Here is a 230,686-nt window from a genome sequence, read left to right as displayed (position 1 = left end):
GGCCTGCTTAAAACTAAAGGCCATTGAGTATGTCGAAAGAAAAGTAACGAAAGCGATTTTAAGCATAATAATCCCTATGACTTTGCAGATTTCTTTAAAAGTTCCATGATCTCACTAATCTTCTCTTCAGAATCCTTTTCTGAACCTGACTTAATTGCTTTCATGACACAGCTATTTAAGTGAGATTCTAGAATCACATGCTCAAGACCTTTAAGGGCACTTCTAATCGATTTGATCTGAGTGAGAATATCCACACAGTACTTTCCATCTTCGATCATATTTTTGATACCACGAACTTGTCCTTCAATGCGATTGACTCTTGTTAGTGTTGCTTTGTGATCTGGGTGTTTACTCATATTAACTTCCTTATTCTTAAACTATTTGAAACAACTGAAATACTACTTAACCCCATGGCCACACTTGCCAGAACAGGTGGCATTGTTGGTCCGCCAAAAATAACAAGGACACCGGCCGCAATAGGAATTAGTAGAGTGTTATAAATCATTGATAAAAAGAGGTTTTGCTTGATGATCTTCATTGTCCCTTTTGCAAGTTCAATGAATTCCACTGCCTTAGCAATATCACCTTTAACAATCGTCACATCTGAAGCGCTAATTGCAACGTCTGTTCCAGTCCCCATGGCCATCGATAAGTCTGCTTTTGCAAGAGCAGGGGCATCGTTAATTCCATCACCAATCATGGCAACCTTACGGCCTTGAGCTTGTAATTTCTCAACTTGCTTGGCCTTAGCAATAGGAAGTGCCTTTGCGATATAGTGATCAATTCCAATCTCTTCACTTACACTCTTGGCAACAAGATCGTTATCACCAGTAATCATCCAAGTTTCAATACCAAGAGATTTAAAATGTTCAATCGCCTCTTTTGCACTTGGCTTAATTTCATCACCTACAATCAGAGTTGCCACGTGTTCTTTATTTCTAGCAACAAAGATAAAGCTTCCAATTTTCTTTGACTCTAAATCGCTAGCTCTTTTAATTCTTGAATCATCTAAAATTGATTCATTACCAATATGATATTCAATACCATCGATCTCAGCGATAATACCCTTTCCCTTAATAACTTCAAAACTATCAGGCTCATTTAACTGAACCCCCTGTTCTTTCGCAAAATTTAGAACCGCCTTAGCAAGAGGGTGCTCAGAGAATTGCTCAATTGAAGCAAGATGTGCAAGAGTTTGCCTTGAGTCTTCACTCTTTTTATAAAGAGCGTCGATGACACTTGGTCGACCGAAAGTAATTGTTCCAGTCTTATCAAAAATAACCGTATCGATTTCAACGGCCTTCTCAATAACTTCGCCACCTCCGATAAGGAGACCTTTTAAAGAAGCTCTACCTGTAGAGACCACGACGGCCGTCGGAGTAGCAAGACCGAGAGCACATGGGCAAGCAATAACTAATACTGCAATAAAGCTTGAAATTGCATTCCCCCACTTAGGCTCCGCTCCATAAAAGAACCACGCAAGAAAAGTGATGATAGAAATGACAATAACAACAGGAGTAAAAACTCCACTTATTTTATCTGCATATTTTTGGATATTTGGTTTAGAAGACTGTGCTTCTTCAACGAATTTAATGATTTGAGAAAGGAAAGTGTCACTACCAACTTTAGTTGCTTTATAATCAATAACGTGATCCCCATTGATTGTTCCAGCAAAGACTTGTTCCCCTTCACCTTTCTTAACAGGTAGCGGTTCACCAGAGATCATTGATTCATCGATAGCACTACTACCTTTAATAATTTTACCATCAACTGCAAATTTCTCACCTGGGCGAACTCTTATCGTATCGCCAACGACCACTTCACTAATAGCGACTTCGATAAAAGAGTCACCTCTTTGAATTGTTGCCTTCTTTGCCGATAACTTAAAAAGATCATTAAGGGCCTCTTTTGTTTTCTTCTTGGCCCTTTCTTCAAAGTACTGACCTAGGAAAACAAATGAAGTAATGAATCCCACCGCCTCAAAGTATACTCTAGTCGTCAGCCCTAATTCACGGCTTAGCTCTGTAAAAAGAGTAATAAAAACACTATAAAGAAAAGCTGCTGACGTCCCTAGTCCAATAAGAGTATTCATATTTGAGCGGCCACTCCTTAAGAATTGAAGAAGTGATCTTTGAAACTTCAGACCAATCCATGCCCAAATAGGAGTCGTTAGTGCGAGTTGGATATACCAATTGGCCTTCTTTGTTGGCCAACCTTTAAAGGGACCCATTTCAAATAAGAAAACCACTACGGCCAGAGTTATTCCAATAACAAATTTATGAAAGTTGTCTTTTTCGATCGATTTGGCCGCTGATGCCGTTTCTTCTTGGGCCTCTTCATCAGTCTGAATGGTATAGCCTAGTTCTACAATTTTTTTCTCGATATCTGTTAAGACATCTTTATTTTCATATTCAAAGTGTCCGCTTTCGATTGCGTAATTTACACTCGAGAGTTTAACACCATCAATTTTTGAAACTTCACTTTCAATAGAAGCTGCACAACTAGCACAGCTCATACCTGAAATTTTTAAGTTTACACTATTTTGTGCTTCCACTCAGTCTCCTAAGCCTCAAGCTTCTTCATACTTGAAACAGGAAATCCTATTTCTCCAAGCATTGATTTGATTTGCATATTTGAAAAATCTTGCTCACCTGTTACAAGAACTTCTTGGTTTTCGATATCAACATTTATATTTGTCACTCCTGAAAGATCCTTAAGTTGGTTTTCGACATTACCGACACATCCTCCACACTTAATCCCACTTACAACAAATTTAACTTTTTTCACATTAACCTCTCTTCTCATTAAACCTTATACCCCCATAGGGTATAATTGATAATAAAACCACAATGGAAATAAAGCAATTAAAGATTTGTTAATTGACATAGAAATGACAAAGGCCCTTTCTCGAGGGCCTTAAGTATCTGAATTAATTGATAGTTAAATATTTACTTCTTACTTGGTAGTTTGGGGCCAACAAAGCGATCGTCGTTATAGACCATATCCACACTAGAAGGGCCACGAACTTCATCCACACTCTTGTGGGCTATTAGGGCCACAATCATATCATCAGGCTTCATCTGATCAAAGATATGACCAACGATGGACTTTCTAAGCTTCTCATCATCCTCGCAGCAAATGAGCTCCCTTATACTAGGTGAAACGACCTCGCTTACTTTGGCCTGGATAACAGTCTCCTCTTGAATAGGTCCCACAAAGTCTTGCCCATACTCTTGAACCTCAAGACAACGAACTTGTGCAACTTCACTACAGCGAAGTAAGCTATCAAGTTGTGAATCTTGGGCAAAACCAATTGATGAATATATTAGTGCAAAATAGAGAATTGCAAATTTTAATAAGATCATGCTTCCTCCTGGCCAACGTACTACTTATAAAGTTAGCAAGATGATCAATAATCTATATTGTAGCTTTCTTTTGAAAATCAATAAGATAAGAGCCTAACCTATTGAAATTTGAACAGTAAGGTTAACGTATTAACAATAATTTTTGACTAGTTTTTCGGGCACAGTGGCATATCAGGATCTTTCTGACATAAGTAGGCCTTAAGGATTTCATTCTCTTCTTTTAGTGTTTCTACCTGCTCTTCCAGAGAGGCCACCCGACGAGAAATCCCTTCTTGCATGAGATTTAGCATGCGCTTATTTTCATCAAGCTGAGTCTGTTGCTCTTTAGTCGCATTAATAAGCGCTAAAAAGATTGGATCATTATCAACAGTTAAATAATCATCAGTCGTCTTTCTAACCGCTTCAGGAATAACTTTTTGAATATCCTGGGCAATAAAACCAGAGTGCTCTCTCTCATTTAGAATACCAAGAGCGTTATCGTCTTTATAGCGATACTTAATTGTATCAATGGCCATAATGGCATCGAGGCCATAAGTGAACTCACCTGTTAAATCTTTTAAGCGCGCATCAGAGTATGTCGCCCAAGAACCACCACCTGGTTTTGCTGCCGTTCCGTTAACAACAAGCCTTTCTCCGTTAAGAGCAAGATGAGTACCTGGATCAAGTCCAATTCCTACCCCACGATAATTTGTATCAGTTCCAATATCTGGTTGAAGGTGGAGTGTTGAAAAATTTGTCCCATACACGTCTACTGATGAATGCCTTGCAAGAATCCAAGAGCGTCTTGCATTAAGGGTACCCGCGACTCCTATTTCTAAACCATTATTATGATTAGTAAATTTTGCGACAACGTCACCATGAGTTGTATCAGTTGGCAATGTTGTCGAAGTTGATTGGCCATGTACTCTTAATGGAGCATCTGCAGATCTTGTTCCCATTCCAACATAACCTTGAGCATTTGCGTGAATCGCCACTTTACCAGCTTCATCCTCAGGGCGCCCTGTAACAACACTAAAGTTTAACCCATGAGATTGGAGCTCCGTTACTGTTAAGTCATTTCCTGTTGAAGATAAATTTGTCCACGAGTTAATATTAGTCTTTGCTTCAATAACAACATCCAAAGACAGCGCAGTCGTTAGGCCACACGATGCTGAGGGCTTAATAGCGCGAACTCTAAATTGAGGACTATTACCATTCCCCTTTACATCAAGAGTAAAACACTTTGTATTACTACCATAGCCTACTTCTGAGCGATGGAGAATTTCTTGCCAAGGAGAATTATCAGAATGTCCTGTCGCAAATTCATAGTAGTGACTTTCTGTCCAGTTCGTTCGAGTTCCCGAGATAGTAACTGTCCATCCTGTCGCTGCTCCAGCAGCAGTTGGCGCTGCTTGAACAACATTTATATAATCACCTTCGGCCCATCCGTCTGCAAAACTTATTGTTTCGACATAGCGCTGCTTACCTAAAATTTGGCCATCGACTCTCAAGTCTCCAGCAACGTGTAATTTATCAGTAGGAGATGATGTTCCAATCCCAACATTACCAATAGCTGGATTTAGAAGAAGGTCGTGAACTGCTGCCCCCGAGGACTGAGTTTGAATGATTTTCTTTCCTGCAGAGTTGATATAAACATCAAGGTACTCATCATTTGTCCCATCACTATTCTTATCTGCGATTAATCGAATACCTTCATAATTATCGGCCACACCATTTTGTTGAATTGATAGACGACCAGAAGGAACTGTTGTCCCAATCCCAACTTTCCCATGTCTAAAAACAGCAGTTGGTGCTGCCGTAAAATCATCATTTTCTGTAACAGATCCTTTTGTTGAATAAACCGAAACCACACCTGAGTCAATAAAGTCACCAGAGCTTGTATTACCACCAATTGTAATACCTGCCCCAGACATAGTAGCATGAGTTTGACTCACTTCTAGGTCATGGCCAGTTCCTGTCTCTGAAATTCTTAAATTCGAACCAATAAGAAGATTTGCATGATTATTTGCTTGAATGTTTGAGTATCTACCTTCTCCATTTGTACCAGAAATGACAACATGCCCGTTATCACCTTCAACGTGTAAATCACCAACAGGAGCTGTTGTTCCAATCCCAACTTTTCCCGTATTATCAATTGTAAAAAAGTCCTGGCCACCAATTCCACCAGGGCCAGCAATTGAAAAAGCGCCTGTCGAATCATTTATCCCTAAATTCATCTGATCCCCAGCACCGCTATCAGGTCTTAAGGTAACATAAGTATTACTTGCTCCAGTAGATTCAAGAATAAGACGTCCAGTAGAACCAGAGATATGAGTCAAGGCTTCAGGTGCATCTGTACCAACTCCAAGCTTTCCTGAGTTATCAACTGTCATTTTTGTTGTGCCACCAGTTTCAAAATTAATAGCACCTGTTCCATTAACGTCAGTATCAGCTGAGATTGTATTATCGGCAATATTAGAAGATGATGAAGAGTTCACACCTGTTAAGCTTGAACCATCCCCTATAAAAGCAGTAGCTTTTACGTTACCGCTAACTTCTAGTTTTTCACTAGGTGCTGTTGTCCCAAGGCCAACATTACCAGTTTTTGTATTATAAAGGTCTCCGCGAATTCGAGAATATTCTTTTACATTTAAAATAGCTGTTAAGTCAGCATCATTTTCATTAATAAACTTAAAAGCATCGGCATCTGCTTGAGATCGAAATCCTTGAAACCCTATATTATTAGCATGAAACGTGCTATCAGCATCATAACGTAGCGCCCACCATGTCTCACCTTTGTAAGCTATCTCGGCAAGAGCAATCTTTGAATCAACTCGATAAGCATTTGTGATTTCACCTACATCTGTATAGACAGAAGATGTATCAATCACAACATCAACATAGTAAGGTCGCGGAATAGCCGTGGCACTTCCACGATGTCCGTAGATGCGTCCATAAACCTTGTCATCACTAGATGTCTTAGCAAGTAGTAAGTAAGAAAGATTAGTATAGTCATAATTAGCGTAAGTGACCTGCTTACTTGTATAAAAACCAGAAAACTCTGCATCACCATCTACTGATAGCTTTGCCGCAGGAGTTGTTGTTCCTATTCCAACATTTCCTGTTTCATCAATCGTCATTCTCGTAATATTATTTGTTCTTAGTCCATACTGATGATTAGTCATGGAACCAGAGAAGGCCTCTCCAGCGATACTTGTCCCCATAGCAAATTCGATATCATTTGCCACATCTCGACCACCATAGAATGCTCCGCCACTTCCTTGAACCATAACCATTCGATCTGCAGCGATACCAACTGTTGAAGAGGCTTCAGGTGTAATTCCAGGCTCTTGAAATAATGCGATAAAATCATTTCCGTCGACTGCATCATCAGCAACGACATGAAGTTTTCTCGTAGGAGATGCTGTACCAATCCCAACATTACCACCAGTGAATGAAATATCACTTCCACTAGTCGTCCACTGAGTCGCGCGGTCATCAACATAAGTCTTTATCGAACTAACCGATGGAGCTTGTCCCGTTTCTGTTCCGGCCATTGAATTGATAACAAGATTTGAGTTTGTAGCAATCGAAGTCGAATGAGCATTTAATTGCCCTTGAACTTTTCCAAATGCCTCTAAGATTGTATCTGTTGCTGCAACACTTGAAGCAGCTCCTGTAGAGAAACCAGTAAGGGCCACATCAACTGCAGGGTTATAATTAATAATTGAATCGGCAAGCTTATCACCTGCTCCTACTTGAGCAATCTTGCCATTAGTTGTCCCAACGTCAACGGCAAGAGTTCCAGTTGAAGTAATTGTTCCACCAGTCAGACCTGTTCCACCGGCAACAGAAGTAACAGTACCACCACTTCCCGTAGGCCATGAAGTTCGACAATCACCACCGATACAAAGCTCCGTACCTTTTACTCTTCCAACAACTTCAAGCTTCTCAGATGGGTTTGTTGCTCCAATACCCACATTACCGTTACTACTTATTCGCATGACTTCATCACTAGCTGTGATACCGTTGCTCAAAATAATACCACTCGTATCAAGTTTTATCCGGCGGGAGTTATCCCCAAGCTTGATATACCCTTCATTTGTGCTACTGGTAATACCTCCGACCTCAAGTCCATTAATTCTTGCGTGGGCATAGCCCGTTGAATTAGAAGCAGAAAAGGGAACATAATTGCCTGAAGAATTATAAGTAATGGCCCCTGAAGAGTTAAGACCACCAGCGGTAATTACACCATTTACAGTGAGCGGGCTTGTTGGTGAAGTTGTCCCAATTCCAACATTGCCACTATTAAAGTAAATATCACTTGCAGAATTTGTCCACTGGGATTGATTAACACCAGCTATTTCAGTTGTAACATAATTTTTCATGGCATCCACTGAAGCAGCTTGCCCAGTTTCATTTCCTGCTGTCGAATTAATAACCAATGTAGAGTTACCAGCAATCGAAGACGCGTGAGCATCTAACTGTCCCTGAACTTTACCAAAGGCCTCTAGAACCGTATCTGTTGCCACAACACTTGAAGCAGCACCAGTTGCATATCCAGTAAGTGCAACATCAAGTGCAGGATTATAATTAATAATTGAATCAGCTAACTTATCCCCTGCTCCAACTTGAGCGATCTTGCCATTTGTTGTTCCCACATCAACAGCAAGAGTTCCAGAGGAAGTAATCGTTCCACCAGTAAGTCCTGCACCACCAGTGACAGAAGTCACTGTCCCAGCATTTCCTGTTGGCCAAACTGTACGGCAATCGGCTCCAAGACAAAGTCCAGTTGCTTTTATATTACCATCGACATCTAATTTTTGTGTTGGTTCTAAAACGCCAATACCTACTCGCCCAGCATTTGTTACTGCTAAACTTTCAATTTGAGTTGCATCTACATCGCTTACAATTCTAAATGAATGATAAGCATTATTGACGCCTTCGTTTACAATAAGAAGACCTGACATATTATAAAGATTTGTAAGACTTGAAATATCTGCATCAGTTGCACCAAAGCGCATGATATTTAAATCATTGGCACTCCCCACAACGTGTAATGGGCCCATTGGAGTATTCGTTCCAACACCAACAAAACCAGTATTAAAATAAATATCAAGCCCCGAGTCTGTCCACTGAGAAGATGTAATTCCACCAGTTTGCGCAGTCACATAAGTTTTAACAGCATTTACAGAAGGAGCAATTGTCGTTTGCACCCCACTCATATCATCAATTACTTTGGCATCTGCCGCTGCATTGGCATAAGTATCGACGTACGTTTTAACGACATTCTCTGTTGCAACAGAAGTTGTCGTTGCAAGAGGACCAGCACTATTAATAGTTAGGCCAACATCACTTGGAGTTGCCCCAGTCTTGTTAATCTTTGACCAAGAAATTGCTGCATTCGTGTTGATATCAGCATCAACAATTAAATTATCTTGAATATCACTTGCAGTCGTTGAAGGTGGAGTTGTTGAACCACCAGTCACTCGTCCATAATCATCAACTGTTACCGAGTAGTAAGTGTCCCCTGTGATAACAGTTGGAAGACCAATGACTCCCGCATTATTCACAAGAGTTGAATCAACAGCAACTGATGCTGTTTGATCAACACATTCAAATTCATTTGAAGCATTTACAGAAACAACCTGTCCAGTTGAACAAGCGCCAGTGAAGTCAACACTATCAGGAGTGATCGCATCATTTGCAATTGTCTCAGCAAGTGCTGCATGATTAGCATAAACCGCAATTGGAGTTGCCAAGATATTTTGAGAATCATAGACAACTGGATTCATCGCATCCGTTATGTCTGTAACCTGAATAACGAGGGTTTCATTTGTTGGGATAGCATCGATCACACTTGCAATACCTGCAAAGTCTAACTCCACAGTATAGATACCATTTGAAAGAGGAACCGCATTAATCGTTTGTGTTCCCCTATTCACTCCAGTAGAGCCTGAATAAAAAAGATCAAATTTTAAATCGGGAGTTCCAGTAACCGGTGTACCGTTTGTTAAAACAAGGCGGCCTGAGTAACCAAGCTTAGTCGTCGATGCAATAGCACTTAGGTTTAAGAATACCCCTAAACAAATTGCTAAAATAAATGTTAATTTTCGACTAACGTACAACCAAGATCCCCTGTTAATACAGTGGCTTATCGTCAGTATAGAATGGTTTCGTTAAGATCAATAATTGAATGTCATTTAGAGGACTTATCTGCCGGTGGTGATTCTAAGTAGCCTAAATTCGCCTTGATTTTGGGCCAATTAAATAATTATTACTGCCCACAGAAAGGAGCTTCAGGGTCTTTTGAACAAAGATAGTCTTTAAGCATCTTATTTTCGGCCTTAATCTCAGCATTCTCTTCTTTAAGACTTGCGATTTCTCGACTATTTTCATCTACTTTTGATTCAATTCCACTACTCATGAAATTAAACATCTTCTTATTATCTTCAATCATATGATTAAGATCTTGAAGAGCATTGATAATATAAGGAGTAAACTCTCCTTGATTAAGAGTAAGGTACTCACCATCTTCTCTTTGTGTATCAACAGTTACTGCATGAGGAATTGCTTCTTGAACTTCTTGGGCAATAAATCCGTAATGTATTTTCTCACTCTCATCCGCATTCCAAACATAAGTACGTGGGCGAAGCTTCATGATCACGTCGATACCATCTTTGAAGTCTTCAATATCATGCTTAAGTCTTCTATCTGAAGAACATGTGAAAGTTGCAGAACCTCCGGCCTTTTCACAAGCCGATCCTGTACCAGAGAATGTTCTAATGCGTCCGTCAGCATAGTTAATGGCATAAGCATCAGTTGAACATGAGCCTTCACAACCAGCACCAACCCAACCTGTTGCTCCAATATTCCCTGTTACGTGTAGAGCATTTGAAGGATTTGTCATTCCAATCCCAATATTTCCATCCCACACAAATGTATTGCTATTTAAATCCATAAATCCAGAAACCTTGTCAGCATCTGTTTCAACAAAAGTTATCAATGCATCAGACTCGATACTCATGGCATTATCATAAGGAAGAGATGGACCTAAGCCCGTTTTCGATTTTTGACCTAAAAGATATGGATAGAGTGCATACCTATCAGTAGTTGAAGAAAGATTATATCCAAGAGCGTAACCAGATGCTGTTGATATATTTCCAGCGGCAACATTTATAGCATTAGTATGTATAGCGTTTTGTGAGAATGAAGTAACACTTGTCACATCTGTATCATAAACTAGTCTTAACTGCTCGACACCCGTTGCGTTGTATGCGTAACCAGTAAAAGTCGCATTATACATTGATGAGTTATCAGGAATAGCAAGAGCAAGATACTTCACGCCGCTATAAGTAACATAAGCAAGGTATGTGTATTCACCGTAATTGATAATATTTCCTCGACAGCTGTCATACGCACAGGCCGTATTAACTTGTGCAGAAACTTTTCGATTCCAAGCTGCCGTTCCACCACGTCTTATATTAATCTCACCATTTATATAGTGCTCATCTAAAAGAGCTCCATCATAGGCACGGTGAAGAAGAATATAATTTATCCCTGTTGAGTTTTCTGTTTGCGAGTATCCATCAATCTTGCGATTAACATGGTAGTGCTTACCATTTTCATAAACATGTAAGCGCGACGAAGGCGTACTTGTCCCTACCCCCACATTTGCAGTTTGGCGACTAATACTGATAGCATTAACATCACTTGATGTTAAAAGGTCGGCAGTCTCATGAACACCAATATGAAGATAATCAGGGCCTGTTCCATCATAATGAATGTAGCCACCCTGGAATGTATTATTAGGCTCAGCAAAACGAATTCGCCCTGCTTCAAATTGATTACTCACATCACCAGCAAGAGTTAACATCGGGCCATTAGTGCTACTATCAGCTCCCCTTACAGTCAGTTTTGAAATGGGGTCATCTGAGCCAATTCCAACTTTACCATCATTTGCAATGATCATTCTTGTTTGTTCTGAAAGAGACCCATTTGTTACGGTTTTAAAATCAAGATCCGTCCCTCTTGTTGTTGGACTCCAGTCTTCTGATGCTCGCCCAGAGATTCCGGCCAATGCTGTTGTGGCCCAGTCAGAACCATCAAATCCTGTAAAAGAAATTCGTCCAACTTCATGATTTTCTAAAGGAGCAGTTTCCGCACCAATACTCCCCTTGGCCCCTCGTAGAAGAAGATGAGAAGGGTTTCCAGAAACGCGGTCAAAGAAGACAGGCTCTGTTCCGAATGTATGAATTTGCCCAAGAGGAGCATTCGTCCCAATTCCAACTCGCCCTGTGCTTTCAACAATTAGACCAGTTGTACTACTCCAAGGAGAAGATCCAAATGTCATATAAAACCTTTGTTGAGTTGTTGCATTTCCTAATAAACCAATCCCAGCAAGGCCATCATTAGTGGCATCAACACTTCCATCAGGTGTGAAGTGCATACCACGTGCCCAACTACCTGCGGTGACAGGTCTTTGTAGAGTGAGGTATCCACCTTTTAAAGTCATACTTCCATTTACTTCAAATTTATCAATCGGTGATGCTGTTCCAATCCCGACGCTTCCTGAATTATAGTAAATATGACTTCCTGAATTCGACCATTGAGTCGCTCTTGCATCCACATAATTTTTAACAGCACTCACAGATGGCGCCTGAGTTGTCTCACTACCTGCCGTCGAGTTAACAACAGCTGCTGTTTGTGCACGAGTATCCGTGAAGTATAAGTTACTTGCTTCGGCCACATCATCAGTGTCTAGACCTGTAATTGAAGTAAATTGAGCATTAAGTTGAGCTTGAAGTTTTCCGTAAGCATCAACAATTGAATCGGTTGGCGCAAGAACAGAATTAGTTCCAACAGCATAACCCGTAAGAGGAGTGCCCATAACATTAGAAGCAGGAACTCGCCCACTACCGTCAAGCCTTAGAAGCTCACTTGCTCCATTTACAGTATTGATAGCAAGGCCTACATCATTAGTATTTGCTGTAAGTGTAATATCACTTGAACTAGTTAAACCTTTAAAAACTAAGTCAGTTCCAGTTTTTGTTTTATATAGGGAAGTTCCACCAGCACTTGAAGCGGCATTGACTTCACCTGCACCAGAGATGGCAGCGGCCAAACAACCAGTACCATCAATACAAATATCATTAGTTGCCGTCACATTAATATTTCCATCTACTGTTAGTTTCTGAGTGGCCGTTGTACCAATTCCAACATTACCTGTGGCATCAGCTGTTACAATTTCTTGCCAATCTTTAAAGTCTCCAGTGTTATCACTGTGGCGAATAAAGGCACGTGGGTCTTCTGTATTATTTGCTTTAATGTGAAGCTGAGCAACAGCACCACTTGCAACACCACTTTGCATATTAAGTGTCGCACCACTTTCTCCAGGAGTAGGAGAACCTGTCGTTGAGGTATTTGAACGGTATAGACCTGCTGGTAGAGCATTGCTATCAAGAGAGTTAGATGCCGGAAGACTTAGGCCAATATTATTAGCAGAAACAATTCCACTAACCTCTAATTCTGTCGTCGGGGAATTAGTCCCGATCCCAACACTTCCTTGGAAGTAATTCTTATAAGATGCTCCGACTTGGTAAAGTCCAAATCGATTGGTCACAGTACCACCTGCTCCACTATCGTTTCCAATATGTAGGTCATAGGCATTTGTCACTGAACCAGATCGATTATAATTTGTGACCTTGATCCCGTACGCATCTGTCGTGATCGGACTTGCTGTACCATCATAACTATAATGCCCGTAAGCGACGTTAGAAGCAGTTTGTACGGCCAGTGTTCCATTATCCCCATTTGCCCCAGAATTCCTAAGGGCCTGTGTTAATTGTCCAACCTGCATCCCAGCAGAAGTCACTCCAGAATCGATTTGAGTGGCATTAACAACATAAGCAGCACGTGAAGAATAAGATCCATTAGTATCAATTGCATGTAGTGTTTGAGAGTAAAACCCAGATTCATCGACATTTGCGTTATTTGTCATAGCGTCTGATAAGTGTAATTTCGTACGAGGAGAAGTTGTTCCAATCCCTACCATACCAGTTGAATAATAGATATCACTTGCCGATGTCGTCCATTGTGTTGAATTAGCTGCAATCGAAGTTGCTTGAGAATTAAGTTGTGCTTGAACTTTTCCAAAGGCCTCAAGAACCGTATCAGTAGCAGAAACACTTGAGTCAGCACCTACTGAAAATCCAGTAAGAGCAACATCAATAGCAGGATTATAATTGATAATTGAATCAGCTAACTTATCACCTGCTCCAACTTGCGCAATCTTGCCATTCGTCGTTCCTACGTCAACCGCAAGAGTTCCCGAAGAAGTGATCGTTCCACCTGTAAGACCAGTCCCTCCAGTTACAGAAGTTACTGCAGCAGCAATGGAAGTTGCATGAGCATCAAGTTGTCCCTGGATTTTTCCAAAGGCTTGCAAAACAGTATCAGTAGCAGAAACACTTGAAGCGGCTCCCGTTGTATATCCAGTTAGTGCAACATCTAGTGCCGGATTATAATTAATAATAGAATCAGCAAGCTTGTCCCCTGCTCCGACTTGAGCAATCTTGCCATTTGTTGTACCCACATCAACAGCAAGAGTTCCCGAAGAAGTAATTGTTCCACCAGTAAGGCCTGTGCCACCAGTTACCGAAGTCACTGTTCCTGCATTACCAGTTGGCCAAGAAGTTATACAATCAGCCCCGATACAAAAACCTGTTGCTTTTGCATTTCCACTAACTTCTAGCTTTTCAGAAGGCGTACTAGTACCAATACCAACATTTCCAGTAGTTGACTCAATCCTTACTAGCTCTACTGCAGAATTTACATTTGCATTACCTGAAGCAAAAACAAAATGATGAGGTCCTGAACCAAGAGGAGAGATATCAGAAATAAAATACATACTCTCTCTTGACTGAAGAGAGATAGAATTCGAGTTTGGCGCTGTGTCGTAATTCAACTGTAATTTGTTTAAGCCAACATTTACATCTCTAATTATTCCAGAAACAGCTGTCGTCCCATTAATATGAAGCGAGTGTGCAGGAGATGAGGTACCAATCCCGACATTTCCTGTATTAAAGTAGATATCGAGTCCAGAGTCCGTCCACTGTGACGACGTGATTGCACTTGTTTGTGCTGTTACATAATTCTTCACAGAATCAACTGACGGAGCAATTGTAGTCTGCACACCACTCATATCGTTAATGACTTTTGCATCCGCAATTGTCGTTGCCGTTGTATCAACGTAACTTTTTACAACATTCTCAGTTGCAACAGCAGATGTCGTCCCCAAAGGGCCAGCACTATTAACAGTTAGGCCAACATCACTTGGAGTTGCCCCAGTCTTGTTAATCTTTGACCAAGAAATTGCAGCGCTTGTGTTGATATCAGCATCAACGATTAAGTTGTCTTGAATATCATTTGCTGTCGTTGAAGGTGGAGTTGTTGAACCACCAGTCACTCGTCCATAATCGTCAACTGTTACAGAATAATAAGTGTCACCTGTCACAACAGTTGGAAGTCCTATCACTCCCGCATTATTAACAAGAGTTGAGTCAACGCTAACTGCTGGTGTTTGATTGACACACTCAAATTCATTTGAAGCATTTACAGAAACAACTTGTCCGCTAGCGCATGAACCAGTGAAGTCAACACTATCCGGAGTGACAGCATCATTTGCAATCGTCTCAGCAAGTGCTGCATGATTGGCATAAACCGCAATCGGAGTCGCTAAGATATTTTGAGAGTCATAGACAACTGGATTCATCGTATCTGTTATGTCTGTAACCTGAATAACAAGGGTTTCATTTGTTGGAATAGCATTGATCACACTTGCAATACCTGCAAAGTCTAGCTCCACAGTATAGATACCATTTGAAAGAGGAACAGCGTTGATTGTCTGAGTTCCCCTATTAACTCCAGTAGAGCCAGAATAAAAGAGATCAAATTTTAAATCGGGGGTTCCAGTAACCGGTGTACCGTTTGTTAAAACAAGGCGGCCTGAGTAACCAAGCTTAGTTGTCGACGCAAATATTCCAGAGCTTAAGAATAGACTTAAGCATAGAGCTAAAATAAATGTTAACTTTCGACTAACGTACAACTAAAGTTCCTCTGTTAATACAGTGGCATATCGACATTTTAGTGTAATTGATTAAATGAAAGAAATTTAACAACTTAGGGAGGAAGAATCTTCACAGCCTTAAGAAAGCCGCCAATAATTTGAGTAACTTATTGATGTGTTAAAGTATAGAGACCTTGTTTATTTGAGGTAATTCCTTGCTCATTGCTTAGCTGACCTGAATTAGAAGTGTTTGGAGTTGCTTGGAAATGACCATAGCCAACAAAGCCTCCGTAAGTTGTGCGAACTCCAGAAATAACAGAAGTTGCCCCCGTGCCAGTAAAAGCGGCAATGGCAAAATCTCTCACAACAACATTTTGTACCTGACACGACACGATCCCAAGATTGCGATCTTCGATAACTGTTGCAATATAGTTATCCCCTGTTACGAAGTCAGTAATTCCGATTAATTGATCAATCTGTTGAGTTGCCGCATCAAGGCCAGAGATATCAACATCCGTCGCAATTGATGAGAAGCCAGAAACATTATAATCATGATAAATCTGATCACATGTCCAATTAAGGCCTCCTGCTCCAGGGTTTGTTCCTTTGAAGTTGATCTGATGATAAAAGTAATTAGATTTCCCAAAGTCAGCGGACTGAGTGTAATTCGATACAGAATTAAACGTTGTTTGTGCGTAGACTTTTGGGAAGGTCACCATTAAGTCTGGCGGAGTTGAGTCAATATGATAAGTGAACTCGGCCACTTCTGTTGAGCTCGTTGTACTCAGCGATTCAGCAAAAAATGACAGGCCAAACTCTCCATCTACAGTACCGACAGTAATTGGGCCTGAGTATATTGTTGGAGATGAGACAGGGTCACAAAATCCCCCACCAGATTGTAAACAATATGAAATCTTAGAGTTCTCACTACAAGTGATTGTTACATTAATTGTTGCTGAATACATCCCTTCAGCACGATCCACAGAACATGTCACAGGAGTAATCACAGGATCATTTGAGCTTCCGCTTCCACTTGAAGAGGACGATGATGTATTAGAGTCATCAGAGTCTTCAGTTGTTGTCGTTGATGAGCCACTCTTAACACCAAGATCATCATTTGACATAGAAGCAACGGAATTAGAAGTACTCGTCCCATCACTAGGGCCACCACTATCAGAAGAAAAATTATTTGTCCCGGAACTATCGCCACTAGAGCTACCAGCATCTCCGCCACTACTTGAAGGGCCAGCATATGAGCCACCTGCAGAAATGCTTCCACGGCCACTACCTCCACCTAAACTACCTTCGTAGCTAGAACCATCTAATTGCTGAGCTTCATAGGCTGGATCTCTAACAACCTTACCACCTACATTCACACGTGATGCTTCATTCTTTCTTTTTCTTGTTGGAAATTGTCGGCTGATCTCTTCTTCAAAAGAAGAAGGTCGGCGCTTTGATCGACCAAATTCATCAACTCCTTGGTCTTCTATTCTCTCTTGTGATTCAAGAGACTCTGAAAGCATTTTATCTTCAGGAGAAGTTGAGGATTCAGGTGCGAGGAAGCTAAAATAAGAAACAACTGCAGCCAATGCTCCAGCACCAAATATATTTCTTAAAAGTGAACGAAATTCTGAACTCAAAGTAACACCTTCCCCTACTCTTCTTATCGGTTAATTTTAATATATCTTTAAAAATATCAATAATTGAGTAGGAAAAGGCGCCAATATTAGTAAATAACCAAAATTATTTGCCAAGTATTCGTGTCAGAGCTAAACAAGCTCCGAGTTCGTTAAATGCAGATACTGATAATGCTTTTCATATTGAGTCACAGCATCAGCAACAATTTGTTCTTTTGAGTAACCATAGATATCGTACTCTTGCCCCCCACTTAGTAGGAAGACTTCTGCACGATAATACTTCTCTTGATTACCAGGTAAGAAATCAGGAACTTCAAATGACCTTAGGTAAACTTCATACTTAAAATCCTCAACTCCTTCCTTTTCGATAACAAGAGAGATTGCATCATCTTTACCATAGCGAATAACCGCTTCTAGTCCATTCTTGATAAATTCTTGTTGTAATTCTTTAAGCCCAGGTTCAACAACATCAGTTAAAAACTCTTCAGCGACTTTGTGTTTAGGGTGACTTAATAAAGCGTTTAAATGCTCCTTCCAAGTCATACTCGCCTTTTCGTACTGAACAGAACTTGTATGATTAAGAACCTGATTACGTAAGAGATAATCACTACGTAAAGACTTTATTAGACAATAAACCGCAATTAACAATAAGAAGATCATCGGAAAAGCCGAGGCAATCGTCATCGTTTGCAGGGCCTCTAGTCCCCCAGAGTGTAGAAGAACAGCTGCCACAACACCTTCTGTTACGGCCCAGAAAACTCTCTGCCAAACAGGTGGTTCTTGTTTCCCACCAGAAGCAAGAGTATCAATAACAAGTGATCCTGAGTCAGATGAGCTCACAAAGAAAGTAACAACTAGGATAACACCTAGGATTGAAAGTGCACTCGAAAATGGAAAGAACTCAAAAAAGCGAAATAGCGCAACAGGAACATTACCCGTAACTGCTTCTACAAATTTTCCACTTGTATCTTTTAGTGCAATTGAAATGGCAGAATTACCAAATACAGTCATCCAAAGGAATGTGAAACCAGCAGGAACAAATAGTACTCCAATCATAAATTCACGAATGGTACGCCCTCTTGAAATACGCGCAATAAACATCCCTACAAACGGTGACCATGAAATCCACCAACCCCAGTATAGAAGTGTCCAACCACCAATCCACTCTTCTTTTTTCTCATAAGCGTAAAGATTGAAAGTTTTGTAAATAATGTCTGAAAGGTACGATCCAGTGTTTTGAACATACTGTTGAAATAGATGGACAGTATCACCTAAGACCATTACTGCAACTAGAAGTAAAACCGCAACGGCAAGATTGATATTTGATAATTTCTTAATTCCACCATCAAGGCCAAGAACAACAGAAACAGTGGCCATTGCCGTAATAATAGCAATAAGTCCTACTTGAATTGTTTCTGATTGTGGAATACCAATTAAGTAGTGAAGCCCAGCATTGACTTGAGCAACACCAAAACCAAGAGATGTCGCAACACCAAACATTGTACCGATAACCGCAAATGTATCGACGATATCACCAAGTGGACCATGTACCTTATCTCCTAAAATAGGAAAGAACGCAGATCTTGGAAGTAGCGGTAAACCTTTTCGATAACAAAAGTAAGCCAGACAAACGGCCAAAAGAGCATAAGCTCCCCAAGCATGTAGTCCCCAGTGAAAGAAGGTAATTTTCATTGCCTCCCGAGCACTTTCAATACTCTGGGGATCTCCCACAGGTGGAGAATTAAAGTGCATGATTGGCTCAGCAACCCCAAAGAAAAGTAGACCAATCCCCATTCCTGCTGAAAAGAGCATGGCAAACCAAGATAAATTTGTATAACTAGGTTCTGAGTGGTCTGGGCCAAGTTTAATATCACCGAGGCGACTTACCATTAGCCATAGTGACGTGAATAAAATGATTCCCATTGCTAAAACATAGACCCAACTGGCCTTAGCAATTAACCAAGCCTGTATCCCCTTAAAAAACTGACTTAAATGTCCTGGCCAAAAAGAGCCAATGGCAGTGATTAAGAGAATGAAGAAAGCTGAGGTAAAGAAAACATTTTTGTTAATTGTTGATTCGACGACTTCTGTCGATTTCGATTCTTTATTGATAACAAACTCCCCTTTAATTGGACCCGTACCGGGACCAACACAAAATAACGTATAAAAACCAATGCATTCTTATCGACAGATTGGCCAAGAATTTTAAAGTTAAATTTTTTAGATTTAACTTAACAAATTTATTACTCACACCAATCATGAATCCCACCGTTATAGCTTCTGTTACAACAACGAGGTAAATATGGAAATTACAAAAATAATGACAAAGAAGCCTATTACGATCACAGAAGATAAGACTGTAAAAGACGCTGCGAAGTTAATGTGTGATAAACGAATTAGTGCATTACCTGTCCTAAATAAAGATGGTGATGTCGTCGGTATCATTACTGAGTCTGATTTTGTTGGTAAAGAAGTTGAGGTTCCCCATGCAATGGTAAAGCTTAAGCAGGCGTTTGGACATAACTTAAACTTTACTCAACTTGAAAAGACATACGAGCTTATTAAAGAAGTAAGGGTTGGTGAAGTCATGACTAGAAATGTGAAATCCCTAACAGAAGAGACTGATCTTGAAGGCTATATTCAATTTATGATTGAAAAGCATATCAAGCGAGTGCCTGTAATCAAAGATAATAAACTTGTTGGTATCGTCACGAGAAAAGATATCATCAAGTCATTTCTCTAGACTCAATTTGCTGCCATATGGTAAGGTGATTTCATGTCTCATATTAAGCAAAAGATTTCACTTTTACCGCTAGTTTTATTTGTCATTATCTACTTAGGCTCTGGAATTTATTTCCAGATGAAAGGTGTTAAGCATGCTTTCTATCAAGTGCCTGCACCAATTGCAATTTTACCTGCAATCTTTCTTGCCTTCTTTATGACAAAAGATACTTTCAATAATAATATTTCTAAATTTGTAAAAGGAATAGGACACCCTGATATTATTACCATGTGTCTCATCTATCTTCTTGCTGGAGCATTTTCAACGATTGCAACAGAGACAGGTGGAGTTGATGCCATTGTAAATCTCGGACTATCGATCATTCCAAACTCTCTCATTCTCCCAGGAGTCTTTGTTATCTCGGCCCTTGTTTCAACGGCCATGGGTACATCAATGGGAACGATTGGAGCGATCGGGCCAATCGCAATTTCAATGGCAACCAAAACAGATATCAACCTAGGAATCCTAGCGGGAGCAGTTATGTCTGGTGCGATGTTTGGTGATAACTTATCTGTCATTTCTGATACGACCATTGCTGCCACAAGGACTCAGGGTTGTAATATGCGAGATAAATTTCAAGAGAACTTTAAAATTGCATCGCTTGCTGCGCTTATCGCTATTATTGTTTACTTCTTTCTTATTTCTGCTCCAAATGTAGTATTTGAAAAGCCGACAAATTTATATTTAGGACTCCCATACTTCTTCATTCTCTTACTTGCTATCCTAGGGGTGAATGTCTTTGTAGTCTTATCAGGTGGAATTATCCTCGCAGGAGTAGTCGCTCTATTTAATGGTTTTGAAATTTCAACAATTATAGGACTGACTTACCGAGGTTTCAGTAATATGCAGGAGATCTTCTTACTCTCTCTTTTGATAGGTGGGCTAAGTGAGTTCATTAGATCAGAAGGTGGACTAGATTATATCTCTCATAAGATTCAAGGACTTATTTCAAAGTTTGCGCACTTGAATAAGAACGCCGCTGATCAAATAGGTATTGGATTCTTATCTGCTCTCACAAATCTGTGTGTTGCAAATAATACGGTTTCTATTATTATCGTAGGCCCTATTGCAAAGAAGCTTGCTGCACAGGGAAATATTTCACCTAAGAGAAGTGCTTCTCTCATTGATATTTTTAGTTGTGTGGTTCAAGGCCTACTTCCTTATGGTGCCCAAGCATTACTTCTAGGAGTGACATTTAAGATCTCTCCTTGGGAAGTTGTCACAAACTCTTACTATTGTATGATTCTACCGTTTATCGCCGTAGGCTTCATCTTTACAAGACGTTAGACCCTATAATTATTGCGATTTTTCCTATTTCCATTGAGATCGACAGGGATTTTTGTCATAAAGACTCATGCAAAATTCCTTCATTAAGTATTTATTATTTATCTCATTATCAATTCAAGCATATGCACTAAGTGAATATGCCGCTAGTTTTGAGACAGTAAATAGTGCGAAATGTAGCACCAAGGTTCCAAGTAATTGGCAAATCACACAATATGCAAGGCCCTATCTCAATACAAAAATTGATGAAGCCTATTCACTACTTGTTAAGACTTATGTCTACAATGGTTTAAAAGATAAAGCGGAGTTTAAAAGTAAGATAGCAGCGGCCAATAAATGTCAGACAAAATCTTGTAAGCTTAAAGAGTTATTTGAAAGTGATGAACTCATCGAGAAATCAATCTTCCTACTTTTTAAGTATGGCCTTAATACTTCTCCCTATGCAAATAAGGATGCGGCATTACTTGATCTTGAGCAAATGGATGCCATTATCAAAGGTGTGAACCTTCTTCCAACTCACCTTCCAAAGCTTTGGGTTAGTAAAAGACTGGTTCGCCATATAAAGAAAGATATCGGTTATGGCCATCGTGGAATGATCTTTGCGAATGCTTCAATTGAACTTTACGCTCCTTGGGATCGCGAACTTGATGAAGATGGAAAGGCCTATAGTCTCTTTCATGAACTTGGACATAACCTCGCCTACTTCTATAACTTAAACTACTCATCTTTTTGGTGGGATATGTCTGGATGGATCGATCACCCAATGGGATGGCGCTATAACCGCGAAGAAATGGTCTCACTTTATGGACAAACAAATCCAAGCGAAGATGCAGCAGAAAGTATCGCGGCCTATCGTTTAAATCCGGCCCATTTAAAGAAAGTGTCTCCAAAGAAGTACGCCTTTATTCGTGACTATATTTTCTTAGGGCAAGAGTACCTAAATGGATCAAGCTGTTCTCATACGCCGGTTAAAAGCTACTTAGAGAAGTTAATCTCGAGCGCTCGTAAAACATGTAAGAGCAATGATTGTCTTATCACTAATATCAAAACAAAGATAAAAGATGACAACCGCTACCCTTTATTTCTAAAGGCCAAGGATGACTTCTTTAAAACTTTCCTAACCAGGTAATTGTCCTCGATTAAGAGAAATATGAAGATGTAGAACTTCGTTATTGTAGCGATTATCAGACTCGTCTGATAAGCGCACGATATCTGAAATTGAATCGATTTGGTTTTTTATAAGAGAAAGATATCTTGGAGATATTCTACGAATCATCATCTTATTCACGAGATTTTGGAACTTAAAGTTTTGGCCAAACTCCATATCCCAATCATCAAACTTACCATAGGCCTTCTTAATAGCCTCACTCTCCTCTTTTGGAAAGCGAAACTCAGTTGATCTTGCATAGATTAGGCTATCTTGTTCAAAGGCAATCTCGGCCTTGATAAGATCGTTAACGACACTTTTTTTGATGGAGTAAGTTTTAAGTTCACTAATCTTCAAAGCACTTCTTGAAAGGGTCAAAATAAGAAAAAGAAAGTAATGAGACTTCGTTTGAGCAAGCGTATTGATCTGCATGACAGATAGGTAGCGCTGTCCTTGATTGGCCTTTGAAGCGACTTCGATGACTTTTTCATCACTCTGATTATCCTCTTTAAATAAGTAATCAAAAGAAGAGAATTGGTTGCGACAAAAGCTCAAAATAAGAATATTGGCATCCTTAGTCTTAAGACATTTAGCAATTTGATTAACAATGGCAGAAGAGGGAAAAGCATCCCCTTTTTCAATCTTAACGAAATATTGATAATTGCAGTCCAATCCTTTCTTTGCCAATACTTCATAGAATGATTTCGCACTCTTATAACCGTTTGCTTTTCTAATCTTAACCAAATCTTGACCAAAGTGATTCATAAATCTCCTGACAGGCGATTGTCGCCTAATAGAATACTTTTCAATGAATTATCGGAATTATAGAACTCATTCATTAATAAAATTTGGAGATAATAATAAATGAAAAAGCTAATTGCTCTGCTACTAATTTGCCTTACGACTTATGCTGGAAACGGCGTTGAGCGCGGAAGAGTAATCTTAACAGGTCAGTTTAAAATTCAAAAAGAGATTAGAAATTATCTTTCAAAAGAGTTAACGAAGTGTTCTCTAGGACTTTCTCAAGAAAGATTTGATATCAGAAATATTGCAATTTCTGAAGATCGAGTTGATCAAGGGATTACTGATTACTACTACAAAATTGAACTTACCCACTTAGATAATATTGGAAATAACCTAAATGACATCAAGATTGAAATTGAAGATGCTGATTATAGTAACTGGCGCCGTTACGAAGAGAAGCTATCGATTCAATTACTATCTGATGTGAAAGGAAATTGTAATCTTTAATTAATAATACACTTACTAACAACGGAGAAAAAAATGAAATTTATTCTAGTAGCACTTATGACTCTTTCGGCATCAGCTTCAATCATCAACTCAACTTTTGAAGTACGTCACAACGACAAAATCGTTGATGCTATCATTAACAACTGTAACGTTATGAAAGACCTTGCTCTTGTTTCAACAAAGAAAGTACAAGTTGTAGTTGACCAAGGTATCGTAGACTACAAGTTCGTATCAACTTTCACAGGAAAGCAAAGATACGACCAAAACATGTTTGATCACTATGAAATTACAGTAGAGTCTTGGCTATACGATGGTTACGACCACGCAACTCAAGAAGCTAACTGGTACAATGTAGAATCAGTAAATTGTGAAATGACTGCAGAAATGCAATAAAAAGAATAAAAGTAAGGCCTCTAACGAGGCCTTTTTTATTTTACACTTTCAAAAGCTTTTAAAATATCTTTTCTTGTAATGATACCAACTAGCTTATCCCCATCACATACAGGAATTCTCTTAAGTTGTTTTTTCATCATAAGCTCAACAACTGCAGTTAGCGAATAATCAGAAGTAACTGTCGTTACATTCTTTGTCATAATCTCTGACAGTGGCTTACTCTTTGCTTTCTTGTAAATATCTTCAACATCACCAAGATTATAATCCATTCCAAATAGTCTCTTGATAGAAGCTAGTGCATGTGGAATCTCAACTTCTCTACCGATAAAGTCAGATTGAGTTACAATTCCAACAAGCTTATCACTGCTATCTAGAATTGGCATAACGCTCACACCTAGATCAAGCATTGTTTTTGCAGCATCTGCAACAGTTTGAGTATCGCGACAAGTTGTTACATCTTTAGTCATAAATTCAGTTACTTTCATATAAACCTCAATTTTGTATTAATCCCCATTATTTTAACTTAAACTTGGCCCCTTAGCTATCATTATGAACAAGTGCCCATGGCCGACAATAACGATAAGGTACCAACATCTAATATATATTATGTATTATATTTGGGCGTTACTTAATTTGACACAAAATTAAAGCCAAATTAAAGTATAAAAATGCTAATAGTCTATATAGTCATCTCGATAGGCGTCTCCTTTCTATGCTCCATTATGGAAGCTGTCCTGCTTTCTATTACCCCCAGTTTTATTTTGGCATCCCAACGCCAGAATCGTAGTTATGCCATGGCATTGAAGAAGTACGCCTCAAATAAAGATGAATCCATCTCCGCAATCCTCACTCTTAACACATTTGCCCACACTCTGGGTGCCGCAGGAGTTGGTTCGGAATCGATTCAAATATTTAAAGAAATGGGAATTAGTGGTGCCAACATAGAGTACTACCTCTCAGCTGTTTCGATCGTCCTTACATTGGCCATTCTCTACCTTTCCGAAATTATTCCAAAGTCTCTTGGGCACCACTACTGGAAGAGCCTAACACCTTTCTTATTAAAGATTCTTCCACCGTTGATCTTTATTTTAAAGCCAATTCTCTTTATATCAATGACACTGATGAGGTTATTGAAGACAGAAGCGGAACATAAGATGAGTCGAGAAGAAGTTGAATCAATGATTGAATTAGGTGTTCAAACAAAGGCACTAGCAAAAGATGAGGGAGAATTCTTAAAAGAATCACTTTTGGCATCTCGAAAAGTCATTGAAGAAGTCATGACTCCTGCCCGCAAGGTCTTTATGGTAAATATTGAAGATACTATCGCCTCTGTATACGATCTAAAGGCTCCTGTGACACGTATCCCTTGTTTTGGTGAAACTGTTAACGACATCAGCGGATATATCCATAAAGAAGATATTGCAAAGTCAATTATCGAAAATAATAGAGACAAGAAGCTTTATGAATTACAAATTATTAGGCCTATTGCTATTATCAATCGCCAAACCCCTCTTCGAAACCTCTTTAAGCGCTTTATTCGAGAAAAAGAACATATCGCCATGGTAAGTGATGATTACGGAACAATTCTAGGTGTGATTACACTTGAGGATATTGTTGAGACCTTCTTTGGCATAGAAATTATGGACGAATTTGACGAAGTTGAAGATCTACAAAGTCAGGCCAAGGATGAGATCTTAGCAGAAGAGAAAAAAAGAGAGCACCTGTAGCACTCTCTTATTAGTTTTTTAATCTTTAAATGTTAATGGCATTTGAAGGTAACGAACTCCATTATCTTGAGGCTCAGGCATATGCCCCCCTCGAATGTTTACCTGAATACTTGGAAGAAGTAACTTTGGTGCAGCAAGTGTTTTATCGCGACTTGTACGAAATTGTACATACTCTTCACGACTCGTATCTGCTCTAAGATGTACATTACTCTTCTTATTCTCACCAATTGTGCTCTTATACTTTAATTCTCTCCCACCTGGCTGATAATCGTGACCGGTGTAAACATTTGTCTCATCTGGTAACGTATAAAGCTTCTTTGTAATTGAGTCATAAAGTGCGTTTGCATCCCCACCAGGAAAATCACATCTTCCGGTACCATAATCAGGCATAAAGAGAGCGTCTCCAGTGAAGACATTATTACCAATGATAAATGAAGAACATGCTGGAGTATGCCCAGGAGTGAAGATCGTTTTCACTTCAATTGTTCCTGCCACTAGTGGTTCATCTTCATTTAAGAAGGCATCGAAGTCTTCAAGCTTAATCTCTTTTAAGATATTAAACTTTGCACCAAAAACTTCTTGAACAATTTTAATATTTTCATTAATTGCTACTTTCACACCAGGGAAAAAGTCTTTAAGCTTTAGCGCACCAGTTAAATGATCTGCGTGAGCATGAGTTTCTAAAATATAATGAGGTTTAAGTCCCGCTTCTTTTACAAAGATTGCAACTTTTTCAACTGACTCTGTTGTGATCGTTGATGATGCCTGATCATAATCAAGAACTGGGTCGATAATCACAGCATCCTTTGTCACGTTATCATAGACAACATAAGTTAGTGTGTAAGTTTGCTCATCAAAGAATGTTTTTATATTTAAATTATCCATAATTTCCTCCTATCATAGAGTAAATAGATTTATGGGAAAAGACATTGACCCCCATCAATGTTTAAGAAAAATTAATCCCCTATACTGATTTCAGGAGGAAATATACATGGCATATTTATTAGCACTTATCGCGGGAACAACTCTTGGACTTTTAGGTGGAGGCGGGTCAATCCTCGTGGTTCCAATCTTAGTTTATATTGTCAAAATCGATCCAAAGATTGCCATTACCATGAGTTTAGCAATTGTCGGTCTAACAGGCTTTATGGGAACTCTAAGACACCACAAGAATGGGAATGTTATTGTAAAATTAGCATTTCAATTTGGTGCCATGACAATGCTTTCAACTTATCTTGGAACTTATCTGGCATCTTTCATAAGTGGACAGGTTCAACTCTATATCTTTGCAGGAATTATGCTCCTGGCATCAGTTTCAATGCTAAAGAACGGCAAGAATATCAAAGTTAAATCCTCATCAAATCTAACGATTTTTGGGGCCGCAAGTGTCGTCGGGATTGTAACTGGGCTCATTGGAGTTGGTGGCGGATTCCTCATTGTTCCAGCACTGGTAAACTTCTTTCATGTCCCAATGAAGAAGGCCATTGGAACTTCCCTACTGATTATTGCGATTAACTCTCTAATTGGATTTGTGGGAAATATTATCAACTCACCTAACCTAGAGCTTGATTATCAGTTTATTGCTATCTTTACAGCTCTAGCAATTGTTGGGTCACAATTTGGTTCGGCACTGACTCATAAGCTGCCGCAAGAAAAGCTTAAAAAGATTTTTGGTTACTTCTTAATTGTGATGGGAATCTTTATGATTATTAGAGAAACTCTACTCTAATTTCTTCTTTAATTTCTTCAGGTATTTTTTCATAAGAACACCGTATAATTTTACCACGACCTCTGGCTTTGCATTAAAGCCAAAGGTCTCTTTAATCATACGACGATCAAAGTCCACCACATACGTAAAGATAGTTCCATTATCACTTTCTTTAAACATGCGATTGCTTCTTAAGAAATATGGGTTTGATCTTACTGTTTCAAATAAGGCCTGATGAGGAGCATTTAATTCGATAAGTTCTGTCGTCGTAATAAAGTGTTTACGAATACCAATCCACGCATCTTCTCTAAAAGTACTCCCAACTTCAAAAGTACGAGAATTGGTTGCCATATCATTTACTTCACTACGCCAATGATGATCGTTCATTGGATCGGCCACAAATTCAAAAACTTCTTCAATTGGTGTATTGATTTCGATACTGCCGGTGACTTGGACAGTTTCAATTGCAAAAGTAATATTAGTAATAAGTAGCGTAATTAGAAGTAAAAGATTTCTCATATAAAAATGATGGCAATCTTATCTTGATCTGGCAAGTTTACGTCCAAGATATAAAACCAATTGAATGACTAAAACACTCAAGAATGCACTAGTTCCAAGTGCTCCACCATATCCTTTAAGATACGGAACGAGATATTGAAAGAAAAGAGCAAAGAAAACAGCACCAATGATAATGGTATAATTATGCATCTTTGTAGGACAACTCATTCCAACAAAGGTTGAGCCAAAGAAAATGACGGCCATCATTTCATAATTGGGCACTATAAAGTATAAGATAGCGTAAGCAACTAAAGTTAAAAGTGCAGAAGCTCTAACGGCCCCTATCTTTTTAAAATGAGATAGATGAAAAGTTGAAAGTGCACCAATAAGAGAAACTCCAATTGCAGTTATCATATGATACTCCCCTTGATAAAGAAGAATAGGGCAACACTAACAAAGGCAATCGTTCCAAGCTTACCACCAAAGCCCTGAAAAATTCTAAGAGTGTAAAAATATAAGATTGCACCAATGAGAGAGATCCCTAGTATTTCCCAGTAATTGGTTACTAATTCACTTGAGCACATCCCAGCAAAACTACCTGTGTAGACAGCTGCTTGAATGGTCATTCTCATTGGAATTAAACCAGCAACTAGACCAACAAGAGCTGAAGCGACCACTGGGGACCAACCTAATTGTGTATGAATGGTAAAACAAAAAAGGCATCCTAAAAAGAATGCCCCAAATTTGTATAAAAATTGTATTCTCATGCCCCTCTATCTTAGAGCAATGAGCTTAGTTTTCCAATACGTAATGGAAAACAAGTGGTGCGACAATTGTCGCATCTGATTCAATAATAAACCTTGGGGTCTTAGAGGATAGTTTTCCCCAAGTGATCTTTTCATTTGGAACAGCTCCTGAATAAGAACCGTAGCTTGTTGTCGAATCAGAGATTTGGCAGAAGTATGACCAAAGAGGAACATCGTCTTCCATATCTTGGTTAAGCATTGGAACAACACAAATTGGAAAGTCTCCCGCGATTCCGCCACCAATTTGGAAGAACCCGATACCACCATCACCACAGTTTTCAGGATACCACTTAGCAAGGTACATCATGTACTCAATCCCATTTTTTACAAGTGATGGTTCAAGCTCTCCTGTTAAGCAGTAAGAAGCAAAGATATTTGCCGTTGTTGAATCTTCCCAACCAGGAACGATTATAGGAAGATTCTTTTCACAAGCGGCCATAACCCAAGAGTTTGCAACATCAGTTTCAAATTCTTTAGCGAAATCTTCACGACGAAGAATACGATAAAGAAACTCGTGAGGAAAAAGTCTTTCTCCTGCTTTAGCGGCATTAGACCACTCTTCAAAAAGATACTTTTGAAGTTTTCTAAAGGCAGTCTCTTCTGGAATACAAGTATCAGTCACACGGTTAAAACCTTGCTCTAAAAGCTCCTCTTCTTCCTCGGGACTTAAGTCTCTATAATTTGGAATTCGCTTATAGTGGTTGTATGCAATAAGATTCATAATATCTTCTTCAAGGTTTGCACCTGTACAAGAAAGAATTTGAACCTTATCCTGACGAATCATTTCAGCAAGAGAAACCCCAAGCTCGGCCGTACTCATGGCACCAGCTAGAGTGATCATCATCTTCTTTCCACTATTTAAATGGTCAACGTAAGCCTTTGATGCATCAACTAGTGAAGCGGCATTAAAGTGTCGATAATTGCGACTAAAGAATTGGGCCATTGTACTCATAATAAATCTCCTGACATAGCCAAAATAGAACGAGACTTATTACACCACAATATAGAGCCAAGTCTACATAAATTAGTCAAAAATATTATAATTTGAAGAATACATGAGCCCAATGACACTGGTGTCTGAAGCACCATCTTGAGTCTGGTAATAAAGACCAAAAATCGGGCTGGCCTTTCGGTTAGTTAGCTTAAATCCCACTGATGCTTCATAAGTACGAGAAATATTTTCAGGTAGATCCTCTGCCACTCTGTTTTCAACTTCACGATACTGGAAACCAAGTAAAAATGAGTATGTCGTTCCTTTATAAAATTTAGACATCGTATATTCAGGAGAACTTAAACCAAGCTTTAGCCAAATATCATCTGAGAACTTGTTTCGATTCTGCTCCTGATTAGGGTCAAACGAAATAATATCTTTCGAAATATCATAGAAAATTTCAAAAGAGGGTGACCAACTCGTTGGCGATAGGTAGCTATACCCTAAATTTATACCAGGATTACTCTTATAGCTTGGCTTTGTTGTCTCCCTAGTGAAAACAGTGGGGTCAGCATTCAAACGTAAAAATGACTCCTGTGTACTCGATGAAGAATACTTAATTCCAGGAAATGCCAAGGAGGCACTTAAGAAATGATTTTTTTCAATATAGGATGCACTTAAAAGAGTATTTATAATAATATATTTCGTTCGATTATTTATTGTTTGTAAGTATTCATCGCCGCCAATATTTCCATAGAAAGTCGAAAATGTTTTTGAGGATTGAATATTAAGACTTCCAGAAAACCCAAGTGCGATTTTTTTATTTAATTTCTTAGCAGCACTAATACCAAGTACAGTTTCTTCGCCCTGAATATTAGCACTTCCCCTAATTCCATTAATGTCAAAGGCAAGAGTTCCATTATTTGTCCCACTATAAGTAACAAAATTCGTAAATGTTATCCCAAAGAAGTCCCCTGCAAAACCAGTAAAATACGGAATGAACTGGCTTTCAAAATCACTGCCTTGTGTTCCTTCAACATCAATGTCTTGTCTTGTGTACATAAGACCAAAGTAAATCTTAATTTCATCATGCTTAAGATAGGCCGTCGCAGATGGGAACACTAAAGCAGCACCAATATCACCTGGCCGAGAGGTTGTATTTCCCAAGAAACCTGACTCATGGCCAATTGGTAACGCAAATAAACTTAGTGATAATAGAACTAGCGCAACGATTCGAAATAAAGACATACAAAAAATTAAATCACCCTATGTAAATAAAGTCTATTCTAATAAAAAATGAACTTAATTGTTGATATTAACTAATGTTTGATGTATCAAACCTTAGTTCCAACAAACAATCATAACTTTAACAAAGGATAAGAATATGTTGAAAAGATCTATCTTACTGATTTCACTAGGATTAGGCTTAAATACTTCTGCTACAACGACAGCACAATCAGTAATTAAAGGTTACACAAACCTAGTTTACAAGACTTATACAGAATCTCTTGATAAGGCGATTGTTCTTCAAGACGACGTTGAATTCTTCATCTCTAACCCGGGTGTTATGACACTTGAAATGGCAAGAGAGTCTTGGAGGCAAGCCAGAGCTCCTTATGGACAGTCTGAAGTTTTCAGATTCTATAATGGCCCTATCGATAGTGATGAAGGTCCAGAGGGACTTTTGAATGCATGGCCACTAGATGAAGCTTATATCGACTATGTTGAAGGTGCACCAAACGCAGGTATCGTAAACAACGTAACTGACTATCCAGTGATTTCAAAAGAAATTCTCACTTCACTTAATGAACTCAATGGTGAAAAGAATATCTCTACTGGTTATCACGCGATTGAATTCCTACTTTGGGGACAGGACCTTTCAGTTGATGGCGCTGGAGATAGACCTCACACAGACTATGTCATTGGTCTTGGAAAGAACGCTCAAAGACGTGCAGAATATTTATCAACAGCAACAAGTCTTTTAATTGATCACCTAACTGAACTAGTTGATGCTTGGGCACCAAACAAAGATAACTACAGAGCTACATTTGAAGCAAAAGATCAAAAAGAGGCCCTTAATAATATTCTTTCAGGAATGATCTATATGTCAGGAGATGAACTTTCAGGTGAAAGAATGTTTGTCGCTTGGGAAACTCAAGGTCAAGAAGATGAGCACTCTTGTTTTTCTGATATGACTCATATGGATATTCAGTGGAACTTCTGGGGTGTTGCCAATGTACTTAAATCAACAGGAATCCTAGGTCTAACAGACAACACTGTTCTTACAACAACAATTCACAACAGAGTTGCAAAAATCAATAAAATGCTAGCAGGTCTTCCTGTACCATTTGATCAAGCAATTCTAGATGAAAATGCAAGACCAGAAATTCTAGCTTCAATCGAAGAGATGGAACAACTTGCAATTGAGCTTGTTGAAATTTCTGAAGAGCTTGAGACGCCAGTACAATGGTAAGAGCTATTGTTCTCACATTTTTATTCGTATTAAATTTTAATACATATTCCAGTGAAAAGTTCCCGGCAGGTGCCGGGACTACACTGGACTTTTCCGTGAATGCTTTCTCACACCCGATGAGTGGTACACGTGGAATGCTTAGGCGACAATTTCAAGTTGGAAATAGCTTTTTTAAAGGAGCTTGGATAACATCCCCTTCTTCGACTCCTTTAAGAGATGGGCTGGGACCAATTTTTAATGCGACTTCTTGTACATCATGCCACCTTCTAGATGGACGAGGACGTGGGCTTCCAGAAAATGATGGTAAAACTAATATCTCACTTCTCTTTCGTTTAAAAACAATTGGAGAAGATGGGAATTTACGGCCTCATCCATTCTATGGCGACCAATTTCAACCTCACAGTATTGAGGGTGTTCAAGGAGAAGGTGAAGTCTTCGTAAAGTTTAAAACCATCACAGGAAGTTTTGCCGATGGTGAAACTTATGAGCTTAAAAAGCCAAATTACATTTTTAGAAAGCTGACTCATGGAAGCTTAGGAGACAATACCATTGTCTCACCACGAGTCGGTCCACAGATGATTGGACTTGGACTTCTTGAAAATATTAATGAAGAAGATATTCTTTTAGGAGAAGATCCTGAAGATTTAAATAATGACGGCATTTCAGGCCGTGCAAATTATGTCTTTTCAATAATTGAACAAAGACAAATGCTTGGGCGCTTTGGTTGGAAAGCTTCTCGTCCAAATCTCCTAGAGCAAAATGCTGCCGCATTCAATGGCGATTTAGGAATAACAAGTCCCCTTTTTCCAACAGAAGAATGCAGTCTCGTCCAAATTGATTGTTTAGAGAAACAAACACAGGAAGATATCTCAAAAGAGCTTTTAGATAAAGTAACTCTATACACACAATTAATCTCTGTTCCAGCTAGAAGAGACTTTAGTGACCCAAGTATTAAGAACGGAAAAAAGGCATTTCACCAAATAAACTGCCAAGCATGTCATAGGCCAGAATTCACGACAGGATCAAATTCAAAGAATCAGGTTTTAAATAATCAAAAGATCTACCCGTATACGGACATGCTCCTACATGACATGGGAGATGCGCTGGCCGATGATACCCGCTCTTATGAATTTGAAGGGAAGGCCACAACAAGAGAATGGCGAACACCTCCCCTTTGGGGCCTAGGCCTTGTTAAGACAGTCAATGGCCACACTCGATTTCTTCACGATGGCCGTGCACGTAACCTTCAAGAAGCAATTCTATGGCACGGAGGAGAAGCAAAACAAGCAAAAGATAATTTTATTAAATTAACAAAGAAAGATCGCCAAGATCTAATTAAATTTCTTAGGAGTCTATAATGAAAAGACTATTTCTTCTAACTATACTTTTAGCATCTTCAGTTAGCGCTCAAATTTGGCCACTACCAACTGGAACAACATACTTCGTTAAGGGAACAGGATACGACTGTGGTCAATTTATCAGACGCTACAAAGTTGAATACACAACAACGCCAAAGGTATTCTTAGACAAAGGAATTAAGTTCCATCTTTTAACTGCTGATAGTGACTTAAATGTCTTTTCAATTGAAACATCTTGGAACACAGAATCTGGTCAACTTTGTCAATTTGGTCTTTTCTTTAATCGTGCAAGAGAGACGAGAACACTTGATCTTGATTATACAAAATCACAAACTAATGGATCACCTGAAGCTTGTATAGAAAATGAAGAGTTATTAAAGAGTAAGCTTCAATCTTCTTCATATGAGGCCTCAAAAAGAGGTATTCGTTATATTGCAGTTGATATCCTAAATGAAGAAAATGAAGTCTGCGACGCAAATCGCGTAAGGTTAATTTTTGATCGACGAGCTCAGTAATATATATGTAGTGGCACCGTGGTGCCACTATTTAGCTTTAAGTGGAATAGTAAAAACGAAGCGAGTTAAAGATGAGCTTTCATCAAGATAAAACTCGCCACCATGTTTTTCAATATTATTCTTAGAGATGCTTAGACCAAGTCCTGTTCCCCTATTCTTCTTCTTTGTTGTAAAAAAGGGCTCCATAATTTTGCCTCGAATACCCTCTGGAATCCCGCTCCCCGTATCAGTAATAGAGATTTCCACGTACTCTTGATCGTATTTCTTGATCGAAATAGCCTTTAGGTTAATCTTTCTTTCGCCTTTAACATTGATAAGTTCGTCAAATGAGTTATTGATTAGATTAAGAAGAACTTGAGCGACTTGAACAATTGAGCCATGAATGACAATTGATTCATCGACATTAATATTGAATTCAATATCATTCTCTTTAAACTTTTCATAACACAGTGATGTGACATCCTCCACTGCCTCAATAAGGTGAAAGTCTGTGAATTTTGACTTATCTCCATCCTTGGCAAGATGCTTTAATCCTTTAATAATTTTCGAAATTCTAAAAGTTGTACTCGAAATTCGCCCAGCACTCTTAATGATATTTTCAGAACTAGTACGCTGAGTAATTCGATTCGCACTCAAATCGATAATTGTTAACGGGTTATTAATCTCGTGAGCGATCCCACTGGCCATCTCACCGATTGATACCAAACGAGCAGAGTTAATAATTTGGGACTGCTGTTGCACAAGTTGTACAGTTCGATCATGTACATTTCTTTCAAGCTTCTCATTCACTTTAATGAGAGAGTCTTTATAGCTACGCTGCTTCTCAAAGAAATATAGTAGAATAAAGAAGAAAATACATAAGCAAACAAAGCAGGCCAAAACGACTAATAACTCTATTTTATAGTCATGATAAAATTGGAAAAAGCTAGACGAGTAACTAATGATCTTAGAGTTTTCCGGTAATTTATTGATACTAATCTCATATCTCTTTAGCTGATCCAGATCAAAAACAAGATCATTAATAGAATGAGTTATGATAGGAATCTCTGAAATTTTCTTTTCTCCATAGATGTACTCATCGGCCATTCGAGCGATTTCTCGGCCATAGGCCGTACCATCAGAGAGATTTCCGCCAACAATCCCTTTGTTAAGAAGGAACTTTAGAAAACCATAGATTGGTTGCTTAGAGTACTTGCTAAGAGTCCTAATATTTTCATCGAATTCGAAATACTTCCCATCACGATCTCTAGCATAAACCCCAAAGAGAACAATTGAGTCATCTTCAAAATGCTTGGCCATTTCATAGATATCTTCCATATTGTAATTTTCAAGATAAATAACTTTTTGCTTTAGCTGCATTTTTTCAAATGAGCTCTCAAATTGTTTTTTTAGATAGCGACCAGAGGGAGAAAACTGTGTATTTATCACATATATCTTAGTGGCAGTCGGATTAATTTTCAGGGCACCTTTAACAGTAGGTATCACATCAAATGTTTCAACGACTCCGGTAAAGTTCTTCTCAGTTCGATAGATATCACGCTTAAACTTATCATAGCCATTTACACCACTAAAGATAATGGGAGCATCATTGAAAATCTCTCTTCGATACTTGATTGCAAAATCAAAGGCATAATCATCAGTTGTTACAATTAAATCAATTTTATGAGAGCTAAATTTTGTCGCGTAGAGTTTTGCTAAAATTTCATCATAGTCGCGTCCAAAAAACCTTTTAGAATCCATATACTCTGTATAAAACTTCATTGAGTATTTTCGACGACTCTGCAAGTGAAAACGAAAAGAGCTGTCAATTTCTTCCGTCCAAATATTCCCCATTTCATAAGAGTGCAACATAAGAATCTCAAAGGCATCTGATGCTTGAACAAAGGAGCTTAAAAAGAAGAATATGAATGCAATGGCCCGACTAATGACCTTAATTTTACTCATTGTAAATAAATATCACTTATTGATTAGAATGTAATTAATTATTTAAGCGGTAGGTAGTTGAATGACAAAGCGAGTGTTAGGGCATGATTTATCAACAAAGATACGGCCCTTGTGGTGCTCTATAATATTTTTGCAGATACTTAGACCAAGGCCAGTACCTCTTTGATCAACCTTAGTTGTAAAGAATGGCTCCATGATTTTTTCAAATATCTCTTCAGAGATCCCCTTGCCTGAATCCGTCACAGAAATTTCAACGATATCCTTCTCTTTCTTTCCTTCAAGCTTAATCCAGCGTTCAGTATCTCCCTGAACCAATTCATCAAAAGAGTTATTAAGGAGGTTGAGAACAACTTGAGAGATTTGTACAGGAGCACCATGAACTTTTAAATTCTCATCAACATCAATTTTGAAGTGAATTTCATTCTCTTTAAATTTTTCCTTACAAATTGAAATTACATCTTCAATGGCCGTCTTAATATTGACAAGCTCACTTGAAAGACTAGCGTCTTCCTTGGCCAGCTGCTTAAGCCCTTTAATGATTTTTGAGATGCGATCTACCGTCAGCTTTATCTTTTGTGCAGACTTTAGAACAACTTCATTATCGGCCAATTGAATTATTCGATAGGCACTTAAATCAATAATTGTCAGAGGATTATTAATTTCATGAGCAATTCCACTGGCCATCTCACCAATTGAAGCGAGCTTGGCCGAGTTGATCAATTTCGACTGTTGTTCAATTAACTGTCTTGTTCTCTTTTCGACTCGATCCTCAAGCTGTTCGTTAATTCGAAGTACGGCCTTCTTGTGCTTCTTTTGTTGTTCAAAATGATAAGCAAGAACCACGAGACTAATAAACAGGCACGCAAATGAGAAAAGGATAAACCAAAACTCAAAGGTATATTCTTCATAAAAACGAAGTAGTTTATTATTGCGATTAATAATCTGTGAACTAACAGGTAGTTTGTGGAAATCTAGACCGTACTTAACAATTTTTGCGTAATCAAAAATTATCGGAGCCTCCACATTTTCAACAATTGGGATTGAATTGATATCCTCACCTGCAATGACCTTATTTGCAATAAGGGCCGCTTCCTTTCCGTATAGCTCACCACTTGTGAAGTAGCCTCCAGTCAACCCATATGGAAGATAGTACTTTAAGAAGCCGTAAATAGGGACATTCGAGTGTTTTGCTAATTCGCCAAGGTTCTTCTCAAAATCGAGAAAGTTTCCATCACGATCACGAGAGAAGCCACCATAAAGAGCAAAAGAGCCCTTCTCTAGAGTTTCAACTATTTTATAAAGATCACTTGCGCTTATATCTTCTAGGTACTCAACCTTGTCTTCTAACTTTAATTCAGCAATAGACTTTTGAAATTCTTTCTTTAGATACTGACCACTTGGAGTATGAATTGTGTTGATTATATAAAACTTTTTGGCCCTGGAATGTAGCTCTTGAGAAAGCTCAAGCATTTCTTTAATCTTGAAGCTTTCAACTAGTCCCGTAAAGTTATTCTCATTACGATACTTCTGCTTAAACTCGTTATTATAACCGTTAATTCCTGTAAAAATAATCTGACTATTCTGAAATAATTTATCTCGATACTTCATTGCAAAGGCAAAAGCGTTATCATCAGAAGTGATAATTAATTTTATATTTCTGTCAGAGTATTTAATTGAAAATAGATTGTATAATCTTTCACCATAGTCCTTACCAAAGAAACGCTTAGAATCCATATATTCTGTATAAACGTCTAAGTGATTCTTATCACTATGAAGATGCTTCTTAATAGACTGATCAATAATGTCCGTCCAAATACTGTCGCGCGAGTAAGAATGAAGAATAAGAACTTCATATTTATCTAATGCAATGCTTGGAAGCGCCAAGATAATAAGGATGAATGTGATGAATAATGCCCTAGCCCATTTCACTATTTGAAACTATCATTATATCGCTAAAAAGTATTGAGAAAATTTATCAATTTAGCAAAAAATCTTCATAAAAGACCGAAATTACTTTAAGGAACCACGTAAAACTTTACCTCAACTTCATCGTGAACAGTTGCTATCCAAATTGATGGGTCAGGGATCTCTAGCTTCTTAAGGGACAAAACAGACTTCCCAGCTAAAGATACCTCCCCCTCAGCAGTTACAACTTTTTCGATAAATAGGTCAATTGAGTGCTTCTTATTTCTTATCTCAATGCTTCCCTTATTTAACTCACCGAGTCTTACTGGGCCAGGTATACGAACAATAAGCCTTGGGTACTTTTCTGCTTCGAGAGATTGCTCATACATCTTCTCATTGCGTGCATCATTATCAGTATCTAAGTGCTTTGTATCAACTACTATTGAAATATCTTTGTAATTACCTTTTCTATCTTTCGAATAAGTTATCTTTGCATCTCTAACTACACCTTTAAAGTCCGTAGTTATGACTCCGGCCTTTGTAGAAGACATATTAAAGAAGATACGATTCTTTGCTTCAAGTGCTTTGTCATAACTATCATATTTAAGGGTTAATTTTGATTCTGCATGGAGACTTGTTTGTAAGAGTAATAGCATTGTGAGTAGCTTTATAAATTTCATATATACCTCAAGAAAAAATGACTTTAAAGAGACCCTTAACTGGAGTGTGAATATTTCCAATAATTCCGATAAAGTTATCTCTTCTTTTTTGACTATGATTTAAAAATTTCGCAATGACTTCAATTAACCATGAACGACGAATGAGCCATTGAAACCCAATATTAAGAAAAGTTTTCTCTCGAAAATTTTTCGATTTCTTCTCTTTGTAAATTAATAGAGACTGATTATAATCAAAGCATGTTTTAGTAATATTAATACTTTCAAAAAGCATTTTAGCAGTAAGTAGTGCATTAAAAATCCCTTCACCAGTAATAGGATCAACGAAACCAGCAGCATCACCAATTAAGGCCACATTATTCCCAATGACATCTCTAACATTATGTTCAATCGGATAGCTAGTATGGATTTTTGCATCCTCTGTTAGCTCAACACCAAGTTCATTTTTAATTTGATCAAGGTAATGTTCAAATGTACTTTTTGCATTACCATATTTTTTAATCTCTTGGGCGCTACAAACAAGTGAAAGGTTTAACTCTCTTGACGAAATAGGATCGACACCGATATAGCTTCCTTTATCAAAAATAAACATTTGCCCTTTTCGAGAAGCTGTTTTACTTGTTTCAAGCCAAGCATGTAAAGCAATGCGTTTTTTTGAGTTTGGTAATTGTAGCTTTAGTTCTCGAGCAATAAAAGAGTTTCTTCCGTCTGCACCGACTAAGAGCCTAGAGTAAAAGACATCATGATCAGAAGTTTCAATTCTCCAATAAGTGCCTAAGTACTCCATTCTGACGACAGTCTTTCCAAAAATAACTTGAGCACCACTATCGCTCGCAAGGTTAATTAACCGTTTATCTAGAACTTGGCGATTAACACTGACTCCAAAATTTTTCTTACCATGGCTTTTTGGAAAAGTTGTATTTACCCTGTTTTTCTTGGCAGTATGAATGATCATCCCTTCTAAAGGAAGAAAGTCTTGATAGACCGACTTTAACTCAAGTTCATCCAATATCTTTACACCCTGTGGACAAAGGTACTCACCGCATACCTTACGGCCAATTTCCCAATTTCTTTCTAAGATTAAAATCTTAGAGTCATTTTTGGCCATCAGATGACCAAAGAGTGCCCCCGCGGGACCACCACCAACAATTAGTACATCATAGATATTCATTCCCAATCCTCCATAACCTCTTTTAAAGAAGAGCTACCTAAGTAAAGAGTTGGTAGAACAAAGAGATCAAAAATCATCCCACAAAACAAAATGAAGGATAAGTTTACACCAAACTCCCTAATAGGTAGAAAGTCATAAATTCCAAACAATAAGAATGCGATAATTAGTGTCAGCGAACTTGTCAGTATTGGTTTCACGATCGTTTCAACATACGACAAAAAGCCACCTCTTCTTTCATCAAAGAAATGCAATAAGTGAAAGGTGCTATCAACAACAATCCCAAGCCCCACACTGTATGTCATCACAGTCGCGATATTTAGGGACATCCCTGTTAAATTAAGAAAGCCGAGAGATAATCCCAGTGGCATAGTGTTTACAAGAATGAAGATCATAAACAGCTTTAACTGCTTTAATGAAATAACAGCAATAATGGCCATAATAAATAAGCTCAAAAGAAAGCTTTTTGAAAGAGTATGTACCATCGCTTTTTGTGAAATCATTAAATTATAATAAAGGCCATCAAGTATGTAGGTCTTCTCTCCTAGGGTATTTCTTACTTTTACCAAAAGATCTTCATATTGATCGACATTCAAAGGAGTCCCTAAAAGAGTAATCTTATAGAATGAATCGATTGGATAAGCTTCTCGAATTCCTTCTGCGGCCTTTGAGTAAAGAGTCGCATAGGCAAATTGATTATCAGGTAGTGAAGTATGCCCACTATATGCTTGGTTAATCTTTCTCACCACAAGGTTACGAGACATTACACTCACACCAGCGAGAGTCCCTAGCTCATCTTCAATATTACTTATCTTTTTCAAATCTTCGTAGCTTAAATCCCCCATTCCTATTTCTAGTAATGGCACTCCCCCAGCGATTGGAGAGATTTCATTAAAGCTTCTTGCGATGGCCGTATCTTTAGGAAAGTACTTCGTCGCATCTGTAATGATATCGATATTCATTGCCCCCCATATCCCAATAAATAGAGAGATACTACAAATAAGAAATAGGCTTGCTCCAGATAAACTATTTCCTGGATACTTTGACAATTTCACATGAGCTGTTTCTTCAAGCTTTAAGACTTTCTCAACACTTAATAACCAGAGCATTGAGACTAATGAAGATAGAAGAATCATAAGACTACTGAGTAGTCCAAAAACTCGAATAACATAGATTTCACTCACATATAGAGACAAGAAACCTATGAAGGTTGTCACAAGCATAAGAGAAATAGGCTTTATCTTTTTCTTAAGGGCAAGTGATAAGCTTCCTTCTTTTCTCGCTGTAAAATAGATATGCTGACCAAGAGAGAGCACGATAACAAAGGTCATAAGTGGAACAATTGAAGTCACCATATTCATCGTTCCAAAAAAGAACTTAATGACTGCCAAAGAAAAAATGGCACTAAAAAGACATGGAACGAAGAGCAATAGTGTTGCTAGAAAATTTCTTATAAAGGCCAACAGCAGAATAAATGAGAAGACAAATAGAATAGGAAATAGCTTTTCTTGAACGAGAGCAGATGACTGGTCAAGATGATAATTTGTGTACTCGTGGCCAGCACAGAAGAAACTTTGATTTTCTTCAATTTTACGAATTACATCTTTTAGCTGACTTTTTTTACCATTATTAAATATTAGAAATCCTAATCGATTAGACGAGATTAGATCAGCTTGGGCATCGACTCCCTTAATAAGTTCACGAGTAAGAATCGCACGCTCTTTTACAAGATCATGAGGGTAAACAAAGTAGCACTCATCATCACATAGCTGCGCCAACTCATTGCCAAACTTCTCAAGTCTTAAATACGCCTCCTCACTAGGAGTTTCATTTGTGTAAACAACAAGAGAGTCAACTTCCGGGTAGTCTTGCTGAAATGCTCTAAATTGATACATCCCCTCATCAGTTAAAAAAATCGATTCTGGATTTTTTTGTTTGATATCCTTGGTATAAAAAAGCATTCCAGCAAAAACGCCGACAAAGGAAATAATAAATAGAGATCTAAGAATCGCTTTTATTATGACCTCCACTCTAGAAGAATACTTTGGGCCATAAAGCCTGGGCCAAATGCTAGCATATAGCCACGCTGTCCGCTTTCAATAACCCTTTCTTTCGTTACCTTGTCAAAGATATGGAGAATTGTCGCAGAAGACATATTCCCACAGTTTTCAAGAACCCATTTAGACTCTGAAATATCTTTGTTGTAATCACCAATATAGTCTTCAACCATCTGAATGATTTTCTTTCCACCTGGGTGAAACATATAATTATCGATATCTTCAATCTTCAGGCCATTACGTTCTAAGAATGGAAGAAAGATATTTTCAAAATTTCCTTCAATTGCACTTGGTACATCTTTATCAAGAACAATTTTTAGCCCTGAGTTTATTAACTCAAATCCCATCAGGTATTCGCCATGAGAGAAATTATACATATCGGTATTAATAATATGGGCACCTTTTCCTTCACCACCTTTTAAAACAGCACAAGCAAAGCCATCAGAAAAGATTGCAGTTGATACAAGATTGGCCGCATCCAGGTCATTTAATTGAAATGTGATACTTGGGATTTCCATTGTCAGCACAAGGGCCGTTTTATCGGGGTTGGCCTTTAAAAACTCATCGGCATAAATCAAGGCCGACGTTCCCCCCGCACAGCCCATTTCCGTAACAGGCAGACGAACAACATCCTTTTTTAAACCAAATTCATTGACGAGGTATGCATCAACTGATGGAATCATGAATCCAGTACAGCTGGTTGTGATAATATAGTCCACTTCGCTTGGATCAATATTTGATCTTTCAAAAGTCCGTTTCAATAACCTCTTACCATACTCAACCATTTTGGCTTTATAGATATTATTCTTCTCTTCAAAGCTAATGTTGGAGAAGACAGTCTCGAGATCAACAACTGCACTTCGTTGATCTATTTTGGAGCCCTTAAATATTTTCAGGGCCTTACGTCTTGTGGTCTCATCAACATCTTTTAGCCATAGGCGCTGTGCTGCTTCAACGATCTCTTCAGTCTTGTAAGTGTAATCTGGTTTATAAGTTTCCATGTGAACAATACGTGTCATTTGTTCCTCCTTTCCTAGAGAAAGAATTGTTCAAAAACCTTAATTTTGTAACTGGACGAAAGTCCTAATTCCAAATAAAATGTGTATTATCAGATAGATACAACTCTTATAAGACTAAGGTCCTAGAACTATGCTTAATAAACGTGAACGCCTAATTACTGGAATACTCTTCCTTTTTATTTCCATCTTTCTTATTTTTGATATCTACGAAGACCTCAGCGACGGCTCGACTTACGAGCATGTTATCGAGGAAGGTATTATTATGCTCATAGGACTTATCGGAACCGCAGTTCTATGGTTCAAGTGGCTATTTACAAAAAAGGAAAACTTAAGAATTAATTCAGATGTTACAAAACTAAAATTTGACTTAGAAAACTATAAACAAAAAACGCGTGAATTATCTCGTGGACTTTCAGAGAAAATAAATGATCAGCTAAATGAATGGTCACTGACAAAGTCAGAAAAAGATATCGCCCTACTTCTTCTAAAGGGACTGGCCATTAAAGAAATTGCTGAAATCAGATCGACTGCTGAGAAAACAATAAAACAGCACTGCACGAATATCTATAGTAAATCAAATCTTAGTGGGCGTAGTGAATTATCAGCTTTCTTCTTAGAGGATATTTTGGTCATTGATGAGCTATAAGAAAACAATAACCAAGAACAAATGGACATGAATCTTAAAGAATTTAATGACAAACTAACAAAAACGAATAAATTAGCGATTATTGGGCCAATGGCCTTAAAGCTCCCCTACATCATAGACTCACCAATCATTTATGTCGATGGTGGTCTAAATCATAGGCCAAGCGATGACCACCCTTACCTCTCTGTTGGCGATGATGATTCTAATCAAACAAATGATAGTCTTGATATCACCTTAGATGAAAATAAAGACTTCTCTGATCTCACCTTTGCTTTAACACTGATACCAGACAATATCACCGAGATTAACTTATTTGGCTTCTTAGGTGGAAGACTCGATCATCAAATGGTTACCCTCGGCTCAATTCATCATTTTTTAAAAGAGAGAAAATCACAAACAATATGCAATTTTGAAAGAAAGCTTCTAGCATGTTCTAGTGGTGATTTCTCATTTACTCACAAAGGTACATTTTCACTTTTAAGTCTTGAGAAACAAGAACTACAAATTAGCGGCGCATGTGACTTTCCTCTTAATACGCAAAAGAAAGTAAAAACTCTTAGCTGCCTAACCCTTTCAAATAAGGCTTCAGGTGAAGTGCATATTAATTCCGAGCTACCTGTATTTATCTACTTATTAGATTCAGAAACACTAGGCCTTAAAGCCTAGTGTTCTAAAAATGTTAATGTGATGATTTGTCCTTTTCATCCGCAAATAATTTAACAAAGTTTTCAGTAGCATCTGAAACTTCAATCTTATGAGACTTCTTCTCTGCACTCTTAGGTAGAGCTAAGTAGAGAATACCATCTTGAATTTGGGCCTGAACTTCATTTCGATTGATAAAATGAGGTACTGTTAGACTACGAGAAATACGTCGAGTCTCCCCGCCACCATCTTCAAAAAGAGTTTTACGTTTGGCTTCAATAGTGACAAGGCCATCATCGACTTGAATATTAAGGTCTTCCTTCTTAACTCCAGGCATATCAATACTTAGCAGATAAGCATTATCAGTTTCCTTCATTTCACCAAAGGCATTACTGCTTCCACTTCCTCTGCCCTGCCAGATATCTTCTAGGCCGGTAATAATATCCCTAAACTCATTATCAAAATTTGCGGAACCAAAAAAGTCTGAATTAAATGCAGAGCTTTTTCGAGGAACAATTGAACGTCTAATCATGGGAAACTCCTTTAACTTACGTGTGTGTTGTAGAGAGTACATAACGACGCCAATAGATAAACGCCATCACTTATCTCTGGTTATTAAGATAACGCCATCTTATCATTGTGAATGAGTCGGATAAACTTAAGATATTTTTAAATGCTTTAAATAAGAACTAAAAGATCTCATGACAAAGAGATGTATTGGTGCCTGAGTATAGCAGTAAATATACCAAGGAAGAGATGGGCGAAAGTTATTAATTGATACTAGAGTAAATTTTCCATTAGCAACACTTCTAAACTCCAACCATCCAGTGTCTTTAGATGCACTTAAAACTCCTCCAACAATATGAAACTTTGCCCTTCTTAAATTCGACTTATTTTCGATATACCTAAGAATCAGTAGTGGTGTTTTAAATCCAAAAATATTGAAAGTAATAGTCCCCTCTTCTTCATGAACATGAATAATAAATCGGATAAAGCGTGGAAGCCACTTCATATAAGTACTCGCAAGCTCTTTCATTTCAAGATGGTTGGGGTTATCAAGGCGTTGAATAGAGCGAACAGTTTTCTCTTCTTTTCGCCTTGCTCTACGAGGAGCTCTTTTCGTTTTTCTTAAATTAATTAAATTTAACATTTCATCATATGATCGAATTTTGATTAGGTCTCTAATATCATCTTCGATATCAACTTTTGGAAGATGACATTTTAAGCTATCGACTAAAGGAGAAACTAACTCTATTTGTGACTCACCAAAAATAGTCACCCACCACTTTGATAATTTTAAATAATTAATTGGAACAGGAATCATGGGACAAAACTTTCTAAAGCGACGAGAAGTCTTTCTTATCAACTGCTCGTAAGTAACATCCTCTCCATTAACAATATTCAAAATACGATGAAAGAAGTTTTCGTTACCAATCAAATGCGAGAGAACCCGCAATAAGTCGTCGATATAGACCAGTTGAGTGCGACTCTTTGTCCACTTAGGTAAAATCATTGCAGGCAAGTTAATAACGAGATTCTTTAAAATCTCAAAAGATGAACCACCATCTCCAACAATCATACCCGCTCGTAAAATTGTATAAGCAATACCTGATGACTTAAAGACTTCCTCTACTTCAAGTCGGCTTTTTAGGTGTTCACTACTTTCACCTGTCGGAACAAGTCCTCCAAGGTAAATAATATGTTTTACACCATTATGCTGACATGCCTTTGCAAAGTTATCGGCCAAAAGAAGATCCGTATCGCGGAAGTTTCCTTGAAATAATCGTGATGATGGTAGCATTGAATGGACAAGATAAATTGCAATATCAATATCTTTTAAGGCTTCCTTAGTGCTGTGATAAGAGAAGAGGTCTGTTTTTAAAAACTCAACGTTCTCATCTGAATAAGACTCACTACGCCCCAGGGCCCTAACTTTATGTTGGCCTTTGATCTTTTGAATGAGGTTACGACCAATAAAACCATTGGCACCAGCAATTGCTACTTTCATAATGGACAACTATAGTTAATCTTTCTTCTTGCGACGAACGTAGAGAATTTTTTTTACTCTTGCTACTTCCTTAGCGTTTTCGTCATAAATAGAAGTTTCAAAAACAGGAAGAACTCTTCTTTCTTCACTGGCCTGCTTTTTTATTCGTTCGACTTCTTCCAGGCTAATTTCAAACTCGGCCTTAACTACACCTTTCCCAGGACTTAAAAATTCGATTTCCGCTGATTTATCCCAAATAATATGGTCTTTCCCAAGGTGAAAACTCAGAAGTAACATATAGAATGGATCACACATTGAGTATAAGCTTCCCCCAAAGTGAACTCCAACATAATTAGTATTAAGAAATGTTTGTTTCATTTGCACACAGATCTTTGTGCGTTCATCATTGATAGATAAGACCTTAATTCCTGCACCGAGGTAAGGAGGCCAAAACTTAAGTAATTTAATGGCCTTTTCTGGTGAAATTCTTTGCCAAAAGCTCATGGCGAAACCTTTAAAATTCAGTCGATTAATAAAGTATTTATTATATCATTGGAAATTTCAAAGTCACGCGAGAGCCAGTAGTTGGCATATTTTCAATAAATAGAGTAGCACCATGCTTTTTGAGAAAAGTATGAACTAGTTTCAGGCCTATGCCTGTTCCTTTCTCTCCCTTTGTCCCCTGCTTTACATGAAATGTCTGTCCACTCTGGATTCCGTCAATAACAATATTAGGAACCCCTTCTCCTTCATCACAAATTTGGATTGCATAGCCGTCTTCCATAGCTCCCTTGACCACAATCTTCTTTCCTTCAGGGGAGAATTTAATTGCATTTGAAATAATATTACGAACACAAGTTTCAATCATATTGCTATCGTGATTAAAGACGTAGTCCTCTAGATCAACTTCAATTTCGAGGTCTTTCGTTTGAGCTAACTCATAAGCAAACTCAACAGCACTTGTTATCGTATCTTTAATATTTAGTTCTTTTGGACTATAGCCTAAGCTTTCATTACTAGTTAGCGCCCAGGCAAGGAGATCCTTTAAAAGCGCATCTGTTTTCTTTGCCGATTTAATAATACGGTCTTGGTAAAGCTTGATTCTCTCAACTGAAAGCTGTTCGTTTCTTTTTGAAACAAGAGAAGCTGACGATAGAATAACTTGTAATGGACTTTTTAAGTCATGAGCAATCGTTGAAATAACATCGTCTTTTGTTTTATTTAGCTCTTCTAGACGGCGGTTTGAAATATAAAATAATCGCCAGGCCCTATTAAACATTGACCTGAAGGCAAAAAGAACAATATTTAACGATAGAAGAATAAAGACCTTGTAGAAGTGTTTATTAAGATCAACTGACTCATTTAGAATTGGAATTATTATAAATAGTGCAAAAAGTAGTACACAGTTTAAAATGATTCCATTTAGTCTTCCTGGTAGCATGACATAGAATGACGTGGTCATAATCATTATACCAGCAAGCAGTGTCGTACTTGTCCCCATAATCATAAATGTCATCAGTGCAACAATGACTACGGAAACAAGTTTAATAAAAAATAAGTGAGTTTCAATTTTGTCACTATAATCACTCTTTCTAAAAGCAATAAAAAAGCCAAGCCCATAGGCAACAAGTAGTGCCCTAAAGAAAGTAAGAATATTTGCTGAACCAAAAGTGTAAACTCGTTGATAGTCTGCCAAAATTCCTGCAAATAGTAACAGGACGCAGCAAACTAGATACGACAATAACGTGTATGTACGATCCTTTGGCCAAGACGTTTGAAGATAATTTCTCTCTTCAGTACGCGACTTAAATTCCCCAAAGGAATTAATTAGGGCTTCCAATAGCTAATCCTTTAAACTTCAATGCATAAACAATTAGTCTTTACTACATTTATCCAAGAGATTCGAGAAAAAAAATTGTGATGTAAAAATTTACAGCCCACCATAGCTTGTAAAAACAACAACTTAAAGAATTAAAACAAATGATTATTATGTTCGATATTTGGTCGGCCTGCGGAAATCTTTCAATTTAACATAGTGGCATATATGAACGTGCTAATTATAAATATGAACAAAATCGCACCTCTCATCATTAGTTTTTTTGCCTTAAATACATCCGCAAGCGACATCAAGTCGAGATTACTCGATTTTCATCAGATTCAAGAAGAATTAAAGTGTAGTACAGAATATAAATACGTCGCCTCGGCGTTTAAAGTAAAGAAGAGAGAGTCTATTGATTGCAGTGATGTAGATTGGGCCGAAAATGCCCTAAGTAAAGTTGCAAATCTTAAACCAGATGCACCAATGATAAACTTGGAAATACTTGCCAGAGACAATGGTGCGTCATTTGATATTGGAGAAACAGTACGAATTCCTCTTCACTTAACATTTTCAAACCAATGGGGACAAGTCTTTAACTCATATACAGTTGGAACTGATGCGATCCTCTATCATGAGTATTCACATGCTATATTTGGAAAGAGAATTGGAACACAATTCTATCCGAAGCTTAAGGCCTTAGCAGAAAGACTATCGCGCTTTAAAGTTAATCGCCAAAAAGCTTATGCTGAAGGAAATCCGAGAAATGTTGTTAAATACTATACAAAGCAAATCGAGTCCATTGAAGAGCGCATAAAGACTCATGAGGAGCTTGAAAAATATCATCTTTCGTCATCATATAACGAACTCTTTGCAGACCTCATGGCCGTTCTTGTAACAAATAATCGCAATGCCATCTTCAATGCTCTTTACTATGACCAGATGACAGATGACGCCTATGAGCTAATTAAACTAAGGTCATTTGAGGACCAAAATACAAAATATGATAATCGTGGACTCTATGAAGAGCATGGTGAGTTGGCATTAGTTCGCCAATATCTTGGAGAAGAAATTCTGCCTAAAATTTTCAAAAAAGAGAATGAAGAAAAACTTAAGAAAGAATTAATAGAAATCGTCCTCAACTCAATTGAATCTCAAATGGATAAGAGGATTAAGAAGGCCGCTTTTAAAACCTCTCCTACGCACAGCAATACTGCTCTAATTGAAGAGATCAAGCAACGATATCTTAGTAAAATGGATTCTGTTGACTGAGCAAAAGATAAAACCTAAAATTAAGCGAAAGCGACTGAGTCAACTAGAGGTGAATCATAAGCGTCGATTTATTCAAATACTTTTATCCAAATTCCGTAAATGATGAAAACGAACTTCAAGCTATTGATAAGCGCTACGAAGCTCGCTTAATCGTTTTCACCTTGGTTTCTATAATATTTATTTTCTTCCTAATGATTGGCGTCTTTTCCTATAACGTAGGAATTACGAGCCAATACAATATGCCCTTTCTGATCTTTATCCCAATTGCATCATACACTCTCTTCTTTTATAAGAGATACGATAATCCACTTCTGTTTAAGGTCCTAATCCTTAGCATGAGCTATATTATTATCAATTTAAGGGCCTTTGAGCTTCAATCTCATGCTGGCTCGCTAGTCCCATGGATGCTCGTAGTCTTTGCCCTGATCTCATATACCGTTTCGTTTCGAGTCGGTTTTGGAGGAATACTCCTAAACTCTATCGCCATAATTTATAACTCGTATATGGGACATAGCTTTTCTGGAATTCTTGATAAAGAACTCCAAGTTATTGTTAACCAAGGGATTCCCATTTTTCTTTTTTCTTTAGTGGTCTATTACAAGCATGTCGTTGACCGCGAAAAGTCTAAGGAGCTTAAACGTTTTCAAAAACGTGATGCCATTTCAAAGATGATTATCACCTTATCGCATGAGATAAATAATCCTCTTACAGTTTCAAAATTGTGTCTAAGTAGATTAAAGAGAAATTATGATAACGATACATTAAATCGTTGTGAAAAGAATCTCGATCGTATCTCCAAGATCACTCACTTTATTAAAGATATTCAGGACTTTAAAGAAGTCGATTACGGAACAAATAGCAAGATGTACGACCTTTACGAGGCCATAAAAAGCCACGAAAGGTCAATCGATGACATCCTTTAATAACCTCAATTCTCAAGAATCGAAGTTAGATATACTAAATCATAATATGAGGCCAAGAATAGGTCAGGATCTTGATTTGCAAGCTCCTTATAATAATCAAAGACATCTTCTCTTCCGTCCTTAAAGTATTTAACTAGAGCATGAAAACTTCTTGAGTTTATTGAATGATGCGCAACAATGTTCGCTGATAACTCCAGAGTTTTGTTAAGATCATAATTAAGAACTCCCTTACGATAGTTTTCAAGTTCTCTTTGAGCTGCAATTAATACAGGAGAGAGAAAGTATACCCCTCCTCCTTGCTTAACAATATCACCGGCATATGCGACAACTTTATCGCTTGCTAAATATGGCCCCATGTATTTGCTATAAGTCTTTCTTAAAAGGGCCCTTTTTATACCAAGGCGCCTTAGGCCTTTTCGTTGTGCTAAAAGAAATAGAGCATTAACCTCTGCAAACGATTCGGATTCATGAATGCCATGTCCATTTGGTGAAGATCGATAATTCTTAGGGAGATAAATGTCATCTAAGCAATGAGAAAGCTCGTGATAAAGGGAAAAGTAGTATAATTCATCTAACGAAAATAAGTTCTCAAATTCTGAAAAATCAAAATTTTTATAAACATCAACACCTTCGCTATGACCTAACACTCTTCTAATTTCACTTGGAAGGTCATTCATAACCCCATTAGGAAGTACAGCACAGAACTTAAATTCCTTGCTCCAGCCTCCCTTCATAAAAGGCAGGGCCGATGCAGCACCATTTAAAACGCCAAAGTAAGGAATAAGATTAACGGCCTCCCCTTTTTCTAGCTCTATGTTAAATTTGTGAAGCATATATTCGCTTAAAAGCTTAATTTGCTCTTCTTCATTATGGCCTTTAAGTAAAGGGACCACTTCACTCTTATCGAAGATAACAATAGGATAGTCTTTCACATTCCCATACTCAGCATTTAAGACTTTTATTTCATTTGATAAATCTGCTGCTAAGTTCGAGGCAAATGCACTGACTGTTAACAAAGAAGTTAGTAGATACTTTTTAAATATTCTTTTCATAATATAGCCCTTTCAAATTTATTGATATTTAATCATATTTCAATAGACCAGTGTATCAATGTGATTGAATTTTCAAGGGCGTCGAAAAATTAGACATTCTACAAGTGGGGTATTCCCCCACTTGTAGATGAGGTGTAACTAGGCTACTTTAATTTTAGGATTTAGCGTGAATTTACAATTCATTGAATTTGTAACCAGGCATTTGTGTTGAGTCTCTTCTAATAATTTTAGATAATCCTCAACGTTCTCCTTACCATGGACAACAAGATTTGGTTGAATCTCTACCGTTGTAAAAGTGAGCTTTCCATCCTTTCTTTCTAGCTTAGCATCTGCTTTAACATCAAGAGTTTCCCAATCCATTTTTCTTGCTTGGGCCAATGCCTTGAAGCTAAGTAGGTAGCAACTTGAAATACTAGCTGAGAATAGGTCTTCTGGAGACCACTCTCCTTCTGGCCCTTTAAACTCGGGAGGTGCCGTCGCTTCCAAATTCTGTTTTCCTTTAGAAGAAATTTTCATTCTTCCATCATTTCTTTCGCCGTGGGTGTTGGTACTGTAGATACTCATATATACTCCAATGTTCTCGTTATTTTGCTATCTTAAGGGTTTTTGTACTCCAGCTGCTTTAAAGAAATCCTTATTTTTGTTTAATAACTAAAACAAGGCCATAATCTTTAAAGCTTGAAAGAACACAAAACAGATTCAACTTGCAATTCAAGTAAAACCTAAGCTACATCATCTTTTTTTTGCTCCAATTCTTCTAAGATTGCCCTTAGGAGATAAAAAGATGATTAAAGACAGTCTTGTTCAAAAATATAATGTACCAGTACCTCGCTACACTAGCTTTCCAGCTGTTCCCTATTGGACGGGGGCACCATCACAAGAGATGTGGTTTGAGCACCTCAAAGAAGGCCATACTAAGTCACAAGGTGTAGAGCTTTATATCCACGTTCCTTTTTGTGAAAAGCTTTGTTACTACTGTGGTTGTCACCGAGTTATTTCTAAAAATAAGAATCGTGGTGTTGAATATGTTGATTTCTTACTAAGAGAGTGGGATCTCTACCGCGAACAAATGGGAGATATCAAGATCTCATCAATTCACCTTGGAGGTGGAACTCCTAACTTTCTAAATGAAGAGGCTTTTTCAACATTATTAGATAAGCTTAGAGAATCAATTGATTCTAAAGACTTCAAGGGCTCCATTGAAATAGATCCTCGTACTTGTTCAAAGTCCCAATTAGACCTTTATAAGAAATTAGGCTTTAGTCGTCTCTCAATGGGAATTCAAGATTTTGATCCAACAGTACAAGAAGCGATTGGGCGCGTGCAACCTTTCCATAAGGTAAAGGAGCTTGTGGACTACTGTCGCGAAATAGGTATAGATGATATCAACTTTGACTTAATCTATGGCCTACCTTTTCAAACATTAAAATCAGTTGAAGAAACAATTGAGAAGGTCATCTCACTTAAACCACTACAAATTGCTTTTTACAGCTATGCTCACCTTCCTTCAAAGATAAAAAATCAGAAACTGATTCCTCAAGAAGCTCTTCCTGAAGGGGCCGCTAAAAGAGCACTATATGAACACGGAAAGAATTTACTTGAAAAGCATTCATATAAAGAGATTGGACTCGATCATTTTGCCAAGTCCAATTCACAACTCTACCAAGCAAAGCAAGAAGGAAAACTTAGAAGAAATTTCATGGGCCACACTCATAAGAGCTCCCCGATTATAATCGGTCTAGGTTGCTCTTCAATCTCATCATCAGCAAAGAGCTTTGTTCAAAACGAAAAGGACGTGAAGTCGTATTACGAATCAATCAGCAAGAAAAAGCTTGCCATTAGCGCTGGTCATATTCACTCTCAAGAAGATATAGCCGTGGAAGAAATCTTACAAAACTTCTTTGCGACAAGTAGCGTTTCAAATAAAGCATGGCAGGGTTTAAAGAATGCTTCTCTTATCAGTCATAAAATTTGTGAGCTTGAGAAAGATGGCCTTATTGCAAGTAGCGATAAGATCATTGTCACAGAAGAAGGCAGGCCATTTATGAGAAATATTGCAAGCATTTTTGATCATCATTTAATGAAGGCCAAGCAAAATAGCGGCTCTCGCTCCCTATAATTATATTGTTTAATAGACTCTAACTATTAGAAGATGAGCTTTGATAATTTGCATATTTTTGCAATCTAATAGATAATTTAGGTCACACAACACACAATATAGGGAGAATAAATGAGTCAATTAACGCCGCAACAAAAAGAAGAGTTACTTGCAGAAATTACACTTCTAGAAGGTCAACTTACTGGAAATATGATGGAAGATATGGATATTCGTGGAAGAATTCACAATATTAAAATGAAACTTGATGGTGTTAAACCACCTGAGAGCTTTATCGATTGTATCGGTTGCGGTTCATAAGAGTACTCAATTCTTAATAACTTTTTAGTAAAAAGATAATCTGATTAATTGCAAATCTCGACTCCCTAAGATGAGGCATCTCAATAAATCCATGCATCATCTTGGGGTATTCAAAATAACGATAAGGTCTGCCTCCTTCTTTCAATCGATTCTTTAATGCCTTCGCATCTGGATGTAAAATATCATGAGTGCCTGTAAAAATATTAATTTCTGGAAGATCATCAAGTTCGCCTCTTAATGGGCTTATACGATAATCATCTTCAGGTAAGTCTTCTGCAAAAATCTGTCCTAATTCTCTAATTCCCTTTCGATCTAAAACCATTTCATGCTCATCAAATTTTTCAATTTCAGGGTTACTCATGGTGATATCAAGCCAAGGAGATAAGAGTATAATTGAAGATGGAAGTGGAGCTTTCTCGTTTCTCATTTGCTCACAAAGAGCAAGAGCAAGACAACCACCGGCTGCATCTCCCATAACAATAATATTTTCTGCTCCAACTCTTTGGGCGGTTTTCTCAAAAGACTCCCTTATCATTGAGAGCGCATCTAAGACACTTCCATGGGGTACCAATGGATAATCAGGAACAATTGTTTCTACATCAACATTTCGCATTAACTGAGTGAGTAAGTGGAATTGCCCAACATTCATATTGTAGATAAATGCCCCACCGTGAATATAGAAAACCGTTTTTGCACACTCCTTCCCCATCGGTCTGAATTGGAAGAGGTTACGATTTTGTATCTGCATACAATGAATATCAAACTCATGATAGAAAGCACGAGGTATACTCGTTTCATTTGGTATGGGATCTTCTTTCTTCTTTTCAACAATCTTAGAAAAAATCTTTCTAAGCTGTAGAATTCTAAGACTTCCCTTTGAGACAAAGGAGCCAAAACTTTCGTCTTCTTTATAGCGAAATTCAGTTTCTAGTGGATACGAATTCTTTTTGAGTGCTTTATTCTCCATAAGGCTAATATCGGGATAAGAGCAACAGGGCCTCATAAAAGAATTGCCAATTTTTTTTAACTCCAAATTAAGAAAAAAGCCCCTCACGCATGAGTAGAAGATGAGGGGCCCCCTAGATTTCTCTAGATTATTTATGTAACGCAGAGAGAGTTGTTGCGTTTACACAAGCATTAAATCTTCAAAGGCAGCGAGACCAGCTTTGGCCCCCTCTCCCATTGCTATAATAATTTGTTTGTATGGAACGATTGTTACATCTCCGGCCGCATAAATACCTTTCTGATTTGTGCGACACTTATCAGTGACAACGATCTCCCCAAACTTATTCTTTTCAACGAGATCTCCAAGGAATCCACTATTTGGCACAAGCCCGATCTGAACAAAGACTCCATCAAGGTCGACTTTCTTCATTTCACCAGTTGCACGGTCCTCATATTCAAGTCCGATAACTTTTTCACTATCACCAATAACCTTATCCGTACGTGCATTTTTAACGATTGTTACGTTTGGCAGAGACTCAAGCTTTTTAACAAGAACAGAGTCTGCTTTAAGCTCTGGTGCAAATTCAAAAAGAGTCACAGACTTTACAATACCAGCAAGATCAATGGCCGCTTCAACTCCAGAGTTTCCACCACCAACAACACTAATATCCTTGCCTTTGTAATAAGGGCCATCACAGTGAGGACAATAAGCTACCCCACGGCCAATATATTCTTTTTCGCCGTCAACACCTAGCTCTCTCCATTTTGCACCTGTTGCAATAATTAGAGCTTTTGTTTGGACAGTTTCCCCACTATTTAAAAATAGTGTTTTCACATCACCATTTTCAATATTATCAACACGACGATTTTCAAGAGTCTTAATATCATATTCATCCATATGCTTATTAAGTGCCGCAGACAAGTGCGGGCCTTCCGTATAAGGTATCGAGATAAAATTCTCGATCCCTTTTGTATCTTGCATCTGACCACCAATACGATCAGTGATCACAGCAGTCTTAAGTCCCTTACGAGCTGAGTAAATTGCTGAAGAGACACCTGCAGGGCCTGCACCGATAACAATAACATCGTATAGGCCAAGATCTTTTGCTTCGCCAGAAGACTGTGTATCTTCTTTTCCAAAGCGTGCTTCTAGCTTTTCTAGTAAATCAACAAGTGAAGACTTTCCAGAGTGAACTAAGTCATCTCCATCAATCACACTTGGTACGCCTTGAATCTTAAGTCTAGTAATTTCATCCTGCTCAAATTCTCCATCAACCATCTCGTGAGAGAAATCCTCTTTGAAGATGGCCATGAGATTAAGTGCTTGGACGATATCTGGACAATTCTCACATGAGAGAGAGATATATGTTTTAAGGCCTATCTCACCTTTTAAAGCTTTAATTCGATTAATAATCATCTCATCAGGAAGTTTTCCTTTAAGATCACTATTTAGGATAGCAAGAATTAGTGATGTAAATTCATGTCCACCTGGTATACCAGAAAATTTGATTCCATTCGCCTTGCCGTTCACATGAATTTCAAAATGTGGGTAATCGTAATTTTGTCCGCTAGACTTTGCCACAATCTTTGGAGAAGTGGTCGCGATGCTCTCAAGCATTTCAACAAGCTCTTGTTGTTTAGCATGACTTGATTCATTGTAGACAAGTCCTATCTCACTCTCTAGTTGAGCATAGACTGACTTTAACTGTTCAATGATTCCACTATCTAACATAATTACTCCAATAAAATTCTAGGACAGGCCCAAGCAATAAAGCCTGGGCCCAAAATATCGTTGAGGATAAATCTTAGATTTTTCCTACAAGGTCTAAACCTGGCTTAAGTGTTTCAGCACCTGGCTTCCACTTAGCTGGACATACTTCATCTGGGTGCTCAGCAATAAATTGAGCAGCTTGAACCTTTCTCATTAATTCGTCAGCGTTACGTCCAATTCCGTTATCTTGAACTTCAGCAAGCTTAATCTCACCAGCTGGGTTAATTAGGAAAGTCCCTCGATAAGCAAGGCCTTCTTCTTCAATATGAACACCAAATGCTCTTGTAAGTTGACCAGTTGGGTCTGCAAGCATTGGGTACTTGATCTTCTTGATTGTCTCTGAAGTGTCATGCCATGCTTTGTGAGTGAAGTGAGTATCAGTTGATACAGAGTAAACTTCGACACCCATTTTTTGGAATTCCTCATACTTATCGGCCATGTCACCAAGCTCAGTTGGGCACACGAATGTAAAGTCTGCTGGGTAGAAGAAAAGGATTGACCATTTACCTTCTAGATCATTAGCAGTAACTGTTTTGAAATCTTCATTGTGGTAAGCTTGTACACTGAAGTCTTGTACTTTTGTGTTGATTAAAGTTTGCACTATTCATCTCCTTTAGAAGTTTTAATAAGTGATATTCTACTTATAAGATTCTTCCATCAGAGGTGATTTTTATCTAATATTTATTATCTAATGCTTGATAGATGTCACCTATGATACCGCAAGGCGCCATAGGCGTGTATATAACTATAATTGCTTAAGACTTAATTTATTTAGTCAAGATGATAGATTTCCATGATATTTTCTAGAGTTTTTTCAAAGTCAATCTTGAGATCTTTAAGTTCTCCAGAATGTACATCAAAGACCCAGCCGTAAACCTTAAGGCCTCTTTCTCGGTTGGCCTTTTGTACGGCAGCTGTCTTAATGGCATTAATACATTGCTCTTGAACATTTAGCTCAACAAGACGCTCATAGCGCTTGTCTTCATCTTCAATGGCATTAAGTTCTATTTTGTGAGTACGATAGACATCGCGAATATTTCTAAGCCATGGATTTAGAATTCCAAGGTCTTGGCTTTCCATTGCTGCCTTAACACCACCACAACCGTAGTGTCCACAAACGATGATGTGATCAACCTTTAAGTGATCAACAGCGTAGTTTAGAACACTCATGACATTGAGGTCGATACTAATGACCATATTAGCAATATTTCTGTGAACAAAGATCTCACCAGGTCCTGCCCCCATAACCTCTTCCGCTGTTACGCGAGAGTCAGAGCATCCGATATAAAGAAAATTAGGGTTTTGTCCCGCACCTAATTTATCGAAGTATTTTTCATCTTGGCTTAATTTAGATTGAACCCATTCTTTGTTGTTTTCAAAAATTTTATTGATATCCATATAATTCACCTATGTTATTTTTTGCAAAATCATAAGTGAATAAATTGAATTTGCCAATTATAGCCCTTCAAGTAGGAATTTCACCGCAAGGCTTTGCAAAATAATCGCTGCAATGATGCTAAAAACCGGTCCTAACTTATCAGAAGCACGTTTAGCAATGCTCATTCCCACGATTGTCGAACAAAACGCCCAGACCCCAATCGAAGTGATATAAGGGGTAAGAACTTTACCCGATGCGCCAATTGTCACCCCTACAGCAAATGCGTCAAGGCTTGTGGCAAATGAAACCAGAATTACTTTTAATAAACTGTGAAATTGTTTTGGCCTCTCTTCTTCACCATCATTTTTATCACTTAGCTCCTCATAACCTTCGTATGCCATATGAATGGCCACAGCAGTTAAGAGACCAAATGAAATCCAATGGTCAATATAATCAAATTGTGCAATGACTTTCGCGCCAGCAATCGCACCTAAGAAAGCAACAAGTGCTTCGGCTCCACCAGAAGAGAATGCAAATTTTAATGTATCGCTAAATTTATGTGGTCTGGCCCCCATTGCAACGGCGGCCGAGAAAGAATCTGCACATAGAACTAAACCAATAATAATAACTTCAAAATAATTAATCATAAGGCCTTTATAATACGTAGGCCTATTACAGGCAATTATTAAAATACTATTCGATTTGATAAATTTTTATTATTGTCACTACAGATGAAATTACTAATTGCTACTCTTATCTCGACATTCTCGTTCGCAACAAATTCATTTGTTGATGAAGTTGATACTTATTTTCAAAGTAATGAATTAACTAAAGTTCGAAATCAATCTGAGTTTCAAATTGATAAGTGTCACCCTCAATTAGAAAATCAAAATACTTTTGGGGAAACGCTACTCTATTTTATAAATGAGCTCACTACCAAGAAATCAACATTCTTACATATTAGCTCAATCTATAAAATGCCTTCCAAAATGGAAGATCAAGAGCAAGTCGGACTTTTAAGTCACCCACTATGTTCTGTAACAAAAGAATCACTTTCAAAAACGATAAAGAATATGCCTGATGAGATGACGATTGAGTTGGCCAATCGTTTTGCTCGAGAGCACAACCTGCTTAGAAAGCAAGAGAATTATGAAGAACTAAAACTACTTTGGGGAAAATTCTTTGGGTGCCTAGCCTACACAGAGAGTTTAACTACGGCAGACTTGTCCTCAAGTGAGAAACTCGCAAAGAAGTATGCTCCAAGAAATTACAAAAGACCTCAAGGAGTAAAATTCTATTATGACAAATGGCAACCAAAAGTGAGTCGTTTAAATATTGGCCTCTATCAATTCACGCCAAACTATGGTGGAAATATAAAACCTTGTGTAGACTCTTGGAATCATTATTATTCAAATGAAAGTTGTCAGATAAAGAATAAAAAGAAGGATGCATTGATTAATGCTTTCGGTTCCACTGCTCAGCATTTCAATGCTTACTGTGGCGTTCATAAAGTCATTGAAGCATTTTCAGTACAATTAAATACTTCAGAAAAAAGATTCACTCATCCAAATAATCAAGAAGGTGGAAAGCTTAAGGGCGCAAGTGAAAGATGTGTCACACCACACTTCTATGCAGGTTGGTCATACAATCACTTTGGGCCACTACAGAACTCGACAAAGAATAATCTAAGAAAGCTAATGTCTTGTCTTTATCCTAATTCTTAAAGTATTTAATACTTCCCTTCATCCCAAAGACAATATGCCCCTTATCTAAGATAAGAGTGTCGGCAAAGATATTCTCCGGTTTTTCACCTTCTGAAAAACGCTTAGCCTTCAGCAAGCTCCCATCATTTAAACTAAGATAAGAGATCTTTCCTAGACGGTTTACAAAGATAAGTTTCTCTCCATTATATTTAATTGAAGAATAATTGTAGCCAATCTTCTTTTTATCACTTTCATACTTCCATTCAAGTTTTGAAGTCACAGAGTTCCACGCATAGACGCGGCCATCAAAATCATTAAAAACTAATAAGTCATCAAAGACGAGAGGCTTACCAATAACAGGTGAATCGACTTGAATATTTGAGACTCTTTGCCCAATACTATTTAAACATTCAATGCCACCAAGATCAGGTCTTCCTTCAAGCTCTCCTTGAATGAAGCAAATTTTATCTCTGGCCATAACTGGCCCATACCAACTCGAAAGAGGAAGCCCTTCTCTCCATATAAGCTTTCCTGTTAAAGCATTTAACTTGTACGCATAGGGAATTTCTTTTCCGGCATCTTCCTTAGGTACACCACTAGCAATGTAGAGATTCTCTCCATCTATATGGACAAAGGCATCCATATGGCCCCCATCAAAGTGCCATACTTGCTTCATTGAAGCAGGGTCAATTGCATAAAGACCATCTCCCCCAGCTGCTTGGAATAAGAGATCCTTTCCCGCAATTGTTTTAATAACAGGAAGAATCTCTGTGTGACCCTTTGTCTCAAAAGACCCCACAACTTTTTTTGCCTTTGGATCAAATTTATAAACACGCATATGGTGTGAAGCATGAAGACCTTCACCAAAGTAAAGATATCCCTTAAAGTAGACAGGTGTTGGTGAAAGAAATTTTCCAAAGTAAATCTTATTTTTTATCGCTCCTGTATTCAAATCTAGAACAAAGAGATTTCCTTCTTTAGTTCCCACAAAGAGTTCATCTTCGACAACAGTTCCAGATGCAAAAACACCTTCAGGTACAATCTGTTGCCAGAAGAAGTTTTCGGGATCAACATCAATTGGCCCTCGAGTATATTTAATGTCCCTATTCATAAAGTCTTGCACAAAAAGTGGTACTGGCCCATGCTTTAAATACTGATACGCTTCCATACCACCATAGATAAGCACATTAAAAATCATGGCAGAAATTAAAATCTTAGGCTTTAATAAAACCTCAAGTAATTTCTTTGGCCCTTCAGCTTTTAGTTTAATACCAAACAGCCCTGCAATAAAAGTTGCAACAACAGTAATACCAGTACTTAAGAAAGCAAGTGGTAATAGAACAGTCGGAACAATAGAGTAGCTAAAGTCGCTACATAAATTATTGCATGAGTTTAATTGATCCAGTATTTCCATCAACGAAAACATCTTCTCCACCTTTGAATTTTAAATGACATTGTTTAATTCCACTTACAGCAGGAATTCCCATTTCTCTGGCCACAATTGCACAGTGAGACAAGACCCCACCTCGCTCAACAATAATTCCACTTGCCTTAGTAAAGACAGGTGTCCAACCTGGGTCTGTCGACTGGGCCACAACAATAGCATTTTGAGGCCAATCAATTTCCTTCCAACTTGCGGGGTTATTTACGACAACAATTTTTCCTCTTACAACACCAGATGAAAGTCCTTCTCCTACAAGGTCGTTTGTACTAGACTCTTCCTCTCCATCAATGACTGCTTTAATCTCCTGAAGAGAAGTTACAGTTGAGAAATTGAAGTTCTTAAACATCTGAGCGCGCTCTTTTCTATCTTTAATTAATTCAAGCATTGAAGATTCAAAACTTAAGATCTCTTCTTTACTTAGAAAGAAAATATCATTTTCATCTTCAAGCTGAAGCCTTCTGGCCTTTTCAAGGGCAAGAAAGCGAATATGAGCATAAGGTCTTAAAATGGCCATTTTCCACTTTTCTCTAAGCTCTAATAATTGCTTGAGTATTTTCCATTCTTCTAGAATTAAAGTCTTCTTAAATGACTTCATGGCCATAATCTCTGCCTCAACATCAATAAAGGCATGAGAGTTTTTGTCCTGTACATATTTTTCAATAGGATAATCATAGAAGGCATCATCTCCAATCTCCGACCATCTTTTTGCACTTAAATCAAGCTCCCCTGGCCCTCTATGACCATAGCGAGCAAGAAAGAGAGATCTCGTATTTGGTTTTGCGCAGGCCTTTTTAAAATATAGGCCCATATTATATGTTTCAGAATTAATTCCTGCACCAGACCATTTCTTAATCATCTGATCCGCTTCTTGCTCAGTATAAATACTTTTAAGAAGAGAGATTAAAGTTTGGATTGTTGTCTCAGTAAGTGAAATCAAAATATATGGCCACTCTAAAGTACGATTGCTAAAGATTGTCATCTCTTTTGAAAGACGATTATTAATCTCCTCCTCACTCCAGTCTTTATAGATTGTAGGGTCATTTGGTCGCTTTGAAATCGTTGTAATCTCAAGTAGCTCCTTTGAAGCTTCATCGATTACCTCTTGGCGATGAGTATTGATTGAAAGTCCTACTTTAAGCATACGCCACATTGTTTGCGGAGTACAAAAGAGCACCTTAGGAGTTATCTTTGAAAAGTGAAACTTCAGATGTGGTCTTGGAATAGGCTCAATTGAATATGGAATTGGCCCAAAGTACATCTGCCCAAGCTTACTTAGATTAATATAATTTCTTCCAAAAACTTCATCCATGATGGATTCATTTCCATCAAATCCAACATAGCCTAATTTTCTAAGGGCCTTATCAAAGGCCTGATCTCTTTTAAATGACTCAGACCAAATCTGAGTTGTTAAAGTCGTTGGAGATACTGTCCATTCAGCAAATGTTTGTCCATCCCAAACAGTATCATCAGAAAAGAGACTTGAAAGTCTTTCAAGTTCATCATGGGCCAACTTTTTAAGGTTTGTTATGGATGCCTTGGCAGTAATAGGCCTAGCTTGTAAAAGGTAAACTTTCCCGGCCTTGTCAATCGCCCATTCGATATCAAAATCGTCTTGATACTTATCTTCAACAAGATTAGCAAAGGCAACAATCTCTTTAACTTGTTTCTCAGTGATATGTTCACTTTCAAAATTTTCTTCACTTAGAATAATCGGAGTTCGCTTTCCAGAGACTAGGTCTTCACCTACACCATCAATATACTCTAGCATCCATGTTTCAAACTTCCCTCTTGGGTCCTTTGAAAAGTAAACACCTGAATAAGAAGGGTCAATCATACGCTGAACAACGACATTCATTGGAACTTCTTTATCTGAACCAAGGAAGTATTTACGATAGGCCTTAGAAGATTCTTTGTGTATTGAATTGAAGCAATTTTCGATTGCGTGTTCTAAATCTGTATCATTGCTTACATATAAGAAAGTCGAATTTTGACCTGCAAAGCTATTCTCTTTTGAATCCTCACCTGTTGCCGAACTTCTAACTGCAAGTGAGTATTCGCCAGCACGAGCAAATTTGAAAATTTCTGCTAACTCATCTTTCGTCGGTAGTGCATCGAGAATGATTCCATCAGGGACAACTATTCCCATTTGGGCCATCATGGCCAGCATATAGGCCTTACCACCAACTTCCTTCTTCTCTTCAGGGAGATCCTTAAAATAATACAACATAAACGCCTTCCTCTTCTTGATAAATTTATATCGTTTACGAGACAGTCATTACATGACAATCGTCACCTTTTGTCACATAAAACGCCAAATATCAGGAAATTAGCGTCTTAATTGTATCAATTGACTCTTTTGGCCAATAGGATTCCTGTGTCACAATTGCGTTAGCATTAACTCGCTCAAACTTAACTTCGTCGTTAACTAAGCTTGGTATCAGATGAGTTAAGAGCTCTTTTACATTTGAAACATTCTTGTTGATTACATTTGTGATCTCTTCCAGAGAGCATGCTTCATCTTTCCAGCAATCGTAATCTGTCACAAGTGCCACTGTTGCGTAAGCAATTCCAGCTTCTTTTGCAAGATAGCTTTCAGGAACATTAGTCATTCCGATTACGCTTGCACCAATACTACGATAAAGTTCTGATTCAGCACGGGAAGAATATTGAGGGCCTTCAATACAAATATAGCTTCCACCAAAGTGAAACTTTGTTTCAACTTTATCAGCTAATACTTTAATTCGCTCAATAAGAGCTTTTTCAACTGGTTCGGCCACAGAAACGTGTCCCACGATTCCATTTTCAAAGAAAGATCTCTTTCGTAGTCCCTTTGTCCAATCAATAAATTGATCAGGAAGAAAGAAGTCGCCAGGCGCAACTTCTTCTTTTAAAGAACCCACTGCAGAGATTGAAATAATATGAGTCACTCCAAGAGACTTGAGAGCATAAATATTGGCGCGGTAATTGATATCTGAAGGACTGATATGATGGCCCTTGCCGTGACGAGTAATGAAGTAAAATTCGCTTTCATTGATCTTTAAGTGATCAACGTCACTACTTGGATCTCCATAAGGAGTCTCTATCTTTAATGACTCGATTCTCTCCATAAGATCAAGATCGTAAACACCACTTCCACCAATTACACCTATTTTCATATTACCTACTTATAAAATACTGCTAAGAACTGATTGTACTCACGGCCATTCTTTGTACGTGAGTTAATTGTTTCAATCTTCACATTAAGATTCGCCTTGTCTGCCCATGAAGCAATTTCCTCATTAGAGAAACCAAAGTGCTTCACACCCATCCCTTTTGGATCAGGATGAAAACTTCCATCTTCTGACTCAAGGTCGACGATGGCCATCTTTCCACCTTCATTTAACATTCCAGCAAGTTTTAGCGTCATTTGCTCAGGAGAATCAAGATGATGAAAAGTCATCGAACTTATAATCAAATCAAACTTTTCATTCAGCTCTTGATTTTCTAAATCAGTATTAATTGATTTAATATGATCGTAGTCAGCTGTTTTCTTATCGAATACTTCAAGCATACCTGTGGAAGTGTCCACACCAGTAATACTTTTAGCATCATCAATAAACTCGAGACCAAAAAGACCAGTACCACATCCAAAATCAAGAAGGTCAACTTTACTAGAAAGGTTAAGACGTTCTCTGGTTTTTTCAGCAAGTGTTTGCATTATGGATATCTTATCTTCAGAATCCCAAGTATTGGCCGCATGATTAAAATGTGACATATTTTTTCTCCATAAATGACTAATTTCTAAACGTTATAATATCTAATCAAAAAACATGTTAAAAGTCATATTTTTTCACCCCGTTCATCTTCAGATAATACTAAGAAAAAAGCAATAAATGACCGATAATAAGGGTGTGACAACAAGGCTTCTTTTGCTATTTTCAGGTATTATTATTGCATTAAATACTTTTGCGCAAAGTAGCTCTGTCATCGAATCCCACCGAAGTTATGAGATAGCTGCATGTCAAAATGTGTCTAAAAATAATCAGAGCGATGAATACTATATTGGTTGTGAAAATGGACGAATCAATTATTTTGATGATTTCAAAGAATTGTCTAAAACTGCAACCGCCATTGAAAGAAATATTTACGAAGATAATCTACTTAATGAACTAAGAGAATTCACAATTAGTGAGCTTAGAAAAAATAAATCTTACTTTGATAAATTAAAAGAATGCCTCATTTCAAATAATCCAGAGTGCAAAAAGATCAAAGAAACTATTCTTAAAACAGTAAAAACTGAATCACCTAAGCTAAGGGCCACAATGTCTATGATGGTCCCTCCTCCTAACTTTCAGAGAATGAAACCAATTCTCTATAGTACATCAATAAAGCATAAGTTTCAGGATAAAGCGCTGAAGCAATTAACTAAAGATGAAAAAGCAAAGATTGAAGAAGAAGTAGAGGCAATAAAGTATCACTTTAAACAAGCGTGGTTTGAGGAGAACTTTGGTAAAAATAAATGTATCGAAAAATTATCACCTACTTCTTTTGGCTTTCTTCCTTCAAAAGGGCGTTATTCTTGTGAATCTTTTCACCAACGCACACTAGATAAAGCAGTTGCTAGCAATATGGATAACTACCGTAGGCAGTTAAAGAAAGAATATAACAACAAGCTAGCGAGTAATCCAATCTTGGCCCATATTGATCTAAGAGGAACTGAAAGCGATAAAGAAATCCTTAGCGAAGTCACAACAGTCATTTCCAACTTGGCCAAACAAACAGGTCTTTCAATTGACAGACTTACACATTTGGAAAAGGCAGATGAGGCTTCACTAATTCGTAATGATAATATCTTAAACTCCTTTATAACAGACAGAGGAGTATCAAAGGTTCTGTGTGATGTTTCTCAAGACCTAAAAGATCAAGAAGAATTTAAAGAGATAAAAACTGACTTGGCCCTAGCAGGAGCAGCACTTATTGGTGGTGGTGTATGCGCATTTACTGCAGGAATTGGCTGTATGATTGGAGTCGGTGTTGCTGCAGAGACAATAGGAATAAGTATCGCACAAAACCGATATGAAGAAGCAGCTCTAGCGTTCAACTCTGGTCTTACAACAGCTCAGTTATATGAGGATCGAAAATTTGAAAGAGATTTCACACTCCTACTTGCTCCACTTTCTGTAACTGGAGAATTTATCGGAAGTGGTGTGAAGATCGCTTCCAAATCAATGCGCTACTCCCCTTCCGGAACAACTTTTGACTACGACCTAAAAGGGATCAGAAAAAGAGATCAGTATCGTCAATCAATATTTATAAATCCGAACGAAAAAATTGGAAATAAGGCAGACTTTATTTCAAAATATGAAGACTTTGTCCTCACTGGGCAAGAATTAAATAGTCGCTGGATTCAAAATGCAAGGGCATCTAATGCATCTCTTTATTTAGATATTGAAAACTCTGCTCTAAAGAGATTAAACGATACAATTGGAGACAAAAGCCTTGTGACAGCACTTACCAATGCCCACAAGACCATTGTTGCAACGAGAATCAATGAATTATTAAAGAAGTATCCAAATATTGATATTGAAGTATATTCAGACTTTAAGTCAACACGCTTTGCCTTTGTTCCAAAAGACTTATCAAGTGAAATTAAGGCCCAATTAACAAAAGAGCTAAATTCTGTTTACCAAGAAGCTAATAGCGAGTTTGCCGATATGATTAAGACGATGGACGGAATTTCAGCAACTGAAAATATTCGAGGATGGTTCCAAGCAGGAATTGGAGCCACTGCAGATGAAGCCGGACAGGCCGCCAAAAGGAGTCGTTCAGTAGATCGCTCTGGTCAGGTTGCAAGTTTTCAAAAAGTAAAATTTACTATCGAAGATGAAGTTAAAAGTATCGTTAAATATACAGATAGGTTGAGTCAGAACCACCCTCTTGCAAAGGTTGGCCTTATAGAAAGAATAGCTGATCAAAAGTCTTTTGTACCTACTCTCGAAGTCTTTGAAGTAGCGAGAAAAATCACAGGTCCACCTTCTGCTCAGGGAGAATCCCTTGCTAATGAATTAAATCGTCGTTTTGGAAGTAAATTATCAATTCAAGATGGCCAAGAATTAATGAGTTATATTAAAAATCTCGATTCTCTAACACCAGGGCTCTGGATTAAAGAGCGTGTTAATGCAAATTTAAATGCTGCAAATTTTGGAGGAATGTCAGGAGATATCACAGGAATGGGAGCAAGAAATATCCGTCAGGTTGCATTTGATATACTAAATTCAGATAAACACTCACCTTCCGATATCGTCAAGGCCACAAGGGCCGGAGAAATAAAAGTAACATCAACTTTTGACCAAATAAAAACAAGATTTAATCAAATTGTGAAAGATGTTTTAGATGAGAGGCAAATTAAATATAGTAATGCTTGTAGTGGTGATGACTGTGTCATGATTCCTTCTAAGGAATTGACAGCACAAGACCAGATTGCACTTGTTAGTAAATTTGCATCTCAAGAGAATCCTTCTCAGTACAGATTAAGTATTATACCTGCAGGCGTAAAACAAAGTGATCGAACAAATTTAGCGGTACATGGAGAGCTCGTTGAAAAACATCTTAGAAAGATTTTAACAGGTGTTGGAGCTGGAAAAATTAAAAGTTCAAAACTTAAAAATTTAACAATTGCTACAAAAATGCCTACACAAATAAAGCATGGTCAAATCGACCTTATTATAGGAGTTAAAGAAGAACTACAATTCACGTCAGGGGAGCAAGCACTAATTCAAAAGGCCCTTAAGGAGTCAATTGAAAAGGTAAATAAAGAACTAGGCGAAAATGCAGTTGAAAGTGATGGCCATTATAGTGCTGGAACAATGGCATGGATCTAAGCTACTTTAACAAGTCTCTTTTTAAATCAGAATCAACAGGATATTCACCAATCCACGGAGCATGGGCCAAAGAATACAGCTTTTTATCGTCCCTACGTTCAAGGATGACCTTATCATTCTTCTTTATGACAACTTTATCTCCATTAAGTTTATAGATAGAAATGATATCCCCTTCTTTTACATCAACACTACTCTCTACAAATGCCTTCAATTGACTTTCAATATTATCGTAGTGTTTTAAAGCTTCCTGCCAACCTTTTTGGGAAAGTTTCTTTTCGATGTCACGAAGATATCTAATCTTAAGTAATTCTACTTTATCACTAGAGTTTTTAAAGTAAGAGACTTCATAAACATCCCAGATAAAGTATGACAAAGTCCCCTTTCCAATCAGGCGCAATTGGTCACTTGAAGCATTCGCGTATAAAGAAAGAAGTCCTAAGAGTATAATATTTCTCATTAGCTTAATCATAGCTCACCACCTTCGCCCGCTTCAAAAACTTAAGAGCAATAAAAGTAAAGTCGAGTTCAAATTTTTTATCAGCAAAATTTAAGCTGCTCTCATTAGCATGATGATTATTCTGATATAGTTCCCCCATCATTAAGAAATCAATTAAGAGAGTATTTTTAGAATTATCATCCAAGTTATGGTTTCGATAACCATATTTATGACCACACCAGTTCACAATCGCCCCATGAATTGGCCCTAAAAAGCTGTGAATAGGAACTAATAGAAGATACCAGTACGAATCAGTAAACATTAAATACATGAGCGCATAGAGCACAACAAAGAGCAATCTGACGAATACGGAATCGGCGAAAGCAACAACACTAGGATATTGCTCTTCTTGTGTCTCTACGCTCATGTACTCCCTATAAGTTTGAAACATCATAGAGATAATATTTTTACTAACAACTGGAGAATGAGGGTCTCCAATCTCATCTGAGTGTTTGTGATGATTTAAATGCAATGCCTTATAGTGCTGAGGACGTAAGAAGCTAGGCCCTTGAGCAATAATTGTAAGAACTAAAAAGAACTTGTTCCAAGCAGGTGTCAGTTTACATAGGCTATGAGAGACATAACGATGTAAATAAAAAGACTGACAAAATAATGACAAGTACCAATGAACAAATAAAAAGCATATTGCAAAAATCATTTTAATCTCCGTGTTTGACTACTTCTTTTCAAATAAGAAGTGTCCAACAAACCACTCTTCACCTTTGTCATGGCCAAATAACTCGGCACAAGATGCAAAAAAGATCTTCCAACGATGAAACCAAATATTGGCCTGGTCTTCACCGTAGGTAGCTGCCATAACTTTCATTACTTCAGGACGCTTCTTCTCCATATTTTGAAACCACTGCTCTGAAGTTTCTTGATAATTAGCACCATTAACTTTCCATTTTTCAACTAGTTTGAAACTATCCTGCACCTTTTCAAATAGGTCAAAGCTAGGCATCACTCCTCCAGTGAAAAAGTAACGGCCCATCCAATTATCTTCTCCTTGAGTTTCAAAGAAATAAGAGGCATCTTTATGGCAAAAAATATGGATAAATAGCTTCCCATCATCTTTTAACCATGAAGAGACTTTAGAAAACAATGAATTATAATTACGCATATGTTCAAACATTTCGATAGAAACTATTCGGTCAAACTTACGGTCGATACTGAATTCATTAATATCACATGTTTTAATCTCTAGATTATTCAAAGAGCGCTCTTTTATACGATCTTCAATAAACTCTCTTTGTCCATTCGAGTTCGAAATTGCGACAATTTTTGAATTAGGAAATTTCTTCGCAAGATAGAGACTTAGTGAACCCCAGCCACAACCTAATTCAAGAATATCCATACCATCTTCAATTTTGGCCCTTTCGCAGTACTTTTCAAGCATTGCACTTTCGGCCTCATCAAGAGTTTTTACCCCATCATCAAAGAGAGCACTTGAATATTTTAGATTCGCTCCTAAAACTAACTTAAAGAACTCCGGTGGAAGTTCATAGTGTTGCTCATTTGCTTTATCGACATCTTCTGCAATAAGGGACTTATTAAACTCTTTGATAATTCCACTTTTATGGAACTCAAGGTTTTCATTAATTTCATCCTTACGTTGTTTGATTAATTTTCTTATTCCCATTCTAATTAATGGATCAGGAATAAAGCCTCTTTCAGCAGCACTCATTAAAATAGACATCATATCCTCCTATGATCTGTATAACGGTTTACCAAAGACTAAATGAGAAACACCAATGGCCCTTTCACTGAAGCCCCCTATACAATACGAAAAGTAAAAATTCCAAAGTCGTTTGAATTGTTCATCTTCACCAAGTTTTGGGATCTTATGTGTTTCGTGATTGAATCGATTCTGCCACTCTTCAAGAGTGCGCACATAATCCTGTGCAAAATCAACTTGAGAATATAGGCGCATATCCGACACTTTCTTGGCCGCACCTAAAACAGCATGAATCGAAGGTATAAAACTTCCAGGAAAGATAAACTTCTTAATAAAGTCTAACTCTTTTACTGCTCGATCATATTCTTGATCGTTAATCGTAATTATTTGTAGAAGAGCAAGTCCATCTTCTTTTAGAACATCTGAAATTTTCTTTATATACGTATTTAAAAACTTCTCACCTACCGCCTCAATCATCTCGATTGAAACAACACGATCAAAACTTCCCTCTAGCAGACGATAGTCTTTTTTCAAAAGAGTAATCTTATCTTCAAGTCCCGCGGCCTTAATTCTTCTTTGAGCTTCTTCATATTGATTTTCTGAAATCGTGGTTGTTGTAACATGACAGTCATAAGCTTGAGCGAGGTGTATAGCAAGAGCTCCCCAACCAGTTCCTATTTCAAGAATATGATCACCTGCCCTAATATTTAATCGTTCACCAATAAGTTTAAGCTTATATTGTTGTGCCTCTTCTAAAGTAGAGTTTTCATTTGCAAATATTGCACTTGAATACATCATCGAGTCATCTAAGAAGTGCTTAAATAATTCATCAGGTAAGTCGTAATGGGCCTCAATATTCTTCTTAGAGCCAGTAAGTGTATTTCGACTTTGCCAATATTCTAAGAATCTCGCCGGCTTCAAAAGATTGACAAAGCCAGAGTCCATTTCACTTAAGAGCGTCTTATTAATAGCAAAAGCTCTCATCACATTACTTAAGTTAGGTGTGTCCCATTTCTTTAAAATGTAAGACTCTGCTGCACCAATGGAGCCCTTGATAAAAATATCAGTAAAGAAGCTTTGATCATGAATGATCATTTCGGCACTAATTCGTTGAGGACCACGACCTAGAATATGCTTCTTACTGCCAACATAAATCGTTAGTCGAACATTTTCTAACAAGGCCAACTTCTTTAGGATTGCATCACGAAGTGTTCGAAGGAGAACGCCTGGTGCATCATCTTTATTCAATAATTGAGACTTTTCAATAGTTTTGATATCTGGTTTCATTATTACTCCTTTATATTCGTTTGTGAAAGTAAGTTCCTACGACTATTGGGATTTGGGTGATCATAGAAAGGTACACCTTTCACCCATAGGAGGAATGCTTGAAAGTAAATACCGAAGACAACTTTTAGAGTCATCAAAGGGAATTTAATTAATATATTATTAAGCGACCCTTCTGTTGCCTCTACCTTCTTAAGGTTCATATTTGCAAAAAAGACCTTCTCGCCTTTCTCAAATGTATCCATGTTTATTTTCAACACATCATGAGGCTTAGAAAATTTCCAATCATATGCCAAGGACATTGGAAAAAACGGTGACACATGAAATTCTTTTTCAAACTGTGTCTCGATCTCTTTGTCGCAAGGAGCTTTTATTGCATCGACGACATAGCAAAATCTTTCGCCCCAAGGTGTATTTTCAATTTCGGCCATAATAGCGTCAATCTCCCCCTCCTTATTAAAGCAGTAGTAGAAAGTAACAGGATTGAAGCAGTGACCAAAGTATCGAAGACTAGTCAGCATTCGAACTGGCCCTTCACTTCTGCGACCAAGATGTTTTTCCACAGTCTTTAAAACTTCTTCCTTAAGATCCTTAGTCTTATCACCGTGATAATCACTTCTTTTAAAGTAAGCAATATTTCGTTTCATATAAGACCAGAAGCGTGAAAGGGAGAAAAACTCATCCACCTCATCTAAATCGAGATAAACGAGAAAAAGCTTATACTTAAAGAAGTGTAATTTAGGACGAGAGCGAGAATGTATGACGACTCCTTCATAAAGGCACGATTTCATAACTTCTCCAATTTCTCTACGACTCTCAAGGCACTAAAGACACCATCTTCGTGAAAACCATTTCTCCAATAAGCTCCACAGTAATGAGTACGGTTGTGACCACTAATTTCATGCCACCTAGCTTGAGCTCTCATCCCATCTAAAGTGAATAGAGGGTGCATATAGTTCATTTGTTTAAGAATAGTCTCTTCCTTAATAGGTCGATATGGATTCAGTGTGACATTAAAATTTTTATGAAAATTTATCCCTTGAAGAATATTCATATTATAAGTGACAGTTGAGCCAATGGACTTCTGTGCTGGAAGTTGATAATTCCATGCTGCGACAGCAAGTTCTCTTTTAGGTAAGAAGCTATCATCTGTGTGAAGATAAGTAGGATTTGCAACATAGGGAATGGCAGTGAGTAACTCGACTTCTTTACTCGTAGGACTCTCTAATAGCTTCAAGGCCGTATCTGAATGTGTTGCAATAATAACTTGATCAAAGCTTTCACGGCCCTCTTTCGTTTCAATGATAACTTGTTCTCTTTCACGAGTAATATATTTAACAGGAGTATTAAGTCTTATAGAATTCTTAAAATGTGGCACCATTTTCTTGATATATGAATTTGAACCACCTTCAATGACATACCACTGTGGTCGATCATCAACTTCTAAGAAGCCATGATTCTCAAAGAATCGTAAAACGAATTTGGCAGGGAATCGCCAAACGTCAACAGGGTCTGTCGACCAGACGGCCGCCATCATCGGTACAATATAATAGTCGATAACACTCTTCTTAACTCCCCTTGTTTCAAAGAAGTGAGAAAGAGAAATATCTCCTGAGTCATTTGTTAGAAAGTCTTTGGCCTTTTTATTAAAGTCGATAATCCCATTAATCATGGAGTAAAACCAAGGTCTAAAGAGATTTCTTCTTTGAGCAAATAAAGTATTTAACGTAGTGCCATTGTATTCAAGACCTGTCTTATCACAGTGAACACTGAAACTCATTGCAGTAGGCTTATACTCAACACCCAGTTCGTTGATAAGACTCAAGAAATGCGGATATGTCTTTCTGTTGAAAACAATGAAGCCTGTATCAATTTTAAACTCTTGATCTTCATATTCGATTTCATGAGTATGAGTATGACCACCAAGATAGTCATTGGCCTCAAAAAGCGTAATATCATGCTTTTTCGAAAGCTTATAGGCACATGTCAGTCCAGAAATACCAGAGCCAATGATTGCAATTCTCATTACTGCCCCTTTAGCCTATTTTTGATATACTTAATTAAAGAACCTAGTATTGGAATATGCTGATAAATAAACTCCCCCATATCAAAATAGTCACGATGGTAGCTTACTAGGCCAGATTCATTAAATTTAATGACAGAGTTTCCATGTAAGATAACAGGCTTCCCTGAGTTCAGATTAGGCGTAACAAGAATCATCTTCCAAACGGCAACATGATGATTGCCATTTGAAATAATTTCAGAAAATTCAAAACGAATATCTTCTACTCCTTGATAGATTCCCTGATAGTAGTCCTTTACTGCATCGAGTCCTTTATGCTCGCCGATTGGATCAATAAAGAGCGCTTTCTTATCATAAAAGTCATTTAAGATTTCAATATTATCTGCTCGAAGTTCGTTAAAAACCTTTTCAATTCGTTGTGCTTGTTGATTTTGAGTATCTAAGCCTGCAGCTTTTAGCTCTTTCACACTTACTCCTCCAATTAAACATATTATTAAGACAAGTTTTATGACTCTTTTTGGAAACCATATAAGAAACCGACTAGTTCTCTTTTGATACTCTCGGTAAACTTCACCTTTAGACTTCAATGATGACTCCTCGGCCGGCGGGACTCCTGTAACAGAAGTAATAAGATAGAGCATGATGATATATGGGATAAAACCAATCAAAGTAACAGGCCTTGCCAAATCTAGCCCATATACTCCGTATGATAACCAAATTATCGTTTCAAAAAAGTAATTCGGATGACGTGAGAACTTCCATAATCCAAGATCACAAACTTTACCTTTATTATCCTTATTAGAGACAAAGCTTTTAAGTTGTCTATCAGCAGTCATCTCCCCTAAGAGTGCTATGATGAATATAGTCATGCCTAGAAAGTTAAAAACAGTTAAGCTTCCTGCATCGAGGAGAAGAAACAGAGGTAGTGATAAGACAACTGTTAGTATGCCCTCGCCAACAAAGAGTCCGTAAAGGTAAACACCGTACATAACCTTCCATTTCTTCTTTAAATTTATGTAACGACTATCCTCTCCAGTCTTTCTTATTCTTTGAAATAAGTGCGTACTTAGTCGTACAGACCAGAATGAATAAAGAAGGCAGAGTATTATAAACTGAGATGTCTCAATTAGCTTAGGCTGAGACAATAGCAAAGTTCCTATAACAATGAGAAAACTTGAGCTCCAGTAGAAGTCCAAGTATGAGAATATTTTAATATTCAAAGAAATGAACCAGCCTATTGTAAAATAGAGAATAACTAAGAATAGTATGAGCACGATTAAATCAAACACGGTCAGTCCTTTATTTGTCTTATGCTTATGGATACGTGCATACTTCGATAAAAGATCACCCTCAAAAAAAAAACTCTATTTTTCGCCTAATATTAGATACTTAGTTTTTTTATTTTTACGAAGTGATCCAAATTGATGCGAGTAGCGTATTAAGTAATATGAAGGCATTTAGTGCAGCAAATGACTTACTAAATAACACAAGCATAAATTATGCTAAAATAATTCCTATTATAGGGAGAGCTGCTAAGGTGCAACTAAGTCTGTCAGACATTGAATATTTGCTTATGCAAATAGCGAAGGATAAGTCGCGAGATGCTTTCAAGAAGCTATTTGACTTCTATTATCCAAAAGTAATTGGATATGGCCTAAAAGGTGGCCTAAATAAAGAACAGTCTGCAGATATGGCACAAGAAGTGATGCTTAAAATCTGGAGAAATGCTCACCAATATAATAACGATAAAGGAAATATTAACACTTGGGTTTATGCAATTGTGAGAAATCAAAAATACGATCTATTAAGAAAACAAGGCAGAGATCCATTAAGTATCATCAGTGCAAATGATATTTTTGATGACGAATATCTTCAACAAGAAGATGAAGATTATAATAGTGAAGAAATTTTTCACTTAGCCTATACGAAAGAAATGATAAATAAGCTATCAATCGAACAGCAGGAAGTCCTTAACGGTATCTACCAAGAAGGACTAACTCAAAAAGAATTTGCAGAACAAGAAAAGATCCCGCTAGGCACAGTGAAGTCACGTATTCGCCTGGCCATTAAAAACCTAAAGATTATATTGGAGGAAAAGTGAAGAAGCTTTATCATCCAGACAGTGAATTAATAAAAAAATATGAATCTGGAGAGCTTGAAGCTGGGCTTGGGCTTCTAGTGAAGACTCACCTTAATAATTGTGAAGCCTGTCGTATACATGCAGAGTCAGAGATGGAGAGACAAGCAAGTGATTTCTTCCACTCTAGTTATACGACACAACTTTCTCAGGGTGAGAGTGATGATATTTTCAATTCAATTTTTGAAAAAGTTCAAGACGCGCAACCAAAGGTGGAAAGCAATAACGCCCACAGCCCAGCAACTCTAAAGTTTCATGATAAAACCTTTCCCCTGCCTGATACTCTTTCATTTGTTACAGAAAAAGAAATTAACTGGAAAGAATTTGGTGAAAATAGTGCTGTTGCCCAAGTGACATCTGGTAAGGCCGGAGGACTCTTCTTTATCTACCTTGGTCCAGGTGAAACTATCCCAAAGCATGGCCACCACGGAAGAGAGTATAGCTATGTTCTTGATGGGTATTACAGTAGTGATGGCCATAGGCTTGATACTGGAGACTTTTCAACTTTTGAGGAATCAGACACACATGAACCATCAACAACGAGTGAAGATGGATGCTTGGTTATTTCATGGGTCGAAAGGCGTCTAAATTTTCTTCATGGAGTTTTTGCACCACTGAATAGACTTCTATGGTGGTACTTGAAACGTTCATGAACTATTACCACAAATGTAGCCACTATTAAAATTTATATTATGCATTCTAAAGACTTCTTCTCTCATAGGTAGCGAGAAGAGCTAAACTTCAAAGTCGAAGTAATCAGAGAGCTCACCTTCCCCTTCTTGAAGATCATCAATATCATCGTGAGTATCTTCACAGAGGAAGCCAATATTATAAAGAGCGTCTCCGGCCATAACAACTGAAGACTTACTGATTCCTAGAATCACTCCATCATGCTCCATTGTAACTCGACTAATAAGTTCACCTGTAAGCTGCCTTAACTCACCAACAACTTCACCTTCTTTTACAATCTTTCCATGATGGGCCTTATTGATTAGAAGTCCACCTTTTGCGGCCCTCATCCACTTCGTTTTACGAATGATGAATTTCTCTTCTTTAAAGCTCTTTTTACTCTTAATCATGCCGTAGTGGCTCAAAATACTTTTAACGAGATTGACTCCATACTTTGCAATCGTCTCGTCAATACGAAGACCTTCTCCTCCCTCAAAGACGATGCAAGGACGGCCAAGATCATTAATGGCCTCTCTTAAGGAGCCATCTCTTAGAGTGCTATTAACAACAAGTGGGATACTGATATTGTTAACAAGATCTAGCATTCCTTCCGTGTCGAGGTCACAACGTATTTGCGGGATATTAAATCGCCCTGGGCCACCAGAGTGTAGGTCGACAAAGACATCTCCATATTTTGTAATTTGTTTGAAAATAAAATTAGCAAAGCGTGCGCCAAAGCTTCCCTTGGGCTTTCCAGGAAAGCAGCGATTTAAATCCTTGCGATCAGGTAGATAGCGCTGCTTATTAAGAAAACCATAGATATTAACGGCAGGAATAATAATCAAGGTTCCTTTAAGAAGCTTAAGCTTTCCCTTCATTAAAAGTTGGGCCGCTCTTAATCCATTGATCTCATCTCCGTGCATACATGCTGTTACCACAACACAGGGAGAAATCTCTTTCGTTGCACGATATATATAAATGGGAGCCTTTACTTTTTGTAGCCCATAGAAAGAAGGGAAATTGACAAACTCAACGATTGGTCTGCCAATTTCAACTTCTTCAACTTTTAATTTAAATAATTGATCCGTCAATTAGTTATCCTTGATGACTTTTGTGTAATTTTTTTCAACGTAGTCGATAATCTCAACGGCTATATTCTTATTTGTGCAGCCTTCAATTCCCTCCAGTCCTGGAGAAGAATTTACTTCTAAGATCTTTGGACCACTACCTGAGCGGATAATATCAACACCGGCCATATTAAGTTTCATCGCCTTTGCAGCTGCAATGGCAACCTTTCTTTCTTCTGGCGTGATCTTTACAGGAGTCCCGACACCACCTCTGTGAATATTAGAGCGGAACTCACCTTCTTTTGCTTGCCTCATCATTGTTCCGATAACCTTACCACCAACAACAAAGCAGCGAATATCAGCACCATTTGCATCCTTGATAAATTCTTGAACAAGAAAGTTTGCCTTAAGAATTCTAAAGGCATCAATTAAGCTCTCTGCAGCTTTCTTTGTCTCGGCCAGAATAACCCCTTTTCCTTGAGATCCTTCGATAAGCTTTACAACCATCGGTGCGCCACCAACTAGTTTAATTAGACTCTCTGTTTGTTGCGTATTATTTGCCATCCCCGTCTTAGGAAGAGGGAGATGTTTTTGCGATAAGATTTGAAGAGAGCGCAGCTTATCTCTTGAGCGTCCAATAGCATTGGATGAGTTTAAGCAGTAAACTCCCATCATTTCAAATTGTCGTACAATGGCCATCCCATAGGCACTAACACTTGCTCCAATTCTTGGTATGACAATATCAACCTTGTCTAATTTTCTCTTGCGGTAGTAAACCATTGGAGAACCCGTTACAACATCCATATAACATTTGTCTGGACGAACGACTTCCACATGGTGACCTCTAAGCTTAGCCTCTTCTACTAATCTCTTTGTCGAGTAAAGATTTTTATTAGAAGATAAAATCAAAATATTCATTTGTACTCCGTAAAAATAAAAAACTAATTTTGCACACCTATAATATAATCCAGAATTCGTGAACAATGACTATAAAAGTCAATATAATTCATAAATATTTAATTATATTTTAATATCTTTTTTCTTGTGAAAGAGTTGTCATATTTACAATAGGCCTTCAAAGGTTTACTCTTATCGAATGACAGAAGAAAATCAAACATGCCCAAAATGTAGTTCACCTTACGCCTATAACGATGGCCAATTATGGATTTGCCCAGAGTGTTTCAACGAGTGGAGCCTAGATGGAAGCTCGGAAGAAGATGACAGCACTCCACAATTTGTCGATGTAAACGGTGCTCAGTTACAAAACGGAGACTCTGTAACAGTTGTTAAAGATCTAAAGGCCGGAAAAGGTACAATTAAGTCTGGTACAAAAGTTAAGAATATCCGTCTACTAGATGATCCTGTTAATGGACACGACATCTCTTGTAAAGTCGATGGCCATGGCTCGATGTATCTAAAGTGCTCAGTTGTAAAGAAAGCCTAGTTTTTTACAACCTGCCAAAGAGAATCGATAAACAACTGATCTTTATCAGTAAAGTGATCCTTTAATTTGAAGCCCGTGTGCTGACACGTTCGCTCTATATCCTCTTTCGTGTACTTGAATGAATATTCGAGGTGTAGTGGCTCATAGGCTTCAAACTCAAAGCTATGCTCTAATTCTTTGATATACACTTCCTGTTTTTCCTTAGGAAGAAGATAACTCTCCATCGCCCCCAACTTTGGGTTAAAGACGCCTATATGCTGAAACTTCTCTTTATCAAAGTTTCCGCCGAGCTCTCGATTTATTCTATCAAGTAAATTGAGATTAAAATCACGAGTGTAGCCGCTAGAATCATTGTAAGCAGCACTTAGCTTTTCCACATCTTTCTTAAGATCAAAGCCAATGAGAAGATAATCGTCGCTATTTAAATACTTCCATAGCTGCCTAAGAAAATTCTCACTTTGGGTACGATCAAAGTTTCCAATATTTGATCCAAGAAAGAGAACTAACTTTCTCCTTTTAGATCTTTCTTTTAAAAACTTAAGCCCTTGTAAGTAATCCGCAACAATACCATGAATCTTTAACTCAGATTTGTGAGTGATATTCTCTTCCATCTGCTTAAGTGCTTGAGCTGAAATATCAATTGGAAAGTAGTTAACTTTCTTTCCTTGTCCTAAGAAACCATCGATGACTAGCTCACTCTTATGGCCATCACCAGCGCCAAGTTCGATGATATCAATTTCATCTTCGTTAATTAAATTCGCTATTTTTGCACTCGACTCTTTTAAGATATTAAACTCTGTGCGAGTTAAATAGTAGTCGTGGTGCTGTGTGATCTTTTGAAATAAATCACTTCCACGATCATCATAGAAATACTTTGTCGATAAGCGTTTTTCAGGCTTTGATAGGCCGGTTAAAACATCGATTGCAAACTCTTCTAAAAATTCTGAGTTTTGCTCTTCACTAACTTCTCTAAGTACTGACACTTCCATTATATATCCTTTGCAACTCTAATTCCCGAAAACATCCACCTCTGATGAGCACGGTAGAAGTTTCGGTATGTATTTCGGTAATGTTCATTTGGAGTCGCAAAGCAGCCTCCACGCAGAACAAACTGATTACACATAAATTTACTATTATATTCCCCTAGGGAACCCATATATGATTCATAAGATGGGTATGGTGAGTAATGTGATGAAGTCCAACACCAAAGCGGTAATTTCTTATCCCCAAGTGCCAGCTCTAATTCAAACTCTGTTGGTAAGCGCTGACCTGACCATTTTGCAAATGCCTGGGCCTCATATAAGCTTATATGAGTAACAGGGGCATACATATCAAGAGGCACTAAACCGTGAAGAGTGAATTCAAACCACTCACCTTCGATTAGTCTCCAATAAAGTGGAGAATAAATTTTTTCTTCGTTGATCCAATCCCAACCATCACTCAACCAATACTGAAAGCTCTGGTATCCTCCGGAGTTAATAAACTCTAAATACTCACCATTTGAAATATAGCTTTCACGAATGGCAAATGAGTTTATATATCTTTTGTGACATGGCCTCTCATTATCGTAAGCAAAGCCACTGTCACTATTACCTAGTTCATAAACTCCCTCTTTAAAGTGTCTCCACTTTAATGAACCGGCCGAGAATGCTTCCAATCTCTTTTCAGAGTAGACTGGAGAAAGCGGAGAAGAACTTAGGATATGTTTAATATCCATTAGTAGTAACTCTTGGTGCTGTTGTTCGTGATTTAGTCCAACTTCTAAAAGAAACTCAATTCTTTCAGGCTCCATTGTTGTCTCCAACAGGGTCAACATTGCAGTATCCACGTGATTGCGATAGCTCAGAACTTCTTGAACAGTGGGCCTAGATAAGAGGCCTCTCTTTTCTTGTTTCCAATGAGTCCCTACCGACTTGTAGTATGAATTAAATAACAAGCTATAATCATCATTAAATTTCTCATACCCTGCTAAGTACTTGGTCAGAATGAACTCTTCAAAGAACCAAGTCGTATGGGCCAGATGCCATTTGGGGGGGCTTACTTCCGGAGCTGATTGTACTGTAAAATCTTCAATCTTAAGACCGACGCAAATCTTTAAACTGGCCTCTCTAATGAGTCGGAATTTTTCGACGCACAGAGACTTTCGCTCAATCATATCTAGTAATTTATCGCTAAATGCTTCGATAATGACTCCAAAAAAATTATAAAATTAAGTTCTTCAAAAAATTACCTTTTGCGCTCTGGGATAAAAACTTAAGAATATTAAAATTTCTTAAAGAATAATTTGGTATGAATTTATGGCCTATAAGTAATAATTATAAATTGAGAACAAACAGGGAGAATTATGAAAGCTCATTTATCAATATTTATTTCTTCGCTTCTTCTATGCTCACCTTCTTTAGCAAAAGAAGTTCAAGATATGTCGGACCCTCTGGCCGTCTACACGCAGGCCGGACTTGGAGCAACTAACAAAGGGCTAAACGCAAAGATTGGTATTTCTTACGATACGGGAATCAAAGACGTTGCGGCCATGAATGTAATTGAGTTTAAAGGCTTCCTTGGTGATGACCTCGGTTGGGATCGTCCCTCAAAAAAGTCAAACCGCATGGATAATTTTCGTTTTAGAAACTTCAGCGCAAATATTAACAGCGGAAGGGGTTCTCAATTAGATATCAATTATAGCCTCAAAGAGTCACTCCTCGCAGAAAGAACAGGGAATGCTTCCTATTCAATCCTTCAAGCACTTCCAAAGTTTTGGATCGTTAACCTCTACCCTCTCGCTGGTGTCGGCGTCGAGTTTGGAAAAAATGCCATTGAAGATGATGCTAGTGTTGATAGTGGCTTCTCTGTTATTGGATTCAATAGTGTCGTTGGTTTCTACGGAAAATTTACGATTACAGATAAGATCTGGCTTAACTACAACCCTATCTGGGCAGCGGTACTTGCTGGCTCAGATCTTTATGAGTCATCTGGATATGGAGGAAAAGACAATATCCTTCTTCACGAATTTGCAGCAAGCTACCAATTTACTCCACGCTTTAACCTTCGCTATTTTGCGAATTGGAGTAACCTAGTAGACATTGCTGACGGTGACCATCGAATCGAATTTAATTATCAATTCTAGTATGTATAGTGCGCACAAAAGTACGGACTATATTTTCTAAGGCGTAATAAATCCAAAGGTCACAGATTCACCCAAGACAATATCACTAAAGCGCATCCCTCTTACAAATACCCTAGGAGTGTTGACAGAGTCATAGGACTCAGACTGGTCTAGTCCTGTTTCACCTGAGTTTGTATATCCAAAGCAATATAAGTCACCTGTTGTTTCTTCAAGCCCACATGTATGGTAACTACCACCATCTGCAACTAACTTATCCCATGTATGCCCTCCTACAACAGCAGTTGGAACACCGACATTAGAATCATGACCTAAACCTGTTGCACCGTTATTTCCACTTCCCCAGCAATGAGCAGTTTTGTCTGGTCTTAATGCACAAGCATAATTATATCCAGTTGATACTGAAGTCCATGTACCACCACCAGCAACAATGACTGGTACATTCGAGTTTGTATTAGCGGCATCATTTCCAAGCTGACCACTATTATCTCGTCCCCAGCAATAGATTTCATCACTAGTTGTAAGTCCACATGTGAAATGATCACCTGTTGTAATATCCTTAAATGTTAACCCACCAGAGACGGCAAGAGGCGAATTATTATTTGTCGAATTTGTATTTCCATCACCAAGCTGCCCATAGTTATTGGCCCCCCAGCAGTATGCAGTATTATCAGTTCGTATTCCACAAACATGAGATAAACCGACATCGATCTTAAGCCACTTATGACCACCTGTTACAATAACTGGATCATCATAAGTAGCAGTGGCCGCACCAGACCCAACTTCACCTTTAGTATTTTGTCCCCAACAATACGCATCTTGAGCAGTAGTAATACCACAGACAGTAAAGTGATATGCTGAGACATCGGCCCAAGAGTGAGAGCCAGTAACAAGTGTTGGTAAACTATATGGATTTGTATCTCCACTTCCATTTCCAACTTCACCGTAATCATCTCCTCCAGTACAGTAAAGATCGTCTGCTTGATCTATTCCACAAAAATGGGAATACCCAGCTGAAACCTTCTTCCACGTTGTAGTACTTGGAAATTTCTTTGGAAGATAAATACCACCAGAGTATAAGCCATTTCCTAGATGCCCATAGTTCCAATAGTAACCCCAACAATAAGCTTTTCCGGCGGTTGTGACTCCACAAGAACCATAATCAGCTCCAGTAGCTAAAGACCAATTGTGTCCTCCTTGGACAAGAACAGGTGACATCTGATGAGTTGAATTTCCATTACCAAGCTGTCCATCATCATTATATCCCCAGCAATACATCTGATTTGTCGAGTCGATAGCACAAGCATTTGAACCTCTAACACTTAAATCTGTCCATGTCTGTGCTCCTGAAATTTGAACAGGTGTGGTTGAAGGTGTCCCGTTACCATCACCAAGATAACCGTAGCCGCTTGAATCATTCCCCCAGCAATAGACATCGTTGGTATTTGTTAGTCCACAAGCATAATCATAATCAAGTTCAATTTTATTAAAAACATGGCCACCAGAGACAGGATTTGTTGGCTCATGGATATCGCCGGATGTACCATCACCAATAATATAGCGAGCACCAGCTCCCCAACAATAACCAACACCAGCAGTTGTTACGCCACAAGTTGAGTAATATCCAGTAGCAACGTATTTCCACTTGTGGCCACCATTTACAAGAACAGGAGTCGTCGCTGTTGCCGTCGTCCCATCACCTAGGCCACCATTATTATTTCGTCCCCAGCAATACATATCATCATTCATATCAATTCCACATGTATGGCTTACAAGTGAAGAGACCATCTTCCACTTTAGTCCCGTATTAATGAAAAGAGGTACGTTTGAATGTGTCGTGGTACCATTTCCGAAACGTCCCCATGATCCGTTATAACCCCAGCAGAAAAGATCATCGCTACTATCAATTGCACAAGTGAGATTTGAACCAGTTGTGACACTTTTCCAATTCTTTTCTGGCATAACAATTTGAGGAACATAAGCAGGGTCATCGATACCATGACCAATTTCGCCATCCCAATTACCTCCAAAGCAGTAAAGCTTAGAGTCTGTATCAATTCCACAGGTATGCTGTAGCCCACCAACTAAACTTGCCCATTGAATCCCACCAGTAACTTCTGTAAAGTCATTAGGAATAACAGAAAGAAAATTATTTGGATCATAAACATTGGCAACAGTTCCGATATCCCATGCTCCAAACATATAAAGGTTTCCAGCACGAAATCCATAGGCACTCCCTTGAAGCATATGCTCTGAGGAAACAATTGAACCATCTCCTACGTACATATAGGCTAAGAAGAATCCATCTATCCCAGAATTAATTCGCACATCAATAGTACAAGTCCCTCCAGGGTTTAGACTCGTTCCAGTACAAGTATCCGTTGCTACTTCAAAATAATTCTTACCACCGTATATAACGGGTGCAAGTAGAGGGCCTGTTGCAATACCACCGGAGTTTGTTAGTGTAATCACTTCAACTCCACCGGGCGCAACTCCACCTGGCTGATAAAGTGTAGAAAACGCAGAGCTACCTAAAGTTAGAGACCCTGAAATAGAAAGAGTTGTATACGTATCCGATACCACAACACTTGTGTTTCCCGCTTCATCAATGGCGCGAATTTCGATTCGATAATCTTCACCTCCATCAAGAGATAGGCCACTTACAGAATCTCCCTTTGTAAAAGAAGTCCAATCCTGCTCAACAGAGGAATCAGAATCTTTTACGACTCTTACCTGATAGCCAACAAGAACAAGGTTGTCAGTTGAGTCTGTCGTCCATGTAATAGTAGGAGTTGTTGATAAGCTTGCCGGAACCGTCCCAAGAGTTAGGGCCGAAACGGCAGTAGGATCTGTTGTATCCAGAGTAATTGTTTTTTTGACTGTCTCAGAAGAAATAGCATTAGAGCTATCGGCCCCAAAAATATAAACAGTCTTTAGCCCATCACCACCAGAGAGTGCAAATGAAGAAGGAAAGCCAGTTACCCAATTGCCACCCCCACATGAACCAGCACTTGTATCAATAGGTGCAACTGTTTGCGTTTCACTAATACAATATTGAGTAAGGTCATCACCACCACTTTTAGCGATATCTATATTATTAGTCACTGAATGTGTTGTTGAACCTGAACTACTATCACTTAAGATAACTTCTAGGCCCGCTACTTCAAATCCAAAATTAAATGTAACTTCAGATTCTTTCAAACAACTAGTCATTAAAAGAATAACCGACAATAATAATATATTTCTCATTTTCCTCACCTTATAAAATCAACATAATTTCTATCGGTTAATACTTTTCACTTATTTAAATAAAAATTTACTATTGGTAAAAAAAATTTAGAAAAATTGAGGCTTTACATCGGTTATCTTTTTATTGACTGCAGAAATCGCTCTATTTTAAGAAGGAAGGTTTTAAATTAAAATAATTTAACCAAAGTAAATAAAAGAGAGTAGAAATGAAACAAAGATTATTAAAACTAACTTGCCTTTTCCTTTTGTCATTAAATTATCTTTATGCGGATTCAATAAACTTTGAGGAATCAAAGAGAAACTCTAAGCATCAATACCTTAGGCTTTCCTATCAGTCTGTAAACAGTGAAAATCTTGAGACTATCTATGAGCAGATTTTAATTGATTCTTATAGCTATACTGAAGAAGATGCGATGGCCAAGAAAACAAAACGTGAAAATGGTCAAATTAAAGATTGGAATAAGTTAAAAGAAAAAAACTTCAGACTCTATGTTGATATTGAGCTTATCGATATTAATAAATTTATGAGCTTTCTAAATTTAACAGATGAGCAAGTTAAGGCCCTATTTGGTGTTGTAAAAGCAAAGGAGCAAGTCCCTCAAGCACAAAAGAACTCGAAGCCATTAAGTTTTTCAGTTTTCTATATGACTTCCCTTGGGGAGTTTAACCAAAAAAGTACCCCGGGCTCAGTTGAATTTAAGCAAAACTCTTCTGTTTCTCTAGGTCTAACAAGTAATTATCAAATTAATGCAAAGTATGGCGCGCAAGCTAGCCTTTATTACTCTCAGCTAAATACTGCTTCTGCAAATAAGTATCTTGATAATGTTTCCGTAGATCCAGAGATTGGATTTAACTTATATGGTACTTATAAATTTGCTGACTACGGATTCGAAGCGTATGGAGGTCTTGATTTTGAACGTTTTAATACTTTCAATTTTGACGGCCTAACAGATGCTGATGAAGTCACATTTGATAAGAACCAAATCTTTTTCTTAACAGTAGGAGTTCAAAAGAATTTCAAGTTATATCGAAGAAACTTCTTAGCAAAATTTAGCTACTCTCACTCAGTGCTTTCAAGTCGTGAGATTGGTTATGCAAATACAAGTGATAAGCAAGAGTTTACTGGAGGTAAGGCCATGGCCTATGTCATGGGTGATATCACAAAGAAGATCTTTGCTCACGTCATCTTTAAAATGCACTTTATGGATGGCCCAACCGACTTAACAGTAAATCGACTAGGCCTAGGGTTTGGTTATAAATTTTAACGATATGTAATATCCTTAGCGTCAAAGTCACTCTGACTATGGCGCTCAAGGATTTGTTGATCTTCATCTCCCCAAGCGCGATTGACTAGCCTTCCTCTTAAAACCGCTGGTCTCTTAATTAATTCATCTGCCCAACGAATAACATTCTTATACTCATGGACAGACAAGAATTCTGCTGCATCATAGATCTTGCCCTTCACAAGTGCCCCATACCAAGGGAAGATTGCCATATCGGCAATTGAGTATTCATCACCTGCGATAAACTTATGATTTGCTAATTGCTTATCAAGTACATCCAGCTGCCTCTTTACTTCCATAGCAAAGCGATCTATTGGATACTCAAACTTCTCCGGCGCATAGGCATAGAAATGACCAAAGCCTCCTCCTAGATATGGAGCACTTCCCATCTGCCAAAAGAGCCAATTAAATACTTCTGCTCTCTTAGGTAGATCCTTTGGTAAGAAGTGACCAAATTTCTCGGCCAAGTGAACAAGAATTGAAGCCGATTCAAAAACTCGTATTGGATTTCCATCATTCTTATCAAGTAATGCAGGTATTTTCGAGTTTGGGTTTATAGCAACAAAGTCAGAGCCAAACTGATCAGCTTCTCCAATATTAATTAAGTAAGCATCATACTCAGCTTCTTTAATTCCTAGCTCTAATAGCTCTTCAAGCATAATTGTAACCTTAACTCCATTAGGCGTTCCTAACGAGTATAGCTGGAACGGATGATCCCCTTGAGGAAGCTTCTTTTCAAAGCGTGCCCCTGCTGTCGGGCGATTGATACTTGCGAACTCTCCCCCATTGCCTTCTTTAAATGTCCATACTTTTGGTGGTGTATATTTTTGATCCATATTTTTCTCCTCGTAATTCATAAAGTATAACAACCATTGAAGGTAAAAAAAAATCTAAACTTGACGAAGATCAAACTTACTAAACAGAGATTATGGTAGGATATTTATATGAAAAAAATCATTATCTCCCTACTATTTACATCAAGTTTATTTGCCTCTGAAAAAGCGGCCGTCCAAGCAATCCAAAAGACAGCAATGGCACTAAAGAAAGAGCTACAATCAGCAATGAAAGTGTCACCTGTTAATGCTGTGTCAGTTTGCAACACAAAGGCCATGCCGATAACTAAGAAGTACCATGAAGAAGGTATTGAAGTTGGTCGCGTTAGCCTAAAAAATCGAAATCCAAATAATACTGTTAAAGGCTGGATGAATGACGCGATTATGAGTTATGAATCTGGAAAAAATAAGAAGAAATACTCTGTCGTTAGAATTGATTCTGATCGCAATGGTATTATTATGCCTATCAAAACAATGCCTCTTTGTCTGAACTGCCATGGGGATAACCTAAAACCAGAAGTACAAACTAAAATATCTCATCTCTATCCAAGTGATAAGGCCACTGGCTACAAGAGTGGCGATATTCGTGGCTACTTTTGGGCAACTTTTAAAACAGAAAAGTAGAAATATAACAAGACTACTTTTTTGCTAAATTCTTTATTTTAGGGTGCAGTGTAAATTCACACTTCATGGACTTAGTTACCAAACAATTATCCTTGGCCTTATAGAGAAGATCTAAGTAGGGATCAACATCAGACTCACAACAAATCTCCAGAAAAACGTGGATATCACATTTCGTAAACTCGTAGCCTTTAGCGACTTTCTCGAGATGAGCATCGGCCTTAACTTCAATATTTCTAAATTCAAGTTTTTTAAAAGAAGCAAATGATTTGAATGTTAAGATATAGCAACTTGAGATACTTGCACTAAAAAGGTCCTCAGGGCTCCACTCAGTGTCGACTCCGTTAAACTCAGGAGGTGGAGTCACCGTGATTGATTGCTTCTTATCCGCAGACAAACTTAATTCAATACTTTCTGAGTCTCCCTTAGTTATAGTAGTATACGTTGCCATAATTTCTCCTATTTAAACATGGGCCTGGGCCGCATTCTCTGTGTGGCTTCTAATTTTTCTAAGGGCCACGATCATATCAGAATATGTAAGAGCACCCAGAGCATCATATTCACCACTTGAAACACGATCCAAATGTTTCTTTCTTATTTGCTCAGCTTGATCTCTTAGTTCTTTTGACTTACGTTCCGCAACGCTATAGTCCACTCGATCAAGTGAGATTTGATTTGATACTGAATCATAAAATGCCTTAACATTAACAAACAAGGCATCAAAATCTTTCTTTGCTTCATCACGCATGAGTTTAGAGATATCACCACGAGCACTGTATGCAATAAGTCTTTCAATATAATCAGCAATACTCTCAAGCTCATCAACTTCTTTAATCATCGATTGGGCACGACGAGATTCATCTTCACTTAAAGGATTAACCATAAGTTTAACAATGAAGATGGTAACTTCTTTTTGAATATTGTCAGTGATTCTCTCGTAGTCCTTGGCCTTAAGAGAAATTCGTTCTTGATCTTTGAAATTTTGTTTTATGTAAATCTCTTCGGCCAGAGCGTAAAGTCTAGAAACAATATCTTTCATTTTATTAACTTCGGCCTGTGCCTGAGCAAGTGCTGCGGCCGTCACCATTTGACTAGGGTCTCCAAGCATCACAAGATGATGTTGCTCCTTTTCTCCCGTCGCAGGAGTGATCTTAGTGACAAAGTTTGCGAGCTGAGTAAGAAATGGAATAAAGATAATTGTTGCGGCAACATTGAAGATCGTATGTCCAGTTGCAATATGAACTGCAACATTAACAAAGTCACCTTCTGCGTTCACTGCATTGGCAGCTCCAGGAACAAGATAATCAATAAACTCAACATAGAATGGAAAGAATACGAAAATAATAAGAACACCCAGAAGATTGAAAATAGCGTGTGCACGAGCGGCCCTTTTGGCCGTTATATTTGCTCCAACGCTAGCGAGAAGTGCAGTGATTGTCGTTCCAATATTCTCACCTAATACCAGTGCCGCTGCCGTATGAAATTGGATAACTCCAGAGCTAGCAAGAGCTATGGTTATCCCTAGCATGGCCGAAGAAGATTGAATAACGACAGTCAAAATACATCCAACGATAATACACGCAAAGTATGCTCCATAATTTTGTTCGGAAAAATATGAAATCATACTTAAGAATTCTGGCATCGTTCTTAGAGGCTTAAAAGCATTAGACATAATACTTAGACCAAAGAAGATCATCCCGACAGAAAATAGAATACGACCAATTTGACGATAGCGATTAGTTTTAGCAAATAAGAGGGGAAAAATACCTAGGCCAATAAAAAGTAGGCCATACTTCCCTACCTTAATTGAGATAATCCAACCGGTAACAGTTGTTCCAATATTTGCACCTAAAATGACACCGATTGCTTGGCTTAAGTTCATTAGGCCAGCGTTAACAAAACCTACCGTCATAACAGATGTGACAGATGAGCTTTGAACAAAGATCGTGACAAGAGTTCCAACGATGATAGCAGAGAAGCGATTTGTTGTAATTTTGTTAATCGTATTTTTTACAACATCACCGGCAACAGACTGCAAGGCCTCTGACATATTCTTCATTCCATAGAAGAAAATTCCAAGTCCTCCAAAAACAGAATAAATGAGCTTAAAGACTTCCACTGCCCTTCACTTCCTTCCGCCTATGATACGACGTTATATTGATCATGATAAATTTCAACAATTGTCAAAAAGAGGATTCCAATAATTGGGCCATAGAAAATACCACCCATTCCAAATACTCCCATTCCTCCAATAATTGCGAGCAAGACAAAAGTTGAATTAATTTGAATACGATTTCCAATGAATTTTGGCTTAAACCAATTTTCAACAATCAGGCCAACAAGTGCTGTAAAAATAAATAAAGTAACTCCAGCAAAAGCTTTTCCAGTTAAAACAAGATATAGGCTTGCCGGAATTGTAACAATCGAAATCCCGACTAAAGGAACGAATGCTAGAAAGATCATAAGCACTGTCCATAGAATGACAGATTCAAAGCCAGCAATCCAAAGCGCAATTCCACCTAGAACACCTTGGATAACACCACCAACACCATTACATACCAGAGTCACGTAATTCATTTGGTTAAATTTATCGAGAATCTTTTGTTCTTGATCAGATGGAAGTGGCGATAAATCAAAAATATATGTTTTCAGTCTTTTTCCTTCGACAAAAATACCAAAGACTACAATCATCATAATCGCAAGATCAAAAATGAAAGTAATGATATTTCCAACGATAGAATTAATACTTGAAATAACTGTTCCAGAGATTCCTTTGAGAGTTCCGAATACTGTTGTCTTAACTTGCTCCATGTCAATATCGACACCTGTGATATCAGAAACACTTTTAATAAGAACAGCAACTGGTCCATCTCCGAATAAGAAATCATTTACCTCATGATGAGACATTGCCTTCATTATTGTTTGATATAGACTTAAGGCTTCCTTGCTAAGAGCAATTGATAAGAAAATAAGTGGAATAAGAACCAATAGAATAATAATACAGCTTGTAACTGTGGCCGCTAAATTATCAGAGAGTTTATACTTCTCAATTAGGCGATTATTTAATGGATTAAAAACACCTGCTAAGACAAAGCCAAAAATAATTGGAGCAATCATTTGCTTGGCCATCATCCAAACAAGGTAACAGACTAAAAGAAAGATACAACCGAAGAATACGTACGTTACGTTAAATTTATTTTGCATGTAAATATTGTATGTTTGAAATGGTTAATAAGCAATTTATAATGCCTTACTTTATAAGTGATTTACACTGCTTAAGCTCTAGAAAGAATTTTATAAACTTTGTCAGATAATATGCGCCTGGAAGTATTCCTATCACTGCCCCATAAGACATGGCCATTGCAAAGTCATTTAGGAAATAAGCAATTACTGAAAATGTACTAATAAAGAGAATCGTTCCAAAGCATAGAAAAATAGGAATAAAGTTTACAATCATACTAAAGATAATTGCTCTAGTCGTCGTTGCAGTCAGCACCTCTTTTCCAATCTTTGCCATTGCAATATAGAAGAACCTCCCTACCTTAAAGTAGGCCAATTCAACTTCTTCACCCTTATCGAAGTTTTCAGCTATTGAAACCGATGTAACAACATTTTCTATTATTACGCCATTTTCAAATTTGATAAAATTAAAAACACGATCACTTCCACTTGGGGTTGCGACTTCGTAGCCAACAACCTTTGATCTTATATTTAAAACCATACTAGAACCCTTAAAATGATTAGGGCATTATCGGCAATATACTGGACAACTTTACTTAGAGATTATTTGTTTGGAAGAGTTTAAAAATGAAAAAGCCTCCGTTAGGAGGCCTTTATTAATTTAATTTTAGTAGCAGTAGTAATTACCCCAGTAATCACGGTAGCAATCATAGTAGTAAGTATACTGAAATGCATACCAGTAGTAATAGAATGCAACACCACCGAATACAACAAAGTATAAACCGTAGTCATAGCTATAGTAACCAGAGTAGTTAGCACCAGTGTTCTTCATACCATCAACATAATCTTGAATTAGTGACTTTGATTCTTCAAGAGTCATATTCTCTACGTCAATTGATCCAACAAGATTAGAAAGTTCTGATGCAACTTTCTTATCTTTGATATTTGCTTGTAGGTAATTTAAAACTTCAGATGGCGTGATACCTTCTTGAGCTAGATCACCTAGTTGTTTTTCAAATGATTTAACAGTTTCATTGTAGAAGTTTTGATCTTTTTGATCCCACTCTACAGATAATTTAAATTCAACTTCTTCAAAAATTGGCGCGATTTTAGCTTCAATATTTGCAAGAGCTGAGAACGAAAAGCATACAAGTGCCATAGCAGCTAATTTTCTTAACATGAACATCTCCCTATTAGTAACAGATATGGGTAACTACCCTATCTAAATATATTTTGTCAATTTAATAAAAGATAACTTCTTTTATAAACCCATCTCATGATAGGCATTTAGAAGATTTATGCGATCTCTCAAGGGTGACTTACAACTTCTTCGACACTCCTTTAGAATCGACTTCAATAAATCTCCTCTAATATTTGAACTACTTGTAATATTCTTGCGAACATCATAAATCAGCCCATGACTTGAGTCCTTATCAAGTTCGCGAACTTGCCATAAAACCCCTAAAACAAAATCAATGTTGGCATAAGCATTAGTTTCAAAGCCAGCATTATAAACTTCATCACGAAAGGCGTCCTTTTCACGAACTCTCTTTGCATAATCTTTTACATTATCAGCAATCGTTGCACTATCTGCGATTGAGGCAGCAAAGAAGTCGGCCATCCCTTCATTAACCGGAGAAGAGTGACTAAGCCCTAGGTGGTCGCTTAGAGCAACATGGGCAAACTCATGGTAGACAACTTCGGGTATAAAGCTTGTATCTAAAAAGAATTTCTTTCCTTGAAGTAAACCGTAAAGCTTTTTCATGGCAAAAAATGATGCTTCAATAATGGCCGTTGACCCAAGAATATTAAGTCCACTCTCTTTTAAGGCATCTCCTGTAAGTAAGAAGAGGTCGCTAACAAATTTTTGAAAGCTTGCTAAACGCGACTGATTTCTAAACTCACTAAAAATTGCGGCAGTTTGTTCAAAGTCATTTTTCAAACCTTCTTTTGGAAGATTTATCTCCTTGGCCGGACGAAACCATATTTCATAATTCCAAGGCTTAATCCCAAACCTCTCTCTCCCCTCACCAGGAGGAATCGAAAGAGCGTTATTATATTCAGGGGATAAGTTGTCATGTGCAAAGTGCCCAATTGAATTAAATTGATTTGTTATATTTAAACGTACCACAAGTTGCGGAAGTTCTTTTACATATGAAGACTTAACAACGTTTAAGAAATAATTCTTTGCCTTTGTCAGGTGGTAGAAAACACTTGCTGCTCTAAGCTTTTCTACTTCATCTTCTAGGGCCTCTAGATTAATCGCTTCATTTGATTTGCCATATACAATTTTAAAGCTGCGGTTTTCCAGTAATGATGCTTTGGTTAGATCAAGCTCTACTTCTTTCTTAATCAAATCCATATCACCATCACGAGTGATAACTTGGGCCTTAAAGCTTGCCATGATTGACGATGCGAGAAGTGACAGTAGAAGGAGCTTAGAAAATTGAATGATCACGCTGTGGCTCCTGCTTTGTCTCTGTTAACATTTCAATACCAACTAATGATAAAACTTTCACAAAGTAAAACGTTGTTGGAATAGCTGCAACAAAGATTGTTCCATATCGTCTAATAAATCTTTTTCTTTTTTCAGCTTTTGTAAGCTCTGGGTTCCAAACATCATCAACTAATGCTAATGTGCTCAAGTCTGCACCTGAGACAAGGCCAGTTTCAAATGCTGCGGCTAGGATATCTTCAAAGGCAACATTAGTACCTTCAAATAAATTCATCATCTGAAGATCACCTAACTCTTTTCTTACCATTTTGGCGGCGAAGCGGTATTGCTCCATTGGATCTAAAATAATCTCCTCTACACTTTCATCATCAATCATAACGTTGATAATTACTTCATCCGCATTAAGACGGTTAAGTAGCCTTTGAGTCATTCCACTTAGATAGATAATTTGAAATTGATTGTACTTAGCAAGCAAGGCTTCTCTGCGTGAGACCTTACTCTTCTCACGTCGCCCTGAGATGTAATTTGTTTTTTGAATATTTAAGCGCTCTGGAAATTGTTTTGTCAGAAAGCTTTGCTCTTTTAGATATTCTGCTAGTATCTGTGGTTCAAGATGATAGTCCTCTTGAACGAGTCTTTTGAGCATCCAATAAGTACGCTTATCAATTATTTTTTTATGATAGGCCTTCTTTAAGAACTTTGTTGGTTTCTTTTCTCCTAATTCTTTAAATAAATTCTTAGCAATAGCATTAAAGCACAGGCCTCTCTGCAGAGCCCTTTGAAAATTATCAAAAGACTGCGCCTTAAAGTCTTTAACAATAGGATTAAAAGGTGAAAGAAGTTTTTCCTTCTTAGAGATTTCAAATGATCTAAGGGTTCTTAAAAGTAAGCGGTATTGGGTATCATCAATTCGAGAAGTATTTCGAAGGTAAACGAGAGCTTCTTTCAACTTACTTTCTGCAAATTGATTTATCTCCTCCAAAATATCATACTCACAAGTTAGTGATGGCAGGGCCACTTCATCTAGTAAGGCCTGCTCTTGAGAACTTAGTTTCGCCTCGGCCTTTGCTATATCCTCCCTATCAAAGTACGCACTTTCTCCAGCGAGGTTTAACCCACACGCCTGAAAGCTCATATTCAATGACAGAATAAAGATAAGTAGATGGTTTTTCATATGTCTATCTACCCTGAACAGGTAACAAAGAAAATAAGTGGTGAAATTTATACACTAATTATTTAGTTGTAAATTACATTTAACTAGTTAAGATAACAATAATGTTAAGAAATCAATAAAATCAACAGTTTATGATATATATCATGTTTTGTTGTTTTTTTTATTCTAAACAGAAAATATTCATCATTTTTTAGAAAAGGAGGATGCATGTCGAAGGAAAGAGAGAGTAACTTCGATTTTGATGAACTATTCTTTTCCAGGACCGATAAGCGAGGAGTTATCGCATCTGGAAATTCAGTATTTCAACGAGTCAGTCAGTACGAGTGGGAGGAGATGCTTGGTAGGCCCCACAAGGTAGTTAGACATCCGGAAATGCCTCGCGGGGTATTTTCCTTACTTTGGGACACTATTGCCCAAGACAAGATGATCGGCGCCTATGTCAACAATCAAGCTAAAGATGGAAGTAATTATTGGGTCTTTGCCCTTGTCTCACCTATAGACGATGGCTACCTATCTGTAAGACTAAAGCCTAGTAGTCATTTCTTTGAGATCGTGAAGGAAAAGTATATTGAGCTAGCTCAATTAGAAAGGCGCAAAAAGCTTACACCGGCGCAATCCCAAGAGACTCTACTAGCAATGATTAAAGAGTTAGGCTTTGAGTCCTACGAGCACTTTATGATTGAGGCCCTGATGCAAGAGCTTGAATCGAGACAAAAAGTGCTTGGAGAAGAGCCTATTGCAGAGCTTAACTTATTAAGAAAGGCGCTAGAATCAGGTTCATTTCTACAAGAAAAGTCTGAGGGTATATTTGAGGAATACAAGAAGACATCACTTGTGCCTATGAACCTAGAAGTTCAAGCAGCAAGAATTGGAGAAGAAGCAGCTTCAATGGCGACGATTTCTGCTCAATACGATAATCTTGCAAAAGAAATTCAAGACGAAATTAATAAATTCATGGTTTCTGGAAAGCTTGTTCAAGAGAAAGTTAAGGATTGCCAATTCTTCGTTTGTAATTCCATTTTACAAAGAGAAATTTACAACTTCTTTGAAAAAGAAACGAAGCCTTCACCAATTCAAAAGGCAAATGAAATGAATATCTTGGCCCTATTACAAGAACAACAAATAAATAATGCCAAGTCTAGTCTAGTTGAGATTCAAACGGAGTTTAGTGAATTCAAAAGAGTATGTAACGATGTGAAGAAGCTATCAATTGGCCTAGAGATGGTTAGTATCAGTGGAAAGATCGAAGCGGCCAAGCTTAATAGAAATTCAGGAGAGCTTTCGGGGCTTCTCGATCAACTGACTAAATTTAAAGACTCACTCAAGCAATCGTTAAAAGAGATAAACGATATCGGTAACGATTTAGTTCATCAGGTATCACGAATGAATGAAATATTAGTAAATTAATTATTGGTGCGGCCTTAAGTTTCTTAAGGCTGCCTTATCTATCTTTAGCTTCCTTACTTTTGAATGATGAAGGAATGATATCAACCCCTAGCCTTTGCCCTAATTTGATTACAAATGGAATTGTTAAAGGAGCAAAAGGAAGAACGAGTAGGACACCAACACCAAGTCCTTTGATAATTTCTACAAACTGCTTATTGGCCTCTCTCATTTCTTCTTTCGAGGCACGGCCCTGAGTGTAGCGGCCATAAGTATTAAACATTTCCCTTGTTTCCACTCCCTCTTTTTCAAGCCCGTCACGTAAAATTATTAATGACTTTCTTAATTTAAGTAAAAGACCCTTCTTTTTAGAAGCAAAACAGAGAAGTACTTCAATATAAATTTCTTCGATTTTTTTGAACATTCTCATGGAGCGATTCGACCTTCTCTAAGATGATAGTAATTCATGAGCTTATCTTTAAGTCTTTGAGAGTAAGTTAAAAGATGCATAATTGCTCCAGCATCATTTCGTTCAGGTTTTGCCATCAGTGTGAAAACTTTCTTTCCAAACCCTTCTAGATTTCTTTGAAAGTCTTGTGAAACTTTTTTTAGATCCTTTTCTTTTTGACCATCATTTGAAATATAGTCAAAAACAGAAAGTGTACTACTTGCTATTTCTCGCACAATCATAAGTACATCACTTTTGAGCTCAATATAATTATTATCCATTGAAACCTTAACACTTGTAATATCCTTAACTGAGTCGTGCATTTGAAAAATATATTCATACATCGCCATGATATTTACAATACGATCAACTTCTTCCTCGTTATTGCACTTAGAAATAAACTTAGAGAAAAAACCTAAAAGCTCGGCCTTAAGAAAATCCATGTAATCAATACGCTTCTTTGCCGCCTCATAAATACCTTTGTAATTTGTTTCAATACTTAGAGTGACAAGATTGTAGTTTTCTTGTACGAACTGAAAAGTCTTTTCAAGGTCATCCATTAAGTTTTTTTCAATTTCACTAAAATCTGATTCTTCTTTTAGGCCTAGAGCAATACGTTCAAAGTCCATCTTACCTTCCCCAAGCATTCGATCAATGAGAGCAGTAAAAGGAGTTAAAAAAATAACAAAAATAAAACTCGTCGTTACATTAAAGATCAGATGAAAGTTTGCAAGAGCAATTGCAGGAACATCAGACATTAGGGGCATACGATCTCCCCAAAAAATAACGATAGGAAGAAAGATTAACACACCACCCAAGTTGAAAAGAAAGTGTGCAAGGGCCGTCTTCTTTGCCGCAATATCCATATTTATAATTGAAATCAAAGCTGTTACTGTCGTTCCTAGATTTGAGCCCATTAAAATAGGAATCGCATTATCAAGACTCATAAGACCTTGCTGTGTGAAAATAATGGCCAAACCAGTTGTCACTGAACTTGATTGAACAACTGCGGTAATAACTGCTCCAACGAGAACACCAAGAAGTGGATTATGAGATCTCGTGAGAAACTCAATTAAGCGAGCATCTGTTTGTAGTGGAGAAAGGGCCGATGAAATAAGGTTTAAACTAAAGAAGACAAAACCAAAATAGAAAAGAGTCTTTCCAAAAATAGCGTAACGTGATCTTGTAAAAGAAAGTAGAAAGCCAATAATGATAAAGACAGGAGCAAAGGCCGTTAGCTTAAATGCAACTAATTGGGCCGTTACTGTTGTCCCCACATTAGCACCAAAAATAATCCCAACACTATTTTTAAAGGACATAACACCGGCATTTACTAAACTAATTGCAATGACAGAGGTTGCAGAACTCGACTGAATCAATGCCGTAATAATGGCACCAATTAAGAGCCCTACAACGGGATACATGGTTGCGCTTCCGAGAAACTTTCGAAATTTTTCACCAGTAATATTTTGAACTTCTTTAGAAAAGTTCTCAAGGCCAAAGACAAAGAGAATGACACTCGATGTTGCGGCCAAAATAATTTGAAAATCCTTCATTAATAAACCTATTTCTAATATCAAAATGAATTATTGAGATAAATATAGCAGTAAAACTAGTATCATAAAATTATCATATTCTTTATTTGAATAAATCATTAATAATTTCAATAATTTAGACAAATCAACAATAATCTTAATTAATGAATGAACTTTGGACGGCCGCATGGATTATCAACACCACTCTTAGGCCAACTAAATGAATATTCGAGAAAATTACTGGCACTCACCTTGCATTAATATACTGAAATGTTGAACGGAGCGATTTCAAATGAAGAAAATCTTTTTTCTAAGTCTACTATTATCTTTTAGTACTCAAGCAGAGTTTAGCATAAGTGCCAATGGCTCAACTGCTGATATTAAAAAGCGTAAGTATCATACGAAACCGCTTATTCAAACAGAAGAATTCAATACATCATCTTATTGGGCAGATACCGTCAGAAGAACTGCAGTTGTAAAATCAATTGTCGGTTGTCTAAGTGAGAATTGTGCCTATTTTAATGAAATGGATATGTCGGATATCTTTAAAGAGTCCGTGGCACAATTTGGAAAAGAAGAAGGTGAAATGTATTTTACCAACGTTGTCGCGGGCCTAATCATTGGCTCTCCTGAAGTTAGAAGAGACGATATCTATTCATCAGCAAAACTTCTTTTAAGCTTTAATCAGAAGATGTACTTGGCCCATATACTTGGGACAATTATGAATAACCATTACGACTTTGAACGTGATAAAGATGGCGTTGTAACAACAGAAGATATCTTTGAAGCAATCAGGAGCGGTACTAAGGCCGGTGTTTGTCGAGATATAGCCGTGACTCAGGCCAATGTTCTAAAAAAACTAAATGTTGAAGACGTCTATGTCGTCGCTTACAACACAAGAAATGTTGGCCACGCTACTGTCGTTGTCCAAGACCCGGGAAATAAAGATCGAATCATTAATTTTAACTACGGTGAAACCAGAATTAATGAAGGTCAAAGCGCACAGAGTTTAGCACAAGATACAACTCTAGCTAACTTTGGAATTAATTATCGAATTTTTAATGCAGATGGAGAGCCTGTTGACCGAGTACCAAGTGAGGTTGGTTACTTACTAAATCAAGCAGTCGGTCTAGATATTGATATGGTCGCCCCAGGTGTCGAGTTCGATAATATCGATGTTATCTCGATGAATTATGAGAACGGGCTCATAAGAGCAAAGAGTTACTATGCTGAAACTGAAAATGGCCTAACGGCATCAGGTGTAGCAGCAACTCTAAAAAATCAAGGTAATCGAATTAAATTTGACGCTGGTGTTGCAATTCAAAGAGAGCAAAAGAAATTAGAACATCGAGACTTCGTTAAAGATAGTACTAGTTTTTATTTCGGTATGGATGCACAACTGAAGTCAGGAAAAGTTGACTTAGGTATTCTAAGAAATGTCTACGCAGACATAAAGTCACACGTAAGTATTACTGTTGGAAATGGAAAGATAAAAGTTAAAAACTTCCAAACAGAGGGAGAATTTAGCGACAGCCAAAATATGTTCACTTCTTCTCTATATGCAGATTCGAGCTACATGGGGGTGAATTGGAAAGGAATTGTTACGGCCCACGCATCTATTATGAAGGCCGATGTTAGAGAAGAAGGTAAATACACGATGGCCGTAATTGGTGGAACAATTAAAAATGAAATCAAAAGACAGATTATGGATGAGTATGGCATTGGTATTCAAAATATCATCTATGTAAGGCAAGAGGGTGCTACAGCTGACTATAGTATTACACTCTACTCCGAAGATGGACGTCATTCATTTGAGATTGGAATGAAGGCACCACTATATGGAAGAACAGGATTCTGGGTAAAAGGAAACCAAAAGTCAGCATATATAGCTGCACAAACAAAAGTATTAAAAGATAGCTTAAAATTAGGTATTAAATATATTAAAAAAGAAAATAAAGAAGCAACTTATAAATTTGAAGGTGAATATATCTTTTAAAAAATAGTCACCTGTTACAGGTGACTATTATTATCGATATAATCAATGATTTCGTCTAAGTGGATATAAATATTTTTATCGACCAACTTTGCCTTATTTAACGTTCCTTCTTTAAAATGAAAGCCTGCAAGTCCTAACTGTCTTGCGGCTTCAACCTCTTTTAAAGACTCCGAAATATAGAGACTAGGATAACGTCCCGTCTCATCTAGCGCCTTATTGAAAATATAAGGAGCTGGCTTTAGTTCATCATTACTCATTGGGATGTAGATTTTCTCAAACACACTCCAATCAAATTCGACAGAGTCATTCCAGTGCGCCCTTACATATTCCTTTAGTGTCACAATCTTTTGTTCATATGTTTCACCAAAAGATTCAGGAATATTTGAGATAATCGCCACATGAATGCCCATATTCTTTAAAGCATGGATATATTCAAGAGAACCTTCATAATAGTGGTAGTTTCCACTCTTTTTCGTGTTGATAATAGTATCCCCTAAATCAAAGAATACCCACCTTTGCAGGCTCGTATCTTCATTTAGGTTTGATGCATAATATCCAGCACCAGCGAAAGAGATTAGTGTAATAAGAATCAGGAGTACGATATTTTCTTTTTTCATACTTTATTTTAGCAAACAATTTTATTAGTTTAACCTGATCAATGTCAGTTTTTTTAGTTATATTTTTCAACATCCATCGGTACCTCCATCACCAGAACCTCTGAGTCATTAAGTGACTTTAGTCCAATATTATTATCTGGATCAATACCTAGTCCATCTCGTTTTGATAACGTTAAGTCATTAATCCTAACCTCGCCATCAATGACAAAGAGATAGACGCCATTTGATTTCAAAAACTTCTTATAAGTTAAGTTCTGTCCTTCTTCTAAATTTGCTAATGAGAAGAAGGCATTTTGATTAATCGTGACAGAATTATCTCGGCCATCAGGAGAGACAATTAATTGAAACTCTCCTCTGCGACCAGATTCTTTAAAATATTTTTGGGAATAAGAAGGCCTTATATTATGCTCTTTAGGTAGCACCCAAATTTGTAAGAAGTGTACCTCTTCTCTGTCAGAGTTATTATATTCACTATGAGAAATTCCCGATCCGGCAGACATCACTTGGATCTCTCCTTTCCTTATAATGAAATCATTTCCAATAGTATCCTGATGATGAAGAGAGCCTTTAAGAGGAATCGAAATAATTTCCATATTACGATGAGGATGGGTACTAAATCCCTCCCCAGGGGCAACAACATCGTCATTTATAACCCTAAGTGTGCCGAAGTGAATTCTTTCTGGATCATAATAATTGGCAAAGCTGAAAGTATGGTTACTTTTTAACCACCCATGTTCTGCGTAACCGCGCGAATCTGCACGGTGAAGTACATTCGTCATCTTTCCTCCTACATTTTCGATATTATAGCGGTCTTCAAAATCTCAATGTAGGTAAATTAAATTAAAATTTTAGTTGGAGGATCCAGCAAGAACTCCAAAAGAAGCTCAATCTCCTTGGCAAGATCAGGTTCAATATGATCCCACTTTTTCTGGCTAACTTGAATTCGATCAGAAAGCTCTGCGGCTTTCTTTTTAATTTTAAAGGTTGAGCCTTCTGAAATAGACTCAACCATTCTCCACTTTAATTCATCAAGGATATGGTAATAAGTTTGAGGGCCGTCATCTCTTTTCAGCTCTTGATCGATGACAGTAACAAGATCCCACCAATCATTTTTACGATATCTTCTTGAAGTTGAGTACATCTTAACGTAACTCTCTACGAAGAACCTTTCCAACGTTATTCTTTGGAAGATCATCGACAAATACAATTTGCTTAGGAATTTTATATCCAGCTAAGTTCTTCTTTGCATACGCCTTAATATCTTCTTCAGCTAAAGAGGCATTAGATTTAACAACAAAAACCTTAACAACCTGTCCTGATTTCTCACTATCAACTCCAATGGCAGCAACATCCTGGACCCCATCAATCTCAAGAAGAACACCTTCGACCTCATTTGGATAAACATTAAATCCTGAAACAACAATCATATCTTTTTTACGATCTAAAATTCTTAAAAAACCTTTTTCATCAATCGTTGCGTAATCCCCAGTTTTAAGCCATCCATCTTTCGTAAAAGTCTTACTCGTCTCCTCTGGTTGATTCCAGTACCCTTTCATAACCTGCGGACCTTTTACACAGAGCTCCCCTTCTTCATTAAAGCCTAGCTCGTTTTCATCTCCATCAATAATTTTAATGTCAGTTGAAGGAAGAGGAAGTCCAATGGAACCAATTTCATCTGTCCCATCTGTAGGGTTACAACTAACAACTGGAGATGCTTCAGTAAGGCCATAGCCTTCAATAACTCTTGTCTTAGTTACCTTCTCCCACTCTTGTTTAACAGCTGGTTTAAGTGCCATACCACCAGCAACACTAAAAGCAATAAAGCTTAGGTCGTGCTTTCTAAAGTCTTCATTTGCAAGTAAAGCCTGCAGAAGTGTATTAACTACAATCATAACTTTAGGCTTATGAGTATAGACGTCCTTAATTAGAGAATTAAGATCACGAGGATTTGTCACAAGTACATTTGTCATCCCCATCTTAAAAAAACCAAAGATATTAACTGATAATGTGAAGACGTGATAAATTGGTAGTGGTGCTAGAATATTAGCTTGTTCCGTACCTAGGCCAGCATTAATCCAAACATCCATTTGTAACATATTGGCAATAATATTTCGGTGAGTAAGAATCGCGGCTTTTGTTTTTCCTGTCGTTCCACCTGTGTATTGAAAAAGTGCAGTATCTTCACTTTCGATCGTTGGAAAAGTAGAACTCGCACCTCTTCCTTTTGCGACGGCTTCATTAAGAGTTATATAAGTTCCTTTATAAGCAGGAATCATCTTCTTGACGTGCTTAATAACAAAGTTCGTAAGCTTTCTCTTTACTAAAGGGAAGAAATCACCAATTTCAGTTGTGATAATATGCTCAATCTTACTTCCTTCAATGGCCTCTTCTAAATTTGCAACAAAGTTTGAACAGATAACGATTGCTTTTGCACCACTATCTTCAAGAACTTTTTTTACTTCTCTTGTTGTATAAAGAGGATTTGTATTAACGACAATTAGACCGGCTTTAAAGGCTCCAAAAAGAGCGACAGGATATTGTAGAAGGTTTGGCATCTGAATCATGATGACATCACCTTTCTTTAGTTTTAAATCTTTAATAAGGTAATTTGCAAATGCATCAGACTTCTCTCTTACTTCTTGATAAGTCATACTTGCATTCATATTAATAAATGCTTTTCTCGTCGAAAAATTTTCGCAAGTCTCATCAATCATTTCAACAATATTATTATATTGATCAGGGTTGATTTCCGTTGCTGCACTTTTTGGGTAATTTTCTAACCATACTTTATTCATTTATATATCCTTTTTTCTTATAACTTTAATCTTATATTCACAATTCCCATTGTTTCAGGCTCAATAACAACTTCACCGCGACTTTTAAGAAGCCCTAAAACAGCGTGATTGGCGGTACTGGCCGTTCCATATATTTCTTTTATCTTACGCTCTTTGGCGGCTTCAATTAAGTGATCAATTAAAATTCCACCAAATCCCATGCGATGATATTTATCAATCACCGTAACGGCGAATTCGGCCTTTGGTGAATTATCAGAATCTCGATAGAATCTTGTTGAGCCTACCGGAGTCTCTCCTTCTTCATTTTCTTGCATAATCGTTAAGGCCACATGGTTAACATAATCAGGACAAGTGAATAGCTCTAAATCTTTTTTTGAAAGACTTTTTTTTGCCGCTAAAAAACGACTGCTCAACGTACGATGAGAGGCCATCTTAAAAGCTTCGATCAACTTTTTTTGATCTTTTTCACTTACACTTCGGATGACGTATTTCTCGCCACGGTGCTCGAACTGTTTAAAGAAGTCTTTATTGTATTTCACAAGGGCTTCCAATGATACATGCTCGTTTTAGCGTCTTTATAAATTGTTGCTTTAAAAGATCAAATTCTTCTTCATCCCTGCCACGTCCAATCCACGAATGGACAAGCTCTCTGGCCGCACCAAATAATATGGCATCAAGTATATGGCGATCAACAATTCTAATATTTTCAAGCTCAGCTTGTTTTATGAGGACTTCATAAATTCTTGTTGATAAAATTTCGTACTCACTAACTAAAAGCTCACGTATTTCTTGGAAGCCAGACATTGTCGCCTTCCAAAAGAAATCACTCTCTCGAACTTCATTCTTATGCCAACCAAAATAAATACAAACTAAATCATTTAAAGTTTGTTCTATCGACCTTGCACTACTAGCAGCGACAAAGGCCCTATTTCTAATCTTAGTTGAAAGCTTTATAAAAAGAGATTTGTATATATCTTCAATCCCGCCAGGAAAGTGATAATAAAAGGTTCCAGTTGAAAGGCCTGTATGTTTTTTTAGTTTTGAAACTGAAATATCTAAGATGGCCTCTTCATTTAATAATTCTAAGACACCTTCAAAAATGGCCTCTTTTGAGTCCTGCTTCACGATCACTCCATTTGTAGACAACTTGTCTAGACGTGTATTCTAGAATATGCCACAGCAGAGCGTAAGACTCAAGCTAAATGATGTAACTATATGGAATTGCATTGAAAGATTTCTAATATAAGGGGCTTATTTTAATAGCTGACACTTAACCGCAAACTTAATTTTATCAAATCCTTCAGCACCAAACCACTCAACGTATTGGCAATAGATAGATTTATAAAGGTCTGTGTCTTGATATTCGAGGTAGAGTTCTTCTCCAACTGGAGTGGAGAAGAACGGAACGAGAAAAATAAATGTTAGAATAACTGTAATAAGAATTCTAAACATCTATTGAACTTCCCAAATGGCCATCGCCCACTCTGGGTGATCGATGAAAGGGTTACGGTTCTTTTGATATTCACATGCAATATCGTTTCTTCTTCTTTCGTGCTCACTTACAGGATCTTGCTTATGCCACTTTAAAAGTAGTTTGATGAACCAAGAGCTATATGTTTGTTCACGAGAACCATTAGTCATTGGATTGTTTTTAAACCTTGGAATTTCTGCTTCATAGCGAACAGCAAAGTAAAGCATTGCTCTTGCAATATCGCCTTTGAACTCATCAATTGGTTCAAAAACACGGCCACGGTAACCACTTGTCGAGCTTCTCCCAACTTTTGACCCGTTTTTAGAAACCCAAGACGCCTCACCAACTTCACCAAAAGGATAAGAGCCACGGTGTCCGTTTACTTTCCCGTCAGTTGGGTAAACATGAAAGATATCAGTTTTCATAGGACGTCTCTTATTAAAAAGACCTTGAGGGAATAAGTGCTCTCTATTGTAGCAGTCACCTTCTCCCTTATATTGGCCACATGTTCTGCGACCTGGTCGAAAACGATAAGGATCTTTTCCGCTTGGGTTTTCAGAGTACATATCCATAATCGTGCGATCACCATCGTAAGTAGTATCAAGATCTGTACTACGATACGCCTTAAGAAGGTCATCATACGAGATACCACGATGAGTTCTTCTTAAAAGTGAAGAAAGCTCCGATTTAAACTCGTAGCCAGATGCGTGCTTTGAAAGTCGTGAATAAAACTGAGTTTGATCACAAGTTGAGGCAAAGACCGTGCTTGTGATGAAAATTAGAAAAGTTGTTGTGATGTGTGTGATTTTCATGCAAAGAGAGTATCGACTAAAATACATGAACACAATGAAAAAGTTTAATAAATCTTATAAGATATATTAGGCATTCTTACAAACAAATGAACTTTATAAAAGGTGTGCCTTTTAAGAAGCTAAAATTCTTAGCTTTCTTAAAAGACACAGTGAATCAATCTTTAAATTAAGAAAGAACACTTACTGAAACAGCGCAAGGACCTTTTTGGCCTTCACCTACTTCAAATTCAACAGCGTCATTTTCACTTAGTGTGTTTCCGTTTACTGCTGAAACGTGTACGAAAAGATCTTTGCTTCCATCGTCAGGAACGATAAATCCAAAACCTTTCTCATCATTAAAAAACTTAACTTTACCTGTTTTCATACTTACTCCTTATGTTTAAGTTTCTTTAGGTCTACGTTAGAACTATATATTTTTAATTCGCCAGAGCTTAAAACGCCATTGGCCTTCCAAAATTGTTTATACTTTCTCTCTAAAAGAAAATCAGTTCGATCTCCCTTAGTAATTAGAAAGAAGCTGTATTCATTAATCCGTGAAACTAATTCATCTAATATTTTAGATATATCCTCAATCTCACTAAAGTCATAGATAAAATATACCTGCGCTTTAGGTAGAGAGAACTCCTCATCTAAAACATCTTCTAAGAGAATTTCACAGTTAATTAAATCTAATTTTTCAAAGAGGCGATTTCCTTCGCTCTCTCTTTGCTTAAGAATTTCATAACCGATAAAGCGAGCTTCTGGGAAAACCGAATTCATCACAATTCCCACTCTCCCATAGCCTGCACCAATATCTACAATACGCTCAATATTATATTCTTTTAAAAGATAGAGGGCCTCAAAGATATCATTGTAAGGGGTTTGCAGTGCTTGAGGGTGAAGTCCTATCCAAGTCTGTGTACCTTGATAGTGCTGCTTTCTTTTGTTCCCATCATTCTGCTTATAATAAGCTTTATATTTTTGAAGTAGCTTTCCTTCGATCTTTGAAATACGAAAACCAAGCTTACTATCTAAATTCTTTGCATGAACACGTGGGTGAAGATCATTACTACGAATATATGTACGTGGATTTTTGATAAGATCTTTTAATAATACTTGCGTGGCGCTCACTAAAGGTTACCCTTGAATTCTGTCGTTTCTAAATAAATAAAGATTAAAAATAGACAGAACCGAATAAAGGAAGTGAACTATAGGAAACCTAATTTGAGAGAAGATACAACGACCTGTGTCTAATTACAAGTAAGTTTCTTATTTATGTATTTTATACGCAACTTTGTTTAATTGTTTCAATAACACCTGGATATAGTTTTTTGATATTAGGATTAAGAAATAGGTACTTCTTCACCCCTTCCGTTCTTTGGCAGATGATATGGGCCTCAATAAGAATCTTAATATGATGAGAGAAAGTGGCCTTATTTACGCAATAATCGAAGCCGCCACAAGTTATTTCCTTGTGCCCATGTTCTTCTTCATAAGCAATAAGCTGCTTAATCACACTCATTCGGATCGGGTCCCCTAGTGATTTAAATATCTTATCTAATGGTATTTGTGTGCAATCATTCATAGTTAGATAAAATTCTAACAAAGGACTTGATTTTTATCAAGGGCAGGCCTATTGTTTGATAAATATCAAACTAAAGGAGTCTCGAATGAGTACGAATTTATTTACACCGATAAAGCTTGGAAGAACTGAGCTGAAAAATAGAATTATTATGGCACCTCTAACTCGAGCCAGAGCTGGCGCTGAACGAATTCCAAATGATCTCATGGTGAAATACTATGAACAAAGAGCTGATGCAGGAATGATTCTCACTGAGGCAACGGCCATTACTCCATCGGCCGTAGGTTATGCCAACACGCCAGGAGTTTGGTCACAAGAGCAAGTTGAGGGTTGGCGTAAAATTACAAATGCAGTTCACGCTAAAGGTTCAAAGATTTTTATGCAACTATGGCACGTGGGAAGAATCTCCCACTCTAGTTTTCTTAATGGACAAAGGCCTGTGGCCCCAAGTGCGATCAGGCCAGAAGGCCATGTTTCACTCGTTCGTCCAATTACGAACTATGAAATACCCCGTGCACTTGAAACCGACGAAGTTAAGGCAATTGTAAAAGACTATCGCCAGGCCTCACTCAATGCAATGGAGGCAGGCTTTGACGGTGTTGAAATACATGCAGCAAATGGCTATCTCATTGATCAATTCTTACAAGACTCAACAAATAAGAGAGACGATATATATGGAGGGAGTATTGAAAACCGTACAAGATTCTTGCTTGAAATTACAGACGAACTCATTGAAGTATGGGGCGCTGATCGCGTCGGCGTTCATCTTGCTCCTCGTTGCGATAGCCACGACATGGGTGACTCTGACCCCTTGGCACTTTTTGGCCATGTGGTAGACGAACTTAACAAAAGAAGGATCGCATTTATTTTTACTCGCGATCCATTGGATGAAGGTAGCCTTTTTCCTAAGTTGAAAGAAAAATTTGATGGAGTCCTAATTGCCAACCAGAAATTTACTAAGGCCACTGCAGAAAAAGCACTAGAGGATAAAATAGCCGATGCCATTTCATTTGGCGTTCCTTTTATTGCAAACCCTGACCTTGTAGAGAGGCTTTCAAAAGATGCTCCTTTAAATGGGCCAGTCTTTGAAACTTTTTATGGCCCCGATCATGTTGGTTATACTGATTACCCTACATTGAAGGATTTATCATGACTCCGAAATTATCATTACTCGATTTAGTCTTTGTGAATGAAGGACAAGAAATTAAAGATGCATTTGATAATTCAGTTCGTAGTGCACAGGCGGCAGAAGAGTACGGATACCACCGTATTTGGGTGGCCGAGCATCACAATATGCCTGCTATCGCAAGTGCTGCAACTTCCGTCGTTATTGGACATCTTGCTAGTCAAACAAAATCGATTCGTATCGGAGCGGGAGGAATTATGCTTCCCAACCACTCTCCGCTTGTTATCGCAGAACAGTTTGGAACATTAGAAGCACTCTACCCTGGCCGAATTGATCTAGGTCTTGGGCGCGCTCCAGGAACTGACCAAATGACAATACAGGCTTTAAGGACAACGGCCCAAAGTTCAAACAACTTTCCAAAGGATATAGTGGAGCTTCAACGCTACCTTTCAACTGAAAGTGCAAGTGATCCAATTGTCGCCACTCCTGGATTAGGATCACAAGTTCCACTATGGATTCTTGGTTCCAGTACTTTTGGTGCCCAGCTTGCGGCCCACTTAGGACTACCATATGCCTTTGCTTCTCACTTCGCCCCCGACGCAATTCAAGAAGCATTATCACTATACCATGCAGGCTTTGAACCTTCGCCACAACAAGAAAAACCTTATGTCATGTTAGGTGTGAATGTCATTATTGCGGACACTGATGAGGAAGCTCAATTCCTTTCAACAAGCCAGAAGCAGTCTTTTGCTAATCTTCGTCGTGGATTAAAAAAGAAGTTTCAAGCTCCATTAGAAGATATCAATTCTTATTGGAGTCATGATGAAGCAATGATGGCCAAGCATATGCTGCACTTTTCTTTTATCGGCTCAAAGGAGACAGTAAAGAAAGGACTTGAACAATTCATTGAGCGCTACAGACCTGATGAGCTTATGGTTGTGACTTCTGTCTTTGATATTGAAAAGAAAATAAAGTCCTTAAAACTTTTATCAGAGATAGTTAAGCAGTAAGCTTAAGTCCTATAATTGAAACTAAAAGTAGCGTTAGAAAAAGAGTGCGCGCAAGTGTGATTGGTTCATTAAAAAGAACAATTCCTAAAATTGCAGCACCTAGCGCTCCTATCCCAACCCATACCCCATAAGCTGTCCCAATTGGAAGAGACTGACTGGCCTTAGCAAGCAAGAACATACTTGCAGCAAGCGTTACGAGCGTGAAAATACTTGGAACGAGCTTAGTAAAACCTTGAGTATATTTTAATCCAATCGCCCAGCAAACTTCGAGAAGTCCTGCAATAACTAGAATTATCCAAGAAATAGAAGTAGACATTGTGCCTCCTACGACATCAGTTGAATGAACTCTGTTACAGATTCACTTCCAAGCTTATGTGCAAGGTATCCTAGGACAATAGCTGTCGCTAGTGACGAAATTCTTAAATTCTTCTCTTTAGTAAGAATATGTGAAAACTTAGAAGAAAAAGTCACGAGAAAGTAAAACCACACAATAGAGAAGACACCTGCTCCTAGTCCAAATAGAAAACGGTGTTGAACGAGATCAAAGCGAGTTGAGTAACCACCAATTAAGAAGAAGGCATCAATATAAACATGTGGGTTTAAAAGCGTAAAACTTAAAGTTGTTAAAATAACTATGCGACGAGAAAGAGCAAATTTCTTATTTTCTTGAGCTTCCTTAACACCTCTAACAGAGTCAATAAGTTTCATTACTGCATAGTAAAGTAAGAACGAAGCACCTAAAAGTCCTATCCCAACTTTAAATTCAACAGTTTTTACCAACATTCCTGAGACACCAAGAACGGCCAGAAGAATGAGGGCCATATCACAGACAGAACAAATAGCTGCCGCTAAATAATGATTCTTCTTTTTTGTCCCAATATCAATAAGAAATAGGTTCTGTGCACCTAAAGCTAGAATGAGACTTGCCTGCAATAAAAAACCTTGAGTAAAAAATTCCATAAAACCTGCTCCTGAGGCGTAATTTAATGCAAACCATGATATAAGTTAAATTAATCTTTTTAATTATTAATTAGTAAAACTTATGAGAGTAAATAATGATTGATTACCATGCCCTTAGGGCCTTACAGGCCGTTATTGAATATCAAAGCTTTGAGCTAGCCTCTAAGGCCATTGGGATTTCCCAATCAGCAGTAACTCAGAGAATACAAAACTTTGAATCTTTTCTAGGGACAAAATTATTGATTAGAAAGGCGCCTTATCGTGCGACAGAGAAAGGAAAGTCCTACTTAAACCTACTGAGAAAAGTAACTAGCCTCGAAAATGAAATACTAGAAGACGAAGACATCAAAAAGGCAAAGCCAACATTAAAAATTGCTATGAATAGAGATAGCCTCGACCTATTCTTTCACGATGTCTTAACAGACAGCAAAGTCTCACAAGTTCTGACGTTACAAATTATTGCAGATGACCAGGACAATACACTAAAGTACTTAAAGAGTGGTCAAGTGGATATGTGTATTAGTTCGGAAAAGAAACCTCTTCCCAACCATACATCAACACACCTCGGTGACATGGTCTACTCCTTAGTTTGTTCAAAGAAGTTCTACAAAGAGTACTTTAGTGAAGGTGTAAATAAGAAGACTCTCTCCGAAGCTCCTCTTGTCGTCTTTGATAAGTACGATAAGGCCCAACACACTTATCTAAAAGAAAACTTTAAAGTCGATAAGCTGACAAAGATTAACCTTATGCCATCTGTTTCAAGCTTTAAAAAAGCAATCCTTGGAGGATATGGCTATGGACTACTGCCCTTTATTGATATGGAAAAAGAAATGAAAAAGAGAAAATTTGTACAACTAAACCCCTCTAAGGATTTTAGCGTTTCTCTCTTTCTACATCAATGGGAGTATCAAAGAGAACATATTAAACTATTTAATGAAAAGCTTATTAAAGCGGCACAAAAATTATAAGCATTCATCAAGTAATGCTCGCACATCAAAACGAGCCCCAAGCTTTTGTAGAACAAAGAAGACCCCACCAATCTTGCGATCGAGGAAAACGGTATGCCTTGAAGGGTTACCGACAGCTACTTCTTTCATTAGCTGAGGCGCCATCTCCATGACCTTGTCCGCAACATTTGAGCTCCCCCAGTCATAGACCCCACCCTGAAAAGGTGCTGCAATAACTTTGGCATATTCCCAAAAGAAGTCTTCATTAGTTTTCTTACTCTTTGATAGGTACTCCATCTCATAAAGATTTGAAAAGAATAGTTCGCGGTCAAGATTTGCACAGGCGATGATCAGAGTCTGATAACCTTTTAAGAAATTATCTGGTGGAGTTTTTGAGGCACCAAAGTCGATTAGGCCCCAACGATTATTTGGTAGTAAAATATAATTTCCCATATGAACATCAGTCTGTACTTTTTTGAATTGAAAAAGCTCTAAGAACATCAGTCTCATAAAGTCTCTTCCAAGTTCATCTCGATCTTCTTGAGATAAGTTCAATTGATCGATCTCTCTTAAGCTATGACCTTCGAGATATTCCATCGTTAAAACTCGCTCATTACTAAAGTCTTCCAAAACTTCAGGAATTTTGTATTGTGGATAATCCTTGAGCATTTCACGAAATTCATTTATTGACTTGGCCTCTTCCTGGTAATTAGTTTCAAGAAAGAGCATCTCTTCAATTTCAGAATAGATTTCTTTTAAGTCCACTTCTTTTGGAATGACATTTAAAAGCTTCATTAACATCTTTAATGCCTTCACATCATTCTTTATTGCCTTGCGTACTCCCTTGTACTGAATCTTCATGGCATAATCGATTCCATTAAAGTGGGCCAGGTGAACTTGCCCAAGGCTTGCCGCTGCAATTGGCTTCTCTTCAATTTCAAGTTCTTCTAAGAATTCTTTAGGTAGTTGTTCTTTAATTTGATCCCACTCTAAATAGTAAGACTGACTCTCTAGTTGCTTTAAAACTTTTTGCGCCTCAGGAGGCAGAAATGCACTTGCATAAGTTGATAGAAGTTGCCCGGCCTTCATTAAAGAGCCCTTCATTACACCTAACTCATTTACAATGAGTTCAACATGAGGCCCAATACCGCCACTCAACTTATTTTTCAAATCTTCATTACGTTTAGACCAAACGTCTTTGCCCATCTTGAGAGCAAGTTTTGCAACTCCGACTTGTCTTGAAATGAACTTATTTTTTATTTTATTTATTTTTTTCATTGGCCTTCTTATTCTAACATTAACTAAAGGAGAAAGGATGAATTTTCGACTCAATAAATGCCAAAATGCTCTTATTATTGGAGCTGGTCATGGGATAGGATTTGGGATTGTACAGAATCTATTAGAGAATTACTCAGGTATCTTCGTTAAGGCAACTTATCGTAGAAAAAAGAGTGCATTAGATTTATTAAATCTAAAAAAAGTATTTCCTAATAATTTAGAAGTATATCAAGTAGACCCATCTAAAGAAGATCATTTAAAGAACCTTGCCCAAGAGAATATTAATAATTCCTTCGATCTAATCATCAATAGCGTAGGCTTTCTTCACACCGAAAATATCTCCCCAGAAAAGTCTTTACGAGAGTTTGACCCCGATACCTTTCTTGAACTAATAAGAGTTAATGCCATGATCACACCCCTGTTAGCTAAGTATCTCGAAAAGAACTTAAGCAGCTCCCCTAGTCTCTTTGCTACGATATCGGCAAAAGTAGGAAGTATCGAAGATAATAAGATAGGTGGATGGTATAGTTACCGTGCTTCAAAAGCTGCTCTTAATATGCTCATCAAAAATATTGCCATTGAATTTGAAAGAAAAAGAAAGAAATGTCTTGTTCTTGCCATTCACCCAGGCACTACTAGAACTGATTTATCTGAACCCTTCATTGAAAGAACCTCTTATATAATTCACGAGACACATGAAACCGCTTCCAATATACTTAATATTATAAATAATAGAGAACTAAATGAAACTGGAAAGTTTCTATCTTGGGACGGCGGAGAAATTCCATGGTAACGACAATAATTAAAGACACTGATTTTAAAAACTATGATGAAAGAAAGAGAATTAAATTTATTAATGCCTTATCCGGTTTTAAATCAGCGAACCTTGTAGGGACAATCAATAATGAAGGTCAAACAAATCTTTCAATCATAAGTTCCGTCGTACATCTAGGAGCCTCTCCTGCTCTAATTGGACTAGTCATTAGACCTGATATCGCCAGAAGAGATACCCTAGAAAATATTCGAGAAAACGGTTTCTTTACGATTAATCATGTTAATGAATCGATAGTCGAAAAGGCCCATCAAACAAGTGCACGCTACCCTCAAGACCAAAGCGAATTTGTAGCTTGTGGACTAACTCCAGAATACGTTGAACACAAAGAAGAATTTCCTGCACCATTTGTACAAGAAGCAAATATAAAGATGGCGATTAAATTTGTGCGTGAGATTGAAATTGAGGAGAATGGGACTCATTTTTTAATTGGAGAAATAAAAAGTGTTCACTTGCCTCAAGACTGCCTCGAAGAAGACGGTCATATCGATATCCACAAGGCAGGAACAATTTGTGTATCGGGACTAGATGCATACTTTACGACGGCCCCTCTTGGACGTCTTAGCTATGCAAAAGCTGATCGAAATCCAAGTTGGCTGTAGAGAAAAAAATTTCCTAGCTAGTATTGACACCATTATTTTTGCTACCATTCTTTTATCACGAGAGGTAAATCATTATTTTTTCGACCTCTAAAGAATCTTTTTTACTATTAACCGTATCAAGGAGACTTTATGTTAAAGAAAACAAAATTATGTAATTATTCAAATCCACTATTTTATGACTTCGGCATAGAATTAGGGCCCAAACAATATCAGAAAATTAGATCACGATTAGACGGCCTTATGGATCGCTGCCCTATTCATAGCCACTTTAAACTAACATTCAAGAAGCATGAGACCAATTACATTGGTCAATTAAGTATCAAATCGTTTACTAAAAACTTTCACGCAAAGAAAGTTGCTCACACGCCACTTCAAGCATTTTTACTTCTTGAAGAAGCAATCGATGAGCAATTACTAAAATGGAAAAGAGATAGATTTAGCAATAGTTTAGCAAGTAGCTTACGTCGACCACAAGTCGCGTAAATTGCTCTTTGGCAAAACTCCTGACATCTCCAGGAACCAAGAATGGTTCCTGGAACTTAGTATTCTTATTCTTTTGTACGACGAGTACGGCGGGCCTGCTTTGCCAAGATTTCAAGATAGAAAGATTCGGCTTTCTCGTTAACCATTAAATCAATATTCTTATTGATCTCTTTCTCGTGAATCTCTTTAGCAGTCTCTTGAGAAGTTCCAATGCGACAGTCAAAGTCCCAAAAGTCCGCACCTTCAGGAAGTTCCTTCTTGCGCTCTCTTTTGATATACTTCTTAACTTCAAATTTTATCTTATCCGCAACTCTCTCTGGTGCGCGCTTTTCGTCTACTAAATTAAACGTCTTCTTCACTTCTATCTCACTTTTTTAAACTAATAGGAGCTTTTAACATGGAATAACTCGGAAAACACTCTATTAATGATCACTAAGTTAACTTTACTTAAATAAAGTGTGGGAATAGAATAATACTATGAAGAAAAAGACCATCGCCCTTGTGGCCCACGACAGTAGAAAGAATGACCTTATCCAATGGACTTTGGAACACAAAGACAAACTCACCAAGTACAATATTTGTGCTACAGGGACGACAGGAAGACTCTTAGAGGAAAAGCTAGGAATCAATATTCATAAATACTTAAGTGGTCCAATCGGTGGGGACTTTCAAATAGGTACAGCTATTGTTGAAGGCAGTGTAGATATGCTGATCTTTTTTTGGGACCCATTGGAATCCATGGCACACGATCCAGATATTAAGGCCTTATTAAGAATTGCAACACTCTATAATATTCCCATGGCATGTAATCAAACAAGCGCTGACTATTTCATTAATTCAAGCTTAATGGACATAGAGTACGAGCGTAAGCTTTCCGTACTTAATCATTATAATCAAGCACGAAAAGATATTAATTAAAAAAGTCCATATACACTTTAAACCAAGGTGTCTCTCCATATCGTTCGACGACCTTATCAAAGAAGACTTCAACACCTTCTTCCGTAAGGCCCATTTGATCATATGAGAGTTGCTCATAAAGATTCATGATAAGACTTGGCGAAAAAAAGTCCATAAGCTTTTCAAGGTAGGCCAAACCTTGCTGTGGATTTCGTGTTAAGAGATAGTCATAAATTGATAATCGTTTTATATCACAGGCTTCCGGTGAGCGTTTTTGAATACTAAGCCCATTGTCAAAGTGATGCCACTGCGGACTCTTGTCATTAACAGTGCGTATACAAAGAGTCACAGTAGGATTTTGTTCATGAAGCACACGATGAGAGAACTCAAGTCCTCTTTTGATTTCACGAATATCTCCCTTAACAAGAGTTTCATCTACAATACACTCTATTTGACTTGTGTAAATATCAGGGAAGAATTCTTCTTTCTTATGAACTTTAAAAACTTCATGTCTTGACTCTCCTGCTACGACTTGAAAAGCGCCACAGAATGAATGAGAGTGAATAGAAGTATCTAGAGTCTGCCAAAAATAAAGATCAACGACAAAGTGACCATTATTAAAAATTGTAACAGGAGGCTGACCGAAGCCATTATAAACATTTACTTGTTCAGGTAGAGTTTCTTGCTCTAAACTCCACTGCGCGATAAATGACTCCAACTCTTCAAGTTCAAAATCAAATTTCGATTCTATGAGAAAGTCAGTACACACTTTCGAAAAGTCTTCAGCTACAGCATTTAGAGCTTCGATCTCTTTTCCGATATTTAAAAGGTCTTTAATATTCATTTTTCTTCTCACTATTTCTAAATACGTGTAAAACTACACTTTCTCGACTTTTTAAAATATTGACCTTCTCGGCTACGTCCACTGTAGACTCGTAAATAGTCCATTTCGTCACCTTCTACTTTAAGTACTCCTAGCCCCTGAGCATTAGAAGTCTGATTGCGATCCTTCATCCATTGGATACGGTCAACATTAAAATAGAGGCTTTTCCTATCGGCTCCCCAGTAAAGATTATGAACATTAAATGTCTTTTCAAATTTATTCTCATACTGTTCACTATAAGGCTTACCTATTTTATAATCCATTCCATAGAAATTGATATGCTCACAACTCTGCTGTCGTACATGCAATTTTTCAATCTTCACTGTACCATCGCGATCACACATTCCTTCCCAAGTACCGGCAAGATCTGGACAACTTGCCCATGTTGAAAGTGTAAGTAAACAAAGTGCTGTCGATTTTAGCTTGAGATGAGTCATAAGACTTCCTTAAGTATATTTAAGTTCATTTATAGATAAGTTTAGCTGGTTTTTCTCTATAATGGAAAGTGGAGTTTATCATGCTGGCCCTACTAACGTTAACGATCATATTATTTACATCTATTACCGTTGTTAAAGTAGCAACAAAGATCTTAGTTTTAACTGGCCTAAGTGACGAAGTTGCAAGATTTCAAGCAAAGTCCGCCCTCACAGGAACAGGGTATACAACTAGTGAGTCAGAAAGTCTTGTTAACCACCCTCTAAGAAGACGCGTTCTCAGCTTTCTAATGACAATTAGTAATGTTGGAATTATCTCCGTCATCTCAACGGCCATCTTATCATTTGTGAATATCGATACAACTGCTCAAGGACTTAGCCGATTCGCTATCGCAGTCACTCTATTTTCAATAATAATCTATGTAACTCAGAGTAGTTTTTTTAATAAATGGCTAAATAAAAAACTAAAAAAATATCTTGGGAAACTCTCTGATGTCGAACTCGTGGATTACGCAAACTTACTTCACATAGGTGATCGCTTTGGCATTGGTGAGGTTTATGTTTCTGAAAAGCACTGGTTTGCCAATAAAAATGTTCGAGAACTCTCACTACTAAGAGAAGGCCTTATCGTCCTAGGTGTTCAAGTTGCAAATGGAGAATACCTCGGGCTTCCCTCAAAAGACTATGTCATCACTCCAGGAGATACTGCTATTCTTTATGGGAGAGCGGATATGTTAAGTGAAATTAGCACCAGAACTGCTGATATTGGAGATAATGAGAGAAAAGAGGCCATCGAAAAGTTGGCCGGAATAAAAAAAGAAGAAAAAGAAAAAGAAGAAGAGATTGTTGAAACAAGAGAAGCCAGCTAGTATTCTCTGCCATCTGGTCTCATTGAAGTTAGAATATCAAAGTACCTCAAAACAAAGATCAAGAAACCAAAACTCCATAAAGACGCCGCAAGATACAAGCTAGAAAAATAATACTCTGACGAAACCATAGGAGTTATAGAACGTGTTAAGGCCCCTATAATAATTAATAAGTAAGAAAGCTTCGTCCATGAGTCTGCAATAATATTTCGGCCTGTATGCCCCAGAGAAACACGAGTCATTATCCCAATGGACACGGTGGCCAAGCCTCCGGCCAATAGCATATGCAATGCTGCATTTGTCTGATTAATACGCGTGTAGAAAATCCCAATTAATCTTAAGATCAGTTCAATATTAATAAAACCAATACCAACATGAAGAATAAAAAGTATTGGAATACTTGTAGTTAACATAGGTCGCCACAGAAACTGTCTGAAGAGGTTTGAGATAATTGCAATAATAAGGATTGAAATATACGCCACTGATGGATTCATTAAATTCCAAAATAATGAAAGAATTAGAACAGATCCTAAGCTTAAGATATTAAGCCACTTAGGAATATCAATCTTAGTATCAGGGATTTTGCTTCTCGTAAAAAATGGAATGACTCTGCCTGCTATCAATAAAATAATGAAGCGAATTAGGCCAATCGCAACATCCCTTCCGTAATCTGAAATAGTCGCTTCAGAATATAGATTACCCCAAGTATGTAAAAAACAAGAAACAGTGAAACCCAATAATATCGGGACAAAGACATATTTTTGTTTTGGAAAATTCTGTAACTTTCTAAAAAGCATCATTAGAAGAGCTGGAAAGAAAAGATTTAAAGTTATTAGTAATGCAGTTTCTGATAGAGGTAAGAAATATGAGAAGCGCTCTATAAGCCACAACAGGAGTAATATGACGAGGGCCTTTCCTTGGTATGGCCTTGAGCCCGTCCAATTGGCACTGGCAGTAAGTAGAAATCCTGCAATTAAAGCACCAGTAAATCCAAAGAGCATTTCGTGAGAATGCCAAAAGAGATAACTTAAATTTAAGACAGGAACTTCAAAATGCCCCAGATAAGTAAGAACCCAAATAATGGGGTTAAGTGCCGCAATTAATCCGGCCATAATAAAGAATGGCCTAAAACTAATTGAAAATAATGACTTAAACCCCATCAACGCTCTCTGCCTACTTAAGAAGTACGTCGGCCCTAGTCGACTCAGCAATTGCTGCTGCTTCTTGTATTAGCTCATCTGCCACACCCAGCTCTTGTAAAGTAGCACCAAGGTTTTCAACAACAGCATCAAAGTGCTCATCATTTAGACCTTGGGCAACTAGGGCCTCGTGTGCTGCTCTCATCCCCTTTCCGTCATATGTATTTGGGCCACCAAAAGCATATGTTAAGAACATGATCTGCTTTCTTCTTTGTGCGGCCATATCGATCCCCTCAAAGAAGTGCTTAATACGTGTATCTGCTAAAACTTTATTATAAAAAACATCAACTGCTGCATTAACAGCGTCTCTACCACCTATTCTTTCAAATAACTTTGACATACTATCTCCTTAATATATATCTAAAATACATATTATGTATGCTAGACTTAAATGGTATTAAAGTAAACAGGAAATTAATATGCGTTTGGCCAGTTTTACAGATTACAGTCTAAGAGTTCTTATATATATCGCCACAAAGGGCGATGAGCGCTCTACTGTGGGTGAAATTGCCGATAAGTACAAGATATCTCGTAACCACTTAGTAAAGGTTGTTCATAATCTTTCATCAATGGGAATCATTGACTCCTATAAAGGAAAAGGTGGAGGCATCACTCTATCTAGCGCTCCAGATCAAATAATCATTGGTGATTTAATACGTGAACTTGAGGAAGACTCTCCCCTTGTGGAATGCTTTGGAAGTAATGGCGGCTGTATTATCAGTCCTGCGTGCAAGTTAAAAGGTGCGCTAATGATCGCGCAAAACCAATTCTACGAAGCATTGAATGCCTATACACTCGCCGACCTGCTCACTAACAAGGGTAAGCTTGTGGATATTTTTAAAGCGGACAATTAGAGTCCAGAAGTCCCCTAATATTCTTTTGAAACTTTCTAATCACCTTAATTTGGTTATCAAGTTGAGTCAGTTTATCTTCTAGCTGCTTTCTCAGTCGCCCATTCGGTTTTCTTGTTGCTAGAACTTTTGCCATCGACTTAATTTCAGCAAGAGAGAATCCCAACTCCTTTGCCTGAACAATAAGTTTTAGTAGATCAACGGCCTCTTCAGGATACACTCGGTAGCCATTATCACTTCTTCTAGGAACTAATAACTCTACCTTTTCATAATAGCGTATTGCTGATGAAGGTATCCCTGTTTGCTTAGATAAATCACCTATTTTCATTTTTTCTCTCCAGCACTTGACCTTAAAGTATAGTTTAAGGTTTATACTAGTCTAAACTGATAACAAAAAGGAAAACAAGTGAAATCTCTGATCACTCTTCTATTTACACTTAGTATCTTTGCAGCAAGCGAAGGTCCTCGATTTTCTATTATTCAAACAGGTACAGCAAAAACACTTGAGGCCTTAATATATGAGAAAGGCAGTCTCTTTAAAACAATGATGGTTAACCACGCAGGTTTTCTAATTGAAAACAAGGGAAGGTACATTCTATTTGAGACAGGTTTAGGAGATGAAGTTGATCAACAATTTGACGAAGACATGTCTTGGTGGGCAAGGCCACTCTTTGCCTATGAAAAGCTTGACTCAATAAAGGTACAACTAAAAGATATGTATAAAATTGAAAATATCATCTTATCTCATGCTCACTGGGATCACGCCAGTGGCCTTGTTGATTATCCATATATCACAACACTAGTAAGCCCAGAAGAAATGGAAGAAGTTAAGCATCCTATTGCCAATCGAACATTTCCTTCACAATTTAAAAGAACAAAGACAAAACCATTCAAATGGAGGCAAGAAAGTTATCTAGGGTTTAATAAGTTCTATGACATCTTTGGGGATAAAAAAGTCATCGTTGTTCCATTATTTGGACACACTCATGGTTCTCTTGGCCTCATTCTAAATGGAGAATATAAGAAATACTTCTTTGTTGGTGATGCTATCTGGACAACAAGACAACTCTCCCCAATTCAAAATAAGCCATTCATTTCATCTAAGCTTGTTGATACAGACAAAGAAGTGGCACAAAAGAAAATTAAAATTGTGAAAGATATGCAAGAAAAAGGTTTTATTATTATTCCAACACATGACTACTACGTGCATGAGTCACTTGGTTACTATCCAAAGTGGAACTAACCTTTATTCTTTCATTGTTGGCAGCTTTAAACCAAATTTTATGGCCCCGTACCTGAGAACAAAAGTACTAATGATTACGATTATTGCAGGGTAAATTGGCTCTAGATCGACGTCAGATAATAAAATAAAAACGAGAGATGAAATTGCCGCCACAGTTGCATACAGCTCTTTTTGGTAGAGTATTGAAAGTTCCCCACTAAAGGCAGAACGTAAGATTCCACCTAAAACTGCAGTAATGACACCCATTAGAAGAGCAGTCTCATTATTAAACCCAAGTAATAATGTCTTTTGAGTACCGATGACAACAAAGAAGCCAAGTCCTAGTGTATCAAGGAAGAGTAAGAGAGAGCTCTGGCGTTCATAGAATCTTCTCATAAAGAAAGTTGAGAGTGTCGCAATGATAATTATATAGAGGTAAGACGTATTTTGCGTCCAGAAAACAGGTTCATCAATAATAAGGTCACGAACTGTCCCGCCACCTACTGCAGTTAGAAATGCTAAGAATAGCATTCCAAAGAGATCAAGTTTGGACTTGCCTCCTACAGATGCTCCAGTGACAGCAAATGCAAATGTTCCGAGATAATCAATATAGATAAATTCATTCATTCTAACTTCCTTAGATGGAGTTTAACATAAATTTCAAGAAATTTTACTTTTAGAATTAACCAATGACATCTGTTTATCCCCTTATAATTAAGGATAGAAAACTTTTAACCATGGAAGTGTTAAATGATTATTTTTTTCATCTGCCTTGCGATGCTGGCCCTCGCTTATATCTTTTATAGTCCCTTTGTCGAGAAACAAGCAGGAATTGATCCAAGCAAGGATACCCCCGTGACAAAATTCGAAGATGGAGTTGACTACGTTGAGGTCTCACCAACCAAGGCCTTTCTTATTCAATTCTTAAATATTGCTGGAGTGGGGCCAATTTTTGGACCAATCCTTGGAGCAATCTACGGCCCAATTGCACTCGTGTGGATCGTGCTTGGAAATATTATAGGAGGCTCTGTTCATGATTTCTACTCGGGAGTTCTAAGCATCAAGGAAGATGGTAAGAGCTTACCTGAAATTGCTGGTCACTACCTAAATCAATACTTCAAGGCAATCATGTTACTCTTTACAGCAATGCTCCTCTTCTTTGTTGGTGTAGTCTTTATTATGAGTCCGGCCGGTTTAATTAGTAACCTTGATGCCTTTAAAGATACAATGTTTGCAAGTAATAATTTTTGGGTTCTAGTTATTCTTGCCTATTACCTTCTTGCAACTCTTCTTCCAATCGATAAAATCATTACAAAATTCTACCCACTCTTTGGTCTCTTAATGGTTGTCATGACTGTCTTAGTGGCCATTTCTTTAATACTTCATGCACCAATGCTACCTAAGATAGAAAATGTCTTTGCCTACTTTTCACATTCTCATATGAACTATGAATTATTAAATCGCGACCCTAATGGGCCTCCCGTGTGGCCACTACTATTTGTTACGATCACTTGTGGTGCCATTAGTGGTTTTCATTCAACGCAAGCTCCAATCATTGCGAGATGTCTTAAAAATGAAAAGTATGTCAGGCCCGTTTACTATGGTGCTATGTTAGCAGAAGGTGTTGTTGCATGTGTTTGGGCCCTAGCAGGGATCTCGGCATTCCCAGAAGGCTATGTTCAATTAAAGGCAGTCATCGCCCAAGGAGGGCCAGGCCTAGTGGTAAAACAAATCTCTTCAACTTATCTAGGTGCACTTGGTGGAGTTATGGCGGTTCTTGCAGTAGCGATCTTTCCAATAACTTCTGGAGATACGGCCTTTCGATCACTAAGGCTTACGATCATTGATGCATTTAATATCCACCAAAGTATAAAAAATCGACTCTTTGTCTCGATCCCGATTCTAACCATCGCCTACTTTATGACAAAGATCGATTTCTCTCTAATTTGGCGATACTTTGCATTTTCAAATATGCTCTTATCAACGAGTGTGCTCTGGCTAGCAACAAAGTATCTTTTTGATCGCAAGGCGATCCATTGGGTTGTAAGCCTACCAGCTATTGTCGGGACAGCAGTGACAATATCATATATCCTAACTGCTCCTATCGGTGTGAATCTTTCAAAAGAACAAGCGCAACCGATCGGTGCATTAGTGGGATTACTATGTTTAATTTTACTCGTAGTTTTTCATCGCAAGCGATACGCGTTTAACTAGCTTTTCTCAAGTGAAGAGAATTCATTTTTCTTTTATCGACAGTTAGCTCAAAGATATCTGGACGAGAGTAATGCCCACCGATATCTAAAGAGCGTCTTGCATCGATAACTTCTTCGAGATCGTACTCAGCATAGAGAATTGCTTTTTCACGTGATAATGGCCCTGCAACAGCACTGCCAAAAGGTCTAAATAAAACCGCATCTCCATCTGATAACCAGTCATCTGGCTCCGGAAAAATATCGTCTTTAAATGGTATATCATCTGGAATATCAAGGCACTGAATTGCAGTAGAGCATCCAGCGACCCAACAACCACCTTCTCGAGCAATATGCCTTAAGGTTCCGATCCAAGACTCTCCACAGTCCCAGGTTGGTGCCAAGTAAACTTCTACTCCTTGTGCATATAAACTGAAGCGTGAAAGTGGCATATAATTTTCCCAGCAAATTAGCGTTCCAATTTTTCCAGCGGGTGTATCAACAACATTTAACCCACGAGCATCTCCCCACCCCCAGACCATGCGTTCAGGATTTGTTGGGATAAGCTTACGATGGTTATTAAGAATTTTTCCATCTGGCCCAATAATGGCATAAGAATTTAAAAGAGTTGAGCCGCTAGCTTCTGCATTAATCTCGTTGAAGCCAATTGCGACTGTCACATTTTCTTTCTTAGCTATCTCTTGAATTTCAGAAAGTTGTCCCTTGGAAAGGTCAACAGAGTTCTTAAAAAGAAGGTGGTGTAATTCTTTAGACATTCCAATATCACCACCTGGTCTTAACCTCCAAACCCATGAAGGATAACCAGGTAAGTAGGCTTCAGGAAACATTACTAAGTCAGCACCATTTCCTGCGGCTTCAGAAATTGAGTCACAGGCCCGTTCTATTGTTTTAGATAAGTTTAAAAATACCGGTGGAAGCTGAACGATTGCAATCTTTTTCACATCGATCTCCTTAAGTCAGCACCTCTCAGAGTATTTTCATTTAAGCATAAATTTGAATCGAAAAGTATTTAACTCTTTCTTATTTTCCGAAGAATTCACTACGGTATTCTTTGATTCCGGCTTCATCCTTTTTATGACAATCTTTAGACGACGCTTGTTTACTAACCTTTTCTTTTTTTACTTCTTGAATCTTTGCTTCAGATGCAACAGCTGTCATTGATAAAAGAACACAAATACCTAAGATAAGTTTTCTCATAATTAATCCCTTGTTTAGTTTTTTTCAAATTTAACACTAGGGATTGTTGAAATATAGGCACCAAACAAAGAATTCACACTTATGTTAATAGTTTTAACAATAGTGTCTAAAGTCAATAAATCTATTATCGGTAAGAAAAACTTAGAAATAAAAAGGGCCATAAAAGGCCCTTATGTTTTACAATTTAAGACTATTATAAACCTCTACGCGGCCATAATTTTTTCAATCTCACTATCAGGTAAGTTTCCTAGGTCTTTATTTAAATAGTTACTCACATGCTTATTTAAATTGCTATTCAGGTTATTTCGAATAACTCCTAAGAATGAATTTTCAGCAACAATAACTAAATCATCAAAGTTGTTCTTATTATGATTATGATTGAGGAATTGATTTATTTCTTTTGCAAATAATTCTTCACGATGCTTCTTATTCGTTTTTTTCGGAGTAAATGATTGATACCCATGGCCATTACTATTTGCCATTGATCCATGTCGGTCAGAGTCGACCTCCCCTTCTTTAAGCTTGACTTTTGGGTTCTCAAGAGACTTGATTAATTTTAATGTATTTCTTTTTTTACGCTCATAAATACGAGCATTAGACTTACTTGCGACAACAACCCATGATCGATGCATATCTACCTCCAAGAGATATTTTCAAGAGATATTTTTTTTATCATCACTCTATTTCAAAAAAAACTCCAACAAATAAATAGTAAAAATTTCTTATCAGCAACCAGATGAACACTGTGTATTTTCTTCTCTAATTCCTTTTTTCTTATAAAGAACTAAAAATATGTTAAAAATAAAGAATGAAAAATGAAACCAAAGAACTACATCAAAGAAATCTTCACAATAAGGGCTATGACTTTAAGGCCTTAATAGAATCATTCCCTTCCCTGGCAAATTTTGTAAAAGAGAACCAGTATGGTAATCAGAGCGTTAACTTCTCTGATGCAGGAGCTGTTCTGTGTTTGAACCAGGCACTCTTAGCACATTACTACAAAGTAGAACATTGGAGTGTCCCCCAAGGAAACCTCGTACCACCAATACCTGGACGTGTAGACTATATTCACTATATAGCAGATCTACTTGCCCAAGAAAATAAAGGAAAAATTCCTGTAGGTCCAAAGATAAAGGGGCTTGATATTGGCACAGGGACAAGTTGTATCTATCCTATTCTTGGCAATAGTATCTATGGTTGGAAGTTTGTTGGTAGTGACAGCAGCTCCCAGGCCATCAATCATGCAAACTCAATGCTTAAGTCTAACGCAAGCTTAAAGAAGAATATTAAGGCACGCTTTCAAAAATCTCCAAATCATATCTTTATTGATCTAATTAAGAATGATGAAAAATTCGATTTTACAATGTGTAATCCACCTTTCTACTCATCACAAGAAGAAGCCGATAAAGAAAGAGCAACAAAGCTTAAGAACTTAAATGCGAATAAAGTAAAGAAAGGACATAAACCTTCAGCTAAATCGAATTTTGGTGGCGTTAAGAATGAACTTTGGTGTGAAGGTGGTGAAAGGGCCTTTGTGACAAATATGATTCAAGAGAGTGTTGAGTTTAAGGATCAGTGTCGTTGGTTTACTACCCTTATTTCTCAAAAAGAAAATCTTCTTGAACTAGAGAAAGAGCTTAAGAAACAAAGAGTAAGCGATAGTCGATTAATTGAGATGAATCATGGAAATAAGATAGCGCATATACTTGCTTGGCGCTTTTAATTGAAAGTCCATACCTCGACCTTAGAGAAATCAAGGTATGGACATATGAAATTAAAGAAGAATGATTGTATGAACAGCACCTTCTCTAACAACTTCAAATTCAAACATTTCTAGAGCTAGAGCTTTACGATCAGATCTCTTAGCGTTCTTAAGAAGTTCTACATCAGAGCTTGATAATTCGTCTAGAGAGATATTGAAAGCTACGAACTCATTTCTTTTTCCATTATTTACTTCACCGTGACGATCAGCTGTACCAAATGGCTTGAAGCTTAGAACAACTTGAGCAACTTCAACTTTTGAAAGTGTTACTTCTTTACAAAGACCTGTTTGAGCTCTATCTCTAACTGGACCATTTGAGTTACAGTTAGTAACAACAACATTTTTAGACTTTACAACTTCAGTAATTTTGAAATCAAATACGTTTACGTTTACAGTTCTAGATGACTCAACATTTTTCTCAGTTGCGAATACATCGTATGAGATAGTTTTTGCTTGAGTTGAAAGTCCTGCGATTAGTGTAAGTGCGATTAATAAGTTTTTCATAAATCCTCCAAGAATTGGTTAGCAATGTTTTCTATGGAGGTAATTTGAACTAAGCACGATAAAAAATATATATTCTTCAAATTTTGTCCAAATTTTCAAAGACATTTGTCCAACAACCTAATTTCAGGGCCCTAGAGCGGACAAATCTCAGAATTTTGTCCAAATTTTTCATAGTTTTACAACAATTATTGATTAAATGAATAGTGAACGATAGTTATATATCCATGCAAAATAGCATTTCCGCTTCCCATTCAAAGCTTGGTCTTAGGGCACAAGTACAGGCCGATATCAATCGCTACCTTGTAAACTTCAAGGATCCAAAGATTGGTCAAAGGAAGCTGGCCGAAAGTGCAGATATTCATCCAAAGACAATCCAAAGAATTTGTCGCCAGGAAAATACGCCTGGGCATATTACAATTCTTAAAATTTACCGTGTCCTTCTTGGAGAGAATAATACATCTAAGCTACTTCCCCTACTCCCGAATGCAATTAAAGAAGTTGTATTAAAAGATGGAATTGATTTACCTGAGACTGACATTGATTACTCAGCAGTTATCAAAAGTGAAATTTTAAAGAATGCAGTCTTTTGCGAGATCTATTTTTTAATTGATACAGCACCTGTTACACGTGATCTAATTATGTTCAAATATGGAGAGCATGGACTTCATATTCTCGACAATATGTTCTCTCTTAACGCAATTAAATACCTAGATGATGGTGCCATCACTCTTGGGACTTCCAGAGTTCAGCTCGATGCTGAAATCATTAAGAAGGCAGGGCTGACTTTATCAGAGAAGTACTCTAAGTATCAAAATTGTGAAGTCACTGGTGATAATTTCATCGGACTTTATGTTGAGTCTCTTCCAGAGGAAGCCTACCAGATGTGGCTAGAGATTGATAAAGAAGCATTTATTAAGAAAGCTGAAATAGCTAAACAGTATCGAACTAATGTTAAAGGAAAGAGAGTCTTTACCTATATGACAACTGATACATTTACAAAGAGTGAATTATGAAATTTTTAAAGTGGATCATATTATCATCTTTAGCAGCTAGTATTCTCGCTGGAGGAGACTATGGCGGCGGTCCAAAGGTTGTGGCATTAAATAAACTCGACCACTCTGTCCATCTTGGTGATATTAAGCTGACAAAAGATAATGAAAAAGTCGAACTTACAGTTATTTATCAGAAACGAGTTATGAAATTTGACCCTTTCCTAGGAGAAAGAGACGCACATAAGCTTAAGTACGGTAAGTATGCTGAGGCAAGAGTCAAATACGATAAAGAACTATTTAACCAAGACTTAATTGATGAATTAAGTGGCCGTGGACCAATAACGATCTTTAGATCAAAGTACAGAAAGCTAGTTAATGAATACTTCACGATTGATGAAGTAACTGATCAAATTAATATTGATTCAGATAAAAGATATTTTGAAGTAAACATAAAATAATAAAGAAAGCTTAGAGCTCAGTATATTTCTTTGCTGAGCCCTTCGCTTTTTCAATTGGATATTTCTTCGCATTCTTTTGCATCTTTCTAAGAGTAACTTCTTCAATATTAATATCGGCCTTAATGGCAATTCTCATAAGATAAACAAAGATATCAGCAACTTCATCTTCAAGCTTCTCTTTAAGGCTTGTGTTAGAAGCAATATCATTTGACTCACTTTCTTTTAGCCATTGAAAGATTTCAACAAGCTCTGAAGTTTCCACACTAAGTGCCATGGCCAAGTTCTTAATCGAGTGAAACTGATCCCAGTCTCTCTCACTAATAAATTTACTTACTTCAGAGTTAATCTTTTCAACATTAATCGATTTCATATAGGCCTTTTCATCAAGTCTTCTATTCGATTATAGTAATTTTCCCATTAACAAAGCAAGAAAATGTCGATTTCACTGTGAACAACAACCTCAAAGTCTTTACGAGCGATACTTCCATCACTTGCTAGCAAACTTGCAGACGTAAAAATAGTAAGTGCGATTAATAGAAAATCATATTCAATAAATACAATAATTTTATGAGTGATAATTAATAAGATAATTTTATGACCTAGAGATATCTTAGTTAAGTAACTGATAATCCAAGTTAAAGTTAACCATCTTAACCATATTAAGTTTTACACAGATCAAATACCCCTTATAATTAAACCAATACCTTAAGGAGAAGTTATGAAAAGAAAGTACGTAGACCACTATAGTAATTTCGACATTAAAGAGTTCAATAAATTCTTTGACGGAGATATCAACAACTCAATCAATGCAGCAGTCGAGTGTTGTGACCGCTATGCGGATACTGATAAGGTCGCCCTTTATTGGGAGGGTGCAAATGGTGAAGAGGAAGTCATCACTTTTAAAAAGTTAAAAGATGAAACCTCAAAACTTGCAAACTTTCTTGTCGCACAAGGAATTAAACCAGGAGAAGTCATTTCAGGACTTCTCCCTCGAACACCGGAGCTACTTTATACTATCCTAGGCGCTTGGAAAGCAGGCGTTGTCTATCAACCTCTCTTTACCGCCTTTGGACCGAAAGCAATTGAACAAAGACTAAACTCAAGTCAGGCTAAGATTGTTTTTACTGATGATACGAACCGTTCAAAACTAGATGAGCTTCCAATGAAGCCTAAGAAATGTGTTTTGGTTCGTTCTGCTGATTACCAATTAGCACAAGATGATTTTGACTTTCGTAAGGCCATGGCAGAGCAAAGTGTGGACTTCGCCCCAGTCATGAGAAAAGGTGAAGAAATATTTTGTCTTCTTTCAACTTCTGGAACAACAGGACTTCCTAAGGCCGTACCGGTTCCACTCTTTGCCCTATCTTCATTTAAGCAATATATGGATCTCGCAGTTGATTTAAAACCAACAGATCGCTTCTGGAACCTCGCCGATCCAGGTTGGGCCTATGGACTTTATTATTCCGTCATTGGCCCGCTTGTAAACGGAAATGCTCTTCTCTTCTATGAAGGAGGATTTAGTGCAGAAAGTACAGTGCGTGTGATTCAAAAGTATAAAATAACTAATTTAGCAGGCTCACCTACGGCCTTTAGACTCTTAATAGGAAATGGTGAAGAAGTCTCTAAGGCCATTAAAGGACAGCTTAGAGTTGTCAGCAGTGCAGGAGAACCACTAAACCCAGAGGTTATTAATTGGTTTAAGAATAAACTCGATGTTGTGATCAACGATCACTACGGACAAACCGAAACAGGGATGACCGTTAATAACCACCATGAATTAGAACATGAAATAAAACCGGGAAGTATGGGTTATGCCATGCCTGGTTATAAAGTAGTCATCCTTGATGAAAATGGAAAAATCGCTCCTCCTAATACGCCAGGAGTTATTGCTGTTGATATCGCAAACTCTCCTATCATGTGGTTTAAGGGCTACCTAAAGGCCGAAACCCCGGCCATCGCCAATGGTTTCTATACGACTGGTGATACGGCCGAACAAACTGAAGATGGACGCATTACTTATGTAGGACGTAATGATGATGTCATTACTTCTTCAGGGTATAGAATTGGCCCATTTGATGTTGAGAGTGTCCTTCTAGAACACCCTTGTGTGCTAGAAACGGCAGTTATTGGAAAGCCTGACCCAGAAAGAACTGAAATCGTAAAAGCATTTGTGGTTTTAAATAAAGGCTTTGAGGCCACGAAAGAATTAAAAGAAGAACTTAGCTTATTTGTGAAGAAAGGACTAGCGGCACACGCCTACCCACGTGAAATTGAGTTCATTGACGAACTACCAAAAACTCCAAGTGGGAAGGTTCAACGCTTTCTCTTAAAAAGTCGAGAAGCTTAAAATTTCATATTTGTGACTGGGCAGACAAATTCCTCAAGACGTTTCTTGTAGTCTGCCTCAAAGTCTTCGCGAGAAACTTTTGCAAGCTCACTAAATTCAGACTTCTTCATTTCAGCGACAAGGTCAAATGGTAGATACATCTCAAGAGCAGCGAGGCCCCCATCAATTGAACCCACAAGATTCTTGTATCCACGAATATAGCCAAAGGCCTCATCTTGTCTCTTATATCCGTCGTAGAATGCAGTTACGATCTCTGCCTTCTCTTCCATTGAAAGAAGATCACTCTCTCCTAGAACTTTCCCCCAATCGTCCATAAAAGGACCTACAGGAATTAAGAACTTCGAAGACTTCCTTAGACACTTCGGTTGTCTCATGGACATATGACGGTGATTCTCTTTTGAAGAGAATTCCTTATTCACCTTCCCTGTATACACAAGAATCGGGTCGTAGTTTTCATTTAATTGATGACCTAGTTTGAAGATACGCTTGTAGAAAGCATCTTCAGGGTCCATATTCCACTGAACCATCACGCGATCAAGATCCCCAAAATTATGGGCCATAAGAGGAGCCGCTCTTAGAAAATTGATATGATCCCTTTCCTCGCGAAGCTTTTGCATAATAAGCTCTTCTTTCTTGATCTCTTCTAAAATGACATCTGCCATTTCTTGGGCAAGTTCAGTTTTACGATTCTTAACAAGAGCGCAGTAAGCACCAATGGCAACACTTAACCATGTTCCTTCATGCGTACTCATGACCGTATTATTGTCGTTATTATAGGCCTTACGACTCGTGACCTGAGAGTAATCCCAAGACCAAGACTCAATTGTCAGGCGGGCCATCTTCTCGATATGCTTTGAGATATGGCCATGCTTCCATAAAGACTCTCTGATCTGATTGTCGACATCTGTTGGAACAAAAGTTCCCGCTGTTGCCCAGTGAGCACTGATACAAATATGAAAGTACTCAGCTAGATTGATATTATTTAGTTGCTTTAAATTCTTCTTGTAAAACCTTAGCTTCTCAAGGAAAGCTCGCTTTTCACCTGTCGTATCCAGCTCCCCTTGAAAGAGAAAAGGTGCTGTATTTTCAACATGTTGAAGGAGAATATTCGGTGCAATGCCTACACCCTGTAATGCCATCGTTGATTTCTTCTTTTTACTCATAAAGCCTTGATAGCATATTGCGCCCGAAAAGAGAGAATTATTTCAAGATGCTATATTTATGACATAAAAGTATGCTAGATTGTCTCACTTTTATTTACTTAGATAAGGTATATTCTGCAATGAGAATCAATAAATACATTAGCCAAAGTGGTATCTGCTCTCGTCGTGAAGTTGACGATTTAATTGAACAACAAGTTGTAAAGATCAACGGAGTACTTGCAGGCATTGGTGCAACTGTTAACGAGGGAGATGTCGTTGAAGTTCGCGGTCAGGTCGTAAAACCAAAAGTCGCAGAAAAAGAAATTATTATTGCTCTAAATAAACCACGCGGAATTGTTTCGACAACAGAAAGCAGTGAGAAAGATAATATTGTCGACTACGTAAATCACGTGGAAAGAATCTTCCCTATTGGCCGTCTTGATAAAGACTCACAAGGACTAATCTTTCTGACTAATAATGGTGATATCGTTAACAAGATCCTACGTGCAGGAAATAATCACGAAAAAGAATATGTCGTTACAGTTGATAAACCAATCAACGACAACTTTATCAAAGGTATGAGCAGTGGTGTTCCGATTTTAGGAACAATGACTAAGAAGTGTAAGGTTGAACAAATGAGCATGATGGTTTTTAAGATCACACTTGTTCAAGGCCTTAACCGTCAGATTCGCCGTATGTGTGAGCACTTTGGCTATAATGTCACAAAGCTTGATCGCGTGCGCATCATGAATGTAGGTCTTAATGGCCTTGGTGTTGGAGACTGGCGAGAGCTAAGCGAAACAGAAATAGCGACCCTCTACAAATTAATTGAAGGTTCCTCATCTGAAGATAAGAAAGCTCCTGCAAAAAAGCCTCAGCAACCACAAAAGAAAAAGAAGAGTAAGTACGATAAACTCTTTAAAGATTTAGATAAGGAATTTAACTTCAGTGGCAAGACGACAAAGAGAGAAGAAAAGCGAAAGCAAAATGCGAAAGGCAAGCACCGTCGTCGCTAAACCAAGTGCTTGCCCGCCGGAATTACTTCTTAATTCCGTATTCTAATAGAATTGTATTTTTTTAGTAACGATAGATATCAGACTTCTTCCCTGCTCCTGTACCAATTTGAATTGCTTCAATAGGCTTGATTCTAAATTCATTGATTGGGCCACCATCAGCAAAACCACCAAGCGTCGCAATAATTGGAAGTAGAACTAGACCTAATGTAAGCTTCACTGGCTGCATTAGTAGTTCTTTTCTAAGCTCTTTAACTCTTTGATGAATATGCATGAATACATACGATTACTTTGAAGTCATAAAAATAAAAAAAATAATTAAAATGCGGCGTCAAGAAGCAGGTCAGCTGTTCCGTCTAATAGTCTTTCAAGAGCATTAGGCTTCTTTTCCTTATGAAGGAAAGGCCCTTCTGAATAAACGGCAGACTCAAGAACTAGGCCTGCTGAAACAAGCTTCGATTCTCCATTAATCGTTGTTCCACCAATAAAGTTAAAGCCAACTGTTTCACCATTTGTTACATCACAAGTAATCTTTGGATTTCTACGATTTAAAAACATTTGTGAATAGTATCTTTCAACTTCTTCATCATCAGTAAAACAATGTGTGCAACCTTGGTAATTAGGTCGAGGCGTACTCACAACCTTATCCATAGGAATAACACATTTTTCTTTTCCATAAGTTTCAATAAGAATGACTCGTCCACTGTCAGCAGAGAGTCTAGTCTTACTTATTTTTTTGATTTTATAGGTTTTACTTTTTTCACTTGAAGTACGAATTGTTAACGTATTCATATCGTCCCCATCAGCAAGGCATATGAATGTAATTTGAAATATGAGAAATGCTTTTATTAGTCTCATGTATTCTTATCGTAAATATTAACAAACTTCTTTAATCGACAATGGCATCTGGTACGATAACGTAGCGAATTCTTTGTTGCAGTTCTTTGGAAATATTAGACTTAATCCATTTCTTTAGGTCACTTACATTTCTTTGCCTCATATAGGAAAGGTCTACTAGAATATGAATATCACCGACGGCCTCAAGCTTATGCTTGATACTATTTCCGGCCTTCTCAATATTAAAACGCCAAGAGTGAGTAAGAAGTGGCGAGATTGGAGTTTTGACATCCCAAAAGATCCCATCACCATCAATAAACTCTGTTCCCTCTGGGCCTCTTTCAATTCCCGCAGCAATGATTCCCCTCTCCTGGGCATAGAGTCCACTTACGGCCTCAAGCTGGCTTGTTTGAGTTTGTTTAAAGTTATGATCTGGATCTGATGCGAGAGAATCAAAATTTTCGTGAGAAAGGTACTTAGGATTAACTGATGCCCCCTGCTCTTTAAAGATATGCCAAAGCATAATATTCTCTTCAAGATTTAATGGAGAAAGAAAAGTCCTAAGCGCACTAGAACAACTTATTTCTGAAACAGATCTTGAAGTTGAGTATGAACTTATCGAACGCTGGCCTTCTTTTGTACTAGAAGAATAGAAACCAAGGCCAAAGATGGCAATAAATTGAATTGATAGTATAAAGAGCTTTAAACGCATATGAACGTTTATCGACAATACTTAGTAATAGTTGAGTTTATTCTTTAGGTAAAAAGCTAAAATTATCAAGTGCACTTGGAAAGCGCTTAATCTTATCTAAGTTAGCAACAAGATATTTTGACTCTTTACTAATTTGTAAGTCAGCAACAACACCTTTGATCTTACTTACTTGTCCTTGAAGATTAGCAAGGCGCTCACCTGTAAGTTTAGGAGTTGCAATCATTCTCTTATTTAATGGATTCATCCATCTTCCTCTTGAGTCTTTAAAACCAAAGTGAAGATGTGGGCCAGTTACTCTTCCTGTTGCACCAACTGTTCCAATAACTTGATGCGATCTAACCCATGCTCCTACTTTTACACTACGACGATTTAAGTGATAGTAGTACGAAGTTGATCCATCTCTGTGTCTAATACCAATTTTATTACCTGCAAACTTATTATAAGTAGACATGATAACTTTCCCGGCAGCAACAGCATGGACTCGCTCACCAGTTCTTCCCCTTAAATCAACGCCTCTGTGCATAGCACGTCTTCCCGTTACAGGGTGCATACGCCAACCATAGTTTGAACGCACGTGAAGTCTAGGAAGTGGATAACGAAGTCCAGAGTTAATGAGGGCCTGTCCATTTGGTGTGTAGTGAGCAGTATAAGTTGAGCTCTTTTCAGCATCTTCGTAGAAGTAAGCTTCATGACTTCCTGCTTTTACTCCACTATATGAAGTAAAGAGAACTTTTGTCTGAACAGTTTTCTTGGCGTGCTTTCTTTCGCTTAGAAGAATCTTATATTGATCTCCCGCACGTGCATTCATTCTAAAATTCACTTTGCAAAGAAGAACATTGATAACTTCATTAACAACAGACCTTTCTAGGCCCATGGCCAAAAGATCATCTTGAAGAGTTGATCCCGAGTTGAGATTTCCTTCAATCATTCGCGGCTGCCAATAAGTATCCAGCTCATTTAAAGAGTAATCCCATTTACCAGTATCTTCATTTAAAGACACCACATGAGTTTCATAATCATTTTGCGCAAAAGAAAATTTAATAAGCATATTATACTCATCAAAAGTTGCTTCTAATCGATCACCTACTTTAAGTTTTGAAAACTCAACTTCATCTCTAAGTTGGTTGATTAGATTTAATGCTTGCTTATTATCGATATCAATATTTTGCAGGGCCTGATACAGACCTTGTCCTCTTTTGACCTTACCCTTTTTCACAATCGTTGTATGAATAAGGGGACTTTTGACAATCATTTGTGTAGAGGCTTCTACATTTTGAGAGACATAAACTTGTTGGCAGCCAGCGAGGCCACTTAATAGAATTAAGCTAATAAATAATTTCGACATCTTACCAATAAGCATAGCAAACTTATCGGAATATACCAAAATTTCTTAACCAACTCTTAACGAATTCTAAATAAGATCTAGCTAATCTTAGAAAGTACTGCCTCAATAAATCTGGTCTTCATTTCTTCATAAAGACCAATATCATTTGAGTGATTTTGTATGAGATTCAATTTGGCATTCTTGTACTCTGTCGCAATCATAGGTTCAGCGTTTAGGTAATCTCTGAAGTCTAGGATATCACTAATTTTGATATCACCTTTCTTAAGGATACGAACACTTGTTAGAACTCGATCCCCTTCAGGAGACCTGCGTTCAAATAAGAAATGTTTTGAATCATTTGAAGTTAATGAAAAACCTTGGGCCTTGAATTCATTTCTAAACATTTCAATGCCATCAAGAGTATGGACAACACATAGAATATCGAGGGTTGGGCGGGCCACAACTTTTGGCATGGCAGTCGAGCCAATATGCTCACAGCCCATTAAATTATTTCTCAAAAGCTTTGCCAGAGTCTGACTCTCCTTTGCAAAAACTTTTAACCAAAAATCATTGTATTCAACTAACTCTATTTTGTTTTCCATGTGGCCAACTTAGCATATTCATAAAAAGAGTGCGATACTAAAGTTATGAAAAATCAAAGTATAAAGAAATTACTATTCATTATTCTCTCAATCCTTTGCTTAAGTCCATGGGCCTCTTCGGCCATTGCTCTTTTTGCAGGCATCTTATTTTCATTATTTATAGGAAATCCATTTCAGGATTGGACAACCAAAGCAGTAAAGAAGTTACTTGCCCTTGCAGTTGTTGGCCTAGGTGCAGGAATGGACTTAAATGTGGTAACAAAGGTTGGGATGCAATCAGTTGGTTTTACTGCACTTAGTATCTTAGCGGTCTTTGCAGTTGGGAGCATCTTAGGTAAGCTCTTTAAAACTCCTCTTAACACAACTCTTTTAATTAGTTCTGGAACTGCCATTTGTGGTGGAAGTGCAATCGCTGCCGTTGCTCCAGTCATCAAAGCAAAGAATCATGAAGTGACAGTATCTTTGGCCGTTGTTTTTACACTAAATGCAATTGCCCTATTCGTCTTCCCATGGATTGGCCACTTATTAAATATCGACCAAACTTCATTTGGACTTTGGTCGGCCTTGGCCATTCATGATACAAGTTCCGTTGTTGGAGCTGCCTTAAGTTACGGCCCAAAAGCGCTTGAGGTTGGAACAATTGTTAAGCTAGTTCGTGCTCTTTGGATTATTCCACTAGCTCTTATCTTTAGCTTTACAACTGCCGTGCAACTTAAGAAACAAAACGCTGTTACAACAACAAAAACAAAGAAGCCTTGGTTTATCCTAGGCTTCATCACGGCCGCGGCCCTCGTTACTTTTATTCCTGAGTTAAAGTCTGCTGGAATGATGGTTTACGCTGGAGCTAAAAAGCTTATGGTGCTCACACTATTTTATATTGGCTCTAGTATTACTCTAGAACATATTAAAGAAGCAGGGATTAAACCAATGCTTCAAGGAGTGCTTCTTTGGTGTTTTACTGCCATAGCAACACTTGCTTTGATCATGTCTAATATAATAAGCTTTAATTAAGCTAATCCTGACCACAGTGTTTATGTTGCTTCATTTTTCCTAAGAAGCCTAAATTTATAACAGTCGAAAGGTACATATTTGGGTTTTCATTCATTCTCTTTTTAAGAAGGTCAATCATGTAAGGAATATGACCTTGAGAAGGATACTTATTATATACTTCAAAATAGTTTTGTTCATTTAGACGATGGCGCCAAAGGTCGGCGACATCCACACCTGCACCATAATGGAGATATTTTAGCTCCAAGCTTTTATTTTCAGCATATCCAATGGCACCGTGAAGAAGGATCATTTCATGAATAATATCAAGCTGCTTAGGAGTTAAGATATCATGACAGTGAGCACACGCCTCATCTGCACCAACAAGTTCAAACGTCGTGCCAGTACAATCCTTAATTAATCCCAAGTCATGAAGAAGCGAGCCAATAAAGAAAACTTCGTTATCAACCTTTTCATTATTTAAACTCATTAAGATCTTTCCAAAAGCATAGCTTCTTATTCCATGATTAAAAAGAGGCCCATCATAGAGCTTATCAGCAAGTGCAATAATCCTCTCCACCTTTTCACTCTTTGGAACACTCCATTCAACTGAGCTGATATAGCTAGCACTTCTTCTGCTCAAGGCCATCTTACTTCGATAAATTGTTTCTTTTAAGTCATACTTAATTAAGCTCTTTATTACCCCACACTTGTGAGGAGGTTTGATTGTTTTCATAGTGTCAGTCTCCTTAAGTAACTCTACCCAAGACTTGACTTAAACAGTATCGTCACTTATGACATATTCTATGCAAAACACGACAAACATAACGATCCATATCCTTGAATGTAATCACTCACTAAAGAGTACTACACAAAACTTTAAGGATTATTTCGATATATTAAAATATATAAATAACAAGGTTAACTTCATAATAACGAGTCAATTCAAAACGAAGTTATCAGCAAGAAAGACAGTGAATTATCTTGTCATCCCTCCGTCACATAACCCACAAAAGGCAACTGCAGTAGAGACAAAAATAATCAATGCCCACCTTGCCTCCAAAGATTCAAAGGTTATCGCATGCTGTGGAGGAACATTTAAGCTTGCCTCAACAGGAGCACTAAATAATAAAAAGGTCACGACTCATTGGTTCTTTGAAAAAAAATTAAAGGCAGAGTATCCAAAGGTAAAGATCGAGGCCCATCGAACAATCGTTGAATCAGGAAAAGTTATTACAGCAGGCGGAGTTCTTAGTTACCTTGATGTTATTTGTCTAATAATAAAAAAAGAGTTGGGGACAAAGATTGCCAGAATGTACAACGAAATCATTCAAGGACCAGGAATTCGAGAATATCAAATACCAAGACATAAAGAAGATAGTGATTCAGAATTAAAACAATTATTTGCAATTTATGACGAACTTAAAAACGAAGATTTAACCTTAACAAATATTGCACAAAACTTAGGGATGTCCCCTCGTGGACTTCAGCGCCATCTAAAAGATAGGTTTAATACCACTTTTCGCGATAGCCTAAAAGCCTATCGCCTAAAAAAAGTGCAAGAATATCTTCTCAAAGATATACCGATTAAAGAGATCTCTTATAAGCTTGGTTTTATTGACGATATGAGTTTTAGACGTTTCTTTAAGAAGGAAATGAAAATGCCTATTTCCCAGTACCGCTCACTTCTGTTATTAAATATATAGACAAAAAAAATTAAAACATGCTTTTAAGAACTACATACATATTCTTGTAGAAATTCGCACTGAATAAAAAGTCATAGATTGTCTTATCAGTATTCTCCATTGAGAAATAGATAATGATTGGTAAGATATAAAAAACATTTGTACTTATAACTTTTATCATATCGAAATAATCAGATCTATTTTGCAGTAAGTATTTTCCTAAAACATAATGAAAGCCTAAGTAAATAACAACATACGGCCACACAAAGTCAGCGTATAAAGACAAATAGAAGAAGTTATAAAATCCAATCAGATATAAGAGGATTTTAAAAACTCTAACTAATCGATTGCCAGTAGACATAAACTTCCTTTTAATAAATAAGTACGGTCACCTTTTTTCAGATCGACAGAAGGATTCAAATCGATTGTATTGATACCGACACCTAATTCCTGGTTAATCTTTTCACTTATTTGGGATTTACTATAATTACAAATATTCAAAATCTTCAAATTATTATTAAAAGTATAAACTGGTCCATTAAAATTGGATTTTAACTCCATCCCAAGGACTTTAAATTTGAGATCACTTATCATTATTTCAGTTTCACCTTTAAATGATAAACCACTATCGTAAAAATGATAAGAAGAGATAATATTATTAAATACATTTCCATTTTCAACAAAGAGCTTTTCATTCAAATCTGAAATAGCTAATCCAAATACACCTTCAAAAAGCATTTCCAAAGATTTAACAGATAGTAGCTTTTCTGCTCCACTACCGAAAATAGTTTTTGTTAAATTAACTAATAACTTAGATGGGATAACATTATTGAAAAAGCTTGATAGCTGTCCCTTAAATTGTTTACTAAAAGGAATCGTCAATATAAGTTCACTAAGACACGAAGCAATACGGGTTCCATCTTCAAGAGAAGAAGTATGCATCCCTAAACGTATACGATTAAAGTATTCAAACCCACATTTGGCCATTCCCAAGCTCTTACTCACGAGCGCCCCTAGTGGTGTCGTATGTAGGATAGGATTAGCAATAACGAATATCACATCAAGAATTTCTTCAGCTCTTTTTGCATCATTTATTTGATCGGCCATTTTTAATAGAGAAACAACAATCGAAAGATTTTGATTTTGCTTCAAGTCATCCATTTTTACATCAGGATAAATTTTACGATATTTCGAGATAACTTCTAGAATACGCTCTCTTACAACACCTGTTGAAGTAAGTTCGAAATCAAGTGGTGACTTATCCTCATCATCAACCGAAATTGGCATTCCAGTTTCATCAACAATGAAGTCTCCATAACTTGTAAGAACCTTAATTGAATATAGTTCTCCATCGGACACTTTTTCGATGGCCACGTTTTCTTTCAAAGAACGTATAAATAAATCACGGCCTTCAATATTGTAAAGACCTTGAGAAACATTCATATTAGTAGCAAGGATATCAAACCACTGCCCTAGGAGCGAAGGGACATTTTCTTTTGAATAAACTTCGATTGTTTTTAACGTTTCATAATTCAGAGAGATTGTATCGATAACTAACGGGGTAAACTCATGTTCATCTTTAACGATCAACGATTCAACAGTGATTTCTTGATCAAGCCCTAATTGATCTTTTAGGCCATTGCGCTCATTGATATTAATCTCAACAGCTGTTTTTGAGAACTGATTCTTAAAAACTAACTCTTCAATTAAAACAAGCTCATTTAATATTTGATTATCAGGAGAATGAATTTCTTTTAATTCTTTTGATTTAAAAACAATATCATTACTAATAGTTCTGGCCCTAGCTAATAGAGAAGCTTCTTGTGTCTTTAGATTTTCAATTTCTCGTGCAATTTTATCAAGGTTATTAACCTGGAATCGATATGTATGTTGGGAGTCAGAAACCGTAGTATAACTTGCATACTTCAAAGAAAGAGACATGACTTTATCATTGAATTCTTTTGCTAGCTTTGTACCATTATCAGGCAGGAGAATACTTGGTGCACAACCTAGCATTCCACATCTCATTGCATCCTTTAGGGATGCAAGAGAGTTTAGCTTTTCTACTGAAGAATAAAGATTATTCCAAGTACTCTCAACATTTGAGATATCTCCAAAACGTTTTTCTATTTCACTCTTTAAACTTTCAACTTCGATCCTAACATCATCAAACTCAAGATCTCTTCCATACTCAAGAGCAGTAAGTTCATTTCGAACACTATCTTCTTTCGTTTTGATTTCGTTATTAATTTTAAAAGTAAACTCTTGTATTTTTTGACTCGAGAAAGCTTTATACTTTGCATAGTCATTCTTTACAAAATTATAATTCTTTAACATGTCACTAAAAATCTGACTTGATTTTCTACGTTTAATTTCCAAATGGCCAATTTGCTTTTTAATTTTTGCAATTCGTTTTACCATGGCCTTACGTTTTGTCGTCCACTGGCAAGTATTAGGATCATGACCAGGGTGATTTTCTCTGGCCGCATAATCCACCTTACTCCAAGTAGCTGAAGCGAGATTTGCTTTTGCTTGTCGAATAGACTTATCATCTTCATCTAAATTTGATTTGGCATGATCTAGTTTGCCTTTTTCATGTAAAACATTAGACTCAAGAGACAACAACTCTCCTCTATAGTAAAACTTTGTTTCTTCAATAGAAGCTAAAAGCTGCTTTTTAGTTCGAGTAAACTCTTCTCTAACCATATTGATTTCATTAGAGATTTCATCTTTGCCTTCTTTAAATTGCTTAAGAATCCCCTCAAGCTCTTTACGATGAGAGCTAAACTCTTTCAGTTCAAAATTAACATCATTGACAAAATTGATAATATTACTAAGTTCACCTTTAAGCTGAGACACACTAGAATTAATCGTTCGATTAAAACTCTCACTATCAAAGTTTTCGAGACTAGTTTTTAGTTTTTGGTAAGACGCTACGGCCCCAACTTTCTTGTGTTTTATCTTATTTAAAGAGTTTTGTGTGTTCTTTAAACTTGATTGAAGATCTTCTAATTCTTTTAATGTAGTAGAAAATACTTCATCTTTCTCTGACATTAAATTTAAAACATGTGATTTAAAGTTTAGAACTGATTTTGAGATATATGTCTCAACGCTATCATTTACAAACTTATCAAATAAACGATCACCAATGTAAGAATCAATACTACTTAACTCCTGAACAACTTGATCAACAGTTTTGATATCGGCATTAAGATTTGGCGTATTTAATTGTTTAGAATCAACACTAGGAATTTCATTTAATGTACCTCCAACCTCATCAGGATTTGCACGAGGAATATTTACGTTGGCCACGACAACTGCACGATTTCCAAACTTATCAGAATGCGTAAAGTCATACTTCCCTTTCAATTCTTTGATAATTGAATTTAAGATCTCAGGCTTATTTTTAGCAAGCTTAATAACAGCATCAGTTCCATCGTTATTTTGAATATTAAGTAAATCAAAATTATCCTTAATATAAGTCTCTAGATTAGCATTATCAAAATTATCGATCATTAGCATCAGGGCCGTATCACCATTTCGATTACGAAGACTTAGCTTAAGTCCCCTTTTTATTAGAGATTCTACGATTAATGGACGATTTTTGATTATCGCGAGATGAAGATAAGAATTCCCTTCATTATCTTTAATTTTAAGATCTTCTTGTTTCTTAATGATACTTAATAAAATATCGTCTGGAGCATCATTTTTAAGTGCAATTTCAAGAAGACTCTCACCTTTAGGGCCATTTAAAATATTTGTACGATAACGAGAAAGCTCTTTGTAAGCTTCAAAATTATTAGTCGCTATAAGCTTATAGATAAAGTCTTTTTCAAAAACATCTAAACCAAGTGAAGCTAGGTAAGATATAGACCACTTATTAAGAGCATTCGTTTTAATCAAAAACTCTAAAACTGATATATTATTTAATTTAATATTAATCGTACGGTACTTACTCAAGTATTGTTCTAGTTTTTTTGAATCTCCATTTAAAAGAATGTCTTTCAACTCACTAGCTTGACTGTCCGTAACTGTTTTAAGCTTATTGTATTCGACTCTAATGAGATCTTTTACTTTTTTACTATTATTCTTTTCAAGGTAATAGAAAATATCACGTTGATGCTTATCTTTTACTTTAAGATCTACTCCATTTGCTAATAGTAGTTCAAATAATGCAACATCATCAAACTTACTAAGAGCAATCGTTAAAGGAGAACGACTGATATAATCCTTCGCGTTTACACCTAGTTTTCTAGAGATTAAATACTTTGCTGCTTTTAATTGTCTTTTGTGAAGCGCATAAATCAATGGAGTTTGTCCGGCCCTATCTCTTGCATCACTTGATAGCTCTTCGTATTTGTGTTTTGCAAGTTTATCTACATTATCACTCTCAATAGCGCTCTTCACACTATCGGATATAGCGAAGATATTGAAAGATAATAAAAACAAGATTATTACTTTGGTCATAAAACACCTCTTAGTGCATTATGAAGCTCTGTGATTGAAGCGATGTTATCCTTTAACATTCTTCTTTCGCTTTTATTAATATCGATCTGCTCTTTTTCTAGTGCAATCTTTACGAGATAACTAAAGTATTCAATATTTTCTTTCTGTATGTCTTTACTTTGATATGCAAAATCATCAAATGTTCTCTCGAATTGATCATTTAGATTGAATGCTTTAGAACTACTTAAACTAGCTCCATTTTCAAGTAACAACCTTACCATCTTCAAGTCTCTTTTGTAGATAGCATAATCAATAGGAAGTTTTCCTCTAATATCTTTTTCATCGACGCGTGCACCATTTGCAATAAGTTTTAAAGCTTCGCTATAATTAGAACTTCTCACTCTCATTGTTAGCAGTGTTTTACCTTGATAAAGAGTATTAATGTCATCGTTTTTAAATAGGTATTTCTTATCCGAAAAAATTAATTTGGGACTACATGTACCAGCAATTTCGACACTCTTCTTATCAAATGTTAGTTTAAGTGAATCATTGCGTGCACTTATGCCGTAGTCACCATATCTTAATATTCGACCAGACGGTTCAGCTTTTTTGTACATTCCATCTGAAATTTCACTTTGGACCTTATCAAAACTAATATTTAAATCTTTTAATATTCTAAATTCCTGACCTAGATCTAGCACATACTTCTTAAAGCCCACATTACTACTACTGAAAACATCACTTACTTCATATCGAGATTTGGTGAATTGGTTTAAGGTATGTGAATAACTAGTTTGTATCATTTTCGTTTTCGGGAAACGGTAAGAAATAAGAATTTCAAGCGCCTCAAACGACATCTCTTCTTTGATATAGATACTAATTGTTTTACTAATTCTTTCCGCTTGTTGAAAAAGTTTATATCTGGCTTCTTCTTTGTTTATTACTCTCTCGTTAGTATCATTAAAACTCAATCTTCCGACGCTAGTATCAACTTCTTTAACTGATTCAAACTTACCCGCATGCTTAACAATAAGGTTTAGCTGCAATCCTTCTTTATCATAAGATACGATGACAAATTTATCTTTAGAAATGCCAAACGCTGAGATAAAGTGACGGTCAGAAAGATCGTATATAACCGGTGAAATTGTATTATTTTTAGTGTCGAGAACTTGAAAGCTTCCCCTATCTAAAACAAGAATTCCATCTACTACATTCAATTTTGTATAGACACTATCCCTAGAGAAGTTTACTTCCTTATCTTCAACACTAATTAATTTTCTATTTCCATTATCCAAAACATATTTCTTTAGTGAAAGACCTTCTCCACATTGAGAACCATCATCAAGAACAAAGATATTATTCATTCGTACATTTTTGACTTCACAGTCATGACTGTACGTCATATTTGTATGACGTACTGATAAATCAGGAAATAGGTCAACTATATCAACAAGGTCTTGTGACATATTTTGATAAATTACAGTTGAGCTTTTTGCGTTAAGTAGTTTATTTTGAATCTGGTCGTCCAGAGAATAAACTAATTCTCCATCAGAGAAATAGTCTATATTTTTAAGATAAATATTTCGACAATAATAGGTTGAAGGACTCTTATTGATTACAGAGTAAACTGATTTATATAAGTCACTTTCAGAAGCTTTTGCTGTTACAGCAATAGAGTTTCCAAAGGAAAAATTGGAATAGAGAACTAAGAACAAAGATAGCATTCTCATTGCAAATCCTTATTGCTGATTGAAACATCTCCAATTCGGCCATAAAAGATATAATCGCCACCACCTCTTAAAGATGTTCCGATTCGTCCATTTTCTCCAGCGTCTCCACCACTACGTTTCCATAGCGCGCATCTTACAGCGTTACCACCAGAACCACCTACTCCGCCATTTCCTGGATTACCAGCAAGTCCAGGGTATTGTCTTACATTTAACCCAAAGGGAATCTGTCCCGTTGTAATAAGAGGTAAATCACTTTGCCACTTGATATTTACAGAACCAACACTTCCGGGGAATCCCCCTTGCCCGCCATTGCCTCCATGTCCACCATTGGCCCCACGATTACGATCACACTCTGCATGGCTACCGCCTTGTCCGTCTGAACCATGGCCACCATGTCCTCCGCTTTCGGCAACTAAAACGACATCGAGCTGTCCGAATGAGGCAATATTAATATCTAAGTTTAACTCTTTAATTCCACTTATCCCGCTTCTTCCATTTTTTCCATGTTTTCCATCGCGGCCTTTGTCTCCATCACCACTTTTTGGTCGTTCTTGATTAACGCGCTCACCATCTTTACCTTTTTGCGCCCTAGGTATTAAATCAGCATAATATTCTTTTAGGCCCACTTCTCCCTTATGGCGCACAATACTCACATTACTTCGAACAGACTGGGCAATATAGCCTTTCCCATGAACATGGAGCTCATCTATCGTTATTTTTGCAATTTTACTAGAGAGATCATTTGGTAGAAATAATACTGACTCATTATTTAGAGTTAGCTTTTTAATATAGAGAGAGTAAACGGTATCACTCTCTTTTTTGAATTTTTTTAAACTTAAATACTGAACCTGATTCGGTTTTACAATAAGCTCTTCTGCAAAAACAAAAGAGCTTATTAAAATTAGAAATATTATTATAGTTTTAATTTTTCCCATACTGGCTTCAAGTGCTTTTGCGTTTCCTTTAGTTGATCTAATGCCATTTGTATTTCAAGTGGCGTATCTCTTAAATCTTGTCCATAATCAAAAAGGTATTCTTTCAATTCAATTACTTCTTCAACACTGTCGTATCCTAGCTTTGCTCTAACGAGATCAACATCACCTTCTAGGTGTGGAACAAAATTTTCAAGCAGTGCTCCTGTTGCTCTCATACCGCTGATTTCGTTAGTAAAATTTCTTTCTTTCACTGCGATATCTTGACTAATATTGATTAACTTTTGGAAATAAATATTTTTCTTACTTTCAAAGGCATTATTTCCAACATCAATTATCATCATCTCTTCAAGGGCCTTAGCTTCTTTCATAACTGACTTCTTGAAATCTTTTGCACTCTTCTCAAGGTTTTCTAATCTATCAAACTGATTTTGAAGATTTTGAGCAAATATCGTCAATGCACTCTTCACATACTTTGGGTTCCCCTCTAAACAACTATATTCAATAAAAGGAACGAAGCCAGTATTATTTGATAGAAATTCATCTATTTGCTTTAAGCTTTTATTACAATAATCTTGGGCAAAGCTATTAGTACTAAATAGAGCAAGCAGTGTGCCAATTATAATTGTTTTCATCATTTTAAACTCCTGAAATTATTAGTACTTTACTTTGATGTAGTTAAGATCTTTATCAAAAATGTATATTGATTTGTCATCGTGATTATTCGTTAGACACTCTCGGTCTAGTCCTTTTTTAAAGGCCATTGTGTGCTCAACACCGTTGTCGATTCTTTTTGAGCTCATACCTGTCTTATAATTCATGGCCACGCATTTATAACTTAGTCCAGTAATAGGATTAGATGTTACAAACGCTCCCTTATCAATTTCGTTGGTAATTTTAAAAGAAATCTTATTATAATCTTCATCTAATTCTTCAATACGAAAGTCGATTTTAAAGTTTTCAGCAAGGGCCTCATCAATATTAATAGACTCAATAACTTCAAACTCTTTTATAGAAATAGATTCAGCTTGAGCTTCTTTAACCATCTTAAGCTCATCGTCAAACCAAAACTCATACGTACCATTTTGATTAAGATTTCCGATTCGACGAGCAGTTAAATACTGAATAGGAGCATCAGTAATATGAGATACATAGTTTTTAAGATTTTCACTATCATTTCTTCTCTTTAGAATAATTTTTCCATTAATTAATGACTTTGAATTTGGAGTGCTGTCATAGAAGCTATGACGTAAGATATTCTCGGCTTGCTTTACATCAAATACTTCAAGGACAAGCTCATTTTTATCACCCTTCTTTCTAAAGATAGGATTTGTTCCAGAAATATCTAGTGTTTCGATACTAGATAAATCAGACACTGTTAACTGTGCAACAAGCTCTGCTTTATCACGAGTCTTGAATATAACTTTTTCATCGCTTAATTCATAAGTAAGGTTCACTGGACTAAAGGAAATCGATAACTTTTCATATGATACACGTTTTAAAATATCAATATTTTCAATATTAAATACGCTAGCGTTCTCTACAGAACGAGCCTCATTAGTATCACTACCTAGATTGATACGACTATTAGTCTTATCTTTACATGAAAATAAAAGTGACGGTAAGGCTACCGATAAAATGAATAAATGCTTCATTCTAACTCCTAATAATTATCAATTACTAAAAGTTAGCATGAATAAAATTTAGTTTGTGTATTACATGATTATTTACACAGGGTGCATAACGTTTAATCAATATCCTTCATCTTATCAATCCAAGACCTTGTCTTGTGATCATCAAAATTGCGTACAGGCCCGACAAGAATAGTTTGCTTCGTTTTAATGCCAGAAAATCCTAGAATTAAACTCTTGAGTAATTTTGGTCCGAGGTTACCTTGTACATACTTATAATAAAAAGGTGGCGTATCCATTGTCGTGACTATTGTTGCAGTCTTTCCACTCAGAAGTTTTGTTTGGAAGCTTTGCCCTGGCTCAAATTTAAAGGCAAATCCAGGCAGGAATACGCGGTCAAAGAAACCTTTTAATTTGGCAGGAAGGCTCCCCCACCAAGTTGGATAGAAGATAGCGATATGAGTAGCCGCTTGTATTGATGCCTGAGCAGTAACAAGCACTTCTTCAAGAGGAAGAATTTCTTTATACCCTTTTTCTAAAATAGGATTGAATTCTATCTCAGATAGATCAATTAAGCTTACATGATTTCCCTTAGCCTCCTGTGCCTCAAGATAAGATTTGGCAAGAGAGTATGTAAGAGATGCGGGATCAGAATGACCTTGGATAACTAAAATATTTTTCATATGCTCCTCAATATTAACAATTGTTCACATAACATAAGTTAACACTTGTTTACTTTCAAGACTAAAGAAGGCAAAATGATGAAATGAGAAAAAAATCGGATACTTATCATCACGGCGCTCTAAAAGAATCAATCCTATTCAATGCAAGTCAAATCATTGCAGAGAACGGCAGTGTCGATTTTTCAATAAGAGATATTAGCAATGCTTGTAAAGTTTCACCTGCTGCAATTTACAAACACTTTAAATCAAGAAATGAGATTGCAGTTAAGCTTGCTCTACAAGGAGTGAGTCTACTTAAAGAAGAATTCGATACTATTTCAAACTCAAAATCCCCTAGTCTTTTAAAATTTTGTAAAGCTTATATAAATTTCGCCAAAGAAAATGAGGGACACTTTAGGGCCATTTACTTTAAGAAAATTTGTAAAATGGATGAGTTTCAAGAAGTCGAAAGCATAACAGATCAACTTTACGCATATCTTTTGGAATCAATCGATACAAAGACTACACTAAAAAAAGATGATCTTAAAATAAAGAAAATATTGGCCTTTATCCATGGCGTTTCGTTTCTTATCATTGATAATTGTGCAGAATTTTCTGAAAAGGAAATTGAAAAAATCCTAAAAGATATAATCTAATTATATTTCTGTTTTAAGTTGATCTAAGAAGGCATGAAAGAAAGCAAGCCTTCTCATTCCCTCTTCTTTTCCAGCTTCAGTATTAAGACGATCATTTAGCTTTAACAACTTTCTTTCAAAATGATCTAGAGAATAGCTCTTGTCATCTAAAGAACGATCTTTCGCCCAAGGATCTTCCAAATGATAATACTTTGACTTCATCTTAGTTCCACAGCTGGCCCATCTCATCACGCCAATGGCACCCATTGCATCCAGTTTATCTGCATCTTGTAAGATCTCTGATTCAATTGAACTGGCCTTTAAGTTGGCACTATATGAATGTTCTAAGATAACTTGTGCAATATGCTCAATTTCACTATCTGTATAATCACTTTCACCAAGTAAGGACTTGGCCTTTTGAGCAGCAAGAGCACTGGCCTTACTACGATGCTCACTATTTTTGGGAATATTAATGATGTCGTGTAAATAAGCAGAAGCACTTAAGACTCTCAAGTTTACTTCATATCCATGAGAGAGCTTCTCACACAAGTTTCCAACTCTAATAACATGTGACCAGTCGTGACTCGGGTCATCGTGATCATAGTATGACCTGATCTTATCTAGTAATTCTTTTTTAAACATTTAATACCCTATATCTAAACACTATTTCTCACAGTGTCATGATAAGAATAATTTTAACATCGAGTTCAAAAAAAATCTCCTTCCAAAGGCCGACATCTGATATTTTATATCGTAGAATCTCTACCAAATATTGAATCAATTACGGAGTTCCTCATGAACGCAAATCTTAAAGAAACGTTAACGCAAATCGTAAACAATATGCCAACAGACTGGCTTCGTTTAACGACGCATAGACTTGATATCTACAATGAGTCTTTAGCGAAAGTTGAATTTCTTCAAAAATTAGAAACTGGTGTTGAGCTCGAAGAGCTTCCAACTGCATATGACTATATTCGTCTCGGTCACCCTCTTTCATGTGTTCTCGAGTGGGCCATTGCAAAAGAAGCCGATCTTAATCCAGAGAGTGTTATTTCATTTTCTTCTGATATGATGCCAATCCTTGCAGTTCTTCGTGCAAATAAATTTCTTAATAAACGCACACAGATTGTTTGCGAAACTCCTCTATCGGAATTAATTCAATCTGTTTATCAATATGACTTTATTCAAAATCAAGAAATGGATAAAGACTTTGATGGAACAACGATTGTTATCGACGGCAGTGAGAAAGCTGATATCAATGTCGCACGTTATCCAAATCTTGGAAGTGTGATAACTATTAACGATAACAACCCAGACTATATTAAAGAAATTCAGCACGTAAGGCGTCGTGAATCGATTGCGATGACTCCACAAGACTGCCTAACAGTAATTAAGGCAATGATTGGAGAAAGTCCAAAAAGCGTGACAACTACTGATACAACAGAGCTAACAAGAACAATTCAAGAAATTACAAACTCTAAAACTCAAGTAGCTTTTAGTAATTGTGGCCTTTCTGCTCAATATGCAATCATGATGGGGCAAGTTCACTTTGCAAATGAGAACCATCCAGGAAAAGATATTAAGTTTATCGTTCCTCCAAATTGTTATGGTGGAACAAATGACCAAGCAAGACGTGTAGCGGCCTGTATTGATAACGTTGAGATTATTGACCTTCCGGTTGACAGTGGTAAGGATATGGTAACTGAACTTGAGCGTATTCTAACAGACGTTGCTCATGCGGATGCAGTTCCATATATTATTGGAGAAATTCCAACTAACCCTCGCGTTGAAATTCCAGACTTAATTAAACTTCGTGAAACACTTAAGAAACCGAGATTTACAAATGATGGCGCAACTGCTGTTGGCGCAGTTTTTAATCTCGATCAAACCTTTTGTCCAAATGTGAAATTCTTTGGTGATCACGGCTACCTTAATGACGTTAAGGTTATCTCTTATGTAAGTGGATCAAAATTCCCAAGTGGTGGACTTTGTACTGCAGGTTATGCTGTTGCAAGTGATAGCGCCGCAGAATACATGAGCTTTGTTGAAAATCACTTAAAGCTTTGTGATAACGTAGCAACAAATTTACAACTGCAAATTCTTACTCGTGAAATGCCAAGCATGAATGAAAGAATTGCTAAGGCCTATTCAAACACACGTGGGTTCGTTGACTATATTCAAGAGCAACTTCCAAAAGCGAAGATCAACTTTGTCTCACATGAATTAGCTGATGCGACTTTTACTCCTTCAGTATTCTCTCTGGATCTACCGGCCTCTAGTGAAGATCATAAACGTGAGCTTAACCACAAGCTTATTCGCATGATGATTGACGCCATACCAGAGGAAAGTAAGCACTGTGTAAGCTACGGCCAACTAAAAGGTTGCTACTGGACAGTTCCAGCAACTTCAACTCAAGGAACAACGAAAGAGAGTGACAAAGACTATATCGTTCGTGTTTCAGTTGCGGCAGATTTTAATCTAGAAAAACATAAAGAAGTATTTAAAAAATTTGTGAAAGTGGCCTATTAAGGTCACTCTCTCTTATTAGTCTGCCCCAAACAAGGAACAAATAGGCTAAGTTAATATAATGGCATTAGAGCGAATGCGCATTTTATCACTTACACGAGTAGGAAAGTATTTTTTGACATTATCTTTTTCAAAATGAACTTCGAAATAGTCAAAGATGCCGTCATAGAGTTTAAATATATGAGTTACTCTCCCTACTCCAAATTCATCAGAATAAACTTTTGTTTTATTTTCAATATGCATTTCAAAATCAATAATCATTATATTCTCCTAGAAAAATTGTAAAGGCGCCAAGTATTGACGCCCAATTTATTTAGAAACTAATAGCGATCGTGTGATTTTCTCTTAGTTGTTTTTGCCATATTCACTATTAACGACCTTCCCATAAAGTTCTTGTCGTTAAGATTGCCTATAGCTTTCTCAGCATCACTGATCGTTTCCATTTCCACAAAACCGAAACCTCTTGCTCTACCTGACTCTTGGTCTCTTATAACGTTTACCGCTACAACATTGCCTTCTTCAGCGAATAATTTTTCAAGATCAGAGTTTTCGATATCGTATGATAAATTCCCTACATAAATATTTGATTTCATTTTTACCTCCAAGGTAAATCGGCCTTTACAATAATCATTACTTGCAAAGGATATAAAGAGACACATGCCTCTACTACACAAGATTGTGTAAGTGTATTTTAAAATTAAATTATTCAAACTGTTGCTAATAGCGAAAATAACCTAGGATCATTTTTTATTACTAATCCTATAGTCAAAAAGATATTTATTTTCAGTGATTGCTAGCTACATGGCCATAAAGAAAATCTCGACTTAACTAGTATAGCTCATAGACGCACTAATAGCAAACAACGGCAATACTGTGCAAAAACGGAGGGTTGCGAATATAATCGAGCAAAGAAAGCATAAAGCTGAATCTGTAATATGATTAGGACTTTCGCAGAGCTAAAACTAAGGAAGTTTAAACGCTAGAGATGAAACATTCTCTGGTATTAAGTAATGTGAAATAGCTGTAGCGATTCTCCATTCAGGCATAAGCTTGTATATCTTCTTCAAGCAAACCGCACGTATGGGACGGACAACATCTCTATCTTCTGCACAACTTTTAAAGAACTTCATTGCTGCTGGCCTTTTAGAATGATCAGCTTGGGCACTTGCATGGATACTCCCAATTAGCTCACCAGCATCTTTTATTAATTCAGGAGTATGGTGAACTTCATCTGCAGTTAACTTTTTAAGATCCTCATTCATCGGTAACGTATTAAGCTCTCGTTCAAATTCTACTACTGTCAACTCACTCTTATCTTCACTATGCTTAGAATTTAATTTATTAAGCTGATTGATTTCATCAACTTTCGTCGATACTTCATGAGTTTCGGGGTGATTCAGTAAAAGCAGAAACGCTATCGTTGCCAATGTAAAAAAGAATATTCGTACCTTCATTACTTAACCGATGCCTCAATAAGCATATTAGACTCCTCGACACTCGATTCACTAAACTCTCCCTCCGGAGTTGAGTCCATCATCTTAGGTGCCGGTGTATTTCTTAGTTCATCTAGCTGACTCTTTGCTTTTTCATACATTGCTGTAAAACGCTCAAGCTCTTTTTGAGATGTTTCATTTTGAGAAGGACTCATTTCCATAAAGTCGATATAGAAATCAACGACCTTCTTATAAGATTCTATTTCATGCAGTAATTGCTCTTCGCTTTTACGATGAGAAACTGTAAGCACGCGATCAAAGGCATCTGCAATCGATACTTCGAGCTTTGTCTTATCTTCAACACTACAAGTTGAACAATTTGCTAATAGGTTCTTAGTTGCGATGGCCTCCAACTGATAAGAACCATTTCCATACTTCTCACATGCCGAGAATCCATACAACATATGTCCTTCGGGACACGAATGATGATTAAAGCCAATATGCTCAGAGTTTCCATCACTATGCCTAGCTTCGTGAAAAAGAGTTCCAAGTCGTTTAATCTTATTCGCTTCAGAGTTTATTTCGTCATTAATTAAAATACTATTTAAAAAGAGCCCTTCACCGATTTGCAAAATCCCTACCCTTGGAGAGGTTGCAAAAACTTTTTGGCGATTAATCTTAGTGCCTTTTAAAAGTTTTGATTTCTTGCCACTCAGATAAAGTCCAGCACCAATATTTGACATAACGACTACACCACCAAAGGCATCGGTATTTTGAAATGATGAACTTCTAGGAAGAGGAGTTGCAGGAAATTGATAACCTTTTTTTGTGATATAATTGCGTCCACGTATACGGTAGTCTTGGCCAACAATATATTTTACGCGATTGAATATCCAATTATAGAGAGTCGGCCCATTTACTTCTTCAAGCTCAAAAAATAAAGAAAAGTCAGAATCTGTATGCTCAAAGTCTGATTGATATAGATACGTAAGATCTTCCTTAAGAGAATAAACCTGATGAACAGGAATAGAAGAATCAAAGTAAATTCCACCAAATCTCTCAGCGGCTTGTGAAGTTATTGAAATAATTGCCATTAAAGACAATATCTTTAGCTTTTTCATGGAGACCTCATAATTTGAGGCATCCTAGCATAAGCAAAATCAGCAACCTATGCCATTGTAATTATTACTTTAGTTTACTTAGATTCTCTTACTAGAAAACTAACACAAAACTGTCTTGGATAGCGACTTCAGCTAATGTAGTAATAGGTTATGAAAAAAATCATTATTATTTTAATCCTCATAGCAACGACATTCTTATATACAAAACTTCCAACCTATCATAACCAAGTCATCCAATTCGACGTGCCAAATAATAAAGGTATTAGCGTAACTGAAGACTATCTTTCATTTGCACTTGATATGGCCCAAGTACTTGGTGGCAGGTGGTGGGAAGGATCAATGGATTTTACTGGTGGACGCGGTGGAAAGATCACAAAACCATTTGATTTCAACCGAAAGAAATTGGATCAATTACTGAAACCACTAGCACCCTTTACACTCAGGCTAGGAGGATCGGAGGCAGATTCCGCTCACTATGATATAAAATCAACTCGTACTGAGCTTACTCAAACTGAGAAAGATCAAGGTTTTCAAACTCTTTTTAACAAGACAAAACTCGATAACATCAAAAACTTTGTCGCTAGGAATAACTTAGATTTACTCATAACACTAAATATTGGGCCAGGTTATCGTAAAGATGGTGAGCTAAATCTGACTCCAATTGAAACCTTTATCAAAAATCTCTCTAAAGAAATACAAGACATAAAATACTTTGAGCTTGGAAACGAGGCCAATGCCTTCTTTCTAAACTACGGCCCTTTCGGTCAGATTAGTGAGAGTGAGTATAAGAAGAATTATCATGATATTAAAAATATCATAAGAAAGTACTATCCAGATGCGAAGCTAGCAGGACCTGCCAATGCCTTCTGGCCTATTCTAGGAGAAGTCTTTGATTGGTTTAGCGTAAACTCATTTAATATTGTTAAAGACCTAGGTAGCGAACTTGATATTTATACGTGGCACTACTACCCGACTCAATCCACTCGCTGCCCTCTACAAGTTATCAAGTCAGACGATGAAAGCATGATTAAGGCCATTATGTCGAATGACATGATTGAAACAATGGAGGCCATTACAAGAGTAACAAAAGGACGCTCAAAAGAAGTATGGCTTGGAGAAACAGGTCCTGCACAGTGTGCAGGTCAACCTGGTATATCAACAAAGTTTAACTCCGCTCTGTGGTTCTTCGATCATATTTTTAAGGTCATGGCAGCTGGAAATAAGAAACTTATTCGTCAAACAATTGTCGGCTCAGATTATGGCCTTATTGATGATAAAAACCTTAGACCTAATTATGATTATTTTATTGCTAGGATTTATAAGAAATTGAATATTACGAAGATCTACTCAAGACCTAGTGATTCAGTACATACAGTATGTGCCAACAATAAGATATCGTTTCTATCTTCAGTCATTCATGGACAAACGATAACTTTTCCAAAAACGACTGAAAAGTACATGATCGTTAGAGAAAGTGATCTCTCAAAGTTTGATTACATTAACTTTGGAAGTCAATTTTTAGATAAATGGAAAACTATTCAGGATGATAAACTAGAAATTAAGGATTCAGCGATACTGATAATAAAGACATCAACTGGCTGCAACGAATTGTAGCCAGTTTATTAAAACTTATCTTCTTACAACTCTCTTCATTTCTTCATACCCATAGCATCTCATATATAAGTGGTAAGAAGCACCATTATGAACTCTTGGTAAGTAGTGAAGCTGATAACGCATAGTTACTGTTCCACGTGCGTGGTCAGTTGTAAGGCCAGTGTAATTACGTCCTTCAACAAAGTAGGAATAATTTGAATACAATGTTTGACGAGAATACATTTTTGAAAACTCTACTGTTTCCTCTAACATATCGATTTCATCTAGTGGCCGAGTATAATCTTCATCAACAAGTGCCTTTAGCATAGAAACGATAAACTTCTTTCCATCACTTTCTGCATAAGATTGACGATAATCAACAAATGGTAACTGAACATTATAAGTCATTAACGAATTATCTGTTCGATATTTTAAATGTTGAGAAAGGTACTTATAACCAAATAGAGATAACTCAGCATTCTCACTAGAGAAGCCACGATCAGTTACATAAATATCGATAGGAGCTAGACCTGCTCTAGTATAAACAAGATTGTTTCGATAAGAGATCGACTTCTCCTCAAAGATCGTCTCCTCTGTAAATAAATCCTGATAACTAGCTGTAAATTCACATCCACCTTTATATCTTTGATAATCGATAGCAGAAGTATTGGACGCTACAACTAAAGCGATAAATGCAAGTAAGGCATATTTCATATGTAATCCCTCTTTAAATGTCTAAAGTAATTCTATGTATCATGGGTAGAAATGCCCATGTTATTCTTTGTAAAATATTCTTATTTGTCTTATTAATTCTTGTCCTAAGTCACTATAAATTCTATAAATCATCAGAAATCAAAATCATTTGGAGCCATAATGAAGAGCATTGCCCTTCTTCTTTCACTTCTTACAATTACCTCAGTATTTGCAAATGATCCCCTTGAAAAAGATCAGTGGTATTTAAAATATAATACTAAGATTAAGGGCGCTAATATTGAGAAAGCCTGGAAAATCCTTGAATCAAATTATCAACCTGTTATTGCAATTATTGATGCAGGCTTTGATGTAAATCATGAAGACCTAAAAGAAAGTATCCTGATCAATAAAGGTGAGATTCCAAATAATGGGATTGATGATGATAATAACGGTTATGTCGATGATTACTTTGGTTATAACTCGAATAAGAAGAATGGTGAGCTGGCCGGTGACTACGACTTCCAAACAAAGCACGGAACAGCAGTCGCTGGAGTTATCGCGGCAAAACATAACAATGGCAAAGGCATAAAGGGTGTCGCTAAAGGGATAAAGATCATCCCTATCGTCAAGCCAGAGCCAATGGCAAAGAGAAAAGAGAAGCTCCCACACCTCATTGATGCCATGAGATATGCGATGGATCGAGGTGCAGATATCATCAGTTTTTCAGCACGCCTTAAGGTAACTTCTCCTGAGTTCAAGAAAGTTCTTCGTGAACTAAATGATAAGGGTATTCTCGTCATTGCTTCATCTGGAAATGTAGGAGTTGAGAACTCTACAAATCGATATCCAGGAGCATATGCAGATGAGTTTTCAAATATCATAGTAGTCGGTTCAAACGATAAGAATGGAAAAAGAGCGAAGTCATCTAACTATGGAGATAAGTCTGTTCACCTCTTCGCACCAGGTGTAAAAATTCAAACAACTCATCTATCAAATACATATGGTTACTCGAGTGGAACAAGCTTTTCAACACCTCTAGTTGCGGCCGTTGCGGCAATGGTTCTGGCGACACATGGCCCAGATGCTAGATGGACAATGCGAGAAAGACTTATAAAGACGAGTCGCCCTCTTAAAAGTCTAGAAGGCTTGAGTGTATCAGGTGGTATTATAGATGCCTTCGAGGCACTCAAAGATTAAATCACGAAATTTCATTCTTCTTAGCATAAGCATAGGCCATTGCATGTGTTGCAATTGGTGTTGTGATCAATAAGAATATAAATAGCAAGAAATTAGTAATTACAATATTAATTTCAGCGATAATCATACTAGAGCCTAGTAAGATAAGAGCTGCACCAAAGGCACTGGCCTTACTTGCAGCTTGAAGCTTCATAAAGAAGTCTGGCATTTTAATAAACCCTACTACTGCCAAGAAAACAAAGATAGAACCTAAGAGAATTAAAATTTCACCTATTAAATGTATCATTTATTCTCCTTACTCTTATCCGATAAAAAGACCGCAAATACGAATGCAGTAACAAAACCAACAATCGCAAATAGTTGCGCTATATTGTGAAAGAACGTATCCCTATTTGATGTATACAATATCAAAAAAAGACTAACCCCTGAAATCCCAATTAAATCAAAGGCCAAGACCTTGACGAGGACCTCTTGTTCTCTCTTTGCCTCGATTGTGAGCAAAAGAAATGTTAGAATAACAATTCCAGTTGAAATCATTAATAGGACACTCACTTTAACTTCCCCTTTCGATTTCCGCGCAATATCCTTAACACACGACTTTCAATAACTTCTTTAAATTCTTGTATTGCTTCCTCTTCATTTTCTAAGAACATCATGTGAATATATAAATGTGACTTATCTGCGTCTAAATCAATGACCATTGTTCCTGGCGAAAAGGTAATTAAATTAGAAAGTAGTGCAATTTCGAAGTCACTTTGTACTTCAAGTGGAAATTTTATAATACCAGGAGTAGATAAGTTCTTAGGAGTGACAACATCTTGTGCGACCCTTAGTGCCCCAAGAGTAAGATCCCATAGGTAGAGAATAACGAATTCAAATATGTACCATAGCCTCATTGATACCTCACTTATACACCAATCCAATCTTGCCCACTTCCTGGGCCAATTTAAAGATCAAAAGAGGGTTTAAACTAATAATCAAAGTGAAAAGACAAAGTAAGATACAGGAGATATATGAGCGAACGATTGCGACCTTGGGAAAGGATACAATAAACTCATGATATTCGCCCCAAAACACTCCACTCCAAATTTTGACCATACTATATAATGTAAAGAAGCTACCAATAATCATTGGAATGATGATCCAGATGAGGCGACTTTCAGTAGCAATTTTGAAAAGACCTAGTTTTGCCCAAAATCCAGAAAATGGAGGTATTCCAATTAGACTTGCTGCAGGAATCATAAAAAGTAATGCAATTGTTGGAGAAGTCTTAAGCAGTCCTCCCAGTTTTGTTATCTTTTCTGTGTATGCAAAGTTTCTAACAAGGCCAGAAACAAAGAAGAGATTTGTTTTTACAATGATATGATGAAAAATATAAAATAAGGCAGATGTTAGCCCAAACTTCCTTAATGCCATATCTGGATGCAAACAAAAGCTTACCCCTATTCCAATGAAGCCAACCTGGCTAATAATATGATAACTTAAGATTTCACGTAATTTATTTTGTACTACAGCAAACCAGACTCCAACAAGAAGTGTAACAATTGCCAAGATAAGAACTGTCCAAAATAGCTGAAGATCTGGTGGAAACACCTGGCCAAAAACTCTAATCATTGCATAGAGACCAAGCTTTGTAAGTAGCCCGGCCAAGACCCCACTGAGTCCAGCTGATAGTTTTGGATAACTTTCTGGTAGCCAAAAAAATAGAGGAAAGAACGCCGACTTTATCGCAAAGGCACCAAATAAAGAGAGAGCAAGGGAGCGAACAAGGCCTGCATCACTAGTATATAATTGTGACAGTCTCTCATTTAAAACTTTAAAATCTAATGTATTAGTAAATTTATAAATAAGTGCAATTGAAATTAAAAAGATTAGTCCACTTATAAAATTAAGAAGAATATATTTCAGGCCACTTTTAAGTCTTTTTCGAGATGAATCGAGAACAACAAGTACGTAGCTACTCATTAGTGTGATTTCGAACCATACAAATAGATTGAATAGATCACGTGTCAGAAATGCTCCGGTCAAACCAAGAAAAAGGGTGTTATATAAGAAGTGATAAGTACTCTTTTTTTCAACTGTTACGCCTGGGTACGCATAGAGGGCCCCAGTGAAATAAATCGCTCCAATAACAAAAATCATAATACCTGAAAAAAGATCATAGCTTAAGGATATCCCAATTCCACTCTCCCAGTCTCCTGCGACAAATGTGGAAGTATCAGTGTATGAAAAGAGACAAATTCCAGCATAGATAAAGTATAAGAGTGAAAATAAGTTTGAAAAGAATAGTCCCAATCCATCCGAGTCTTTAAACAAGAGCGTAAACGATGCAGAAAGAAGCGGTAGAATAAGAAAAATGATAAAGAAGTACTTATAAATCATTATGCCTTTCCCCCTTGCCTAGAGTCATTGATCTTCTTAATAACAGAAATGACAAAACACAGAGTTGCAAAAGAGATAACGATAGCAGTTAGAATGAGTGCTTGAGTTAAAGGGTCAGCAAAGTGAGAATCAAAGGTATCACCTTCTTTGGCAAAGGGGTATCCATGTGCAACGACCTGGCCAATTGAGAAGATGATAAGGTTAGCACCATTGCCCAATGTGATAATTGCAAAGATACTATTGACCCAAGTGTTCTTTAACAAGAAGAGAAAACCTATGAATATAAATATACAACCAACTAGAAAAGTCATTTAACTACCATTCTCCTTTGAGAAACTAATAAATTTCACATAGGCCATGGTAGTACTTGATGAGACAATAATAAAAACAATAGAATCAAATACTAAGACGGAGCTAATTTTGCCAGCAATAGGAAAAGGAATACTTGTCCACATCGAGCTTAGTCCGGCCTTACCTAAGGCAATAGGAATTATTAAAACAAAAATAAGAACTAAGATACTGATGGCAATCATAGAAGTGTAATTAAGATATATCCATTTCTTTAACTTAGAGTCCGGTTGGGAAATAAATTGTAAGATCATCGCCAAAGACAAGACTAACCCACCAATAAAACCTCCTCCAGAGAGATCGTGGCCTCTTAACAGTAATAAGAGAGATAAGATAGCAAGAAGCGGACAGACGACCTTAAAACTTCCTCGTATTAATGCCTCATTCACGCTCACCTCTCTTTGAAAAAATTGCAAGTACACCAACAATAGCAATTGCCACAACAAGAACTTCTCCAAATGTATCCATGGCCCGATAATCGACAAGAATGACATTGACAACATTCTCTCCTTTGGCCAAAAGTTTTGAGTTTTCAAAAAAATATCGACTGGCCGTCATATCAAAGTTGAGATTTTTGGCCATTGAGAAAATAAAGATAGAAATCCCATATGTGAAAGCAATAACAAAATTAATCGGCTTGATATTTATTCTCAAATCCCGTCCATCAATGGGAACGGCCTTAATGAGAAAAAACACAAAGAATAAAGAAAGAGTTTCAACCATAAATTGAGTCATACTAACGTCTGCAGCACTATGATAACCAAAGAATAGAACGAGAAAGAAGCCAGAAAGAACAAAGTAGAGAATGGCCTTTAGATTTGATTTACTGATATATGCAAAAACAAGTCCTACTAAAATCCCTGACAAGCTCAAGAGCTTTGATAGAGTAATGTCAAATCCAGGGACAATGAAATTTGAAATCCCCATGTGCGCCGAAATTGTAAGTAAGGCCAAAGAACCTATCGTAATGCGAATATAGTGTGCAAAATCACCATTTTGCATGGCCATATTCATTTTCTTAAAAAGATCCAAAGTTAAATCTAGTCCCTTCACTAATATAGGCCAGGGACTAAAGTCAGAGTACTTTTTCGAAAATTCATCAAGTTTCAAAAAGTACTTATCAAGAAAAAGACTTCCCAAAATACTACCTAAAATGGTTAGGATACTTAGTGCCAAAACTGTGCCATAGGGATATTCAAGCCCATGCCATAGTTTAATATGTATACTTTGAGCTCTAAGTCCGACCTCTCCTATAGCTTCTTCAGCAATTAAATCAATTCCTAATAAATTTGGCGCTAGAGCAATAGATAATGATAATAATGAATAGATAAGTGGTGAGATAAGTAGTCCCTTATAACCTATCACATAACTTCTCATCCGTGGCCAAGAGGCACGAAGAAGATTAACGGCCTGAATTCCCATAAAGAGGTTTCCTAAAAAAAAAGTGGAAACAAGAATCCATAATAGATGTGACTTTATCGATGTTAAGTAAATATATTCCTTAGCATAAAAGCCGACGCTAAGAGGAATACCGACCATACTCATCGTATTCAATAGAGCTACAATAAAAGGTAATATGCCAACACGATCACCATTTAATAATTCATGCCGATCCATTGTTTTTAAAGCTTTTGCAAAGTAGCCCACATATTGAAATAAACTTGCCTTGTAAAAAGCATGTGCAATAACTAATAAGACGAAGCTTACGATTGAATATTCATTTCCAATTCCAAGAAGAATGGCAAGCATTCCAAGAATACAGATGGTGGAATATGCTAGCATTGTCTTAAAGTTACTTTGCAGCAGGCACTGAAATCCGCCATAAAGAACAGTTATAACACCTGCTCCAATAAAGAGTATCTGCCACAGTGGATCTTGAGCATAAAGAGGAAATAATTTAACTCCTAAGATGAGACCGGCCTTCACCATGGTCGCAGAGTGGAGGAAGCTACTGACGGGAGTCGGCCCGGCCATGGCCAGAGGGAGCCAATATGAAAATGGAAAGAGTGCCGATTTTGAACTAATCCCTATAAATAGTGTCACCAAAGAAACTTTAAAATACTCATGATTAGAAAATCCCTTTATTCCCATCAAGCTTGATAAATTAAATGATTCATAAAATGATAGGCCTAAATCAACACCTATTTGAGAAATTAAGATAATACCAAAAAGGAGAAATAGCCCACCTCCAACGGTTGTATATAAGGCCCATCTTGCTTTTTCTCTAACTTGCGAATCCTCATTCTTTAATCCAATCAAAAAGAAGGATGTGACACTCGTCATTTCCCAGAATAAATATAAGAATAAGAGATTTGAGGAATAAATTATTCCAAACATCGAAATTGAGAAGAGAATAAGTGAGATATAGTAAATTATTTTATCTTTCGTGCTAAAGCTCTTCATATAAAAGAAGCTATAGACAAAGACACCTAATCCAATGATGGCAACAAGTGCCCCAAATAGATTATTCACACTTGATAGAGAAAATATACCTTCCATTACTAACTTCAAAACAATCCTTCGTACAAATTACGAGTTTAATTTTATCTAAGTGTGTGTTGGAAATTATGAGGCCATACTTAATTAAGTACGACCTCATAAATGAAACGATTTTTTCTAAGCGCTTTTCTTAGCTGATAATTGATTTTTCTTTTTCATTGCCACTAAGTGATCGGTCGTTACCTTGCTACTACGATCTTTTGTGTCACTCATATTATCGGCATTAGTATAATAGTCTCTCTTCGAAGATTTAATTTTTATAAACTTCTCAATCGCAATATACACCCCAATCAATGCGAGGCATGAAATTAGGAAAATGATTTCATTGGCATTCATGCAATGCTCCTTTGTTTACACCTCCAATAACTATACCGGAATTGTAAGCAGCAATAATATATATATTGACAATAGATTATATTAATTTATTCAATGACATTTTAGGTTTTCATTTACTTTTGTGTAATATTGATGATCTAGATATTTTAAGGCCAATGAGAAAGCAAAGAACAATTACACATACTTTGCTCCAGTCAAATAGATCCAGAGGTGTTAAATACTTGTTGGGCATCTTGTTGGAATGCAAATAGAGCTGTTGGATGAATGATGAGTTCGAGCCATACCACGTGGATCGGTAAGTAAAGCAAAGGGTATCCTAATAACGGAATAATTGCGGCCGAAAGAACAAATGGTATATGAATAAGTAAAAGATAATTGAAGCTCATTCTTAGATTTTCAAAAAGTTGTTTTCCTTCCCGAATTGCATTAACAATCGTACTGAAGTTATCATCTGTAAGGATGATTGAAGAAACTTCTCTTGCACTTCTTGTTCCTCTTAGGCCCATTGCCACACCAATGTCGGCTGCCTTAAGTGCTGGGACATCATTAACTCCATCGCCTGTAACAACAACCAACTCACCAGCTCTTTTTAGACTCTCTACGATTCTGAGTTTTTGAATGGGATTACATCTTGCTACAATATCGACACTCTTGAAGAAATCAGGGTTCTTTAACGGCCACTCCTCTTCAAGTTTTTCAGGCTCAAGTTCGGCCGGACAACAACAGGATTAGAGTCAATTAATCCCACATCTTTTGCAATTGCACCTGCAGTGTCTGGATGATCACCTGTAATCATCAGCACTTTAATTGCATTTTGTTGGCAATACTTTATTGCTTCTTTTACTTCTGGGCGGGCCGGGTCTTCGAATGCAAGGATTCCGTAAAACTTGAATCCACTTTCAGGCTCATTGCAAGAATCGACATCTGATTGCAACACCGGCATGGCCGCAACTGCTAAGACTTTATGGCCCCCCTTCGCTAACCCCTCGACTTCTTTTACCCACTTTTGAATTTCATCTTGCGAGAGTTCTGCTTTTGACAAGACAACTTCAGGAGAGCCTTTAATGGAACATGTAAAACCATTATCATAAACGAAGAATCCGGTCTCGCGCTTTCGATCTTCAGTAAATGGAATAACATTCATTCTCTTGGGGATATTGACTCCCCTAATTTTTGCTTCATTAATCAAAGCGATATCGACAGGGTCTGTTCCTTCGATATTAGAGGCCACTAAAGCCATTTTTAAAATTTGAGTTTGAGAGAAACTATCGGCCATAACAAAGTGGGCCAGCTCAAGCTTACCAATCGTTATGGTGCCGGTCTTATCGGTACAGATCTGGCTTACTCGTCCGATATTCTCAACCGATACGGCCCTTCTAACAAGAGCATGGTGCTTAGCTAAGCGGTAAACACCAACCCCTAAAAAGAATGAGAAGACAACAGGAAACTCTTCGGGCAAAGCAGCTACGGCCAAGACTGCAGCACTTAAGAGAGCATCAAGCCATCCATGTCCTTGATAAAACCTAATTGCGGCGATGGCCAAACAAAGAATGACAGAGGCATAAACTAATAGACGAGTGAGTTCTAAAATTGCAGACTGAAGAGGAGTCCTTTCATGAGAAATCGTCACAACAGACTGAACAATTTCACCATAGGAAGTACTCTTACCAGTGGATAAAACTCTTAAGACTCCCTTCCCAGTTAGGACTCTTGTTCCAGCAAAGCCTAAAATGCTTGTATCAACCAAGGCCTCTCCACTATCGACAAAGGGGTCAAAATCAATAGAAGTTTTTTTTACAGGGAATGCCTCACCTGTTAAGACAGACTCATCTACCTGTAAAGAATCTGCTTCTTCCCAATGGCCATCTGCCGGCAAGAAGAGATTCTTACCTGAAAGCATAACTAGATCTCCAGGAACAATATCAAGAGAATCAACGATGACCTGCTTACCTTCCCTAAGCAGTGTAACTTTTGATGAGAGCTGACTTCTAAGCCCAGCAGTTGATGCTTGAGTACGAAAATGAAGGAAGGCATCCATGAAGATAAGTGGCAATGTTGCCAGAATTAAAATAAGAGATTCGGTGAATTCACCAATAAAATAGAAAACTGCAGAAATACTAACAAGAAACCAAACCATAGGGTCTTTTAGCGTATCCACAATAAGCTCAAGCAAAGGACTTCCTACTCGTTCGACTATTTCATTTGTTCCAAATTTTGAGCGTTGCTTAGAGACCTCCTTCTCGTCTAGCCCCCTGGGACGACCGACAAGGCCTACTAAATTACGAAATGAGACCTTCCTTTGCATAAGCACTTTCACCATCAATGAAGTTGAGCTTATTCTACTAAAAACGTTAAGAACAAAACCAGTTAAGAAGACTAAAGATTAACTTCTTTTATTCACTTAAGATCTGACCTTGGATATTTTAATCGGGCATCAAATATGAATTTAACTTTTCTAAAGAAAGTTTAACTAAGGACAATAATTCCAAATACTTATCCATGCTAAAATAGCAATATTTGAATGTCGCGATAGACACAAATATGTGCAAATAAAAGTGGGTTCTTACTTCTAGGAAATCAATTATGAGAGTTTTTGTCGCCATTGATTTACCAAAGGTCACAAAAGAAAAATTAGAAAATGTGAAGATGGATCATGCTAAATTTCGCCGTTATCCGTCGACCAACCTTCATTTAACCTTGAAGTTCATCGGAGAAGTCTCAAATGAGTCATTAGAACAAATCAAATTACAGCTTAAGAAAATTGAATTCACACCTTTCATATTGAGCTTCTTGACCTTGGGCCACTTCTATCCACATCGTCGCGGGACCCCTATTTGGATTGGAGTAGAAAATAATGAAGAGTTGATTAAGCTACAGGTAAAAGTGGAAGAGAGACTTCAGTCCCTAGAGCTAAACCTAGATAAGATGAAATTCACACCGCACCTCACTTTAGGTAGGATGGAGCGAGGAATTAGTGAAGATGAAGTAAAAGAGTTTATTAAAACACTTCACATACCTGAATTTAGTATTGAAGCTAAAGAGTTTATCTTATTTCATAGTCATTCAACTAAAAATGGTGTTGAATACCTTCCATTAGAAACTTTCTAACTAATCGGAGCGGCAATGCCTATTGAAAAGTACTTTAGACATTATCCGGAACATTTAAAACATCAAATCCAAGATCTGATTTCCAGTGGTAACCTTAGGTCATATCTCTTAAAGAAGTATCCTCATCCACATGAAATCAACTCTGACAAATTGCTCTACAAATATGCAAATGAACTCAAAGATCAGTATATGCGAAATGTACCGCAATTGAGTAAGGTTATTTATGAGAAGCAAAAAGATCTCGTTAACGATGCTCTTGGTACCCATACGTATATCAGTAGAAATCACGGTGGAAAATTAAAGAAGAAGCATGAAATGAGAATCTCTCGCACTCTAAAAGATGCCCCTCGTGAGATGCTTGAAATGCTAGTTGTCCATGAGCTTGCCCATTTCAAGGAAAAGGACCACAATAAGGCATTCTATAAACTTTGTGAGTATATGCAACCTAACTACCATCAGGTTGAGTTCGATCTTCGCCTCTATCTAGTTCTCTTAGATCAAGGAGAAACTTTATTTAAATAATCAAGGCCACCAATAATGGCCGCAACCTGTGCATTTACACAATCCTCATCACTAACTTTTGGACTATCGGGATAAACTTCAGTCGTTGTACAAAATTTTGAATTTGAAAAAGATGCACAAAGATGAAGTTTCTTTAGAGCATAGTTAATCACACCCTCTTGTGCAATGGTGGCTCCTATAATCTTCCCATTCTTATCAGCAGGTGCGATATGCGTGACCTTACGAACTGAATCAATGATCGCCTTTTGGAAATCAGGGCAAGGATTTTCACTATCATCAACAAGATAGAATCCATCAGGAATATCCCAAACATCTTGAGAGACACCATCCCTCTTTTCTAAGGCCGGCCTAAAGATAGTATTGTCAGTATCTGTCGTCTCGTGAAGATCGAAGTGGGCAAAGACTTCAACATCTAAACCAGCAATGGCCTTCATGACAAGATTGCACTCTGGAGCTGGCCCATTTGTATAGAAAGAGCGATTTGGATCAACTGTCATTGGATTCCAGCGATTGATTGTCTCATATCCCCAAGGGCTTATACATGGAGCAACGACAAAGTTAAATGAATCTGTATAATTTGTAGCTTGTCTTTCTAGAAAAGCAAGGGCACCGTGAACACCACTTGTTTCATAACCATGGACGCCACCAGTAACAAGAATGGTTCTTTTCACTGGTGAAAAATTCTTACTTTTAATTAAATAAAGAGGGTACTTTTCTTCATCATAAGGAAGGGCACCATATTGAGAGACATCAAAACGCTCTTCTAAGCTCTTAATCTTTGTTACGACCTCTTCAAGATATGATCGCTTTATCACTTGCTCTTTAAACCAGTTCTCTTTTTCTACGTCACCCCAAGGGATAAGATTCTTTTCCATATTAGTACCTATATATAACTATCTTGTCGCTAAAATCACATACTCTTTCTTGTGAGCTGATACTTGTCGACTAATAATATTGTGAAATCCCCAATCATAGAACTGATCTTCAAATGATTCGATATTTTCAATATACTCCATCTTTACAACCTGAACAGTGAAGATAATCCCCTTTAACGTTCGGTTATACTTCTTTGCTAGTCTTAGGACTTCTTTGATTGACTGCTTAGGATTTATATTTATATCAGCGTGAATCCAGCGCACATCCTCAGGAAGTTCTTCATGAGAAAGATCCTGTACTGATTTTTTCATATGTGAGAAGTTTTTGTGATTAGCGATCTCTGGACTTATTTTTGCAGGATCAATTCCCACAACCTTACATCCTTCATCAAGTAGATATTGTGAAGCACCACCTGGAGCACACCCAAAGTCTAGCCACAGATCACCTTTAAATAATTTTAACGCATAAAGTTTCACAATTTGAGAAAGCTTTAAGTATCCTTTTGAAACGGCATTATCAGGAGTATCGACTTCGGCCATAGAATTAGGATAGCGAGTACATCCACTTGCCACGCTATGTGCGCCAAACCAAATCTCATTCGGTCCTAGGCTCATTAAATCAATGACGATCTTACCTTCAGCACTGTAGCCATTTACCTCACGTCCGAAGGCTTCTTTAGCATCAAAATCAGTCTCACATCCAATTGCAAAACTATGAATCATGAAATCTTCACTATCAAGCCCTGATGCCTTCACATCACTTACAATATTTTCAGGAGTTGATTTTCCGTAGAAGATTCCACTTCGTGTAGCAAATGTAAGCTGGAGTTGCGATATCGTTTTTAAGTCATATGCAATACCTGTATTCTTAAATGTCACAAAGCCTTTCTTGGAAAAGCTTAAAACTAATTCTGGATAAAATATCTTAATCTCTTCTTTTAAGAGAATTTCGTTTCCTGGATTTGTACATACAAAAATATATTGTTGCTGACTCATTGCCATCCTTATTGGTTATTAATAGATTAACTATCTTATACCATTTAAATAAAGAATGTACTTAAATATTAACGGCATTCATTGATCTCTTGATCTAACTTTGTGATTTCGCGCTTAAACAACTCTATAAACACCAGACTTTCTAGACATGAGCTTCTCTGCAATAAACTCGCGTCTAATTGTACAAAAGTCTTCATTATACTTTTCAAGTCTTTCATTCACCTCGGCTTCTGTGTAGTCTCTACCCTTCTTAAATTCTTGTAGTAGATGCTTTAAGATAACAAGCCTCTTTTTTCGTTGCACAGGAATCGACTTCAGTTCTCCATTTTTAAAAAATGATTTAATTATCTTTTGCTCATATTGAACTTCATTTTCATCTTCGTTAGAAATTGAGACTTCAAGAATTGAGTTTAAAATATTTTTATCTAATACCTTCTTTTGAAGTGAAAAGACTTTATAGTACTGCTCTTTACGAGACTTAATAAGGCCAACGGCCTCTAATTTTTTTAAATGATGTGTAATCGTACCAGGAGATAGAGAAAGTCTTTCTGCAAGAACTTCTGCATAAAGGTCTTTCTCTGCAAGGCTCCTAATAATACTCAATCTCGCCTCATCCCCTAAGACTTTGAATACTTTTGCAAGACTCATCATTTAGCCTTCGCCAAGAGATGTGCGCATTTCTTGAACTGATGGTAGAGATACAATCCACTCAAATATACTAAGCTTAATCATTGCTTTGTCCGCATCTTCATCACGGCCAAATCTAATATCCTCGCTATAGCTTTGAGACCAATCTCTATACATAAGTTTTGTCGTTTTGATGAAATTAGCTGGAGTCGCATTTCCATAAAGCTCTTCCATAATTTCAAAAACATTTTCTCTAATCTTTCTTTCAATATTGATATCGATTTTTCCTCTACTGAGATTCGATGCCTGTTTTGAAAGCTCTCTTAATTCATCTAAAAAATTCATAATTTCCTCTCCGATCTATTTTGATACATGTCAAAATAAACTCAAAAAAAGAGAAGATCAATATTTATTTTGATATTCACCAAAGTAGATACCAGTTTTAATGTAATTTTGACAACTTAGCTTCTACATATACGCGATACAATTTTACACTGTCCTTGGACAAAATCTTTTGTACAACATATTAAATACCTATGAAAAATCTTATCGCAAGCTTCTTAATCATCTTATGTTTACCAACTCAATCAAATGCCTTCACACGTTTTGATATTGCCCAAATGGCAAAGAAGAACCACGTGGCCCTTGAGTACAAAGAAGTTAAGAAAGTGATGTTTTCGATCGTGGATAATATTGATGGTGTTATTTGCAGTGTCTACACACCAAGCCAGTGTAAGAAGAGATATCAGCAAAAAGAAAAGAATTTCAAAATCAATATTGAACACACATGGCCACAGTCAAAGGGAGCAAAAGAGCTTCCGGCCAATAGTGATATGCACCACCTCTTTCTAACGAGCAAAGAGTCTAATAGTAAGAGGGCAAATCTTCCTTTTTGTAATGCCGCTTACGATTACTGGCAAATGGATGGAAGTATTCAAGGCTTTGATGATTATGCTCAGGACTGTTTTGAACCACAAGATGGCCACAAAGGAAATGTTGCGCGAGCAATGTTCTACTTTGCTGTTCGCTATGATTTTTCAATTGATAAGGATCAAGAGGAAACTCTCAGAGCTTGGAATAAACTAGATCCAGTAGATGAGCGAGAATTAAAGAGAAATGAGATAATCAAATCTCTTCAAGGAAATATCAATCCATTTATTTTAAAACCAGAATGGATTGATGAGATTTCAAACTTCTAGACTTCGAAAAGATTGGGCCCACCATCAGGTGGGCACAAATCCTAAACTTCTTCTAAAATCTTTCTTCTAGGCCTTGCAATTAAAGAATAGAAACAAGGTACAACAACTAAGGTAAAGATCGTTGAAAGAAATACCCCACCGATAATAACAAGGGCCATAGGTCTTCTTGTTTCAGAACCAGCACCAATAATAACAGCTGCAGGAACGGCCGATGCAAGAGTTGTAAAAGTTGTCATAATAATCGGTCTAAACCTTGTTTTACATGCTTCTAAGATAGCGTCAGCTAATTCCTTTCCTTCATCACGTAATTGATTTGAGAATTCAACAATTAGAATCGATGTCTTTTTAACAATACCCATCGTTAAGAGAATCCCAATCATCGAGTAGATATTTAAGGTACTACCAGATAGCCATAGAGCAATGAAAGATCCCGCAAGTCCAAATGGAACGGCCAAGAAAACAGTAATTGGGTCAGAGAAAGAATTGAACTGACTTGCTAAAACCATGTAGGCAATAACAAGACCAAGAACCATAATCATAAGAACGCTAAATAATGATTCATTTAGGTCTTTTGAGAATTTAAGGTAGTAACCTTTTGGTAAAACCTTCTCACCTAATTCTTTAATATAATCGATGGCCTTACTTTGAGCGACACCTTCTTTTAAGTTAGCATCGACTCGAACACCTCTTGAACGATTTTCACGGTAAATTGTCTGTGGACCAAAGGCATCTTCAATCTTTACAACTTCACTTAATGTAACAAATTCTCCACGGTTATTTTGTAGAAGAAGTGATGAGATATTCTCTCTAGTGCGATCTTCTTCTGCTAACTGAACAAAGACATCATAACGTCTTCCTCGTTCCGTATACTTTGTTGCAGGAGTCCCTGCTACACCAACATTTAAGGCAGTAGCGATAGTATTCACTTCAATCCCACGTTGTTGGGCCTTAAGACGATCTGGAATGATGTGCACTTCAGGAAGTTCACCGATATCATCGGAGCGAATTCCAACCATTAGATCAGATTCTTTCATGCCTTTCGCTAATTGCTCATATAGTTGAGCTTGGATCTCTGCATCAGGACCAGTAATTGTAAACTCAATTGGACTTCCTCTTCGTCCACCAATTGCAGATCCCATTCGATCTCTAACAATAATATGAAGTCCTTTGATAACAGACAGATCCTTTCTTAATTGAGAGGCTATTTGAAATTGTGTCAGCTCTCTTTTATCACGGTCTTTGAGAATGATAACTCCAAAACCACGGTTACCAGAAGAGGCCCCACGTCCACCACCAACAGCAACAATCATTCTTTCGACATTTTCGTTCTTAGAAACAATAGCTTCATACTCTTTAACTTTCTCATTTGTATAATCTAAACTTGCTCCATCTGGTGCAATAAAGATAACAAACATGAAGCTTCGATCTGACTCTGGTGCAAATTCTTTATCAATGTGATTTAGCGACATAAATGAAGCTAGGATAATAACCGTAGAAATAAAAATAACTTTTAAACGATGTCCAAGAGAGAATTTTAAAACTCCCATATAGATTTTATTTCCAAAATCTACTGCACGATTAACCCAGTGGTGAATAAAGATCCCTTTAGATGTAACGTTTAGAAATTGTGAACATCTCATCGGTGCAAGAGTAAGGGCCTCTAGAGAAGATAGAGAAACAGCAATACAAATTGTTAAGGCAAATTCCTTAAAGAATCGCCCTTCAATTCCAGGCATAAGTGTAATTGGAGCAAAGATTGCGATAAGAACTGCAGTCGTAGCAAGAACCGCAAATGCAATTTCCTTACTTCCCTTAAAAGACGCCTGTACTTTATCATGTCCCATCTTTGCATATCGGACAATATTTTCGAGCATAACAATGGCATCATCAACAACGATCCCAATAGCTAGGGTCAGACCTAGCAGAGAGAATGTGTTTAAAGAGAAGCCCATTAAGTACATGAAAGAGAAAGTACCAATAATAGCAGTTGGAATTGCCAGAACAATATTAATCGTTGCCGACATTGAGTTTAGAAATAGCCAACATACTAATGAAGTTAATAGAACAGAGAGAACTAAGTTTTGTAGAAGCTCACCAATTGATAATCGAATAAAAGAAGTACGGTCAAAGTTTACTGAAAGGTTTGTTCCCTCAGGAAGGTTTTCAGAGATCTCCTTAACACGTGCTTTTACACGGTCAGCAACATCAACAGCATTCACCCCTCTTTGCTTATAAATAGGCATTGAAAGAGAAGGCTTTTGATTTACACGTGAAATTCTTGTGCGGTTTTCAACACCCGCATAGATATTTGCAACTTCAGATAATCGAATCGGAACATAATTGGCCTGGCCACCACGACGACTTATAATCATATTTTTAAAATCATCAACTGTACGTCCTTCACCTAAAACACGTAAGCTCTTCTCATCTTTAAGTGTTTCAAATTTACCAGCAGGCAGCTCCACACTTTCTCTTTGAAGTGTTTGGACAATATCTGAAAGAGTTAATTGAAATGAATCAAGTTTCTCTGCAATAACGTCCACTCTCATCATTGGCTCGCGTGCTCCAAAAGCACGAACTTCAGAAACACCTTCGATTGTTGTGATCTGATCAATAACACCATCTTTAAATAGAATATTTAATTCTCTTTCAGAGAGTGTGTCAGAGACAAGTGCGAGGTAGAGAATTGGATCATCTGCCGCATTTGATTTGGTTACAGTAGGAGTTTCAACAATATCTGGTAATTGTCTTTGAGCGCGGCCTAAGAGGGTTTGTACTTCCTGAAGAGCAAAGTCGATATCTTTATCAAGTGTAAACTCTAGATTGATACGACCTTGGCCACGCCCAGCAGTTGATGTCATGTCCTTAATCCCTTGCATTGAAACAAGAACAGATTCAGCAGGCTCTAAAACATCTTTTTCTACTACTTCTGGTGTTGCACCTTCATATTCATATGCAATAGAGATTGATGGGTAATCAACATCAGGATTTTCATTAATTCCAAGTTCTCTAAAACCTAAGATACCAAATAGGATTAGTGAGAACATTAACATCCATGCAAAAACAGGATTCTTTATCGATAGAGATGATAAACTCATAATATACAACCTTCTTATTCTTTAGGAATATTACCTAAGTAAGCATTTGCCTGATAATATAAAGACTTCACTTCAAGAGATGATCTAATTGCTAACTTTTCTAAGTCAATTACGTCGTCTAAAGATCTAATAACTTCAATTTGTGTTACTAGCCCCTTATTAAGATCCTTTAATTGCTCTTGATATGATGCTCTACTTCGATACAAAGCTTTTCTTAGAGTTTGTAATTCATTTTTCTTATATTCAAAATTTTTAACAAAAGCACTCCAACGATTAACAGTATTTCTTCTATTGTAATCAATTTGTGCTTTATTAATTTGTGAAACGATTCTTCTGCTTGTCACTTTCGACTTTCTTTCACCAAAGTCTAGAAGATTAAGAGTAACGTTTAAGCTAACTCTCCAATCGCGTTCTCCAATATCATTCTTATCAATATTGTAATCAGCGCTTAGATCTACTTGTGGATAGTATGCGGCCTTTTCAATTTTAGCCTCAGCAACAGATGCTTCGTAATCATATTTTAGGCTCTTAAGATCTGGCGTATTTTCTAAGTCAACATTTGTAGACAGAACCAGTTTTAGAGGGTCGACACTATCTTTCACTTCTTTAACATCATCAAGACCTGAAAAATTCATTAAATCAGTCATTGATGTCTTTACTTGGGCCTTACTTTGAACAAGTCCGGCCTCTAAGCGATGAAGCTGAGATTCAAGAGCATAGAGATCGGCCTTACGATCTCGTCCAATCTTTGCTCTTTGTCTAACAATGCTAACTCTCTTTCTTAAGTTTTCAAGCAGTGCCTCAACTCTTTCTTTTTCTTCTATGGCCGAAGACATTTGAAAAAATAATGTCGTAAATTGAGAATAGTACTCAGCAAGACTTTTATCTGTTAATGCTTTTGCCTGCTTAGGTACGATCTTATTGTAATCATAAAGAGCAAACTCTGCTCCACCTTGAAATAGTTTTTGTTTCAAGGAAAGATAGACTTCTGAATCAACTTCTTTATTAGTTGAGCTTTCAGGATGTTCATCACGATACGTATTAGAATATACTGCATCTAAGCTTGGGTAGAGGCTTGACTCTACAGTCTCCAAATCTGAAACCGTTTTCTTCTCTGTAAGCTTAAAGACCTCGACTTGCTTAGATTTCTTTAAAGACTTTAAATAAAGCTCTTCTACAGAAGCATTACTAATAAAAGGGGTAAAAGTAATAAATAAGAATGCAATTTTATAGTAATTCAAGATTGGCCCTCCTGTAATTTTAGAACAAAGTTTTCTATTACTTCGAGAGCATTTGTTAACTGTGAAACTTCAGATGCGGAAAGGTTTTCTAAACTACCTGAAAACCTATGACTGGCGCCACTTCTGACCTTCTCAAACTTCTTCTTGCCCTTTGCTGTAATCTTTAAAAAAGTAATTCTTCGATCTGTCTTACAGGTCTCACGTGAAATATACTTATCATTTACTAATGTATCCACAAGCTTTGAAATAGCAGCACAGGAAACATGAATAACATCAGCTAAATCACTACATGTGCATACACCATCATTTACTCTTGCCAGAATACGATACTTTGGAAAGCTAATTTCAGATTCGCTTTCTGTTTTAATGTATGACCTAATAATTCCCATCGATGACGGAATAACCTCGATGAATTTTCTAGATAAAGAATCTTTGATAAAACATAACCTTGTTAATATTTAACTTTGTTAAATATTTTACTAAGATTTTCTTAAGTTTGAAAAACATTATTTTTAATGCAATAAAGACTAGTTAAGCCACTAAACGAATTATTTAAACAGCAGGTGCTCAGCAGGTGCCATGCACCTTTGGTTTCGCACTTGCACAACCAATGGAGCATGGCACTTTTTTATAATAGAAAACTTCCAAGTGCCGAGGAACAAGACTCCGGTGCAGAACGTATTCCAAAGGTATGAACTCTGTCTTTTAAACTCTCAAGCTTTCCAGCTCTTTGTTCATCTAGGTGCTTGAGATGAGTTCTCATTGATTGCACAAAGACTTCATCGCTATCCAAAGCTTGTTCAATGGCGCTTCCAACAAGGGCCAATTTATTGCGATTCATCCACCAGTCTTTATACGATGGAGGAAGTCTGAAGCCTTTGGCGTCTCCAATTCTTTTTCTGTAATCTTCGACATCTGAGTAGCTTTCAAAGTTATTAAACCACTCACCTAGCCAAACAGTATTCTCTTTTTGGCCGTCATAGTAGAAGTCCTTATGATCATCCACAAGAATTACAGAGTCTAAGTCCTCACTCACAAGGGAGATGTCTTTTTTCCACTTATGAACAAAGCGAGAATCTTCGGGTACATTTTTTCTATTATCGTACAGGTGGCGCTTTGAAAGAATGCGATAAGAAATATCATGAAAACTTTTTTCACTTCCGTCTGAAAGTTTAAGTGATTTTAAAAGTTCTAGATTTCGATCCTCGCTCCCTCCACTAAAAAAAGAAATTGAAACATCTTCTCGTTTTGATAATTCAGTGATGAGCTCTTGGGCGTATGGAATAATCCTATAGCGAATGCCTTGGATGGTAACAGTTCTTTTTGGATTAAATGTTTCACCCGCCTCAATTTCGGCCACCAGTGTGTGGTCGAGATCAAAAACAATATGCCTCTGCTTTAGCTGCGCTGGCCCCCTAAGAGCTTTGGAGCATGAAATGAATAATAGGATGAAAACGAGATATCTCACTGATATCTTATCGACCATTTTAGTCAAATACTTAAAAAATTACTGAAACTTCTTCTAAGAGTGCTGCATGCTTATTTCTAAGCTCAATCGGATCATCAAAGCTCATGGATGTCGTCTTTTCGAATAGAATTGTGCTCTCACCACTTGGGAGCAAGCACGTAATATGAGCAGAGCATTCATTCTTCTGCTCCCCTAGCATCTTCGTTTCAAGGCACAGATTAACTCTAAGCTCCCCAGAAGCTTTTCCAGGATACTTCTTACATAGGTCAATGAGAGATTTTTTTAGTTCTGAATTATCCCATTTTAGGGCCTCTAAAATTGACGGCTCACAAGATTGCACTCGAAATACATCACCATCAACAACACACTTAATCCCTTTATCTGTTGATGTTTCAAGGTAGCGATAAGCGAAGTTTTCGAGATTATGAATGAAAAGAGCTGAAACACCATCAGACTCTATTAGCCATTCACGATTCTTTGAATTCAATTCTTGCGTAAGCTTTTCTTTATCAATTTTCGTCATATATACATAATACTTGCTAAATCTAAGCAGTAAAGAGATTCTATAATTATAACTAAATAATAATTGGAGGAAGTAAATGAGTCATGCTATTGAACCATCGTTAAAATCAAAAAAAGCAGGGATAGCCTTCGGCTTCGTCATTTCCTTTGTGCTCGGTTCAGCATTTGTTTTTTCAGCACTAAAAGCAGGTATTACCCCTGGGATCAGTCCCCTCGTCGTTTTATTTGGATGGGTCGCAATGGGTAGCTTCTTTAAAAGTGATATGAAAGGCTTCCTTGCCATGGCCCAAGTTACTGGTTCAGCAGGGGTTGCCGTAACAGCAGGTGTCGCCTTCGTTGCACCAATCGTTCAAATCTTAGCGGCGGAACTAGGACAACCTGTTCCACCAGTCGATATTCTTTCACTCATTCTAGCTTCTGCTGCCGGATGTTTCCTAGGTTGGGGTTTTGTGGGCCTTGCAACTCAAAGATTCTTAACAGATCCAAAACTTCCAGCTCCAGAAGCCGTTGCTTGTGACCGCCTTATCCAAACAGCTGCTGAAAATCCTCAGGCCCGTCCACCTTTAAAATTCTCACTTATTCCTGGTCTAGCACTTGGATTTGTGATGGCCTTCCTAAGCCAAATAAAAGTTTTAAAAGCAAGTATCTATGATCTTAAGTTCACTCTGAGTGGAGTCGAAACAAAACTTCCACTTCCAATTAACCCACTATACTTTGGTATTGGAGCACTCCTTACTGTTCCGACTGCTATCCTGATCTTCTTTGGAGGTCTACTAAACGCAGTTGTAAAGGGAATGTCTGCGGCCCAAAATATGCCTGGAACAACTTTTCGTTGGGTTGGTGGTGCTGCCATGGTTGTTGCTGTTGTTTATTCATTAATTGCTTACATCATTGAAGGTAGAAAAACTCGCAATGCTCTTGCAAATAAGAAAGCAGACTTTGATGCTGAACAATTAGAAATCCCAGCGCGAGTAAGAAAGCAACTTCTAGCATCGATTGGTTTTGGTGCATTCTTATTAATCGCCATGATGATGTATTCAGGAGCAACACTTGTCGGACTTGTTGCACTTGGTATCGTTGCACTACTTCTAATCTTCTTCCTAAGTGGTCTTGGTGCTCTCTTATCACTTCAAGTTGGATCATCTGCTTCCCCTGTCAGTGGAACCGTTTTTATGGGAATGCTTGTTCTAAGTTTAGTAGGACTTGCCATTGGCCTTGAAGGGATTCAAGGTGTTTACTTTCTAGTTCCAATTATCGTTGCAGCTTGTGTTGCCATCTGTGCATCGAACGATTCATCTCAAGATTATAAGACAATGCAATTTAATGGCCTTAAAGTTTCAAGCTCATTTGTGGGACAAATCGTAGGCCTTCTAGGAGGAGCAATTTCTGTACCTCTAGCAATTTACGTTGCTCATGAAACAGGAACTCTTGGAAGTGAAGCACTACCTGCACCACAGGCAGCATTCTTTGCAACTGTTTTAAAATCTCTCTTTATTCAAAGTGATATTCCTCTAATGCCAGTTCTTGCAGGTACTGGACTTGGATTATTAGCTGTTATTATTGAGATCATCGGAAAGCGTAAGGGTGTTATTCTAAGCTCACTTGCCTTTGCAGTTGGAATCTATCTTCCTTCATATATCGGAACAGGAATTCTATTAGGTTCTCTTGCTAGACTTTCTGGGACAAAGTCTGTGACAAAAATCACACACCGAGGAATTCTTACTGCCGCAGGCTTAATTACAGGAGACGCTCTATTTGCTCTTGTTTTTGGAATTCTTGCAATTGGTGGAATGGAGATTGCTGGAGTTAAAGACTTTAATTTCCAAACAAGCCTAAGCGTCTTATTCTTTGTAGGTCTTCTACTTACAACAGCGATTAACTACGCTAAAACTTCTTCGATTGAAAAAAATTAGAAAAATATGATAGGTGCCATTCTAGATTCAAGTTACTAGCGCAACTGCGAAACCAAAGGAGCATGGCACCGAACTATTTATGATTCAATCTCACCACAAGTAAGCATCTTCTTTCCATAATATGGATTATTGATAGAAGAACCTTTTTGAATCCAACGGGCCTTTGCCATAGGACATTTGACGATCTTAAGATCGCTATTTTCAAGTGACTTACCATTCTTGATATAAATCTCAGAAAGAAGTTTAAATGATGTCCTTAAAGTGCTAACACTTTTTATATTCTTCTCACAGTCACCGTATTTATAATCTTTAGCATAGTGACCTAGTTCTTTCGTACACATCGTTTTCCAAGACTTTAAGGCCTTATTTAAATCACCCTCAACTAAAGAATTTTGAAGACTTAGATAGTTCTTATAATCTAACTCATGGCAAAAAACGTTCAAACTTAATATTAAAAGAATAGCTAATTTCATGATTTCTCCTATGGGAAGTGTGACATTTTACATACCCCCCTAGGGTATAATAAGGGAAAATTAAAAGCAAGTACAGTGGTGAAGAATTAAATCTTCTTGTTTGTGCATAGCTCTGCTTTCTTAACATGAGAAAAGCAGCACCTCATTGATAAACTCAATAAGGTGCTACTATAACTTATAAACTATTTAAATATTCGTAAACTTCCGTATTTTCATTATTTTGAGCATTATCGATGGCCGTATAACCAGAGTTATTCTTAATCGTATAATATGCGCCATAGTTAATTAAAGTTTTAACAAGCTCTAGATCCCCTATTACTGCAGCAAAATGCAAAGGGGTATCACCATAGCTCTTATTTTTAATATTTATTCTTACTCCCGCTTTAATTAATGCATAGATTGCTCGAAAATCTTTATTACCACTATTAAGTGCTCTAGATAATAGATAAATAAGAGTACTATTATTTTGAGAGTCAACATAGTTGATATTAACTTTCTTGCTTTTCATTAAGTGTAAAACGAGTTCTGTTCTTTCATTTTCACCAAGTCTATTAGAACTGGCCGCAGTAAATAATGCATCAATATTACGAGGACCAATATTTGTTGCTTTTGCTCCAAAGTATAGAAGAGTTTCTAAACATTGTAAGCAGCCAATAAATGAAGATAGTGTAACCGCTGAATCACCATTCTTATTTAATAAATTCAGATCAAGAGGCTCTGTGAAAACATCACCGCTATCTAATAGTAAATCAATAATTTTAGGTGCTTTAAAATATGAAGCCAAAGTTAAGGCCGTATCTCCATTAGTGTTAAGGCTTCTATTAATATTAATTTTCTCTCCAGAATACACAAGATCAATTAGCATCATATCGACTTCAGGATAATTGCCTTCAACAATATAGTCTGCAAATTTATCGTAATCAAAAGAAAAGCTTTTAAAGCTAACTAATAGCGCTAAGAATAAAACAATTTTTTTCATGAATTCTTTCCTAGAAACGACAGTTAAAATTAACGTTCGCATCAATTAAAGGATCAACATATGGATTATTCGCTCTCACAAATCCATTGATACACTGACCTGGCATTACATAACCATTTTGGAATGCAGTCATCCATGCACCATAAGCAGTCAGACCACGCATATTCATATTGCAATAAATAGGTCTGCTGTAGTAATGGTTACAAACTTCACAAACTGCTTGGCCACCGCCATTTACCCAGCAATTAGCATTTGCACTAACATAGGCTTGAGCATTAGATAAAGAACCAACAATAACAAATGCAAAAAGCATCATAAACTTTTTCATAGAATCTCCTTTAAAATTAACGATTGGAGACTCATTACTTTTTGATAAATACGAATGTCAACTGGTGAAAAGGAGAGGTTAAAATTTGATCTATAGAATTCCTTAAGATTACAGGTCAAACTACCATTAAGTACGAATATATGAAGGTACAACAACATATTCTCGCCTTGCATAATTAAGAAAAAATTAACATAAAAATATAGAGTGTAAGAAACATTCCTTATATAATTTAGAAATTTTCGAAGCTCATTCAAAAGGAAGCATTATAGTGATTAAAAAAAGAAGAAAGAGTCGAAGAATATAGCTCCTATTTTAATAGGAGCTAGTATGAATTAGAATCGGACACCGACACCTAGAAATATATTCACACCACTTTGGTCAATCTGCTGAGAGAACCCATCGCTATACTCTTGAGGAGCAATAACATAACTTCTACTTTCAGCACCTACGGAAACAAAGAAACGGTCCCAGAAAATTGCCTTGGCCTCAAGAGAGACACCGTAAGAGTAGCCTCCAATATCGTTATAATGATTCTCTTCGTACTTCTCTCCATTATAATAAGTTTTTGAATCAGACTTCACGTGCACAACACCAGCACTCACTCCAGGGCTAATATCAAGTTTAAACTCTGGCGTATCTATCAGACGAATAGCGTATTTAACACCTAACTGTATATCATTTAACTCTGTCGTATTTTTTATTTCATACACATCGCTACGGTCTTCTTCTAAAAAACCTCCTTCCGTGTACCCAACATGACGCCCATTCATACTATACTTTCTATAGGTATCTGATAGTTCAATACTAAATTTATCTGTTACTAAATATTCAATGGAGATTTTTCTACCATCTTCTAAAACAGTATTCTTCTTAAGCATTTCATTAATTTCTTCATTGCTAAGGTTATAAAGATTTTCATCCTCGCGATTAACATTATATTCAGTTTCAACATCAGAGTATCTTAAATTAGAATATGTAATTACAATTTTCTTTCTAACACCATCAAGCTTAGACTTTTCATCTACCGCCCTTTCCTCGATAGCAATAGGCTTATAAACAGCTTCACTATCTTGAGTGATCTCATTTAAATGCGAATGACTAATTTGATAATTATTAGCAAAAATATTAGCAGTTAGAACTAGGACCACTGATAGCTTTTTCATATCTTCTCCTGAGTTGAATGGTTAATTAAATTAACTATAATATGATTTTGATCATCTTTGTCAGGGAGTGAAAATATGTTAATAATGTCTAAATATTAGACACTTACATTAAGCTAATTCAGTAAATTTCAATCTATATTTGAAGAGAATAACGAATATTAAGAGAGACCGAGATTTGAATAATCTCGGCCTATTCTTTATTAAACTTAACGAAGATTAACTTTTGGAAAGTCCAATGGTACGGCAAAGGATACGTTAGTATAATTTGTAAAAATATTAAGCGCAACATGAGCTAAAATCTCAGCGACTTCTTCATCATTAAATCCTGCCGCTTTAACCTCATCAACATCACTACTATTAATGGCACCTCTATTTTGTACAATCTTTCTTGAAAAAAGAAGAGCCGCCTGTGTTCTTGGATCGCTTGATTCACAAGATTGTGCTGCTCTCATTTCATCGTCTGATGCACCAGCTTTTTTCCCTAGAGCTGTATGTGCCGACAAACAATATTCACATCTATTAATATCTGCAACCAGTACAGCAATTTGCTCACCTAACTTGGCACCAAGTCTTCCTTTTGCTAATGCTCCAAAAGAATTCCACATACTTTCAAGAGCGACTTCAGAATTACCAATTACCTTAAACATATTTGGAACTGTACCAAAAGCATCATTTATCTGTGAGAAAATTTCGGCATGACTTCCTGATGTTTGAGAAGGTTCTTTTATTTCAATTCGAGACATAATTCCTCCTTATTAGTTATGTCATATTATTTATAAGATGATCGATAAATGTTTCTAAATTCTCTTGCTCAATATAACCAAAATGCTGGAGTTGAATATCCCCTAAATGGTCAATAATAATTAGGCTTGGCGTCCCCTGAAGTTGATAAGCCTTCATCGTTTCAGGAATCTTATTACCCTCTATTCGCTTATCTATCCCTATTGGAAATGGAAGTCTCCATTCCTTGATAAAAACATCCAAACAATCAGGAGTCATTGCATGATGGTTTTCAAAAACAGTGTGAAGTCCTACGACTATGACATTTTCAGAATTATATTTTTTATATAATTCAATATTCTGAGGAATTCCACGATAAACACAACCAGGGCATAGCATTTGAAAGGCATGAATTATTTTTATTCCAGGACCTTCTACATCTAACTCATAACCATCTTTACAATTCACCCACTTGTCTACAACTAAGGCTTTGGCCTTCATATAGTACCTCAATTCAAAATAGACGACTGTTTATTTTAAAACTAATAATTTTTAAATAATCATACAAAATGTTATTAGAGGCAAGGTCTGACAGAGTAGTCAGTAGGTATAAATTAGTACATTATGATGAAGTTTTGAAAGAAAGAATTAATAAAAAAATATCTAGTATATTTAGAAGGTCTACTTCTTCAAATTTATTAACCTGATCGTCTTATTTAAGAAAATCTTCGATGAACCAAAAACAATCCAAATCTAGAATTTCCTTAACTCGGCCAACGTCTCCGCTTTCAAGACGAACCTTAATTCCATGAGGGTGGTAATCTGACTTCGTTAGGATATCTTTTACGATACCTTCCGTTAAATTACCTGTGCGCTGATCTTTCTTTAAGACGATGCGAACTCTCTCGCCTATTTCGATGCGAGAAGATATCACTGAAAGAATTGAAGTTTTAACACAGGATAAAACACGAAAGGCCCGGCCCTTAACGAGTGATCTCGATGACCAGTCCATTGCAGTAGAAAATGATGAAGTTATTGAAGACTTAGATGAGCTAGCAAGAATAGAGCTTAAAAATATTGATTATGCTCTTACAAGAATTCAAAATGGAAATTATGGAATATGTGATCAATGTGGTTCTAAAATTGAGGCCAGTAGACTGAGTGCTCTGCCTTACGCTACGACTTGCATAGAATGTGCAGAAGCATCCAAAGAGAAATATTAGTAAGCTATGAATCGAGACAATTAACCTCCCAGACAATCTCCAGGAGGTCCAAGACTCTTTGCGTGAAGTATCACGCTCTTTTTAATTTTCCTTGGTACTTAAAAAACTTTTCAAGGGAATTATTTGAACTAACATCAAAGTCGATAAGCTCCCAGACTGAGTCATCAGGATCAAGGCCCATGTGCAAGATATATTCTTTTTGGGCAACAAAGAATTGTCCTCTAAATGTTAAAAGATAGCCGCCATTTTCTTTTTGATAATTCTTAGCTTCACTATATTTAGCAAACCAGTGAGTGAGGAAAGGAGACGATTTTTGATACCAAAATGTGTCGATACGATTCTTATAACTCTTCCAATCAGAGTAGCCATTTTGATAAGCAAGTTGCTTTTGGGCCTGTTTTAAGGGAATACCATTGAGTTTTGCGAATTTTTTGGCCTCTCGCTTGGCCGTAAGTACAGGGTTCATAATAACCTCTTATAAGGCTTAGAGTGTTCGCATGATGGCCTTAAAAAATAGTTAATATGAATGTCAGGATTATGAAGAAGTGAACTCATAGGTCTTTTGCGAACTGTAGGCGGCTTCCTCCACCTGCAATTAGAATATAGGCAAGCTAAGTTGATGTCAACAAGGTGTCTTTTTGATTCTATTTTTCAGGTTGTGGAATTAATAAGTCCTCGAGAAAAAATGCTGATAACTGTGAACGACCAGATACCCCCGACTTAGCATAAATTGAAGCTGCTTGTGAGCGTGTCGTTTTTTCCACTGTCGATCGATACTCAGCAATCTCTTTTAAGCTGAAACCTTTAATGAGTAAGAATGCTACTTCTTTTTCAGATTTAGTAAGTTGCCATTTATCTAATTGAGTATCAATTGACTTGCTCAAACCGTCGAGAAATCTTTTAGAACTTTCCTTCCAATGGGTATTTTCTTCAGTGAGTTTGGCCGATAATTCTCTTTCTTTTCTTAATGACTTTCTTAGTGTGAATGTTCCCTTAACAAGAAAATAAACACCGACTAATGCCATTAGCGCAACAATTCCCTCGATTGTAACATGCCACCACACAACTCCTTCACTAAGATCAGTTAGAAGATCAAATATTGTCATCAAACTGATAAGTAACAAAATACCAGAGATTATAAGTCTTTCTTTTTTATTCATTTAACTTTCCTAATCGTCATCTTTCTCATGGTCATCGTCATGTTCTTCAATGATAAAACTACTTCCTCCTTCACCTAATTGAAGTTGAGTTCCAAAGGAATTGAGCTTTCCTGTATCTCTATCAAAGCTTTTAAGTAAGTAACTCCCCATTGCAGAAAGAAGCATAACAAAAACAAGTGCAACAATGATATGGTTTGATTTTATCTCACTTTCTACATCAACTTTAGCTTTTTTCCCATTAAGCATACTATAGATCATCCCATCATTATGCTTAAATTGATGAAGTAAGACACCAGCAATATGAAAAAGAACGATTATTAAAAAACCGTTGGCCAGAAGCTCATGAATTTCTTCAAAGAAATGCTTACTTATCCCTAAAGTCATCAGTAGCCCAGAAAGGCCAATTCCCAGGGTAGAAACCATCATTAAAACTACTGCATAGCTAGATGCTGGGTTATGCCCTAAATACCTCTTCGATTTACTAGATAGTACAGATTTAAAATATTCAATCAGCTCAGAGGGCCTTAACTTAAATGATGTGAATCTTGAAGTTTTTGAACCGACAAAACCCCATACGATTCTTAGCACCACAAGGAAAACCATCAGTATTCCTGAAATCATGTGATAAGCGTAAAGCGCCGAGTCATCATCAATCAACTTTGCAATTGAAAACGACATCACAAATAACATTGCAAACGCCCAGTGAAATATTCTAATCGGCAAATCGTAAGCTTTTGAATTTTCCATAAAATCTCCTTGAATCCTATTCTAATATCGAATATTTTCATCAAAATTACATGGGACGAATGCCCTATATCTAAAGATTTCAACGACTTAGAACACAAGAAAAAAGAGGAAAAGTATCACGTACCTTTTTGCCTTTCATGGATACTTTTCGGGATGCAGTCCGGATGATTTTTTTATATGCCTGCCAAGAGATAGTTCTTAATTCTTCCTATCACCAAAGGCAACATAAGACTTAGCAATATTGCTCATCTCTCCATTTCATAATTCAATGATCATCTCATCGAATTGATCTTTTGTTTCATAATGAAAGTAGCCTTCAACCAAATACTAAGACACTCGCACGTTCATTTTAAACAAAGACATCTAGAACATTTTTTTATTCTTCATTATCTTTCTTTAAAAACTTATAAATCGCTTCAATTACTATCATATAAATCGAGCTATAGAAAACCGTATACAAGAAACTTGTAGCAAGCGCGTGGTAATATGACCTCCCCTCTGTGAGGTAATTATAAAGGCAAAGCATCACAATCGTAGAAAAGCCAAAAGTATGTGCTAGGTAATCGTGTTCTTCACCTCTTCTAACCTTGTCACAATTTTGGAGAAAGCAGTAAAAAGCATAGATCCCAAGTCCCGTAACCATTGCATAAGCAAGGCCTGTGCTTAGTATTTTAACGGTATCATTATTAGAAACTCCATAAGTTTCAGCAACACCAAGCCCGAAAGAAGAGATTAAACATATAATACCAAAACTTTTTATTTTTTTATCTAGTAACATCATTTCTCCTCATCCCTAACTGCGGTCTACCGTAATTGATCTGAAAATCCTTAAAATTAATATTAAAAACTCTATTTAAGTTTACATTATCATCGATTACTTCAATATCATTTTTTACTCTTCCCAAAAAAACAATCATTCTTCCGTCACTACAATCCTTCTTTCCCTTACACTCACTTCCATCGTCTGTGTTCTTTGGCTCCTTTGGATTTATAGGTTCGTCATCACCTTTTGGTGTATCATCACTTTTAGGTTGATCTCCACCACCAGTTCTTGGTTTATCTACCTTAGGTGTATCAGGATTTTCTGGTTTATCTTCTGGCATATCTGGAGCCCCAATCCCAGTTCTAGGATTGTCAATCTTAGGTGAATCAGTTTTAGGCTTGTCTTGTTTTTGACTTTTTCCTTTATAATAATCTTTAAGTTCTGAGTTACAATTCATCATACAGGCGCCACCGACAATTAGAGCAGCTCCTAAACCAACATATGGGCCAAGTTTCCCCCCACCTAAACCAGCCATTCCTGATGTTATTAAACAATTAACTAAGCATGTTTTAACATCACCACTGCTCGTCGAGCTTGTTGCATACAAAAGACTATTCTTATCCTGCTCCAACTTATTAGCAAGAATCGGACTAACCATCTCCCCTTCATTCACACCAAATTGAGAATCACCCATTCTCGGAGCAAGGCCATCAACCACACCCGTCTCAGGAGCTTCACTTTCATCTCCAAAGTTATTTTCAAAATTCCCCATACGAGGACCGCCAAATGGAGATTCTTTATCATGATCAATCTTTACAGCATCAAGGTCATAGCCGCGATCTATTTCGATTCCAAAAGTCTTTTCAAGTTCATCACCGACACTTGGATTTAAAGTATTAACAATATTTGCTATCCCTAAAACCTTATCACTCATCCCCATTGAGGCATACATATCCATAAAAACGATAGCAGGATTTAAGAGTCCATTGTGAATTCCATTTTCTCTGATATTGGCCTTGAACTGACCTAAAGCTGTTTGGCGATCCACACTTCCATCTCTAAAGTCAGTGGCAATTTCACTGATAAGATTATTCGTCAGCTTTTGAAGCATTTTATTTGGAAATTTCTCACTATACTCATTTGTGAAGGCTTCTTCACTCTTAAGAAATACCTTAAAGCTTGTGGCCCTCTCTTTTAGGCACTCATTTGATAAACATGAATTAGTGGTAGTGGTCAGCGCGAACGAGCTATTAAGAATTAGCCCTGCTGTGATTAGTATTAGTGATTTCATTTAGTCTCCCTATTAAGTTTTTGACAACTTATAGGGATCTCATTTCAAAAGCGAAATATTTCCAATGTGAAATGGTTTTATTCAATTATGAGCCTTTACAAAATGGTTCCTGGATACTTTTCGATGTGTGCGCCACCATCCTAATTCTCCGACGCTATCTCGCGATTCGTCTTACACCAATCAATCTTCTTCTTAGTCCCTCCGTCATAAGCATAGGCAAGGCCATTTTTAAGAAGATAATATGACAGCGACTGACCATCGATTTTCACATCGGCCACCACGCGAAAGTACTTACCTCTTTGCACATTCTCTAGATCAATGCGTTTGGCGTGCTTTAAAAGATTCGTCACAATCTTCTTCGCATCTCGCCCCTTACTCTTCTCGCACGCATTCTTCGTTCGAATCTCCGGCGTATCCACCCCACTCACTCGCACATTGATTCGACTGCCAATCAGCGGATGCACATTTGGAATATCAAACGTCACCGTGTCCGCGTCGTAGTTCTTCACATACTTTACGCAACGGAAGTTGTTGGCGTCGTGGGTGCAGTCTGATGTTGCTAGTGTTGTTAGTTGGAAGATTGAGATTAGGAGTGTGAGGGTTATGTATTTCATACGTAACCTATCGGATATTTTGATAAAAAGTTTAAAGTGCTAATTACTGTTTATTGTAAGTAAAAGAACACTCCTCACCTGTCTTAAGCTTCACTTCCACATAGATATCGAAATATGAATCAACAGCACCTACATCATACAAACTAGGAACATTCTTAGTTTTTATAAAATCAAATTTCATATAATCAATGTCCTCTGAATAATCAATATTATGTTTCTTTGCAAATCCAGCAAAATACTTATCATATACGGAAACAATTCGAGAAAGCGGTTCAGGAATATCTGTCACTCCAGAGATGACTCCTCCAGGAAAAGAAATAGTCATTCCTTTATCACTATTTGCTATAATTTTTGGTACATCTAATTGAAAATTAAAATCACTCAAACTAGTATCATCATCTGCCATTAAACTATAAAGACTACTGATGCATGTTCTCGCGAATGCTTTTATTAATTTCATAACCTAACCCCTATTCCTTATCCCAAAGCTTTTGCATATCATGCTCACGCCAGTACTCACCTAAGTCTTCGTGAACCTCATCTTCAATATTTCTGAAACTAATAATACGATATTCAGTAAGAAAGTAGATTGCGTAAAATTCAAGCCCCTGCCAATTTATTTTATATACAGATATGTCGTTTCCACGGCGCCACTTTACAAGCTCAACACATTCATCATCATTAATGATTAATTCATTTAACTCATGTAATTGAGATTCTGTAATTTCATGACCGATACGTTTTTTGAATCTATTAATTGCGTGAATTGGAGTCTTCATATTAACTTCTTTGCCCTATAACAATGGTACTATATGCTTTTTCGTTCACATAGCGTATCCAAGTTAAAATCGTATTAATTAATCATCGACAACAAGTAGAAAAAGTTGAACGAAATCAACAACTTATGAAAACATTATAGTTCTAATGATAAACACTTAAAATAACGAGTATAAAACAAGGTTACTGTTTAGACAGAAGAAGATTGAGCCACCTCTCATCACGATCAGGCCTCTTATCTTCAGTAACCCAATCCTTTGAGATCGTAAGACTCTGAGGCAAGAACTCTTTAATCGTCTCAAGATTCTGATCATTGAAGAAGCGCCCGTTGCGCTCACCTTCAAACTCTCCGTACTTGAAAGAACAATAGAAAACAGCATCTTCATTCATAAGGTCTGCAATTTTTGAAAAGACATCCTTAAGTTCATTTGATGGCACATGCAAAAGAGAAGCGCATGCCCAGGCTCCATCAAACTTTCCTTCAATGCTCACGTCTTGAAGTAAGCCTTCATGTACGACACAACCACTATGCTCACGAGCAAAAGCTGCAAGCTTCGAGCTCGGCTCCACTCCCTCTACCATATATCCATGATCGACAAAATACTTCAAATCACGACCAGGGCCACAACCGATGTCGAGGATAGCTCCCCCTACTTTCATTTTTTTTAAGAAAGGTTCGTATAGACTCGTAAGATCGAGATTAAGTGTTGAGTCGATGAATTCTTGGTTGTTCTTGTCGTAGTAATTCATATAACTAGATTACTCGAAATTTATAATCGCATCAAATCTATTTAGACGATATAATGTAGCTATGATCGAAGAATTTATCCAATGGTACGAAAATATTAATAAGGCACGTGCAAAAGACTATTATGCACCTCACAAGCCTATCACAATCTTATATGCACTTGTAAAAGCTGCAAATGACGTACGCTGGATTGAATTCAATAAAGATCGTGAAAAACTTGAGTCTATTATTAGTGAATTTACGAAGTATTCAACAAGGCCAAACTGCCTTCAGCCTCTATGGAGACTAACTAATGATTCAAAGACAATGCCTTTTTGGACAACTCAGCCTTCAAATATTGTCTTAAATAGCAAAGGTGATATTCCAACAGGAAGTGCGAAAGAGAATAACTTCAAAGCTGGTTTTAGTGATGAGGTCTACAACAAGCTAAAAGAAAATAAAGCTCATATACATGCCCTCATTCGCTATATCACTGAAGACAACTTCCCAGGTAGCCTCCATGAGACTCTTTGGGAATTACTTGGTGTCTTTGACCTTGAGGTTCAAGCTCCACCCCAAGAGACTATCACGACAACAGTAACTAAAGTTAAGAGAGACCCAAAGTTTCCAAAACTTATCCTATCCCTCTACGGTAACCAATGTGCTTGTTGTGGATTAAAGATTAATTTCAAAAATAACACCGCCCTATCAATGGAAGCGGCCCATATAAAGTGGAAAGCTCGTGGCGGTGATTGCAATGAACATAACGGTCTCGCACTATGTCCTACTCACCACTTCACTTTCGACCGCGGAATCTGGACACTTAATTCAGACTATAGAATTGAACTTAGTGAATCAGTTTTAATTGATCGCAAAAATGACACTTTCTTTACACCTTATATTGGTGAATCGATTGGAAGGTTTATTTTAAATGAAGAATTACTACCGAGTGTTGGAAATATTGAGTGGCATAGGAAGAATATTTTTAAATAGCTATAATCAGTGAAAATTAAATTATGAATTTCAAAAGTTACAGTTCCAAAGATACAAATAAACAAGAGTATTATTCGTCTTCTTAAAGCACTATATCTCTTTCATCAACTTAATCAATTTTTCTTTCTCCCCACTCCCATCAGTTCTAAACCTTAAAAGTGGAACACCTATCTTTTCAAATATACTATTTTTTAAGAGGTCCCTCTCGCCTTGTCTACTGCCTTCTTTATGATAGTTCACGCCATCTACTTCAATTGCAAGCTTTGGCATCTTTCCAAACGAATCATAAATGAGAAAATCGACATGGGTCCATGAGTTCATTGCATATTTAACTTCTTCTTCTGTTAAGGAGCTATAGTCGTTAACAATCATTTTAACTGGAATATGAGAGCTACAACGATAAGAAGTTTCCTCTTGTTGATTTAGGTCTCTAATCACCTCGGAAATCAATTTATAAGCTAAGTTCTCACTATCGTATTGTGAAACTCTTTTTGTACGCTTTAGATACTCTTCTCGTTCCTGCTTATAGCTATCATACAGATAATCAAAAACAGAATTAACCTTACTCTTAACGACAGCAAAGTTGTTATATTCAATATACCTCACCAAAGCACCGATATTTGTATCCTTAATTGAATCATGATCATTAACAACTAAGATTAACTGATCCTTTGCTCTAGAGATTGCAACATTTAAGCGATTTGCATTATCAGTGAATTCAGATATTTCATTATCAACAGTCGAAAGGATAACGACATCATTCTCCTGTCCTTGAAATTTATCAACTGTATCAGCCTTTACAGCCGTATCTGAGAATGCTTTTTGTAGAGCATTTGTCTGATCACGATAAGGCGTAATGATTCCTAGAGAACCATCATCTACATTTAAACTTTGTGCAGGAATAATTTCATTCTTGATCACATCAATTTGTCTTTGATTCATGCGATTTCGTGCATGATTCCCTTGAACAGTCTTATAAACAATCAAAGGCTCTCGTTTACTTTTATTTTCACTCAGTACGACAAGTTGACCATCATAGAATTTCTTATTACAGAACTCAATAATTTTCGGATGACAGCGATAATGCTCGCGGAGTAATGTTCTTGGAGCATCGGGAAATAATTCAATGAGAGAGGATAAAAGACTCTGGTTTTTATAACGGTAGCTCTCGATTATATCAAACTCTTCAAAAATCTCATCTGTAATATCTGCTGTTTTAGAGTCCACAACATGAGGGAGCTGTTTCAAATCCCCAACAATCACGGCCTTGTGTGCACAAGAAAGTGCAAGACCACCTGTGCATAAATTGACCTGTGATGATTCATCAACAATGACGTAATCATAAGTAATATTTTGAGACAAGCTGCTTCTTACTGAATAAGTCGTACTTAGGATCACTGGATAATCATTAAGAAATTCAGCTGGACCTTTTTTAATATCCTCTAAATCATAAATTCTTTTTTTCTTATAATGATATTTATCCGCAAGTTTCGATTTAAATAACTTAAAGGACAAATCTGAATATTCATTCATCTTACGACCAAAATCGTATACGCTTAATGAGTTCTCTAATGAGCTAACCTTCTCTCTTAGTTCAACAAGTTTTAACTCATAAAAGCGACTTTGAAATTGTAGTATCAATTCCTCTTTTGAATACTTCTCTATTAAGTCGTGAATAAAGATTTTAGTCCCAGCCTTACCTAAAAATATTGATTTAACTCTTTCAAATATTACACTAAATCGACTCATCTCCTTAAATTCTTCGCACATAATCCATGACAAGAGTGCTTTCTTTGCTTCTCTTATATTCAACACTTCATCTATCAACTTAAAGGTTTCACTCTTAGTTACATACTTTTTAAAATGATTTGCTTCTGTCTCAACCGTGCTCAGTTGATGCTTAAGATTAGAAAGCTCTATTTTTTGTTTAAGTTTTTCTTGGAGATCCTTATTCATCATAACAAGCTTACCTAAAAGCTTTTCACTTTCTTCGCCCTCAAGCTTCCAGCTCTGCATATCAGGGCGAGGCTTTTGAGATCCAACAAATTCTTTCTTATTGTCAGTATTTCCTAGATAAGCTGCAATAAATCCAACACCATACTGCTCTAACTTATCAAACACATTTTGAGTCGCAGAATTATTACTAGAAACAACTGCAATTGATTCACCATTAATAACCGCGTTCGCAATTATATTTAAAATTGTTTGAGTCTTCCCCGTCCCTGGTGGCCCTTCAATCAGGCTCAGTTTATTACTTACAGCTTCATCAACTGCTTTCTTTTGACTCTCATTAAAACCAAACGGAAAGATCGGTGTGACAGGATTTTTCCCTGCTTCTTCATTTGATTCTTTCAATTTTCCATTTAAAAAGGCATCTAACATTCCACCCGGTTCAACATAACTAATCTTTGAATAATTATATGCGAGGATATTAATTCGCTGGCCATCCGCAAATTTCACCTCAAGACCAATTTTATTAGAAATTTTAGTTAGGTAATTCAGGACACTTTTTGATCTTTCAGATTGTGATGAAGGCTTAATAACTTTGACGTTATTTGAAGCGTATGAATAAGTCTTACCAGACATGAAGGTGACACTAAACTTCTTCCCATTGCGCGTAATCGATTTAATGTCTTTTGTTCTATCTTCTCCCTTAAGGAGAATTATCTCACTTTTCATTTTCTATTGACTCAAGTATCTGCTCTCTAAATATTTCAGATTTCTGAAGTAGTTCCTCATCTATAGAAATATCGATTACATTTTCAGATGAAACTTCATTTCCTCTTTTCACATTTAGCTCATTTAATCTGTTGTAAAGCCAGTCAACGGTCTCCTCTCTTCTTCTATAGTAGTCACTTCCTCTTATCCGAACAAAAGTGAACCCAAGTCTCTCGAGTACAGCTTGTCGCTCAAGATCATTTCTTACCTGTTCCTCTGTTGAGTGAAATTTTTCACCGTCGCACTCTAACGCAATTCTTTTTCCATCTTCGGTAAAAAGAACTATATCGATCCTATAGGCTCCCACAGGAAACTGAGGTTCGAATAGATAATCTTCCCTTAGTAAATCTTTATGTATAGATTCTTCAAAATGTGATTCTGCTTGAGTTGTTAAATGTGAATACTTCTCCATTAAGTCTCTTGGGTCATGAGCATGTTTTAATAGCTTCAATCTAATATCGTCTGACTGTAGATGGATATCTTTACTCATACTGTGCATAATCCAAAGTTGATCTTTTGCCCTACTCACTGCAACATTATATTCTTTCTTCAATAAATCTGTTTCACTTTTCTTTCTCATTGGACCTTCAGAATTTGGTGATTCGACCATGCTCAAGAATATAATATTTCTTTCATCCCCTTGAAATTGAGGAGACTTTCCACAAACAATCTTATGTTTCTCATAGTCAACGGTAGATAATGTTGATCTTAATAGTTTATCTATTATTTGATGTTGTACATTTCCAAATAGTGAGATTACTCCAATGGTTAAATTCTTGTACTTTTCCATGGATGCCATCGCTGCAATAATAGATGTAATCTTTACTGCCTCTTCAATATTTTTCTTTGAACTATCCATGGCCCCTTCAACGAAGTATGGCACTAGAGATGGTGGAGTTGGATTACTATTCGACTCTCTTAATGGTTTGATATTTCCTTGATATTGTAAATCGTTACAAAATTGTATAATCTCAGGAGTACAGCGAAAGTGTTCTGTTAATCGAATAGTCTCACCAAAGCTTGCGCAAGCTATATCATATAGACTCGCTTTATAATCATAAATTCCTTTATTTGGAATTCCTTCGAGAAACTCATTAATTAACTCATCAAGCCCAGATAAGCTTTTACCTGCAGCAGATGGACTGACTTGCTTATCATCACCTACTACAATAACTTTTTTTGCCATAGAGAAAACAGGTAAGTTCGTTATATCTGCCTGAGATGCCTCATCTATGATTAAAACATCAAAAGAATCTTCACCAATTACAAAATTATCCATAACTTTTGACAATGGCATAATCCATACAGGTACTGCACCTCGACATTCTTTCATCTGCCACTTTGCTTCTTTTCTCAAGTGAGCATCCCGTACACCTCTTCCGCTTTTTGTTATTTTATTTTGTGCAATAACAAAGCCTCTCAGTGCTTGTCTCTGCCTTGGAGTAATTTTTCTTAACTGATTACTGACAGCTAGCTTTTGAATAAGATTTGCATCTAATCTTTTTAGTTTCCGCCTAGAGCTAGTAAGTTTATCTTGAATTGTCATTGGACTTATCTTATTTCTTTCAGAAATAATATGCTCTAAATAAGAAGCCTTCCAAGTATCTACTGAAGACTCTATATTTAAAACCAACTCATCTTTAGATCTGCCAAGTAAATCAATTGAAAAATCAGGAGCAATTTTCCCAATGTCTCTACAGATCTCTTCATATTTAGATTCAAGCTCTACATATTCTGTTAATCGGGCTAATTCATTATAGTTAACTTCATAAGTTGAATAATTATTACTTTCTAATGAATTATACAAATATTTAGTAAAGTCAGAGTTTCCAGAGTAGTCCTTGCAAATTTTCAGACTCAGATCGTATTGCTTGGTTAAGTCTTTAACTCTATGCTCATCAATTATTTCTTTTGCAGGCCTTAAGAATAAAATATCTATTTCTTCTAAATAGGAACTCATATCTTTATATAAACTTTCAGAGTGATATTTTAAATCTTCGAAAGACTTACTTGGGATAATAATCCCTATTTCTCCTAACTCTTCAAGATTGCTTTTCAAGCTAAGATATAAATTCACACAGTGTTTAATTTTTTTCAACCTATATGAAACTTCATCCTCAATATTTTTAGTAAACTCTTTAGTACCTGGGGCTCCTAGTCTAGAAACTGCTAGACTTGACCATTTTTCAGATATTCTTTTTCGAATTTTTTTCGTTTTTAGTAAATTTACAACACTTAAGACTTCTTCTTTAGTTTTTAACTCTCTCCCTTGAACAGTAGACTCATTCTTAATTATCTTCATCTCTGTACTGAATATCTTAGCAAAAAAACTGAATTTTACTTCTTTATCAGTTGTATCGTAAATATTCTCTGCACATGTTATTAATGCATCCAAGTCGTGATCCGACTCTAACTTAGGCGCATATTCAAATATTACATGATTATAGGACTCGATCTCATTAAGCATTATTTCGAGATCACTTAAAAATACATTAAATGTATTTAAATATTGTTCACCTCTAAGCATAAAGTCCATCATGGCCTTTATGTATTCTTCAGCATCATTCTTAAAATATACTGCTAACTTATTTAGGTCATTATAAATATTCGTTAATTTATCTACAGGAACCGACCTAAGGATACTTAACTTTTCAGAATCATAATTTTTTAGACGATCTTTTAGAGTAGAATTTTCATTTAATATTAATTTCAGGTCAGCTGGAGAAAGTAACTCATCGATTGGTGGTACTCGAGACTTTAAAATGAAATAATCTTCAACCTTAAGTGTTCTAGTTATAGATTTTAGCTCTCCTAAAACATTAGATGAGATAGGGTTTACATCAGAGTTAAAATGCCCCGAAATTAGAGATGTATTATTTTCAGCAATAAAGAGAGCTGCATCTTTAGGTAAAATTGACTCCCCCTGAAAAGCGATTGGAGAATATTCATTTAAAACGCATTTTAAATATGAAGCTTCAAGCTCATTGATATCATTTATCAAAATATCTCTTTTACCTTTTAGCTCATCAATTTCACGTGCAATTTGATCACTATCATTTTTTGATAATAACTCTTCGAGAAAGTTTACAGCTTTTTGTAACTGCTCCTTATTACTAGTTTGATTATCTAGTATAGAAACACATAAAGGGCGAATATCATCTACAACCTGATCCCTAATAACCTCAAGAGCTTTAGATCGATGTGACGAAACGAGAACACTTTCACCTCTTGCAAGTAAATGACCTACTAAATTTGCGATAGTATGACTTTTCCCTGTCCCCGGAGGCCCCTGAACACTCACACATCCACTATCTTCGAGCAGGTTTATGATCTTCTTCTGTTCTGAATTGTATTCCTTTGTTAAATAATAGTCCCTTTTCTTGACTTCAAATCCAGTACATAATGAGTTGCTTTCTTCAGATGATCCAGGAAGAGCAGGAGGTAGATCTTCAGATTGTTCAAAGTACCCAACCATATTTTGATATGCGACAGGAAGGCTTTCTAAATCATTAATTTTCTTTATATAGTTATCTATTTGTTCAACAAATGAACTTTCTTTTTTAGCGAGGATTATCTTTTGTTCTAAAAAAACAGTAGGCTTATCACTAATAGCAACCCTTTCTTCAGAAAAAACTCCATCTTGCCAAAGCTTATGGACAAGACTTTTTAAAAATAACTCAGTCTTCTCATCATCTGGATCAATATCAAGATTTGAAAACTCTTCTTTTAAAGAGTTTAGAGTACTACCACTAACCTCTAGTGATCTTAAAAGAGATATAAATATTGCACTGTCTACATCTGACTTAGTGATGATAATTTCAGGTTCATCCTTCTCTCCGTCTAATTCAATAGCTATTTCTTTAAATATAAGCGGATGGCTGATTATTACTTCTTTATTGTTATATTGAAGAACTCCTTCTGTTAAATAAAGCTGTAACCCCTCACTATCTTTTTCAATTTTAGCTTTCACCTCATGTAAGTGAGAAAAGACTTTTCTCACCCTTTCACTTGGATACTCCGCTTCCTTCCATCTTTCTCTAACGGCCCTATAATCTTCAATCTTAGAAACAATATCTGGAAAATCTTCAAGATGAATTGTGGTAGTTGTACCATCTTCATTTTCAATATTCATTGACCTTAAGTAATCTAATTCCTTATCTATAAGTTTCCATGACGGCTTCACCCAGTTTTCAATCTCAACAGGAGGAGTCGGACATTCGACAACTCTAGGACGCTTGACTTTTATAAAGTAGTCTTCGGTTTGCCTTCTGAATATATACGGATGATCAGGTAAATTCGATAAATCAAGTTTCCAGTCATACTTTGATTCATCAAGTATTGGATTCTCTAGTTTAGACTTAATTTCTTTAACATAGCTAAATAAATTTGTGACTAGTCTTTTAACACTATCTTTTTCCATAGCTTCGATATTCCATTTAAAAGTTCATATATTTTGTTTTCTTCAATGAGTCATCGACATACAAGACGTAAAACATGAACAAAATCAACCACTTAAGAAACACTGAAGCTTATATAGCTAAGTTATTGATTTCTTTCAAAGAGAAGCTACATTATGTAACAAGTACAAACATCGTACAGCAACATAATCAACTTCATGTTCTTTCTCATTGACCTTGCATAAAGGAAAAGAACCTGGAACTTTTATTAGATATGCTTCACAAGACTAGCTCTACAATCTGGGTATATATAAGACCCCGAGCCAATTTAGCTCTTCAGTGCCTTTACCAAAATTAAATATCAGAAATATAAAAAAAAACAGGCTCCACACAAGTGTTTTCAGGCAATTATCCACCTCTCAATGTATAAATGCTACATTCAAAGTAAAACATTGCTATACGAGTGAGTGTTTTGTGATATATCGCTTCAAGTAATAAGGAATAAGTATGCCCACTAAAGCAATTAGGTTTTCTGAAAAAGAAGACAAAGCAATTAAAGACTTCATCGAGAAGAATCCGTACTTTGATTTTTCAACCATCGCACGAATGGCGATTTTAAATTTCATAGAAAAACCAGAAATTAAATTAAAACCAACAACTGTAGATTTTAAACAAGTAAACAAGAAAAGGCTTCAGTAATGGACAAGACTGTTGATACATCAGAAAATATTGTTACTCTTCCAGGTGTAAAGCTAGAACTAGAACCCAAAATACCAACGCCTAAAAGTGATAAAATCATAGAGAATGCGAAGAAACTTAAGAAGCTTTCAAAGTATCCTTGTGATTTCGACTTTGAAACATACAGAAAACTAGAGCTAAGGTTTGGTCATGAACAACCAAGAGGTGGAATTACTTTCAACACTCCTCTCAAACTAGTTAATAGTCATTCAACTTGCCAGCAATGTTTGTACGCATTTGAAATTGATACATATGGAAGAGGTTGTACACACGATTGTGTTTACTGCTACGCTAAAGCTGAACTAACAGCTCATGGATACTGGAACAGACCGTTTCCAATGCCAGTTGATATTAGTCAAATCTGGAAAATATTCTACACTGTTTTTGAGACTGATAAAAAGTCTAAATGGAGAGATGTTCTTGAAAAAAGAGTCCCTGTAAGAATAGGTTCCATGAGTGATTCTTTTATGTATATGGACAAAAAGTACAAAGTAACACAGGAGCTTTTAAAATTACTAAACTATTATAACTACCCATACATTATTTTTACAAGATCTGACCTTGTTGCACATGACGACTACTTAGAGCTACTGAATCCTGATTTATGTTCTGTACAAATGAGCATTGCTTCTACAAATGACGAGTTAAACAGAATGATTGAGCCAGGAACACCAAACGCAAAAAAAAGACTCAAAGCTTTGCAAAAATTAGTTCGTAATGGTTTTTGGACTACTGTAAGAATAAACCCATTCTTTCCAATTTATCCAGATGGTTACTTTACTGACCCCAACTTCGATAAAGATAGCATGCCTAAACCTTTTAACTTCTCATCATTTGAAATGGTTGATGAAATTACAAGTTATGGTGTTCAGTCAATTCTTGCAGGAATGGTAAGACTTTCAGGTTTTTCATTAAATCAAATTGAAAAAGCAACAGGAAGAAACTTAAGGAAATTCTACAGAGAAGATAACAAAAAAAACAGTAGAGACTTTCACTATAGCGACAAAGAAATAAGAGCCTACTATGAGAGAATACATGCTAAATGTATTCAAAATGGAGTTCAGTTTACAACATGCTATATTGGGAATGGAGAAAATCACTTCTGGAAAGATCAGGATTTATGGAGTAATAAAAAAGACTGCTGCAATGCTATTAGTCGAGTTAAAGCTTTTAAAAACCCTAAAACTTCAAGAGACATTCCTTGGCAAACAAGAATGAAGCACACAAGTCACAAATGCTTAACACCTGTAGATGAAATGAATCTTCACACACCATTGGAAAAACCACTTTTAATAGAAAAGAACTCTATTTCTATTAACCCGGACTTTACTAGTATATGATAAAGACTTACTCAGGAATCAACATTCAATGGCCCATATCTGAAGAGATAGTAACAGGAAATAAAACTATTGAAACAAGAACGTATCCAATTCCGACGAAATACCTTAATGAAGAAATGCTACTTATTGAAACTCCTGGAAAAAAAGGTGATTTCCAAGCAAGGATTACAGCGATCATTAAATTCAATCGTTGCATACAATATAAGAACAAATCCCATTTCTACAAAGACAGTCAATTCCATCTTGTTGAAAGAGGATCTCCATGGGAATGGAAGGAAAAGCCAAAGTTCGGCTGGGTAGTCGAGCTTATCCATAAGTTCGATAAGCCAATCCCATTCCCTAAGAATTTAAAAAAAGGGATACTATATACTAATAATATAAAGATCTAGGCTGCAATAGGAGCATCCTCAACTGTATCTAATGTATTGTAAAACTCATCTTCACTCAATGGATCAGGAATAAGAACAGAAGCTAACTCGCCTGGCAGAAATTCAATTACCTTTCCTTTTTTCTTCCCATTAATTAAGAAGTATTTTGTATATTCTTCAGAATTCAAAAGTTTAACAATTTGTCTTAATCTTGATTTTGCTAACTTAACTTTTGCTTTAATAATTGTTGTATCACTTACCGAAAGTGATACATTGTCTTCAAGTACAAACCTATTTGTTTCTGATCTGTACGGTGTATATATCTTATTAGCAGCTTCAGTTAAATCAAATTCAGCTCTAGACCTATCAATTACAAACCAACTTCGTTTACCATCTTTGATTTCTGATCTATTTTTTAGTAATTCGACTCGCTCTGGAAAGTCCTTCTCAAACCTTTGAATGACTTTTTTATCCACATTCTCATCTTTAAAGTACAACAAGTAAGACTTCTCTTTTCCATTACTTACTATTCTATTTTTTTGAATTTCACTATTCCTAACAATTGGGTATATATAATCTTTTGCAAAATCAAATTCTCTCAACTCAGATTCAGATATAATGAACCCTTTATTGCTTCCGGTTACAATCCCCTTGAACATATCAAAGACTTCTTCTAACTTAACCATTTTAGACACATTAAAATTTAGAGAGGTATCTTCTTTACTAAAAGTCCATTTCTCATCACTCAAATCCTCTTGCGTAAAAACTTCAACACTACCTCTCAAATCTGTTTTAACATCAAACTTATTATTCTTTTTAAATGTATTTCTTGTCTGAATAATAGAAGTATGTATATTTGCATCTTTAAATACTTGTTTATTTCCGAAATCTACGATCTCTTTTATTGAAACATTTGATTTAAGCCATTTTCTTAAATTTGTTGCAAATTTATTTTCAAGATAATACCTAGAAGTAATAAAAGAAAAAACACCATCTCTCTTTAAAATTTTATGCCCTTTCAAAATGAATAAATAAACTAAATCCCCTAGAATACCACCATGTTCATATAAAAAGTCATTTCCTTTGATTTTTTCCTTAATTTCTTTTTGGGAATGCAAGTTTAAATATGGTGGATTACCTATCACAGCATCAAAACCTCCACTTGCACAAACTTTTGAAAGTTTCTTCTCCCAACTTGTCCCAAAAAGTGTATCATCAGCAATAATTTGATCATCAAGTTTTTCTAACTTCTCTTCAGAAAATGCAGTGGTTAACCACATACTCATTTTACATAACTTAACAGCACTCGGATTAATATCGACCCCAAAAATACAATTATGGAGTATTCTTTTCTTCGCCTGATTATGACTAAGATTTAACTTTATATCGTGTTTATAATGTGCATCTATATACAGCTCTGTTAGATATTCTAAGGCTCCCTTCAAAAAATGCCCTGATCCCATTGCGGGGTCACAAACTTTAAAGTTTAAAATTTCTTTGGGAGTCATTTCCTCGCACTCTGGGCCTAAGGCATTTCTTACGATATATTGAACTATGTACTCTGGTGTGTAATATGCTCCAGTCATCTTTCGTTCTTTATTGTCTGGTGTAAAGAAATATTCACCCTTCTTAATTATCTCATTCTTTCTCAAAGATATAATCTTATCGCCATTTTTCTTCCACTGCTTGCGTTTGTGATCCCAGAACATTGGAATTTCAGCTTTTTCTATTTGAAACTCTAGAAAAGATTCGAATATTGACCCTAATTCTCTTGGTGTTAAAAAATCATATGGAATCAACTGATACTCATCTAAATCTCTATCTTTAGGAACTAAGTTTAAATAGAAAATAACATTTATCATATACTCATCTGGAATTTTATATTTTTTAGCGAATGCCCATTCATCTTTGGTAAATACAGACTCCTGAAATCCCTCAATATGAATGCCGTTGGATATACCTTTATGCACAGATTTATATAATTTTATTAAGTTATTACAAATAGTAGTTGTCTTCCCGTCAACTTCTTCTTGATAGTAATCTTCAAACATATTCAACTGAGACTTAAATCTCTGATTTGGACTAAAACCATTTTCGTATATTGTATCAATTGTTTTAGATATAGATAACTTATCATAAGAGTTATCTTCTCCAAAATATGGTAATACGCCACGCGACTCTAAGGATCTAAAGAATATAATATTAAATAAATGTGACTCGGCGGTCTTTTTTATTAACTGTATATAATCATCAGGGTTTTCTCCAACCCTCTGAACAGCATATGCAAGTCCATTACATGCATGTGTTACAGCCATTACAAATCTATTCTTAATCTTATCCTCTAGATGTTCGGAATACTTTTTTGTATGATCAACTAAGTGAGCAATCTTATCACCTAGAACAGCTTCTTTTGAAAACAGGTTATAAAATAAGGCGAGTAAAAATGTAAATTCTTCTTCATCCTTCTTAAATTCAGAGTTTCCAAACTCAAACCCTTCTAGCTGAATTTTCTTAATAAGCCATAAGGCGAGCTTACCAAAATCAAAACTAACGTACTTACCTTCATCTCTATATTCATTATGAAAAAACTTCCAGATTCCTCCATCTGTGAGAATACCTCTTTCACTTCTCAACATCTCCATATATGTGACAGTCTGTCCTTCGGGAGTTTTATCTCTTGTTGAATCCTTTTTAACTTCATCTTTTCTTTTTGACATAGGTTTTAGTAAACCAAACATTTTTGCTTCAACAACAATATTATGCTTTTTCTCGACATGTAGCCTTAATTTCTTTTGAGCCTCTGTTCGTTTTTTTCCCGTTGACTTTTTAATTACCCCTTTTAAACTCTGAACTTTCTCTTGATCAGAACTCGTCTCAAAGTAAACTAAATCGGGACGATAAGCCTTTCCATCATAATCATATGTGGTTTCTGTATCAAAATGATTATATCTTCCATATGTATCCCATCCTAGATATGCCATTACAGGTGTAATATAAGAGCTAACTGTCAATGACTCACTCGGCTTTGCATCTAAAAAGAAAGTAGCTGACTTTGTTTCAATGAAGTCAATTATTCCATGATAAAAATGTTCCCAAGCATCGCCATCAGGAATCCAAGAATCATTAAATTTAGAAACATATCCTTTCTCTAAGTAATATGAGTTAAACAACGATGATTTGAGATAAGATCTTATATCTTTGGTGTAATCATAAGCTGTAACTGTATTACTTTTTTTAATAGCTTTCTTCTTAGTTGTTCTAGACATATTTACCTTAACACTCTAATAACTTGATATCTGCTGCTTGTTTTGATCTCTTTGAGGTATTTGTTTTAAACTTAACTTTTGCACCCTCTTTATTTCCCTTAGATAGTTCTTTAAGTTTCTTGGCAGCTGAAAGATTTAAGTAGTAGAATTCTCCATCTTTAAGATCTACAACCATTCCCTCTTCAAACTCATCACTGAACCATTGAACTTCACCGGCTTTCCATGCTGACATATCTTCTCCTTGGGATAGTATTAACCGCTTCACTTATTTATCGGATTTTGAGATTTCAAATGGATTAATTGCCCTAATTTTTAAGACATGGGAAAGATCTTCCTTTAAGGCCTAAACGACAGTTTTTAAAATCTTAACTTAACCGAGTATTCAACTCAAGAAGCACTCAAATACTAAATTAGATGACCAATTTCTTGAAGCTCTTGTAAAAGGTGGTTTTCAAGTTGGAGAATTTTCCATGTGTTACTACCCTAGAGCCTACGACATTACATAGCTAGATTATTAAATCTCTCATAAGAAAACTATGGAGCTTCTTCTAGAGAAAGAAAATGTTATGATATTTGAGGCAGCGATTAAATATAAGAGCTTATATATTAGAATTGATATCCTAGAGAAGATTGGCAACACACTTAATCTCATAGAGGTGAAATGATTTTACCAAGGAAGCGTATACACCTAATATACTTAACCAATTTCTGCCTACAAAATATAACTTTAATAATCTATTTTAAACAATTTAGAAAAATCAAGCGCAAAAAAGTCCCTGAAACCTGTATAAAAAGGTACTTCCATCGCACAAGTAAAAATAAAAGAGGAGTGATATTTAAATCAATTATAAATTGGTTCACACACTAAAGTAATAATAAAATAATTCATGCTCAAAGAATAGTGTACTAAATTTTCACGACTGCCCGAATAAAGTTAAACAAATGTATTATCGAAGTAATTGACAGAATATAGAGAGTAAGTATTCTTTCATCATTAATATTCAGCCTTCAAAATTCAAAGGAATCTCGTAGTAAACGTCCTAATTCTTTATACGAGATCGTATCCTTCTTAGTAAACTCCCTCAAAACATCATCACACTTAATCAAATATAAATACTCATCTGGGTCATCTGACTCCACAAATAAATCATTCCTATCAAGATACTTTTCTAACTTATCAAATGCTTGCTTTAAAGAAATAGCCTTCTTCCCAAGAATGATCTCTAGCTCTTTTGGTGGGATGAAATCACTAACATCACATATTTCAAGATTAGATTCTATAATTTCTAAAAATTCATCATAATTAACAACTTCTCTGTCACTTAGAGTCGAGAATAACTCTTCCATTCTCATTCTAAAATTTTGAATATTACTTTCGTCATCATTTTCATAATAAAAGAGTCCATATTCATCTGCATAATCAGCTAATGCTTCATAGGCATCATTAAAACTAATTGAAGCAAATCCTGTAATCGAACTAAGGTTCAGTGAAGGTGTATATTTTCCTTTCTTCTTATTAATTAAAATTGGCTTCGCAGGATCAGCATCTATCTTAACTACACTTTTATATTTCGACATATCAATTTGAGAAAGGCACTGTGAAGCAAAGTCCCCTTCAAGATTCCACCAAACAACTGCTCCCGTAGGCGGACGAACTTCAACAGGTTCTTTGAGAAAACGCGGGTTCTCCAAAACATAACCATATGGCCCATAAAACCACTTATGTGTTTTATCTGTTACCTCTTCTTCAATTATGCAATCAACGATATCGACAAAACCAATAATCTTTCCATATTCACAGTCCTCTTTCTTTAAGTCTATGTCTTTAAACCAAGAAGGCCGATACGTCGCCGAAGCATAAATTGCGATTGTTCCACGAAAGTATGTGATTTGAGATCTATTTTCGACGTTCTTATCACCGAAGATAATATTATGTGCATTTGGTTGTGCAATATTTAAGACTTTAATTGTTTCAGACACTAATAACTCCCTATCAATAGAGTTATTTTACATGATATTGAAGTTTTTTATATTGGAAGGCAGGAAGTTAACCCTGCCACAATTTTGGCTCTTCACATTTGAATGGAGTTTTCTAAGAGAGATGGTCTCCGCCCATGCATCGCTGACATCGCAACACACCAAATCAAAGAAACAACTCTAGATTAAATACTTTATTAAGTTTTGAAATAAAACTTCAAATTAAAAAAATGTTCAATCATTTTATAATCATTTTTATTTTTTTTTCTCAAAATAAGTACCCCATCTTTAGGGATTCTTAATCTATGTTCTAAAATTTCAATTAAATGATTTTCACTCTCCCAAGAACTTACAACGCTTATTTCATTTTTTGGTTTAAAGCTTCGAAATTTTTCACAATTCTCCTGAAGTCCAGTAACTGCTTCAATTGATGCTATTATATTTTTACAACTTTCTTCACTTTTAAATTGAATGATATCAACTTTATAATTTGAAATTTTTAATGCACTTAAAACATCCCTGTTATATTCAATGAATGAGCCCGAAAAAATTATAAGTGCAAAAGTTAGTGCCAAGTATAGCCCAGCACTTTGCACAATTGATGTATTTGAAAATAAGTTTAAATTTAATGTAAAATAACCAATTGCAAACATAAAAAAGACAATAGCATTATCACTTCCTCCCTTTGTAAAAAAAAGGAGTACAATACAAAGGCTAACAGTAAGTAGACTAAAAAACATAAAGGAACGAATAATACTTATACCCAACACTTTAATCAATTGTCCTGAATATTTTCTCTTTATTTCTTTAAACAAGAAGTAAATAAAAATACTGAGTAGCCAAATTGCTATAATTATTTTCGTATAAATAATTTCAAAAAATACGGATTGCTTTATTATTACTAAGCCGAGAACATATATAAACATTCCCATTGTTAAATTGTCTGAGTTTATCGACTGATCAATATTATTTCTTACAACTAATTCTTTAATAGTAAAACTAACTAAAAAAGCAGCACTAGCAATTAGCAAGGTCACATTGAATATTCTAGCAAAAACAAAAAAAATATAGTTAACACCAAGGCCAACACTTACATCACTAATATTAATATCCCCAGTGAGTCGCAAGGTCTCAGATAAAAACAGAAGAGAAATAAAAAATAAAATTTGAGGACAATATTTTAAAAGATCTAGATATTTTAGTAAATTATCAAAAAAATTATTTATCATAAATTTCTCCCTTATACTCCGACGTAATATAATGACTTAGAATAATAGCTCCTGATGCATTTTCATTGACACCACATAGCCAATTTAAAATTCTATTAATTATTACTCGGCAAATTAGATAAGAAAACTGAACAGAGTCATCAACTTAATAAAACAATATGTTTTCACTTCGAAGTCATTAAAATTACTAAAATTTCGTTTTCCACGTAACGAAGAAAAAGCTAAACAAATATATGATAGAATACTATAATGAGGTTATTAGAGAAATACAGACATTACATTATAGGTACAATTTTTTTATTAATAGGTATTACTGCTTACTTTATTTCTTTAACGAATGAAGTAAAACCTACACACATATTTATTGCAGTAATAGGATTAGGTAATATTTTAAAAGTAGAGATTATTCGAAAAATTTCTGTGTACTTAGTTGGTTTTATAATGATCTATATTCCATATTTATACTTTCCAATGTTTCAACTAAATTATGAGACTTCATTGAATACGCTAGAACAAACTATCTACACAATACTTACTGAAACCTTAGCAATAGCCTTCCTTCTACTTTTAAAAAATAAATATATAAAACCAGAAAACATTAAGCCTACAAGACAGTAAAAAGATATCCTGCCACAATTTTTCCACATTTAAATGGAGAAATTAAGAGAAGTGATCTCCACCCATGGATCGCTGACGTAATAACGTCGCGACTGAACATAACCAAAGCTGTTTCCTTGCAAACAGTCGAAAGCCTTTCCCATACCTCCATTACCGAACCGTCGTGCATAATTGCACTCCTCTCGGCGTAACTAAAATTTCCAAATGTTGGGGAGGTAGCGGCTCGTTAAAACTCCTCAGGAGTTTTAACGCGAATGCGCTTGGTGGAGGTGGTGGGAGGCCTAGAGCGTCATAACAACCATTAACAAAGGAGAAAAACATATAACACTAAAACATTCAAAACATCGATTATAACTGGCAATCGTGCCACAACCGACTTGTTATTTATTGTCCCCTATTATCGGCCTTAGAGAGCTATTTTTGTTTCATCTGCCACAAATTTGCCACAATTATCAATATGAGTACGATCTATATTTAGTTTGCTATTTTACTGCAAGCCAATCTTCTAAGAGTCGTAATTGTGTTTTCAAATCCTTTTCAAAACTGGATTTATTCAAATTTACATAAAACACTCTATCTTCTAAAGATGGTTTTTTGGCCGTATTTGATAAATACAAAATGGAATACTTCGTAGCTGCATCAGATCGATCTTTATTGAGAAGACTTGGAATTCCCTTAGTGATGTCATCATTAGAATGTAATACAAATATAGCCTTTCTAGATGATTTTTTCCAAATTACATGGTTCTTCTTATTTGAGATTCTACTAGCTAGCTCTATATCAAAATCTTTTAAATAATCATACATATGCAGCTGAGTTCTACTATAAGACTCCAAGGTAATATCGTGGTGCATTCTAGAATTTAAACTCTTGCACCATATTTTACATACACTGGAAACTATTCTATTTTCCATGCTTGCAGTCTCGGCATCTATTATTGAATTATTTGATTCAAGAGTATCTATATCAGTTACGACAGGAGGCTCTTTATGAAAATTCTGAAAAATATTAAATGATTTTTCGCAATTTTTTATACTCCAAGCAAAGTCTGCCCTGAACCTATCAGCTATTTTTGAATAACTGCTTACAATATTATTCATATTTTCCATATCTAAATATGAGTAATAATTATCTGTAATGAAACAGTTAAGAATACTAGAGAAATAATTAAGTGTAACGATAAAGTTTTTAACATCTTCTACAAAACTAGATTCAAAACTACTAAGAAATCCAAGCTCGCCTGGTGGTGTAAAATTAAAGTCACCTAAGGATATGTAAGATGTGTATTGACTAGTAAATTCGACATTCGAAATAGGTACATCTGCTTTCTTTTTAATACAGCCTAAACGTACCAATTGCTCTCCAACGTCTTTTTTTGCAAGATAACTCATTTCACTTTCACCATCTACATAATCTTTAATGGGAATACTTGAACGATAAAAGAATATTTTATGTGCAAAATCAAACAAGTTTCTTAAAATTTCCTCATTCCTTCTCCAATGTTTTTGATTAAGGCTTTTATATTTTTTTTCAAAAATCAGGAAAACACAGTTAGATATATTCGACATATATCTAACCTTTTCTTCATAGTCCGCAAATATATTGATTGTTGGTCCATTTTCATATGAATTTACATGCCCTAGAATTTCCTGAATTAAATCAAAATAATCCGCTTTAGATCGAAAAATCAACGCATCAACCAATAAATGATACTTTTCTCCATCGCTAGATTCACAAACGATTGATCCTAAATACTTTTTTAAATCACTAATACTTGGTCTTGATATATAAACTTTATTAGTAAAATAAGTATAAGACTCACCTCTTTGGAGATCATTATCTTGATTAAATTTTTCACTCGACTTTTCATCTGTCAAGAATACAAAATGCGTATAGCCCGATGAAATAAAGTTTTTCATCTCATTTAATGTTAATGAAAATGCCGTACTATCGACCTTGTCTAATTCATCAAAAATATATAAAAGTTTTATATTCTCTATTTTCATCTTACGATGAATAATTTCTAGTTCATATTCAATCGTTGAAATATCATTATCGTAAAGATAGTACTGTTTTTCATTCTTTTCACTTATGTGACTTTCCACTTTCTTTTTGTTCACAATAATTTTATGTGTAAATAAAGTACCAAAAGCACTCACACTTGCGACAATACGCCTAAACTCTTCAGGTATAATATGTATTGCATCAACGAAACTATAGGCAATAAATGACAGCAATATCACCATCATTAGTTGTATAATTTTGACTACGTCTAGTGAATAACTACTTAGGATTTCAGTATGTGCCTTATTCTGCTCACCTATATTAGATTCATTTTCTTTATAATACTTTTGTGCAATTGTTTTATGATATAAGTCTCGAATACCTTTCCCAATATCCGATTTATTAGAAACCTCTTCAATCATTTCATGATAAAGCCTAGAGACTAAAGTTCTATAAAAATGTCTCCTATCAAACGACTTTTCTTCAACACCATTTTTCCTGAAAGCTAATGGAGCATTTAGATATACACATTTTATTGTCTGCTCATCATTTACATTCTTTTTAAGTTCATGGATAACTTTTTTAATAAAACTACTCTTTCCCGAACCTCGATGACCAGAGATTAAAACTGAAGAGCTATCTCTTCTCTTAAAATAATTTTTAAGACTTTCAACCTCTACTTCACGCCCAATAAACATACCTGATTCATCATCACAAGGGTTTGAGATAGATTTATCCCAATCATCTTTAAGAATTACTTTCGTCACTCATCTTCCTTTTTAATAATAAATTGATAATTACTACTTCGGTATATACAGATGATAACTAAAATAATCTTAATTTATTTAAAGATATACCGATAAGTTATTTAATTACATCTTCGGTGGCGTCAAAGGGGTTCGAATCCTCAAGCTAATAGTGAAACTTCTCATGTTCGTTCTGCTAGGGTCAAACAATCCGGAGTCGTTACTAGACTCATTTCAAGTGGGAGTTATTATGGAAACAGTAGCTAAATTTTTAATGCAGAATTTTGATAAAATTTTAAAATTGGAAAATGGCGTCACCGCATTTAACATGAGTCCAAATGAAAGATTTAGGTAAAAAAGTTGAGAACAACCTAATAAGTGCAAACTTTTCAATAGAAGAATTCAGTAACATATTCCCAATCGAAGGACTAAATGTTCCCTCTATCCTTTTCGAGAACATCAAGGAATTATACTTTGAATTAAAAGAAGCAACGTCTTGTACAGATACAACACTAGCTTTATGTATTATTCTTTTTGTAAATTATTCTCAAAAAGAGAATGAAAAAAAAGTTGAAATAAATGACTTTAAAAAAATCAAACAAGGTCTAAAGGACTTAGATAAACTTGAAAAACAAATTAGTGTAAAAATAAAAGAGTTCAAAACTAAATATCCTAATCTAGACTTTGAATTGAAAACAAATTTCTCTAAAGTAGATATTAGTAATCTTTCTGAAGAGGAATTATCTTCAAGAATAGAAAGCTACTCTAACTTAGTTAATAAAATCGAAACTATTATTCCACCTCAACGAAAATTAGATGATTATTATTCAAACTTATTTCAGGTGAAAGTTAGGTATGCAATTGAACTTCACAAAAATGAGGTATGGCCTACTTTCTTTGCTGTAATTAACATATTTAAGAAGTACTACCCTGACTTCTTAGTGAATATAGAAAATGAACTAACTATGCAAGATAAAGATACGCTCCGCAAAAGATTGCAAAAATTTGAGAAATACTATCCAGATAACAATACATTACAGTCACAAAAGAAACTTGCAAGGGGGGCGAGGAAAGATAAAAAAAAATAAATTTCTTTCCTCCCTTATGTAACCTCACCCAACTTCATATCCTTCTAAAAAACAACAGGAGGATAAAATGAATACCCAAACAAAACTATTATCAATCGAAGAAGCATCAGAATTCTTAAACCTAAAAGTCTCATGGTTACGCTCTGCCGTATTTAAAGATGAAATCCCCTACCTAAAAGTTGGAAGATTAGTGCGTTTTGACCAAAGCGACCTAATCAAGTGGATCGAAGAGAAGAAAGAAGAATCTAAGAGGGATTTCTTTTACTAGGAATCAAACTGATGAAAAAGAAGAACTTCACACAGATTCCTAACGCTTTAATTAACGATTCTAGCGTTCCACCTAATGCCAAGGCCCTATATATGGTCTTGGCCTCTAGGAAGCGTTGTTTTATGTCTTACGAGGCGATTATGAAAGTTCTTAACATCAAAGGGAGAGCTACAGTGAAAAAGCTCATAGATATACTTCAAAGAGAAGGTTGGATTGATTATGTCCAAGGCCATCAAAACAAATCAAATAGGTATAAACCTCATTGGAACAAAAAATGTACCAATAGCAGTTCAAAAAATGAACTACCAACGGTTCAAAAATTGAACTCTATAAATACTAGTAATACTAATACTCCCCTCGAAGATGATTTAGAGGAAAGAACTAGGCTTATGAATTCAATACTAGAGAGGGACTTATGATTTCTTCTGATAAAATTAAAAGTTCTCTAGCCTATAAATATATAAAGAACTTAAAAGATAATAATACTCCATACGACAAAGCTCTTATTAGTGCTGTTCAAAACGAAGAAATTAAGAGCATGAACTATGAGAAAGGCTTTCTCAAGACTGTTACAAGGCTTATCTATTACGGTCTTAATGAAACCTCTCTTATGTCGGCTGATGAACAAGAGTTAATCAAAGCGACACTAAAAAATCAGGACTACTTTTCGAGATATAATTTTCTAAATTCTCATTATGGATTAAGAAATTCACAACTTCATATTCTTGTAGGTGAATCAGGAAAAGGAAAATCGACACTTTTAAGAAGTATCATTTTAGATACTGCTCATCATGAAAACTCATTAGTGATTCTAAGTGAGGAAGATTGTGACTCTTTTAAGTATCAGATAAATTTGTATGCAAATTGCGACAAAATTAAGCGAAATGTTGCAAAAACGCTCAAAAACATAAAAGTTTTCTCTGAGCTTGATAATGACTTAGATCCTATTCGTCACTTTTCGCACTATTTCGCAAAAATTAGACGCTTTATTGAGTCATATAATATTAAGTCACTCTTCTATGACAACATCAGTACAGGAATATTCTCTGAAGAGTTTCAAATTCAATCAAAAGTTATTAAAGAGTTCAAAAAGATTGCAATTGATTTCGAAATTCCAGTTTTTATAATTTCGCACCCTAAAAAAAATGCACTTTTTAGCGATATTCTGCTCAGAAAGGATCATATTAGCGGCAATAGGTGCATGAGTACCATTCCCGAAAATATCTACACTCTAAATGCTTGTCACAATTTATATCCAAAAAAGACTTATATTTTGATCGATAAATCGAGGCACTACTCTCGTGCGAATAATAGGTGGTTTGAACTTGAGTACACATATCTCAACGAAGAGACAGGAGCATTCACATCAGACAAGCCAGTAACTTATGAGAATGTCATCGAAAATGTAAAAAATAACAGGAAATAACACGAGGCCATGACAAACAATCATCACTTAGCTACATTCAACACGCTCTTTAACAATCGAATAATAGGACCGACAGTAGATAGCAAGTCTCTTAACATGGAGATTTGCATGAAGAATGCTAAAAAGGCTGATAGTAACGTGCTTTACTTAGACACGGGATTATCAAAGCCTAAAAAAACTACTAAGAAGAAAACGCAAAAGAAAAAGTCTAAACGTGTATTTCGAGTTGATATGCGAATGCTAGACGGCCGACGTGTAACAAAATCGTTTCGACGAAAACATGATGCTGAACAATTTAAAGCAAAGTTAAAAGTCGAAAATGAAATGTATGAGACTACAGGTCAAGTCATACAAAAAGACGTTACTGTTAAAGAGTTTTGTGAGCTTTGGTTTGATGAAGTTGCACATGGACGAAAATCCCCTAAAACAATAAAGGGCTACCACTCCACTATCAATCAATATCTAATACCAACACTAGGTAACATTAAGTTGAAATTCATCGAGTACAATCACGCAAGGAAAGTTGAAAACTTTATTCTTCGATCAGGAAAAACCAATCGCACAGTTAATAAGAACATGATGAACTTCAAGACCATCATGAATGATGCTGAAAAGATGGGTTATATCTTTAAAAATAAAATTCGAGGATATAAAGAATTAAAACAAAAATCTCGTGACCTCTCCTACTGGTCAAAAGAAGAAGTAAAACAATTCTTAGACTACACAAGAGATCATGATGAATTACATGACCTATATGAGCTAACACTTAATACTGGCCTTAGACTTGGTGAAGTTGTTGGGCTTTGTTGGGATAAGGTTGATTTTGAAGGTAATCAATTAGTAATTTCTCGCTCAATGAAGCGTGAAGGATTAATTGAAAATACAAAGAGTGGTAAAACTCGTTACATTCCAATGAATGATAAGGTAAGGGCCATCTTAAAAAATCGCCTTAAAACGCAAATGAGAGGTCCATTTATTTTCTCGAAAGAAGATGGAACTCCTGTTCGCTACGACCATATCACTCAGCGGAACTTTAAACCCTCACAAATCAATTCAGGCGTGTCTAGGATCATTCGATTCCACGATTTACGACATACTTTTGCAAGTCACTTTGTCATGAATGGCGGTAATATCTACGTGCTACAACAGCTCTTAGGTCACAACGAAATTCAGACAACAATGATCTACGCTCACTTGGACAAAAAGTTCATGCAACGAGCGTGTGAGTTTATTTCATTCTAATCATTGCCAGCTACTAATTTTATTTAAGTAGCTGGCTTATTTTGTCGATAACCTCTTGAGGGAGCTCAAGTGAAAAATACCTTTAAAGAATTTTATGAAATAAGTAATAATGAAAAAAGAAAACTACTATCTAAAGCTGTAATTGTTTTGGATACCAATGTTCTTCTCAACCTCTATAGGTACTCTAAATCGACTAGAGATGGATGGCTTAACACACTCAAGCAATTAAAAGAAAGAATTCATATTCCATACATTGTTGGACTAGAGTATCAGAAAAACAGACTTAAAGTTATTCATTCAGAAGAAAAAGACGATAAACAAACAGAAAAAGAAATCGATACCCATCTTAGTAAGTTTATAGGCCTGATAGAACAGCGCCGCAAATACAGTGAAACGATATCCAATATACGAGAAAAGATTGAGAATCTTAAACAAACAATAAAAGAAAATCATAAAGAACATCCAGACTATAAAAAAGCTGACTTAATAAGAAACCAGTACGATATAATTTTCAAGAATTCGATTGGTGAAAAATTCACAGAAAATGAAATAGAAGAGATTTCCAAGAAAGGAAAAGAAAGGTTTAAAAACAAAACCCCTCCAGGCTACGAGGATTATAAAAAAGAAGAAAATATTGATGGCACAGGAAAATATGGAGATTTAGTAATCTGGGAGTCAATAATTAACTTTGCTAAAGAAAACAAGACTCCTATTATTTTTGTAACAGATGATGACAAAGAAGACTGGTGGACAATATTAAACAATAAAATAATCTCACCCCGAATCGAACTAATCAAAGAATTTCAAGAAAGAACTCAACAACAATACTATCAATATAGTCCTAAACAGTTCCTTAGGTACATAAATGATCATTTAGAAGAAAAGATTGATAAAGAATCAATAGAGGAAACAGAAATCAAGAGTACTGCTTCAAGACTGAGTAGTTTAGAAAAATATATTAGAAATATGATTAGAACTTATAGGCATAATCCTAATAACGGCGAATTATTTACAGAACTATTAAATTACATAAACTCAAAAGGTTCAATTATTAGTGAGAATGAAGCGATAGAGATTTCTAAATATATAAATGAATTAGTTAAATCTTCAGGGAGAACTTCTTACTTCTTTGACAATGATTTAAATGCTAATCAACTATCTAATTACTACTCATCTAGCGAAATCGATAACTTTCTACCAAGAAATAGTGATATTACAATGGAAGTAACAGATAACTTTACAAACTATTATATACCGAACAACTCTAATCAAAGCTTCTCAAATTATGAATTAGCCATTAATCAAAATGATGGTTTTTTAAGTAAAAAATGCAACGTGTGCGGTAAAAGCTTCAATAAGAAAAACTCTTCAGGCTTCCTAGGCAAGCATGAACTAAAGAAAGTTTGTCCATCTTGTATAAAAAAATATCAAAACAAAAAATAACTCTGCCACAATTTTGCCACAATCGGGCAAAACCACCAGAAAAAAGTCTTTAATTTCAACAAGTTACTAGGTTCTGGTGGAGGTGGTGGGAATCGAACCCACGTCCGAAATAGCATCTTGATAGCGGCCTACGTGCGTAGTCTTCATTTATCGTCAGAAGACAAGACTGTCCGTGATACGTGACCTCGGCAAACCCCGGTGAGTGATTTACGAGATGCCCCGGCAGGCTCGGAACCTAGTTAACCAGCAGATTCAACTGGATTGCTACATTCTGTTTCTTGGCAGTAGCGCCTCACAAGACTAATCCTAATTAATTAGGCAGCCATTGGCATTGCATAATCGTCTGCAATTAACGGTGGACTCCTTTTTACCAGGACCGTGGAGACCAACCTGGACACGCCCGGATACCTGTCAACCATCCCGTCGAAACCAGGGCACCCCCATTTGTTTTGACACGGATATTTGGAACAAATATACGTAAGTGGCAGTATAGCACAGCATTTCAAAAGTGGAAAGAAAACGGTTCAGAAGATTACTCTCAATGATTTAGCGCGGCGAGAATCACCTCAAGCGCCTCTACCTGCTGGGCCATCTCCATGGTCTCAAAGCTTGGAAGATGAACGAATCCGGCCTTGGCACGCATCCCTTTTTCTTCAATGATATGGCGAATCCCGTAGAAGACGTGGTTGCACACAAAGCGTCCACAGTCGCGAGAGATGGCAACAGGAATTTGCGCGGCCAAAAGAGCGTCCTCAATATCACCTAGTGGCAGAGTTGAATCATAAGTTGCAGGCCCGTCCTCAAAGATCGCCTCACCCATCGGACAATTGCCTTCGTTATCGGCAATGCTGGCATCATTTAAATTATGGGCCAGGACTTCGAGATTCACCTCGGCCGCCTTTTCATTTAAACCAAAGCAGATGATGTAGTCGGGATTAAAAAAGAAGGCCTCTTTTTTAAGAATCGAAAGACTCTTTTCAAAAACCGTCGGGAGAATTAATTTGTGAACCTCAAGATGTGAGTAATTGGCCGTGGTTGCTTCCACTACCTCACCACTTGGGTTTACTAAGTTAGTCCCAAACGGATCAAAGCCTGTGATTAAAACCTTCTTCATTCGCATACTAGTATGAGACATACTCTAACCTAAATCCCCAGCGCGCTTCATCGATATTTGTGCGCGGATAGATCGAATTGTTTTTTGCACTAAAGGCAGTCTCACACTTTCCTTCACTCACCTCATCCATCGAAAGGAAATTAGTGCGAGTCACACTACCATCCTTTGTTGAAATGACAAGTTCAGCGCTGCCGTAGTTAAAGACAATCTCTTTGTCCATATACTCCACGGCAAGAAGATTTTGCGTCACATACTTCTTTCCAAGCACCTTCACATCTGTTCGATAAATCATATACTGATCCATTACAAAGAAATTATCACCAGAGAGAATCATTTTACGAAATGAATTTTCCTCATTGGTGTAATCACCATGACACTTATAAAGCGTGTTGATTTCAAATTTTCCACCAAGGCTTTTTAAAATCACCTTGCCCGATGAATTACGAGTCATGGTATGACTTAGAAAAAGATAGGTCATGCAATCCCCGTCCGTTGAAAGAGCATTGGTGTAACTTGTCGTAAGGCCACCCGGATGTCGAGACTTAAGAAGATCTGCCGAAAGACTACAATTATAAACTTCATCCTCCATTTGATAATCTTGATAGCAGACATCAATTTGGTGCTTTAAGCTTTTTAAGTAATCTAACTTCTGTCCCACTTTTACGCGAAACTGCTCCTGGCCCTGAATATCCTCAGGATAGAATGTCTTTTCAAGCTCGGCCTTTAAGTCACTTTTAAAAGTGTCAGCAATGGCCTCAAGGTTTGAACAATTATTTGCAAAAGATGCAAGACTAAATAAAGAAGTAAGAATTAGTTTTTTCATCCTAATATCCTCCCAAACTTTCGCTTTATCGCCTATTAAAAACTTATTACACTTATCGTAAAATCAGACACTTAAGAGGTTAATAAACTTGCAGATATTCCGATAAGGTAGCTGTGAAGATAGTTGGAATCATTGGACTTTTATATATTTTAACCCTTAATACCCTAGCACTTGATGCTGGCCTGTTAAGTAGTGCCCAAGAAATTGTAAAAAAACATAAGATTGAAAAGTCCCTTACAAATGAGCAAAAATTTAATGCTTATATTGTCTTGGCCTTTGAGCTTGAAACTCATGGCCACCTAAAAGAGGCCATTACATTCTATGAAAAGGCCAAGGCCCTTAAGCCTAAAAAGATTGACCCTCTTGAGCTAGAGACATCCTATTTATTTGCGCTTTTTAAATCAGACCAAAAGAAAGCAAAGAGTTATTTCAAAACATACAAAAAAGAAATCGTTAATTCTAAAGATAAGAATAAAGCTAAAATTCTAGATTATTGGGAAGCAGTCTTTTCAAATTCAAAGAAAATCCAAAATGGCTTCTATGGCCAATTCTTTAAAGACCAAAATCTTAAAGAACTTATGGCAAAGAAAGACTACGCCAAGGCCCTTGCTCTTAGAAACCCAACGGGGCTTGAGCATGCAAGTATCAATGCAAAGATTGAGTATGATGTTCTCTCGCGCCTAAGAGGAAAGAAGAATGGTTTCTATTGTGAGCAAATGCTTAAGGAATTTCCAAATTCATATGCAGTCTCAATGGAGATTTGTCGCTATATAAAAACTGGAAAGCTTAAACACAAGGGATTAAAAGAGCTCATCCAAAGAGCAAAGAAAGAGGCCCCGAGTCTTCACTATCTGACTTTGGCCTTAAAGGATATAGAGTCGTGAAGTTACTTCTATCCTTACTATTTCTTAGCTCATTACTAAGTCTACAATCTTGTAACCAAACAACTCTAGGTGCGGCAACAGCGGTTAAGAATCTTATTACAACTCCCTACCGTGGAGCGAAGACAGCGATTAGTAATTATCAGTACAATCAAATTAAAACCAGAAGTGAAACGGCCCAGGAAAAGCAACTTATTCCAGAAACGGATAGCACATGTATTGGCACACAAATAAATTCAGGGCCAAGCGATGATGGAAATTTCACAAGTATCGAAGAAATCTTTTTTTATACCAGAGAACAGGTCTGTGAATGTAAGGCCTGGGGAAGTTGCACAAATGAGACTTGTTCGTGTGAGACACTATGCCCGAATAACTTTGATATCTTCAAAAGAAATGATCAATTATATGAAAATAGTAATATTGAAAACTCCATGGCCTTTAGAAATTATGACTCCCTCGCTATCTCAGATATCGAGGGTACCCAAGGATACTGCTGGGGACACGCTTCTCTAACTTCAAAGTTTAATCGCCTGGCCTTCTTTGATGAAACCAAAAAAGACAAGCGTATTGCAATGAATGGTGCGCCAGATTCAAAAGAGCGCAAGGAATCAATCGAATACTATAAAAAGATCATTGATGATATTGCTGATAATAAAGTGAGAGATATTCCAGGTTTTAAGAATCTTTATGAGTTTTCGGCCCACCCGGAGCTTCAGTCCTATATTGCAACAAAGATGGCAAAGGAATGGGCAGACAAGGCCATGACATTTCAAGGCCTAAAGACAACTCTTTCCACGACACCAATGGCACAAGAGAAGTCACAACAGCTTCTTGAAGATATCAAAAAGAAAATTGATAATAATCAACAACCACAACTAGTCTTCACAAAGAAAGATACAACTGGCTACACTCATGCTGTCCTCATTTCACATTACCAAATCGTTAATGGAGAAATTGAGCTTTGTGTACGAGATAATGATGTCAATCCAATATTTAATTATTTCTGCCAAGAGAAAATGAAAATTAACGAGAAAGGTAATCTTGAATATAGCAAAGAAGACTGGGGAGAGCTTGGGGGAGCGACAATCGCTCACAATGATAATGCTGATGCTGCTGTCCAATTTCAAGAATTAAGAAGTCATTGTGCAGACCAAAAAAAATGCCCCCTTACGGAGGCATTTTAATATCTTATTTTGCTTTTACATCGAACACTTTGGACTGAAGTAGCTCGCCTTTGTAAGAAACATCGACTTTAAACTTAAGCTTATCGTCTTTTGTCTTTTTCTTAAACTTATAAGTTAGAGAACCTGTTGCTGTCACACCGCGACCTGGAGCTGCAACCTTAGTTGATCCCTTCTTAAGTTCAACAAACTTGTCACCTTCTAGAACACTGATAGCAATATCGTAGCTTCCAGGAACAAAGTCACGCTGGCCTGTTAGCTTAACTTTTACGTCATGGCTTCTAAACTTACAGTTAAATAGACCTAGCGTACACTTGCGATCCTTAACCTTATCATCAAACTCAAGGGCCACTTGAACTTCTGGGTTAACCACAACATTTGCATTAAATGTTGCAATCTCAGTGTAGCTTCCACTTAGTTCATCACCTGGGTAAGTTAACTCAATCTTCATTTCAATATCTGATCCTGGGCGAGCGTTATTTGCAACCTTCGCTTGGATAACATCAGTTAAATCAATTTGTGCTTGTGCAGGTAGCACTCTTAGGTTTGCTCGAGAGTTTACGATCTCAACATTTGAAGTCGCTGCTACAACTTTTGCACTGATTGCTCCGCGATTTGAAGCAAGCTTTCCGAAGTTCACAAGGCCAAGTCCAACAGAGAATTTTCCATCTTGAGTTAGACCTTTTGCATCTTCAGTTTTAACACTTGTTTGTGCTGCCTGGTTAAGTCTTACAACAGCGTTTGCTGCAAATAGCTTCTTTGCTTGAGACTTACCAAGAGCAAGCATTTCTTCTTTAGCTGCTTGGATATTTTCATCAAACCCAGCTTCCTCACCATCTGCGGCACCATTTTTGAAGGCAACTCCCTCACCTTCTAAGCGAGCTTCAGCAAAGGCAGTTTTGTAGGCCTTATCGAAACCTTTTTGCGTTTCAGCTTGAAAATTACCAGCGGCAGCTTCATCGCGAGAACTCTCAAAGAAGTCCACGTAGCCTGCGAAGTAAGTATCTTTGTGACTAGCACTAAATTCAGCTTTATAAGCGGCATCGTAAGAGGCGCCACATGCTTGCTTGAAATCATTAACACCTTTGTAAACATCAAAGCAATTTTTGAAGTCTTCATCGATATCGATACGAGTTGGTGCAGTGTAAGCATATTGTGGTAGCGCTTTCGTTTTTGCACGATCATTTTCATAAGATTCAATCTCTCTTTGCGTCTTTGCGATCTCTTGATCGACTTTTGAATTAAAGGCCAAGCTTAACGACTCAGTAGACGCTGTATATTCAGGAGCGACGAAATCAAATGCTTCTGTAAGTGGTGAAACAAATTCTTGTGCCATTGAGAATGCTTTTTCTAAGAAAAGGCTTCCGTTAACACTATTTGATAACATCACTCTATTTGTTGGTTTATTTGAGAAAGTCTCGCTCTTAACTTGCTCATATCCTCTTGGGAATTCTTGTGTTTTTGCTAGACTCTTGGCCTTAGCAACACCGGCCTCATACCCCTTTGCAAAACCTTCATCATAGCTTGCTTGAGAGTTAACACCGGCTTCATAACCTTTTGTTAGCCCGTCTTCTTTACCGTCTTTAAGGCCTGCAAGGTAGCCACGTAGCTCACCTAGTTTTTTACCGTTTGCACTTCCAAAGAAGTTTGCATCTTCTTGTACATCGGCACTTGCCTTATACTCTCCTGCTGTTGCTCCAGCAGCTTCACCTTGAGAGGCCCCAAGAGCTTTTGCATCTCTTTCGTATTGAACGTATAGGTTGCTACGACTTTGGTATGCTTGATATTTCTCATTTGTGATATCTTCAAGATCACTTGCGACTGTATCCGCTCTTGCAAATTCTTCTTCTTTAACAAGCTTATCTTCTAATAGACGGCTTCTTTCAGTTTCAAGTTCAGCGATGCGATCTTCATTACTTGCCATCTGAGATCTCTTTGAAGCGATCACACTTGAATTTTGCATGATTCGTTGAGATGACTCAGCGATGATATTTTGGTTAGCAACAAGTCTTTCACTTCTCGCCTGAGATTCTTCTTCTAATTCAAGTCTTGTGACGTGAAGAGTATCAAGACGATCAACAAGTAGCTTGATATCTGACTCAACCACTGAAAGTCTTCTCTGGTATGAGTCACGTTCCGCAACAAGTGCCTTTTGTGTATTTCTTAGTGAGCCAACTTCACGACGTTGAGTCTCAAATTGATTCTTTTCGCGATTAAGCTCGTTTCTAAACTTCTTAAGATCAGAATCAATTAGAGCAACTCTTTGTGTCGCCTTTTGCTTTTGATCCTTAAGTGAAGCGATATCACCATCAAGGCGCTTGATATCCGATTTAACTTGAGCAAGCTTAGCTTGTGCCTTATCAAGATTTGATTTTGCTGACGCTTGTGCAGTCTTAGCTGAATTAAGCTCGCTCTTTGCAGTTGCAAGTCTTTGCTTAAGCTTCTCTAGTTGAGGAGCAGCTTGAGCGATCTCGGCCTCAACGGCCTTGATATCTTGACGAAGGTTTCTAACCTCACCTTTTTTTGTATTAACTTCAGACTCAAGGATAGCAATCTTATTGCTTCCACCATTGATTGTACCTTGTGCCTTGGCGATCTTCTTATTAAGTTGTTCAAGATCAGCAGCGACTTTTGCAAGGCGTGTCTTTGTTTGTTGAATCTTATCTCTAAGGATTTTACGACGCTCTCTCAGGTTCTTGATCTGATTAGCATTTCCACGGTCATTACGATCTCCGGCCATTAGATCCTTAAGGGCGTGCTCTACTTGCTGCATTTCAGCTTCTAGTACCGATCTCTTGTTATCAAGATTAGTCTTTTGAGAAGCAAGAGCTCCTCTTTGTGACTTAAGCCCTTCGATTTGCGATTTAGCACTCTCAAATTCACTCTTTGCTTTTTCAAGCTCACTTGTCTTAGCAGATAGAGCTGTTTGAGCAGCACTTAGCTGAGACTGAAGATTGCTTCTCTTTTGAACAAGTGGCTTAACAGCTTGCTCTTGCTTTGAAATTTTATTTTCGATTTGAGTAACTTTGGCCTGGGCCTCACTTACTTCAGTATTTGCAGTTTGAAGCTTTGTGCGAGCATTTGCTACTTGTGACTCAAACGTTGAAACCTTTGACATTGCTTGAGCAAGGTCTTGTTTCTTTGATTTTATTTCTTCTTGGATTTTTGGAAGCTTGATATTTAGGCGGTCACGCTCATCAATTGCTTTTGAGATATTTGACTCTAATGACTTGATCTCATTTCTTGTGCGGTCTAATTTCTTTTGCGCATTATCGAGTCGATCTCCATTAGCTCTGAGACTTGAAAGAACAGAGTCTAGAGCACGCTTAAGATTGCGAGCAGTATTTCGAGGGCCAGCAAGCTCAGACTCTGTGCGATTGATATCGCTATTTACATCACCGAGAGAATCAGCAAGTCTTTGAAGCTCTTGTTCTAGGCCTTGGTTTTCAAAGCTTAGCTCAGAGATTGTTGTCTCTAGATTCATATTCTGTGCATTCAAGTCTGAAACAACAGCGATGGCCTCTTCGATCTCTCTCTTTGAGATTGAGATTTCACTTCCATTGGCCTCAAGTCTGGCCGCTAGTTCATGGATAAGGTCACTGATTTGAGTGGCAGACATTCTGGCCGCATCACTTTGTGATTTAGCTGAGTTGTAAGTCGAAAGATAAGTACGGTAGTCAATCTCATCTGGAAGTCCCCCAGGAAGTCCCCCAGGAAGTCCCGCATGTGCACTGGCCGCCATGGCCATAACTGACAATAAAACAACATTTCTGCTTAGTGCATTTGATCTCATCATGATTCCCTCTCCTTTTGATCACTTTGATAAGAAGTGTTTTATAATTCCCTTTTGAGAATGTTGAGGGTGCTTCAAAAAGAAATTAATTTATTGAGGCGATTGTAAGTTTTTTAAAGAAAATGACATTATGATTTGAAATATTTACAAGAATTTAAGGCCAAAAAGGCCCACCTATTTTACTAAGTGGGCCCTTTTGACATTACTTCACTTTAACATTGAAAACTTTGGTATGCAGTACGCTCCCCTTATAGAGGACATCCATTTTGAATTTTAACTCTTTTCCACCGGCCTTCTCTTTGAACTTGTAAGTAAACTTACCTGATTCAATTTTTCCTTGACCTGGAACTGGCATTTTTGCAGTAGTCTCATTTAATTCAAGGTACTTACCGCCTTCAAGAACCTCAAGTTTTACTTGGAATTCACCAGGAATATTGTCGCGAATCCCCTTAAGCTGAAACTTAATATCGTGAGATTTATACTTACAAACTAGCCAACACTTTCCATATTCAACAGTTTCATCAAAGGCAACTGCATATCTGATATCTGGATTAGGTAGAACAACTGATTTGAAAGTCGCCACTTCTGTGTACTTATCTTTCAGGCTGTCACCAGGATAAGTAAGCTCAATATCCATAGTTACGATAGAACCAGGTTTCGCATTATTAGTAATCTTTGCAAAGATAACGTCCTTTAGATCAATCTTAGTTTCAGCAGGAAGCTCTGCTAGATTAACCTTCTTATCAAAGACCTCTACGTTATCACTTGTTGAGATAACCTTAGCAGAGATAACACCCTTCTCACTTGCCATCATTCCGAAGTTAACAAGACCAAGTCCAACTCCAAAATTACTATCTTGAGCAAGTCCTCTAGGATCACCACTTGTTAAGATGGCACCTCTTGATTTATCAACTCTTACAACGGCCTGTTCTTGAAAAAGGGCCACCCCTTTCATCTTACCTTCCATCGCCATTTGTTCGCGAAGGTCACCAAGATTCTCCTCTTCAGCTAAGAGTGCTCCGTCTTTCTTTCCATTTTCAAATGCAACTCTTTGTCCTTCAACCATTGCATCACCAAATCCATAACGGTGACCACGATCAAGACCTTGCTTATGGGCCTCAGGGTGATCATTTGTTCTCGCTTCTTCTCTCGCATCAACAAATAATTGGTCATACTCTTCAAAGTAAACCTTACGGTGTGAAGCTAAGAATTCTTGGTCATAGATTTCATGATAAGACTCTTCACAGATTGCTCTTAGTTCAGCGACTTCTTTGTAAACTTTTTGACAACGAAGCTTGGCCTTCCCTTCAGTAATCTTAGTCGGTGCAGTATAAACATACTCCGCGCTTCCCTTAATCTCTTCAATATTACTTGTAAGAGCTTCAATTTCATTTTCAATACGAACAATCTCTTCTTCATATGTTTCTTTTGAATCACCTAGATCAAAAGGTACGTGATCTGAGTGATCATCACCTGAATGATGATCTTCTTCGAGACTTGCAAGATATGGCATCTCGGCAAATCCCATAAAGAAGCCTTTCTCCTGAACTTTATTTGTCAGAACAACATGATTCTTTGGAAGAACAGACATTTTCAATTCTTTTGCTTGCGTAAAGGCCGTATGAAAATCTTCTTCCATAGCAATATTCTTAGCGTTCTGTAGCCCGATTGCATAACCTTCATGATGGCCAAGATCATAATCTTCCTGTGAATTTACACCTTGATTATAACCATCAATCTTTCCTTGCTCGAGACCTTCACCAAGGCCTACAAGATAGCTATCAAGCTCACCAACATTTTGCCCATTCATGCCACCATACTTATTTGCATCGGCCAGTGCATCAGCAGATGCCGTTTCTGAACCAATACTTGCACCATCAGTGATTGCATCAACTTGTCCAAGAACTTTTGATTCACTAACATATTCATTAAATAGGTTTTGGCGAGTTTCATACTGTATACGAGCATCCTGAGTTGTTTGCTCTAGCTCATTAGCTCTTGCTTCAGAGACAATTAGTGTTTCTTCAGTATTTGTTTTTCTTAAAGTAAGCTCAGCATTTTCTTTTTCAAGCTTTTCAACAAATTCTTGACCTGCTTTTAACTCCGCTTGATTCTCAACGATAGCAGCAGAGTTTGTTCTAAGACGAGAACGAGTTGTCACAATTTCATCCACCAGCTCAGACTTTCTCTTTTCTTTAGTGGAAGCGATAGTATTTAACTCTTCATTTCTCTTAAGAGCATCTTCAGACATTTTCTGAGTTTCAAAGATCTTATCATTGATACTAGAAACCTTCTTCTGTTGTAAGTCACGCTTTGCTTCAAGAGTCGTGTGATTTCTAGATAGTTTGCCAGAGTTCACTTCAGTTTCAACTAATAGATTTTGAGTCTTAAGATGGTCATCTTTTAATTCTTTAAGAGATACCTGAGCAACTCTTAGCTTATCTTTAGCAAGAAGCTCCTTCTTTCTAAGGGCATCTCTCTCTTCAGTGAGGACTTCAATTTCTTCATTTACAAGTCTAAGCTGATGCTTAACTTCTTCATATTCTGTGATCGAGGCACCAAGATCATCTTGTGAGCGCTTTAGCTCAAGCTTTGCTTCTGCTAAAGAAGCTTCAAGTTGTTTAAACCTTGGAGCAGCTCTAATGATCCTTTCATCAACGGCCACAAGAAGAGACTCTTGATATCTAAGTTTTTTCTCAGCACTTTCATATTGCTTTTCAAGGTGCATTAATTTTAAACCACCATCTTTAAGCTTATATTCAACAACTGAGAGCTTTCTCTTAATGACATCATACTCATCATCTAAAACTTTAATCTCCCCTTCTACTTCAAGCTTCTTAGCTAAAAGAACTTTTCTTTCAGAAGTTTGATTATCTCCTAATTGAAGTAAGTCGATTTCGATTTTTTCTAGCTCATGCTTTTTAATTGTATGATCAGCATCGATTCTCTCCATCTCCGCTTTATATGCACTGGCCTCAACCTTAATTGAATCCATCACTTCTTGGTACTTAATTAGTGCAACATGTGATTTTGCATATTCTTTCTTTTCGACACTGATATTAGAAAGAATTGTATCTCTCTTTCTCAGTAGAGGACGAATTGAGCTTGTTTGCTCATTATAATCAATATTAATATCTTCTGCTCTAAGCTTTGCAGCACGAAAGATCTCTCTCTTTCTTACAATAAAAGTATCAAGCTTTTCCATTTCTAACTCTAGAGGTCTCACCTTTGGTACCACTAGATCTAGTTTTTTCTTATTAGCAGATACTTTCTTTAGAACGCTGCTATAACTTTTCGTTAAACTCTTTACTTCAACTGCTTTATTTTCAGTTTGTTTGCTTAAGAGTGTCACTCTTGCCTTTAGAGAAATAAGCTTATCCTGATTCTCTCTACTTAAGGCACTATTGGCCTCTAACTCGGCCAGTGTTTCTTTTAAGATTGATTGCTCAACTTCAACACTTTTCTTTAAAGACGTTAGCATGGCCTCATTATTATTAATGATAACCCTACCTTCACTAAGTTCTTTCTTAACAGAAGCTAAGATCTCTTCAATCTGCCCCTGCTCTCTAACTAATTCACTTAAGTTAATTTCGAGAATTTCACTCTCTCCACTTAACTCATCGATCATAGCAGTAGCATCGGCAACGATCTTCTTCGTTAACTCAAGATCATGAGTGTTTACTTCAAGCATCTCTGTCATCTTTAAGATTTCAGATTTTAGCTCTTCAACTTTAAATTTCGCTGATTGACTTTGAGTCTTAGAATTATCATAAAGCTTTGAATACTTTTGATAATCGATCTCATCAGGTAATGTTGCATGTGAAGCAACGGCCATAAGTGATAAAATAACTAATTTTTTACTAATTCCGATTGAACTCATATTCTCCCCTTCTTCTAAAAGATCAAAAGACTAACTTAATGCACAAAAAACAGGCCATTGGTATAACCAACAGTCTCATTTGCGTCTAAAATTTGTGAGGAGTATTAAAGCAACTTGAGATTTAATTTAAATTTTGAGGATTGAAAAATGCCTGGCCGCAACTTAAGCAGAGACAGGAAAAGACGGCGGCCAGGCTTTTACACACAAGATAAGGACTTTTCAATAACCTCAAATAAACATTATTTTGACTGATTCACATTGTAAATAGCTCTTCTCAAACTTTACCTTTTCTTTACTTAAATACTTGGCAGATATTAGAAAATTTTCTTGTTTTGAAAAATGGACATTTTTAAAAATAAGATACAAACAAGTATGGGTTTTCAGTAAACCGAGCAAAATAGTCTAGTGAAATCTCCTTTTCTGCCGGTATCTAAACACCTAAATTTATTATATACTTTAAAGGTATAGCTATTTTCCAATTTACAATAAAATCTCTACATAAATGGAAAGGGGGAACAAATGAAAAAGCTTTTTACATTATTACTTTTAGGTTCTGCACTAGTAATGACTTCATGTGGTTCATCATCAAAAACTGATGACTCGTCTTCTGTAGAATCTGTTGATTACAACAATGCTTCACTTGAAGTAAATGGTGACTCAGACTCTGGTAAAGCAGGTAATCTAAGAACTGTTTATTTCGCATTTAACTCTTCAGGACTTAGCTCATCAACAAAGTCAACTCTTGAAGCAAACGCTGACTTCTTAAAAGAAAATACTTCTGTTGAAGTACAAGTAGAAGGTCACGCTGATGAAAGAGGTGGACGTGAGTACAACATGGCACTTGGTGAAAACCGTGCACGTGCAATTAAGAACTACCTAGTAGCTCTTGGTGTTGATGCTTCTAGAATCTCAACTACTTCTTACGGGAAGGAAAGACCAATTTCATTTGGTCACAATGAAGATTCTTGGTCACAAAACAGAAGAGGAAACTTCGTAATTATTGCAAAGTAATCTTTAAAAAATGAAAAAATTAAAAAATAAAATCACATTTTTAATTTTACTTCTATCTTTGGGTAGCTGCGGTCTTACGACCGTACGCCCGAAGTTAGAAATGACTTATGCACAGGTTGCTTTCCTTGCGGCCAAGGAAGCTGGCGGACAAACACTCGCCCCTAACCTCTACCGAAAGGCCGAATTCTACTACTTAAAAGCAAAATCAAGCTACAAGAGAAAATTCTTTAATAAAGCTAAGAAGTACGCCATTCTTTCTAAGCAATTCTCAGAAAAGGCCGAGTTCAAGGCATATCGTAAGAAAACTCTCGATAGCATTTAATATATCTTATTCGGAGAATTTCTCATGAAGAAAACTTCCCTACTTACTACGATTACATTAACAACATTAATGGGTGCTTCAATGACCTCTTGTAAAACACAAGAACAAATTGAGCGCGAACAAAAAATCAATACAATGTCTGTTCAAATGCAACAGAGTCAAAAGCTAAATGCAGACTCTCTTTCAAAGATGCAGGAACTGCAAGATAGTGTTCTCCAATTCCAAGGACAACTTGAAGAGTACACAAATGGTAAAGACCAAAAGCTTGAAACTGTTGATCAAAAGCTTCTAAAACTTGAAGAACAAAACACTGCTCTTACAGATGAAGTAACAAAACTTACTGCAAAGATTGAAGAACAGGATAAGTTCATCAAAGAAGTGCTGGCACTGTTAAAAAAAAAAGAAAGTAAGCGAAAAGAATTAGCAAAAGCAAAAAAGCGCTCACCTTATGATCAGGCCATGTTTCTTTATGGAAAAGGCAAATACGGTGAAGCTCGTCCGATCCTAGAGAAGCTTTTTAAAGAAGGTAAAATCAAAGGAAAAAGACGTGGACGCATCATTCACAACCTGGGAATGATTTCTTATATCCAAAAGAGAAATGACGATGCTGTCACATATTTCTCGACTCTTTATACATCAATGCCAAACTCTGCTTACAACGGTAATGGACTAGTCTATCTAGCAAGAACGTTTAAGAGACAAGGACAAACAGAACAGGCCATTGTGACTCTTGAAGAAATGCTAAAGTCATTTCCAAAAAGTCGTCACGTCCCTACTGCTAAGAAGTTATTAGCTAGTTACAAAAAATAAGGTATGTAAATAATGAAACGAATTTTAGGACTCCTCAGCTTAACCTTTGCTCTTTCTTGCCAAAGTATTATTGACTTGGACCGTGACAGTGAAGAGATAAAAGTTGAAGGACCGAAGTTTTCTATCCTCTTTTCTCACTCAATTTCTGGTGAGACTCATCCATGTGGATGTCGCCAATTCCCTCTCGGAGGACTTCCTCAAGTAGCGGGCTTTATGAGTGAATTTAAAAAGGACCATCAATATCTCTATATCGACACAGGAGATATGCTCTTTCCGTCTTCAGTCGTACCAAATCATATTGAAAAGTCACAAAAATTTGCGGCAATCTCGCTAGCAAAGGGATTAGACAAACTTGGCCTAAAATATACAATTCCAGGTGATCAGGATTTAGCAGCAGGACTCGACTTCTACAAAGAAGTTCTTTCGCAAGTTAGCTTTAAGGTTCTCGTTTCAAACCTAGCAGATAAGAAGTCCCTCCCCCACCAAGAATTTGCTAAGATTACTTTTGGTAAAAGTACAATCTTTCTAACAGGAATCGTGGCCGCAGGAACCTTACAGTCTGAATACAGAGACCTATTTGTTAACCCTGTTAAAGACTTTAAGAACACAATAGCAAAACTTAAAGAAGCGGGCTTTGATGAAAAAAACCCTCTTCATAAACTTGTTCTTATGTCACATGCTGGGCTTGATTATGATAAGAAGTTTGCTGAAGCTTATCCTGTCATTGACTGGATTATTGGCTCACACTCACAAAGTTTCACTAATTACTCAATTGACGTTGGAACGACTCAGATTGTGCAAGTTCTTTCTAAGAACCACTACCTTGGAGAAGTCGCCTTCTCTGCAGGGCCCCAAAAACTAGAAAAAGAATTCTCTTACCATGAAATGCGCGAGCAATTAGGAGAGAAGATTCCAAATAATCCATTCACAACTTATATCAATAATCACAAACAAGAGCTTGATAAGATTCGTGACCAAGAACAAAAGAGCCTAAGCTTTGCTGACACTGGAATCAAGAAGCTCGCAGACACTAAGAGCTGTCTTGAGTGTCACTCTGATCAAGGAGATCACTGGGCAAAGACTCCTCACGCGATCTCTTTTGGAACGCTTATTATTGCCAAAGAAGAGAATAAAACTAGCTGTATGCAGTGTCACTCACTTGGGATGAATGAAGAAGGTGGATATATCAATCACAACGATATTGTTCACTTCAAAGATTTAAAAACAAGTGATGCAAAATTTAAGGCCCACAAAGACAACTACTGGCAGGACGTAACAAAGGCCTTTAGTGGCGTGACTTCAGTTCGCAAACTTGATACTAAGAAGATTAAATCAATTCGTGTTGCCTGGGATAAGGCCAATGAAAAGCATAATGTGGAACACTCATTTGCCAATGTCCAGTGTCTAAACTGTCACGATATGGTTACAGATCACCCATTTGCTATTGAAGACGAGATACAAAAGAAGGCCCATACAAAGGCCGCTATTAAGAATAAGTGTCTTGGTTGTCACACTAGTGACCAATCACCTGAGTGGTATAAGAAAGATCGCGATGGAATTTATTCTGGAGTAAATGACGAGTACTTTGAAAAGATGTACAAGAAGATGGCGCACTAACTATTGTAGTCGCCTCTTCTTAGCTTTCTTTCCACATCTTTTTTCTGCTGATCAGATCTCTTATCATGAAGCTTCTTCCCTTTTGCGAGGGCGATTTCAAGCTTAACACGTGAGCCTTTAAAGTAGATGATTGTAGGAACAATCGTTAGCCTTTCGGCCTTTGCACGGTGAGCGATCTCAGCAATCTCTTTTTCATGTAAAAGTAGCTTTCTCTTTCTCGCCTCTTCGTGATTAAATTGATTTCCAAATTCGTATTCAGGAATTTTGATATTATTGGCCCAAACTTCGCCGTTCTTATCAATTGTAATATGGGCCTCACCAATCGAGACCTTTCCCGCACGTAGGGACTTAACCTCAGTACCCACTAAGGACATTCCTGCTTCGTAAAGTTCAAGTAACTGATAGTCGAACTTTGCTCTCTTATTCTTGGCTATTATTTTCTTTCCCATTATTTACTC

Annotated in this window: 224 protein-coding genes and 1 other RNA gene (2 of these 225 cut by a window edge); 69 read left to right on the top strand and 156 right to left on the bottom strand. The window is 36.8% G+C overall.

Annotated features, from left to right (window positions below):
* From ABMA76_RS03490 to ABMA76_RS03450, 9 genes are all read right to left on the bottom strand, one after another.
* Window positions 1-66 carry the 5' portion of a TolC family protein gene (locus tag ABMA76_RS03490; protein WP_392909050.1) on the bottom strand. It extends 1,140 nt beyond the left edge of the window, so only the first 66 of its 1,206 coding nucleotides appear in the window; its start codon is at window positions 64-66; the stop codon falls past the left edge of the window.
* An 8-nt stretch (window positions 67-74) separates the two neighbouring features.
* Window positions 75-356, bottom strand: a complete 282-nt coding sequence (locus tag ABMA76_RS03485) for a metal-sensitive transcriptional regulator (RefSeq protein ID WP_021267828.1) — start codon at window positions 354-356, stop codon at window positions 75-77.
* Entirely contained in the window at window positions 353-2,554 is a 2,202-nt protein-coding gene (locus ABMA76_RS03480; RefSeq protein ID WP_392909048.1) for a heavy metal translocating P-type ATPase, read from the bottom strand. The genes ABMA76_RS03485 and ABMA76_RS03480 overlap by 4 nt, the downstream gene beginning before the upstream one ends.
* A gap of 8 nt (window positions 2,555-2,562) precedes the next feature.
* Window positions 2,563-2,787, bottom strand: a complete 225-nt coding sequence (locus ABMA76_RS03475) for a heavy-metal-associated domain-containing protein (RefSeq protein ID WP_392909046.1) — start codon at window positions 2,785-2,787, stop codon at window positions 2,563-2,565.
* Between the two features lie 161 nt (window positions 2,788-2,948).
* Window positions 2,949-3,365, bottom strand: coding sequence for a hypothetical protein (locus ABMA76_RS03470; RefSeq protein ID WP_392909044.1), 417 nt, complete (start codon window positions 3,363-3,365; stop codon window positions 2,949-2,951).
* Window positions 3,366-3,511: 146 nt separating this feature from the next.
* Complete coding sequence (locus ABMA76_RS03465) at window positions 3,512-9,472, bottom strand: tail fiber domain-containing protein (protein WP_393060955.1); 5,961 nt, start codon at window positions 9,470-9,472, stop codon at window positions 3,512-3,514.
* A 149-nt stretch (window positions 9,473-9,621) separates the two neighbouring features.
* Window positions 9,622-15,450: a tail fiber domain-containing protein gene (locus ABMA76_RS03460; protein ID WP_393060953.1), complete on the bottom strand. Its 5,829-nt coding sequence runs from the start codon at window positions 15,448-15,450 to the stop codon at window positions 9,622-9,624.
* Window positions 15,451-15,578: 128 nt separating this feature from the next.
* Window positions 15,579-17,051 carry a hypothetical protein gene (locus ABMA76_RS03455; RefSeq protein ID WP_392909038.1) on the bottom strand — a complete coding sequence of 491 codons (1,473 nt, stop codon included), beginning with the start codon at window positions 17,049-17,051 and terminating at the stop codon, window positions 15,579-15,581.
* Window positions 17,052-17,180: 129 nt separating this feature from the next.
* Window positions 17,181-19,160: a BCCT family transporter gene (locus ABMA76_RS03450; RefSeq protein ID WP_392909546.1), complete on the bottom strand. Its 1,980-nt coding sequence runs from the start codon at window positions 19,158-19,160 to the stop codon at window positions 17,181-17,183.
* Window positions 19,161-19,350: 190 nt separating this feature from the next.
* Between ABMA76_RS03450 and ABMA76_RS03445 the strand changes: the two genes are divergently transcribed.
* The 3 genes from ABMA76_RS03445 (at window position 19,351) to ABMA76_RS03435 (ending at window position 22,243) form a co-directional block, all read left to right on the top strand.
* Complete coding sequence (locus ABMA76_RS03445) at window positions 19,351-19,791, top strand: CBS domain-containing protein (protein ID WP_392909036.1); 441 nt, start codon at window positions 19,351-19,353, stop codon at window positions 19,789-19,791.
* A gap of 33 nt (window positions 19,792-19,824) precedes the next feature.
* Window positions 19,825-21,117 (top strand): Na+/H+ antiporter NhaC family protein, encoded by a 1,293-nt coding sequence (locus ABMA76_RS03440; protein WP_392909034.1) that lies wholly within the window; start codon window positions 19,825-19,827, stop codon window positions 21,115-21,117.
* Window positions 21,118-21,184: 67 nt separating this feature from the next.
* Entirely contained in the window at window positions 21,185-22,243 is a 1,059-nt protein-coding gene (locus ABMA76_RS03435; RefSeq protein ID WP_392909032.1) for a hypothetical protein, read from the top strand.
* Here the strand turns inward: ABMA76_RS03435 and ABMA76_RS03430 are convergent.
* Window positions 22,232-23,026, bottom strand: coding sequence for a hypothetical protein (locus ABMA76_RS03430; RefSeq protein ID WP_392909030.1), 795 nt, complete (start codon window positions 23,024-23,026; stop codon window positions 22,232-22,234). The two genes, ABMA76_RS03435 and ABMA76_RS03430, sit on opposite strands and share 12 nt — an antisense overlap.
* A gap of 99 nt (window positions 23,027-23,125) precedes the next feature.
* Between ABMA76_RS03430 and ABMA76_RS03425 the strand changes: the two genes are divergently transcribed.
* Together ABMA76_RS03425 and ABMA76_RS03420 are read left to right on the top strand one after the other, a co-directional pair.
* Window positions 23,126-23,512: a hypothetical protein gene (locus ABMA76_RS03425; RefSeq protein WP_392909028.1), complete on the top strand. Its 387-nt coding sequence runs from the start codon at window positions 23,126-23,128 to the stop codon at window positions 23,510-23,512.
* Window positions 23,513-23,545: 33 nt separating this feature from the next.
* Window positions 23,546-23,905: a hypothetical protein gene (locus ABMA76_RS03420; RefSeq protein WP_392909026.1), complete on the top strand. Its 360-nt coding sequence runs from the start codon at window positions 23,546-23,548 to the stop codon at window positions 23,903-23,905.
* 35 nt (window positions 23,906-23,940) lie between these two features.
* Here the strand turns inward: ABMA76_RS03420 and ABMA76_RS03415 are convergent, their stop codons facing one another.
* Window positions 23,941-24,390 (bottom strand): CBS domain-containing protein, encoded by a 450-nt coding sequence (locus tag ABMA76_RS03415; protein ID WP_392909024.1) that lies wholly within the window; start codon window positions 24,388-24,390, stop codon window positions 23,941-23,943.
* A gap of 183 nt (window positions 24,391-24,573) precedes the next feature.
* Between ABMA76_RS03415 and ABMA76_RS03410 the strand changes: the two genes are divergently transcribed.
* Window positions 24,574-25,632: a CNNM domain-containing protein gene (locus ABMA76_RS03410; protein ID WP_392909022.1), complete on the top strand. Its 1,059-nt coding sequence runs from the start codon at window positions 24,574-24,576 to the stop codon at window positions 25,630-25,632.
* An 18-nt stretch (window positions 25,633-25,650) separates the two neighbouring features.
* Here ABMA76_RS03410 and ABMA76_RS03405 read toward each other — a convergent pair whose 3' ends face one another.
* Window positions 25,651-26,517 (bottom strand): MBL fold metallo-hydrolase, encoded by an 867-nt coding sequence (locus tag ABMA76_RS03405; protein ID WP_392909020.1) that lies wholly within the window; start codon window positions 26,515-26,517, stop codon window positions 25,651-25,653.
* Between the two features lie 106 nt (window positions 26,518-26,623).
* Between ABMA76_RS03405 and ABMA76_RS03400 the strand changes: the two genes are divergently transcribed.
* Window positions 26,624-27,361 carry a sulfite exporter TauE/SafE family protein gene (locus ABMA76_RS03400; protein ID WP_392909018.1) on the top strand — a complete coding sequence of 246 codons (738 nt, stop codon included), beginning with the start codon at window positions 26,624-26,626 and terminating at the stop codon, window positions 27,359-27,361.
* Here ABMA76_RS03400 and ABMA76_RS03395 read toward each other — a convergent pair.
* The 5 genes from ABMA76_RS03395 to ABMA76_RS03375 form a co-directional block, all read right to left on the bottom strand.
* Window positions 27,353-27,859 carry an SRPBCC family protein gene (locus ABMA76_RS03395; RefSeq protein ID WP_392909016.1) on the bottom strand — a complete coding sequence of 169 codons (507 nt, stop codon included), beginning with the start codon at window positions 27,857-27,859 and terminating at the stop codon, window positions 27,353-27,355. The two genes, ABMA76_RS03400 and ABMA76_RS03395, sit on opposite strands and share 9 nt — an antisense overlap.
* A gap of 18 nt (window positions 27,860-27,877) precedes the next feature.
* Window positions 27,878-28,252 (bottom strand): hypothetical protein, encoded by a 375-nt coding sequence (locus ABMA76_RS03390; protein ID WP_392909014.1) that lies wholly within the window; start codon window positions 28,250-28,252, stop codon window positions 27,878-27,880.
* A complete protein-coding gene (locus ABMA76_RS03385) occupies window positions 28,249-28,605 on the bottom strand; it encodes a hypothetical protein (RefSeq protein ID WP_392909012.1) in 357 nt (118 codons plus the stop codon). The genes ABMA76_RS03390 and ABMA76_RS03385 overlap by 4 nt, the downstream gene beginning before the upstream one ends.
* 25 nt (window positions 28,606-28,630) lie before the next feature.
* Entirely contained in the window at window positions 28,631-29,596 is a 966-nt protein-coding gene (locus ABMA76_RS03380; protein ID WP_392909010.1) for a deoxyhypusine synthase family protein, read from the bottom strand.
* 72 nt (window positions 29,597-29,668) lie between these two features.
* Entirely contained in the window at window positions 29,669-30,823 is a 1,155-nt protein-coding gene (locus ABMA76_RS03375) for a hypothetical protein (protein WP_392909008.1), read from the bottom strand.
* A 136-nt stretch (window positions 30,824-30,959) separates the two neighbouring features.
* Here ABMA76_RS03375 and ABMA76_RS03370 point away from each other — a divergent pair, with 136 nt between their 5' ends.
* Genes ABMA76_RS03370 through ABMA76_RS03360 form a run of 3 tightly spaced genes read left to right on the top strand, consistent with a single transcriptional unit; the run spans window position 30,960 to window position 33,921 of the window.
* On the top strand, window positions 30,960-32,048 hold the full coding sequence (locus ABMA76_RS03370; protein WP_392909006.1) for an imelysin family protein: 1,089 nt from the start codon (window positions 30,960-30,962) through the stop codon (window positions 32,046-32,048).
* A complete protein-coding gene (locus ABMA76_RS03365) occupies window positions 32,042-33,406 on the top strand; it encodes a di-heme oxidoredictase family protein (RefSeq protein ID WP_392909004.1) in 1,365 nt (454 codons plus the stop codon). Before ABMA76_RS03370 ends, ABMA76_RS03365 begins: the two co-directional genes overlap by 7 nt.
* A complete protein-coding gene (locus ABMA76_RS03360) occupies window positions 33,406-33,921 on the top strand; it encodes a hypothetical protein (RefSeq protein ID WP_392909002.1) in 516 nt (171 codons plus the stop codon). The genes ABMA76_RS03365 and ABMA76_RS03360 overlap by 1 nt, the downstream gene beginning before the upstream one ends.
* 27 nt (window positions 33,922-33,948) lie before the next feature.
* Here ABMA76_RS03360 and ABMA76_RS03355 read toward each other — a convergent pair whose 3' ends face one another.
* From ABMA76_RS03355 to ABMA76_RS03330, 6 genes are all read right to left on the bottom strand, one after another.
* Window positions 33,949-35,865, bottom strand: coding sequence for an ATP-binding protein (locus ABMA76_RS03355; RefSeq protein ID WP_392909000.1), 1,917 nt, complete (start codon window positions 35,863-35,865; stop codon window positions 33,949-33,951).
* Window positions 35,866-35,907: 42 nt separating this feature from the next.
* Window positions 35,908-37,794 carry an ATP-binding protein gene (locus ABMA76_RS03350; RefSeq protein WP_392908999.1) on the bottom strand — a complete coding sequence of 629 codons (1,887 nt, stop codon included), beginning with the start codon at window positions 37,792-37,794 and terminating at the stop codon, window positions 35,908-35,910.
* Between the two features lie 86 nt (window positions 37,795-37,880).
* Window positions 37,881-38,450 (bottom strand): YceI family protein, encoded by a 570-nt coding sequence (locus ABMA76_RS03345; RefSeq protein ID WP_392908997.1) that lies wholly within the window; start codon window positions 38,448-38,450, stop codon window positions 37,881-37,883.
* Between the two features lie 7 nt (window positions 38,451-38,457).
* The gene (locus ABMA76_RS03340) at window positions 38,458-39,618 is read right to left on the bottom strand and encodes an NAD(P)/FAD-dependent oxidoreductase (protein WP_393060951.1); all 1,161 of its coding nucleotides are present in this window, start codon (window positions 39,616-39,618) and stop codon (window positions 38,458-38,460) included.
* Entirely contained in the window at window positions 39,615-41,645 is a 2,031-nt protein-coding gene (locus ABMA76_RS03335; RefSeq protein ID WP_392908993.1) for a hypothetical protein, read from the bottom strand. Before ABMA76_RS03335 ends, ABMA76_RS03340 begins: the two co-directional genes overlap by 4 nt.
* Window positions 41,633-42,691, bottom strand: a complete 1,059-nt coding sequence (locus ABMA76_RS03330) for a type III polyketide synthase (RefSeq protein WP_392908991.1) — start codon at window positions 42,689-42,691, stop codon at window positions 41,633-41,635. Before ABMA76_RS03330 ends, ABMA76_RS03335 begins: the two co-directional genes overlap by 13 nt.
* A 130-nt stretch (window positions 42,692-42,821) precedes the next feature.
* Here ABMA76_RS03330 and ABMA76_RS03325 point away from each other — a divergent pair, with 130 nt between their 5' ends.
* Both ABMA76_RS03325 and ABMA76_RS03320 read left to right on the top strand, forming a co-directional pair.
* Complete coding sequence (locus tag ABMA76_RS03325; protein WP_392908989.1) at window positions 42,822-43,337, top strand: LuxR C-terminal-related transcriptional regulator; 516 nt, start codon at window positions 42,822-42,824, stop codon at window positions 43,335-43,337.
* 27 nt (window positions 43,338-43,364) lie between these two features.
* Complete coding sequence (locus ABMA76_RS03320; protein WP_392908987.1) at window positions 43,365-44,003, top strand: hypothetical protein; 639 nt, start codon at window positions 43,365-43,367, stop codon at window positions 44,001-44,003.
* A 13-nt stretch (window positions 44,004-44,016) separates the two neighbouring features.
* Here ABMA76_RS03320 and ABMA76_RS03315 read toward each other — a convergent pair whose 3' ends face one another.
* From ABMA76_RS03315 to ABMA76_RS03300, 4 genes are all read right to left on the bottom strand, one after another.
* The gene (locus tag ABMA76_RS03315) at window positions 44,017-44,511 is read right to left on the bottom strand and encodes an Hsp20/alpha crystallin family protein (protein WP_392908985.1); all 495 of its coding nucleotides are present in this window, start codon (window positions 44,509-44,511) and stop codon (window positions 44,017-44,019) included.
* Between the two features lie 126 nt (window positions 44,512-44,637).
* Window positions 44,638-45,987 carry an NAD(P)H-binding protein gene (locus ABMA76_RS03310; RefSeq protein ID WP_393060949.1) on the bottom strand — a complete coding sequence of 450 codons (1,350 nt, stop codon included), beginning with the start codon at window positions 45,985-45,987 and terminating at the stop codon, window positions 44,638-44,640.
* 15 nt (window positions 45,988-46,002) lie between these two features.
* Window positions 46,003-46,470 carry a DUF4442 domain-containing protein gene (locus tag ABMA76_RS03305; protein WP_393060947.1) on the bottom strand — a complete coding sequence of 156 codons (468 nt, stop codon included), beginning with the start codon at window positions 46,468-46,470 and terminating at the stop codon, window positions 46,003-46,005.
* Between the two features lie 40 nt (window positions 46,471-46,510).
* Window positions 46,511-47,806, bottom strand: coding sequence for a sensor histidine kinase (locus ABMA76_RS03300; protein WP_393060945.1), 1,296 nt, complete (start codon window positions 47,804-47,806; stop codon window positions 46,511-46,513).
* Between the two features lie 225 nt (window positions 47,807-48,031).
* On the opposite strand from ABMA76_RS03300, the gene ABMA76_RS03295 reads away from it, so the two are divergent.
* Both ABMA76_RS03295 and ABMA76_RS03290 read left to right on the top strand, forming a co-directional pair.
* Window positions 48,032-49,054 carry a hypothetical protein gene (locus ABMA76_RS03295; RefSeq protein ID WP_393060943.1) on the top strand — a complete coding sequence of 341 codons (1,023 nt, stop codon included), beginning with the start codon at window positions 48,032-48,034 and terminating at the stop codon, window positions 49,052-49,054.
* Window positions 49,055-49,389: 335 nt separating this feature from the next.
* Window positions 49,390-49,977: a histidine kinase dimerization/phospho-acceptor domain-containing protein gene (locus tag ABMA76_RS03290; protein ID WP_392908977.1), complete on the top strand. Its 588-nt coding sequence runs from the start codon at window positions 49,390-49,392 to the stop codon at window positions 49,975-49,977.
* A 5-nt stretch (window positions 49,978-49,982) separates the two neighbouring features.
* Here the strand turns inward: ABMA76_RS03290 and ABMA76_RS03285 are convergent, their stop codons facing one another.
* Both ABMA76_RS03285 and ABMA76_RS03280 read right to left on the bottom strand, forming a co-directional pair.
* Window positions 49,983-51,029: a hypothetical protein gene (locus ABMA76_RS03285; RefSeq protein ID WP_393060941.1), complete on the bottom strand. Its 1,047-nt coding sequence runs from the start codon at window positions 51,027-51,029 to the stop codon at window positions 49,983-49,985.
* Window positions 51,030-51,167: 138 nt separating this feature from the next.
* Window positions 51,168-51,593, bottom strand: a complete 426-nt coding sequence (locus ABMA76_RS03280; protein WP_392859513.1) for an OsmC family protein — start codon at window positions 51,591-51,593, stop codon at window positions 51,168-51,170.
* Window positions 51,594-51,813: 220 nt separating this feature from the next.
* On the opposite strand from ABMA76_RS03280, the gene hemN reads away from it, so the two are divergent.
* Together hemN and ABMA76_RS03270 are read left to right on the top strand one after the other, a co-directional pair.
* Window positions 51,814-53,148: an oxygen-independent coproporphyrinogen III oxidase gene (hemN, locus tag ABMA76_RS03275; protein ID WP_392908973.1), complete on the top strand. Its 1,335-nt coding sequence runs from the start codon at window positions 51,814-51,816 to the stop codon at window positions 53,146-53,148.
* Window positions 53,149-53,259: 111 nt separating this feature from the next.
* Window positions 53,260-53,445, top strand: a complete 186-nt coding sequence (locus ABMA76_RS03270) for a hypothetical protein (RefSeq protein WP_021268045.1) — start codon at window positions 53,260-53,262, stop codon at window positions 53,443-53,445.
* 13 nt (window positions 53,446-53,458) lie between these two features.
* Here the strand turns inward: ABMA76_RS03270 and ABMA76_RS03265 are convergent, their stop codons facing one another.
* The 5 genes from ABMA76_RS03265 to ABMA76_RS03245 form a co-directional block, all read right to left on the bottom strand.
* Window positions 53,459-54,412, bottom strand: coding sequence for an alpha/beta hydrolase fold domain-containing protein (locus ABMA76_RS03265; RefSeq protein WP_392908971.1), 954 nt, complete (start codon window positions 54,410-54,412; stop codon window positions 53,459-53,461).
* 159 nt (window positions 54,413-54,571) lie between these two features.
* Window positions 54,572-56,122 carry an alkyl hydroperoxide reductase subunit F gene (ahpF, locus tag ABMA76_RS03260; RefSeq protein ID WP_392908969.1) on the bottom strand — a complete coding sequence of 517 codons (1,551 nt, stop codon included), beginning with the start codon at window positions 56,120-56,122 and terminating at the stop codon, window positions 54,572-54,574.
* Window positions 56,123-56,195: 73 nt separating this feature from the next.
* Window positions 56,196-56,762, bottom strand: a complete 567-nt coding sequence (gene ahpC, locus ABMA76_RS03255; RefSeq protein ID WP_392908967.1) for an alkyl hydroperoxide reductase subunit C — start codon at window positions 56,760-56,762, stop codon at window positions 56,196-56,198.
* A gap of 170 nt (window positions 56,763-56,932) precedes the next feature.
* Complete coding sequence (locus ABMA76_RS03250) at window positions 56,933-57,559, bottom strand: carbonic anhydrase (protein ID WP_392908965.1); 627 nt, start codon at window positions 57,557-57,559, stop codon at window positions 56,933-56,935.
* Between the two features lie 57 nt (window positions 57,560-57,616).
* Window positions 57,617-58,186, bottom strand: a complete 570-nt coding sequence (locus ABMA76_RS03245) for a manganese efflux pump MntP family protein (protein WP_392908963.1) — start codon at window positions 58,184-58,186, stop codon at window positions 57,617-57,619.
* A gap of 84 nt (window positions 58,187-58,270) precedes the next feature.
* On the opposite strand from ABMA76_RS03245, the gene ABMA76_RS03240 reads away from it, so the two are divergent.
* Window positions 58,271-59,263: a hypothetical protein gene (locus ABMA76_RS03240; RefSeq protein WP_392908961.1), complete on the top strand. Its 993-nt coding sequence runs from the start codon at window positions 58,271-58,273 to the stop codon at window positions 59,261-59,263.
* On the opposite strand, the gene ABMA76_RS03235 is transcribed toward ABMA76_RS03240, so the two are convergent.
* The 4 genes from ABMA76_RS03235 to ABMA76_RS03220 form a co-directional block, all read right to left on the bottom strand.
* Window positions 59,253-60,668 carry a PQQ-binding-like beta-propeller repeat protein gene (locus tag ABMA76_RS03235; protein WP_392908959.1) on the bottom strand — a complete coding sequence of 472 codons (1,416 nt, stop codon included), beginning with the start codon at window positions 60,666-60,668 and terminating at the stop codon, window positions 59,253-59,255. The two genes, ABMA76_RS03240 and ABMA76_RS03235, sit on opposite strands and share 11 nt — an antisense overlap.
* A complete protein-coding gene (locus tag ABMA76_RS03230; RefSeq protein WP_392908957.1) occupies window positions 60,622-62,913 on the bottom strand; it encodes a PEP/pyruvate-binding domain-containing protein in 2,292 nt (763 codons plus the stop codon). The genes ABMA76_RS03235 and ABMA76_RS03230 overlap by 47 nt, the downstream gene beginning before the upstream one ends.
* 91 nt (window positions 62,914-63,004) lie before the next feature.
* Entirely contained in the window at window positions 63,005-63,841 is an 837-nt protein-coding gene (gene mtnP, locus ABMA76_RS03225) for an S-methyl-5'-thioadenosine phosphorylase (protein ID WP_392908955.1), read from the bottom strand.
* Between the two features lie 5 nt (window positions 63,842-63,846).
* The gene (locus tag ABMA76_RS03220) at window positions 63,847-64,440 is read right to left on the bottom strand and encodes a class I SAM-dependent DNA methyltransferase (RefSeq protein ID WP_392908953.1); all 594 of its coding nucleotides are present in this window, start codon (window positions 64,438-64,440) and stop codon (window positions 63,847-63,849) included.
* A 118-nt stretch (window positions 64,441-64,558) separates the two neighbouring features.
* Between ABMA76_RS03220 and ABMA76_RS03215 the strand changes: the two genes are divergently transcribed.
* Window positions 64,559-67,546: a hypothetical protein gene (locus ABMA76_RS03215; protein ID WP_393060939.1), complete on the top strand. Its 2,988-nt coding sequence runs from the start codon at window positions 64,559-64,561 to the stop codon at window positions 67,544-67,546.
* A gap of 1 nt (window position 67,547) precedes the next feature.
* On the opposite strand, the gene ABMA76_RS03210 is transcribed toward ABMA76_RS03215, so the two are convergent.
* Genes ABMA76_RS03210 through ABMA76_RS03180 form a run of 7 tightly spaced genes read right to left on the bottom strand, consistent with a single transcriptional unit; the run spans window position 67,548 to window position 74,298 of the window.
* Complete coding sequence (locus ABMA76_RS03210) at window positions 67,548-68,015, bottom strand: chalcone isomerase family protein (RefSeq protein WP_392908949.1); 468 nt, start codon at window positions 68,013-68,015, stop codon at window positions 67,548-67,550.
* Entirely contained in the window at window positions 68,008-68,700 is a 693-nt protein-coding gene (locus ABMA76_RS03205; protein WP_392908947.1) for a fatty acid desaturase, read from the bottom strand. Before ABMA76_RS03205 ends, ABMA76_RS03210 begins: the two co-directional genes overlap by 8 nt.
* Before the next feature lie 18 nt (window positions 68,701-68,718).
* Complete coding sequence (locus ABMA76_RS03200; RefSeq protein ID WP_392908945.1) at window positions 68,719-69,738, bottom strand: SAM-dependent methyltransferase; 1,020 nt, start codon at window positions 69,736-69,738, stop codon at window positions 68,719-68,721.
* 9 nt (window positions 69,739-69,747) lie between these two features.
* The gene (locus ABMA76_RS03195; protein ID WP_392908943.1) at window positions 69,748-71,004 is read right to left on the bottom strand and encodes a class I SAM-dependent methyltransferase; all 1,257 of its coding nucleotides are present in this window, start codon (window positions 71,002-71,004) and stop codon (window positions 69,748-69,750) included.
* Between the two features lie 2 nt (window positions 71,005-71,006).
* Window positions 71,007-71,792, bottom strand: coding sequence for a DUF1365 domain-containing protein (locus ABMA76_RS03190; RefSeq protein WP_392908942.1), 786 nt, complete (start codon window positions 71,790-71,792; stop codon window positions 71,007-71,009).
* Window positions 71,789-73,027 carry an NAD(P)/FAD-dependent oxidoreductase gene (locus ABMA76_RS03185; RefSeq protein WP_392908940.1) on the bottom strand — a complete coding sequence of 413 codons (1,239 nt, stop codon included), beginning with the start codon at window positions 73,025-73,027 and terminating at the stop codon, window positions 71,789-71,791. Before ABMA76_RS03185 ends, ABMA76_RS03190 begins: the two co-directional genes overlap by 4 nt.
* Window positions 73,027-74,298 (bottom strand): DUF1295 domain-containing protein, encoded by a 1,272-nt coding sequence (locus tag ABMA76_RS03180; protein WP_392909544.1) that lies wholly within the window; start codon window positions 74,296-74,298, stop codon window positions 73,027-73,029. Before ABMA76_RS03180 ends, ABMA76_RS03185 begins: the two co-directional genes overlap by 1 nt.
* 299 nt (window positions 74,299-74,597) lie before the next feature.
* On the opposite strand from ABMA76_RS03180, the gene ABMA76_RS03175 reads away from it, so the two are divergent.
* Together ABMA76_RS03175 and ABMA76_RS03170 are read left to right on the top strand one after the other, a co-directional pair.
* Window positions 74,598-75,125, top strand: a complete 528-nt coding sequence (locus ABMA76_RS03175; RefSeq protein WP_392908938.1) for a sigma-70 family RNA polymerase sigma factor — start codon at window positions 74,598-74,600, stop codon at window positions 75,123-75,125.
* Window positions 75,122-75,814: a cupin domain-containing protein gene (locus ABMA76_RS03170; RefSeq protein WP_392908936.1), complete on the top strand. Its 693-nt coding sequence runs from the start codon at window positions 75,122-75,124 to the stop codon at window positions 75,812-75,814. The genes ABMA76_RS03175 and ABMA76_RS03170 overlap by 4 nt, the downstream gene beginning before the upstream one ends.
* An 81-nt stretch (window positions 75,815-75,895) precedes the next feature.
* Here the strand turns inward: ABMA76_RS03170 and ABMA76_RS03165 are convergent, their stop codons facing one another.
* On the bottom strand, window positions 75,896-76,921 hold the full coding sequence (locus ABMA76_RS03165) for a succinylglutamate desuccinylase/aspartoacylase family protein (RefSeq protein ID WP_393060937.1): 1,026 nt from the start codon (window positions 76,919-76,921) through the stop codon (window positions 75,896-75,898).
* Window positions 76,922-77,815 (bottom strand): 30S ribosomal protein S6--L-glutamate ligase, encoded by an 894-nt coding sequence (gene rimK, locus ABMA76_RS03160; RefSeq protein ID WP_393060935.1) that lies wholly within the window; start codon window positions 77,813-77,815, stop codon window positions 76,922-76,924. It lies immediately after the preceding gene.
* A 178-nt stretch (window positions 77,816-77,993) separates the two neighbouring features.
* Between rimK and ABMA76_RS03155 the strand changes: the two genes are divergently transcribed.
* Entirely contained in the window at window positions 77,994-78,341 is a 348-nt protein-coding gene (locus ABMA76_RS03155; RefSeq protein ID WP_393060933.1) for a zinc ribbon domain-containing protein YjdM, read from the top strand.
* Here the strand turns inward: ABMA76_RS03155 and egtD are convergent.
* Together egtD and egtB are read right to left on the bottom strand one after the other, a co-directional pair.
* A complete protein-coding gene (egtD, locus tag ABMA76_RS03150) occupies window positions 78,338-79,330 on the bottom strand; it encodes an L-histidine N(alpha)-methyltransferase (protein ID WP_393060931.1) in 993 nt (330 codons plus the stop codon). The genes ABMA76_RS03155 and egtD overlap by 4 nt on opposite strands.
* The gene (egtB, locus tag ABMA76_RS03145; RefSeq protein ID WP_393060929.1) at window positions 79,330-80,496 is read right to left on the bottom strand and encodes an ergothioneine biosynthesis protein EgtB; all 1,167 of its coding nucleotides are present in this window, start codon (window positions 80,494-80,496) and stop codon (window positions 79,330-79,332) included. Before egtB ends, egtD begins: the two co-directional genes overlap by 1 nt.
* A gap of 189 nt (window positions 80,497-80,685) precedes the next feature.
* Here egtB and ABMA76_RS03140 point away from each other — a divergent pair, with 189 nt between their 5' ends.
* A complete protein-coding gene (locus tag ABMA76_RS03140; protein WP_393060927.1) occupies window positions 80,686-81,465 on the top strand; it encodes a hypothetical protein in 780 nt (259 codons plus the stop codon).
* A 36-nt stretch (window positions 81,466-81,501) separates the two neighbouring features.
* Here the strand turns inward: ABMA76_RS03140 and ABMA76_RS03135 are convergent, their stop codons facing one another.
* Window positions 81,502-84,711: an RCC1 domain-containing protein gene (locus tag ABMA76_RS03135; protein ID WP_392908929.1), complete on the bottom strand. Its 3,210-nt coding sequence runs from the start codon at window positions 84,709-84,711 to the stop codon at window positions 81,502-81,504.
* Between the two features lie 206 nt (window positions 84,712-84,917).
* Between ABMA76_RS03135 and ABMA76_RS03130 the strand changes: the two genes are divergently transcribed.
* On the top strand, window positions 84,918-85,976 hold the full coding sequence (locus ABMA76_RS03130; protein WP_392908927.1) for a hypothetical protein: 1,059 nt from the start codon (window positions 84,918-84,920) through the stop codon (window positions 85,974-85,976).
* Here the strand turns inward: ABMA76_RS03130 and yghU are convergent.
* Complete coding sequence (gene yghU / locus ABMA76_RS03125) at window positions 85,973-86,830, bottom strand: glutathione-dependent disulfide-bond oxidoreductase (RefSeq protein WP_392908925.1); 858 nt, start codon at window positions 86,828-86,830, stop codon at window positions 85,973-85,975. The two genes, ABMA76_RS03130 and yghU, sit on opposite strands and share 4 nt — an antisense overlap.
* A gap of 108 nt (window positions 86,831-86,938) precedes the next feature.
* Here yghU and ABMA76_RS03120 point away from each other — a divergent pair, with 108 nt between their 5' ends.
* Window positions 86,939-87,451 (top strand): DUF3365 domain-containing protein, encoded by a 513-nt coding sequence (locus ABMA76_RS03120; RefSeq protein ID WP_393060925.1) that lies wholly within the window; start codon window positions 86,939-86,941, stop codon window positions 87,449-87,451.
* A gap of 13 nt (window positions 87,452-87,464) precedes the next feature.
* On the opposite strand, the gene ABMA76_RS03115 is transcribed toward ABMA76_RS03120, so the two are convergent.
* The 7 genes from ABMA76_RS03115 to ABMA76_RS03085 form a co-directional block, all read right to left on the bottom strand.
* Window positions 87,465-87,899 carry an OsmC family protein gene (locus tag ABMA76_RS03115; protein WP_392908921.1) on the bottom strand — a complete coding sequence of 145 codons (435 nt, stop codon included), beginning with the start codon at window positions 87,897-87,899 and terminating at the stop codon, window positions 87,465-87,467.
* Between the two features lie 12 nt (window positions 87,900-87,911).
* Window positions 87,912-89,567, bottom strand: a complete 1,656-nt coding sequence (locus tag ABMA76_RS03110; protein WP_392908919.1) for a Na/Pi cotransporter family protein — start codon at window positions 89,565-89,567, stop codon at window positions 87,912-87,914.
* A 20-nt stretch (window positions 89,568-89,587) separates the two neighbouring features.
* On the bottom strand, window positions 89,588-90,652 hold the full coding sequence (locus ABMA76_RS03105) for an AI-2E family transporter (protein WP_393060923.1): 1,065 nt from the start codon (window positions 90,650-90,652) through the stop codon (window positions 89,588-89,590).
* A gap of 46 nt (window positions 90,653-90,698) precedes the next feature.
* Window positions 90,699-91,169, bottom strand: coding sequence for a hypothetical protein (locus ABMA76_RS03100; RefSeq protein ID WP_392908915.1), 471 nt, complete (start codon window positions 91,167-91,169; stop codon window positions 90,699-90,701).
* Between the two features lie 126 nt (window positions 91,170-91,295).
* Window positions 91,296-91,808: a hypothetical protein gene (locus ABMA76_RS03095; RefSeq protein ID WP_393060921.1), complete on the bottom strand. Its 513-nt coding sequence runs from the start codon at window positions 91,806-91,808 to the stop codon at window positions 91,296-91,298.
* An 81-nt stretch (window positions 91,809-91,889) separates the two neighbouring features.
* On the bottom strand, window positions 91,890-93,086 hold the full coding sequence (locus tag ABMA76_RS03090) for a hypothetical protein (RefSeq protein ID WP_393060919.1): 1,197 nt from the start codon (window positions 93,084-93,086) through the stop codon (window positions 91,890-91,892).
* The gene (locus ABMA76_RS03085) at window positions 93,067-94,257 is read right to left on the bottom strand and encodes a hypothetical protein (RefSeq protein ID WP_393060917.1); all 1,191 of its coding nucleotides are present in this window, start codon (window positions 94,255-94,257) and stop codon (window positions 93,067-93,069) included. The genes ABMA76_RS03090 and ABMA76_RS03085 overlap by 20 nt, the downstream gene beginning before the upstream one ends.
* Window positions 94,258-94,464: 207 nt before the next feature.
* On the opposite strand from ABMA76_RS03085, the gene ABMA76_RS03080 reads away from it, so the two are divergent.
* On the top strand, window positions 94,465-95,664 hold the full coding sequence (locus ABMA76_RS03080; RefSeq protein ID WP_393060915.1) for a PAS domain-containing protein: 1,200 nt from the start codon (window positions 94,465-94,467) through the stop codon (window positions 95,662-95,664).
* 34 nt (window positions 95,665-95,698) lie between these two features.
* Here the strand turns inward: ABMA76_RS03080 and ABMA76_RS03075 are convergent, their stop codons facing one another.
* Both ABMA76_RS03075 and ABMA76_RS03070 read right to left on the bottom strand, forming a co-directional pair.
* On the bottom strand, window positions 95,699-96,070 hold the full coding sequence (locus ABMA76_RS03075; protein WP_392908905.1) for a hypothetical protein: 372 nt from the start codon (window positions 96,068-96,070) through the stop codon (window positions 95,699-95,701).
* Complete coding sequence (locus ABMA76_RS03070) at window positions 96,067-97,644, bottom strand: Na/Pi cotransporter family protein (protein WP_392988930.1); 1,578 nt, start codon at window positions 97,642-97,644, stop codon at window positions 96,067-96,069. The genes ABMA76_RS03075 and ABMA76_RS03070 overlap by 4 nt, the downstream gene beginning before the upstream one ends.
* A gap of 271 nt (window positions 97,645-97,915) precedes the next feature.
* Here ABMA76_RS03070 and ABMA76_RS03065 point away from each other — a divergent pair, with 271 nt between their 5' ends.
* Window positions 97,916-99,619 carry a transglutaminase-like domain-containing protein gene (locus tag ABMA76_RS03065; RefSeq protein ID WP_392908901.1) on the top strand — a complete coding sequence of 568 codons (1,704 nt, stop codon included), beginning with the start codon at window positions 97,916-97,918 and terminating at the stop codon, window positions 99,617-99,619.
* Window positions 99,620-99,633: 14 nt separating this feature from the next.
* On the opposite strand, the gene ABMA76_RS03060 is transcribed toward ABMA76_RS03065, so the two are convergent.
* The 11 genes from ABMA76_RS03060 to ABMA76_RS03010 all read right to left on the bottom strand — a co-directional run bounded on the left by ABMA76_RS03060 (window position 99,634) and on the right by ABMA76_RS03010 (window position 106,878).
* Window positions 99,634-100,236 carry a hypothetical protein gene (locus ABMA76_RS03060; RefSeq protein WP_392908899.1) on the bottom strand — a complete coding sequence of 201 codons (603 nt, stop codon included), beginning with the start codon at window positions 100,234-100,236 and terminating at the stop codon, window positions 99,634-99,636.
* 53 nt (window positions 100,237-100,289) lie between these two features.
* A complete protein-coding gene (locus tag ABMA76_RS03055) occupies window positions 100,290-101,015 on the bottom strand; it encodes a pirin family protein (RefSeq protein WP_392908897.1) in 726 nt (241 codons plus the stop codon).
* 56 nt (window positions 101,016-101,071) lie between these two features.
* Window positions 101,072-101,377, bottom strand: coding sequence for a hypothetical protein (locus tag ABMA76_RS03050; RefSeq protein WP_392908895.1), 306 nt, complete (start codon window positions 101,375-101,377; stop codon window positions 101,072-101,074).
* Window position 101,378: 1 nt separating this feature from the next.
* A complete protein-coding gene (locus ABMA76_RS03045) occupies window positions 101,379-103,031 on the bottom strand; it encodes an AMP-binding protein (protein ID WP_393060913.1) in 1,653 nt (550 codons plus the stop codon).
* A 17-nt stretch (window positions 103,032-103,048) separates the two neighbouring features.
* Window positions 103,049-103,570: a GNAT family N-acetyltransferase gene (locus ABMA76_RS03040; protein WP_392908891.1), complete on the bottom strand. Its 522-nt coding sequence runs from the start codon at window positions 103,568-103,570 to the stop codon at window positions 103,049-103,051.
* On the bottom strand, window positions 103,557-104,156 hold the full coding sequence (locus tag ABMA76_RS03035) for a TetR/AcrR family transcriptional regulator (protein ID WP_392908889.1): 600 nt from the start codon (window positions 104,154-104,156) through the stop codon (window positions 103,557-103,559). The genes ABMA76_RS03040 and ABMA76_RS03035 overlap by 14 nt, the downstream gene beginning before the upstream one ends.
* A 126-nt stretch (window positions 104,157-104,282) precedes the next feature.
* Window positions 104,283-104,483 (bottom strand): hypothetical protein, encoded by a 201-nt coding sequence (locus tag ABMA76_RS03030; protein ID WP_392859356.1) that lies wholly within the window; start codon window positions 104,481-104,483, stop codon window positions 104,283-104,285.
* Window positions 104,484-105,314 carry an endonuclease gene (locus tag ABMA76_RS03025; RefSeq protein ID WP_393060911.1) on the bottom strand — a complete coding sequence of 277 codons (831 nt, stop codon included), beginning with the start codon at window positions 105,312-105,314 and terminating at the stop codon, window positions 104,484-104,486.
* A gap of 166 nt (window positions 105,315-105,480) precedes the next feature.
* A complete protein-coding gene (locus tag ABMA76_RS03020; RefSeq protein WP_392908885.1) occupies window positions 105,481-105,678 on the bottom strand; it encodes a cold-shock protein in 198 nt (65 codons plus the stop codon).
* A 2-nt stretch (window positions 105,679-105,680) separates the two neighbouring features.
* Window positions 105,681-106,424, bottom strand: coding sequence for a hypothetical protein (locus tag ABMA76_RS03015; protein WP_392908883.1), 744 nt, complete (start codon window positions 106,422-106,424; stop codon window positions 105,681-105,683).
* 151 nt (window positions 106,425-106,575) lie between these two features.
* Entirely contained in the window at window positions 106,576-106,878 is a 303-nt protein-coding gene (locus ABMA76_RS03010; RefSeq protein WP_393060909.1) for an ArsR/SmtB family transcription factor, read from the bottom strand.
* Between the two features lie 85 nt (window positions 106,879-106,963).
* Here ABMA76_RS03010 and ABMA76_RS03005 point away from each other — a divergent pair, with 85 nt between their 5' ends.
* On the top strand, window positions 106,964-108,028 hold the full coding sequence (locus ABMA76_RS03005) for an alkene reductase (protein ID WP_392908879.1): 1,065 nt from the start codon (window positions 106,964-106,966) through the stop codon (window positions 108,026-108,028).
* Window positions 108,025-109,011: an LLM class flavin-dependent oxidoreductase gene (locus tag ABMA76_RS03000; RefSeq protein ID WP_392908877.1), complete on the top strand. Its 987-nt coding sequence runs from the start codon at window positions 108,025-108,027 to the stop codon at window positions 109,009-109,011. The genes ABMA76_RS03005 and ABMA76_RS03000 overlap by 4 nt, the downstream gene beginning before the upstream one ends.
* Here ABMA76_RS03000 and sugE read toward each other — a convergent pair.
* Together sugE and ABMA76_RS02990 are read right to left on the bottom strand one after the other, a co-directional pair.
* On the bottom strand, window positions 109,001-109,327 hold the full coding sequence (sugE, locus tag ABMA76_RS02995; RefSeq protein WP_392908875.1) for a quaternary ammonium compound efflux SMR transporter SugE: 327 nt from the start codon (window positions 109,325-109,327) through the stop codon (window positions 109,001-109,003). The two genes, ABMA76_RS03000 and sugE, sit on opposite strands and share 11 nt — an antisense overlap.
* A gap of 8 nt (window positions 109,328-109,335) precedes the next feature.
* Window positions 109,336-109,971 (bottom strand): LysE/ArgO family amino acid transporter, encoded by a 636-nt coding sequence (locus ABMA76_RS02990; RefSeq protein WP_392908873.1) that lies wholly within the window; start codon window positions 109,969-109,971, stop codon window positions 109,336-109,338.
* Window positions 109,972-110,066: 95 nt separating this feature from the next.
* Between ABMA76_RS02990 and ABMA76_RS02985 the strand changes: the two genes are divergently transcribed.
* Entirely contained in the window at window positions 110,067-110,939 is an 873-nt protein-coding gene (locus ABMA76_RS02985) for an ArgP/LysG family DNA-binding transcriptional regulator (RefSeq protein ID WP_393060907.1), read from the top strand.
* Here ABMA76_RS02985 and ABMA76_RS02980 read toward each other — a convergent pair.
* Window positions 110,934-112,196: an ABC1 kinase family protein gene (locus ABMA76_RS02980; RefSeq protein ID WP_393060905.1), complete on the bottom strand. Its 1,263-nt coding sequence runs from the start codon at window positions 112,194-112,196 to the stop codon at window positions 110,934-110,936. The genes ABMA76_RS02985 and ABMA76_RS02980 overlap by 6 nt on opposite strands.
* A 37-nt stretch (window positions 112,197-112,233) precedes the next feature.
* On the opposite strand from ABMA76_RS02980, the gene ABMA76_RS02975 reads away from it, so the two are divergent.
* The 3 genes from ABMA76_RS02975 to ABMA76_RS02965 all read left to right on the top strand — a co-directional run bounded on the left by ABMA76_RS02975 (window position 112,234) and on the right by ABMA76_RS02965 (window position 114,113).
* Window positions 112,234-112,989, top strand: coding sequence for an SDR family NAD(P)-dependent oxidoreductase (locus ABMA76_RS02975; protein WP_392908867.1), 756 nt, complete (start codon window positions 112,234-112,236; stop codon window positions 112,987-112,989).
* A complete protein-coding gene (locus ABMA76_RS02970) occupies window positions 112,983-113,630 on the top strand; it encodes a flavin reductase family protein (RefSeq protein WP_392908865.1) in 648 nt (215 codons plus the stop codon). Before ABMA76_RS02975 ends, ABMA76_RS02970 begins: the two co-directional genes overlap by 7 nt.
* Window positions 113,631-113,759: 129 nt before the next feature.
* Window positions 113,760-114,113, top strand: coding sequence for a hypothetical protein (locus tag ABMA76_RS02965; protein WP_392908863.1), 354 nt, complete (start codon window positions 113,760-113,762; stop codon window positions 114,111-114,113).
* A gap of 65 nt (window positions 114,114-114,178) precedes the next feature.
* Here ABMA76_RS02965 and ABMA76_RS02960 read toward each other — a convergent pair whose 3' ends face one another.
* On the bottom strand, window positions 114,179-114,472 hold the full coding sequence (locus ABMA76_RS02960; RefSeq protein WP_392908861.1) for a DUF6172 family protein: 294 nt from the start codon (window positions 114,470-114,472) through the stop codon (window positions 114,179-114,181).
* Between the two features lie 118 nt (window positions 114,473-114,590).
* On the opposite strand from ABMA76_RS02960, the gene ABMA76_RS02955 reads away from it, so the two are divergent.
* Complete coding sequence (locus ABMA76_RS02955; protein WP_392908859.1) at window positions 114,591-115,031, top strand: methylglyoxal synthase; 441 nt, start codon at window positions 114,591-114,593, stop codon at window positions 115,029-115,031.
* On the opposite strand, the gene ABMA76_RS02950 is transcribed toward ABMA76_RS02955, so the two are convergent.
* The gene (locus ABMA76_RS02950) at window positions 115,024-115,854 is read right to left on the bottom strand and encodes a hypothetical protein (protein ID WP_392908858.1); all 831 of its coding nucleotides are present in this window, start codon (window positions 115,852-115,854) and stop codon (window positions 115,024-115,026) included. The two genes, ABMA76_RS02955 and ABMA76_RS02950, sit on opposite strands and share 8 nt — an antisense overlap.
* Window positions 115,855-115,871: 17 nt before the next feature.
* Window positions 115,872-116,330, bottom strand: a complete 459-nt coding sequence (locus ABMA76_RS02945; RefSeq protein WP_392908856.1) for a hypothetical protein — start codon at window positions 116,328-116,330, stop codon at window positions 115,872-115,874.
* 80 nt (window positions 116,331-116,410) lie between these two features.
* On the opposite strand from ABMA76_RS02945, the gene ABMA76_RS02940 reads away from it, so the two are divergent.
* Window positions 116,411-117,196, top strand: a complete 786-nt coding sequence (locus ABMA76_RS02940) for a TrkA C-terminal domain-containing protein (protein ID WP_392908854.1) — start codon at window positions 116,411-116,413, stop codon at window positions 117,194-117,196.
* Here the strand turns inward: ABMA76_RS02940 and ABMA76_RS02935 are convergent.
* Together ABMA76_RS02935 and ABMA76_RS02930 are read right to left on the bottom strand one after the other, a co-directional pair.
* Window positions 117,193-118,353 (bottom strand): NnrS family protein, encoded by a 1,161-nt coding sequence (locus ABMA76_RS02935; protein WP_392908852.1) that lies wholly within the window; start codon window positions 118,351-118,353, stop codon window positions 117,193-117,195. The two genes, ABMA76_RS02940 and ABMA76_RS02935, sit on opposite strands and share 4 nt — an antisense overlap.
* A gap of 13 nt (window positions 118,354-118,366) precedes the next feature.
* Window positions 118,367-118,732: a group 1 truncated hemoglobin gene (locus ABMA76_RS02930; protein ID WP_392908851.1), complete on the bottom strand. Its 366-nt coding sequence runs from the start codon at window positions 118,730-118,732 to the stop codon at window positions 118,367-118,369.
* A 79-nt stretch (window positions 118,733-118,811) separates the two neighbouring features.
* Between ABMA76_RS02930 and ABMA76_RS02925 the strand changes: the two genes are divergently transcribed.
* Complete coding sequence (locus ABMA76_RS02925) at window positions 118,812-119,246, top strand: RrF2 family transcriptional regulator (RefSeq protein WP_392908849.1); 435 nt, start codon at window positions 118,812-118,814, stop codon at window positions 119,244-119,246.
* Here the strand turns inward: ABMA76_RS02925 and ABMA76_RS02920 are convergent.
* Window positions 119,230-119,571, bottom strand: coding sequence for a MerR family transcriptional regulator (locus ABMA76_RS02920; protein ID WP_392908847.1), 342 nt, complete (start codon window positions 119,569-119,571; stop codon window positions 119,230-119,232). The genes ABMA76_RS02925 and ABMA76_RS02920 overlap by 17 nt on opposite strands.
* 78 nt (window positions 119,572-119,649) lie before the next feature.
* Here ABMA76_RS02920 and ABMA76_RS02915 point away from each other — a divergent pair, with 78 nt between their 5' ends.
* A complete protein-coding gene (locus ABMA76_RS02915) occupies window positions 119,650-120,486 on the top strand; it encodes an MBL fold metallo-hydrolase (protein WP_393060903.1) in 837 nt (278 codons plus the stop codon).
* Window positions 120,487-120,489: 3 nt separating this feature from the next.
* Here ABMA76_RS02915 and ABMA76_RS02910 read toward each other — a convergent pair whose 3' ends face one another.
* Window positions 120,490-121,092, bottom strand: coding sequence for a trimeric intracellular cation channel family protein (locus ABMA76_RS02910; protein WP_392908845.1), 603 nt, complete (start codon window positions 121,090-121,092; stop codon window positions 120,490-120,492).
* Between the two features lie 123 nt (window positions 121,093-121,215).
* Between ABMA76_RS02910 and ABMA76_RS02905 the strand changes: the two genes are divergently transcribed.
* Window positions 121,216-122,679 (top strand): carbon starvation protein A, encoded by a 1,464-nt coding sequence (locus tag ABMA76_RS02905; protein WP_392908844.1) that lies wholly within the window; start codon window positions 121,216-121,218, stop codon window positions 122,677-122,679.
* On the opposite strand, the gene ABMA76_RS02900 is transcribed toward ABMA76_RS02905, so the two are convergent.
* The 3 genes from ABMA76_RS02900 to ABMA76_RS02890 all read right to left on the bottom strand — a co-directional run bounded on the left by ABMA76_RS02900 (window position 122,672) and on the right by ABMA76_RS02890 (window position 124,504).
* Window positions 122,672-123,616 carry a carbon-nitrogen hydrolase family protein gene (locus ABMA76_RS02900; protein ID WP_393060901.1) on the bottom strand — a complete coding sequence of 315 codons (945 nt, stop codon included), beginning with the start codon at window positions 123,614-123,616 and terminating at the stop codon, window positions 122,672-122,674. The genes ABMA76_RS02905 and ABMA76_RS02900 overlap by 8 nt on opposite strands.
* Window positions 123,617-123,695: 79 nt before the next feature.
* Window positions 123,696-123,872, bottom strand: a complete 177-nt coding sequence (locus tag ABMA76_RS02895; protein ID WP_392908842.1) for a hypothetical protein — start codon at window positions 123,870-123,872, stop codon at window positions 123,696-123,698.
* Between the two features lie 203 nt (window positions 123,873-124,075).
* Complete coding sequence (locus ABMA76_RS02890) at window positions 124,076-124,504, bottom strand: host attachment protein (RefSeq protein WP_392908841.1); 429 nt, start codon at window positions 124,502-124,504, stop codon at window positions 124,076-124,078.
* Between the two features lie 176 nt (window positions 124,505-124,680).
* On the opposite strand from ABMA76_RS02890, the gene rlmF reads away from it, so the two are divergent.
* Entirely contained in the window at window positions 124,681-125,595 is a 915-nt protein-coding gene (rlmF, locus tag ABMA76_RS02885; protein WP_393060899.1) for a 23S rRNA (adenine(1618)-N(6))-methyltransferase RlmF, read from the top strand.
* Window positions 125,596-125,646: 51 nt separating this feature from the next.
* Here rlmF and ABMA76_RS02880 read toward each other — a convergent pair whose 3' ends face one another.
* The gene (locus ABMA76_RS02880; RefSeq protein ID WP_393060897.1) at window positions 125,647-126,138 is read right to left on the bottom strand and encodes a hypothetical protein; all 492 of its coding nucleotides are present in this window, start codon (window positions 126,136-126,138) and stop codon (window positions 125,647-125,649) included.
* Window positions 126,139-126,362: 224 nt separating this feature from the next.
* Between ABMA76_RS02880 and ABMA76_RS02875 the strand changes: the two genes are divergently transcribed.
* Window positions 126,363-127,151: a hypothetical protein gene (locus tag ABMA76_RS02875; protein ID WP_393060895.1), complete on the top strand. Its 789-nt coding sequence runs from the start codon at window positions 126,363-126,365 to the stop codon at window positions 127,149-127,151.
* Window positions 127,148-127,588: a hypothetical protein gene (locus ABMA76_RS02870; RefSeq protein ID WP_392908834.1), complete on the top strand. Its 441-nt coding sequence runs from the start codon at window positions 127,148-127,150 to the stop codon at window positions 127,586-127,588. Before ABMA76_RS02875 ends, ABMA76_RS02870 begins: the two co-directional genes overlap by 4 nt.
* 10 nt (window positions 127,589-127,598) lie before the next feature.
* Here ABMA76_RS02870 and ABMA76_RS02865 read toward each other — a convergent pair whose 3' ends face one another.
* Window positions 127,599-127,958, bottom strand: a complete 360-nt coding sequence (locus tag ABMA76_RS02865; protein ID WP_392908832.1) for a nucleotide pyrophosphohydrolase — start codon at window positions 127,956-127,958, stop codon at window positions 127,599-127,601.
* Between the two features lie 348 nt (window positions 127,959-128,306).
* Here ABMA76_RS02865 and ABMA76_RS02860 point away from each other — a divergent pair, with 348 nt between their 5' ends.
* Window positions 128,307-129,935, top strand: a complete 1,629-nt coding sequence (locus ABMA76_RS02860) for an AMP-binding protein (protein ID WP_393060893.1) — start codon at window positions 128,307-128,309, stop codon at window positions 129,933-129,935.
* On the opposite strand, the gene ABMA76_RS02855 is transcribed toward ABMA76_RS02860, so the two are convergent.
* On the bottom strand, window positions 129,932-131,098 hold the full coding sequence (locus ABMA76_RS02855; RefSeq protein WP_393060891.1) for a hypothetical protein: 1,167 nt from the start codon (window positions 131,096-131,098) through the stop codon (window positions 129,932-129,934). The two genes, ABMA76_RS02860 and ABMA76_RS02855, sit on opposite strands and share 4 nt — an antisense overlap.
* A gap of 119 nt (window positions 131,099-131,217) precedes the next feature.
* On the opposite strand from ABMA76_RS02855, the gene rluF reads away from it, so the two are divergent.
* Window positions 131,218-132,093 (top strand): 23S rRNA pseudouridine(2604) synthase RluF, encoded by an 876-nt coding sequence (gene rluF, locus ABMA76_RS02850; protein WP_392908826.1) that lies wholly within the window; start codon window positions 131,218-131,220, stop codon window positions 132,091-132,093.
* A 61-nt stretch (window positions 132,094-132,154) separates the two neighbouring features.
* Here rluF and ABMA76_RS02845 read toward each other — a convergent pair whose 3' ends face one another.
* From ABMA76_RS02845 to ABMA76_RS02825, 5 genes are all read right to left on the bottom strand, one after another.
* A complete protein-coding gene (locus ABMA76_RS02845) occupies window positions 132,155-132,364 on the bottom strand; it encodes a hypothetical protein (RefSeq protein ID WP_392908824.1) in 210 nt (69 codons plus the stop codon).
* Window positions 132,365-132,408: 44 nt separating this feature from the next.
* Entirely contained in the window at window positions 132,409-132,882 is a 474-nt protein-coding gene (locus tag ABMA76_RS02840) for a hypothetical protein (RefSeq protein WP_392908822.1), read from the bottom strand.
* A gap of 97 nt (window positions 132,883-132,979) precedes the next feature.
* Complete coding sequence (locus ABMA76_RS02835) at window positions 132,980-133,639, bottom strand: hypothetical protein (RefSeq protein ID WP_392908821.1); 660 nt, start codon at window positions 133,637-133,639, stop codon at window positions 132,980-132,982.
* Window positions 133,640-133,676: 37 nt separating this feature from the next.
* Window positions 133,677-134,999 (bottom strand): peptidoglycan DD-metalloendopeptidase family protein, encoded by a 1,323-nt coding sequence (locus ABMA76_RS02830; RefSeq protein WP_392908819.1) that lies wholly within the window; start codon window positions 134,997-134,999, stop codon window positions 133,677-133,679.
* Between the two features lie 62 nt (window positions 135,000-135,061).
* Complete coding sequence (locus ABMA76_RS02825) at window positions 135,062-135,565, bottom strand: GrpB family protein (RefSeq protein WP_392908817.1); 504 nt, start codon at window positions 135,563-135,565, stop codon at window positions 135,062-135,064.
* A 45-nt stretch (window positions 135,566-135,610) separates the two neighbouring features.
* Here ABMA76_RS02825 and ABMA76_RS02820 point away from each other — a divergent pair, with 45 nt between their 5' ends.
* Entirely contained in the window at window positions 135,611-136,576 is a 966-nt protein-coding gene (locus ABMA76_RS02820) for a YeiH family protein (RefSeq protein WP_392908815.1), read from the top strand.
* 1 nt (window position 136,577) lies between these two features.
* Here the strand turns inward: ABMA76_RS02820 and ABMA76_RS02815 are convergent, their stop codons facing one another.
* Window positions 136,578-137,288 carry a hypothetical protein gene (locus ABMA76_RS02815; protein WP_393060889.1) on the bottom strand — a complete coding sequence of 237 codons (711 nt, stop codon included), beginning with the start codon at window positions 137,286-137,288 and terminating at the stop codon, window positions 136,578-136,580.
* A gap of 70 nt (window positions 137,289-137,358) precedes the next feature.
* Between ABMA76_RS02815 and ABMA76_RS02810 the strand changes: the two genes are divergently transcribed.
* Window positions 137,359-138,258: a helix-turn-helix domain-containing protein gene (locus ABMA76_RS02810; RefSeq protein WP_393060887.1), complete on the top strand. Its 900-nt coding sequence runs from the start codon at window positions 137,359-137,361 to the stop codon at window positions 138,256-138,258.
* 10 nt (window positions 138,259-138,268) lie between these two features.
* Here ABMA76_RS02810 and ABMA76_RS02805 read toward each other — a convergent pair whose 3' ends face one another.
* The 7 genes from ABMA76_RS02805 to ABMA76_RS02775 form a co-directional block, all read right to left on the bottom strand.
* A complete protein-coding gene (locus ABMA76_RS02805; RefSeq protein ID WP_393060885.1) occupies window positions 138,269-138,418 on the bottom strand; it encodes a hypothetical protein in 150 nt (49 codons plus the stop codon).
* A 158-nt stretch (window positions 138,419-138,576) separates the two neighbouring features.
* A complete protein-coding gene (locus ABMA76_RS02800; RefSeq protein ID WP_393060883.1) occupies window positions 138,577-142,644 on the bottom strand; it encodes an ankyrin repeat domain-containing protein in 4,068 nt (1,355 codons plus the stop codon).
* A 56-nt stretch (window positions 142,645-142,700) separates the two neighbouring features.
* Entirely contained in the window at window positions 142,701-144,413 is a 1,713-nt protein-coding gene (locus ABMA76_RS02795; protein WP_393060881.1) for a hypothetical protein, read from the bottom strand.
* Window positions 144,410-145,348: a hypothetical protein gene (locus ABMA76_RS02790; RefSeq protein WP_393060879.1), complete on the bottom strand. Its 939-nt coding sequence runs from the start codon at window positions 145,346-145,348 to the stop codon at window positions 144,410-144,412. Before ABMA76_RS02790 ends, ABMA76_RS02795 begins: the two co-directional genes overlap by 4 nt.
* Entirely contained in the window at window positions 145,327-145,983 is a 657-nt protein-coding gene (locus ABMA76_RS02785) for a hypothetical protein (RefSeq protein WP_392908803.1), read from the bottom strand. Before ABMA76_RS02785 ends, ABMA76_RS02790 begins: the two co-directional genes overlap by 22 nt.
* 18 nt (window positions 145,984-146,001) lie before the next feature.
* Complete coding sequence (locus ABMA76_RS02780) at window positions 146,002-147,000, bottom strand: hypothetical protein (RefSeq protein ID WP_393060877.1); 999 nt, start codon at window positions 146,998-147,000, stop codon at window positions 146,002-146,004.
* 92 nt (window positions 147,001-147,092) lie between these two features.
* Window positions 147,093-147,659 carry an NAD(P)H-dependent oxidoreductase gene (locus ABMA76_RS02775; RefSeq protein ID WP_393060875.1) on the bottom strand — a complete coding sequence of 189 codons (567 nt, stop codon included), beginning with the start codon at window positions 147,657-147,659 and terminating at the stop codon, window positions 147,093-147,095.
* 83 nt (window positions 147,660-147,742) lie between these two features.
* Here ABMA76_RS02775 and ABMA76_RS02770 point away from each other — a divergent pair, with 83 nt between their 5' ends.
* On the top strand, window positions 147,743-148,294 hold the full coding sequence (locus ABMA76_RS02770; RefSeq protein ID WP_392908798.1) for a TetR/AcrR family transcriptional regulator: 552 nt from the start codon (window positions 147,743-147,745) through the stop codon (window positions 148,292-148,294).
* Here ABMA76_RS02770 and ABMA76_RS02765 read toward each other — a convergent pair whose 3' ends face one another.
* Window positions 148,295-148,915, bottom strand: a complete 621-nt coding sequence (locus tag ABMA76_RS02765) for an HD domain-containing protein (RefSeq protein WP_393060873.1) — start codon at window positions 148,913-148,915, stop codon at window positions 148,295-148,297.
* A gap of 153 nt (window positions 148,916-149,068) precedes the next feature.
* On the opposite strand from ABMA76_RS02765, the gene ABMA76_RS02760 reads away from it, so the two are divergent.
* Entirely contained in the window at window positions 149,069-150,802 is a 1,734-nt protein-coding gene (locus tag ABMA76_RS02760) for a cystathionine beta-synthase (RefSeq protein ID WP_392908794.1), read from the top strand.
* Window positions 150,803-150,847: 45 nt separating this feature from the next.
* On the opposite strand, the gene ABMA76_RS02755 is transcribed toward ABMA76_RS02760, so the two are convergent.
* The 4 genes from ABMA76_RS02755 to ABMA76_RS02740 form a co-directional block, all read right to left on the bottom strand.
* Entirely contained in the window at window positions 150,848-151,060 is a 213-nt protein-coding gene (locus ABMA76_RS02755) for a hypothetical protein (protein WP_392908792.1), read from the bottom strand.
* Between the two features lie 59 nt (window positions 151,061-151,119).
* Window positions 151,120-151,392 carry an RNA recognition motif domain-containing protein gene (locus ABMA76_RS02750; protein ID WP_392908790.1) on the bottom strand — a complete coding sequence of 91 codons (273 nt, stop codon included), beginning with the start codon at window positions 151,390-151,392 and terminating at the stop codon, window positions 151,120-151,122.
* Between the two features lie 369 nt (window positions 151,393-151,761).
* A complete protein-coding gene (locus ABMA76_RS02745; protein WP_393060871.1) occupies window positions 151,762-152,253 on the bottom strand; it encodes a hypothetical protein in 492 nt (163 codons plus the stop codon).
* Window positions 152,253-153,353, bottom strand: coding sequence for a hypothetical protein (locus ABMA76_RS02740; protein WP_392908786.1), 1,101 nt, complete (start codon window positions 153,351-153,353; stop codon window positions 152,253-152,255). The genes ABMA76_RS02745 and ABMA76_RS02740 overlap by 1 nt, the downstream gene beginning before the upstream one ends.
* Window positions 153,354-153,503: 150 nt before the next feature.
* Between ABMA76_RS02740 and ABMA76_RS02735 the strand changes: the two genes are divergently transcribed.
* Window positions 153,504-154,967 (top strand): hypothetical protein, encoded by a 1,464-nt coding sequence (locus ABMA76_RS02735; protein ID WP_392908784.1) that lies wholly within the window; start codon window positions 153,504-153,506, stop codon window positions 154,965-154,967.
* A 15-nt stretch (window positions 154,968-154,982) separates the two neighbouring features.
* Here the strand turns inward: ABMA76_RS02735 and ABMA76_RS02730 are convergent, their stop codons facing one another.
* A complete protein-coding gene (locus tag ABMA76_RS02730; protein WP_392908782.1) occupies window positions 154,983-155,660 on the bottom strand; it encodes a hypothetical protein in 678 nt (225 codons plus the stop codon).
* Window positions 155,661-155,819: 159 nt separating this feature from the next.
* Between ABMA76_RS02730 and ABMA76_RS02725 the strand changes: the two genes are divergently transcribed.
* Window positions 155,820-156,836, top strand: a complete 1,017-nt coding sequence (locus tag ABMA76_RS02725; RefSeq protein WP_393060869.1) for a S8 family serine peptidase — start codon at window positions 155,820-155,822, stop codon at window positions 156,834-156,836.
* A gap of 1 nt (window position 156,837) precedes the next feature.
* Here the strand turns inward: ABMA76_RS02725 and mnhG are convergent, their stop codons facing one another.
* The 10 genes from mnhG to ABMA76_RS02675 all read right to left on the bottom strand — a co-directional run bounded on the left by mnhG (window position 156,838) and on the right by ABMA76_RS02675 (window position 164,706).
* Complete coding sequence (gene mnhG / locus ABMA76_RS02720; RefSeq protein WP_392908778.1) at window positions 156,838-157,122, bottom strand: monovalent cation/H(+) antiporter subunit G; 285 nt, start codon at window positions 157,120-157,122, stop codon at window positions 156,838-156,840.
* On the bottom strand, window positions 157,119-157,388 hold the full coding sequence (locus tag ABMA76_RS02715; RefSeq protein WP_392908776.1) for a monovalent cation/H+ antiporter complex subunit F: 270 nt from the start codon (window positions 157,386-157,388) through the stop codon (window positions 157,119-157,121). Before ABMA76_RS02715 ends, mnhG begins: the two co-directional genes overlap by 4 nt.
* Window positions 157,385-157,732 carry a Na+/H+ antiporter subunit E gene (locus tag ABMA76_RS02710; protein ID WP_392908775.1) on the bottom strand — a complete coding sequence of 116 codons (348 nt, stop codon included), beginning with the start codon at window positions 157,730-157,732 and terminating at the stop codon, window positions 157,385-157,387. The genes ABMA76_RS02715 and ABMA76_RS02710 overlap by 4 nt, the downstream gene beginning before the upstream one ends.
* A 7-nt stretch (window positions 157,733-157,739) precedes the next feature.
* On the bottom strand, window positions 157,740-159,218 hold the full coding sequence (locus tag ABMA76_RS02705; RefSeq protein WP_392908773.1) for a complex I subunit 5 family protein: 1,479 nt from the start codon (window positions 159,216-159,218) through the stop codon (window positions 157,740-157,742).
* Complete coding sequence (locus tag ABMA76_RS02700) at window positions 159,218-159,529, bottom strand: NADH-quinone oxidoreductase subunit K (protein ID WP_392908771.1); 312 nt, start codon at window positions 159,527-159,529, stop codon at window positions 159,218-159,220. The genes ABMA76_RS02705 and ABMA76_RS02700 overlap by 1 nt, the downstream gene beginning before the upstream one ends.
* The gene (locus ABMA76_RS02695) at window positions 159,530-159,955 is read right to left on the bottom strand and encodes an MnhB domain-containing protein (RefSeq protein ID WP_393060867.1); all 426 of its coding nucleotides are present in this window, start codon (window positions 159,953-159,955) and stop codon (window positions 159,530-159,532) included.
* Window positions 159,948-162,065, bottom strand: coding sequence for a hydrogen gas-evolving membrane-bound hydrogenase subunit E (gene mbhE, locus ABMA76_RS02690; protein WP_393060865.1), 2,118 nt, complete (start codon window positions 162,063-162,065; stop codon window positions 159,948-159,950). The genes ABMA76_RS02695 and mbhE overlap by 8 nt, the downstream gene beginning before the upstream one ends.
* 117 nt (window positions 162,066-162,182) lie before the next feature.
* The gene (locus ABMA76_RS02685; RefSeq protein ID WP_392908765.1) at window positions 162,183-162,401 is read right to left on the bottom strand and encodes a hypothetical protein; all 219 of its coding nucleotides are present in this window, start codon (window positions 162,399-162,401) and stop codon (window positions 162,183-162,185) included.
* A gap of 194 nt (window positions 162,402-162,595) precedes the next feature.
* The gene (locus ABMA76_RS02680; RefSeq protein ID WP_392909543.1) at window positions 162,596-163,042 is read right to left on the bottom strand and encodes an HAD-IC family P-type ATPase; all 447 of its coding nucleotides are present in this window, start codon (window positions 163,040-163,042) and stop codon (window positions 162,596-162,598) included.
* A gap of 29 nt (window positions 163,043-163,071) precedes the next feature.
* Window positions 163,072-164,706: an HAD-IC family P-type ATPase gene (locus ABMA76_RS02675; protein WP_392908763.1), complete on the bottom strand. Its 1,635-nt coding sequence runs from the start codon at window positions 164,704-164,706 to the stop codon at window positions 163,072-163,074.
* Window positions 164,707-164,984: 278 nt separating this feature from the next.
* On the opposite strand from ABMA76_RS02675, the gene thpR reads away from it, so the two are divergent.
* A complete protein-coding gene (gene thpR / locus ABMA76_RS02670; protein ID WP_392908761.1) occupies window positions 164,985-165,509 on the top strand; it encodes an RNA 2',3'-cyclic phosphodiesterase in 525 nt (174 codons plus the stop codon).
* 15 nt (window positions 165,510-165,524) lie between these two features.
* Window positions 165,525-166,031: a YgjP-like metallopeptidase domain-containing protein gene (locus tag ABMA76_RS02665; protein WP_392908759.1), complete on the top strand. Its 507-nt coding sequence runs from the start codon at window positions 165,525-165,527 to the stop codon at window positions 166,029-166,031.
* Here ABMA76_RS02665 and ABMA76_RS02660 read toward each other — a convergent pair.
* The 4 genes from ABMA76_RS02660 to ABMA76_RS02645 form a co-directional block, all read right to left on the bottom strand.
* Window positions 166,007-166,906, bottom strand: coding sequence for a M14 family metallocarboxypeptidase (locus ABMA76_RS02660; protein WP_392908757.1), 900 nt, complete (start codon window positions 166,904-166,906; stop codon window positions 166,007-166,009). The two genes, ABMA76_RS02665 and ABMA76_RS02660, sit on opposite strands and share 25 nt — an antisense overlap.
* 18 nt (window positions 166,907-166,924) lie before the next feature.
* The gene (locus ABMA76_RS02655) at window positions 166,925-167,902 is read right to left on the bottom strand and encodes an SAM-dependent methyltransferase (RefSeq protein WP_393060863.1); all 978 of its coding nucleotides are present in this window, start codon (window positions 167,900-167,902) and stop codon (window positions 166,925-166,927) included.
* A gap of 114 nt (window positions 167,903-168,016) precedes the next feature.
* Complete coding sequence (locus ABMA76_RS02650) at window positions 168,017-168,553, bottom strand: metalloregulator ArsR/SmtB family transcription factor (RefSeq protein ID WP_393060861.1); 537 nt, start codon at window positions 168,551-168,553, stop codon at window positions 168,017-168,019.
* Window positions 168,554-168,874 (bottom strand): hypothetical protein, encoded by a 321-nt coding sequence (locus tag ABMA76_RS02645; protein ID WP_393060859.1) that lies wholly within the window; start codon window positions 168,872-168,874, stop codon window positions 168,554-168,556.
* Between the two features lie 191 nt (window positions 168,875-169,065).
* Here ABMA76_RS02645 and ABMA76_RS02640 point away from each other — a divergent pair, with 191 nt between their 5' ends.
* The gene (locus ABMA76_RS02640) at window positions 169,066-169,728 is read left to right on the top strand and encodes an endonuclease I family protein (RefSeq protein WP_393060857.1); all 663 of its coding nucleotides are present in this window, start codon (window positions 169,066-169,068) and stop codon (window positions 169,726-169,728) included.
* A 41-nt stretch (window positions 169,729-169,769) separates the two neighbouring features.
* On the opposite strand, the gene ABMA76_RS02635 is transcribed toward ABMA76_RS02640, so the two are convergent.
* The 5 genes from ABMA76_RS02635 to ABMA76_RS02615 form a co-directional block, all read right to left on the bottom strand.
* A complete protein-coding gene (locus ABMA76_RS02635; protein ID WP_393060855.1) occupies window positions 169,770-172,826 on the bottom strand; it encodes an efflux RND transporter permease subunit in 3,057 nt (1,018 codons plus the stop codon).
* Between the two features lie 14 nt (window positions 172,827-172,840).
* Window positions 172,841-174,067 carry a TolC family protein gene (locus ABMA76_RS02630; protein WP_392908751.1) on the bottom strand — a complete coding sequence of 409 codons (1,227 nt, stop codon included), beginning with the start codon at window positions 174,065-174,067 and terminating at the stop codon, window positions 172,841-172,843.
* On the bottom strand, window positions 174,064-174,456 hold the full coding sequence (locus ABMA76_RS02625) for a MarR family winged helix-turn-helix transcriptional regulator (protein WP_392908749.1): 393 nt from the start codon (window positions 174,454-174,456) through the stop codon (window positions 174,064-174,066). Before ABMA76_RS02625 ends, ABMA76_RS02630 begins: the two co-directional genes overlap by 4 nt.
* Window positions 174,457-174,695: 239 nt before the next feature.
* A complete protein-coding gene (locus tag ABMA76_RS02620) occupies window positions 174,696-175,535 on the bottom strand; it encodes an NIF family HAD-type phosphatase (RefSeq protein WP_393060853.1) in 840 nt (279 codons plus the stop codon).
* A 31-nt stretch (window positions 175,536-175,566) separates the two neighbouring features.
* Entirely contained in the window at window positions 175,567-176,058 is a 492-nt protein-coding gene (locus ABMA76_RS02615) for a hypothetical protein (RefSeq protein WP_393060851.1), read from the bottom strand.
* Window positions 176,059-176,134: 76 nt separating this feature from the next.
* On the opposite strand from ABMA76_RS02615, the gene ABMA76_RS02610 reads away from it, so the two are divergent.
* Window positions 176,135-177,970 carry a hypothetical protein gene (locus tag ABMA76_RS02610; RefSeq protein ID WP_393060849.1) on the top strand — a complete coding sequence of 612 codons (1,836 nt, stop codon included), beginning with the start codon at window positions 176,135-176,137 and terminating at the stop codon, window positions 177,968-177,970.
* A 77-nt stretch (window positions 177,971-178,047) separates the two neighbouring features.
* Here ABMA76_RS02610 and ABMA76_RS02605 read toward each other — a convergent pair whose 3' ends face one another.
* From ABMA76_RS02605 to ABMA76_RS02575, 7 genes are all read right to left on the bottom strand, one after another.
* Window positions 178,048-178,443 (bottom strand): hypothetical protein, encoded by a 396-nt coding sequence (locus ABMA76_RS02605; RefSeq protein ID WP_392908741.1) that lies wholly within the window; start codon window positions 178,441-178,443, stop codon window positions 178,048-178,050.
* A gap of 175 nt (window positions 178,444-178,618) precedes the next feature.
* Window positions 178,619-179,422 (bottom strand): ankyrin repeat domain-containing protein, encoded by an 804-nt coding sequence (locus tag ABMA76_RS02600; protein ID WP_392908739.1) that lies wholly within the window; start codon window positions 179,420-179,422, stop codon window positions 178,619-178,621.
* A 10-nt stretch (window positions 179,423-179,432) separates the two neighbouring features.
* Entirely contained in the window at window positions 179,433-179,750 is a 318-nt protein-coding gene (locus ABMA76_RS02595) for a hypothetical protein (RefSeq protein WP_392908737.1), read from the bottom strand.
* A 332-nt stretch (window positions 179,751-180,082) separates the two neighbouring features.
* Complete coding sequence (locus ABMA76_RS02590; RefSeq protein ID WP_392908735.1) at window positions 180,083-180,913, bottom strand: hypothetical protein; 831 nt, start codon at window positions 180,911-180,913, stop codon at window positions 180,083-180,085.
* 206 nt (window positions 180,914-181,119) lie between these two features.
* A complete protein-coding gene (locus tag ABMA76_RS02585; RefSeq protein ID WP_392908733.1) occupies window positions 181,120-181,656 on the bottom strand; it encodes a carboxymuconolactone decarboxylase family protein in 537 nt (178 codons plus the stop codon).
* Between the two features lie 16 nt (window positions 181,657-181,672).
* Entirely contained in the window at window positions 181,673-182,134 is a 462-nt protein-coding gene (locus ABMA76_RS02580) for a peroxiredoxin family protein (RefSeq protein ID WP_392908731.1), read from the bottom strand.
* Between the two features lie 211 nt (window positions 182,135-182,345).
* Window positions 182,346-182,576 (bottom strand): YwbE family protein, encoded by a 231-nt coding sequence (locus ABMA76_RS02575; protein ID WP_392909541.1) that lies wholly within the window; start codon window positions 182,574-182,576, stop codon window positions 182,346-182,348.
* Here ABMA76_RS02575 and ABMA76_RS02570 point away from each other — a divergent pair.
* Window positions 182,551-182,856, top strand: coding sequence for a TraR/DksA family transcriptional regulator (locus tag ABMA76_RS02570; protein ID WP_392908729.1), 306 nt, complete (start codon window positions 182,551-182,553; stop codon window positions 182,854-182,856). The two genes, ABMA76_RS02575 and ABMA76_RS02570, sit on opposite strands and share 26 nt — an antisense overlap.
* Window positions 182,857-182,926: 70 nt before the next feature.
* On the opposite strand, the gene ABMA76_RS02565 is transcribed toward ABMA76_RS02570, so the two are convergent.
* The 9 genes from ABMA76_RS02565 to ABMA76_RS02525 all read right to left on the bottom strand — a co-directional run bounded on the left by ABMA76_RS02565 (window position 182,927) and on the right by ABMA76_RS02525 (window position 188,958).
* A complete protein-coding gene (locus tag ABMA76_RS02565; RefSeq protein ID WP_392908727.1) occupies window positions 182,927-183,322 on the bottom strand; it encodes a hypothetical protein in 396 nt (131 codons plus the stop codon).
* A gap of 178 nt (window positions 183,323-183,500) precedes the next feature.
* Window positions 183,501-184,016 carry a helix-turn-helix transcriptional regulator gene (locus tag ABMA76_RS02560; RefSeq protein WP_392908725.1) on the bottom strand — a complete coding sequence of 172 codons (516 nt, stop codon included), beginning with the start codon at window positions 184,014-184,016 and terminating at the stop codon, window positions 183,501-183,503.
* A 9-nt stretch (window positions 184,017-184,025) separates the two neighbouring features.
* Window positions 184,026-184,763, bottom strand: coding sequence for a cytochrome b/b6 domain-containing protein (locus ABMA76_RS02555; protein ID WP_392908723.1), 738 nt, complete (start codon window positions 184,761-184,763; stop codon window positions 184,026-184,028).
* Window positions 184,764-185,139: 376 nt separating this feature from the next.
* A complete protein-coding gene (locus tag ABMA76_RS02550) occupies window positions 185,140-185,541 on the bottom strand; it encodes a hypothetical protein (RefSeq protein WP_393060847.1) in 402 nt (133 codons plus the stop codon).
* A complete protein-coding gene (locus ABMA76_RS02545; RefSeq protein ID WP_392908719.1) occupies window positions 185,528-186,817 on the bottom strand; it encodes a hypothetical protein in 1,290 nt (429 codons plus the stop codon). The genes ABMA76_RS02550 and ABMA76_RS02545 overlap by 14 nt, the downstream gene beginning before the upstream one ends.
* 140 nt (window positions 186,818-186,957) lie before the next feature.
* Window positions 186,958-187,281 (bottom strand): thermonuclease family protein, encoded by a 324-nt coding sequence (locus tag ABMA76_RS02540; RefSeq protein WP_393060845.1) that lies wholly within the window; start codon window positions 187,279-187,281, stop codon window positions 186,958-186,960.
* Window positions 187,282-187,474: 193 nt separating this feature from the next.
* Window positions 187,475-187,837 (bottom strand): hypothetical protein, encoded by a 363-nt coding sequence (locus tag ABMA76_RS02535; RefSeq protein WP_393060843.1) that lies wholly within the window; start codon window positions 187,835-187,837, stop codon window positions 187,475-187,477.
* A gap of 64 nt (window positions 187,838-187,901) precedes the next feature.
* Window positions 187,902-188,210 (bottom strand): hypothetical protein, encoded by a 309-nt coding sequence (locus ABMA76_RS02530; protein WP_393060841.1) that lies wholly within the window; start codon window positions 188,208-188,210, stop codon window positions 187,902-187,904.
* A gap of 181 nt (window positions 188,211-188,391) precedes the next feature.
* Complete coding sequence (locus ABMA76_RS02525; RefSeq protein ID WP_393060839.1) at window positions 188,392-188,958, bottom strand: class I SAM-dependent methyltransferase; 567 nt, start codon at window positions 188,956-188,958, stop codon at window positions 188,392-188,394.
* 61 nt (window positions 188,959-189,019) lie between these two features.
* Between ABMA76_RS02525 and ABMA76_RS02520 the strand changes: the two genes are divergently transcribed.
* A complete protein-coding gene (locus tag ABMA76_RS02520) occupies window positions 189,020-189,928 on the top strand; it encodes a phosphorothioated DNA-binding restriction endonuclease (RefSeq protein ID WP_393060837.1) in 909 nt (302 codons plus the stop codon).
* Window positions 189,929-190,018: 90 nt separating this feature from the next.
* Here ABMA76_RS02520 and ABMA76_RS02515 read toward each other — a convergent pair whose 3' ends face one another.
* Complete coding sequence (locus tag ABMA76_RS02515) at window positions 190,019-192,607, bottom strand: AAA domain-containing protein (protein WP_393060835.1); 2,589 nt, start codon at window positions 192,605-192,607, stop codon at window positions 190,019-190,021.
* The gene (locus tag ABMA76_RS02510) at window positions 192,597-197,066 is read right to left on the bottom strand and encodes an AAA domain-containing protein (protein ID WP_393060833.1); all 4,470 of its coding nucleotides are present in this window, start codon (window positions 197,064-197,066) and stop codon (window positions 192,597-192,599) included. Before ABMA76_RS02510 ends, ABMA76_RS02515 begins: the two co-directional genes overlap by 11 nt.
* Window positions 197,067-197,550: 484 nt before the next feature.
* On the opposite strand from ABMA76_RS02510, the gene ABMA76_RS02505 reads away from it, so the two are divergent.
* The 3 genes from ABMA76_RS02505 to ABMA76_RS02495 are packed head-to-tail and all read left to right on the top strand — an operon-like array spanning window position 197,551 to window position 199,510.
* Window positions 197,551-197,742, top strand: coding sequence for a hypothetical protein (locus ABMA76_RS02505; protein WP_393060831.1), 192 nt, complete (start codon window positions 197,551-197,553; stop codon window positions 197,740-197,742).
* Window positions 197,742-199,121 carry a radical SAM protein gene (locus ABMA76_RS02500; RefSeq protein ID WP_393060829.1) on the top strand — a complete coding sequence of 460 codons (1,380 nt, stop codon included), beginning with the start codon at window positions 197,742-197,744 and terminating at the stop codon, window positions 199,119-199,121. The genes ABMA76_RS02505 and ABMA76_RS02500 overlap by 1 nt, the downstream gene beginning before the upstream one ends.
* The gene (locus ABMA76_RS02495; RefSeq protein ID WP_393060827.1) at window positions 199,118-199,510 is read left to right on the top strand and encodes a hypothetical protein; all 393 of its coding nucleotides are present in this window, start codon (window positions 199,118-199,120) and stop codon (window positions 199,508-199,510) included. The genes ABMA76_RS02500 and ABMA76_RS02495 overlap by 4 nt, the downstream gene beginning before the upstream one ends.
* Here ABMA76_RS02495 and ABMA76_RS02490 read toward each other — a convergent pair.
* The 6 genes from ABMA76_RS02490 to ABMA76_RS02465 form a co-directional block, all read right to left on the bottom strand.
* Complete coding sequence (locus ABMA76_RS02490; RefSeq protein ID WP_393060825.1) at window positions 199,507-202,755, bottom strand: Eco57I restriction-modification methylase domain-containing protein; 3,249 nt, start codon at window positions 202,753-202,755, stop codon at window positions 199,507-199,509. The genes ABMA76_RS02495 and ABMA76_RS02490 overlap by 4 nt on opposite strands.
* Before the next feature lie 7 nt (window positions 202,756-202,762).
* Window positions 202,763-202,987 (bottom strand): hypothetical protein, encoded by a 225-nt coding sequence (locus ABMA76_RS02485; protein WP_393060823.1) that lies wholly within the window; start codon window positions 202,985-202,987, stop codon window positions 202,763-202,765.
* A 776-nt stretch (window positions 202,988-203,763) separates the two neighbouring features.
* The gene (locus ABMA76_RS02480; RefSeq protein WP_393060821.1) at window positions 203,764-204,735 is read right to left on the bottom strand and encodes a hypothetical protein; all 972 of its coding nucleotides are present in this window, start codon (window positions 204,733-204,735) and stop codon (window positions 203,764-203,766) included.
* Window positions 204,736-204,929: 194 nt separating this feature from the next.
* A complete protein-coding gene (locus ABMA76_RS02475; RefSeq protein ID WP_393060819.1) occupies window positions 204,930-205,961 on the bottom strand; it encodes a hypothetical protein in 1,032 nt (343 codons plus the stop codon).
* Between the two features lie 604 nt (window positions 205,962-206,565).
* Window positions 206,566-206,748: a hypothetical protein gene (locus ABMA76_RS02470; protein ID WP_393060817.1), complete on the bottom strand. Its 183-nt coding sequence runs from the start codon at window positions 206,746-206,748 to the stop codon at window positions 206,566-206,568.
* A 313-nt stretch (window positions 206,749-207,061) separates the two neighbouring features.
* Window positions 207,062-209,350, bottom strand: a complete 2,289-nt coding sequence (locus ABMA76_RS02465; protein ID WP_393060815.1) for an ATP-binding protein — start codon at window positions 209,348-209,350, stop codon at window positions 207,062-207,064.
* Between the two features lie 317 nt (window positions 209,351-209,667).
* Here ABMA76_RS02465 and ABMA76_RS02460 point away from each other — a divergent pair, with 317 nt between their 5' ends.
* From ABMA76_RS02460 to ABMA76_RS02435, 6 genes are all read left to right on the top strand, one after another.
* The gene (locus tag ABMA76_RS02460) at window positions 209,668-210,417 is read left to right on the top strand and encodes a hypothetical protein (RefSeq protein ID WP_393060813.1); all 750 of its coding nucleotides are present in this window, start codon (window positions 209,668-209,670) and stop codon (window positions 210,415-210,417) included.
* A 67-nt stretch (window positions 210,418-210,484) separates the two neighbouring features.
* The gene (locus tag ABMA76_RS02455) at window positions 210,485-210,685 is read left to right on the top strand and encodes a helix-turn-helix domain-containing protein (RefSeq protein WP_393060811.1); all 201 of its coding nucleotides are present in this window, start codon (window positions 210,485-210,487) and stop codon (window positions 210,683-210,685) included.
* 11 nt (window positions 210,686-210,696) lie between these two features.
* Window positions 210,697-211,104 carry a helix-turn-helix domain-containing protein gene (locus ABMA76_RS02450; protein WP_393060809.1) on the top strand — a complete coding sequence of 136 codons (408 nt, stop codon included), beginning with the start codon at window positions 210,697-210,699 and terminating at the stop codon, window positions 211,102-211,104.
* Window positions 211,101-212,111 (top strand): ATP-binding cassette domain-containing protein, encoded by a 1,011-nt coding sequence (locus tag ABMA76_RS02445; RefSeq protein WP_393060807.1) that lies wholly within the window; start codon window positions 211,101-211,103, stop codon window positions 212,109-212,111. Before ABMA76_RS02450 ends, ABMA76_RS02445 begins: the two co-directional genes overlap by 4 nt.
* A 108-nt stretch (window positions 212,112-212,219) precedes the next feature.
* A complete protein-coding gene (gene xerC, locus ABMA76_RS02440; RefSeq protein ID WP_393060805.1) occupies window positions 212,220-213,353 on the top strand; it encodes a tyrosine recombinase XerC in 1,134 nt (377 codons plus the stop codon).
* Window positions 213,354-213,422: 69 nt separating this feature from the next.
* Window positions 213,423-214,796: a PIN domain-containing protein gene (locus ABMA76_RS02435; protein WP_393060803.1), complete on the top strand. Its 1,374-nt coding sequence runs from the start codon at window positions 213,423-213,425 to the stop codon at window positions 214,794-214,796.
* 74 nt (window positions 214,797-214,870) lie between these two features.
* Here ABMA76_RS02435 and ssrA read toward each other — a convergent pair.
* The 3 genes from ssrA to ABMA76_RS02420 form a co-directional block, all read right to left on the bottom strand.
* Window positions 214,871-215,238, bottom strand: a transfer-messenger RNA (tmRNA) gene (ssrA, locus tag ABMA76_RS02430).
* A 96-nt stretch (window positions 215,239-215,334) separates the two neighbouring features.
* A complete protein-coding gene (locus tag ABMA76_RS02425; protein WP_392988961.1) occupies window positions 215,335-215,910 on the bottom strand; it encodes a pyroglutamyl-peptidase I in 576 nt (191 codons plus the stop codon).
* 7 nt (window positions 215,911-215,917) lie between these two features.
* Window positions 215,918-216,733, bottom strand: coding sequence for a hypothetical protein (locus tag ABMA76_RS02420; RefSeq protein WP_392988962.1), 816 nt, complete (start codon window positions 216,731-216,733; stop codon window positions 215,918-215,920).
* 113 nt (window positions 216,734-216,846) lie between these two features.
* Between ABMA76_RS02420 and ABMA76_RS02415 the strand changes: the two genes are divergently transcribed.
* Window positions 216,847-217,617: a hypothetical protein gene (locus ABMA76_RS02415; RefSeq protein ID WP_392988963.1), complete on the top strand. Its 771-nt coding sequence runs from the start codon at window positions 216,847-216,849 to the stop codon at window positions 217,615-217,617.
* Entirely contained in the window at window positions 217,614-218,798 is a 1,185-nt protein-coding gene (locus ABMA76_RS02410; protein WP_392988964.1) for a hypothetical protein, read from the top strand. Before ABMA76_RS02415 ends, ABMA76_RS02410 begins: the two co-directional genes overlap by 4 nt.
* A 4-nt stretch (window positions 218,799-218,802) precedes the next feature.
* Here the strand turns inward: ABMA76_RS02410 and ABMA76_RS02405 are convergent, their stop codons facing one another.
* Both ABMA76_RS02405 and ABMA76_RS02400 read right to left on the bottom strand, forming a co-directional pair.
* Window positions 218,803-222,591, bottom strand: a complete 3,789-nt coding sequence (locus ABMA76_RS02405) for a hypothetical protein (protein WP_393060801.1) — start codon at window positions 222,589-222,591, stop codon at window positions 218,803-218,805.
* 199 nt (window positions 222,592-222,790) lie between these two features.
* Window positions 222,791-226,468, bottom strand: a complete 3,678-nt coding sequence (locus tag ABMA76_RS02400) for a hypothetical protein (protein ID WP_392988966.1) — start codon at window positions 226,466-226,468, stop codon at window positions 222,791-222,793.
* Window positions 226,469-226,987: 519 nt separating this feature from the next.
* On the opposite strand from ABMA76_RS02400, the gene pal reads away from it, so the two are divergent.
* Genes pal through ABMA76_RS02380 form a run of 4 tightly spaced genes read left to right on the top strand, consistent with a single transcriptional unit; the run spans window position 226,988 to window position 230,228 of the window.
* Window positions 226,988-227,479: a peptidoglycan-associated lipoprotein Pal gene (gene pal / locus ABMA76_RS02395; RefSeq protein ID WP_392858951.1), complete on the top strand. Its 492-nt coding sequence runs from the start codon at window positions 226,988-226,990 to the stop codon at window positions 227,477-227,479.
* Between the two features lie 10 nt (window positions 227,480-227,489).
* Entirely contained in the window at window positions 227,490-227,801 is a 312-nt protein-coding gene (locus ABMA76_RS02390) for a DUF4398 domain-containing protein (protein ID WP_040314832.1), read from the top strand.
* A 24-nt stretch (window positions 227,802-227,825) separates the two neighbouring features.
* On the top strand, window positions 227,826-228,611 hold the full coding sequence (locus tag ABMA76_RS02385; RefSeq protein ID WP_392908677.1) for a tetratricopeptide repeat protein: 786 nt from the start codon (window positions 227,826-227,828) through the stop codon (window positions 228,609-228,611).
* A gap of 12 nt (window positions 228,612-228,623) precedes the next feature.
* The gene (locus ABMA76_RS02380) at window positions 228,624-230,228 is read left to right on the top strand and encodes a multiheme c-type cytochrome (RefSeq protein ID WP_393060799.1); all 1,605 of its coding nucleotides are present in this window, start codon (window positions 228,624-228,626) and stop codon (window positions 230,226-230,228) included.
* Here ABMA76_RS02380 and smpB read toward each other — a convergent pair.
* Both smpB and rsmA read right to left on the bottom strand, forming a co-directional pair.
* On the bottom strand, window positions 230,225-230,677 hold the full coding sequence (gene smpB, locus ABMA76_RS02375) for an SsrA-binding protein SmpB (RefSeq protein WP_392908673.1): 453 nt from the start codon (window positions 230,675-230,677) through the stop codon (window positions 230,225-230,227). The two genes, ABMA76_RS02380 and smpB, sit on opposite strands and share 4 nt — an antisense overlap.
* Window positions 230,678-230,680: 3 nt before the next feature.
* Window positions 230,681-230,686: the final stretch of a 16S rRNA (adenine(1518)-N(6)/adenine(1519)-N(6))-dimethyltransferase RsmA gene (gene rsmA / locus ABMA76_RS02370; protein WP_392908671.1), read on the bottom strand. The gene runs 801 nt beyond the window's last position; the window shows 6 of its 807 coding nt (coding positions 802-807); its start codon lies off the right edge, out of view — the gene reads right to left on this strand; the stop codon is at window positions 230,681-230,683.

The organism is Halobacteriovorax sp. ZH5_bin.2, assembly GCF_043196375.1.
Taxonomy (GTDB): Bacteria; Bdellovibrionota; Bacteriovoracia; order Bacteriovoracales; family Bacteriovoracaceae; genus Halobacteriovorax_A.
The sequence above is the reverse complement of the archived record's forward strand: the minus strand, read 5'-3'. Positions and strand labels throughout refer to the sequence as shown.

What these genes read in the sequence shown, in the direction of transcription:
- ABMA76_RS03485 (WP_021267828.1), bottom strand. Translation starts at nt 356, where the DNA reads ATGAGTAAACACCCAGATCACAAAGCAACACTAACAAGAGTCAATCGC.
- ABMA76_RS03470 (WP_392909044.1), bottom strand. Translation starts at nt 3,365, where the DNA reads ATGATCTTATTAAAATTTGCAATTCTCTATTTTGCACTAATATATTCA.
- ABMA76_RS03445 (WP_392909036.1), top strand. Translation starts at nt 19,351, where the DNA reads ATGGAAATTACAAAAATAATGACAAAGAAGCCTATTACGATCACAGAA.
- ABMA76_RS03440 (WP_392909034.1), top strand. Translation starts at nt 19,825, where the DNA reads ATGTCTCATATTAAGCAAAAGATTTCACTTTTACCGCTAGTTTTATTT.
- ABMA76_RS03435 (WP_392909032.1), top strand. Translation starts at nt 21,185, where the DNA reads ATGCAAAATTCCTTCATTAAGTATTTATTATTTATCTCATTATCAATT.
- ABMA76_RS03430 (WP_392909030.1), bottom strand. Translation starts at nt 23,026, where the DNA reads ATGAATCACTTTGGTCAAGATTTGGTTAAGATTAGAAAAGCAAACGGT.
- ABMA76_RS03425 (WP_392909028.1), top strand. Translation starts at nt 23,126, where the DNA reads ATGAAAAAGCTAATTGCTCTGCTACTAATTTGCCTTACGACTTATGCT.
- ABMA76_RS03420 (WP_392909026.1), top strand. Translation starts at nt 23,546, where the DNA reads ATGAAATTTATTCTAGTAGCACTTATGACTCTTTCGGCATCAGCTTCA.
- ABMA76_RS03415 (WP_392909024.1), bottom strand. Translation starts at nt 24,390, where the DNA reads ATGAAAGTAACTGAATTTATGACTAAAGATGTAACAACTTGTCGCGAT.
- ABMA76_RS03410 (WP_392909022.1), top strand. Translation starts at nt 24,574, where the DNA reads ATGCTAATAGTCTATATAGTCATCTCGATAGGCGTCTCCTTTCTATGC.
- ABMA76_RS03405 (WP_392909020.1), bottom strand. Translation starts at nt 26,517, where the DNA reads ATGGATAATTTAAATATAAAAACATTCTTTGATGAGCAAACTTACACA.
- ABMA76_RS03400 (WP_392909018.1), top strand. Translation starts at nt 26,624, where the DNA reads ATGGCATATTTATTAGCACTTATCGCGGGAACAACTCTTGGACTTTTA.
- ABMA76_RS03395 (WP_392909016.1), bottom strand. Translation starts at nt 27,859, where the DNA reads ATGAGAAATCTTTTACTTCTAATTACGCTACTTATTACTAATATTACT.
- ABMA76_RS03390 (WP_392909014.1), bottom strand. Translation starts at nt 28,252, where the DNA reads ATGATAACTGCAATTGGAGTTTCTCTTATTGGTGCACTTTCAACTTTT.
- ABMA76_RS03385 (WP_392909012.1), bottom strand. Translation starts at nt 28,605, where the DNA reads ATGAGAATACAATTTTTATACAAATTTGGGGCATTCTTTTTAGGATGC.
- ABMA76_RS03380 (WP_392909010.1), bottom strand. Translation starts at nt 29,596, where the DNA reads ATGAGTACAATGGCCCAATTCTTTAGTCGCAATTATCGACACTTTAAT.
- ABMA76_RS03375 (WP_392909008.1), bottom strand. Translation starts at nt 30,823, where the DNA reads ATGTCTTTATTTCGAATCGTTGCGCTAGTTCTATTATCACTAAGTTTA.
- ABMA76_RS03370 (WP_392909006.1), top strand. Translation starts at nt 30,960, where the DNA reads ATGTTGAAAAGATCTATCTTACTGATTTCACTAGGATTAGGCTTAAAT.
- ABMA76_RS03365 (WP_392909004.1), top strand. Translation starts at nt 32,042, where the DNA reads ATGGTAAGAGCTATTGTTCTCACATTTTTATTCGTATTAAATTTTAAT.
- ABMA76_RS03360 (WP_392909002.1), top strand. Translation starts at nt 33,406, where the DNA reads ATGAAAAGACTATTTCTTCTAACTATACTTTTAGCATCTTCAGTTAGC.
- ABMA76_RS03355 (WP_392909000.1), bottom strand. Translation starts at nt 35,865, where the DNA reads ATGAGTAAAATTAAGGTCATTAGTCGGGCCATTGCATTCATATTCTTC.
- ABMA76_RS03345 (WP_392908997.1), bottom strand. Translation starts at nt 38,450, where the DNA reads ATGAAATTTATAAAGCTACTCACAATGCTATTACTCTTACAAACAAGT.
- ABMA76_RS03340 (WP_393060951.1), bottom strand. Translation starts at nt 39,618, where the DNA reads ATGAATATCTATGATGTACTAATTGTTGGTGGTGGTCCCGCGGGGGCA.
- ABMA76_RS03330 (WP_392908991.1), bottom strand. Translation starts at nt 42,691, where the DNA reads ATGACACGTATTGTTCACATGGAAACTTATAAACCAGATTACACTTAC.
- ABMA76_RS03325 (WP_392908989.1), top strand. Translation starts at nt 42,822, where the DNA reads ATGCTTAATAAACGTGAACGCCTAATTACTGGAATACTCTTCCTTTTT.
- ABMA76_RS03320 (WP_392908987.1), top strand. Translation starts at nt 43,365, where the DNA reads ATGAATCTTAAAGAATTTAATGACAAACTAACAAAAACGAATAAATTA.
- ABMA76_RS03315 (WP_392908985.1), bottom strand. Translation starts at nt 44,511, where the DNA reads ATGATTAGACGTTCAATTGTTCCTCGAAAAAGCTCTGCATTTAATTCA.
- ABMA76_RS03310 (WP_393060949.1), bottom strand. Translation starts at nt 45,987, where the DNA reads ATGAAAGTAGCAATTGCTGGTGCCAATGGTTTTATTGGTCGTAACCTC.
- ABMA76_RS03305 (WP_393060947.1), bottom strand. Translation starts at nt 46,470, where the DNA reads ATGAGCTTTTGGCAAAGAATTTCACCAGAAAAGGCCATTAAATTACTT.
- ABMA76_RS03295 (WP_393060943.1), top strand. Translation starts at nt 48,032, where the DNA reads ATGAACAAAATCGCACCTCTCATCATTAGTTTTTTTGCCTTAAATACA.
- ABMA76_RS03290 (WP_392908977.1), top strand. Translation starts at nt 49,390, where the DNA reads ATGAGCTATATTATTATCAATTTAAGGGCCTTTGAGCTTCAATCTCAT.
- ABMA76_RS03285 (WP_393060941.1), bottom strand. Translation starts at nt 51,029, where the DNA reads ATGAAAAGAATATTTAAAAAGTATCTACTAACTTCTTTGTTAACAGTC.
- ABMA76_RS03280 (WP_392859513.1), bottom strand. Translation starts at nt 51,593, where the DNA reads ATGAGTATCTACAGTACCAACACCCACGGCGAAAGAAATGATGGAAGA.
- hemN (WP_392908973.1), top strand. Translation starts at nt 51,814, where the DNA reads ATGATTAAAGACAGTCTTGTTCAAAAATATAATGTACCAGTACCTCGC.
- ABMA76_RS03270 (WP_021268045.1), top strand. Translation starts at nt 53,260, where the DNA reads ATGAGTCAATTAACGCCGCAACAAAAAGAAGAGTTACTTGCAGAAATT.
- ABMA76_RS03265 (WP_392908971.1), bottom strand. Translation starts at nt 54,412, where the DNA reads ATGGAGAATAAAGCACTCAAAAAGAATTCGTATCCACTAGAAACTGAA.
- ahpF (WP_392908969.1), bottom strand. Translation starts at nt 56,122, where the DNA reads ATGTTAGATAGTGGAATCATTGAACAGTTAAAGTCAGTCTATGCTCAA.
- ABMA76_RS03250 (WP_392908965.1), bottom strand. Translation starts at nt 57,559, where the DNA reads ATGGATATCAATAAAATTTTTGAAAACAACAAAGAATGGGTTCAATCT.
- ABMA76_RS03245 (WP_392908963.1), bottom strand. Translation starts at nt 58,186, where the DNA reads ATGATTAATTATTTTGAAGTTATTATTATTGGTTTAGTTCTATGTGCA.
- ABMA76_RS03240 (WP_392908961.1), top strand. Translation starts at nt 58,271, where the DNA reads ATGAAATTACTAATTGCTACTCTTATCTCGACATTCTCGTTCGCAACA.
- ABMA76_RS03235 (WP_392908959.1), bottom strand. Translation starts at nt 60,668, where the DNA reads ATGTTTTCGTTGATGGAAATACTGGATCAATTAAACTCATGCAATAAT.
- ABMA76_RS03230 (WP_392908957.1), bottom strand. Translation starts at nt 62,913, where the DNA reads ATGTTGTATTATTTTAAGGATCTCCCTGAAGAGAAGAAGGAAGTTGGT.
- mtnP (WP_392908955.1), bottom strand. Translation starts at nt 63,841, where the DNA reads ATGAAAATAGGTGTAATTGGTGGAAGTGGTGTTTACGATCTTGATCTT.
- ABMA76_RS03220 (WP_392908953.1), bottom strand. Translation starts at nt 64,440, where the DNA reads ATGTCACATTTTAATCATGCGGCCAATACTTGGGATTCTGAAGATAAG.
- ABMA76_RS03215 (WP_393060939.1), top strand. Translation starts at nt 64,559, where the DNA reads ATGACCGATAATAAGGGTGTGACAACAAGGCTTCTTTTGCTATTTTCA.
- ABMA76_RS03210 (WP_392908949.1), bottom strand. Translation starts at nt 68,015, where the DNA reads ATGATTAAGCTAATGAGAAATATTATACTCTTAGGACTTCTTTCTTTA.
- ABMA76_RS03205 (WP_392908947.1), bottom strand. Translation starts at nt 68,700, where the DNA reads ATGATTTTTGCAATATGCTTTTTATTTGTTCATTGGTACTTGTCATTA.
- ABMA76_RS03200 (WP_392908945.1), bottom strand. Translation starts at nt 69,738, where the DNA reads ATGTCTATTTTAATGAGTGCTGCTGAAAGAGGCTTTATTCCTGATCCA.
- ABMA76_RS03195 (WP_392908943.1), bottom strand. Translation starts at nt 71,004, where the DNA reads ATGAAACCAGATATCAAAACTATTGAAAAGTCTCAATTATTGAATAAA.
- ABMA76_RS03190 (WP_392908942.1), bottom strand. Translation starts at nt 71,792, where the DNA reads ATGAAATCGTGCCTTTATGAAGGAGTCGTCATACATTCTCGCTCTCGT.
- ABMA76_RS03185 (WP_392908940.1), bottom strand. Translation starts at nt 73,027, where the DNA reads ATGAGAATTGCAATCATTGGCTCTGGTATTTCTGGACTGACATGTGCC.
- ABMA76_RS03175 (WP_392908938.1), top strand. Translation starts at nt 74,598, where the DNA reads ATGCAAATAGCGAAGGATAAGTCGCGAGATGCTTTCAAGAAGCTATTT.
- rimK (WP_393060935.1), bottom strand. Translation starts at nt 77,815, where the DNA reads ATGAATATTTTGATTTTATCTTCTAATAAAAATCTTTACTCGACAAAG.
- ABMA76_RS03155 (WP_393060933.1), top strand. Translation starts at nt 77,994, where the DNA reads ATGACAGAAGAAAATCAAACATGCCCAAAATGTAGTTCACCTTACGCC.
- egtD (WP_393060931.1), bottom strand. Translation starts at nt 79,330, where the DNA reads ATGGAAGTGTCAGTACTTAGAGAAGTTAGTGAAGAGCAAAACTCAGAA.
- egtB (WP_393060929.1), bottom strand. Translation starts at nt 80,496, where the DNA reads ATGATTGAGCGAAAGTCTCTGTGCGTCGAAAAATTCCGACTCATTAGA.
- ABMA76_RS03140 (WP_393060927.1), top strand. Translation starts at nt 80,686, where the DNA reads ATGAAAGCTCATTTATCAATATTTATTTCTTCGCTTCTTCTATGCTCA.
- ABMA76_RS03135 (WP_392908929.1), bottom strand. Translation starts at nt 84,711, where the DNA reads ATGAGAAATATATTATTATTGTCGGTTATTCTTTTAATGACTAGTTGT.
- ABMA76_RS03130 (WP_392908927.1), top strand. Translation starts at nt 84,918, where the DNA reads ATGAAACAAAGATTATTAAAACTAACTTGCCTTTTCCTTTTGTCATTA.
- yghU (WP_392908925.1), bottom strand. Translation starts at nt 86,830, where the DNA reads ATGGATCAAAAATATACACCACCAAAAGTATGGACATTTAAAGAAGGC.
- ABMA76_RS03120 (WP_393060925.1), top strand. Translation starts at nt 86,939, where the DNA reads ATGAAAAAAATCATTATCTCCCTACTATTTACATCAAGTTTATTTGCC.
- ABMA76_RS03115 (WP_392908921.1), bottom strand. Translation starts at nt 87,899, where the DNA reads ATGGCAACGTATACTACTATAACTAAGGGAGACTCAGAAAGTATTGAA.
- ABMA76_RS03105 (WP_393060923.1), bottom strand. Translation starts at nt 90,652, where the DNA reads ATGCAAAATAAATTTAACGTAACGTACGTATTCTTCGGTTGTATCTTT.
- ABMA76_RS03100 (WP_392908915.1), bottom strand. Translation starts at nt 91,169, where the DNA reads ATGGTTTTAAATATAAGATCAAAGGTTGTTGGCTACGAAGTCGCAACC.
- ABMA76_RS03095 (WP_393060921.1), bottom strand. Translation starts at nt 91,808, where the DNA reads ATGTTAAGAAAATTAGCTGCTATGGCACTTGTATGCTTTTCGTTCTCA.
- ABMA76_RS03085 (WP_393060917.1), bottom strand. Translation starts at nt 94,257, where the DNA reads ATGAAAAACCATCTACTTATCTTTATTCTGTCATTGAATATGAGCTTT.
- ABMA76_RS03080 (WP_393060915.1), top strand. Translation starts at nt 94,465, where the DNA reads ATGTCGAAGGAAAGAGAGAGTAACTTCGATTTTGATGAACTATTCTTT.
- ABMA76_RS03075 (WP_392908905.1), bottom strand. Translation starts at nt 96,070, where the DNA reads ATGAGAATGTTCAAAAAAATCGAAGAAATTTATATTGAAGTACTTCTC.
- ABMA76_RS03070 (WP_392988930.1), bottom strand. Translation starts at nt 97,644, where the DNA reads ATGAAGGATTTTCAAATTATTTTGGCCGCAACATCGAGTGTCATTCTC.
- ABMA76_RS03065 (WP_392908901.1), top strand. Translation starts at nt 97,916, where the DNA reads ATGAAGAAAATCTTTTTTCTAAGTCTACTATTATCTTTTAGTACTCAA.
- ABMA76_RS03060 (WP_392908899.1), bottom strand. Translation starts at nt 100,236, where the DNA reads ATGAAAAAAGAAAATATCGTACTCCTGATTCTTATTACACTAATCTCT.
- ABMA76_RS03055 (WP_392908897.1), bottom strand. Translation starts at nt 101,015, where the DNA reads ATGACGAATGTACTTCACCGTGCAGATTCGCGCGGTTACGCAGAACAT.
- ABMA76_RS03050 (WP_392908895.1), bottom strand. Translation starts at nt 101,377, where the DNA reads ATGTACTCAACTTCAAGAAGATATCGTAAAAATGATTGGTGGGATCTT.
- ABMA76_RS03045 (WP_393060913.1), bottom strand. Translation starts at nt 103,031, where the DNA reads ATGAATAAAGTATGGTTAGAAAATTACCCAAAAAGTGCAGCAACGGAA.
- ABMA76_RS03030 (WP_392859356.1), bottom strand. Translation starts at nt 104,483, where the DNA reads ATGTTTAGAATTCTTATTACAGTTATTCTAACATTTATTTTTCTCGTT.
- ABMA76_RS03025 (WP_393060911.1), bottom strand. Translation starts at nt 105,314, where the DNA reads ATGAAAATCACACACATCACAACAACTTTTCTAATTTTCATCACAAGC.
- ABMA76_RS03020 (WP_392908885.1), bottom strand. Translation starts at nt 105,678, where the DNA reads ATGAAAACAGGTAAAGTTAAGTTTTTTAATGATGAGAAAGGTTTTGGA.
- ABMA76_RS03010 (WP_393060909.1), bottom strand. Translation starts at nt 106,878, where the DNA reads ATGAATGATTGCACACAAATACCATTAGATAAGATATTTAAATCACTA.
- ABMA76_RS03005 (WP_392908879.1), top strand. Translation starts at nt 106,964, where the DNA reads ATGAGTACGAATTTATTTACACCGATAAAGCTTGGAAGAACTGAGCTG.
- ABMA76_RS03000 (WP_392908877.1), top strand. Translation starts at nt 108,025, where the DNA reads ATGACTCCGAAATTATCATTACTCGATTTAGTCTTTGTGAATGAAGGA.
- sugE (WP_392908875.1), bottom strand. Translation starts at nt 109,327, where the DNA reads ATGTCTACTTCTATTTCTTGGATAATTCTAGTTATTGCAGGACTTCTC.
- ABMA76_RS02990 (WP_392908873.1), bottom strand. Translation starts at nt 109,971, where the DNA reads ATGGAATTTTTTACTCAAGGTTTTTTATTGCAGGCAAGTCTCATTCTA.
- ABMA76_RS02985 (WP_393060907.1), top strand. Translation starts at nt 110,067, where the DNA reads ATGATTGATTACCATGCCCTTAGGGCCTTACAGGCCGTTATTGAATAT.
- ABMA76_RS02980 (WP_393060905.1), bottom strand. Translation starts at nt 112,196, where the DNA reads ATGAAAAAAATAAATAAAATAAAAAATAAGTTCATTTCAAGACAAGTC.
- ABMA76_RS02975 (WP_392908867.1), top strand. Translation starts at nt 112,234, where the DNA reads ATGAATTTTCGACTCAATAAATGCCAAAATGCTCTTATTATTGGAGCT.
- ABMA76_RS02970 (WP_392908865.1), top strand. Translation starts at nt 112,983, where the DNA reads ATGGTAACGACAATAATTAAAGACACTGATTTTAAAAACTATGATGAA.
- ABMA76_RS02965 (WP_392908863.1), top strand. Translation starts at nt 113,760, where the DNA reads ATGTTAAAGAAAACAAAATTATGTAATTATTCAAATCCACTATTTTAT.
- ABMA76_RS02955 (WP_392908859.1), top strand. Translation starts at nt 114,591, where the DNA reads ATGAAGAAAAAGACCATCGCCCTTGTGGCCCACGACAGTAGAAAGAAT.
- ABMA76_RS02950 (WP_392908858.1), bottom strand. Translation starts at nt 115,854, where the DNA reads ATGAATATTAAAGACCTTTTAAATATCGGAAAAGAGATCGAAGCTCTA.
- ABMA76_RS02945 (WP_392908856.1), bottom strand. Translation starts at nt 116,330, where the DNA reads ATGACTCATCTCAAGCTAAAATCGACAGCACTTTGTTTACTTACACTT.
- ABMA76_RS02940 (WP_392908854.1), top strand. Translation starts at nt 116,411, where the DNA reads ATGCTGGCCCTACTAACGTTAACGATCATATTATTTACATCTATTACC.
- ABMA76_RS02935 (WP_392908852.1), bottom strand. Translation starts at nt 118,353, where the DNA reads ATGGGGTTTAAGTCATTATTTTCAATTAGTTTTAGGCCATTCTTTATT.
- ABMA76_RS02930 (WP_392908851.1), bottom strand. Translation starts at nt 118,732, where the DNA reads ATGTCAAAGTTATTTGAAAGAATAGGTGGTAGAGACGCTGTTAATGCA.
- ABMA76_RS02925 (WP_392908849.1), top strand. Translation starts at nt 118,812, where the DNA reads ATGCGTTTGGCCAGTTTTACAGATTACAGTCTAAGAGTTCTTATATAT.
- ABMA76_RS02920 (WP_392908847.1), bottom strand. Translation starts at nt 119,571, where the DNA reads ATGAAAATAGGTGATTTATCTAAGCAAACAGGGATACCTTCATCAGCA.
- ABMA76_RS02910 (WP_392908845.1), bottom strand. Translation starts at nt 121,092, where the DNA reads ATGAATGAATTTATCTATATTGATTATCTCGGAACATTTGCATTTGCT.
- ABMA76_RS02905 (WP_392908844.1), top strand. Translation starts at nt 121,216, where the DNA reads ATGATTATTTTTTTCATCTGCCTTGCGATGCTGGCCCTCGCTTATATC.
- ABMA76_RS02895 (WP_392908842.1), bottom strand. Translation starts at nt 123,872, where the DNA reads ATGAGAAAACTTATCTTAGGTATTTGTGTTCTTTTATCAATGACAGCT.
- ABMA76_RS02890 (WP_392908841.1), bottom strand. Translation starts at nt 124,504, where the DNA reads ATGCATCGATCATGGGTTGTTGTCGCAAGTAAGTCTAATGCTCGTATT.
- rlmF (WP_393060899.1), top strand. Translation starts at nt 124,681, where the DNA reads ATGAAAAATGAAACCAAAGAACTACATCAAAGAAATCTTCACAATAAG.
- ABMA76_RS02880 (WP_393060897.1), bottom strand. Translation starts at nt 126,138, where the DNA reads ATGAAAAACTTATTAATCGCACTTACACTAATCGCAGGACTTTCAACT.
- ABMA76_RS02875 (WP_393060895.1), top strand. Translation starts at nt 126,363, where the DNA reads ATGCAAAATAGCATTTCCGCTTCCCATTCAAAGCTTGGTCTTAGGGCA.
- ABMA76_RS02870 (WP_392908834.1), top strand. Translation starts at nt 127,148, where the DNA reads ATGAAATTTTTAAAGTGGATCATATTATCATCTTTAGCAGCTAGTATT.
- ABMA76_RS02865 (WP_392908832.1), bottom strand. Translation starts at nt 127,958, where the DNA reads ATGAAATCGATTAATGTTGAAAAGATTAACTCTGAAGTAAGTAAATTT.
- ABMA76_RS02860 (WP_393060893.1), top strand. Translation starts at nt 128,307, where the DNA reads ATGAAAAGAAAGTACGTAGACCACTATAGTAATTTCGACATTAAAGAG.
- ABMA76_RS02855 (WP_393060891.1), bottom strand. Translation starts at nt 131,098, where the DNA reads ATGAGTAAAAAGAAGAAATCAACGATGGCATTACAGGGTGTAGGCATT.
- rluF (WP_392908826.1), top strand. Translation starts at nt 131,218, where the DNA reads ATGAGAATCAATAAATACATTAGCCAAAGTGGTATCTGCTCTCGTCGT.
- ABMA76_RS02845 (WP_392908824.1), bottom strand. Translation starts at nt 132,364, where the DNA reads ATGCATATTCATCAAAGAGTTAAAGAGCTTAGAAAAGAACTACTAATG.
- ABMA76_RS02840 (WP_392908822.1), bottom strand. Translation starts at nt 132,882, where the DNA reads ATGAATACGTTAACAATTCGTACTTCAAGTGAAAAAAGTAAAACCTAT.
- ABMA76_RS02835 (WP_392908821.1), bottom strand. Translation starts at nt 133,639, where the DNA reads ATGCGTTTAAAGCTCTTTATACTATCAATTCAATTTATTGCCATCTTT.
- ABMA76_RS02830 (WP_392908819.1), bottom strand. Translation starts at nt 134,999, where the DNA reads ATGCTTATTGGTAAGATGTCGAAATTATTTATTAGCTTAATTCTATTA.
- ABMA76_RS02825 (WP_392908817.1), bottom strand. Translation starts at nt 135,565, where the DNA reads ATGGAAAACAAAATAGAGTTAGTTGAATACAATGATTTTTGGTTAAAA.
- ABMA76_RS02820 (WP_392908815.1), top strand. Translation starts at nt 135,611, where the DNA reads ATGAAAAATCAAAGTATAAAGAAATTACTATTCATTATTCTCTCAATC.
- ABMA76_RS02815 (WP_393060889.1), bottom strand. Translation starts at nt 137,288, where the DNA reads ATGAAAACAATCAAACCTCCTCACAAGTGTGGGGTAATAAAGAGCTTA.
- ABMA76_RS02810 (WP_393060887.1), top strand. Translation starts at nt 137,359, where the DNA reads ATGCAAAACACGACAAACATAACGATCCATATCCTTGAATGTAATCAC.
- ABMA76_RS02805 (WP_393060885.1), bottom strand. Translation starts at nt 138,418, where the DNA reads ATGATAAAAGTTATAAGTACAAATGTTTTTTATATCTTACCAATCATT.
- ABMA76_RS02795 (WP_393060881.1), bottom strand. Translation starts at nt 144,413, where the DNA reads ATGAGAATGCTATCTTTGTTCTTAGTTCTCTATTCCAATTTTTCCTTT.
- ABMA76_RS02790 (WP_393060879.1), bottom strand. Translation starts at nt 145,348, where the DNA reads ATGGGAAAAATTAAAACTATAATAATATTTCTAATTTTAATAAGCTCT.
- ABMA76_RS02785 (WP_392908803.1), bottom strand. Translation starts at nt 145,983, where the DNA reads ATGATGAAAACAATTATAATTGGCACACTGCTTGCTCTATTTAGTACT.
- ABMA76_RS02780 (WP_393060877.1), bottom strand. Translation starts at nt 147,000, where the DNA reads ATGAAGCATTTATTCATTTTATCGGTAGCCTTACCGTCACTTTTATTT.
- ABMA76_RS02775 (WP_393060875.1), bottom strand. Translation starts at nt 147,659, where the DNA reads ATGAAAAATATTTTAGTTATCCAAGGTCATTCTGATCCCGCATCTCTT.
- ABMA76_RS02770 (WP_392908798.1), top strand. Translation starts at nt 147,743, where the DNA reads ATGAGAAAAAAATCGGATACTTATCATCACGGCGCTCTAAAAGAATCA.
- ABMA76_RS02765 (WP_393060873.1), bottom strand. Translation starts at nt 148,915, where the DNA reads ATGTTTAAAAAAGAATTACTAGATAAGATCAGGTCATACTATGATCAC.
- ABMA76_RS02760 (WP_392908794.1), top strand. Translation starts at nt 149,069, where the DNA reads ATGAACGCAAATCTTAAAGAAACGTTAACGCAAATCGTAAACAATATG.
- ABMA76_RS02755 (WP_392908792.1), bottom strand. Translation starts at nt 151,060, where the DNA reads ATGATTATTGATTTTGAAATGCATATTGAAAATAAAACAAAAGTTTAT.
- ABMA76_RS02750 (WP_392908790.1), bottom strand. Translation starts at nt 151,392, where the DNA reads ATGAAATCAAATATTTATGTAGGGAATTTATCATACGATATCGAAAAC.
- ABMA76_RS02745 (WP_393060871.1), bottom strand. Translation starts at nt 152,253, where the DNA reads ATGAAGGTACGAATATTCTTTTTTACATTGGCAACGATAGCGTTTCTG.
- ABMA76_RS02740 (WP_392908786.1), bottom strand. Translation starts at nt 153,353, where the DNA reads ATGAAAAAGCTAAAGATATTGTCTTTAATGGCAATTATTTCAATAACT.
- ABMA76_RS02735 (WP_392908784.1), top strand. Translation starts at nt 153,504, where the DNA reads ATGAAAAAAATCATTATTATTTTAATCCTCATAGCAACGACATTCTTA.
- ABMA76_RS02730 (WP_392908782.1), bottom strand. Translation starts at nt 155,660, where the DNA reads ATGAAATATGCCTTACTTGCATTTATCGCTTTAGTTGTAGCGTCCAAT.
- ABMA76_RS02725 (WP_393060869.1), top strand. Translation starts at nt 155,820, where the DNA reads ATGAAGAGCATTGCCCTTCTTCTTTCACTTCTTACAATTACCTCAGTA.
- mnhG (WP_392908778.1), bottom strand. Translation starts at nt 157,122, where the DNA reads ATGATACATTTAATAGGTGAAATTTTAATTCTCTTAGGTTCTATCTTT.
- ABMA76_RS02710 (WP_392908775.1), bottom strand. Translation starts at nt 157,732, where the DNA reads ATGAGGCTATGGTACATATTTGAATTCGTTATTCTCTACCTATGGGAT.
- ABMA76_RS02705 (WP_392908773.1), bottom strand. Translation starts at nt 159,218, where the DNA reads ATGATTTATAAGTACTTCTTTATCATTTTTCTTATTCTACCGCTTCTT.
- ABMA76_RS02700 (WP_392908771.1), bottom strand. Translation starts at nt 159,529, where the DNA reads ATGACTTTTCTAGTTGGTTGTATATTTATATTCATAGGTTTTCTCTTC.
- mbhE (WP_393060865.1), bottom strand. Translation starts at nt 162,065, where the DNA reads ATGGAAGGTATATTTTCTCTATCAAGTGTGAATAATCTATTTGGGGCA.
- ABMA76_RS02685 (WP_392908765.1), bottom strand. Translation starts at nt 162,401, where the DNA reads ATGAATGCCAATGAAATCATTTTCCTAATTTCATGCCTCGCATTGATT.
- ABMA76_RS02675 (WP_392908763.1), bottom strand. Translation starts at nt 164,706, where the DNA reads ATGCAAAGGAAGGTCTCATTTCGTAATTTAGTAGGCCTTGTCGGTCGT.
- thpR (WP_392908761.1), top strand. Translation starts at nt 164,985, where the DNA reads ATGAGAGTTTTTGTCGCCATTGATTTACCAAAGGTCACAAAAGAAAAA.
- ABMA76_RS02665 (WP_392908759.1), top strand. Translation starts at nt 165,525, where the DNA reads ATGCCTATTGAAAAGTACTTTAGACATTATCCGGAACATTTAAAACAT.
- ABMA76_RS02660 (WP_392908757.1), bottom strand. Translation starts at nt 166,906, where the DNA reads ATGGAAAAGAATCTTATCCCTTGGGGTGACGTAGAAAAAGAGAACTGG.
- ABMA76_RS02655 (WP_393060863.1), bottom strand. Translation starts at nt 167,902, where the DNA reads ATGAGTCAGCAACAATATATTTTTGTATGTACAAATCCAGGAAACGAA.
- ABMA76_RS02650 (WP_393060861.1), bottom strand. Translation starts at nt 168,553, where the DNA reads ATGATGAGTCTTGCAAAAGTATTCAAAGTCTTAGGGGATGAGGCGAGA.
- ABMA76_RS02645 (WP_393060859.1), bottom strand. Translation starts at nt 168,874, where the DNA reads ATGAATTTTTTAGATGAATTAAGAGAGCTTTCAAAACAGGCATCGAAT.
- ABMA76_RS02640 (WP_393060857.1), top strand. Translation starts at nt 169,066, where the DNA reads ATGAAAAATCTTATCGCAAGCTTCTTAATCATCTTATGTTTACCAACT.
- ABMA76_RS02635 (WP_393060855.1), bottom strand. Translation starts at nt 172,826, where the DNA reads ATGAGTTTATCATCTCTATCGATAAAGAATCCTGTTTTTGCATGGATG.
- ABMA76_RS02625 (WP_392908749.1), bottom strand. Translation starts at nt 174,456, where the DNA reads ATGGGAATTATTAGGTCATACATTAAAACAGAAAGCGAATCTGAAATT.
- ABMA76_RS02615 (WP_393060851.1), bottom strand. Translation starts at nt 176,058, where the DNA reads ATGACGAAAATTGATAAAGAAAAGCTTACGCAAGAATTGAATTCAAAG.
- ABMA76_RS02610 (WP_393060849.1), top strand. Translation starts at nt 176,135, where the DNA reads ATGAGTCATGCTATTGAACCATCGTTAAAATCAAAAAAAGCAGGGATA.
- ABMA76_RS02605 (WP_392908741.1), bottom strand. Translation starts at nt 178,443, where the DNA reads ATGAAATTAGCTATTCTTTTAATATTAAGTTTGAACGTTTTTTGCCAT.
- ABMA76_RS02600 (WP_392908739.1), bottom strand. Translation starts at nt 179,422, where the DNA reads ATGAAAAAAATTGTTTTATTCTTAGCGCTATTAGTTAGCTTTAAAAGC.
- ABMA76_RS02595 (WP_392908737.1), bottom strand. Translation starts at nt 179,750, where the DNA reads ATGAAAAAGTTTATGATGCTTTTTGCATTTGTTATTGTTGGTTCTTTA.
- ABMA76_RS02590 (WP_392908735.1), bottom strand. Translation starts at nt 180,913, where the DNA reads ATGAAAAAGCTATCAGTGGTCCTAGTTCTAACTGCTAATATTTTTGCT.
- ABMA76_RS02585 (WP_392908733.1), bottom strand. Translation starts at nt 181,656, where the DNA reads ATGTCTCGAATTGAAATAAAAGAACCTTCTCAAACATCAGGAAGTCAT.
- ABMA76_RS02580 (WP_392908731.1), bottom strand. Translation starts at nt 182,134, where the DNA reads ATGAAGGCCAAAGCCTTAGTTGTAGACAAGTGGGTGAATTGTAAAGAT.
- ABMA76_RS02570 (WP_392908729.1), top strand. Translation starts at nt 182,551, where the DNA reads ATGCGAGAAGATATCACTGAAAGAATTGAAGTTTTAACACAGGATAAA.
- ABMA76_RS02565 (WP_392908727.1), bottom strand. Translation starts at nt 183,322, where the DNA reads ATGAACCCTGTACTTACGGCCAAGCGAGAGGCCAAAAAATTCGCAAAA.
- ABMA76_RS02560 (WP_392908725.1), bottom strand. Translation starts at nt 184,016, where the DNA reads ATGAATAAAAAAGAAAGACTTATAATCTCTGGTATTTTGTTACTTATC.
- ABMA76_RS02555 (WP_392908723.1), bottom strand. Translation starts at nt 184,763, where the DNA reads ATGGAAAATTCAAAAGCTTACGATTTGCCGATTAGAATATTTCACTGG.
- ABMA76_RS02550 (WP_393060847.1), bottom strand. Translation starts at nt 185,541, where the DNA reads ATGTTACTAGATAAAAAAATAAAAAGTTTTGGTATTATATGTTTAATC.
- ABMA76_RS02545 (WP_392908719.1), bottom strand. Translation starts at nt 186,817, where the DNA reads ATGAAATCACTAATACTAATCACAGCAGGGCTAATTCTTAATAGCTCG.
- ABMA76_RS02535 (WP_393060843.1), bottom strand. Translation starts at nt 187,837, where the DNA reads ATGGCAGATGATGATACTAGTTTGAGTGATTTTAATTTTCAATTAGAT.
- ABMA76_RS02530 (WP_393060841.1), bottom strand. Translation starts at nt 188,210, where the DNA reads ATGAAGACTCCAATTCACGCAATTAATAGATTCAAAAAACGTATCGGT.
- ABMA76_RS02525 (WP_393060839.1), bottom strand. Translation starts at nt 188,958, where the DNA reads ATGAATTACTACGACAAGAACAACCAAGAATTCATCGACTCAACACTT.
- ABMA76_RS02520 (WP_393060837.1), top strand. Translation starts at nt 189,020, where the DNA reads ATGATCGAAGAATTTATCCAATGGTACGAAAATATTAATAAGGCACGT.
- ABMA76_RS02515 (WP_393060835.1), bottom strand. Translation starts at nt 192,607, where the DNA reads ATGAAAAGTGAGATAATTCTCCTTAAGGGAGAAGATAGAACAAAAGAC.
- ABMA76_RS02510 (WP_393060833.1), bottom strand. Translation starts at nt 197,066, where the DNA reads ATGGAAAAAGATAGTGTTAAAAGACTAGTCACAAATTTATTTAGCTAT.
- ABMA76_RS02505 (WP_393060831.1), top strand. Translation starts at nt 197,551, where the DNA reads ATGCCCACTAAAGCAATTAGGTTTTCTGAAAAAGAAGACAAAGCAATT.
- ABMA76_RS02500 (WP_393060829.1), top strand. Translation starts at nt 197,742, where the DNA reads ATGGACAAGACTGTTGATACATCAGAAAATATTGTTACTCTTCCAGGT.
- ABMA76_RS02495 (WP_393060827.1), top strand. Translation starts at nt 199,118, where the DNA reads ATGATAAAGACTTACTCAGGAATCAACATTCAATGGCCCATATCTGAA.
- ABMA76_RS02490 (WP_393060825.1), bottom strand. Translation starts at nt 202,755, where the DNA reads ATGTCTAGAACAACTAAGAAGAAAGCTATTAAAAAAAGTAATACAGTT.
- ABMA76_RS02485 (WP_393060823.1), bottom strand. Translation starts at nt 202,987, where the DNA reads ATGTCAGCATGGAAAGCCGGTGAAGTTCAATGGTTCAGTGATGAGTTT.
- ABMA76_RS02475 (WP_393060819.1), bottom strand. Translation starts at nt 205,961, where the DNA reads ATGATAAATAATTTTTTTGATAATTTACTAAAATATCTAGATCTTTTA.
- ABMA76_RS02470 (WP_393060817.1), bottom strand. Translation starts at nt 206,748, where the DNA reads ATGCACGACGGTTCGGTAATGGAGGTATGGGAAAGGCTTTCGACTGTT.
- ABMA76_RS02460 (WP_393060813.1), top strand. Translation starts at nt 209,668, where the DNA reads ATGAAAGATTTAGGTAAAAAAGTTGAGAACAACCTAATAAGTGCAAAC.
- ABMA76_RS02455 (WP_393060811.1), top strand. Translation starts at nt 210,485, where the DNA reads ATGAATACCCAAACAAAACTATTATCAATCGAAGAAGCATCAGAATTC.
- ABMA76_RS02450 (WP_393060809.1), top strand. Translation starts at nt 210,697, where the DNA reads ATGAAAAAGAAGAACTTCACACAGATTCCTAACGCTTTAATTAACGAT.
- ABMA76_RS02445 (WP_393060807.1), top strand. Translation starts at nt 211,101, where the DNA reads ATGATTTCTTCTGATAAAATTAAAAGTTCTCTAGCCTATAAATATATA.
- xerC (WP_393060805.1), top strand. Translation starts at nt 212,220, where the DNA reads ATGAAGAATGCTAAAAAGGCTGATAGTAACGTGCTTTACTTAGACACG.
- ABMA76_RS02425 (WP_392988961.1), bottom strand. Translation starts at nt 215,910, where the DNA reads ATGAAGAAGGTTTTAATCACAGGCTTTGATCCGTTTGGGACTAACTTA.
- ABMA76_RS02420 (WP_392988962.1), bottom strand. Translation starts at nt 216,733, where the DNA reads ATGAAAAAACTAATTCTTACTTCTTTATTTAGTCTTGCATCTTTTGCA.
- ABMA76_RS02405 (WP_393060801.1), bottom strand. Translation starts at nt 222,591, where the DNA reads ATGATGAGATCAAATGCACTAAGCAGAAATGTTGTTTTATTGTCAGTT.
- ABMA76_RS02400 (WP_392988966.1), bottom strand. Translation starts at nt 226,468, where the DNA reads ATGAGTTCAATCGGAATTAGTAAAAAATTAGTTATTTTATCACTTATG.
- pal (WP_392858951.1), top strand. Translation starts at nt 226,988, where the DNA reads ATGAAAAAGCTTTTTACATTATTACTTTTAGGTTCTGCACTAGTAATG.
- ABMA76_RS02390 (WP_040314832.1), top strand. Translation starts at nt 227,490, where the DNA reads ATGAAAAAATTAAAAAATAAAATCACATTTTTAATTTTACTTCTATCT.
- ABMA76_RS02385 (WP_392908677.1), top strand. Translation starts at nt 227,826, where the DNA reads ATGAAGAAAACTTCCCTACTTACTACGATTACATTAACAACATTAATG.
- ABMA76_RS02380 (WP_393060799.1), top strand. Translation starts at nt 228,624, where the DNA reads ATGAAACGAATTTTAGGACTCCTCAGCTTAACCTTTGCTCTTTCTTGC.
- smpB (WP_392908673.1), bottom strand. Translation starts at nt 230,677, where the DNA reads ATGGGAAAGAAAATAATAGCCAAGAATAAGAGAGCAAAGTTCGACTAT.